The organism is Flavobacterium sp. PL02, from assembly GCF_035013205.1.
Taxonomy (GTDB): Bacteria; Bacteroidota; Bacteroidia; order Flavobacteriales; family Flavobacteriaceae; genus Flavobacterium.
In genome coordinates this window covers 1-230,686 of the sequence record NZ_JAYGJP010000006.1, presented here as the reverse complement: position 1 = coordinate 230,686, position 230,686 = coordinate 1, and the positions used below count along the sequence as shown (strand labels likewise).

The window sequence follows — 230,686 nt, the reverse complement described above, 5'->3', positions numbered from 1 at the left end:
TTGGTTTTATTATATAGACACTATTTTTTATAATTTGTTACAAATCTGGTTTTTCGGGTTGATTTTTTTTCTTTAAGAACTGCTTTTATCATTCCTAAATGGACTTTCAAAATTTATCCACTTTGTTGTATTTAATGACTTTCCATCCGTATTCATTGGAGTGAATCTGACCTTATATTTTCCAAGTTTGGTAAAAGTAAAAGCTCCGGAACACATTCCATGTCCTACATTAAGTTTCCCATCCCATTCTTTGATATAAAACACAGTTTTTTGGTTTGTATTTAGGTCAACCATTTCTGTTTTGTACCAGATTTCAGAATCAGATTTATTGGTAACATTGAATATTGCATTTGCCGCAGGACCACAACCATATTCTCTAACTTCTGTTTTTTGATATTTAATCTTCAGATTAGGATTTAATAATTCAGCTGAATTTTTGTTTGTTGTTTTCCAGTAAACTTTTTCATTTTGGTTCGTTTCAGTATTCCACTGTGTCATTTCTTCTGTTTCTCTCTCTGTTTGCTTAGAGTATTTTAAGAAGTAAATGGTATTAGGTTTTAGTTGTTTTGCAGGTTTAAAAATGGCCTGTGTCAGACTCATTTGACCTTTTAGAATTTCAACAAGATTAAGTTTTACCAATTCACCTTTCTTACTTTGTAAATAAGCAGTTCGATTTTTGAAACTATTGATTGTTTTTTCACTCATGTAATATCCCTGTATGATAAACATCGAATTTAAACTTATGTTTGTTTTCTTTGGGAAAAATTGCATTCCGTTTACACCACATTCTGCATGAGCAGAATTTAATCCGATTGCGAAGAAAAAAAGGAGTATAAGTTTTTTCATAATGTGATTTTAAATTAAATTTTTTTCTTTTATTTCGAAATAGCATTCTTCACAAACTAATTTTATTTTAGCCATTTTTATATTTTCTTCATTCCAACCATCATCTTTAATTCTAGTTTCTTCACATTTATTGCACCAAGCAGATAAATTATCATCTTCTCCTAAATACATTCCAATTTCTGATTCAAATGCTTCTTCAAAACCAGTTTTATCTATTTCGTTAAGATGTTGGCAAATAAAGGCGAGCCTGTTAGAACCGTGTTTTTTGCATTGAATCTGTTTTTCTGTTTTACTTTTATTTATAATTTTTAGTTCTTCGACGAAATTGCTTTCAATTTTATCAGTTAACAAAAAATATATTTCAAGATTATTATCATTAACAATTCGATACGAACCGATTGCTTCAATCATGTTATAGGCTATTGCAGTCAATTCCCAACCAACATATTTATCAGCATCAAAGAAACCTTCAGTTAGTTTTGAATAATTGTTTTTTTCTCCAAACTGTTTTATTAATAAAGTTTTAAGTTTATTATTATGAAGCAATTCTTTATTATTCCATGCCCATAACCAAGTTTTACCCGAATTAGAATAACTACCAATTGGAATGTATTCAAAATTTAGTTCGGTTTGCCCTTTTTTAAATGTAATTAATGATGTTTCTTCATCGTAAAACCATTCTGTAAAATCGTTTAAGTTGTATTTTTCTACGAACTTTTCTTGGATGCTTTTGAATTCATTGCAAATATTTATTGCAAAATCAGAATATTTCTTCATTTATGTCTTGTTAAAATAGATGCAATCTGTTGAAAGTTAGTATTTGTTATGCTTTATAAGATTGTAAAGCTGTTAGTCCAATTGCTAATATAAAAAAAGTCAAATAAACCCATAATAGTTTTTTTAAGATTATTGTCAATTTATATTTATGCGAATTAGGCAGGATTGGCAAAAGATTCTTTATAAGCCAGAGCCTTTTTTTCAATCATTTATTTCTTTTGGATGTTGTTTTTTTCCGATTTTAAAGAGTTACTCATAATCAATCCAATTACAAAACCACTAATAAGTCCTCCGATATGTGCTGCATTATCAATTCCTCCAGTAAGTCCCATAAGCAAATTATATCCTATAAAAATGAGCGTTGTAATTAAGAATACATTATTGATTTGTGGAGGAAAAACTTTTGTCAATAACAAACTTAGGAATAATCCATAAAGCCCAAAAATAGCACCCGAAGCACCTACGCTTACTGTTGCATCATACCACCAAATACTAGCTAAACTGGCAATAATTCCTGTAACTAGGTAAATTGTTAAGTATTTCGTTCGACCCAATAGAGGCTCCAGAAATATTCCGACAAATAAAAGTCCAAACATATTTGATAGCAAATGCATGAAACCACCATGAAGGAAGACATTTGTAATAAGTCTCCACCACTCGCCATTGGTTGTATAAGGTTGGTAGTTTGCTCCCCAATTTAGTAAATCTTGCCCATTAAACGATATAAAGCCTAAGCCTGATAGAAACATCACTAAAAAGATTGCAATATTTAGGTATATTAAAATTGGAGTAACAAAATAGCCTTCTCTCGGTTTTATAAATTCCAAGAATTCTTTTAAATCTTTATTTTCTTGGGGTTTTCCGCTTTCTAGGTTCTTTAATTCTCTTTGGTTAAATTTTGGAATTAAAATCGCAATTAGTGATATAACTATTCCTCCTAATAATGTGCAGATAAACCATAGGAAGGAATTTCCATTTTTGTTTTCAAAAGGTTCTTTGTGAGAAATAAAAATAGTTGCACCTTCAGTATTTAATTTAGTGCAATTTTTTAAGGCTTTTTTATAACCATCTCCAGTTTCGGAATTTCCAACTCTTTCTAAGTATATAAAATCACTTAAATCAGTTCGGTTAAATTCGGTTTCGCTAAAGTTTGCAAAAGTTTGGTATTCACTTTCTTTTCTAGAATCGCTTATACTATTACTAACCTGATTATGGTATTTTATTCCTAACCAATATTTACAATTCGTAGCGGTCGAAGCATTATTTTTTTTATCAAAAACTGGAGCAACAACATATATAGTCATGTTAAAATCAGTATCGTGCTTGCCACTTACTTCAAATAAAGTATAAGAACTAGCTTTTGATTTGTCTATGAATAATCTTTTTATGTCATAATATTTTGTTTGTTCTTGTTTAGAAATTGCAGAAACATTTTCGACTTGGGTTAATTTTCCTGTTGCTGTTTTAAGATAGTCTTGAGCAATTATTGTTGGAACCGAAATGGAAAGCCAAAGAATAAAAATATAAAAATCGGTATAAGTCTTTCCGTTTTTCGCTTTTAGGTTTAAAATGTTTAATCTCTTGTGTAAATAAAATATGATCGGTATTGCAGGAAATATCAATGGAATTACAAAATCGATTATCATTTCTTTGACTGAAAAGAGTTGAAATTTGATAAAAAGTAGCCAGTTTAAAAAAGTATAAATAATACAAAAGCTTAACATCGTAATTAAAAATGGAGTAAAAATTAATTTAAGCTTCTTGGTAAGATTAGAATTCATATTTGGTTATATCTAATTATAAGGTGCATGTTTTTCTATCAAAAGTCTTGATTGATTTATTGCATATATTGGCAACGTAGGACTTTTATCAAGAGACTAATATATAGTTTTTTTATTATTAATTTATACTTGAAAATAAAACTTCATTGTATTGCAGTTTCGCGTGAAGGATAGAGGCGGTATCCTTTTGTAAGCGGAGCAAACAAAAGATAAAGCCGAAAGCCTGACCCGCTTTTTCTGCGGGGCACGCCATAAAAAAAATCCAACTTGTTTGCACAAATTGGATTCTTTAAAAGTTTTTAATTTTTATTAAAAACGCTATTTTATTTTTTTGATTATTTCAGAAACAGATACTTCTAAACCTTTATAAAAATCACCTTTTTTAAATTCTGGTAAGGCATAGCTAGATATAATATCTTTAGTTTCGTCATAGTTAAGCGTATTACGTACCTGGTCACTACCTTGTATCTGAATTTGTCTCAACTCTTTACTAAAAACAATTAAAACGGCTGTGTTAAGTTTTAAGTTATTGGCTAAATAAGTATTCAGATCCAATGAGTACTCAGGAATATCAGAATAAGGTTTTATGGAAGGAGTTGTAACAAGAATAATTTTATGACCTGAGCTTGTCTCGCACGATTTTAAAGTATTTTTTAAAGCTGCTATTTGACTTGGAGATAATATTTTTTCGAAGTCATTTACATAATCATATGATTTCGAAAAAACATTTTGAGGTTCAGAGGTTGAACTTACTGCATTTTTTGTTTGAGCAAAAAAACTATTTAATGAAAATAAGGTAATTGTAATAATAAAGAAGATCTTTTTCATATTAGTACTGAGGGTTAGATTTGGTGGTGCGAAAATAAGACTTTATTATGATAAAACATTCTTCAAATTTGTATGAAATGGTTAATATTTTATTGGTTTTATGTGAAGTATGTGAATTAACAAAATAGAAACTTTTACTTGACATTATCGAGAAGTAAAATCATAAAAAAAATCCGACTTGCTTTTGCAAATCGGATTTTTAAATATTTATGAAATAGAATTAATATCAATTATAAAATGGACTTTCTATTTAGGTTCTATTTGATTTAAAATATAATTTTTAGCAAGAGGACCAGTAATTTCTTTATTGTCCATATCAAGCTGTGTTAGTGTTCTTTCTCCCACTAAGTAAGATGTTGTTCTAGTTTTATCTTTAGTTATAGTCGTGATTATGTTTCCTTCTTTATTCCATGTAGTTGTTCCTTCATCGGTAAATTTATTATCTTTTGTTTTACCCAGATATGTTTCTTTTATAGAAAAAGTTTTGTCGTCATTTATTGTTATTTCCTGCTCAATTCCTTCACAATCTGCACATGGTACAATTCCTTTATAAGTACCAACCCAATCTAATGAATTTTGTGATGTATGTTCATCATGAGTTACAATTGTGTCTTGCGTAATTGTATCTTGTTTCATGGCATCTTTATCTTTACAGCTCGCCATTAATAGCCCTGCCATTATCAGTGTTACGATTTGCTTTTTCATTTAGTTGAGTTTTATTAGATTAAGTAAATTTAAGTATTATATAATAAGAACGTGCTAGTAATTTTTTTATTACGTGTTAGGACAGGGTTTTAGAATTAATTAAAAAAAGTAAATCATAAAAAAAATCCGACTTGCTTTCGCAAATCGGATTTTAGATTGAAAATTATATTCTTAACTAAGGGAATATTACAAGTGAATTACTTCGCCGTAAGCATCAGCAACAGCTTCCATAACAGCCTCACTCATTGTAGGGTGAGGGTGAATAGATTTTAAGATTTCATGTCCGGTAGTTTCTAGTTTACGAGCTACAACTGCCTCAGCAATCATATCTGTAACACCAGCACCAATCATGTGGCATCCTAACCATTCGCCATATTTAGCATCAAAAATTACTTTTACAAAACCGTCTGGAGTTCCAGCAGCTTTAGCTTTTCCTGAAGCAGAGAATGGGAATTTACCAATTTTTAATTCGTATCCTTTTTCTTTAGCTTGTTTTTCAGTTAAACCTACAGATGCAATTTCTGGAGTTGCGTAAGTACAACCAGGAACGTTTCCGTAATCGATTGGGTCTACGTGTAAACCAGCAATTTTTTCTACACAGTTAATTCCTTCAGCAGAAGCTACGTGAGCCAAAGCTTGTCCAGGAGTAACATCACCAATAGCATAATATCCAGGGATATTAGTTTGGTTGTAAGCGTTTACCAAGATTTTATCTCTGTCTACAGCGATACCTACTTCTTCAAGACCAATGTTTTCGATGTTAGTTTTAATTCCAACAGCCGAAAGAACGATGTCAGCCTCAAGAACTTCTTCACCTTTTGCAGTTTTAACAAATGCTTTTACACCTGCACCAGTTGTATCAATACGCTCTACAGAAGAGTTAGTCATGATTTTAATTCCAGCTTTTTTCAAAGAACGCTCAAATTGTTTAGAGATATCTTCGTCTTCTACAGGAACAACGTTTGGCATAAATTCTACAATAGTAACTTCAGTTCCCATTGAGTTATAAAAATGTGCAAACTCAACTCCAATAGCTCCAGAACCTACAATAATCATAGATTTAGGCTGAGTAGGTAAAGTCATTGCCTGACGGTATCCTATTACTTTTACTCCATCCTGAGGTAAGTTAGGTAACTCACGAGAACGAGCACCTGTAGCAATAATAATATGGTCAGCGCTATATTCTGTAACTTTATTATCTTTATCAGTAACGTCAAGTTTTTTTCCTGGTTTAAGTTTCCCAAAACCATCTATAACGTCAATTTTATTTTTCTTCATCAAGAATTGAACACCTTTGCTCATTCCTTCCGCAACACCACGGCTACGTTGTACAACCGCAGGGAAATCTTTATCGAATTCAGAAACAGTCAATCCGTAATCGGAAGCGTGTTTTAGATAATCAAAAACCTGAGCCGATTTAAGTAATGCTTTGGTAGGAATACAACCCCAGTTTAAGCATACACCACCTAGGTTTTCTTTTTCAACTACGGCTACTTTAAAGCCTAATTGTGATGCTCTAATGGCAGTTACATATCCGCCTGGACCACTTCCTAAAACAATAACGTCGTATTTCATTTTTTAAGTATTTATTTTATTTTTAAAATTGAAAGCGGTTAAAAACGCATTTCATTTTCTATTTTTCAACAATGAATAGAGATTGCGAATTTAAGGATTTATTTTAAAAAAAGGTTTAATTTTTATTTCAAGGTCAATTTACATTGGCTATTTCACAGAGATTAAAATAAAAGTGATTTAATTTGCTAAATTTTAGCTAATAATCACCTTTATTTTACGAAAACAGCAGTAATTAAAACAGAGTTCTAAATTAATTTGCTATCACAAATTGCGAGTCGTATAAGTTTTTGTAAAACCCTTCGGCACGATTTATCAATTCCTGATGCGTTCCTTGCTCTACAATAAGACCTTTATCCATAACCACAATTTTATCGGCATTTACAATCGTTGCCAATCTATGCGCAATAACAATCGAAGTTCTGCCTTTAGTAATCGTTTCGGTAGCACGCTGGATTAATTCTTCAGAGTAGGTATCTATAGATGAAGTTGCTTCATCTAATATTAAAATACTCGGATTACTTACATATGAGCGTAAAAAAGCAATCAGTTGGCGCTGACCCGAAGAAAGCATTACACCACGTTCCTTTACATCAAAGTCATAATTATCTGGCAAGCTCATAATAAAATCATGTACACCAATTACTTTGGCAGCTTCTACAACCTGAGCTTTGGTTATCTCAGGATTGTTAAGCGTAATATTATTGTAAATCGTATCTGCAAACAAGAATACATCTTGCAAAACCACAGCAATTTGCTTGCGTAGTGAAGCCAGCGTATAGTTCTCAATATTATGACCGTCAATACAAATTGTTCCGCTATTAATTTCATAAAAGCGATTCAGTAAGTTTATAATAGTCGATTTTCCAGCACCAGTCGAACCTACAATAGCAATAGTTTGTCCGGCTTCAACCGATAAATCAATGCCTTTAATAACTTCCTCCTCTGGAATATATCCAAAACGAACGTCTTTAAATTCAATACTTCCGTTAAAAATAGGTGCTTCGATAGTTCCAGTATCCTGAATATGGTCTTGTGTATCGATAATATCAAAAACACGATTGGCAGCAATCATTCCTAATTGCATCTCGTTAAATTTATCCGCAATCTGACGTAACGGATTAAACAACATCCCGATAAACATCGTGTAGGAGAATAAATCTCCAAAAGTGGTAAAGTTATCGCCATTCAGGATTTTAAAACCACCAAAAACGACAATGCAACCCAATGTTAGCGACGAAATAATATCGGCAATAGGGAAGAAAATTGAGTTATATAAAATCGTTTTTATCCATGCTTTTTTATGTTTACCGTTTATTTCCTTGAAACTTTCGTACTCAGCATTCTCACGATTAAAAAGCTGAACAATCTTCATACCGGTAACGCGCTCCTGTACAAACGAGTTCATGTTGGCAATCTGAGTTCGAACTTCCTCAAAAGCAACCTGCATTTTGCGCTGAAATATACGAGTGATGTAAACCAAAATAGGCATGGCAATAACCACAATCCAAGTAAGTTTCCAGTTCATATAAAACATAAAAATTAGCACAACAAGCATTTTCATCAAGTCACTAATAATCATAAATAAACCCTGGCTGAAGATTCTGGCAATCGACTCAATATCCGAAACCGAACGAGTAACCAGTTGTCCTACAGGTACAAGGTCAAAATATTTCATTCTAAAACTCAAAATGTGTTTAAACAACTTCGTGCGGATATCCTTTACAATATCCTGACCCAACCAGTTTGCCCAATACACAAAATAAAACTGCGAGAAAACCTCCAATAAAAGCACAATTCCCATTAAGGTTACATAAAAAAGTAAACCCAATTGGTCGTGCGTTTTAATATATCCGTCCACCGTTTGCTTAAGCAAATAGGGGCGAAGAGCGGCAAATATAGAGAGCGAAACCGCAAAAATGATTACACCATTATAGCGCCATTTGTAAGGTTTAGTATAAGTAAGAATTCGTTTGAAGAGGCCAGTATCAAATGCTTTTGCTTTCATTTTATTTTTTTTGCTTTAGGCTTTAGGCTTTAGGCTTACTGCCTATAGCTTAAAACTATAAATAATCGTAAACAACCTTAGTTAAATACAATCCGTGAGCCGGAACCGAAAAACCAGCTTTGTCTCGGTTTTTACTAGCAATGATATTTTCAAAATCATCCAGCGTAATTTTGTGTAAACCAATGTTTATCAAAGTACCAACAATGGCGCGAACCATATTTCGTAAAAAACGATTGGCCGAAATGGTAAAAATCAGCTTATTATCTTCGGTTTTCCAATACGCTTCAAAAATACTACAATCAAATGTATTTACATCAGTGTTCACCTTCGAAAAGCATTGGAAATCGGTATGATTTAACAAAATTTTAGCAGCTTCGTTCATCAAAGCAACATCTAAATATTGATGAAAATACCAACTCAGTTCCTCCAGAAAAGGATCTTTCACTGTATTAATATGATATTCATAAGTACGTTTGGTTGCGTCAAAACGACAATGGGCTTCGTCCTGAACCAAGATAACATCATAAATAGCAATGTCTTTTGGTAAATAAGAATTGAGTTTGTGAACCAAATTCGGAACGACAATAGGAGAATCATAATCAAAATGAGCATACATTTCTTTGGCATGAACACCAGTATCAGTACGACCAGCCCCCATTAAATTAATAGGAGTATTTAATAAAACAGAAAGTGCTTTGTTTAAAGTTTCCTGAACTGATGACGCATTAGGTTGAAATTGCCAACCATGATAATGCGTGCCGTTGTATGCAAATTGTATAAAATATCTCATTTTAAGGTGCAGAGGTTCTAAGATGCAAAGGTACAAAAAAGGTTCAAAGGAACAGAGATGCAAAGGTGCAAAGGTACTGAGGTACTAAGGTTTTTTTAGGGACGCATTGTAGAGACGCACCGCAGTGCGTCTAACACAACGGGATAAGGTTTTTTGTCTATACGATGTGTAATCATTTTTATCGGTTATTCGTAGAGGCGCACAGCAGTGCGTCTCACGTTAGATATGAAAATAAACAAAGACACAATGTTTATGTATCCCTGTAGAAAACCTTTGCATCTCTGTTCCTTTGAACCTAATTAAAGAACCCTTGCTTCTCTGAACCTATGTACCTTCCTCAAAAAACTGTTAAAATCAAAAATACCAATCATAGTTTGTTTAGCAAAAAATCGTGTCAGAAATTGACAATTCTAACGATTTAATCAGGGGCTTTTTTAAACATTATTTAAGTAAAATTAACAAAAGTTAATTTTGAAAATATTTCATTTTAACAGGAAGTATTTCTGCTATGTTTGTAATCTAATATATCAAAACTATGAATGAAATTACTTCTTATTGGTGGATAATTTTAATCTTATTCTCCATCGTTTTTCACAAATTTATTTTACGTGTTTTCTTCGGAATGGTGATGGTTCCAGAGGATAAGATTGGTCTTGTGACTAAAAAATTCGTTTTGTTCGGAACCGATAAATCGCTTCCTGATGGTCGTATTATTGCGACAAAAGGAGAAGCAGGTTATCAGGCAAAAACGCTTGCTCCGGGTTTATACTGGGGAATGTGGATCTGGCAATATTCGATAGATATGACTGGATTTACAGTTATTCCGGAAGGAAAAATTGGACTCGTTTTAAGTAAAGACGGAAAGGAAATTCCAACTGGTCGAATCTTAGCCCGAAAAGTAGAAAGTGACAACTTTCAGGATGCTACTTTTTTCCTGGACAATGGCGGACAAAAAGGACGTCAGACCGCTTTTATTACCACAGGTTCGTATCGTATAAATACGTTCTTGTTCGAAATTGTAATTGCAGACCAAATCAAGATTTATGAGAACATGATTGGTATTGTAACAGCTCTTGACGGAGAACCAATTCCGCAAGGACAAATTGCGGGGAAATTTGTTGAAGGTCATAATAACTTTCAGGATTTTGACAAGTTTTTGGATACTGGTGGAAATCGTGGTTTACAGCCTCAGGTAATGTTGGCAGGATCATACTATATTAATACATGGGGAATCTTGATAGAACAAAATCCAATGACTGATGTGCCTATTGGATATGTTGGAGTTGTTATTTCGTATATTGGAGAAGATGGTCAAGATGTTACCGGAGATACTTTTAAACACGGAAACATTGTTTCAAAAGGACAACGTGGTGTTTGGATGGAACCTTTTGGACCTGGGAAATATGCCTTAAATAAATATACGACTAAGTTAGAAGCAGTTCCAACAACCAACTTGGTTCTCAACTGGGCAAATGCCAGAAGTGAGTCGCATGATTTAGATAAAAATCTTTCTACGATTACTGTTCGTTCAAAAGATGGTTTCCCATTTAATCTGGATGTGGCACAAATTATTCACGTTCCGGCTGCCGAAGCGCCAAAAGTAATTGCTCGTTTTGGAAGCATGAATAACTTAGTTTCTCAGGTTTTAGAGCCTACAATTGGTAACTATTTCAGAAACTCGGCTCAGGATAGCGATGTTATTTCTTTCTTGTCTACAAGGAAAGAACGTCAGGAATCGGCTAAAAATCATATTAAATTAGTTCTTGATGAATATAACGTAAATGCTGTTGATACTTTGATTGGAGATATCGTTCCGCCAGATTCATTGATGAAAACTTTGACAGATAGAAAATTAGCAGAAGAAGAGCAAAAAACATATCAAACTCAAAGAATGGCGCAGGAACAACGCCAGGGAATGGAGAAAGAAACCGCGATTGCAGATATGCAGAAAGAAATTGTGCGTGCTTCGCAAAGTGTAGAAATTGCACAACGTACCGCAGATGCAACTGTGAAGAAAGCTGAAGGAGATGCAACCAGTTTAAAACTGAATGTAAACGCCGAAGCCGAAGCTACAAAAATGCGTGCCAATGCGGAAGCCGAAGCAACAAAAGCAAGAGCAGGAGCACAAGCCGAGGCTACCAAATTGAATGCAAGTGCAGAGGCAGAAAGGATTTCTAAAACAGGTTTAGCCGAAGCAGAGAAAATTATGGCAATTGGTAAATCGACTGCAGAATCGTACCAACTTCAGGTTAGCGCGATGGGTGGAGATAATTTTACCAGATATAAAGTTACAGAAGAAATTGGAAAAGGAAACATCAAAATAATTCCTGATGTTTTAATTTCCGGAAACAGTGGTTCTGATGGTTCTATCAGTGGTTTGTTAGGATTAAAACTAATGGAAATGATAGATACCAAAGATTCTAAAGATGTTAAAAACCCTAAGAAACAGTAACTATTGTAAAATGTAAAGCGTTAGAGGTGAAATGTAAAAGACATCGTATAACGTAGAGACGGACAGAAGTGCGTCTAACACAAAGTTTTAAATCCGGTCTGCATTAGCAGATCGGATTTTTTTATGTTCAACAACAAAAGAAAACCGTACGAAAGACGCACTGCGGTGCGCCTCTACAAAGAAAACCTTTGTACCTTTGCAATTCTGAACCTTTGTACTTGTAATGAAAAAAATCCTCCTACTTTCCGATACGCACAGCCATATTGATGATACAATTTTAAAATACGTTTCCCAAGCTGATGAAGTGTGGCATGCGGGAGATATTGGTGATTTATCGGTTACCGATGCTATAAAAAAAGTAAAACCATTACGTTGCGTTTATGGAAATATCGATGATGCCAAGGCACGATTAGAATTTCCGTTAAACAATCGTTTTATGTGTGAAGATGTTTCAGTTTGGATTACTCATATTGGTGGTTATCCCGGAAAGTATAGTCCTGCTATAAAAGCAGAAATGGCTTCTGATCCTCCTAAATTATTTATCTGCGGACATTCACATATCTTAAAAGTAATGTTCGATAAAAAGAATAATTTGCTGCATATGAATCCTGGAGCTGCGGGTAAAAGTGGTTTTCATCAAGTACGCACGATGTTGCGATTTGTGATAGACGGAGATAAAATAAAAGATTTAGAAATTATAGAAATCGAGAAACGTAATTAATTTATACCAGGTTTACTATTGGAACTTCTATTCTAATCGAGGTACCAATATCAATTTTAGATATAACTGCTATTTCACCTTTTAAATTCTTTATTCTGGCTCTAATTTGGTTTAGACCAAAGCCTTCGTCGATATGAAATTTATTTGTTTTATATCCTTTGCCGTTATCATTTACATTGACAATCAGGTTGCCATTTTCTTCAACTAAAGAAATACTTGCAAGAGAAGCTTCACTATGTTTTATAATGTTGTTTAAAAGTTCCGAAATGATGAAATAGATTCTCATTTCAAATTTTTCATTGTATCGGGTTTTTGATGGAATAGCACAAGAATACTCAAAAAGTATCGTCGAATTAGAATTCTTTTCGCATAAATCTTCCAGCGCATAAAACAAACCAAATCGAACTAATAATGTAGGTAAAAGTTCATGAGATAAATCACGTACTTTATCATGAGCTTCTTGCAGAATGAATTTTGTTTTAAGAATTTCTTCAGAAACAGGTTCGTTTTGAGTCGAAAAAACATTTAAATGCATTCCTGCCGAAGATAATAAGGCACTAATATTATCGTGTAAGAATAAAGCAATTTTCTTTCGTTCACTTTCCTGACCGTCGATACTGGCATTAATTATGTTTTGTTGTATTTTGCTTTGAATATCTTTTAGTCTATTATTTTGTTTCAGTTTGGTATTCTGATAGAAAAAATAAAACAAGATGATACTAATAACAAATAGAGAAACCATAATACTAACCACTTTTTTGTTACGGGATTGCTCCAATAATAAAGATTGTTGTTTTGATTTGTATTGTGATTCTATTTTATCAATGTCTCTTTTGTATTGATCTACTTCTAGATTAAGACCAGCAACATCTACTTTTCGTAATTTATCTTCATTATTTAGTTCTTCGTTTAAAGTAGTATAAAGAGCTAGATTGTCATAGGCTTCTTTAGGTTTTCCTATTTTTGATAAAAACTTAGAATATTCTTGATAAGTGAAACATAAATCTGATTTTTCATTTCCTTCTCGACCAATTTTTATTGCTTTTTTAAAAAATAAATCTGCTTTTTTGTTATTGTTTTCATGATTGTAATACATACCGTTAAGCATATTTAATACTACCAAAGTAGAAGCGTCACCATGTTTTGAGTGGAACTTATTAATGTAACTTAAGTAGGGGTAACCGTCTTTATAACCACCAATGTCAAAATAAGCCCAAGTAATATTTAGTTTTGTAAAAACTACTTGTACCGAGTCTTTTATTTTAGTACTGTAAAAAAGAGACTTTTTATAATAAGAAATTCCTTTTTCATATTCCTTTTTATTAAAGCAGTAAATATTACCTAAATTATTATAAAGCCAATTCTTAAGTTCGCCATTGTTGGTTTTCTCGGCATATATTAATCCTTTTTTGTAATAAAATAAGGCTTTGTCGGGTTCTGTTAATTCATCAAAATTGGCAGCAATTGTATTGTATGATTTTGCAATTAGATTTGGATCATTGGCAGCAATGGCATAGTTTAAAGTAAGACGGGATAGTGTTAGGGATTTTTCGTATTGTCCTTCACGCATAAATTTTACAGCTTCATCATAAAGTTTTTCTGTCTCTTTTTTAGAAAGAGGCTTGCTTTGAGAGTAAAATTTGTTGCTTAAACAAATTAGCAATATGACGAGTAATAAGACAATTCGATTTTTGTGCATTTAATATAATGATTATTATATATGTAATTTCAAAGATTAGGGTTCAAATTTAATAATTAATTTTATTGCTATTGATGTTTAATTGATGCTCAAAACGTGACATGTTAATTTAGAATACAATAGTAAGTAATTTAATATTTGATGATTTATATAAAACAGTTTTTAGGATTAAATTACGATTCAGACATTATCGGAACATCTATCTTTATTGAGGTTCCCATGTCAATTTTGGAAATAACTTCGATATCTCCTTTCAAATTTTTTATTCTGGCTCTAATCTGGTTCAGTCCAAAGCCTTCAGCGATGTTAAATTCATTGGTATTATATCCTTTTCCGTTATCATTTACATTAATAATAAGATTCGAATTATTCTCTACTAGCGAAACACTGGCAATGGTAGCCTCACTGTGTTTTATGATATTATTTAAAAGTTCTGAAATTATAAAGTAGATTCTCATTTCGAATTTTTCATGATAACGTGTCTTCGGGGGAATTGTACAGGAGTATTCAAAAAGAAGAGTCGAGTTCGAATTTTTTTCGCATAAATCTTCAAGAGCATAAAACAAACCAAAGCGAACTAATAATGTGGGTAAAAGTTCATGAGATAAATCACGTACTTTATCATGCGCTTCTTCGAGAATAAATTTTGTTTTAAGAATTTCTTCAGATACAGGTTCGTTTTGTGTCGAAAAAACGTTCAGATGCATTCCTGCGGTAGATAATAAGGCACTAATGTTGTCATGTAAAAATAATGCTATTTTTTTGCGCTCACTTTCCTGACCGTCAATACTGGCATTAATGATGTTTTGTTGTATTTTGCTCTGTACATCTTTAAGTCTGTTTTTCTGTTTAAGTTTGGTATTTTGATAGAAAAAATAGAATAAGATGATAGTAACAATAAATAAAGAAACCATGATACTAACAATTTTTTTGTTGCGGGATTGTTCCTTTAATAAAGATTGTTGTTTGGTTTTATATTGAGATTCAATTTTATCAACTTCTCTTTTGTATTCATCTAATTCAAGATTAACACCTACCAGTTTTGTCTTTTTTAATTCTATAGATTCAGTAAGTTCTTTTTCGAGAGCATTAAGTTTAGTGATGTTTTCGTATGCTTTTTTGTAGTCATGATTTCTGAATAAAAAGTCTGCGTATTTTTCATGCGTTTTTGCTAAATCAAATTTTTCATAACTTTCATTTCCTAAAGCAATCGCTTTTGTGAAAAATGCATTGGCTTTTATCGTATCGTTTTTATGATCGTAATATATTGCATTTAGCATATTAAGAGCAACCTCAGTTGACTCATCTCCATATTGTTTAAATTCATTTATATAATTTAAATAATCTAAACCTTTATCAAAATTTTTAATCTCAAAATAGGCCCAGGTAATATTAAGTTTTCTAAGATATATTTTTGCATTATCGGGTGAATTCTTGCTGTATTCAAGTGATTTTTTATAGTGATTAATCCCTTTTTGATACTCTTTTTTATAGAAAAAATAAGTGTTTGCCAGATTGTTATGAATTTTAGCCTTTAATGTGCTATTATTGGTTTTATCAACATAGTATAGTGCTTTTTGATAAAATACTAAAGCTTTGTCGAGCATGATTAAATCATCAAAATTTAAGCCTATTGTGTTGTAACTGTATGCGATAAGATAGTTGTCGTTAATGTCAATTGCTTGTTTTAAAGCAATTCTTGCTTGTTTTAACGATTTTTCATAATCGTTAGTTTTCCAGCTGGCAATAGCTTCTTTTATTAATTTATCAATTTCATTTTTTGGAAGTGGCTTATTTTGAGAGTAAGAGTCGGTGCTAAAACATATTAGTAATATAATGAGTAATGAGAAAAATCGAGTTTTATGCATTTAATACGACTGTTATTTTATAGATAAGAATTTCTAACATTTTAGCTCCAAATTTAATAATTAAATCCCTTTATGATTGAAAAAAAAAAGTTATTATTGTGTAGGTAATGTTTCTGGTTAATTAAGGCTTTTTATGAATAGATTTACGAATTTAATTTGTAAGTAATTAAAGACTAAATAGATGTGTTAATAGTGTCTGAGATAGCTGTAATGCTTGTTTGTGTAAAAACAGGTCATTTAGGGAGTATTATAAGTACCATAGAATTCAGTAATTTACCAGAAGATCCTAAAGATTATTTTAAGTATATCAAGCTTAAATTCTGACAAAAATAGATAAAAAGGTGTAATTCACTAAATAATAAAGACAGAGCCCAAAGTGTCTTAAAATGATTTGGGATTAATTAATTTAAATAAAATAACAAATGTCAAAACAATTTTTAGAAGGAGAAGAAAATTACAATTTAGCAGGAGAAGACCCAAACACTAATATTGGAGGTGAACCAACTCCTGAAGATGAAAATCAACCAGAAGAGCCAATAGAAGAAAAGGTAGATATTGATAAAGGAGGAAAGGGAGATAGTTAATAAAATTCTCTTATAATGAATCGATTACAAATTAACTTAAATAAAAAGGTGTAAATTAATTTAGTAAAGAATAAAAAAAGTGCTTCAGTTTTTGAAGCACTTTTTATGTTTATGATTTAATCAAATTGTTCTTAATCGCATATTTCACGAGACCAATAGTGTTTTTTGTTTTTAATTTTTTCATGATATTCTTGCGATGAGTTTCGACAGTATTAGTACTGATGAAAAGCAATTCACTAATTTCTTTTCCACTATACTCAAGGGAAATTAATGTGATAATCTCAAGTTCACGTGAACTTAATATAGAATTTTCTTCTCGCGTACGTTCGTTGAGTTTAGGATTACCTCTTGTAAAAGTGGTAAATATTTTTTCTCTAACCGAATCGCAAAAATATTCTTCACCTTTATTAACAGCTTCAATAGCCTCAATGATATTTTCGCCAGCACATTTTTTGGTTAGATAACCACTGGCTCCAAGATTCATTACCTCTTTAATAATTTTTAAATCATCATAACTAGAAAGGATTATTACTTTGCAGGGAAAACCTTTTTCTGAGAATTCTTTAAGGACTTCGATACCATCTTTTTGAGGCATACTAATATCTAGAACTAAGATACTAGTGTTATTTGTAGATACATCATCAAAAATATTCATTCCGTTCAAAGAAGAGCCTACAACCTCAAAGTCAGAAACGGTATGTAATAAATTGGTAAGCCCGTCAATAAGTACCTGATGATCATCGGCTAGATGTACTCGTATTTTGTCTTTCATAAAAATGATAACTATTCGTTTCAAATTTATGAAAAAATAAGGGACTATAAGTGTTTATAGGGCTTAATTTAATCATAGTAGTGCAAAAATCTTGATATTTCCCACAAAAAAACCCGAATTATATAATTCGGGTCTTCTTCGCACAAAATAAATTAAGTTTATAGGTTTACCTCAATCTATCCACAGATTTTACAAGATCTTCATCCTTTTTGATGGCTTTATTAGCTAACACTAATAATACGATAGCAACTATAGGTAGAAACATCCCAATACCTTTCTCAGAAACAGCAGGTGTTTCTCCAGATACATTTAGTGAATGATATACAAACAATCCTAATAAAATTAAATTTAATATTATATTCAGTCTGCCCATGACAAACTGGTTTTGTCTCTTTTTATATGAAATAATACTTACTATAGATAACATAGCACTTAAACCTAGTAAAACAACGTAAAGTTGATTTTGCATGAAATAATAAGGCTTAGCATCTGCTGTTGTCCAAAGCGGAACGAAAGTCATTAATATAGTAACCGCAAATGTTAAAAGTAAATATATAGTTTGAATTCGTTGTATCATTTTCTTGATTATTGTTTTACAAAAATATATTTTCTTTTTTACAAATACTATTGTATGATAAAATTTTATTCGTATTATTGCATCACAATACCGTAAGCACTTCATACTGCGGTTGATTCAAAAAAAAACAGTACTACCTATTCTTTTACAGTATTTCCGAAAATTAATTAAATTCATAGAACATTCATGTTTGATATTTCTGCATTAAAAGAAATGAAGCTTTCTGAGCTTCAAGAAATAGCTAAGTTAGCTAAAACAATAAAATTTAACGGTGTAAAAAAGGACACATTAATAAGTCAGATTTTAGCACATCAAGAAACGACTGTGCAACCGCCAGTTGTTCAAAAAGAAAATGAAGTTGTTGAAGATGATAAGCCTAAAAGAGCTAGAATTGTTCCAGTTAAAAAAGCAGCTATACAAAAGAATACAGTTCAAAAGAATTTAGTTTTTGAAGAAGAAAAAGAAAGTAAACCAACTGAAATTCTTGATACTCCAGTAGCACTAATTGCTCCAGAAGCAGAATCTATAGAAACAGTTGAACCTGTTCAAACATCAGAAAAGATCGTTCCTGAGAAAAAAGGATCAAAAATTATAAAATTCAATAAATCGGCCTACGAAAAAAAGGTCGCTTTACAAAAGGAAAAAGAAGCAGCTAAAGAGGTTGCGCCAGAAGCAGAAATTTCAAATGAAAATTCAGCTGAAACTGAAAATGAGACTCCAACAAATGCGACATCGGAAAAAACTGAAGCACCAGTTCAGGTAAAAAAGACAAATCCGAACCAGAATAAGCAGAATCCAAATCAAAATCCAAACCAGAACCCGAATCAAAATCCAAATCAAAACGGGAATAATGGTAATCAAAATCCAAACTTTAAGAATAAAAAGAATAATTTCAGAGACTCTGATTTTGAGTTTGACGGAATTATCGAAAGTGAAGGTGTTCTGGAAATGATGCCGGATGGTTACGGATTCTTACGTTCTTCAGATTATAATTATTTAGCCTCTCCAGATGATATTTATTTATCAACTTCACAAATCAGATTGTTTGGTCTTAAAACAGGTGATACAGTAAAAGGAGTAGTGCGTCCTCCTAAAGAAGGAGAAAAGTTTTTCCCATTAGTTCGAGTTTTAAAAATAAACGGACATGATCCTCAAGTAGTTCGCGATCGTGTTTCATTCGAACATTTAACTCCAGTTTTTCCTTCTGAAAAATTTAAATTAGCCGAAAAGCAAAGTACAATTTCAACTCGTATAATCGATTTGTTCTCTCCAATAGGAAAAGGACAACGTGGTATGATTGTAGCACAGCCTAAAACGGGTAAAACAATGTTGCTTAAAGATATTGCAAATGCTATTGCTGCAAATCATCCAGAGGTATATTTAATCGTTCTTCTTATAGATGAGCGTCCTGAGGAGGTTACCGATATGCAACGTAGTGTACGTGGAGAAGTAATTGCTTCTACTTTTGATAGAGAACCACAAGAACACGTTAAAATTGCTAATATAGTATTAGAAAAAGCTAAACGTTTAGTAGAATGTGGTCATGATGTAGTAATCTTGTTAGACTCGATTACACGTTTGGCTAGAGCTTACAATACGGTACAACCAGCTTCGGGTAAAGTATTAAGTGGAGGTGTTGATGCGAATGCATTACAAAAACCAAAAAGATTCTTTGGAGCTGCTCGTAATGTAGAAAATGGAGGTTCATTAAGTATTATTGCTACAGCATTAACTGAAACCGGATCAAAAATGGACGAGGTTATCTTTGAAGAATTTAAAGGTACAGGTAATATGGAGTTACAATTGGATCGTAAGATTGCTAACAAACGTATTTTCCCTGCAATCGATTTGACTTCTTCAAGTACGCGTCGTGATGATATGTTACTAGATGAGAAAACATTACAAAGAATGTGGATCATGAGAAAATACCTTTCTGACATGAATCCTGTTGAAGCAATGGACTTTATCAACGATCGTTTTAAGAAAACCAAAAACAACGAAGAGTTTTTAATCTCTATGAATGACTAGAGGAGAGGTTCAAAGGTTCTAAGTTACAAAGGTTCAAAGGTTTTACTTTTGGAATCTATAAATATAAAAAAAGGGATGAGTTTTAAACTCATCCCTTTTTTTATGAACCTCAGAATTTTTGCAACTCTCTATCAAAGACGCACAGCGGTGCGTCTCTACGGAAAATCTCTGAACCTCTGAACCTTTGTCTCTTTGAACCTTATTTTACTTTTTATCAACTACTGGTCTGTTTTCTCTATTTGCTAAATCCCAAGCAATTACAAAAGCTAGTTGGGTTCTTTTTGTTAAAGCATCGTATTCAATTTTTTCTGGTTCATCCCCTTTTTGGTGGTAATCTTCGTGAACACCATTAAAGAAAAACACAGATGGAATACCATGTTTAGCAAAGTTATAATGATCAGAACGCTCATAAAAATGATTTGGGTCTTTTGGGTCATTGAATTTGAAATCCAAATCTATTTTTGTGTATTTTTCATTTTGAGCTACTACGATATTATGTAAATCGCTAGATAATCTGTCGGCACCAATTACATATACATAATTGTTTGTCTTTACATGCTCTACATCGCGACGTCCTATCATATCGATATTAATATCAGCGATTGTATTTGCAAGCGGAAACAATGGGTTTTCTGAGTAAAAACGAGAACCGTGTAAACCATGTTCTTCTCCAGTTACATGTAAGAAAAGTATAGAACGTTTAGGTCCATGTCCTTCTTTTTTTGCTTTTGCAAAAGCTTGTGCCATTTCTAGTAAAGCAACTGTTCCTGAGCCATCATCATCGGCACCATTATATACTTCACCATCTTTTACACCTACGTGATCGTAATGTGCAGAAATAACTAAGACTTCATCTGGCTTTTCTGAACCCTCGATATACGCCCAAATATTTTCTGAATCGGGTAGGTTTTGATTTCTTTTGGCATTAAGGTAAGAAGCCGGAACGGGTTGGTAGTAATCGGCTGCCCCTTTAGGAAAAGAAACTTTGTCTTTTTTGTACTGATTAATTAAATAAACTCCTGCCTTTTTTTGCCCTTCTGATCCTGTTTCTCTTCCTTCCATTTCATCAGAAGCTACTATGTAAAGATGCTTTTTTAAATCTTTGGCAGTAATAGTGTTCATGTATTTGGTTGGATCCGAATTATCCTTTGCAACAACACCTTGGGTGTTTTTACATGAAAATGCCGAAGCAATTACGAATAGAATTAATAATTTTTTCATTGTTTATTTAATGTAAATTGATAAATGTGTAAAAAGCGAATGCAACTAGTAAAAATAGTATAAAAATTGAATTTATGAAAAATAATACCATACTTTTCATAAATGATACTATTCTTGACTCTCCGTAAAATCTATGGTGAGCAGGGAAAAAATAATAAAACATCCACAGTACTCCGGCAGCCGTGAACCAATTAATTATAGTAGAAAGAAATGGATAGTTTATTGCATCTCCTATTTTTCCTATTGTGAATAGAATTAAAAATATTAATAATAAAAAGGAAAAATAATGTAGGGTAAATATCCCGTGGTCAAAATAATACCAACGCTTTTTATTATGAAAAATCCATAAAAAGAAAGCGAAAAATGGCATGATGATAAATAAAACTTTAGGTAAATTGTGTATAAATGACTCTACGAATTTATCGAGTACTTCTCGGCCATTATTTTTATCTTTTATGAGTTGGACTTTTCTGTTCAGCCAATAACTAAAGTCGGAAAGTTTTTTAGATTCAGGACCATATTTTTGAATGGAATCTAGTTGATTAACAGATGTATATCCAAATTGAATTAGGCTTTCTTTGCTTGCTTTGGGATTACTTAAAACTTCTTCAATCGCTTTTTTATCTTCTTTCGATATTGATTCAGAGTTTAGTAGTGCTTTTACATCTTTATTTTCTTTTAATGACTTGGTAATGGTTGTAGTTTGCTTTTGAACGTTTTCTGGATTAATAGCTTCGCTTGTGTCGTCATTTACATGAAGAGGAAACATGGCGATTAAAAGAAAAGTTACAAAACTGATAAAAATATAAAGACGAACTGGTGCTAAATAAGATAGTCGTTTTCCAGAAAGATACTCTTTGGTTAAAGCTGATGGTTTAAATAAAAGGTTTTTAATCGTGCGCCAAAAAGCATTTTCATAATGCGTTAAATCTTCAAAAAAGTGAATGAATAAATGGTGAAATGTTTTTCTGGTATCAGTGTTTTCTTGTCCACAATTAGGACAGTAATGTTGTTCGACAACGTGTCTGCAATTTAAGCAGGTTTTGTCTTTTCTTAATGGACTTTTTGACATAAATAATTTGGTTTGGTATTTTTTGGTTTGAGATTATTGTATTTATTTTTTTAATACTTCGTTTAAGAAAAGTTTTAAGTGCTCGAATGAACGTTTGGCAGCTTTTTCATTGTATGCAGCTCCTTTAGAATTATCGTTTCCTGCTTCGGGATTGGTAAATGAATGTACCGCATTGGCATAATAAATCATTTGCCAATCGGCTTTGGTGTCACGCATTTCTTGTTGAAAAGCGGTGATTTCTTCTGCAGATTCATATGGATCATCTGCACCATGGCAAACTAAAACTTTGGTTGTAATAGTTTCGTTGGTTCTGGCAGCATCTCTGGCTAAACTTCCGTGAAATGAAACAACACCTTTTAAGTTAAGATGACCTCTTGCAGCTTCCAGAACGCCTGTTCCTCCAAAACAATATCCTATTGCAACGATATTGTCGGCATTAGCTCCAGATTTTACCAATTGTTGCAAAGCAAGATTAATTCTTTTCTGGAATTCGGTATAGTTGGTTTTGTAATGGGTAGCAATTTTATTAGCTTCAGTAGTGTTTTTTGGGTAATTACCTTCTCCATATATATCGGCAATAAAGACATGATAACCTAGTTTAGCCAAATCTTCGGCAATTGCTTTTGAAGCATTATCGATTCCTAGCCAAGCCGGAATCATTAGTATACCTGGTTTATTACTGCTTTTTGTAGTTGGCTGAATGGCTAAGCCGTTAAGAGTCTGACTACCATCGGCATATTTTACGGGCTTTAATTGTGCAAACATAATTGTGGTATTTAGTGAAATTCCTAAAATAAATAGATATATGGTTTTCATAATAATATGTTTTTAAGACAAATATCAGAAATATAATAATAGAAAAAAACCTCAAAAGATTTTTCTTCTGAGGTTTATATTGATTGTCGTAGATTATGTAAATTATTGACCTGGATGATAGGTACGTTCGGCATTTTTTTCGACATCTTCTTTATAAAACAAAACATCTTTAAATTGCCCTTTTTGGTACATTTCGGCTTGGTCGTAAAAATGTTTTGATTTAACATCGCCGCTGTTTCCACCTGCAAGCAAAGATTTTGCTTTTACTTTAGTGCCAAATTCTACGGCACAAACAAAACTATTGCCATTGTATCCGTAACGCTTTTTAGTATTTTTCTGGAAACTACTTTTAAATGAGGGTAAGCTGCCCCAAGATCCGGGGCCATATCCTATAGGTAAACTTGCCTGTGAATCATTATAAGTTAGATTTAGATCTCCTGATAATCTCTGAAAACGGTTTATATCTCCCCAAGGAACCTGCCATGTTCCCCATTTATCTTTTAATTCTTTTATTGTAGCTTGTAGTTGTGGAATTAATTGACTGTCGGTTGCATTTTTTGCAAAGTTTTTGGTGTTTTCTACCTGATCGGCTTCTCCTTCATTAATGTATGCTTTTTGTATAATTGGGTCTAATTTGTATGCCCATTCGACCGCTAGTGTTGTTGCAACAGAATTTTCTCGGGCATAATAATCCCAGTTTTTTAAAATAGCAATAGGTTCGGATAAATCACTAAATTCTAAATCAGTTAGGCTTATGTCTTTTTCAAAAGTAGTAAGTAAAGCTGGAATTAGTATTTCAAAAATGGAGAGTTTACTATCATAACCATCAGTGATTACTTTGTCTAAAGTATATTTTTCGCCTTTACTAAAAATACGAACAGCATTTATGCCTCTAAAATTTTCTCCGTCGGGTGCCATATATGCTGGATAGTTTTCTCTTTTAGGGCTATTATCACCAGCTACAGTGTAAGGTGTAGAATTACAATTTTGTAACCATCCATTTGCGGGATTATATAAATGAACTGTTTCGGATACGTCGTGTAATCCTTTCCATTGTGTGGCCGATGTTGTGCCGTCTATAACTTTTGACCAATTTAGTTTTTTATCTCTAATAGGTATAAAGTTCCCATGCCAGTACCCAATGTTTCCTTTGTTATCGGCATATACGGTATTGTTGGATGTATTTGCTTTTAAATCCATTGCTTTTTTATAATCTTCAAATCCTTTTGATTTGGTTCTGACCCAGCTTTGAACCAAACTATTCATGGAGCGATTGTTAGATTTAAGACTAATCCATTTTCCATCTCGTTTAGCCATTATGGGACCATTGTTTGTAAAATAGGTTTTGAACTTTTTTGGAATTAATTTTCCATTTTCCAAATAGCTAATTGTGATTTTCTTCTCAATTACAGCAATCAATTCCTGGTCATATTCATAAAATAGGTTTCCGTTTTTTTCGACTATTTTTTCGGCATACATATCGGCAACATCTACATTTGAAGAAGTATGCATCCAACCACAGTTTTCATTAAATCCCTGATAAACGAAAAATTGCCCCCAAGTTACTGCGCCATAAACATTAAGTCCTTCTTCGCTTGTAACTTGTACTTCGGGTCTGAAATAAAAAGTAGTATGTGGATTTATATAAAGAATTGAATTTCCAGATGCAGTTTTAGAAGGTGAAAAAGCAAATCCGTTAGAGCCAGTTTGCACATTTTCCTCTCGTTCTACATACGCTACTTTGTCATTGTTTCCAGAGTAAAATGCTTTTAATTCTCCTGTAGAAAGGTTGGCTGTGCTTATGGCGCCAATGCTTCCGTCGGTCCAAAGCAAAGGAAACCAAGGTTCAAAATGGGTTAATAAAAGAGGTTTTACTTCGGGATGTTTGTATAGATAGTAGTTAATTCCGTCAGCATAACTATTTAGTAGTTTTTTTAACCAAGGAGCGGCTTTTTTATAATCGACTTTGGCTTCATTAGCATCAATTAAAAGTTTAATTTCTAAATCATTATATAAAACCGATTCTCCTTTTATTTCTGAAAGGCGTCCTAGTTTTTCTATGTAATTCATTTCAATACGTTTAAAATCGTCTTCGCATTGGGCATACATTAAGCCAAAAACAGCATCGGCATCAGTTTTTCCATAAATGTGAGGGATACCCCAATTGTCACGTATGATGGTTACTTTTTGTGCTTTTTCCTGAAGTTTTTTAACCTCTCTTTTCCTTGTTTTTTGCGAAAAAAGGGTTAAGCTCAAAAGGAAAAAAAAGAATATAAATAGTATGTTTTTTTTAGAATAAACCATATGATTTAGCCAGTTTAAGTTTCTTTCGAAATTAGTCTATTTTTTATAGACTTGCATTTCTTTTAAAAGCGCATCCTAATTCTATAATAGAATCTGTTTTGGCGATTCCCGGAATACTATCAATTTTTTCGTAGAGTATTTTTCTCATGTGTTCGTGATTCTTGGCTATAATTTTTATGTAAAGGGTAAACGAACCTGTAACATAATAACATTCGGTGATTTCGGGAATTTTTTTTAATGCCTCGATTATTCGGTCAGAATCTGAATCTTTATTAAGAGTTATTCCTGTAAATGATGCCCAATCGTATCCAATTTTCTTTTCGTTAACAACTGGTTTTATTCCAGATAATACACCTTGTTCTATTAAACGATTGATGCGCTGATGCACCATTGTATTAGAAATTTTTAAGTTGGTTGCAATAGCAGAATATGCCATTCGACCGTCTTTTTCTAATTGCTTGATGATGTTGATGTCAAATTCGTCTAATGAATCCATGAAATTTGTTTTAAATTAAATTGACTTTATTTTTGATTAAATAAATACAAATTGACTTTTTATATCCTTAATCAAGTCAAAAGTATTAAAAATTATTGTAAAATTAAAAAATAGTCTTATTTTTGTAAAAAGTTAAAAATAAAGATCATGGAACAGGTTCAACAAATTCTTTCGTCAAAATCTAATGTATTAATTGAGAAAGAAAATAAATACGGTGCTCATAATTATCATCCATTACCAGTTGTTTTAGAAAGAGGTGAGGGGGTTTATGTTTGGGATGTTGACGGAAAGAAATATTTTGATTTTTTATCGGCATATTCTGCGGTAAATCAAGGGCATTGTCATCCTAAAATTGTGAAAGCAATGGTGGATCAGGCTCAAACATTAACATTGACTTCGAGAGCTTTTTACAATGATAAACTAGGAAACTATGAAGAATTTGTAACTAAGTTTTTTGGTTTTGATAAGGTTTTACCAATGAATACTGGTGCTGAAGCTGTAGAAACGGCTATTAAATTATGTCGTAAATGGGCGTATGAAGTAAAAGGTGTTGCTGAGCATGAAGCACAAATTATTGTTTGTGAGAATAACTTTCATGGTAGAACGACTACTATTATTTCGTTTTCTAATGATGAGAGTGCACGTAAGAACTTTGGTCCTTATACTGCTGGTTTTATAAAAATAGAATATGATAATCTTGATGCTTTGGAAAAAGTGTTGGAATCGTCTAAAAATATCGCTGGTTTCCTTGTAGAACCTATTCAGGGTGAAGCTGGGGTTTATGTTCCTTCTGAAGGTTATTTGGCTAAAGCCAAAGCACTTTGCGAAAAACATAATGTTTTGTTTATTGCTGATGAAGTTCAGACGGGAATTGCTCGTACAGGAAAATTATTGGCTGTACACCATGAAAATGTTCAACCTGATATTTTAATTTTAGGTAAAGCAATTTCTGGTGGTGTATATCCTGTTTCGGCTGTATTGTGTAATGATGTTATCATGAACGTTATTAAACCAGGTCAACACGGGTCAACTTTTGGAGGAAATCCTGTTGCAGCTGCTGTTGCAATTGCAGCTCTTGAGGTTGTAAGAGATGAGAATTTATCTGAAAATGCAGAGCGTTTAGGGATTATATTACGTAATGGTTTAAATGATATTGCTAAGCGAAATGACCTTATTACTTTGGTTCGTGGTAAAGGTTTACTAAACGCAATTGTAATTAACTGCGATGAAGAATCTGATCTTGCTTGGGAAATTTGTTTGAGATTTAGAGATTACGGTTTATTAGCTAAACCTACTCATGGAAACAAAATTCGTTTGGCTCCACCTTTGGTTATTACCGAAGATCAAATTAAGGAATGTCTTGCTATTATAGAAAAAGCACTTAATGATTTTAAAAAATAAGTAGCAATTTATAGCCTAGTTTTGATATAAAAATAAACACGAATTTCACGAATTGACACTAATTAGTTTGTGAAATTAATTTCACAAACTAATTTGATCTTTAAAATTTGTGCAAATTAGTGTAATTCGTGTTTAAAATTTATTTACAATATTCATAGCCTAGCCCTGATGGGAACGGCATCCTTTTTCTGGCTTTTTTAGACAGAAAAAGATATAGTGTACAGCAGGATTTAGCTCCTGAAAATTAAAAAAGCGATAGTTTGAGGACTATCGCTTTTCGTTTATAATTGCTTAAAATATCAAAAAAAGCAACTATTTCTTTAATGGGGATCCACCGGGTATTACTTCGGTTTTTAGTTTGAATTTGCTGTATTCGACTACTCCGGTTTTATCTGCCCAATCAAAATATTTTGCCGATAACTGATTTACGATTCCAGGATTTTTCTGGGCTACATTGGTAGTTTCGCCTCTATCGGTATCGATGTTATAAAGTTCCCACTCGTAGGATGGATATATGGAAACTAATTTCCACTTGCCATCTCTCACGGCTCGGTTTCCTGCTCTTTCCCAAAATAATGGTGTGCCTCGATCTACCTGCGAAACATTATTAAATAAAACAGGTATCAAACTACTTCCAACCAAAGGATTTGTCGTCACACCATTATATTCTTTGGGATATTGTATTCCTGCCAATTCGTAAAAAGTTGGGGCAAGGTCGATGATGTGTCCTGTTCCTTTATCGATTCGTCCAGCTTTTATTTGTGATGGATACCATGCGATAAATGGGGAACTTAAACCTCCTTCGTGCATATTGTTTTTATATTGTTGCAATGGGGTATTGGATAAATACGCCCAGTTTTGTTCCTGATAATCAAATGAACCTGATGTTCCTACTGGACCTGTATTTCGTACAAGTCCTCTGTTTAACGGATTGTAACTATTGAATCCGCCTTGTGCACCATTGTCTGAAATGAAAATTATCAGGGTGTTTTTATCTTTTTTTAGTGCTTTTAATTCGTTTAAAACTTTTCCAACATTTTGATCCATATTATCGACCATTGCAGCATAAACTTCCATTTTGGCTTTCCAGAATTGTTTCTCGTCGTAGGTTAATTTATTCCATTCTGGTACTTCGGGATCTCTTGGTCCAATGGTTTGATCTGCCTGAAGGATTCCGTTTTCTTTTAGTTTTTGAATTCTTTTTTCTCGTAAAACATCCCAACCTTCATCAAATTTACCTCTGTATTTGGCAATATCTACAGGTTTTGCCTGCAATGGCCAGTGTGGCGCTGTAAAGGCTAAATACAAAAAGAATGGTTTGTTTTCTTTATTTTGTTCTTCTAGAAATGTTACAGCATTATTCCCGATTTCATCTGTAAAATAATACGAATCGTCTTTTGGGTGTAATTCGACATTGTTTTTTATCAGTTTTACAGGATAAGGTGTTTTTCCGAATGGTAATGGTTTGGTATCAAAATAGTTTGATGCTCCTTTTAGGATTCCGTAAAATTTATCAAATCCTCTTTGGTTGGGCCATTGTGCCTGATCCTCTGAACCTACGTGCCATTTTCCAGACAATAAAGTACTGTAACCGCCTAAACGGAAAACTTCGCCTAAGGTTAATGATTCTTTATTTAAATAACCTTGATAAGCTGGTAAGCCAAGATTTACATCAAAAAAACCTACGCCTGCTTTATGCTGATATTGTCCTGTTAATAAGGATGCTCTCGTTGGTGCACAAATAGAGTTGTTGTAAAATTCTCGTAATCGTAATCCTTCTGTGGCTAGTTTATCTAGGTTTGGTGTTTTTATTTCGGAGCCATAATTTCCTAAATCCGAATAGCCCATATCATCAACCATGATTAGGATAATGTTAGGTTTTGAAGTGTTGTTTTGTGCCTGAACTAAAACGACTGTTGTTAATAGAAGGTTTAGTGTGATAATTATTTTTTTCATTCTGATTGATTATTATAAATTGGTAAGCCAAGGCTGTGTTTGCATTGTGTTCCAACGGTTGAAACCGTTGGCAATGTTTGTATCATGATTATTTGTCTTTGCAATTCATTGTCGAGCGATTAGTTTGGTTTACATTGTCTGTTCTGTTATATTTTAATCATAGCCCACGGTTTCAACCGTGTGGCACGAATCGTTATAACGCATTGTTTTTCAATGGTTTAAGCTGTTAATAATGTTTGTATCATGATTATTAGTCTTTGCAATTCATTGTCGAGCCATTAGTTTGATTTATATTGTCTGTTCTGTTATATTTTAATCATAGCCCACGGTTTCAACCGTGTGGTACTCGATATTTAATTGCTAAATAGTAAAAAGGCAATTATTAAGGTTATGATTACATTGAATAACTGCGCGATTAAAAAGGCATATAATGGTTTTTTGCTGTTGTTGCTAAACAAATCTTTAAAGTTGGTTTCCAGACCTATACTTGTAAAGGCTAATGCAAACCAAATTCCTTGTAAATTCTTTAAACTATCCTTGACCTGATCTCTAACTTCGGGAGTAAGCAGGAACGAAAAGATCAATGAAGCAGCTATAAAACCGATTACAAATTTTGGGAAACGTTCCCAAATAACTCCTAATGTCGGCTTGGATGCGACTGCTTCGGCTGATTTATTATGGGTATATGTCCAGTAAACAGATATGGCAAAAGCGGCTAATCCTAATAATACATTTTGAGAGAATTTTACAATTGTACTAATTTTTAAAGCTGTTTCTCCTACTAGCGAACCTGATGCTACGACTGCTCCCGAGGTATCGATGCTCCCGCCTAACCAAGCTCCGGTTACTTCTTTGGGGAAGTTGAAATACTTGGCAATTATGGGCATAAATATCATCATGGGTATTGCCGTTACTAATACCATCGAAATGACATAGGATAGTTTCTTCGAATCTCCTTTGATAGCGCCTGATGTTGCAATAGCAGCAGAAACACCACAGATGGAAACAGCACTAGAAATCATCATTGTTAACTCATCATCGACTTTTAGTTTTTTGCACAACCAAAAAGCAAAGTACCAAACGGATAATACGACTACCAAAGCTTGAGCTAATCCTAATGTGCCTGCTTTAAGTATGTCGGAGAAGATTACGCTTGTGCCTAATAATACTAATCCGATTTTTACAAATACTTCTGTAGCAAGTGCTGTACGAAACCATTCGGGTAGTTTGAAAAAGTTGCCAATGACTAAACCTATTATCAAACTAAAGATTACGGCTTCGAGATTGAATCCTTTTATTGTTGCATTTCCTGCAATAATCAAGGCAATAACGGTTAGTATATAAACTATTGGGAAACCGAGTAAAAAGTTTTTTACTGATTTTCCGATTAGGAAAGCACCAATTGTACCTATAGTGATAAGGTATAAAAACTGCAATGCGATGATTTGCAAATTATCTGAAGCAAATACATCTTTTAATAAATCTGTTCCATTTACCCATTTGAATACAGGAACTTCCGGAAGAAAAATAAATAGGGATATCCCAATTATTAAAAATCCTAGAATAACGACTGTCCAGTCTTCGTGAATGGTATATTGTTTTGTTTTAATTGACATTTAATTTTTATTAATTTATTTTCCTGCAAGGTCTTTTTTTGACCTTGTAGGTATGATAAAGAGGGAGAGAATTACCCCAAACTTGTCTTTCTGAGGAACGAAGAATCACCACGAGTAGCTCGCCAATTTAAGAATACTTTATGTTAGTTTCTTGCGGAGGTTCTTCGTTCCTCAGAATGACAATATTGCGAGAATAATTTTTAACCCTAATGTAGACGCACTGCGGTGCGTCTCTACAGGAAAACCTTTGCGCCTTTGCACCTCAGAACCTTAGTGTCTTTTTTTGAACCTTTGAATGGTTAGAGGCACTGCGGTGCGTCTCTACGGGAAAACCTTTGCGCCTTTGCACCTCAGAACCTCAGTACCTTTTTTAAAAACCTTTGAACCTTTGCACCTCAGAACCTTTAATTCAAAGCTAGATCAACATCTTTTTTCAAATCACCTAATCCTTCTTTTTTGAAAACAATTTTTCCTTTTTGATATAGAATCAAGGTTGGGAAAACTTTTATTGATTTTAAGTCAGCTATGACTTGTGGGTTTTCTTCTAAATCAATTTCTACGATTTTTAAGTTTTCACCATATTGTGCTTTGATGGTTTCCAGAACTGGTTTTACTTTTTTGCAAGCGCCACAATATTTAGATCCAATATCTACTAATACAGAATTATTATCGGCAATGATTTTGTTGTATTCTGCTAGTGATAATTTGCTTTTATCCCGATAGCTATCGGGATTAGCATAAAATGGTTTTCCGTTTCCAATCCAATTGGCTATTCCGCCTTCTAGGCTGTAAGTTTCTTTAAAACCATTTTTTAATAATTCTTTTTCTAATGCTACACTTCGACCTGCTCCGATGGAGTAAATAAATACAGGTTTTGATTTATCTAATGCAGCTACTGATTTAGTATAATTCTCGGATTGCAAATTAAAATTGACTGCACCATTTATGTGGTTCAATGCAAATTCTTCTGCGCCTCGGGCATCAATTATCTGCGGATTCTTTTGACTTTTTATTTTCGAATAAAAGACATCTAGCGATACGATATTCGAGTTTTTATCTTGGGCAAAGCTTACAATCGTAAATAGTAAGATCAATGCTGTTATGCTGTTTTTTATGTTTGAATTTCTCATGTTTTTAGGATTGAGTTTGCTGTTCAAAATAGGCAGGACTTGGACTTTGAGTAGCTGTATTATTAGCTTTTTGTGTTAGCGGAACTGAAAAAACACCATCGGCGAGAGCACTTCCTTCTTTTTTAGATTTGAATATTGGCCAAAGAAACTGTGCATACCATTCTTCTTGTTTGTATGATTTGATTCCGTATGATTTTGGGAATTTTCGGGTAATTAAACCAGTCCCGAAGATTACGTCCCAAATGAAAAACATATTCCCAAAGTTGCCTTTAAAATGTCCGATTCCGTCGCCGCTAGTATCTGCATGATGCGCATGGTGTGTGGCAGGAGTCGAAATTAATCGTTCTAAAACCCATGCAATAGGATGTAATACTTTGTATTTATAAAGAGGTTTGTCCCAAGCAATGCTAGAATGTGCTCCTAATGTGATGAAACTTTTTATAACCAAAACAAATAAAGCAGGCAATCCTAATCCTAAATAGGTTAATGTAGCCGTTAGGTATATTTGAGAGAAAAACACGGTATAAATAAAGTTTTGTCTAGAAAGCATCGCCATTCCCATATACGGGGCTGAGTGGTGTGTTCTATGAAAACGCCATAAAAAAGGTACTTGATGATGCAAACGGTGGTACCAATATTGGGTTAAATCATCGGCTACTGCAATTAAGAAAAAACCTCCCCAAAAAGGAACCCAAGAAAGCGCATTTTCAAGATTTGGAATTACAATTGGTAAAATCGTTAAGCTGAAAAAAGCAATAACAGGAGGTAAGATTAACTTAGGAGCTAAGAAGCTTATAATATCTATTTTGCGTTCTTCACCCGTCCATTGATCATCGTATAAACCAGCGGTGAATTCTATGATACCCAGAACGAGCATAAATACTGTTAATCCCCATGTTCTTATGTTTGAAAATGCAGGTTTTGCAAATTCTAAAAACGATGGTAATGTTATATGCGATTCGGTTACGATGCCGTTACTTAATTTAAAGTAAAGGTAAATTGCCAATACTGGCAATGAGTATATAAAAAGACTAATCACTAAGTCTCTTCTTAAATTTTTATTTGAATTCTGTACTACTGCCATGATTTCTTATTTTAAAAGTTGATTTACTAAGGTTAAACCTCCAGCCAAAATGATTAGCGGAACTAAAAAGAGTATTGCACCAACAAGAATCTTTTTTCCTATAATTTCAAAGTCTACTCGTTTCATGATAATTTTATTTAAAGGATTCAGGTCTTTAATGTTCTTGTAAAAAACCTGAATCAAGATTTATAAATTCTTTGTGTATAATTATTTGTAACACATAGAGACATAGTTTTCAAAGTCTTAAAAAGACGTTTCACTTAAAATAAACCGCATAGTGCTATGCGAAAAAATTATAATTTTCTAGAAACTCTTTAAAATTTATTTTTGAACTATGTTTCTATGTGTTAAATACATTTTACAGCTATTATTAATTTGTTGCTCCAGATTGTGTTGCTTTTTTAGCCAATTCCTGAAGTGTTTTTCCTTTATCGGCACCAAGATTATGTATTCTTCTATTAAATACATCTTGCCAATCGATTAGCGGATAAACGTTATTTTCTTTCGCTTGTTCATCAAACAATTTTTGAAGTTCTGCTAATTTTTCTGGATACTTTTTTGCCAAGTTTACACGCTCGTTAAAATCTTCGTTTAGGTTATATAATTCCCAAACATCAGTATCAAAATTGCTTGGCGCTGGGGCTTCATTTTTGCCTAATGAATTTTTTATCGCAAATGAATCAGGAAGATGTGCTGCTGCAGCTTTCCATCCGTCTTTGTAAATGGCTCTGTTCCCAAAAATATAGTAGTATTGTATTTTGTGTAATGACTCTGCTTTAGCATTATTTAGCGAAGCATATAATGTAGAACCTTGTATCGCATCTTGCTTAACTTCTCTAATATATTCCGGAGCTTTAATTCCTGCAATATCCAGGGTTGTAGGAAGTAAGTCGGTTACATGGCTGTATTGATTTCTGATCCCACCTTTTTCTTTAATTTCTTTTGGATAATAAACAATCAACGGATTGCGTGTTCCTCCTTCTGATTGTGCATCTTGTTTCCAATTTTTAAAAGGCGAATTTGTTGCTTGTGCCCATCCTAAAGGGAAATTTGTATTTAAACCTTTTGCAGTTCCAATTTCTCCGATATTATTTAAATTGTTCTGAAGATTTTGTTCATCAGATACTGTTTTAGAAAAAAGAGATTGGTTAATTGTACCTTGCAAAGTACCTTCTTTACTAGCTCCATTATCACCAATTGCAACAAAAATTAATGTGTTTTCTAGTTGATTAGTTTCTTTTAAATGATTTACGATTCTTCCAATCTCATGATCGGTATAAGTAAGATATCCAGCATATACTTCCATAAATCTGGCGTACACTTTCTTTTGATCAGCTGATAATTTTTTCCAATCGGTAATAAGCGGATTACGTTCTGGTAATATAGCATTGGCAGGAATTACACCTAGTTTTTTTTGATTAGCCAATACTTTCTCACGATATACATCCCAACCTTCGTCAAATTTCCCTTTGTATTGATCGCTCCATGATTCAGCTACCTGATGAGGTGCATGAACAGCTCCGGGTGCATAATACAAGAAGAAAGGTTTATCAGGAGCAGCTTTATGTTGCTTGGTGATATAACTAATGGCTTTATCGGTAATCTGATCCGTTAAGTGTCTGCCATCTGGAGTAACATGGGCATTATCCTCTACTAAATCTGGTTTGTATTGATCTGTTTGTGATCCTAAGAAACCAAAAAAGTGTTCAAAACCTTTACCAGTTGGCCATCTGTCAAACGGTCCGGCATCGGTAGCTTCTTCATCAGGAGTCAATCCGTATTTACCCACTGCAAAAGTATTGTATCCTTTATCTCTTAAAATCTCGGCGATTGTTCCTTTATCAGATGGAATTCTTCCGTCCCAACCAGGAAAACCTGCTGACATAACTGTATGCGAAAATCCGCTAACATGTACTTTACCAGAATTTCTTCCAGTTAATAATGCGGCACGAGTTGGCGCACAAATAGCTGTTGTATGAAAGTTAGTATAGCGTAAACCATTATTTGCCAAATTATCAAATGTTGGTGTTTGTACCAATCCTCCAAAAGAACTTGATGCACCAAAGCCAACATCGTCTAGTAAAATCCAGATAATATTTGGTGCACCTTTTGGTGCCGTAACAGGCTCTGGCCAATATTCTTTAGAGTCGGCTAAGGTTTTACCTATTACGCCTTTAAAGTTTGCATTAGGATTTGTTTGTGCAAATCCTTGTACTGCTCCTAATTGTGTAACTAGTAAAGCAGTAATCAAAAGCCCCTTTTTAGGGCTTTTGATCTTACTATTTGTATTGATTTTTTTCATTTTTTAATAGTTTTATTTATGGTTTGTAGTTAATATCCAGGGTTTTGTGGTAAACCAACTGGGTTAATATTTCTTTCGCTTTGCGGAATTGGGTATAGATTGTTTCTTTCTGAAACTGAGTTTTTTGCAGTTACTTTTTTTACCTCGGTAACCAAAGTTCCCCAACGAACTAAATCATACCAGCGTTGTCCTTCTTGTACAAATTCTTTTTTGCGTTCTTCCTGAATCGCTGCTCTAAATGTTGCAGGGGTTAATCCTGATAAATCTATCGTAGGATCTGGCGTGTTAATTGGTTTTCCATAAGCTCTCCTTCTTACTTGGTTTAAAGCTTCATAGGCTTCGGTAGTAGGTCCGGATTGTTCATTTGTCGCTTCCGCTAAAGTCAATAAGATGTCGGCATAGCGAATAATTGGAAAATTAATTGCCACATTACCGGGTGTAGCCAGATTTGTAAGGTCTAAGTATTTTTTAAATATCGGTTTCGGAAAAGTATAAAGTGTTCCTGTAGCAGGATTCAATAATTGTTTTGCATAACTTACATCTCTTCTGGTATCTCCCGCGGTATAAGTATCATAAAATAAAGCTACATCCGAGATGATATCTGCTGGTTCTGTGGCGGTAAATCCAGTAAAAGACGTTCCTTGAAAAGTGCTTCCGCTAGATCCATTTCCTGCTTGATTTGGCTCAAATTGTACCGAGAAAATATGTTCTTTTCCGTTCTTTTTTGTTTTATTAAATACATCAGCAAAATTTTCAAAAAGGGCGTATCCATATCCACCATTAATAACTTCTTTGGATTTAAGGATTGCGTTTGGCCAATCTTTTCTTGTCAAATAAACTTTTGCCAAAATAGCTTTTGCAGCTCCAGATGTAGCGCGTCCAGCATCATTTGCAGGGTAAGTAGTTGGTAAACTTTCAGCATCCTTTAAGTCGGTGATAATTTGGGCATACACTTGATCTACTGTTGCTCTATTTGCTTTTAGATTTTCTAAATCAATAGATTTTGGTTCGTGTAAAACTATCGGAACTCCGCCCCAAAGACGAACTGCCTGAAAATACAATAGTGCTCTAATGAATTTAGCTTCATTTATCAATCTGGTTTTTACTACTTCTGAACCTGATACTCTGGGAACATTATCGATAGATACATTGGCTCTGTTTATCCCGGCATATATTTGGCGCCAAGCCACTTGTACACGATCAGAAGTTGCATCATGAGTTAAACTACTCAATGCTCTTACTTGAGGATTTGTTGCCGAAACTCCTGCTGCAGCATAATCAGTCGCCATGTCGGTTAGGAAATAAAGATTTCTCCCAAATAAACTTTGTTCTCCCGGATCAAGACTCAAAGAGGCATATACTGCATTTACGCTTGCTACTGCATCATCTTGGGTTTTAAAGTAATTATCTTCGGTTACAAATGAGGTTGGTGTTACCTCAAGTTCGGTGCACGATATAAACAGACCGACACTTAATAGTAATGTTATTATTATTTTTTTCATCGTTTATTTTTTTACTTAGAAAGTTACGTTCAAGCCAGAAATGAATGTTTTAGAGTTTGGATAAGCTCCAAAGTCAATTCCGGGATATAAATTATTTTGTTCATACGAACTTACCTCTGGATCATAACCAGTGTATTTAGTCCATGTTATTAAGTTTTCGGCAGATACATAAAATTTAATGCTCTTTGTTCCTAGTTTAGATGAAAGGCTTTTAGGTAATGTGTATCCAAAAGTGATCAGTTTTAATCTCAGGAAAGAAGCATCTTCTACATAGCGTTCAGAAACTATACCTAGCGGTGAACTAGATGCTCTAGGGATTTCATTACTTGGGTTTGTTGGTGTCCAGCGATCATTTAGAGTTGCTGCAGCATTAGTGCCAAGAGTAGAAATTTCTAATTGTTGGTTAAGTGCATTAAAAATTTTACCTCCATAAGATCCTTGTAAAGAGAAATTCAAATCAAAATCGTGATAGGAGATTGTATTACTAAAACTTCCAACAAATTTTGGCTGAGAACTTCCAAGATCTCCTTTATCAGCAGCCGATATTACTCCATCACCGTTAGTATCTACATATTTTCTATCTCCAACTTTGGTATTGGCAAGACTGTTTATCTTAGGTTGGGTATTAACTTCTTCCTGAGTTTGGAAAATACCATTGGTTTTATATCCCCAAAAAGTACCTAAAGGCGAACCTACTTTTACCGTTACAGGTTGTTGTTGCAACAAAGAACCATTTGGAACTACAGGAAAAAATTGGTCAACTCCATTTCCTATTGAAACTACTTTATTTTTATTGGCAGAGAAAACAATGTTAGAATTCCATGAGAAGTTTTCTGTTCTTAAATTTTCTGTTGTTAGACCAATTTCGATCCCTTTATTTTCAACTCCACCAATGTTTTGTAGTACAGTTGCATATCCTGAGGTAAGCGGAATTGGCACATTTATAAGTAAATCGTTTGTTTTTTTATAATACACATCAAAAACAAAATTTACTCTTCTGTCTAATAATGATAAATCTAAACCTATATTATATTGATTGGTTTTTTCCCATTTTAAATCTGGATTTGCCAATCGGGTAGGAGCTAATCCTGTTTGTAAAGTTCCTCCAAATGCATAATTAACAGAACCCATTGAAGCCAAAGAAAGATAATTTCCTATTTCCTGATTTCCTGTTGTTCCAGCACTTAATCTTAGTTTTGCTTCGGTAACCCCTTTTATGTTTTTAGCAAATTCCTCTTCGGTAATATTCCAGGAAAATCCTGCCGACGGAAAATAACCCCAAAGCGATTCTGAACCAAATCTTGAAGATCCATCAGCACGAGCAGATAATGTAAAATTATATTTGCCTTTATAAGAATAATTTATTCTGGTTAACCATGATTTCAACACACTCTCAAAAGCATCACTATATGGTTTTACGGGTACACCATCTTGTAAAGCATTGTAAGTATTAGCATCATTTACAAAAGTATTTGCACCAGCATTAACGATTTCTCCTTCGGTGTATTGAAGTGTATATCCTGCCAAAGCGGAGAATTTATGGTTTTCACCAAAAGTAGTATTGTAATTTAAGGTGTTTTCGTTTAATACAGAACTTACTAATCGGTCACCTACTGACGCTAATCCTTTTGTTCCTGCACCATTTGTAGTGTTTGATGGCGCATAATAATTTTGTTTAGTACTAATAACATCTCCACTAACAGCGACTTTGGCTACGAGTTTTTTAGTTATTTTATATTCCCCAAACAGACTAGTCAATATTCTATTAATTTTAGTTTCGTTGGTTGTATTTTCCAAATCATTAATAGGGTTTGGTACGTAACCATTAACAGATGTAGCATAAGGGTTTTGAGTTACATTATAAGAACCATCAGAATTTCTGATAGGAACTACGGGAGCCATTAGCAAAGCAGCAACTAACGGATTAGGTTGTCTGCTACTAGAGTTAGAACCGACACCATTAGATATAGAGTTACTATAATTAGCATTTACACCAAACTTAAAAGCTTGAGAATAGTTTCTTTCATAATTGGCGCGAAGAGAAATTCGTTTAAAATCTGATCCAAGCAAAATTCCTTCTTGGTCAAAATAACCTGTAGAAACTGCATATCTGGAACGATCATCTCCGCCAGAGAAAGTTAACTGATGATTTTGGATAGGAGCAGCAGTTCTAAAAGCTGCCTTTTGCCAGTCATAATCTCCAGAAGTTTTAAAGGCTTCTATTTGTGCTGGCGAATAAGAAGGTGCTTGTCCTATACTTGCTTGAACATCATTGCGCAAACTAGCCCATTGGCTTGCATTCATTAGGTCTAATTTTTTCGAAACATTCTGAAATCCGAAATAGCCTTGATACGAAATATTATCTTGTCCTTTTATTCCTTTTTTGGTAGTAATAAGTACCACACCATTTGCACCACGAGAACCATAAATTGCAGTTGCCGAAGCATCTTTTAGCACTTCAATAGATTCTATATCTCCGGGATTTATGGTTGATAGTACATTAACAGTTGCTCCCGAATACGATACGCCTGCAGTACTATTACTATTGTCATTATAAATTAATATTCCATCTACAACATAAAGCGGTTCGTTACCTGCAGTAATCGAGTTTCCTCCCCGAATACGTACACTCGAAGATGCTCCGGGCTGTCCTGAACTTTGGGTAACAACCACTCCGGGAATTGCGCCTCGTAGTAAGTTATCTGCCGATGAGGAAACTTGTGCCAGATTTGCTTTTGGAACAGAAGCTATAGAACCTGTAATGTCTTTTCTTTTTTGAGCTCCATATCCCACAACTACTAACTCGTCTAGTTCCTGGCGTTCTTCTTTTAAACTGATGGTAATAGGATTTTTTTCTACTATTACCTCGGCTTTCTTATATCCTATATAGCTTACTATTAATGTGTATGGGAATTTTTGACCTGTCTGAAAATAAAATTTTCCTTCGGCATCTGTTACTACTCCGTGCGTAGTACCTTTAATATTTACAGAAGCTCCAATAATGGGCTGATTTGTAATGTCATCGACTATGGTTCCGTCGAGTTTAGATTGTATAAGAGGTGTTGTATCTTGTGCATTAATTCCGGCAGATACAAGCAGAAGTAATAGCAATGAGTATATGTTTAATTTTTTTTTCATTTCTTTGTGTTGGTTTAAATAGTAAAGGCATAGCGAAAGCTGAGAAATCAACAATCGTTTCCTTTATAAAGAGATTCACATTTTTTTTAAGCCTGCCATTTCTGTTGCCGCAGAAATGGCTTTTTTTATTTACAGCAACTTCTATACATTGTTTTCATTTTCCTTTTTTTAGTTAATTATTTATTTTAGTTTTTTACATGTTTTTCCACCAACTTGTTCCTTACGCATGTGGTAAAGAATAGTTTTTGTCTTTTCAGTAAGATAATTGTGGAGGGTGTTTAATAAAATTCGTTTAAGTCAAACTATAATAAGTTTATAGTTTTATAATAGGTAAACGAAAATATTACGATGAGAATTAGCAACAGATACACATATAACAGAAGGTGTTATAAGTGTATACTTTAGGAAGACTGTAGTTAGATATTCTCTCGATTGTTTTCAAAATATAGATTGTTTTTATTTAAACTCTACTAATTCTATAGACAAAGTTAAATTATATATAATAAAAACCAAAAATTTATATAATTATTTTTGAAAATAAATGGAGAAAATAGAATTTATTATCCTTTTTGTGTGTTTTAATTTGTTGATTACTAGGTGTTTGTTTTTGTTTGTTGCTTCTTTTTTTATTTAAAAAAAAGATATAGTAATTAATAAAAAAATAGCTTTTTTAATACAATTTCAATATGGAATCTTAATTTATTGACTATCAAAATCTTCCTTTTTATTATTGTTTTGGTATGAAAGTGCTGTTTATCTCATTTGCAACTGAAATTTTAACAAAAGTGGAGCAGAAAAGGGTTTTCGTTATTTTCTTATAATAAACGATAATCTAAAATTTTTAGTTTATAGTATTGATAGTAAGTTATTTATATTCTTTCTTAATACGTGTTTATTCCTTTTTGTGTAAATTTTTTTGTTAATTTTATTCGGAATAAAACCACATTGTTTAAAATAATATCCAATTGGCCATAAAAAAGCCATTAAGGATAATATTGTCTTTAATATGACAAATGTCATTTTAAGTAGGAATTGATTTCTTTAATTTTGATTTTTAATTAAAGAGGTTCATAACTAGAGTACTGATTTAATTAAAAAACGATATTAAAAACAGTCAATTATGAGTAGTTTATCTCAATCACACAAAATTTTATTTTTAAATACTTTAGCATTTACAATCTGTTTTGCTTGCTGGACACTAAATGGTGTTTTGGTTACGTATCTTGTAGATAAAGGTATATTTAATTGGACAGTTGTAGAAACAGGTTGGTTGCTAGGAATTCCTATTCTTTCAGGATCAGTTTTCAGACTTCCTATAGGTATATTAACAGATAAATATGGAGGGAAGATTATATTTTCTGTTTTATTGTTATTATGTTCTGTTCCTCTTTTTCTTCTTCCGTTTGCAAATTCATTCTGGAGTTTTGCAGTTTTAAGCTTTTTATTTGGTTTAGTAGGAACCAGTTTTGCTGTTGGTATAGGATATACTTCGGCTTGGTATCCTCAAAACTGGCAAGGAAGAGCTTTGGGTATTTTCGGAATGGGGAATGCTGGGGCAGCGATTACAACTTTTGTTGCGCCAACTTTATTAAATCATCTATCAGAAAAGGATCCATTAAATGGTTGGAAAATGTTACCAATAATTTATGGAGGTGTTTTAGTTCTTATAGGAATACTTTTTATTGTTTTTGCTAAAAATAAAACCAATCCAGGAGTTTCAAAAACAATGAAAGAGTTAATGTCTCCGCTTAAAAATATCCGAGTTTGGCGTTTTGGAGCCTATTACTTTTTAGTCTTCGGGTGTTTCGTAGCTTATTCACAATGGTTAGTGCCTAATTTCATGAATGTTTACCATACTTCATTGGTAATGGGAGGGATGTTTGCAACAATGTTCAGTTTGCCATCTGGAATAATCAGAGCTTTTGGAGGTTATTTATCTGATAAATTCGGAGCTAGAAAAGTTATGTATTGGGTTTTAGGTTCATCGATAGTTATTAGTTTCTTACTGATGTTCCCAAAAATGGAAATATTTACAGCAGGTCCTGGAGTTCTGGCTAGTAATAATGGTATTGTTACCGAAGTTGCTGCCGATGCAGTAATTGTAAATGGTAAAGAACATAAAATCAATACAAAAGTAATTTCGGGTAATGATGACACAGCAATTTTTCCAGTTAAAAATTCTTGGCAGGAAATTGTTGTAGAACAAAATCAAGAAGTAAAAAAGAAAGAATTACTAGCTAAGGGAATCACTCAAATAAAATTTAGCGCCAATCTTTGGGTCTATGTGATTTTGGTAATCCTGATAGGTATTTCATGGGGAATTGGTAAAGCAGCTGTATATAAACACATTCCAGAATACTTTCCTAATGAGGTAGGTGTTGTTGGTGGAATGGTAGGTTTAATAGGTGGATTAGGCGGATTTGTAGGCCCGATTATCTTTGGTTATCTCCTTAATTATACGGGGCTCTGGACTAGTTCCTGGATATTTATTTTCATAGTATCAGTTCTTTGCTTGTTATGGATGCACCGAACTATTATAAATGCAATGAGAGCAAAATCTCCAAATTTCACCAGAGAAATAGAAGACAAACATTAAAAATTAAAATAAATTAATATATGAAAACTTGGTTAGACAAATGGGAGCCCGAAGATGAAGCATTTTGGAGTTCTACCGGAAGTAAAATTGCTTGGAGGACATTAACAATAACAACAATAACTTTAGTATTATCATTTGCCTCATGGTTTATGATGAGTGTTATAGCAGTTAAATTACCAGGATTAGGGTTTCGTTTTACTAAAGATCAACTTTTCTGGCTAACAGCAATTCCTGGATTAGCTGCCGGAATCTTAAGAATTATTCACACTTTTATATTACCAATATTTGGAACACGACATATAGTGTCGATTGCTACACTTATTAAATTAATTCCTGTAATCGGGATTGGTTTTGCAGTGATGGATGTAAATACTCCATTTTGGGTATTTGCAGTTCTAGCTTTTACTACAGGTTTTGGAGGTGGAGATTTCTCCTCTTATATGCCAAGTACAAGTTTATTTTTCCCTAAAAGACTTAAAGGTACGGCACTCGGAATTCAGGCAGGTATTGGGAATTTTGGTGTTTCGGTAGCACAATTTGTTACACCACTTATTATAAGTGTTAGTATTTTTGGAGCTGCATCAGTATTTACAAGTATTGATCATAAAGAAGCAATAGTTGTTTTTCAGAATGCAAGTATTGAAAAACAAAAAGAGGTTTTTGCTGCATTAGATCCTGAGGTACAAGCTAGAATATTGACCAATGTAAAGAAAACTGTTATTGACTCTGTAAGTACATCAATACAATCAGATGATAAAGTGGCTCTTTTTACGTCACTGCCTTTAAAAGCAAAAGCTAAGGCTATTGCAAATGCAAACCCAAAAATGGCTGAAAAAATATTAAATGATATCAGTCCAAAAAATACAGCGGTTAATAATAAAGAAATCTATTTACAGTCGGCTGCATTTTGGTATGCTCCCTTTCTAATATTATTGTCTATTATAAGTTGGTTTTACTTAAAAAGTATTCCAATGAAAGCATCTGTTAAAGAGCAATTAGATATTTTTTCAAACAAGCATACTTGGTATTGTACAATTACTTACGTAATGACTTTTGGAACTTTCGCTGGTTTATCTGCAGCTTTCCCGTTAATGATCAAGTTTTTATATGGAGATTTTCCTAATGCGCCAGATCCTTTAGTCTATGCTTTTTACGGACCACTTATAGGTTCTGCGAGCCGTATTGCTTTTGGTTTTGTTGCAGATAAAGTGGGAGGAGCTATACTTACTACAATTACTGGTTTAGGAATTTTAGCAGGAGCAATTATTTTAGTTACAGAAGGATTAGTAGCACCAACAAGTATGGATCAATTTCCTCTTTTTGTAACAGTAATTTTAGCGATGTTCTTTTTTACCGGAATTGGAAACGCAGGTACGTTTAGACAATACCCAATTATTTTTGCCGAAAACCAACGTCAGGCAGCTGGAGTTATTGGTTGGACAGCAGCAATCGCAGCATTTGGGCCATTTATCTTTTCTAAATTAATCGGGAATAATCTTTCTGCTAATGGTACTGTAAATCAATTCTTTATTGGCGTTGCTATTTTCACTATATTAGCTACAGGTATCAATTGGTGGTTCTATAATCGTAAAGGTTGTGAGAAACCGAGTTAATAAGTAATTCATTAAATTTTAATTAAGGATGAAAAATAAAACTTTTAATACCAAAGCTTTACTTGTTGCAACTCTTGTATCTGCATTAACTATAGTACTTGTTTTTTACGGGTCGAGACAACTACAAAATTTTGATGCTGCACTAGTTACTTATTTATTCGGAACTGTGTTTGCCTTCTTCGGGATCGTATATCGTTATTCAGTTTGGTTACAACGCCCACCCACATGGATGTATTTTAAGAGAAGTATCAAGTTTCTATTTACAGGAAAAATATTCTCCCATTTATGGTTTTTAGGAAAAGAATCGGTAGAGAATATTGTTGTTCAGAAATTCATTTACCCAAGAAGTAAATACCGTTGGATAGCACACTTTTGTATTGCATTAGGTTGTATGTCGGCATTTGCAATAACAATTCCGCTTACGTTCGGATGGATACATTTTACTTTGGCACCGGATTCCATTTCGATTTATGAAGCCCATTTTTTTGGATTTAAAATGATGGATTTCAAAATAGGATCATTTATGGCATTCATGATTTTTCATGCTTTAAACTGGTCATCTTGGTTAGTTATAATTGGATCAGTTTATTATTTGCGAAGACGATTAACAAATCCGGGTTTAATTGCTACACAATCTTTTGAGGGTGATTTATTACCACTTATTTTATTAATCGCAATATCAGTTACAGGATTATGTCTTACCTATTCTTATCAATTTATGAAAGGATTTGCGTTTGATTTCCTGGCTGTAATTCATGCCGTAACAGTAATTATGTTTTTAATATGGATTCCTTTCGGGAAATTCTTCCATATCATTCAGCGTCCAGCTCAGATTGGAGCCCATATTTACAAGAAAGAAGGAATGAAAAAAGGAATGGCAGTTTGTCCGCATACAGGAGAAGAATTTGCTACCCAATTACATATTAATGATCTAAAGATTGTTACCAAAGAATTAGGATTTGACTTTACTCATGAAGATGGAACTTCACACCTTGATTTAAGTCCAGAAGGAAAAAGATCCCGATTGGCGCAAGCACATTTAAAAGCAAGATTAGAAAGCGGCGGAAGCTTATTTGGATAATTTTTTAAAAGTATACAGTCACAGTTTACAGTCACAGTTTTAAACTTTGGACTTTAAACTTTAAACAAAAAAAGAAAAACATGGCAAAATTACCTGTATCAACCGAGAAGATAATTGAAGATTTTGGACCGCATTTAAATTATGCGCCTAAAGATGGTTACGAAGGTAGAGATGAACCAGATGAAATAGTAAAAACACATTGTTGTTTTTGCGGTATGCAATGTGGTATTCAATTATTAGTAAAAGAAAATAAAGTAGTAGGATTCGAGCCTTGGATGGAATTTCCTTTTAACGAAGGTCGTTTGTGTCCAAAAGGAGTACAGCGCTATTTACAAAATAATCATCCCGACCGACTTTTACATCCTATAAAAAGAGTAGAAGGAAAAGGTTTTGAGAAAACGACTTGGGATGAAGCAATGGATAAAACCGTATCTGAAATAAAAAGAATTCAGGAAAAATATGGCAAGCACGCTTTTTCTATGTTATCAGGAGTATCACTTTCCAACGAAAAAAGTTACTTGGTAGGAAAGTTTGCGCGTGTAGCGTTAAAAACTAGAAACCTGGATTATAACGGTAGGCTTTGTATGGTGAGTGCAGGAGCAGGAAATAAAAAAGCTTTTGGATTGGACCGTGCTTCAAATAATTATTCTGATTTAGAATATGCCGAAGTAATTATTGTTAGTGGTGCAAACATTAGCGAAACTTTCCCAACATTAACCCATTGGATCTGGAAAGCCAGAGATAGAGGGGCTAAACTTATAGTTATAGATCCTAGAATGATTCCGTTGGCAAGAACAGCAGATATTCATTTAGACATAAAACCAGGAACCGACTCGGCATTATATGGTGCGATGCTAAAATATTTGGTAGATCACGATATGTTAGACCATGATTTTATAGATAATTATACATCAGGTTTTCAGGAAACTATAGATGCTGTAAAAGATTATACCTTAGAATGGGCAGAGGAAATTACAGGAATTGATAAAAATAAAATTAAAGCTGCGGCAGAATTATGGGGTAAAGCCAAAACGAGCTTTTTGCTTCATGCTCGTGGTATTGAACAACATACTAAAGGAGTTGATAATGTAGTAGGATGCATCAATTTAGTTCTGGCAACAGGAAGACTAGGCAAACCTTACTGCGGATACGGAACAATAACCGGACAAGGAAACGGACAAGGAGGAAGAGAGCATGGACATAAATGTGATCAACTACCAGGAAATAGAGATATTGAAAATCCAGAACACCGTAAATACATATCGCAAGTTTGGGGAATTGATGAAAAAGATATGCCAGGAAAAGGGCTATCAGCTTACGAAATCATTGATGCTATTCATAGAGGAGAAATAAAAGGATTACTTTCTATTTGTTTTAATCCGTTGGTATCATTGCCAAATAACAGTTATGTAAGAGAAGCACTAGAAAAATTAGAGTTTTATGTTTGTATCGATTTCTTCTTGAATGAAACTGCCCGTCATGCAGATATTGTTCTTGCAGGATCTTTGCAAGAAGAAGAAGAAGGAACAACTACATCGGCAGAAGGGCGAGTTATCAGAATTCGTCAAGCAGTTACTCCTCCGGGAGATGCAAGAACAGATACTTCTATTTTCTTAGAATTAGCAAAAAGACTAGGAGAAGAAGATAAGTTTACTTATGAAAATAGTGAAGCTATTTTTAATGAGCTTCGAGTTGCCTCAAAAGGAGGAACAGCAGATTATTTTGGAATATCTTATAAAAAAATAGAAGATAATATGGGAGTTTTTTGGCCATGTCCAACAGATGATCACCCAGGAACACCTAGATTATGGGAAGATAAAGTATTTTGTACTCCAGATAAGAAAGCTCATTTTAATCCGGCACCATATAGATTACCAAGTGAAGTTACAGATGATAAATATCCGATAACGCTCACAACTGGGCGTGTTGTTTCTCAATATCTAAGTGGAACTCAAACACGAAGAATAGGGAAGTTAGTAGATCAAATTCCAGAACCTTTACTAGAAATTCATCCTGAGCTGGCTTTGAAATACGGAATTAAACAGCGTGAATTAGTGCGAGTTGAAACCCGAAGAGGAGAAGGGATTTTTCCAGCTAACATTGTGGAGACTATCCGAAAAGATACTGTTTTTATCCCTTACCATTGGCCGGGAATAAAATCAGCAAATCAATTAACAATCGGAACATTAGATCCAGTTTCTAAAATGCCAGAATTTAAAGTTTGTGCCTGTTTATTGGACCCGCAAGGAGTAATTGCGCCACCATCTACAGAATCAGAAGCTTATGCAAGTATTTAATCTATAAAAACGTGACTATGAACCAAACTAATTTTAATACAAATGAAGAGTTTTTTGTAGATCTGCAGCGTTGTATTGGTTGTAAGGCTTGCGAAATGGCTTGTGCAGAATGTGAAACTAACGGGCAAGAATCATTGATCAGTGTGAATTATGTCGAGCGTTCATCAACAATTCAAACTACCGTGCAGGTTTGTATGCATTGTGAAGATCCAGTATGTGCAAACGTATGTCCAGCCGATGCAATTTCACAAGACGAATTCGGAATCGTACATACTGCCAATACCGAAAGATGTATAGGTTGCTCAAACTGCGTGATGGCATGTCCGTTTGGAGTGCCTAAAAAGATGGAAGAGTACGATTTAATGATGAAATGTACGATGTGTTATGATAGAACAAGTGTGGGTAAAAAACCAATGTGTGCAACTGTTTGTCCTAGTGGAGCTTTATTTTACGGAACAAGAGCCGAAATTGAAGAAATGAGACCAAATAGTACACCAATCAACACATTTATCTTCGGAAAAGAAGTAGTAAATACCAAAGTAAACATTATGATGCCTAAAGGCAGTAATGAATTAAGAATATATTAAATCTAAAATCCATGTCAAAAGAAGATAATTTAAATCAAAACTGGAAAAAAGATTTCCCAATAAAAAAGCAAGAATCTACTCAGGTAAGCCGACGTGATTTTGCTAAATTCCTAACATTTGTGTCAGGAGGATTAATGGTAGGTAGTGGATTTGTTGCTGCAAAAGCCTATTTATTGCCAAAAGAAGGAGTACAAGGAGAGCATTTTATTTGCAATAAAGATGAAGTTCCAGTAGGAGGAACAAGAGGATTTGTAATAGAAGGAAGTACTGTACCTTATATTTTGATACATCTGGAAAATGGAGATTTCAAGGCATATGAACAAAAATGTACGCATTTGTCTTGTTCTGTATTTTATAAACCGGGAACAGGAATAATTCATTGTCCTTGCCATGATGGCTCATTTGATGCTGCGACTGGAGATGTAATTTCTGGACCTCCACCTAGAGCACTACCAAAATTAGAAGTGTTTTTTAAAGATAAAGGCGTTTTTGTAAAAGAATTTGTAGAACAGAAAGAAAGTTAGAGCAACCCTAAAAAAATAGTAGTATGAGTACTTTTAGAAGAAGTCAGAATCGTGCCAATCCAAATAAGTTGAACAATATACTTTCGACACTAATTTTTATTTTAATCTTAAATGTAAGTATCCAAATTTGGTTGTTATATGCTTCCTTGAACAACGCATTGGATAATAACACTGAAATATTATTGCCTGCATTTATAGCTTCTGCTGTATTGTTTTTAATTGGGTTTTCATGGATGTATTATTTACCACAAGGAAACTTTAAAAAGAAATAAGATATTTCTACAATTGTAATTGCTTAATATATAGGTTTAAAAACGAGTTTATACCTGTAAATGCCTTTGAATACCTTTGTCAAAGTTTTTAATTTTGACAAAGGTTGTGTTAATTTAGAACACAGTATTTAAAGAATTAAGCTTAAATTTATACTCCTTAGAAATTTTAAATTAGTAAAGATTTCTACCAAATTAAAATACTTGTATTTGTAATACGTATTTTTACTTATATAAAACATCAACATGATTCAAGTAGATAAAGCCTTATCCATTATTGCTGACAACAGTATTAAAATGCCAGTTCGTAAAATAAAAGTGAGTAAATCACTTGGTTATATACTTGCCGAAACGGTTTATGCACCTATCGCAATGCCACCATTTCGTCAATCGGCTATGGATGGTTATGCTTTTACACATTCAGATAATAAGCAATATGATGTAATTGGTATTTCGCAAGCAGGAGATAGTGATAAGCATAAAATAAAAGCCAATCAGGCAATACGAATTTTTACTGGAGCATTTGTACCAGATTCTGTAGATACAGTAGTAATGCAAGAGCATGTTACTGTCGATGGAGATTCGATTACGATAGATAAAATGCCAGAACCTAATGCAAATGTTAGAGCAAAAGGAGAACAGGTTAATGATGGGGATATCATGCTCGAAAAAGATACGCTATTAACTCCAGCTGGAATTGGTTTTTTGGCCTGTTTAGGAATTAGAGAAGTTAGTGTATACAGTAAGCCAAAAGTAGCCATTCTAGTTACAGGAAATGAATTAGTACAACCAGGAAAGAAATTAAAATTAGGTAAGATTTTCGAAAGTAATTCGATTATGTTGCAAGCTGCTCTTGAAACTGCAGGAATTAAAAAAGTAAAAGTTTTTAGAGTAAAAGATAATTTAAAAGCTACTAAAAAAGTTCTGAAAAAGCTTTTAGAAAAATACGATATGATTCTTGTTTCGGGAGGGATTTCGGTTGGAGACTATGATTTTGTTAAAGAAGCTTTATTAAAAAATGGAGTAGAAGAGTTGTTTTATAAAATAAACCAAAAGCCAGGAAAACCTTTGTTCTTTGGAAATAAAGAAGAAAAATTAGTTTTTGCATTACCAGGAAATCCAGCATCGTCACTTACCAGTTTTTATGTGTATGTTTTACCAGCACTAAAAAAAATGATGGGATTTGAGGATATTCATTTAAAAAGAATTGTTAGAAAACTAAGTACAGCAGTAATCAATACTACAGGGAAAACATTATTTTTAAAAGCGCTGTATGATGAAACCCACGTAAGTGTATTAGATAGCCAAAGCTCGGCAATGTTAAATACTTTTGCTACAGCAAATTCCCTACTTTTTGTACCTTACGACAGCACAGAAATTAAAAAAGAGGAGAACGTAATTTTGTTACCATTAGATTAAATATAACTATGAACATATTAACGACCGAAAATTTAATCATTTTTTGCATTGCACTTGTAGTAATTGCTTTTTTATACTCAAGTGTTGGTCATGGCGGAGCTTCAGGTTATTTGGCACTTATGGCAATTTTTGCTTTCCCGATTGGTATAATGAAACCTTCGGCGTTATTGCTTAATTTGTTTGTGTCCAGTATCTCTTTCTTCTTTTATTATAAGATGAATTATTTTAAGCCCAAGCTCTTTTATCCTTTTGCAATAGCATCGATTCCAGCGGCTTTTATAGGAGGATTTATAACATTAGATAGTACGGTTTACAAAGTAATATTAGGATTAGTTTTGGTATTTGCAGCGTTTAGATTATTTGGTTTTTTTAATTTTAAAGAAAAAGAAGCTGTAGTAATTAAACTTCCTTTTGCATTGGCTTTAGGATTTGGGATAGGTTTATTATCAGGAATGCTAGGAATCGGAGGCGGAATTATATTAAGTCCTATTTTATTATTTTTAGGTTGGGCATCAGTTAAAGAGTCCGCAGCGGTTTCAAGTCTATTTATTTTCGTAAATTCACTAGCGGGAATAACAGGTTATTTTCTAGGAGGAAAAACCATTCCAATAGATAGTTTTTATTTAGTACCAATTGCAGTTTTTGGAGGAATCTTAGGTGGTTATTACGGAAGTGGATACTTCTCTAACAAAACATTAAAATATGTTTTAGGAGTTGTTATTCTGCTCGCAAGTGTAAAATTGATATTTCCATAGGATAATAAATATTTATTTAACACATAGAAACATAGGTTTATGGGTTAATAAAGAGCACAAAAAGAAATACATTTCTTTCACATAGCCAGCTCTGTGTTTTATAAATAAGTGAAACGCCTTTTTAAGAGTACAAAAATCTATGTTTCTATGTGTTAAAAAAGAAAAAGATTTAATTTATATATGATGTGATATGAAAGATCTGGCAGTTTTTATTCTATGTGGAGGAAAAAGTTCCCGGATGCAATCTGAGAAAGGATTAGTATTGTTTAAAGGCAAACCCTTTATAGAACATATCATTCAGGCTATTGTGCCTATTACAAATAACATACACTTGGTTACAAATGGAAATGATTATGACTATTTGGAGTATAATAAAATAAGTGATATCGAAATTGACAAAGGTCCGTTGGGAGGAATTTATAGTGCTTTGTATCATTCAGAAAGTGAATTTAGCATGATTTTGAGTTGTGATATTCCTTTGATATCTACCGAATTATTATCTGAGTTAATCGAAAAACATGATGAAGAAGCAGCGATTACTGTTTTATCATCAGAGAGCCGAATGCATCCTTTGATTGGGATTTATGCTAAAAAAAATCTTCCAATTATTAAAGAAGCAATTGCCCAAGGAGATTTAAAATTAATGAATCTGATAGCCAAAGTGCCACATCAAATTATAACTTTCGACGAAAGTCAAAGTCTTAATTTTACGAATATAAATTCGCCAGACGAATTAAATGATCTTAATGCCAATTTAAACTCGATGTTATGAAAATATCATTAAGACCTAAGTTAACCGTTGTAGGAGCAGGGCCAGGTGATGTAGAGTTAATTACGATAAAAGCAATAAAAGCATTACAAAATGCCGATGTGGTTTTGTATGATGCTTTGGTAAACGAAGAATTATTAAAATATGCTACAAATGCAGAAATTGTTTTTGTAGGGAAACGTTTGGGATGCCATGCGTATAGTCAGGATCAGATAAATGAATTAATTGTATCGATGGCAAATCGTTATGGTCATGTAGTTCGGTTAAAAGGAGGAGATTCTTTTGTATTTGGGCGTGGGATTGAAGAAATAGAATATGCTCAAAAGTTTAATTTGGAAACAGCTGTTGTTCCCGGAATTTCATCGGCTTTAGGAGTTCCTGCTACAAACGGAATTAGTTTGACACAAAGAGAAATAGCCGAAAGTTTTTGGGTTATTACAGGAACAACTGCAGATCATAAATTATCAAAAGATATAAATTTAGCATCACAATCGGCTGCAACGGTTGTTATCCTTATGGGAATGCATAAGCTAGGTGAAATAATTGCTTTATATCAAAAAAACAGAACGGATGATTTGCCTATTACGGTTATTCAAAACGGAACAAAAGAGAATCAAAAGAAAGTAACAGGAACGATTAGTACAATTGTTCAACAGGTTAAAGATAAAGAAATAACTTCGCCAGCAATAATAGTTATTGGTGAAGTAGTAAGAAATATATTAGAACTAAACTCCTACTTTGAAGAATACTTTGAAGATGAGTTTATTTATCAGAATTTAAATTTAAAGCCATGATAGAGGTTAAATATTTTGGTGCTGTCGCAGAAAAAACAAATTGCCCAACAGAAAAAATTCCTTTGGGGAATTTGTCATTGGACCAATTATTAAACGATTTAGATAAAAAATATCAGTTAAATACACTCTCGTTTAGTATAGCAATCAATCAGAAGATAGTTCCCAAAACAACTGTTTATGAATTAAAAAGCAATGATATTATTGCTTTATTACCACCTTTTGCAGGTGGATAAATACATTTAATATGTCAGCATCACGTTATAATCGACAAATTATACTTCCTGAAGTGGGAGAAATTGGTCAGCAAAAATTATTTAAAGCCAAAGTATTGATAATTGGTGCAGGTGGTTTAGCATCGGCTATATTGCCTTATTTGGCTGCTGCGGGAGTTGGAGAAATAGGAATTGTAGATGATGATGTAATCGAGTTGAGTAATTTGCATCGTCAGGTTATTTATAAAAATGATGCAGTTGGAAATAGTAAAGTGCTAGAGGCAAAACGCATGACGACTGAATTAAATCCGACAGTTAAAATAAACGCTATATCCGAAAGGCTTTCGGGAGAAAATGCACTCGATTTATTTAAGCATTATGATATAATAGTTGATGCTACGGATAATCTATCAACAAAATATCTTATAAACGATGCCTGTTGCGTTGTAAATAAACCATTAGTTTATGGTTCTATTTATAGATTTGAAGGGCAAGTTTCAGTCTTTAATTATAAAAACGGACCTACGTATCGTTGTTTATATTCAGATGAAAATAGTCAATCTTTAAATTGTAATGATGCAGGAGTAATTGGAATTTCGGTAGGGATTATCGGAATGTTACAAGCAAATGAAGTCATAAAAATGATTTTAGGAATAGGCGAGGTGCTGAGTGGTAAAATACTGGTTTATAATTTATTGAATAATGAACAGCAAAAGTATGACTTTGAAAAAAAGGAAAACTTAGTTATTGATAAATCTACTTTTGAAGCAAAATATAAAGTAATCAAAAATCAAGCAGAAGAAATTACTGTCGAAGCAGTTTTGAATCAAATAGATTTTGAAGAGATACTTTTTTTAGATGTTAGAAATTTAGGAGAACTTCCAGAAATTAATCTCAAAAATAGAGTCCAGATTCCGTTATTGAATTTAGAAGATGAAATGGAGAAACTGAATAAAAATCAAACTATTTATGTTTTCTGTCAATCAGGAATAAGAAGTAAAATGGCAGTTGAATTACTTAGTAAGAATCAGTTCAAAAATGTAAAAAGTATAATCGGAGGAGCTTTGGCACTGAATCAATTATTGAAAGAAGGTTCAAAGGTTTTAAAAAAAGGCTCTAAGGTGCTAAGGATCTGAGATTCTAAGTTTTTAAGCTTTGCGAACTTTGCGGTTAATTTCTTAGTCACAGATTAAAAGGATTAAAGAAAATCTGTGAGAATCTGTGTAATCAGTGGTAAAAAGTTTTTTAAAAAATAATTCGTGGTAAATAAAAATAAAAAATAATGAGTAAAAATGTATTTGTAGAAGGACCAATTTCTTCTGAGTTTATCGCCGAATCTATTGCGAAACATCAATCGAAACATACTATTGGTGCGCATAATATTTTTTTAGGGCAGGTTCGTGCCGATGTAATTCATGAGAACACTGTAGTCGCCATTGATTATTCGGCTTATACAGATATGGCGAATGAAGCTTTGCATGCAATTAGAGAAAAAGCGTTTGCCAAATATGATTTAACATGTATGCATATTTATCATAGTTTGGGTGTAGTAAAAGCAGGTGAGATTTGTTTATTTGTTTTTGTTTCGGCTACAAGACGCAAACAAGTTTATGAAGCTACAGAAGCTATTGTAAATTGGATAAAAACCGATGTGCCTATTTTTGGCAAAGAATTATTTGAAAACGATACTTTCACCTGGAAGCAAAATACCTAGAAAATGGTTGATATTACCCATAAAATAAATACATTACGTTCAGCAACAGCAACAGCAATTGTAAAAGTGAGTCAACAAGCTACTATAGATGCTGTTGTTAATAATTTAGTACCAAAAGGCAATGTTATGGAAATGGCAAAAACAGCAGGATTATTTGCTGTAAAAAACACCCATTTATCCATTCCGGATTGTCATCCTATTCCAATCGAATTTACATCTGTAGATTATAAAATTGAAGGTTTAACTATCGAAATTATATTTAAAGTTAAAACAGTTTACAAAACTGGAGTAGAGGTCGAAGCAATGCACGGAGCGTCGATTGTGGCGCTTACAATGTATGATATGCTTAAACCGATTGATAAAGAGATTGAGATTTCGACAATAAAATTAATTAATAAAGAAGGAGGAAAATCGTCATTTAAGAACCGTTTTCCAGCAACTATAAAAGCGGCAGTTTTTGTATGTTCTGATTCTATTTTTGTAGGTGATAAAGAAGACCGTTCAGGTAAAATCATTGTCGAAAAACTAGAATCTTATGGCGTAGAAACAGCGCATTACGAGATTATTCCTGATGAAGTAGATATTATTCAGGAACGAACTAAAGCTTACGCAAAAGAGAATCAGTTAGTGATTTTTACAGGAGGAACAGGTTTATCACCACGAGATGTAACTCCCGAAGCACTAGCGCCTTTATTAGAAAGTCGTATTCCGGGTATTGAAGAAGCAGTTCGTAACTATGGGCAACAACGTATGCCGTATGCCATGTTATCACGCACAGTCGCAGGAACTTTAGGGAAGACTTTGGTTTTGGCTTTGCCAGGATCAACTAATGGAGCCAGAGAATCTATGGACGCTATTTTTCCGCATGTTTTACATGTATTTCATATTTTAAAAGGCAATAATCATGATGCCAAATAACACAGTTTTAACCGATGATTTTGGGCGTAAGCACAACTATTTACGTATCTCTCTCATAGAGAAATGCAATTTGCGTTGTACCTATTGCATGCCTGCTGACGGAATTACATTAACTCCAAAAAATGAGTTAATGACTGCCGATGAGGTATTTGCAATTGCTCAAACTTTTGTACAAAACGGTGTTGACAAAATCCGATTAACAGGAGGGGAGCCACTTTTAAGAAAGGATTTTCCTGAAATTATTTCAAAATTAGCCACTTTTAATATTAAACTGTCTCTTACTACCAACGGTATTTTGATAGATAGACATTTAGACGTTTTAAAGCAATTTAATGTTCGGGACATTAATTTGAGTCTGGATACTTTAATTGCTTCAAAATTTAATTCTATAACGCTTCGTAATCAGTTTGAGAAAGTAATTGACAACTTACATTTACTTTTAAACAATGATTTTAATGTAAAAGTAAATGTCGTTCTGATAAAAGGATTTAATGATGATGAGGTTATCGATTTTATCAAATTAACGAAGTTTTTACCTTTATCAATTCGGTTCATTGAGTTTATGCCTTTTGCAGGAAATGCATGGGATAAAAGCAAAATGGTTTCTCAAAAACAAATTTTGGAAACTCTTTCCAATCATTATAATCCATCTGAAATTGAAAAGTTAGAGGATGAAAAAAACTTCACAGCCAGAACTTTTAAAATAAAAGATTATCAAGGAAGTTTCGGAATTATCAGTTCGGTTACAAATCCGTTTTGTGATAGTTGTAATAGAATCCGCCTTACGGCAAATGGTAAAATAAAAAACTGTTTGTTCTCTAATGCCGAAACGGATTTATTAACTCCTTTTAGGAATGGAGAAACGATTACCGATTTGATTTCTGCGGCCATTGATAGTAAGAAAAAAGTAAGAGCAGGAATGACTACAATAAAGGAATTGAACAACCCAAGTTTAAACCAGGACAATCGTAGTATGATTGCTATTGGGGGGTAGTTTTTTTTTGAGGTTCAGAGGTTTTGAGGCTCAGAGGTTCAAAGGTTTTTGAGGGACAAAGGTTTTTGAGGGACAAAGGTTCAGAGGTTCAAAGATGCAAAGGTTTTTTGTAGAGACGCACCGCAGTGCGTCTACGCAATATTGGTTTATTTATAATGCAAGCCCAAATTTGTCTTTCTGACGTAGGAAGAATCTCCGCGAGTGGCTCGACAATTTAGGATAAGTTTGTGTTAGTTTCTTGTGGAGACCTTTCGTTCCTCAGGGTAACAAGATTGGAGAGAAAAAGGAGCAGAGGTTCAGAGGTTTTTGAGGCTCAAAAGGACAAAGGTTCTGAGTTACTAAGGTTTTGAGTTTAAGTCAGGGTTATAATTCCTTTCATTTTTTAAATTCTATCATATTGTCATAGCTCACGGTTTCAACCGTGTGATACGGATTGTGATAATGCATTATGCTCCAACGGTTGAAACCGTTGGCAATGTTTATAATATGTTATTTGTGCTTGGAATTTTTACAAAGTGATTAGACTAATTTACGCAAAACACCTTTGTCAAAGTTCAAAACTTTGACAAAGGTTAGAAGGTTAACAGATTGATCTACATACAGAATAAGCAAAGTCTTAGCATCTCCAAACAAAAATAGGGTTCAACTTTTTAAAGTCAAACCCTATTTTAATTATTTCTTCTTTTTCGATTTCGATTTCGATTTTTTTGCCTTCTTTTTAGCTATTTTTTTCGCCTTAGCTTTTTCTTTAGCTTTCTTAGTTTTTTCTTTCTTTTTGGCTTTTGCTTTAAGTTTTGCTTTTTTAGCTTTTTCTTTCTTTTTATCCTTCTTAGCTTTTTCTTTTTTCTTAGCTAATTTCTTTTTTTCTTTCTCTTTGTCCTTATCCTTGTCTTTCATCTTTTTCTTCTTTTTATCTTTTGATTTTTCTTTAATGATTTCTCCTATTGCATCAACTAAATTACCTGTACTAGGTGCTGTGCCTTTTTTCTCTTTTGGTGCTACAACAGGTTTCTCTACTATTGTTTTTTCTACAGTTTTTGCAACTGGAGTTGCTACTTTTTTAGCGGGAATAGTTTGAGATGTTTTTACTGGTGCAGGAGTTGTATCTGTAGTTTGTGCTTTAACAACAGGTTTTGCTGGTGTTGCTTTTTTTACAGGTGGTTTTGGTGCAACTTTTACTGGTGTTGTAGTTGCATTAGTTTGTGTTTTAACAACAGGTTTAGCTGTGGTTGTTTTTCTAACAGGAGCTTTTCTGGCTGGTGTTTTTGCTACTGGTGTTGCTACTGGTTTTTTGTCTTCTACAATTGGTTGAACGTCATCTGTTTTGGGTAAATCAGTATTTTGAGTAATACCTTCTGTCGCTTTTTTTTCCATATGATATTGGCTTTATAATTGAAAACTTTTGAAGTTAGTAATGATGAAAGGTTAAGAATGTGTCTAAATTGTTAACTTTCAGTTAAGTAAATATAATCAATATAAATGTACGGCAATGTTAAGTTTTTCCTCAATCATACGCTTTTGGATTATTTTGCACATTATCTGCAAAAAAAATCCCCTTTGCTTTGAGGCAAAAGGGAAGTTATAAAATTGAGTTTAAAGAGGAGTACTTTACAAAAAGATTCTATTTTTTATAAGTAAAAATCCTTGGATTTACGGAGATCATTAACCAAGCCCAGTTATTGGTATGTCCTGCATATCCAGGAGCTTTTAAAACTTCTAAAGTTTTAGTACCAAACATCTGAGAATAACCTCCTGTAAGTGTGATATCTTTTTTGAAATTGAATCCAGCTGTAAAGTCGACCTCAGTTCCTAAGTAGGAGTCCATTTTTTTGTTATCCACAACTACATCAGCAGCAGATATGAATACGTGTGGCATTAATGCAAATTGCCATTTTTTTACATTGTAATTGAATTTTAAAGAAGCATCTTGCAAACCAACGCTGTTTTGATGACCTCCTCCAACATAAAAATAATCCATATACCCGTTGAAAGCATGATTCGTACCAAAAATAGGATTGAATGATTTGATAACTGTACTTCCGTCATTTGTATCTTTTCCTGATAGATATTCGTAACCAATACCAGCTTTAAATGAATCTGTTATACTGTATGCAAAGTTTACAGCTCCATCCCAGGCGCTTACTTGTTTGTCTGCACTTTTTCCGGTTTGACCGTAGAGACTTAAATTACCATCAATTTTTTTTGTTTTGTAAGTCAGATAAGTTCCAAAAGTTTGTTTGTAATCAATTAGTAGTTTTTTGTCGACATCATTATTCATATACTCATAACCAGTATTCAAAACTAATAGACTAATTCCTAATTTGTCTACATTAGTATGATACCATGCATATTGCATTGTTTTATAGTTACCTACTGTGTATGGAGTTTGAAAGTTGTTTTCGGCGTCAGAGTTATAGGCTAATCCCATATCGAGCTGATGGTTTTTAGGATGAAACGAAACCATTAAGGCATCGTGACTTTGTCCTTGTTGTAACCAGTCGATTTCTCCCATAATACGTTGGTTATCGTATGAAAGTACTTGACGTCCCGCTCTTGCGCTCCATTTTTCACTTATATCATATTGTGCCCATGCTTCAAAAAGGGCTACACCATTTACATCTTTCGTTGTAGTTGTTCCCACATCTCCCCATGTTCTAACATTCTGTAGTGTTAATTTAACTTTTAGCTGGTCTTGCGCAAAGTTTAAATTTAATCTTGTACGTTGAGAAACAAAAGATGTTGCTTCCTGACCATATGGGATAAGAGTTTTATATCCGTTTCTATACTCATAGCGAGGTCTAAGCTGTAAATTTGCGTCAAACTCCTGTGCTTGCATATCAACGCTTATGCTTCCTAATATTAATAAAGCGATAATTTTAAATTTCTTCATAACTAAGTTATTTATATACAGTGTAAAATTAAAGGACAAAAAGGTCTTTTTATGTGATAAAAGTCATACAATCTAAATTTATGGTAAATTATTGTTATTTATTATTTTGCAAGATGCTTCTTAACTTAGTATTTTATTATAGTTAGATGCATTTTTATTAAGTAGGTTGCGAAAACAATAAATCGAAGAACTAGGGCAAAAGTTATTAATAAAGATATAATATTTATTTGTAACTGTAAGATTTTTAAACAGTTGTATTTGTTTTAAGTAGGGTAGGATATAATAGGAGCGAAGTTAATTATTGTAGAAAAAACAATAATTATGATGTAATAAAGGAATTTAATCTTGATAGATACTTATACCGTATTTAGATAAAAAGCAATTAATGCATTTTAATAGTAAGTATAAATACTTGTTTCCTGAAGTTGTAGGAATTGAGATGTTTTAATCTAGATCAAAGAATATTCTGAAGCCTTATTAGATAGCTCCATTAGGTTTTTTACTTTGAGTTTTTTCATTAAATTAAACCGATGAACTTCAGCAGTTCTTTTACTAATATTCAGCGTTTCTGCAATTTCTTTGTTTCCTTTTCCAGTTAATAATAGTTTAAGAATTTCTCTCTCTCTTCTGGTAATCATTGTTTCTTCACCCGAAGATTGTCTTAAATCAACATTGAAATTGTTATCAAGTAACTGTTTGATTAATATTGCCGATACATCACCGCTAAAGTATTTACCGCCCATAGCGACAGTATGTAACGCTTTTAAAAATTCTTCTTTACTGGAGCCTTTTAATAAATAACCATCTGCACCTGCCTTAATAGATTTTAAAACATATTCTTCAGATTCATGCATTGTTAATATGATTATTTTAACAGATTGATTCTGATCTCTAAGTTTTTCTACTACTTCGATGCCATTTAAGTGTGGCATTCTAATATCTACTATAAGTAAATCGGGTTGTTTGTCTATAACAATTTCCAGGGCTTCTAAGCCATCTGCTGCTTCCCCAACAACCTCAATATTAGATTCGTTTTTTAATAATGATTTAATGCCATCCCTTACAAATACATGGTCATCTGCCAGAACAACGCGAATGATATCTGCCATTTTACTTAATTTACAAATTAGGATTTACGTATATTCTGCTAGATTATTATGCTAATATACGTAATTCTTAATTTTTTGAGATGATATTAATTTAAAAGTAAAATTGTACGGTAGGAAAATGATAAATTATAAGCCTAAAGAAGCTTTAATTAATTCAAGATTTTCTTTGCTGTAGTTTATTTTTAAGGCTTCCTGATGTCCTTTATCAGACATTTTATCCCAAGTTTTTTTTATGATGTTTTTTAGCTTTTCTTCATCGTGTTTATGCACAAACGGATCAAGATAATATTCTAAAAATACGAGACAAATTACATCTTCTAACAATTGGGTTTCAGCATCTTTTTTAAGTAATTTTTTTTCGATTAAAAAAGAAACACGAGCTATAAATTCTGAATTATAACCTGCTTTTTCTAAAATTACAGCAGTTGTTTTGGCGTGAAACTTTTTTAAATCTTCTCTCCATTTTAAATATCCTACACGATCCATTGGGTAAGATTCGCGGGCAACTTTCCATCTGCAAATATGTTGCGCTTTAGAAGCAATTTGTACCTCTTCTGAAGCTTCTGGATGAAACTCCATCAATTTTGCATACATCCTGTTAGAGTAAAGTAACTCTTTAGGATATGTCGTGTTATTATCGGTTTCATGATTTGGATCCTGAGCATTTTCGGCATCAATCCATTCGCTTGCTTTCTGAAAAGGTGTTGTCATTTATAAGGAGATATATACAACCAAAGATACATAATTTAAGATATATAAATAATCTAAAAGTCAATAGGAATCGTACTAGCGGTAGTACAAATGAGTTAGCGCTTTATCACAGCTGATTGTTGCACTTATTTTTTTATTGTAAATTAGCTAAAAATCTATTTTATTTATTAAAGAAGTTAACATCTTTAAATTTAGGATGTTAATTTAAAATTACACACATGAAAAAACTTTTACTATTAGTCTCGGTCGCAATTTTGTCATTCAGTTGTAAAACGACAGTAAAGCCAAAACCTTTAACACAACCAAAGGAAGAAAACCCCGCATCTATGAATACAAATAATGCAGACGAATATGATGGTTCTACGTTTTTTAAGGCTACTGGAAACGAACCTTTTTGGGGCTTAAAAATAGGTAAAGAAAAAATTGCGTTTACCTCGTTGATTGAAGGATTAGAGGAAGTTAGTTCTCCTTATATAGAGCCTATTAGAGCGATGGATGCAAATGTTAAGTTGTATCGTTTTAATACTAAAACAGGTAGTATGAGTATTACGATTCAGCAAATGGATTGTACTGATACAATGTCGGGAGATAAATCGCCTTATAATGTTAAAATCGAAATCACAAATAATAGCGATGGTAGCGTAAAAAATATCGAAGGTTGTGGAAGATATATTACTGATTATCGCTTACATGATATCTGGGTTTTGGAGCAATTAAATGGAAAAAAAGTTGCTGTAGCTGATTTTCAAAGAGAACTACCTAGAATTGAAATTTATAGTGCTGAGAATAGATTTTTAGGCTTTGCAGGATGTAATCAGGTTAACGGAAGTATCTTTTATGAGAAAGATCTATTACGTTTTACAAATGTAGCTTCAACGCTAATGGCATGTAGTGGTAATAATAAAGAAGATGAGTTTTTGCAAGCGCTTCAAAGTACTACAACTTATACTGTAGCCAATAATAGATTATCATTGTCAAACCCATCTGGTTTACTTTTGGTTTTCAGAAAAATTGACTAAGGAAGGTTCAGAGCTTCAAAGTTGCAAAGGTTCTGAGGCACTAAGGTACTGAGATTAAAAAAGACGAGGCTGTCCGAAAAGTAATTTTCAGACAGCCTTTTTGTAATTTTTTTGAAATTTTTAGAAGACATGATAGATAATTGCTCCAGCGGAGCATCATATTTATAGCAAATTTAAATAGGTTGGGTACAAGCTACAGCGTAGCGATATTTTTATTTAGATTGCTATATATGTCACCCCAATGGGGTTTCTTTTGATTACAATTAAAATTGCTATAAATATAACGTCCCGCTGGGACTTTCTTTATCAATAAATTTTAAAAATAGACATCATTTCAATAAACAAAGAGGCTGTCTGAAAATTACTTTTCGGACAGCCTTGTCGTTATGAATTCATTTATATATAAAATAGAGTAAATACTCAATGGGATTTTTCATAGTCTTGTCACGTGAATAAAGAGTTTTGCAAACAGTTAACCAAAAGATATTGAGTTACTAGTGCGGTCCTTTCTACGTCAGGTCGACTTGAAGTAATTCCCCAGAGCCTTTGTTTTTTAGAACTCTGAAACTCTTTTGTCTCAATTTCTTAGAACCTTAGTACCTTAGAACCTTTGCAGCTCTGAATCTTTGAACCTCAAAACTATTCCAATTCTTCCGTTTGATCATCTACAAAGTCCAATTCTAATGCTCTTACGGTTTGGACTGCGTTTCCGGCGATACCACGTATAGAACCGTACATTCCTAGGGTATTATTGACTACTTTTTCTATTTGTTTCTCACGTTGTTTCCAGATACGTTGCATGGCTCTTTTTTCTGAATCTAAATCGCTTTGCATTTGTGTAAATCCTTCTACAATACCTTCTATTTGTAAACGGAATTCGTTGCTGGTTAAGAAATCGTATAACATCGCCATTTTATCGCCTTTGTTTTCCTGTGCTTGTACTGCTTGACTCACTTGTATTAGGGATTGACGCAAAACAGCGCTTAATCCTTTAAATTCATCATAAGTACAAATCCAGATTCCGTCGCGCATTCCCATTCGGTCCATTCCGGTTGGCATTACTTCGGTAACAAGAACTCCAATATTGGCTTTTTTATCTCGAATATCATTCTTGAATTTTTCAATCCAAGCGGGTTGAAAGGCTTTTGTACGCTTACTTTCATAATATATAGAACCACAATTTTGTAATTCGCGTGTATTTACTATTTGCAAACAATCGGCTCCATTGGCTCCTTTTTTAACTTCGTCGATACTGTCTAAAGGAAAATTAGAAGCTAGCCATTCTTCAATTGCTAATTCCATTACTTCGCCTTGCAATTGCATAGAACCTTGTTCTTGCTTGCGTTTCATTTCTTCGATAAGCTTTTTTTGGTCGTCGGATTGTTTTTGGTATTCTTTTATTTTTAACTCGTTTTTTTCTTCTTCTTGTTTACGAATTTTATCGCGTTCCAGCACTAAAGTTGCGTTGAGTTGTTTTTGAGATTCAGCTTCGATTGCTTCTTTTATTTCCAGTTTTTCACGCTGAAGTTTGGCAATCTCGCCTTCCATTTTATTTAGTTCGCGTAATTTTTCTGATTTTTCCGAAAGTTCTTTTTCCATCGAAAGCAAACGGTCTTTGTTTTCTTCGTTTAGCTTTGTTTTTAGTTTTTCGGTGATTTCTTTTTCAGCTATCTTTTTTTCTCGGTCTAAGCGTTCTGTAAAAAGTTCGTTTTCTTGCTTTTTCTTGGCTTCAAATTCTGCTTTAGCTTTTTCGAATTGCTCGTTTTTAAGCTCCAGTTCTTTTGACTGTGCTGTAGCTTTTTGCTGAAATTCTTTACGGATGCTATCTTCTAATTGATGTTTTAGGATATCATTTACATCGATTGTTGTTCCGCAATTTGGACACTGAATTGAAGATTGCTCAGCCATTTTGTTTATTTTTTATGGGGTAATATTATTTTCTGCTAAGGTATTTAAAAGTTAGCGATATGCATAATGTTTTATAGCTTCAGTAATTTTATTTGGGTAAATAATCTTGCTTGTGTTTCGTATTTTGACTTTATAATTTCTTGATTTTTATGCCAAATAAAGTGATGTTCTGGGTAATTGTAATAGGATTTATTTCTTTGGCTTGAGCCAAAAAATATTTTAGATGACGTAGTTTTATAAATTTGGTGTGCATTGATGAATTATGAAATAAGTATTTTTGAAGTATATATCAAAAGAAGACTTTTGAAAAAAAATGTTTCACGCAGATTTGGCAGATTGAGCGGATTATTTTTTTAGCCACTCCAGGTTAAAAAGATTTTAATATCTACGATTATCTGCTTAATCTGCGTGAAAACCTGAAACAAAAACTATGGAAAAATCAACTACTACAGAAATTAGGGAACGTTTTGATAATGATGTCGAGCGATTTTCAAATTTAGATACGGGTCAATTATCTACAATTGATGCTAAAATTTCGTTGGAACTTATAACAGAAGCTTCTAAGAGAATTGTTCCTAACGCAAAAAATATCTTGGATATTGGTTGTGGTGCAGGAAATTATACGTTGATGATGCTTTCAAAAGTTCCGGATTTAAATTGCACTTTGGTTGATTTGAGTAAACCGATGTTGGATAAAGCTTATGAAAGAGTGTCTGATGAAACTGACGGAAGGGTAGAGGTGAAGCAAGGTGATATTCGCGAAGTCGAATTACAGGAGAATCATTATGATATTATTTTGGCTGGTGCGGTTTTGCATCATTTACGTGATGATCAGGATTGGGAAACTACATTTACTAAGATATTTAAACTATTAAAACCTGGTGGATGTTTTATGATTTCGGATTTAATTACTCAGGATACAGAGTTACTTAATGAATATACTTGGGAAAGATATGGTGATTACCTAGAAGGTTTAGGCGGAAAGGAATATCGTAAAAATGTATTAGATTATGTTGCCAAAGAAGATTCTCCCAGATCGATGAATTATCAGTTGGATTTAATGAAAAAGGTAGGTTTTAGGAGTGTCGAAATCTTACACAAGAATATGTGTTTTGGTGCTTTTGGCGGGATTAAATAATCTAAAAAAGGCTTTAGCAGAATCACTATAGATTCGGCTAAAGCCTTTTTTATTATTGTTATTAAACAGTTGGTTAAAACCAACGATAAGTCATGGAAATTGAAGACCTATAAATTTAAACGATATCTACAACAATTCGTCCAGTAGAAGAACCATCGCTCATAGCTTTATGTGCTTCGATGGCATTGTCTAAAGTGAATTTTCGAGGATCGATAAGAGGTTTTAATTTTCCTTCTTCGAATAATTTTGCAGCTTGTGTCAGGATATCACTATGATGTTTTCGTCCTTCGCCACTGATTGCTGGATGCAGTACAAAAACACCATGAAGACTTGCTGAACGTAGCGAACTTGTTGCAAGGCTATGTGTTCCGAAAGCGTAACAGCTGCTAATTTGACCATAATGACGAATGGCTTTAAATGAATCATCAAGAGATTGACCTCCAACGGTATCATATATAATATCAAAACCTTTTCCGTCTGTGTATTGGTTTACATAATCTTCGACTTGAGTGGTTTTGTAATCAATAGGAGTTGCTCCGTATGATTTTACAATATCTTCTTTTTGTTTAGAAACGGTTGCATAAACTTCTGCACCTAGAGTTTTTGCAAGTTGTACCACAATGTGTCCAACTCCGCCAGCTCCTGCATGTACAAGGACTTTGTCTCCTTTTTTTACTTTTGCTCTGTCGATTAAACCTTCCCAAGCTGTAAGTACCACTAGCGGAATTCCGGCAGCTTCTTTCATGGTTAGGTTTTTTGGTTTTATGGCTAATAAATCTGCATCGACAGCGGTGTATTCTGCTAGAGTTCCTTGAAGTCCTAAAACACCTCCTGCTAGTCCGTAAACTTCATCGCCAATTTTGAACTGGGTTACATCTTCACCAATTGCTTCGATTACTCCAGCAAGGTCTGTACCTAAAATAGCTGGTAATACTGGTGAAGCATAAGGAGAAACTCCGATTCTGATTTTGTTATCGATTGGGTTTACGCCGCTTGCGTGTATTTTAACCAATACTTCTCCTTTTTTAGGAGTTGGTTTTTTAATATCTGTACTTACAAATTCAGATTCGTAAGTATTTATAAAAAGTGCTCTCATCTTCTTGATTATAGTATTTGCACAGTTTTGTAAACTTGAATTGGTGCTGAAAGTAAATTTTCGCTTTTTGTAATGAATTCTTGTAAGAAAGGTTGATTGTCGTGTATGTCAAGATCTGATTGGTCTTTCCATTCTTCCCAAATGATAAAAACATTTTCGGCGTTGTGTAAATCGTAACGTATACAAGCGTCTTCTTTTCGGGTTTGATTTACCAGATTTTCAACCAAGGTTTTTACTTGTTCTATACTTTCTTTTTTACTTTTAATAATGGCTGTAATTGAAATCATATTTATATAGTTTTAAAAAGTTGTTCTAAATGTGTAGTATATTCCTGCTTAAAGATACCAATATTTTCTGCAGTAGCGCCTTTTTCGACATCATGAAAATGGAATCCGTCTAATTTTTCCATTCCTACAAATTTATTCATTTTATGAAAACCGAACATTACTCCATCATCTACAGATGTTTGTTCGAAGAATTCTCCGGGAAGTGTAAAAGCTGTTGCTGGAGCATTCCAGCTTGTAGTTAGCATATATTTACGCCCATGCAAAAGTCCGCCAGTTCCGTAATTAATGTCTGGATTTGTTCTGGTTCTACCGTCACTTTTGTAAATTCCTTTATTGTGTCCTGCTGTAAATACATCGTCGATGTATTTTTTGAAACCATTTGGTACCTGAAACCACCAAACGGGTGTGTGATAAATTACGACATCTGCCCAAACAAATTTTTCAACTTCTTGATCCAGATCGAATTCTTGTTTTATATCGGTTGTTTTTACTTCGTAGTTTTTACTTTTTAGGTATTCGATTGTCCAATCGGTAACGGTTTGATTAAATCTTCCTCCTGAATGAGCAAAATTTTGTCCGCCGTTAATAATAAATATTTTTTTCATCTTTTAATCTTCTAATTGCATTATTGGTTTTGTGTGAGGGGGAGCAGCGGTATCCTTTTATTTTTTTCCTTTAAAAAAATAAAAGATTTAGCGGATGACCCGACCCCGCTTTCGAGGTTTCGAGAGTGCGGGGTCACACCCAATTTTTTTTTATTTTGTTTTTGAAATTGCCTGATTAATAAAATCAAGTTCTGATGCTGATAAATCGAAATCCATTGCTTTTGCGTTAGAAATTGCTTGTTCGGCATTTCGCGCGCCTGCTAAAACTATTGTAATTCCTTTTTGTAATGTTGTCCAACGTAAAACTAATTGTGCTAATGTTGTATTTTTTGCATTGGCTAATGAGCTTAGTTCTTCGACTAGTGTTTTTACTTTTACGAGGTCGAATTGGTTAAAATATCCATTACGATGGTCGTTGTCTTTTAGTTTACTATCGGTAAAATATTTTCCAGTAAGTAATCCTCTTTCCATTGGGCTGTAAGCAATAATACCAATGTTTTCAGCAACTGTAAGCGGAATTAAATCGGTTTCGATACTGCGATTAAGCATGCTGTATGATACTTGATTTGATGCTAATTGTATTGTTTTCTGTGCTTCTTTAATTTGAGCTGTACTATAATTACTAACTCCGGTAGCTCTTATTTTTCCTTGTTGGATTAATAGTTCCATGGCTTCCATGGTTTCGCTAATGGGTGTTGTTGTGTCTGGCCAGTGTATTTGTAATAAATCGATATAATCGGTCTGAAGGCGTTTTAAGCTTTCTTCGACTTCTTTTATAATGTTATTTTTGGAAGCGTATTTATATACGGGAATTTGTTTTCCGTTGTCTTCAGCATCAAAAAAGAATTCTCCTTTTCCGTTGTTGCTTCCGTCCCAAACTAGTCCAAATTTAGTTAGTAGTTGTACTTTGGTTCTGTCTTGTGTTTTTAGGGCTTCGCCAATCATTTCTTCGCTTAATCCAAATCCGTAGAATGGAGCGGTGTCTAATGTTGTTACTCCATTATCGATTGAGGCATGTATTGATGCTTTTGAATCTTTCTTTTCGTTTCCGCCCCACATTGTACCGCCAATGGCAAATGCGCCGTATGTAATTGCTGATAATTCGAGTTCTGTATTGCCTAATTTTCTATATTCCATGATGTTGTATTTTGATGCTTAAAATTTGTTTGACAAAATTATACTGTTTTTAAGACTGTTAACTTGTATATATTTGTGTTTTTTAGGTATATTTGCAAACTCAATTAATTAAGCGGTATTATGAAGAAAGAAAATTTATATGAACCTTTTACGGTTTCTTTTGAAACTCTGGATGAATATCCTGATGTTGGAGACCGTCATAATTTCTTTGAATTGGTTTATATTTTAGAAGGAACGGGTTCACAATGTATCAACAAAAATATTTTTGAATACGATGCTGGACATATGTTTTTACTAACTCCTGAGGATTGTCATAATTTTACGATTGAGACTAAAACAAAGTTTTTCTTTTTGAGATTCAATGATATTTATTTGAAAAATTCTAGTTTGCAGAATGAGAATATTCAGCGTTTGGAATATATTTTACAAAATGCCAATCATCAGCCTGGTTGTATTTTGAAAAATGATGCCGATAAATGTTTGGTAAAGGTGATGATTGAAGCTATTTGTCGTGAACATCAGGATAAAGATGTTTATAACAAGGAGTTGATTCAGCAATTGGTGAACACTTTAATTATTATTGTTGCCAGAAATATTGCGAAGTATTTGCCGGAGCAGGTAAATATTGGGTGTGAGGCTAAAGCAATGGATATTTTACAATATATTCAGAATAATATTTACTATCCTGAAAGAATAAAAGCAGAATCGCTAAGTGAATATTTTGGGATTTCGAATACCTATTTAGGGCGTTATTTTAAGAAACACGCTAATGAAACCATGCAGCAATATATTAGTAATTATAAAACGAAACTCATAGAGCATCGCTTGCAGTTTAGTGATAAACGCATTAACGAAATTGCGTATGAATTTGGTTTTACGGATGAAAGCCACTTTAATAAATTCTTTAAAAAACAAAGAGGGAATAGTCCTTCGGAATTTAGAAAAGTGATACGTCTTAATTAAATTGTCTATAAAGGAACGCAGATGATACGGATTTACAAAAAGTAAAGACGCTGATTAAAACGGATTTTTTAAAACAATGATAATTCTGAAGTTTCGGATGGGTGAAAATCCGTTTTAATCCGTGTTTTCGCCTTAGCGAATCTGTTTAATCTGCGTCCCTTTCGCAAAGAGGTAGATAGAATTATAAGGATTAAAAAAGATTTCTTAGTTTTTCTTTAAATCTTCTTCTGCTGACCAAGTTGAGAATGCTGTGTCAGCACCGCCTATTTCTATTATTTTGTCTTTATGTGTCATTACGCCCAATCCGTGTTCCTGATCCCAAGAGCAAGAAAACATATAACCAATGTATGGAATATCATCTTTAAATACGGATGTTATATAAAAAGTAGATGGGGATAATAAATCTGCGAAATCTTTTATTTGAGATATATCTGGCATGAAATCTTGTTTTTCATCCTCAGGATAATCATAGATTTCTTGTAATTCGGGGTATTTATTTAAAAGCTCAGAAAGGATGCTTTCTAGAATTCTAGTCTGATTGTTTTGTAAATATTCTATTCCGTTATTGTGCTCTGTAGAATGTTCTTCAATTTCATCTGAATCCTCGTCTAATATAACGTAATCTAGTGTTTCTTCGTTTTCACTAAAAAATAACTGCCAATCTTTTAGGTTGATTGTGTTGTAATAGATTTCATCATCTTGTTCTTTTTCTGGAAGTTCTTTTGGGTTTTCAAGATGTTTATTGAAAAACTCAAAACAAAATGGCGCTCTGGTAAATAGATATTCTGGGTTTTCTTTATAGGATAAATGAAGGTATTCTAATGCTTTTTCTTCGTTTCCGCATTCTAAACAACATTCGCCACTGTAATAATTGTTTATATAATCTGGATGTTTTTGAGATAGGGAATGAAGATTCATCATATCCAGCCACCTTTGCATATTGTTGTAGTCTTGTAGTTTTATATATTCATTAATCATCCTGCCAATAAAAATACTTCCCTGATGGATGTTGTATTTTTCATCGTCAGCCTGATGCCATTTCTCTTCGATATAATTAATTAAATCCTGAGATGTTAATGTGTTTTTCTTCAGTGAATACTTATCTAAAAAATTATCAATTTCTGCAATTATTTGGGATGCGTTTGACATTCTAATTGTTTTAAGTTTAGTCTGATTTTTGTACGTAAGTTACTTAGGCTATGTATAAACTAGCTATAAAGTTTCTGTAATTTGTAAAGGAAGAAATATTAGATAATCTTTTTGATAACACGCAGTTTATGAGTGTGTCTGTTTGTTTCGGGATTGTAAATTCCTAAATGGTCTAAACGGTCAATTCGTACTTTTCCACTGGCGTGAATGATGTAGTTGTTGTCCATGATTATACCTACGTGCGTGATGTTTCCTTCTTCATTGTCAAAAAAGGCTAAATCACCTGCTTCGCTTTCTTCAATAAAACTTAAAGGAGCTCCTTCTAAAGCTTGTTGCGATGCATCGCGTTTAATTTTATATCCGTTTAACTTGTAAACCATTTGTGTAAAACCAGAGCAATCTATCCCAAAAGGAGTTTTTCCTCCCCAAAGATATGGTGCATTCTGGTACATAAAAGCGGTGTTTATTAAACTTTTCTTAGGTTTTATACCGCTGGTTTTTGTGCCTTCAAATTCAAAATTTGAAGTGTTTATCTCGCTATTATTCAGAAAGGTTAGTGATGCACCAAGTGGAATTGGTAATAATAAATTATTTGGTGATGTGATATAGTCGATTAAATCGGCATTTAGTATTTGTACATCCGAAGATAGTAAGTTATAGTTTGCCTCGGATATTATTTGGTATTGTTTGGAATCGACCCAACCTTCGTAATCGTCGAATTGGATTTTAATTTTAGACCATTGATTTTGCTGTTCCAGAATCTCAAAGTGTTCTCCAAATAAAACTTGGGTAACGATTTCGCTTCTATCACTTGGTTCAAATCGAACAGGCACTATGGCTAGATTACAAATTCCGAACATTTAAGGTGTTTTATGAGTTAAGAATCAGGAGTTATTATTATGTAATAACTCCTGATTGATATTTATTTATGCTCTTTCGATAACAATTGCCGAAGCTCCACCACCACCATTACAAATAGCTGCAGCACCAATTTTGGCATTGTTTTGTTCTAAAACATTGATTAAAGTTACGATAATTCTAACTCCTGAACAACCTAGTGGATGTCCTAATGAAACGGCACCACCATTTACGTTTATTTTATCGTTATTTAGATCTAATATTTTTGAATTTGCTAATCCAACAACTGCAAAGGCTTCGTTGAATTCGAAATAATCTACATCGCTTATTGAAATCCCAGCTTTATCTAATGCTTTTGGTAATGCTTTTGCCGGACTTGTTGTAAACCATTTTGGTTCTTGTGCAGCATCGGCATAGCCTTTTATGTAAGCAAGCGGTTTTAAACCTAATGCAATTGCTTTTTCTTCTGACATTAATACTACAGCAGCTGCACCATCATTTATTGTTGAAGCGTTTGCAGCAGTTACAGTTCCGTCTTTGGTAAAAACAGCATTTAATGAAGGGATTTTGTCTAACTTAACATTAGTGTATTCTTCGTCTTTTGATACGATTATCGGATCTCCTTTTCGTTGTGGTACGGCAACTGGAACAATTTCTGAATCAAATTTTCCTGCGTCCCAAGCTTTTGCGCTTCTTTCGTATGATTGAATGGCAAAATTATCTTGTTCCTCACGGCTGATGTTATATTCAGACGCACATAAATCAGCGCAAACTCCCATTGCGTTGTTATCGTAAGCATCTGTCAAACCATCTTTTTGCATTCCGTCAACCATTGTAGTTGGACCAAACTTAGTTCCGTTACGCATTTGTACATAATGTGGAATCAAACTCATGTTTTCCATTCCACCAGCAACTACGATTTCGGCATCGCCACAAGCAATTGCCTGAGCACCTAACATTACTGCTTTCATTCCTGATGCGCAAACTTTGTTTACAGTTGTACAAGCTACTTCATTAGATAATCCAGCAAATATAGCTGCCTGACGTGCTGGAGCCTGACCAACTCCTGCCTGTACTACGTTACCCATGAATACTTCATCAACTAAATTTGGGTCTAATTGTATTCTCTCTAAAGCTCCTTTAATAGCGACAGCACCTAATTTTGGGGCTGAGACTGTAGATAATCCTCCCATGAAACTTCCGATAGGGGTTCTAACGGCAGAAACAATAACAACTCTTTTGTTCATTTTCTGTGTGATTTAGTTAATGAAGCAAATTTAATGTTTATTTAAACAAATTCAAATTTTGAGTGTTTTGATTGTGTTTTTAAATTATTAGTAAAATTTATATAATTCTATTTGTTTGATAGTGAAGTGCTTTTGAAAAAAGATGAAAAAATATTAAAAAAAGTCTCCGAAATACTTGTGAGATACGGAATGATGTCTTAGATTTGCAACCGCAAAACAGAACACGTTTCTTGAGCGTTGGAGAGGTGCCAGAGTGGTAATGGAGCAGTTTGCTAAACTGTCATCGAGTGATCGGTGCCAGGGTTCGAGTCCCTGTCTCTCCGCGATTAAAATTTTGCCTTCGGGGTGTAGCGTAGCTCGGTTATCGCGCCTGCTTTGGGAGCAGGAGGCCGCAGGTTCGAATCCTGCCACCCCGACTAAAACTTTCCATTAGTTTTAAAATAAATGGAGGCATAGCTCAGCTGGATAGAGCACCTGCCTTCTAAGCAGGCGGTCGAAGGTTCGAATCCTTCTGCCTTCACACTAAAACCCGCTAAATTAGCGGGTTTTCTGTTAAAATACAAGGACGTAGCTCGACGATAGAGCATAAAATAAATGGAGGCATAGCTCAGCTGGATAGAGCACCTGCCTTCTAAGCAGGCGGTCGAAGGTTCGAATCCTTCTGCCTTCACACTAAAACCCGCTAATTTAGCGGGTTTTTTGTTTGAAATAAATGAGTGTATAGCTCAGTTGGATAGAGCATCCCGATTTCCAATCGGAACGTTCGAAGGTTCGAATCCTTCTGTCTTCGTACCAAAACTACTTGACGAATGGACTTTTATTTATGATTTGTAGTTCGAAACTTTAAAGCTTATCTTGCTTTAATTCAAAAATGAATATTGTTATGAACTATTTCTATATTTTATATTCAAAAGCATTAAATCAATATTATATCGGTCACACTTCTGAAGGTTTGGAAGAACGCTTACGTAAACATTTATCAAATCATTCTGGATTTACTGGAAAGGCAAAAGATTGGATTGTAGTTTATTTTGAAGAATTTGAAACTAAATCAATCGCTTATAAGAGAGAATTAGAAGTAAAAAAATGGAAAAGTAGATTAAGAGTTGAAAAACTTATAAAAAGTAGCTTAGCTAGAAAAAACATTCCGATTTCCAATCCCGATTAATTAGTTTTTCATTGATTCACTTTTTCTATTTTCTAAAAAAAAAGAAGCTATAGATATTTATCCATTATTGAAAGCCTCAGAATTCTGTGTTTGCAAGAAAGTCCTATGGTTATATTTTTATGTCTTGCCGTGAATGATTTTAAATTGGAATCAGAATAATTTTGATTTAGCTAAAATTTTAAAGCTAAATTATTAATTAGATAAACATATAGACAAAATGATTTCAAATAAAGTAAATTCATTGCTAGCAAGGAATACTGAAAATGCTCCAAAAAGTATTGGTTCATATTCACAAACTGTAGCTTTTTCTCATTACAATAATCTTTCGGCTCAATTACCAATTGATCCAAAATCGGGCAAATTGGTAGCTGGTGGTGTAAAAGAACAAGCGGAACAGTGTTTTAAAAATATCAAGGTAATTCTAGAGAGCATCCACCATGTTATGAGTGATGTGGTTAGAATCTCTGTATTTGTTACCAATATTAAAGACATTGCTGTTGTAGATGAAGTTTATAAAACATTCTTCCCAATTTATGTTCCTACGCGTACGATGGTTGCAGTTGCAGCTTTGCCCATGGATGCATTGGTACAAATAGAAGCACTTGTTTCAAACGGTGAGGGGACAATTCCAAATGCGCCACAAGCAGGCAATCTTATTAAGCTTGCAAATAACACTGCAAATGCACCAATATGTACTTTATCTACACAAACGGTGTCATTTTCTCATTACAACAATCTTTCGGCTCAATTACCGATTGATCCAAAAACGGGTAGAGTGGTAGTAGGCGGTGTAAAAGAGCAAGCGGGACAATGTTTAAAAAATATTAAATCAATTTTAGAAAGTATCGATGTTCCTTTTGATGATATTGTCAAAATTAATATCTTCCTTAAAAACCTTTCGGATATTGAAGCTGTAAATGAAGTTTACACAACATTTTTCCCGGATTCTGCTATTGCCAGAGCTGTAGCTTATGTTCCTGCACGTACAATAGTCGCAGTTTCAGCTTTACCTATGGATGCTTTGGTACAAATTGAAGCAGTAGTGTCACACGGTGATGGTACACCTCCACAAGCTATTGAAGATAGACATGGAATTGTCATTAAGGCAAACAATACCGAAAATGCACCAAAGAGTCCTTTGTCTACGCAAACGGTAGCGTTTTCTCATTACAATCATATTTCAGCTCAATTACCTTTGGATCCAAAATCGGGTAAATTGGTAGCTGGCGGTGTAAAAGAGCAAGCGGGACAGTGCTTAAAAAATATTAAGGCAATTCTAGAAAGCATAGTCCATGTTATGGACGATGTGGTTAAAGTAAATCTCTTCCTTAAAAACATTGAAGACATTGAAGCTGTAGATGAAGTTTATGCAACTTTCTTCCCAAAAGGTATTCCTGCACGAAGAACTGTTGGTGTATCAGCTTTGCTTAAAGATGCGTTAGTCCAAATTGATGTAGTTGTAGCAAATGCAGAAGGAACTCCTCCAAAAGCATAACAGAGATTTGTTTTATAAAAACGCGTAGTTAACCCGAAAAGACCTTCTTGATTTAAATTGGGTGGGTTTAAGGTTCGAATCCTACCGTGGGCACAAAAAAATCCTCAAAATTTTTGATTTTGAGGATTTCTGTTTTTATATGAATTTTAAATGACTATTAGCCTTTTATGCCTTTTAACCAATCTTTGAATTTGCTTACTTGTTCTGTTATAAAAGACTCATGTTCTTCCTCTTCTTCTTCAGTAACAGGTAAGATGTGTTCAAAATAAGTTCCTTTTAGTACTTTACGCAATATGCTTTCTCCTAAAAATGGTTTATTGTCATTTAGTGTTTTTGTCGCTTTTAGCAAATGACGAATATCGTATTGTAAAGGATTGATATCGGGTACTTGTTTGTTTAAATTCAATAATTCGTAAACGGCTATCCTTGCTGTTCTTACAGAACTTTCCATTGTGAAGACTACATCATTGTTGGTTTCTACAAACTGTCCAATTAATCCCAGGTTTTTGCATCCTTCAGGTACCACTCTTGGACGGTCACCTTTGGCTCTAGGCATAAACATCGAAGTAATATAGGGCATAAAAGCTGTACGTACGATGGTGTTTTTAATAACATTATCTAACTCATCGATAATACCTGTATGGTAACATAATTCGGCAAGAATTTCATCTCCTGTACATTGTGGCATTTTCTTTTTAATGTAGTTTCCTTCCTTGTCCATAAACAATGCATAAACCCAAAGTACTAAAATATCATCTGGTTGCTCAGGGAAATGAGGTTGTCTGTTACATGTAAAACTCATTAACCAATTAGAATCTGTAATAGTAATAATTCCTCCGGTAACTGTTTTTCCTGAATATGGATCATTTACAGAATACTCTTTTAGTTTTTCTACTAATGCAGAAGGCTTACAAGTTAAAGTAACTGATTCCCAAGATGATTTTTCGATATTACTGCAGAATTTTTCCGGATTACCAAAAACGTTAGATTTTGCAGCAAGATTCTTCCATAGTTTCCATCCTCCACTTTTTCCACTAGTATTGTTGTCTATAGTTATGATAGGAGCTTTTTTGTTATCACCATAAAAGGTGTCTTCTGTCATAGATCCTGTAGTTACAATTACATAATCATCTTTCTCAACTGGGATAATCACTTCTTTATCGTCTTTTTCTGTGATAATTCCTTTTACTACTTTTCCATCGGTATTGATATGAATATCGAGGTCGTTTATGAGAGTATTAAATTGAATACTAACTCCTTTTTCTTGTAGAAACTTGCGCAAAGGTGTTACAAAGGTGTCGTATTGATTGTATTTTGGAAATACTAAAGATGATAAGTCATTCAGTCCATCAATAGCATGGAGGAAACGATGCATATAAAGTTTCAATTCAAGTAAGCTGTGCCAGTTCTCAAAGGCAAACATGGTACGCCAGAATGTCCAGAAGTTACTACTTAAGAAAGATTCACTAAAGTAGCCTTCAATGGTTATATCGTCTAGTTCTTCTTTTTTCTTTAGCAAAAGTTTGATAATGGCTAACTGGTCTTTTTTGTTTAGACCGAATTTGCTAAAATCTTTTATTTCTCCTTTGTTATGTATAAGTCTAGCTTTGGAATAATTAGAGTCATTGTCGTTTATTAAACGGTATTCATCCAGAACAGTATATGGAGCAGGCATTTCTAGAGCAGGAATGTCTTGGAGTATATCCCAAAGGTTTTCATAAGTCATATCCATTTCCCGACCACCTCTAATGATGTAACCATCTTTAGGATTTCCGGCACCATCTAGTGAGCCTCCATCAATAGGTAATTGCTCTAAAAATATGATGTTTTTGGCAGGAACTTGTCCGTCACGAATAAAGTAATAGGCAGTTGCCATACCAGCTATTCCGCTACCTATAATGTAGACTTTACTGTCTTTATAGGATTTTGTAGGTATTCCTATGTTGCGTTGATAGTTTCCAATTTGATCTGAAAACGGCATGGACTTTTCTGGAGTATTACGTTGCTGCTCTTTGCTAGAATCGGGTTCATGATTTACTTTCCCTTTTTCTGTAGAGGCATTCAAAACTTTATCGAATTTAGATGTGATTCCTTTCATTTGATTGTTATTTTAAGAATCAAATAAAGTTAAGTATTTTCTCCTAAAAGACAATGTGAAATAAGGTTTCTCTTTCGTTAAATTTAAGCTTCTCTTCTTTTCGAACAGAACATAATCGGGCATTTTACAAAGTCAGCTAAGGATTTGATTAATCTGATTGATGTAGAAAGGATTAGTGGCATATCTACCTATTTTGGATAGTCGTCTTTTATTTTATCCATCTATCGACGATAACTTTAAACATTTCTTTGTATGCTTATGAAATGGCGGTTGAAAAAGAAGATTCGAGAAAGAAACAAATTGAAGCATTAATAAAATCAGTTGACTTTACACAACAACTTTTAGAATACAGTTCGGCTACCAATTATACAGATGTACTGACTTCAGAACAAAATCTTTTGGTAGCACAATTGAGCGGAGTAAATGATAATTTACAAAAGTTACAGGCTGTTGTAGACTTGTATCGCGCTTTAGGAGGTGGTTGGAAATAAACAATTAATGCAATAATATAATAAAGGTCAAAATACAAACCCGCTAATTTAGCGGGTTTTGTTTTTTGTAAATGGTCTTAACAGTATCGTTTTTCTGACAAGAATTGTTTAAAGATTATCCTTTTTTATAAATAATAAAAATAAATTTTTATTTAAAAAATAATAAAAGATATTTGCACCCATTAGATTTTTAAATCTAATATCCCAAAGACTAAAAACAATTTTAATTAACCTACAAGCAATGATTACAAACATCAAGAGGTGGCTCTATGCCAGCTTACTACTTACTGGTTTTCTTATATCTACAAGTTGTGATAAGGATGACCAATCTACGGCTTATGAAGCCAACTATTTGCCAAGCATTGATGCAACAAATTTACAACCAGGTAATCGAGCTATGACTATGTTTGAAGACGACGAAAGTCCTTCAAAAATGTATGACAAAAAAGATCGTTGGTTTCGAGTAAATCAACCAATGCAAGTAATACAAAAAGGAAAAGATTCCGTACAAATTTCTCTTTACTCTCCTGTTGGACTTACAGATGTAAGAATCTATGCAAAATTGCCTAATTATGACAAGCGATTCTTAATTTATAATTTTAGTAAAGTTCCAGCTTTTCATCGTTCGTTTCACCAACTTCCTTTGGTTGCTGGCAAAAATGATTATTTATTAGAAAGTGGTAATGCGGTAACAATTGATAAAATTGATGGTTTCTCTTCTGGAGCAATCGAATTTTCAGTAGAATCTAGCGATCCATTATTTGCAAAATTCAAAAAGATTAAGTCTTCACATTTAGTTCAATTTAACGATTGGTATCATCTTAGCGGTGATGCGTCTTATGTGTACTTACCTATGAATCCTGTTTTGGCTAAAGAAGCAATAGCAATGATTATCAACTATTCGTATGCTTTAAGTCATCCAATATATTATGACACTTTTATTAATTTTGACAGATACAAGCAAGAACAAGCTGCTCAAGCTGGTACAGCAATAAATGGAGCTACTTATTGGCATGGAAATGTTGATGATGTTGGTGGTGCTTATGATTATCTTTCTAAAGCTGAAATAGAGAAAATATATTGGAATTATCTTGATAGCAGAACTGTTGATATGGCAATGGTAGGCGGAGGATCTGCTTGGGGTGGCGGAGCTTTGGCTTCGCAATGGGAGTCAAGCTATGTAACTGGACACTGGAAAGGGGATATGTCGGTTTGGTCACACGAATATTCACATCATATCGGTTTTAGCCATAGTAGTAATTTAGCCAATAGTGGCGAAGGTGGGGGACAACAAGAGATGTTGACTCATTTTTACAAATACTTGATTTACCTAAACGATCTTCCTTTTACAGATCCAGATGTTTTAAAAGGATATACTAAAACAAACTACTTAACAGGAACTTACAAAAAACCTGTTTTTAAAATTGATCCCAAAAATCCATTCTTAATAAAATATAAAGGAGACGGAAAATGGAATTAACACCTAAAACTACAATGAATAAAATAGCTTTTTTTATACTACTGCTTTGCGTTTTTACAAACTGCAGTAAGGATTCTTTTGAGGGGACTTCTCCTAATCATAGTTATTATTATCCTACTGACGAAGCATCAATTACTGTAAGTCAAATTGGAGACGGAAAAGGGACATTTAACCCTAAAGGTATCGCTGTAGCAAATGACAAATTATATGTTTGTAATGGTGATGTACTTGAGATTTTTAACGCTCAAACATTAGCTCATATAAAAACAATTGCAAATTATACTAAAGGAAGTACTACTATTCCGCTAACGCAACTTTCTTCGGTATGTGTAGATAATGGCAGAATTTATATTGGTAGTGTCGAGTCTAGACTTTTTGTTATAGATGAAGTCACAAATGTAGGGATTAGTACAGTAGGAAACGGTCAATGGTGGAAAACTTTTGTACACGTTTTTGGAGTTGTAGTAAAAGACGGATTAGTATTCGTTAAAGAAAAAGAGACGAGTATCAAAGTTTTTGAGACATCGCAAATTACGGATAAAAGCGATTGGAATTTAACTCCTATGGCCAAGTTAAATACTTTAAAAGGTTATGATGAGGTGTATTCAATGGATGTTGCAGATGGGAATCTAGTTGTAGCAGGAAGAAATGCAAAAGGGTATTTATATTACAACATTGCTGGTATTCGTGCCAATGGAGCGGCTTCGCTTACAGTTCCTATACAAGCTACAGTAATTCCGTTTGGAGAGGCAAAACCTCTTGCACTTGCTATTAGTGCAGATTGGGCTATTACCTCAGAAAATGTTAAGGATTTAAATTATTTGCGTATTTATCCTAGAAGAGAATTTATGGACAAGATTTACAATCCAAGAGTAAATGCTTCGGATGTTATGGGACAAAATAATTTTGGAACTATTGTAAGTACAGCACAACTTAACGACCGTCTTTTTTTATCGGATAATACAAACCAGAAAATTAGGGTTATTAAACTTAACCAATCTGCAATTACTGAACAAAGATAATAACGATTGCAATATTTTTTTTATTGAAAATATTCATATTTAAGCCCACTCAATCGAGTGGGCTTTTTTGTTTTATCTAATATTTTAATCTTTAATTGGAATGCTTAGAAGATTCAAATTTTTTTTGATTTTAGAAGAAATGATGTGTAAAGATTAGTTAAAACAGAGAATGCCTAAAACCTGAAATATTACCTCTGTTCCTATTGTTATGGAGTTACTTCCTTAAATTTAAATTAGGTATTATTTACAAGACTTTATCATTTTAATTAATTTTGTATACATTCACTTTACAAATTAATCTCTTTATACAAATGCTGGAACAATTTAAAAAATATATACTAAGTAATACTGATATATCAGAGGAACAGTATAAAGAGTTAGAGCATTTGGTACATTCTCTTAAAATAAAAAAAGGAACAATTTTATTAAAAGAAAATCAAATTTGCGATAGGGCATTCTTTGTATGTAAAGGTTTGTTACGTTCCTATACTGTAGATGAAATGGGAAAGGATCATATTATCCAGTTTGCTTCAGAAAATTGGTGGATTGCAGACAGGAGCAGTTTTTACTTTGATGAGCCATCAGATTTATTTATTGATGTAATTGAAGATGCAGAGATAATTTATATTCAAAAGGAGTTTCTTAAAAATGCTGAGAAAATCTCTGTAAATTTTGTTTCTTTTAATACCCTTGCTTTGCAAAAAAATATTCGCCAGATGCAGAAAAGAATAAATTATTTATTGGCAGCCACCGCTGAGAAAAAATATTTAGATTTTATAGAAACGCATCGCGAAATTACCTTTAGATTACCACTTCAAATGATTGCTTCTTATCTTGGCATTACCCCCGAAAGTTTGAGTAGAGTTCGAAAAGAACTTGCCCGAAAAAACTTCAAGTACTAAGTTATTCATTACAGACTCCATAATAGTTGTTATTAATAGCATTGTTAATACAATAACATCTTCATAATATTTTTTAGGCTCAGAGCCGATTCTCTACAATAGAGCGTATTTGTTTCAAATTAAACTTTGAAGCATAATACTATCATGTTTCTGTATTTTTATAAGTTGATAATCATTGATTTATATTTTTACCCTCCCTTTTTATATTTCTTATCATAGATCAAGTACTTAGTTTTTTATCCTCACTAATTTTACAATACTAAAAAACTAGATCATGGAATACACAGTTATAAATAACGAAAAAGACAAACGTTTTGAGATTCATTTAGATGGAAAAATAGCGTTTGAACAATACAAATTGTTTGATGGTGGTATTGCTTATATCCATACAGAAGTCCCGCCCGAATTAGGAGGAAAGGGCATAGCTGCGTATATCGCTAAATATGTTTTGGATTATGCAGAAGAGAATCATCTTAAAGTAAAACCTTATTGTCCATACATAAAAGCCTATATCGATAAGCATCCTGAATATCAGGCAAACTCATTGTTTCACAATAAAGAATAACATTAAAATGAAAACAAAAAAAATAGAACAAGTATTAACACCGCCTGCACCACATATGGTAGGAGACGGGTTTAGAGTACATAATTTTATTCCTTACGGAAAAGGAATGAGCATGGAGAGAATGAGTCCATTTATAATGATGGATTATAACTCTAAATTTTATTTTTCGCCAACAGATGAATTAAGAGGTGTTGGAGTACATCCTCATAGAGGTTTTGAAACAGTTACGATTGCCTATAAAGGGAAAGTAGCACATCATGACAGTTCTGGAAACAGTGGTGTAATTGGTGAAGGAGATGTACAATGGATGACTGCTGCTTCTGGAATTTTACATAAAGAATATCACGAAGAGCAGTTTAGCAAAGAAGGAGGTGATTTTCAGATGGTACAGCTTTGGGTAAATCTTCCAGCCAAGGATAAAATGACAAAACCCAAATATCAGGGGATTATTAATAGCGAAATCAATAAGCATAAACTGCCTAACAACGATGGTATTATAGAAGTTATTGCAGGTGAATATAATGGTACTCCAGGAACAGCCACAACATTTACTCCTGTGAATTTGTTTAATGCAAAATTAAACAAAGGCGCTACTGCAACTTTTAATTTCCCTGCTAATCACAACTCAGCACTTTTAGTGATAGAGGGAAGTATTAGGGTTAATGATAGTGAAAATGTACCTGCAGATAATTTTTTGCTTTTTGCAAATGAAGGTGAAGAATTTACAATTAAAGCATCTGAAGATTCGATAGTGTTGATATTGAGTGGCGAACCTATAAATGAGCCAATAGTTGCTCATGGGCCTTTTGTTATGAATACCCAGGAAGAAATCATTCAGGCATTCGATGATGTAAATATGGGAAGGTTCGGGTATTTAGAGTAATTAATAGATTAAGAATTAAATAATAAGAATATGGAAAATCAAACAATATGGCGAAATGATCATGAGCATTCAAGACTTGGCTTTACAGTAACACATATGCTGATTAATGATATTGTTGGTCAGTTTAACAATTTTGATTTGACAGTAGTAACGACCAAATCAGATTTTAGTGATGCCTCTTTTGAATTATCAGCAGAAATAAATTCAGTGTTTACAAATTCAGAAGGAAGAGACGAAGATTTACGCGGTCCCAATTTTTTTGATGCGGAAAAATATCCTACTCTAAATTTTAAAAGTAATGCGATAAAAGAAAGCAGTAAAGATAATTATAAAGTTACTGGCAATCTTAGTATGCATGGTTTTACAAAAGAAGTTACGGTAGATTTTATTTATCGAGGAACAATGCTTAATCCGAATTCGAACAAAATCACATCTGGATTTCAGGTTTTGGCAACGCTAAAACGTTCTGATTTTAAAGTAGGGTTGATTTTACCTTTTGATGGACTTAAGGACGATGTACTAATAAAAATGGATGGAGAATTTCCAAAGGAATAAATTAAGATAAACATAATAATAACAAATAAACTTAAAAAAACATGTCAGTAGTAACTAGAATAAATTCAGACGAAGTAGTAATCTTACTTATCGATCATCAAAGTGGTTTGTTTCAAACCGTAAAAGACATTGACGTTACCTCATTGCGTAACAATGTAACCACATTAGCTAAAATTGCAGCAATAGAAAATATTCCTGTAATAACAACAGCTTCTGAGCCTAATGGACCTAATGGACCGCTAATGCCAGAAATTCATAAATATGCTCCACATGCTGTTTATGTACCTCGTAATGGTGAAATTAATGCTTGGGATACGCCAGCATTTGTTGAAGCAGTAAAAAAAACAGGTAAGAAAAAAATAATTATTGGAGGTGTATTAACTAGTGTATGTGTGGCTTTTCCTTCTATCTCGGCAGTAACAGAAGGTTATGAAGTATTTGCTGTCATTGATGCTTCTGGCGATATGAGTCCTTTATCATCACAAACAACACTTGCCAGATTAACACTTGCAGGAGTCGTTCCAATCACTACAACAGCTGTTTGTAGCGAAATTCAAAAAACATGGAATCGTCCAGATGCTTTACAATTTGCAGAAGCGTATTCAGCGGTTATGCCTAATTACCAGGCAGTAATCGAAAGTTTCTTAAAAGCAGAAAGTATAGGAACATCTAAAAAGTAAAGAGATTATAATAGGCAGTAATAATAAATCAAGATTAACATTAAAAATAGAAATTATGAGCAGTTTACCAATTCGTGATCAGAAAAGCGATCATCTGTTAACACCAGAAAATGCAGCATTAATCATTATCGATTATCAACCAGTACAAGTTAACTCCATTGCTTCAATGGATAGACAGTTACTTATTAATAATATTTGCGGTGTAGCCAAAATGGCCAAAGTTTATGATTTACCGATTGTACTTTCGACGGTGAATGTAAAAACAGGATTTAATAAAGAAACAATTCCTCAATTAAAAAGAGAATTAGAAGGAATACCATCTTATGACAGGACTACTATAAATTCTTGGGAAGACAAAGAATTTTTAGAAGCTGTTAAAGCAACTGGGAAGAAAAAACTAATAATGACCGCTTTATGGACAGAGGCTTGCCTTTCTTTTCCTGCACTAGATGCTTTAAGAGAAGGATATGATGTGTATTTAGTAGTTGATGCTGTTGGGGGAACTTCTTTAGAGGCACATAATGCAGCATTAAGAAGAATGGAGCAAGCCGGAGCAATCCTGGTTAGTGCACCTCAATTATTTTGTGAATTGCAACGTGATTGGGGACGTTCTGAAACGGCTCAGGAATTTATGCAATTATTTATTAAAACAGGAGGTACAGCAGGAATTCAGTTTTCTTATGATAGAGAATAATTCTTTTTATTTTTAATAAGCCTAAAACAGTATTACATTTTGTAATGCTGTTTTGGTGTTATAAATAAAGACATAAAAAGGATTATAATAAAAATTAATTATAAAGAAATGGAAACGTACGATACACTTATAGAAGGAATAGATGCTTTGAGAGCTCAAGGTTATGTAGAAGATTTTAATTTAAAACAAAATTGTATTGAATGCCGAAATGGAAAATATAAAATCTTTCATGAGGAGTTTGTAATTAACAAATCATTTCATTTTGATGTAAATGAAGATCCTTCAGATCAGTCCATTTTGTATGCTATAGAATCGGAAAAGTATAATTTGAAAGGAATACTAATAAATGGCTATGGAATTTATTCAGATGACATTACAAATGAAATGCTGAATAAATTAAAGACAATCTAAAGTATCAATAAGAGAGAATTTGTTTTTAGATTATAATTTTGAAATATAAAGCGGATAACTGTTAGACTGTTTGGATAATTTTAGTTTAAAAATAAAATTTTAACTCAAGAAGATTAAGTTAAACATTAATATGTCTTAATTAACCCTGTAAAAGTCTATTTTACGCCCTATTAATTGTAAATGAGATCGTTAACTTTGTTTGGTTCAAATGAGGTTTTAATTTTTTAAACAATTAATATCATGGATAATCAAGATTTTAATGCAACTTTTTTGGTAGACCAAACTCCCAAAGAAGTATTTGATGCTATTATGAAAGTTCGGAGTTGGTGGTCAGAAGATTTTAAAGGAGATTCACAAAAGCTTAATGATGAATTTGAAGTTCGTTTTGGAGATGTTCATTATTCCAAACAAAAAATAGTTGAGCTAGTACCCGAAAAAAAGATTGTTTGGCTTGTTACAGCCAGTCAATTGAGTTTCCTCAAAAATAAATCAGAATGGAATGATACTAAAATTGTTTTTGAAATCTCTAGAGAAAATGATAAAACAAAAATTCAGTTTACTCATTTAGGATTAGTACCTAAAATAGAATGTTTTGGCGATTGCTCAAATGGATGGAATCAATTCTTAAAGAATAGTTTATGGAGTTTGATAACTACTGGTAAAGGGAATCTGAATGTGTTGAATCAGGAAATAGAAGATAAATCAATTAAAAAATAATATCATGGATAATCAAGATTTTACCACAAGTATTTTGGTAGACCAAAGTCCCAAAGAAGCATTTGATGCTATAACGAATGTTAGAGGATGGTGGTCGGAAGAAATAGAAGGAGGTACGGCAAAACTAGGTGATGTATTTAAGTATCATTATAAAGATGTTCATATCTGTAAAATGAAATTAATAGAAGTTATTCCTAACAAAAAAATAGTTTGGGATGTCTTAGAAAATGATTTTAATTTTACTACAGATAAAAGCGAATGGGTAGGTACAAAAGTTATTTTCGAAATTAATCAGAAAGACAATAAAACGGAAGTTCGTTTAACACATCAAGGCTTAGTTCCAGATTATGAATGTTACGATATCTGCTTTAACGCCTGGACCAATTACATACAAAATAGTTTATACAATTTAATTACTACAGGTAAAGGACAACCAAATTTAAAAGAAGAAGTAGAAAGTAAGTAATTTAAAAGAATTAGTTTTTCAGTAAAAAGTAAAATAAAAACGGAACCGTTACTGGCTCCGTTTTTTTGTTGAATGCTATTAGTTGAGAGTTCTCGTCTGCATATATTTAAGTGTTTTTAAGATGCTAGGAATATCTTTTGTGCGTGATTCTGTCCAAAAGTATTTATCCTTATGATTTGTGTTTTTTACTGCAATCGTAAAAGTTTGAGTGGCATTATAAACGTCAAACTTAAATTGAATTTCTTTAGTGCTATGGATATATTTTACTGTCTTTTTTGTTCCGGCAGGATTTGATAAATTAGGAATTACATAACTTTCAAACCAATCAATTAATACAGGAAGTTCATCAACTCCTATCCATGCGGTTTCTTTGGTATATTGGTCTTGTTTGTTCTGATATTCTTTTGTAATAAAAGTACTTTCAACTTCTATTCCGCTTACTTTTTTTTGATTTTGATTCAAATCAATAATCTCCGCTGGATAAAATGATACCGTTTCTCCAAGTCCAGATTTAAAAATAGTCTTTTCACTTTCGACCAAATTAATTTGAACAGAACCTACTTTTTCAATAAATTGAGAAGGTTCAGAATAGCTTATTTCTTGAGAGATTCCTAAAAACGGGAGGATAAATAATAACAAAGTAATTTTTTTCATAATGCACTGTTTTTGTTGATTTATTAATTGTCTATATTTACTTTTGAGAAAAATTGTACAATTTAAAATACCAATTTCATGCCAAAATTCAATAGAATTTTATTTTTCCTATTCTCTATTCTGGGAATAATTTCTTCAAATGCTCAAAATGAGTCATATGCAAGCGAAACCAATCAGGTAATTGCAGATACTACTTTTGTTAATTTAAAAGATTATAGTAACGATTTTGTGTATGATATGAAATATGCTACAGAAGATAATTTTCTTAAAGCAAAAGTGTATGATTGTGCCGAATGTTTCTTGCGTTTAAAAACAGTAAAAGCACTAGTAGAAGCTAATAAAAGTTTTATGAAGAAAGGGTATAAAATCAAGTTGTTTGATTGTTACAGACCTCTATTTATCCAAAAAAGAATGTGGGAAATAGTTTCTAACCCTAAATATGTGGCTGACCCAAAAAAAGGCTCCATCCATAATAGAGGAGGAGCCGTAGATATTACTCTTGTAGACCGTAATGGCAAAGAGTTAGATATGGGAACTTCTTTTGATTTTTTCGGAAAAGAAGCCAGTCATAGCTATTTAAATTTATCAGATACTATTAAAGCCAATCGCCTGTTGTTGAAAAAAATAATGATAAAACATAATTTTAATTCATTCGATTCAGAGTGGTGGCATTATAATTTAAAAGCAGGTTTAAACGATAAAGTTTCTAATACAAAATGGGATTGTAATTAGATCATTCGACACATCTTATATTATCAATAAAGAATGTTTCAGGTCGGTATGTTTTATCATTTAGTTCAGATGTGAATTCTTTTTTCATAACATAATCTTCAGTATCTGATAAGTATTTAATACGAATCATCGAGATAGGTGAAGTTTTTAAATCCTCAAAATTATCTTTTAAGAACATAAAAATACCTGGAGTAACGCGATTATCAAATCCTTTGTCATCACGAATTAATGTTCCGCAGTTTTCTTGGTCTATATGGATTAGTGTAACGATTTTTCCATTGCTTAATTGTAAAAATAATTTCGAATTCTTATCAAAGCAATTTGCGGCTGTAAACTCTTTACTTTTTTTAATCAATTGCACATTAAGTGTTGGCAGACCATCTGTTTGTGCTAAGGAGAAAAAGATATAACTCGCAGTTCCTGCAAAGTTTTTTTCGGAAATCATGGTTTCTTTAGTCGATTTGTATGTTCCTATAGAATCGGTAACGTTTACAGTGTATTCACAATCTTTTTGTGCAAATAAATTAAAAGTTAATAAGAATAAAGTTAAAGTAATTAGTTGTTTCATTTTATTATATTTTTCTGCAAATTAAAACTATTTTATTATCATTTTTATCAGTTGTAAAAAAACAATACAAATTTCCGCCATCTTTTATTTTCCATTTTTTTCGGATGGTTTCTACACTATCAGGAAAATTTCTAGTAGTAATGTTTGCTTGTTTATTAGAAAGATGGAGTTTTATTTCGTTTTTAGAGTAAGGAATGGTTTCCAGAATCTCAAATGTTCTTCCAGGAAATATAATTAAATCCGCCGAGGTATATAAGTGAGAGTGTTTGTGTAGCTTATCTATTTTATAAAAAGTACTTACTTCGTCAAATCCTCCCGATTTCATAATTGCACTATTAGGCTCATACAAATATTTATGAGGTAAACTGTAGCTTACAAACTCAGGTTCTTCATTTAATGCAAATTCAAAAGTTTCCGTTTTATCCTTTAATATATTAGCCGTTTTTAGCGTAATTTTTCCAGAATAGCCTTTATGAATTTCCCACAGTAATTCCTTAACCTCGTTATCGAGAGCAATTATATGAATGTTTTTTACATTCTTTAATTCTGAAAGTCCTGCGGAAATATCTAATAAAGGAGCCGTTTTTATTAAAATAGAATCAGCGTTTTCAAAGTAAAAATCTAATAAATCAGGGACATTAGGCAAGCAATCCTTTAGCATAAAAACTTTGCCTTTGGCATCATTCCGTCTGGAAGGATCTATATAAATCCAATCCCATTTTTGGTTTAGTTTTTTAAGAACATCAAAACTATCTTCGGGATAACAAGTACAATTGTCAATTTTTAATTGCTTAAAATTATGTTGCACAATTGCCGATAAATCGGTGTTTATCTCGCAATGTGCTACATTTTTTATTTTTTTGGAGAAATAATAGTCATCTACACCAAAACCTCCGGTTAAGTCTATTAAACTTTCTCCCGATACTAAGTTGGCTTTATATAGAGCTGTTCTTTCTGATGAGGTTTGTTCAACCGAAATTTTACTTGGATAAATTATATTCTCGGTCGCAAACCAAGTTGGTAATTTATCTTTAGCTTTTGTTTTAGCCTCAATCTGATTCAAAATTGCAATCCATTCTATTTCTGGAAAAGGATTTTTTTGAAGTGCTAATTTTGAAATAGATTCATTTACTTTTTTATTTATAAAATCCTGAACAGAATTATGTAAAAGGGCTAAATTCAAGGTTATATTTTTTCGGTTAATACAATAACAACTTTATTGTTAGGAAAAAATTCTTTGGCAATAACTTTAAGGCAAGTATAAAACGGGATTGCAATAATCATTCCGACGATTCCAAAAGTTATTCCGCTAATTAAAGTAATTAAGAATATTTCCAGCGGGTGCGAATTTACGCTTTTTGAGGAAATAATAGGTTGGCTAACATTATTATCAATTGCCTGAACCAATAAAAATCCAATTACTATATATATGGTTTTAGGTAAAATTTCTGTTTGAAAATCTCCGCCAATTAAACTCAACATCGTTAATATAGCCGCAAGAATAGTTCCTATAATAGGTCCAATGTAAGGAATGATATTTAAGACAGCACATAAAAAAGCAATAACAAATGCATTCTCGCTACCAAAAATTATTAGCACAATAAAATAAAGAATAAACACAACTGTTAATTGTAGCAACAAACCTACAAAATAGCGTGTTAGCAAATGATTTATTTTAGTAATCGAGTTTATAATTTTGTCTTCATTGTTATCAGGAAGTATTCTTTTTGCATTCTCTTTAAAGATATTTTGATCCTTGATAAAGAAAAAAGTAATGAAAAAAACAGATACTAATCCCATTCCAAAACCTGCAAGCAAGTTTAGAATTGAGTTTATAAAAGCCGTAAAATAACTAAAATCCAGTTTAGACGTTATTTCAGGTTTTTTTAAAAGTGTTTGTAAATCGAGATGTTGCAAGTTGAAATAATTTTCGAAATCACGTTCTATCAGCATAAATTGTTTTTGAAGACTATCAGTATCAAGAAGTGATAAATTATTAGCCTGAGATATTATTAACGGTACAAATAAAAGTATGAACCCAATCATTAATAATATAAAAAATACGATAGTAGTTATAGCTGCAAATGAGCTATTGAATTTTAATTTTTCTTTCAGGAATTTCACAAATGGGTTTGCTATTAAACACAGTATGAGAGAAACACACAAGTAAACAATCACAGTTTGTATTTGATATAAAAAATACAATATTAGCGATACTCCCAAAATAGTTGCGATAGCTCTTAAAATCCCGTTTGAAATTACTTTAGATGTAATCATAGTCTGTTTTTCTTTAGAGCATAAATATAGAAAAAAGCAGGGAAAGATTACATTTATAAAACAAAAAAAGCGAGATTTAATATCTCGCTTTTAATAATTATTAACCTGTTTAGTTATATGGTTATTGTATTAGATACCAAAAGCAGCTCTAGGTCCACCTGATAAAAATATAGCAGCCATTCTGTTTTTTTGACCTAAAGAGAACATATACATTCCTGCATCGTCTGTATAATCCATGTAGTTCATAGTCATTTCTACAGGAGTTCCTGTACATGTGCTATAATGAGGATATGCAGGTACACCATAATTTGCTGTATTGTGTACAGGAGTGTCATTTACTAAATCACTTCCACAATTAGCATCTCCCCAAATGTGACGTAAGTTCATCCAGTGACCCACTTCGTGAGTTCCAGTTCTTCCTAAATTGTAAGGAGCAGCACCAGATCCAGATAATCCAAAATATTTAGAGTCAATTACAACTCCATCAGTAGTAGTAGGTCCGCCAGGAAATTGAGCATAACCTAATATTCCACCACCAATTTTACAAGCCCATAAGTTAAGCTTAGTAGTTGGAGATGTTGGAGCTATACCACCGTTAGCCGTTTTTTTCATAGCATCATTAGTTCCCCATGAAGTTTTTGTTGTAGATTTTCTATTGATTTTTTCTAAAACAAAGCTAATTTCAACATTTGCTTTAACTCCTGCGAATAAAGCAGGAACGCTGTTGTAATCTGAGTTTTGAGCATTGAAATCTTTATTCAAGACATCAATTTGTGTTTGGATTTGAGCATCAGAAATATTTTCTGCTGCCGTTTTGTATAATACATTTACAATAACTGGAATTTGAACTTTTCCATTTACCAACTTGCCCGTCAGTAACTTGTTTTCTGTAAATGCTTCGATTTGATTCATTCTAATAGCCAAAGTAGGGTCGGCTTTTAATTGAGCTTCAAGAACATCTTGAGTAGCGCAACCACGTTGAGTAGTAGCAGTTGCTGAAGCTTCTGGAGTTGTAGATTCTGTTTGGTCGTTTTGACATGAGAATAGCAGCAGCGCTGCAAATGCGGATAAAACAATCTTTTTCATAATAGTTTGGGGTTTTGTTATAAAATTTTAGTTTAGTTAATAATTAAAGCAATTTTATAACAAAAAACTTAACAGACAAAATTTTATTATTATTTTGTTTGTCAGAATTTTAAAAACCCTTGTATGGCTTAGTTCTTACAAAAAAAGAGGTTTATTTTTTAAGATGTAAATTCGTACAACGCTATACTGGCGGCTTGTACAACATTCATACTACTATTTTTTCCAAACATATTAATATGAACTATTTGACTCGAAATTTTTAATAATTCTTCTGAAATTCCATTGATTTCACTTCCAATTATTAATGCGATTTTTTTATCAGCAGGTAGTATAACTTCTTTTAAAGGTTTGCTACTATTTGTTATTTCTAATGCAATGATTTCGCATTTTAAATCAACCAGATGAGTAACTAAATCTTGAGTTTCTTCGATAACAGTATATGGAACCTGAAGATGGGTGCTACGAGAAGTTTTATTAATTTTTCTAGGGTTAAGCGGAATATCTTTGCCTAAAAAAATAATATTTTCAACTCCAAAAGCTTCACTTATTCTAAAAAGAGAACCAATGTTTTGTTGAAAATAAATATGATCGCAAACTAATGTTATTGGGAAAGTCTTTCTTTCGAATTGTATTTCTTCGTGTGTTAATTGCACTTGACTTAAATTAATTGGTAAAGATATAATTGATAATGTTAGCACCCATTTTTAACGCTTTTTGACGTACTTCGAGAGGGTCGTTATGCACTTCGGCATCTTCCCAGCCATCACCAAGATCACACTGAAATGTATAAAGTAACACTAATTTATTTTCGATAAAAATCCCAAATGCCTGAGGTCTTTTTCCGTCGTGTTCATGAATTTTAGGCAAACCACCTGCAAAAAGAAACGGCTTCTGAAAAATAGCATGATTGGCAGGAAGTTCTACTAAATCATTGTTTGGGAATATTTTTTTTATCTCTTTTCGAATGTATTGATCCATTCCGTAATTATCATCAATATGAAGAAATCCTCCACCGTATAAATAATTACGAAGATTAGTAACATCAGCATCACTAAAAACTACATTTCCATGCCCAGTCATGTGTACAAAAGGATAGGATAACAAGTCAGGATTGCTTGGCTCTACAGTTCCGGGTTTTGCTTTTATACGAGTATCAATATTAGCATTACAAAACTTTATCAAATTGGGTAATGAAGTAGGATTTGCATACCAATCGCCACCACCACTATATTTTAGTAATGCAATTTCTTGCGAAAAAGAAGAAAATGAAATCAATAAAAACAAAAGAAATATTTTTTTCATGTAATTTTAAATTATCGGTTTGTCATTGAGAGGAACGAAACAACCTCACTAGTAATTCGGACTCTAAAACTTTGTCAAAGTTCAAAACTTTGACAAAGCTTTGTAAATTTAATATGTAAATGTGATTTATTTCATCTGTTCGCTATCGCGTGAGTCTCCTTCATCGAAATGACAAGATTATGTTTAATTAGGAACCTCATTAAAAAAAGCAACACTATGACAAGCTACCATTGCAGCAGTTTCAGTACGTAATCTTGTGTTTCCTAAAGATACTGGCTGAAAATTATTTTCGATAGCCAAAGCAATTTCTTTTTCCGAAAAGTCACCTTCAGGACCAATAAGTAATGTTACGTTCTCATTTGGTTTTAAAACTGATTTTAATGATTTTTTATCTGTTTCTTCACAATGCGCAATTAATTGTAAACCTTCGTTTTTGCGTTTTACAAATTCTTTAAATGAAATAGCTTCATTAAGTTTAGGAAGATACAATTCATTTGATTGTTTCATTGCCGATAAAATGATCTTTTCGAAACGCTCCATATTAATCACTTTACGTTCTGATCTATCGCAAATAATTGGAGTAATCTCATGAATACCTATTTCGGTAGCTTTTTCCAGAAACCATTCATAACGATCATTCATTTTGGTAGGAGCAACTGCAAGATGCAAACGGTATTTTGGATCTTGAGCTTTCTCAACCGAAATTATTTTGACAGTACATTTATTATCAGAAGCCAGTGTGATTTCGGTTTCAAATAAATAACCCAATCCATTTGTTACATGTAATATATCAGAATCTTTTTTTCGTAATACTTTTATAATGTGTTTACTTTCTTCTTTATCAAAAGAAAATTCCTGAGTTGTTTCGTCAATATTTGGGTTGTAAAATAATTGCATAGTTTAAAATTGTATTCGTGCTTTAGAAACAACAGCAGCTGTTTCAAATTGTTTTGATAAATATTTTTGATAACCTACAATTCCAATCATTGCAGCATTATCGGTAGTGTATTCAAATTTCGGAATGTAAGTTTTCCAACCGTATTTTTGTTCGCTTTCTTTCAGTCTGTTTCTAATACCCGAGTTAGCCGAAACACCACCGCCAATCGCAATTTGATTGATTCCAGTTTCTTTTACCGCCAATTTTAATTTATCCATTAAAATTTCGATAATTGTATATTGTATAGAAGCACAAATATCATTAAGATTCTCCTCGATAAAATTTGGGTTCTCCAGCTTTTTCTTCTGAATAAAATATAAAATAGCCGTTTTTAAACCAGAAAAACTAAAGTCTAATCCAGGTACTTTTGGTTTTGTAAATGCAAAAGCTTTTGGATTTCCTAATTGTGCGTATTTATCTATTAGTGGGCCACCAGGATAGGGAAGTCCAAGAATTTTGGCACTTTTATCAAATGCTTCTCCAACAGCGTCATCGGTAGTTTCTCCGATAATTTGTAAATCAAAAAAGCCATTTACTTTAATAATCTGAGTATGACCACCACTTATTGTTAATGCTAAAAATGGGAATGTAGGTTTGTCATAACCATCTTCATCAATAAAATGAGCTAATATATGCGCATGCATATGATTAACAGCAATTAAGGGAATTTGTAAAGCCAAAGACATCGATTTGCTAAAAGAACTTCCTACTAGCAATGACCCCATAAGTCCGGGACCTTGTGTAAATGCTATTGCAGATAATTGTTCTTTTTTTATATTTGCTTTGCGAAGAGCAGCATCAATCACAGGAACAATATTTTGTTGGTGAGCTCTAGACGCAAGTTCGGGTACTACACCGCCATATTGCGTATGTATCAGTTGGTTGGCAACAACATTTGACAGGACTTTATCGTTATGTAAAACAGCCGCTGCAGTATCATCACAAGAACTTTCGATAGCTAGAATAAAAACCTCAGGATTTTGCATGTAAAGGCACGAATTTTGAATTATATTTGACGAATCAAATTTTAAATTTTTTTATTTAAAAGCAGAAGCCAAAATTAAAGAATTTTTATCAAAGGAACCTTCCTTTGTTTGCTCTAAAATTAAATTTAAAGAAAAACTAAAAAACAACCAGTATCAGAAAAATAAAAAAAATAGTATCTCGTTCCTTAATCGGACTAATTCTACTTTTGTTAGTACTGGCTATCGCATTGTCTCTACCGGTCGTTCAGACAAAAATTGCAAATTATATTACCGATACTTTAAACTCAGATTTTGGTACACATATATCTGTAGAGAAAGTTTCTGTAAGTGTTTTTGGTGGTGTAAAACTCAGGAAAGTTTTAATAATGGATCACCATAAAGATACTTTAATCTATTCTGATTTAATTAAAACTAATATTTTGGCCGTTAAGAGAGTTCTTGATGGCGATTTGATTTTTGGTGAAATTCGTATGACAGGTTTACTTTTTAATTTAAAAACCTATAAAAACGAAAAGAAAACCAATCTTGATGTATTCATTCAGGCTTTCGAAACTGGACCACCAAAAAAGCCTTCAGCAAAACGTTTCTTGCTTACCGCAAAAGATGCTTACATTACCAACGGACATTTTATTCTAACAGACGAAAATAGAGTAGTTCCTAAAGATGTCGATTTTACAAAACTTAATGCTCACATAAGTGATTTTAAACTTTATGGACCCGATGTAAGTACAAGGATTCATAAATTATCGTTTTTGGATCATAGAGGTTTGTATGTAGCTAATTTAACATCAAGATTTAGCTATACCAAAAAGCAAATGAAGCTTGAAAAATTGTCTATTCTTACCAAGTACTCTAAAATATACGGAGCGGCTACATTAAATTATCGAATAGAAGATTTTGCTAAGTTTACCGATAAAGTTCAGTTTGATGTAGTTTTAGATTCTGCTAATATTGGATCTAACGATATTCGTTATTTTTATAAAGAACTAGGAAAAGACCAGTACTTCCGTGTTAAATCTAAAATTGACGGAACTTTAAACGATTTAAATTTAAAGCATCTTAGATTGTCTGATTTGCATAAATCGACTATAAATGGAGATATAAATTTCAAAAATCTTTTTGGTAAAAACGGACAAGAGTTTCTTATGAATGGTAAATTCGATAAGCTTTCGTCTAGTTATGATAACTTGGTTGTTTTGTTGCCAAATGTATTAGGGAAAAAATTGCCTAAAGAATTACAACGTATCGGTAAGTTCTCGATTGTAGGTAGAGCAAAAGTGTCTAAGACAGCTTTGGATACCGATTTTACAATGATAACTGATTTAGGGAATGGGCTTATTGATTTGAATATGAATAATATCGATGTTATCGATAAAGCTTCGTATTCGGGAAATATTGTCTTAGAGAATTTTGATGTAGGTACTTTGCTTGGTCGAAAAGATATTGGTAAAACAACCCTTAATCTGGATGTAGATGGAAAAGGATTTACCGAGAAATACCTGAACACAGTTATAAAAGGAGATGTTCAGAAATTTTATTATAATAACTATACCTATAATAATATAGTCTTAAATGGTAATTTTAAATTGCCACATTATAAAGGACAGCTTTCTGTGAATGATCCTAACCTGAGTATGACATTTGATGGTTTGATAGATTTAAGTAGAAAAGATAGTGACTATGATTTTCACATTAAGGTAGAAAATGCCGATTTACACAAACTTAAATTCATAAAAGATTCTATATCTGTTTTTAAAGGAGATGTAGCAGTTCACGTATCAGGAAATACAATCGAAAACCTTCAGGGGGATATTGAGATTAATGATGCGGTTTATCAAAATCCAAAATCGACTTATGTTTTTGATCAGGTAAAAGTAAGCTCAAATTTTGATGCCGATAAAATACGTACAATAACAATAAGTTCTACCGATGTTGTTGATGGTGAAATTGTAGGGAAGTTTAAATTTAATCAATTAGAAAATTTAGTTACAAATTCTGTAGGTAGTTTATATGCCAATTATAAACCACTTAAAGTAAGTAAAGGACAGTTTTTACATTTTAATTTTACTATTTACAATAAGATTATCGAAATCTTTTATCCTGAGATAGAGGTAGCAACCAATACAGTTGTGAGAGGGAAAATTGATGCCGATAAGGATGAATTCAAGTTTAAGTTTAATTCCCCTCAAATTAAAGCAGCACAAAATACATTTGATAATATAAGAGTTGCTGTAGATAATAAAAACCCATTGTATAATACCTATATCGAGTTAGATAGTATTAAAACGAAGTATTATAAGGTACGTGATTTTAGTTTGATAAACGTAACCATGAAAGATACTTTATTTGTAAGGTCTGAGTTTAAAGGAGGTTCAAAAGGAGAAGATTATTTTAACTTCAACTTATATCATACTATTGATAAAGATAAGAACAACGTTGTCGGAATCAATAAATCCGAGTTGAAATTTAAAGACTATTTGTGGTATTTAAATGAAAATGATGAACCTGATAATAAAATCGTTTTTGATAAAAAATTTAAGAATTTTGACATAGATAATATTATTCTATCTCATGAAAATCAAAAGATAGAATTAGTCGGGCAAATAAAAGATGCCGATTTTAAAGATTTGAAACTAAGTTTTAAAGATGTAGATCTTAATAAAATTACACCAGCCAATGATAAACTTGTTTTAAATGGTAATATTAACGGAGAGATTAATTTTAAACAGAAAAAGAATGTCTTCCAGCCAACAGCTTCCATCTTTATCGATAAGCTAAATGTAAATAAGACCGATTTAGGAGGGCTAAAATTTGATATTGTAGGTGATGAAAACCTTAGAAAGTTTACGATAAATTCTTCTATCGAAAATGATAAATTGGAGATGTTTAAGTTATTCGGAAGCTTCGAAATTATTAATAAAGAAACAATACTTGATTTACAGCTTAAATTTGACACATTTAACTTAGCCTCGCTTAGTTCTTTGGGAGGAGAAGTATTGTCGAATATTCGAGGCTATGTTTCGGGTAACGCGGCTATTATCGGGAATTTAAAAAGGCCTGATGTTAATGGACGTTTATATCTGGATAAAGCCGGAATGACTATTCCTTATTTAAACATAGATTATGAGCTGAGTGATAAAACTATTGTCGATGTAACCGATGAGAAATTCTTGTTACGAAATAATACTATCACCGATTCTAAATACGGAACTAAAGGGATTTTAAATGGTACAGTCGAGCATAATAATTTTGGCGATTGGAAATTAGATTTAGATATCAGTTCAAAAAGATTGTTAGCATTAGATACTAAAGACAGTGAAGATGCGGCTTATTTTGGTACAGCATTTATTAATGGTAGAGCAACTATTAAAGGACCAACTACGGCATTATTTATAAAAGTAGATGCAAAATCAGAGAAAGGAACATCTGTGAAGATCCCGATTAATGATGCGCAAACAATGAGTGATAATAACTTTATTCATTTTATCACAGCCAAAGAAAAGTATAATCTTGCTAATGGTATTGTCGAAAAGACAAGAAACTATAATGGTCTGGAATTAGAGTTTGATTTTGATATTACTCCAGACGCCGAGGTCGAAGTAATTTTAGATAGAAATTCTGGACACGGAATGAAAGGAAAAGGATTTGGGTCTTTATTATTTAAAATTAATACACTTGGTAAATTTAATATGTGGGGGGATTTCCAGGCATACGAAGGAACCTATAACTTTAAGTATGGTGGATTAATCGATAAGAAATTTGTTGTAAAAAAAGGAGGTTCGATTTCTTGGGAAGGTAACCCGATGAAAGCGCAGTTAAATCTTGAAGCAGTTTATAAAACATCTGCAAATCCTGCAGTATTATTAGAGAATTCTTCATTTAGCAAAAAAGTACCTGTAGAGGTAGTTATTGGTATTCGTGGAGATTTAACGAGCCCAGAACCAGATTTTAATATCGAGTTCCCAACAGTAAGTAATGTATTAAAATCGGAGATTCAGTATAAGTTAGTCGATAAAGATGTTCGACAAACACAAGCACTTTATTTGCTGTCTTCAGGAGGATTCTTAAGCCCTGAGGGAGTGAGTCAATCTGATTTTTCTAGTAGTTTATTCGAAACTGCAACTAATTTATTGGGAGGAATAATTCATTCTGATAGTGATAAGATAGATATTGGTTTTACATATACCTCTGCCGACAGACGACTTGGTCAGGAAGCCGATGGTCAATTTGCAGCGACAATTTCATCTCAGATCAATGAGAGAATTACCATAAACGGTAAAGTAGGAGTACCAGTAGGAGGAATCAACGAATCGGCAATTGTGGGCGACGTAGAGGTGCAATACAGAGTTAATGAAGACGGAAGTATGAACTTGCGTTTATTTAACCGAGAAAACGATATTAATTATATAGGTCAGGGAGTTGGTTATACACAAGGTATAGGGGTTTCTTATGAAGTAGATTTTGATACTTTTAGAGAATTGGTAAATAAAATCTTTAAAGACCATAAACTAGAACGTGCTATTAAAACTTCAAACCAGAATAATGATGTTCCTGATTCTGCTATAAATCCAGATTATATTGATTTCTCAAAGTCAAAAAAGAATAATAAAAAGGAAAAAGAAAAGGTAAAAACTAATGATCAGGGATACATTCCTGAAGAAGATTAACACACTTTAAGTTACTAATGTGTTTTAGTTTTGTTAATGATTTTTTTTTAGCCTTACAATTTCCTTATCTTTCAGTTTAGTTACATCTCATTTTTTGTAACACTTCAACCGTATATTGTTATTTTTAAATTATCAATTAAAATAAATGTCTTTTTTTATTTTATTGATTTTTTTTACTATCCGAAAACTTATTAACGAAAACGTTTGAATTTAACATATTTTATTAACTTATTATAAATATAGCCCGAATAGTGGTGAATGTTTGCTAATTTTACACTTTAATACTTAAATAATGCCAAAAACAATAAAAAAAGTTGGTGTTCTTACATCAGGAGGAGATTCACCAGGAATGAATGCAGCCATTCGATCAGTAGTTCGAACTTGTGCTTATCATAACATCGAATGTATCGGAATTTATAGAGGATATCAAGGAATGATTGAAGGTGACTTCAAAGAAATGGGACCTCGAAGTGTAAATAATATTGTGAATAAAGGAGGGACGATTTTAAAATCGGCTCGTTCATTAGAATTTAAAACTCCAGAAGGAAGAAAAAAAGCTCATGAGAATCTTGTAAAAGCAGGAATCGATGCTTTGGTTGTAATAGGAGGAGATGGTAGCTTTACCGGAGGCCTATTATTTAACTCTGAATATAATTTCCCAGTAATGGGAATCCCAGGAACTATTGATAATGATATTTTTGGTACGAGTCATACTTTAGGGTACGATACGGCACTAAATACTGTTGTAGATTGTATTGACAAAATACGTGATACTGCGAGTTCTCATAACCGTCTGTTTTTTGTAGAGGTAATGGGTAGAGATGCAGGTCATATTGCTCTAAATGCAGGAATCGGAGCTGGAGCAGAAGAAATTCTTATTCCAGAAGAAGATTTAGGTTTAGATAGATTATTAGAATCACTTCAAAAAAGTAAAGCATCTGGAAAATCATCAAGTATTGTTGTTATTGCCGAAGGAGATAAAATCGGTAAAAACGTATTTGAACTAAAAGATTATGTAGAGGCTAACTTACCTGAATATGATGTTAGAGTTTCTGTTTTAGGACACATGCAACGTGGAGGTTCCCCTTCTTGTTTTGATCGTGTTCTTGCAAGTAGATTAGGTGTAAAAGCGGTAGAATCTTTACTTGAAGGGAAATCAAATTATATGGTTGGTTTACAAAATGACAAAGTTACTTTAACGCCTTTGGAACAAGCAATTAAAGGTAAATCTGAAATAGATAGAGAATTGCTACGCGTTTCTGAGATCATGTCAACATAAAAATATAGAATAAAAAAATTGAAGTTTATTGTGAGGAAATTAGACTTTGAAAATAAGTAGAATAACAAAAAATAAATAAAAATTTAGTAAAATGTCAAAAGTAAAATTAGGAATAAACGGATTTGGAAGAATTGGAAGAATTGTTTTCAGAGAATCTTTCAATAGAGATAATGTAGAGGTTGTAGCAATCAATGATTTATTAGATGTTGATCACTTAGCTTATTTATTAAAATATGATTCAGTACACGGTCGTTTTGATGGAACTGTAGAAGTAAAAGAAGGAAAACTTTTTGTAAACGGAAGAAACATCCGTATCACTGCAGAAAGAAACCCTGCTGACTTAAAATGGAATGAAGTTGATGTTGATGTAGTTGCTGAATGTACTGGTATTTTCACAACTATCGAAACTGCAAATGAGCACATTAAAGGTGGTGCTAAAAAAGTAATTATTTCTGCTCCATCTGCAGATGCTCCAATGTTTGTAATGGGAGTAAATCATGAAACTGCAAAAGCTTCTGATTTAGTAGTTTCTAATGCATCTTGTACTACAAACTGTTTAGCTCCTTTAGCTAAAGTAATTCACGATAATTTCGAAATTGTTGAAGCTTTAATGACAACTGTTCACGCAACAACTTCAACCCAAATGACTGCTGATGGTCCTTCTAGAAAAGACTGGAGAGGTGGACGTGCTGCTAGCATAAACATCATCCCTTCTTCTACTGGAGCTGCTAAAGCTGTTGGAAAAGTAATTCCATCTTTAAATGGAAAATTAACTGGAATGTCTTTCCGTGTTCCTACTGCTGACGTTTCTGTAGTAGATTTAACTGTAAAAGTAGCTAAAGAAACTTCTTATGAAGAAATTATGGCTGTTTTAAAGAAAGCTTCTGAAACTACAATGAAAGGTATTTTAGGATATACTGAAGACTTAGTTGTATCTCAAGATTTTATTTCTGATAAAAGAACTTCGATCATTGATGCTAATGCAGGAATTGGTTTAAATTCAACTTTCTTCAAGATTGTATCTTGGTATGATAATGAGTACGGATACTCTAGCAAATTAATTGATTTATCTGTGCATATCGCAGGTCTTAAATAATTTTATATACATTTCAAAATCCCGTTATTGAATAGATAGCGGGATTTTTATTATTTTGTTTGACTCTCCAATAATGTAAATAATTACACTTAATATTGTAAGATGAAAAACTAAACCGAAAACTAAATAAAATAAAATGAAATTAATAGTTGATAGTGGATCTACTAAAGCAGATTGGATAGCAATTGATGATAATGGCAAGATATTATTCACAACACAAACCTTAGGATTAAATCCTGAAATTCTTAATGGAGATGAAATCGTAACCCGATTAAATGATCGTTTTGATATTTTACAGAATAAAAATACAGCTACACATTTGTTCTTTTATGGAGCAGGTTGTGGTACTGATAGAATGAAAATCGCTCTATCGCAAATTTTTCAGGAATATTTCGTTAATGCAATCGTAGATGTTCATGAAGATACGTATGCAGCAGTATATGCTACTACCCCAAGAGGAGAGAAAGCAATTGTTAGTATTTTAGGAACAGGATCTAATTGTAGTTATTTTGATGGAAAAGAATTATTCCAAAAAGTACAATCATTAGGATACATTGCAATGGACGATTGTAGTGGTAATGTTTTTGGAAAAGAATTAATTAGAAAATATTACTTTAATAAAATGCCTCAGGATTTAGCAGTTGAATTTGCAAAAGAATACAACATGGATCCAGATTTTATTAAAAATAAATTATATAAAGAGCCAAATCCAAATGCTTATTTGGCAACTTTTGCAAAGTTCTTAATCAAACATAAAGATTCAGAATTTTGTAGAAAAATCATCTTTAAAGGGATGAAATCATTTGTTAAGAATTACATCAAACAATTTGATAATTGTAAAGAAGTTCCAGTTCATTTTGTGGGTTCTATTGCTTATTATTTGAAAGATGAGTTACAAGAAACTTTTGATAAATATGAATTGCAATTAGGTAATGTTTTGAGACGTCCAATCGATGGACTTATCGCATATCATATTTCTAATAAATAAGATACATGAAAAGTATGGAGATTGCTATTATTGCTCACGATGGAAAGAAAGCAGATATGGTTCAGTTTTTGAATAAAAATAAAACGCTCTTACTTCAGGAAAATATTAAACTTATCGCTACCGGAACTACAGGAAGCAAGGCTATAAACGCTGGCTTTAAAGCTCGAAGAATGCTTTCTGGTCCTATGGGAGGTGATGCTCAAATTGCTGCAAGAGTAGCAGAGGGTAAAACGCAAATGGTTTTCTTTTTTAAAGATCCACTTGCAAGCCATGCCCATGAGGTCGATATTAATATGTTAATCCGTGTTTGTGATGTACATAATGTACCATTGGCAACTAATGAAGCATCTGCACAGTTATTATTAAATGCCATCGCTTTGCAATTATAAAAATCAAGATATTAAAAATATATAAGAACCGTTTCAATTATTTGAAACGGTTTTTTTGTTTCTTGTTTTGTGTAATTGATTGGTATTTATTGATTTAGACTTTTGGTTGTCTTTTTTTACGTAAATTTGATATTAAATTTATTGTTAATTCATGAAAAAATACATAGTAATTGCGATTATTGCTCATGATAACAAGAAAGCAGACATGGTTCAGTTTTTAGATAAAAATAGAATCATTTTGCAAGATGAAAGAATGAAGCTTATAGCAACAGGAATATTAGGAAGGAGTGTTGAGAATTCAGGCTTTAAAGTAGCTAAAATGCTTCCTGGGCCTATGGGAGGTAATGCTCAAATTGCAGCAAGAGTAGCAGAGGGTAAAATCCAGATAGTTTTCTTTTTCAAAGATCCACTAGCGAGTCATGCACATGGTGTAGATATTAATATGCTTGTGCGGGTGTGCGATGTACATAATGTGCCGTTGGCTACAAATGAAGCCTCGGCACAATTACTACTTAATGCTATCGTATTGCAATTATAGAAATTTCTACATTTACATTTTTAGGTAAGCAAGCTACTTGAACAGTTTCGCGCGCAGGTGCTGTTTTTTCGTCAAAATAAGCTCCGTATACGCCGTTTATTGCAGCGAAATTATTCATGTCCATAATAAAAATGGTTGCTTTTACTATATGTTCAAATGTCATATCAGCAGCTTTTAAAATTGCAGCTATGTTCTCCATTACTTGTTTTGTCTCATCAAGAATGTTATCTGTTACTAATTCTCCAGTTTGAGGATTAATAGCAATTTGACCAGAAGCATAAAGAGTATCGTTTTTTAAAACAGCTTGGTTATATGGTCCAATTGGAGCTGGTGCATTTTCGGTAAAAATGATTTTTTTCATGATTATCTCAATTTAAATTAAATGTATTTTTGTTTGTAACAAGATAATATTATCTGTTATTAGTACTTCTTTTGTTCCATTTGATATCACTAAGAACACCTGATTTTATTCCGATAAAGAAATTCCAGTTAGAATTTGTACCTAGTGGAGTCCAGTTAAAATCCATTCTCCAGCTTAATAAATCTCTTTCAAAACGAAGTTGGGTAAAAGTAACTCCTTTTTGTACAAAATCATATCCTGTAGATATACCACCTTTCCATTTAGGAGTAATATCCATATTAGCAGAAATCATTATAGAGTTTCCGATAATTTTATTTTCTCTGGCAGTATTTCCATAAGTTAAGGAATAAGCAAGTGTCATATCCCAAGGAAGTTTTGCATTAAAGAATTCAGTTATTGCGTTGTCATCTTCTTCAGACCCATCAAACTGACTTTTACGTTGATCATTTAAGTCGGTATTTGTTCCAAACAAGTCATCTTCACGACCACCATTTCTTTCACTTTGTTTGTTCTCATCCTTCTTCTTTTTATCCTTGTCCTTATTTGAGATAGAATAGTTTAAAGTCATATTGGCACTCGTCATTCGAAATAAACTTCCTCCGTTGTCAATATTGAATTTATTTATTTGTCTCCCGGAATTGTCAATTGCATATGGGTTTAAAGTAGCTCCAAAATTGACATTCATTTTGTCTTGAAAAAGTTGTGTTCCTCCACTAACTCTAACAGGTTGCCATGCAAATGAGTTTATACCATCAGCATTAAAATTATAACTCGTAGAGAAGTTTAAATTGTTAAGCAGCATTATTTTTTTAGGTTCTGTTTTTGTGCTGTCTCTGTCTGTAACTTTAGCTTCAAAAGTATTGCTTAAATCAAATCCTATAATATTTGAATTAGCATTACCCGGAGCACCAAAAATACCTCCTTCAAAACGGCTATATTCTTTAGTTATAGTACCAGTAGCATCAGTAGCATAAGTATCGTAATATTTCTCGAAACTTGGTGTGTATCCGTAAGAAACAGACGGACGCATTACGTGGCGTATCGATTTTATCTTTTTGTCCTCGCCAAAATTAAAAGTACCGTATATTGTTGTACCAAGACTAGAACTAAAAGAGTAGGTTCTATAGGCATCAAAACCATTTACAACATTTTCCACTACTTTACTTTGGTCAGTATCGTAATGTTTTTCGACAGTTTTTGTTTGCCATACTTCCTGATAATTGGCAGTTGTACTGGCACTAAAATATTTAAATATTTTAAAGTTGGTACTAATAGGAATGCTGTGCTTAGCTCCAATTTTTGCATTATCAAACATTTGAGGTTTAAAAAATAGAGAATCGGTTGTTACGATACTATTTTTTCCGCTCAGGTTATATTGAAAGTTAATGTTTTTGATAAAACCTTTTTTAACTCCATTTTTACCAACAAATGGGTATATCCTGTCTACACTTGCTTCTAGCGTTGGTAACGTCATATTAATAACTTCCGTTTGCGTGTTTTGCGAGTGCGTGGCAGTTATCGATGTACGTATTTGTGGTAACGTATTAAAGTTTTTGCTGTAAGAAACAGATGAACTTAAAGTATTGTTTAAGCTAGACCCGATGTTTGCCTGATTGATAGATTGTTTAAAGTATTTACTACTACCCATATTCACCGAAGCAGAGAAACTTGAATTAGGACTTGCTTTTGTGTCCTTAGAGTGTGACCATTGTATGTTGTAGATGTTTTGTTTAGAGTAATCTGGATATCCTCTTTCACTAGATATCAGGTTTTCAAAACGAACATTAATATTACCTCTATATTTATATCTTTTTGCATATGCCGACTCAAATCGCATGGCATAACTTCCGTTGGTGTAATAATCTCCAAGGACTGTTAAGTCGTAATTATCGCTTAAAGCAAAATAATAACCTCCATTTTGTAATGAGAATCCTCGAGTATTAGAGTCATTATAACTTGGTAGGATTAAACCCGAAACACTTTTTTCGTTTGTCATCGGGAAATAGGCAAACGGTAAGGCGATAGGAGTAGGTACATCGGCAATTACCATATTGGTTAAACCAGTAATTACTTTTTTTCCAGGAATAAATTTAACTTTATTGGTCTGGAAATAGTATTCAGGATTATCTACATCTTTTGCAGTAGTAAATCGAGCTCCTTTTAAGAAATAAACAGAGTCGTTTTCTTTTTTCGTGATACCAGCTTTTATTCTAAATTCACCTTGTTCAGATCTCGAATTCCAAATTAAAGCTTTTTGGGTTTTAAAGTTAAACCGTATAGAATCGGGTTCTACAGCACTTGCGCCTTGTTTAAAATTTGGATATTGAGTATAAACTCCAGCAGAATCTTTTAATCGACCTGCATAAACTTCATTCTTTTCATAATCCAAAACAATGATACCCGATTTTAGTTCGACATCTTGATAATATAATTCAGCTTCATTATATAAGGTGATAAGTTTACGCTTTTGATCAATCTTTGCGTAATCTTTGGCTTTGTATTTTACTTTGCCATCCAAAAAAGCTTTTTTGGGTTTTATACTATCTACCTTTATGGTATCAATAGTTGCAGTTTTGATGCTATCTGGCTGTTTATTAGCGCTTGCAGCTTTCTTTTTTTTGTTTGTTTCTTGAGAATATAGATTACCGCATCCTAGCGTTAGGAAAAATGATAATAAAACGATATTAAATAAGTTTGTATGCAAAGGTTTAAATACTATTTTTGTAAAAATATGGCTTGTTTTTTGACATGTCAAACTTACATATAATTTTTTGTCAAAAATAATCAATTGAAAAAATTATAACAGTTGTGTTTTATTAAAATTAACTTTTAAATTTATGAATATATTTAGCAAAATTAGGGTAATATTTAGTTTATTTCTAACTATAATATCGATTTCTGCTTATAGTCAGTCCAATGTGTTTAAAGTAACACTGGATGCGGGTCACGGAGATCATGACTTTGGAGCGGTTTATAGCGGAAGAATTGAAAAAAATATTGCTTTGGCTATAGTTTTAAAAGTAGGTAAATTACTAGAGTCTTATCCGAATGTTGATGTTATTTATACTCGTAAGACGGATGTTTTTATAGATTTGGTCGAAAGAGCCAATATTGCCAATAGAGCAAATTCTAATATTTTTGTATCTATACATTGTAATGCAAATAAAAATACTGCTGCATTTGGTACAGAAACCTATGTTATGGGTATGAATAAAATTGCTTCGAATCTTGAAGCGGCAAAAAAAGAGAACTCCGTTATTACCTTAGAGAAAGATTACAAACGTAAATACGAAGGTTTTGATCCTAATTCGCCAGAATCTATGATCGGAATGACTTTAATGCAAGAAGAATATTTAGATTATAGTATTGCATTAGCAAGTAAGATAGAAGAAGGTTTTGATATTCTCGGGAAAAAATTGCGTCATGGAGGAGTAAAACAAGCTCCTTTTATGGTACTTCATAAAGCATATATGCCAAGAGTTTTGGTAGAAACAGGTTTTATTTCTAATCCTACAGAAGGGGACATTTTAAATTCTGATGCTGGACAAAACGAATATGCAAAAGCAATTGCTGATGCTATTATCAGTTATAAAAAGGAATATTTCGGTACTGGTTCTGCCGATGCTGTTGATGAAAAACCATCTACTAAGATGATAGAAAATGCAGTTAAAGATTCTACACCTGTAAGAAATGTAAATACTGCGCCTGCTCAAAAAAATACAGTAAAACCTAATTTAACAGGTTCTATATATAAGGTACAACTTTTGGCTAGTATAAAAAAGACTCCATTGGCGCCATCTAACTTTAAGGGATTATCTGGAGTTTCTGTAGTATATGAGAATAATGTTTATAAATACACCTACCAGCAAACAGCGGATTATAATCAAGCAAAAAAATATTTGCAAGAAGCAAAAGATAAGGGGTTTGACTCTGCTTTTTTGATTGCATTTAAAAATGGAGAAAAAATTAGTATCCAAGACTCGCTTAAATAATAATTACAAGTTCAATATTTTTATATTAAATTTGTACAAACACTTACAATTTTGAAACTAACAAGAGAAATTAAAACGGCTATTTTAGTCATCGCATCAATTTTATTATTTATTTGGGGGTACAGCTTTCTAAAAGGCAAAGACCTCTTTACAAACTACAAAACATTTTATGTTGAATATGACAATGTAGAAGGTTTAGCTACATCTGCACCTGTTACTCTTAACGGTTTAGCAATTGGAAAAATCAACGGTATAAAAATTAACGAAGCTACAGGGAAATTATTAGTGGAATTACAGTTGAAAACTGATTTTCCAATCTCTAAATCTAGTACTGCATCTATATATGAGCCTGGATTTATTGGAGGAAAACAAATTTCAATCATTCCAAACTTTAATGATAAAGAGCCAGCAGAAGATGGGCAAATGTTAAAAGGAACTACTAAACTTGGTTTAACAGCTGGTTTGGCAGATAAATTAGCTCCGGTTCAGGATAAAGTAGAGAAGATGTTAGTTAATATAGATAAACTAGTTTCTGGATTAAACAATATTCTTGATCAAAAAGGGCAAGAGGATTTAAAAAAGACTTTGGCAGAATTAAGCGAAACTATGGCTCAATTTCATAAAGCTTCAGCTAGTGTAAATTCAATCTTAGATAATAACAAAAACCAAATTCACGGTATTGTAACTGACTTTAATAAAGTTTCTGGGAATTTTTCTAAAATATCAGATTCATTAAATAAAGCAGATCTAGGAAAAACGGTTAGAAATTTAAACCAAACATTGGCTAAAGTTGATGGTATAATGAATGGATTAAATTCAGGTAAAGGTACAATGGGTAAATTATTAAAAGACGAAGCGCTTTATAATAACCTACAAGCAACATCTAAAGAATTAGAGTTGTTGTTACAAGATGTACGTTTGTCGCCAACACGTTATGTAAATGTTTCTCTTTTTGGTAAGAAAAACAAACCATACGTAGCACCAGTAAACGATTCGATTTCTAAAAAATAAGCTTAAGATATGAGTTATTTAGATAATATTTTATTTGCCATTCTTCTTATAATTGGTTTTGGTTTTTTTGCGTCTAGCGTAAAAAAAATCATCCGAAACATAAAGCTTGGAGTAGATGTAGACCGTAAAGACAATCCAAAAGCACGTTGGACAAACATGGCTATGATTGCCCTTGGTCAGTCTAAAATGGTAAAAAGACCAATAGCGGGAGTATTGCATATTGTTGTTTATGTTGGTTTTATAATTATAAATATTGAATTACTCGAAATCATTATTGATGGTTTATTTGGTACGCATAGAGTATTTGCACCATATTTAGGACCAGTATATGATGTATTGATTGCTTCTTTTGAAATATTAGCATTGTTAGTTTTGGTTGCAGTATCAGTTTTCTGGATAAGAAGAAATATTGTACGACTAAAGCGATTTATTAATCCAGATTTAAACGGATTTCCTAAAAATGATGCAAATTACATCTTGTATTTTGAGGTTGTATTGATGGTATTGTTTTTATTGATGAATGCTTCTGATTTTCATTTGCAAAATGTTCCTGGAGGAGTTTTTCATAAAGCAGGAAGTTTTCCTGTGAGTCAGTTTATAGCGCCAATGTTTAACGGATTGTCAAACGAATTGGTTGTATTGTTGTTTGAAGTATTTTGGTGGTTGCATATTATAGGTATCTTAATTTTTATGAACTACTTGTACTTCTCTAAACATTTACATATTTTATTGGCTTTCCCAAATACGTATTTTGCTAATTTGAAACCAGAAGGACAATTTGATAATTTAGAATCGGTTACAAAAGAGGTTAAATTAATGATGGATCCTAATGCTGATCCATTTGCAGCGGCGCCTCCGGCTGATGAAAATGCTGCGCCAGCTAAATTTGGAGCAAGTGATGTTCAGGATTTAAACTGGGTTCAGTTATTAAATGCTTATACGTGTACAGAATGTGGTCGTTGTACTTCATCTTGTCCTGCAAATCAAACAGGAAAAAAATTGTCTCCTCGTAAAATTATGATGGATACAAGAGATAGATTAGAAGAAGTAGGAAAAAATATAGATGCTAATAAAGGAGTTTTTGTTCCAGATAATAAGTCTTTATTAAATGATTATATTACTCCGGAAGAATTATGGGCTTGTACATCATGTAATGCATGTGTAGAAGAGTGTCCTGTAAATATTAGTCCGTTATCTATTATTATGGATATGCGTCGTTACCTGGTTATGGAGCAAAGTGCTGCACCAATGCCTTTAAATGCAATGATGACGAATATTGAAAATAATGGAGCACCATGGCAGTACAATCAGCAAGATAGATTGAACTGGAAAAACGAAAATTAAAAAAGTTTAATTGGTTAATCGGTAATTCGTTTAATTAATAGAATAAAATAATTTTTCGGTTTTTAGTGAAAGTTTGAAGGTAGATTTGTTTTATAACGATTACCCACTTAACGATTAACCGATTAAACAAAAAAAGAACATGTCAGAAAGTTTAGTTGTGCCAACAATGGCAGAAATGCTAGCCCAAGGAAAACAACCAGAAGTTTTATTCTGGGTAGGTTGTGCAGGAAGTTTTGATGATAGAGCAAAAAAAATCACAAAAGCGTTTGTACGAATATTAAATCGTGCAGATGTTTCTTTTGCGGTTCTTGGTACAGAAGAAAGTTGTACTGGAGATCCTGCAAAACGTGCTGGAAATGAGTTTTTATTTCAGATGCAAGCTATGATGAATATCGAAGTTCTGAATGCTTATGAAGCAAAAAAAATAGTTACTGCTTGCCCGCATTGTTTCAATACAATAAAAAATGAGTATCCTGAACTTGGTGGAAAATATGAAGTTGTACACCATACAGAATTCTTAAAATCATTGCTGGATGATGGTAGATTAACCATTGAAGGCGGACAGTTTAAAGGAAAACGTATTACGTTTCATGATCCATGTTATTTAGGACGAGCTAATAAAATATACGAAGCACCAAGAGAATTAATTGAGAAACTTGATATCGAGTTGGTCGAGATGAAACGCTCTAAAGCAAACGGATTATGTTGCGGAGCTGGTGGAGCGCAAATGTTTAAAGATGCTGAGCCAGGAAACAAAGAAGTAAACGTATTACGTACTGAAGATGCTCTGGAAGTAAAACCAGATATTATTGCTGCTGCTTGCCCGTTTTGTAATACAATGCTAACGGATGGTATTAAAAATAAAGAAAAAGAAGCTGAAACTAAAGTAATGGACATTGCCGAGTTAATCGCTAATGCACAGGATTTGTAGTTTAGGAAAGGTTCAAAGTTTAAAAAAAAGGTTCAAAGTTGCTAAGGTTCTGAGGTTCCAAGGTTTTGAACTTTAAACATGAAACTTTAAACTGTTTAAAATCTAAAATAAAAAAAAATGTATATTCCTTTTGAAAATTTACCCGGAGAATCAAAGATTTGGATTTATCAATCCAATAGAAAGTTCTCGGACGAAGAATTTTCTGAAATAGAAACTGCTTTACAAGGTTTTCTTGAATCTTGGGCAGCACACGGAACTAGTTTAGAATCATCATACTTGCTTAAATACAACCGATTTATAATTATTGCTGTAGATCAGGATGTACAAGCTGCAACAGGATGTTCTATCGATTCATCGGTAGAGTTTATCCAAAGTCTTGAGAAAAAATACAATGTAGATTTGCTAGATAAGATGAATGTTACTTTTAAATTAGGAGAACATATTGCTCACAAGCCATTGATTGATTTTAAGAAAATGGTGAAGGACAAAGCAGTTACAGAAAACACTATCGTTTTTAATAATTTGGTAAACAATATTGAAGAATTTAATGAATCGTGGGAAGTTCCAGCAGCAGATAGCTGGCATAGTAGATTCTTTTAAATCTTTATTATAGATAAATTACAAAAGGCATAAAATTTAGATTTTATGCCTTTTTTTTGAGATAAAATGAAACTAGACTTTCTTTGTCTGTAATAATTAGACTTTATAAATAAATTTAGTGTATTCATAAAATTGACTTAATTATAAATGAAAAATCAAGGCTTAGATTATCGTTGGATGAAATATAAAAATGGTAGACCATATTTTGCAATAGTTAATTTAAGTATTGAAAAAGATGAGATTAAAAATCAAATTATAGAAAATTATTCTGGAATTGGATATAGTAATCATTCAATAGATGTGGGGCGTGAAGGAATGGAAACTTGGAAGAAAGGATTAATAGCAGGTTTGGAGTTTGCTCTTTCTTGTAGTTCTGAGTTCTGGAAAATTACTATAAATGCAGTAGTTGGTAAACCAGTTACAGATACAAACCCTACGATTATTGGGTATACGGGTATTTTGGCTTTTTTAGAAATAACAGAAATTATAATTGATGAACAAGTAATGCAACAATTAGATGACTTCGTTTACGGTAGTTGGGAGTTTAATAATGCTGAAAAAATACCGAATTTTAATAATCGAACTTTTGAATAATCTTTGTCAAAGTTCAAAATTTTGACAAAGGTCGTTGTCTAGCAGAGATCCTTCCTGTGTCAGGAGGATAAGTTTGCGGTTACGATGTGGTTAGTTTATGTAGCAACGTTGTCTTTGTTCTTTTGCAACTCTGTGAGATAGACGTACTGCTGAGAGCCTCTATGGAAAACCTTTGTCCCTTTGAACCTTAGTATCTCAGAACCTCAGAACCTTTTTTTGAAAAATCTAACATTCTAAAATTTCAATTCAACACTAATTTTAAGTACTTTCGTAAGACTAAAATTAATACATGAAAATAGCAATAGTTTGTTATCCTACTTTTGGTGGGAGCGGGGTTGTAGCAACAGAGCTCGGTCTTGAATTAGCAAGACGTGGTCACGAAATTCACTTTATAACTTATAGTCAGCCTGTTCGGTTGGCACTTTTGAATCCTAATGTACACTATCACGAAGTAAATGTTCCTGAATATCCTTTGTTTCATTACCAGCCGTATGAGTTGGCTTTGTCAAGCAAATTGGTAGATATGGTAAAGTTGTATAAGATTGAGTTGCTTCATGTACATTATGCAATTCCTCATGCATATGCAGGCTATATGGCGAAGCAAATGCTTAAGAATGAAGGAATTCATATCCCGATGATTACAACGCTTCACGGAACGGATATTACCTTGGTAGGGAATCATCCGTTTTATAAACCTGCAGTAACTTTTAGTATTAACAAATCAGATTATGTGACTTCGGTTTCTCAGAGTTTGAAAGATGATACATTAAAATTATTCAATATTAAGAATAAGATAAAGGTGATTCCTAATTTTATAGAACTGGATAAGGTTAAAAAAGATCCTGACGCTCCTTGTCATCGTTATGTTATGGCAAAGGAAAACGAACGTATTATTACACATATCAGTAATTTTAGAAAAGTAAAAAGAATCCCGGATATTATCAAGATTTTTTATAATATCCAAAAAGAGATTCCTGCAAAATTAATGATGGTAGGTGATGGACCTGAAAAGGAGAAAGCCGAGATTTTATGCCAGGAATTAGGGATTTATGATAAAGTAATCTTTTTTGGGAATAGTAACGAAATAGATAAAATCTTGTGTTTTACGGATTTATTTTTATTACCGTCTGAAACAGAGAGTTTTGGTTTGGCGGCGCTTGAGGCAATGTCTTGTAGTGTTCCTGTAATTTCTAGTAACTCGGGTGGTTTGCCTGAGGTAAACTTTGATGGTTATTCGGGATATTTAAGCGACGTAGGTAATGTTGAAGAAATGGCTGTGAATGCTCTTAAGATTCTTAAGGATGATGCGACTTTAAATGTGTTTAAAGCGAATGCTCTGGAGGTTGCAAAGAAATTTGATATTAAGAATATTTTGCCAAAGTATGAAGCATTATATCAAAAAGCGATTAATGATTATAAAGATCACAAAGGAGTACAGTAAAATATTAATTTAAAAAGTTAACAATGAAAAAAATACTAGTCTTATTTGTTTCGGTTCTTGTAATTTCTTGTGGGGCAACAAAATCTGGAGATAAAAATACTGCTTTGTATGAAGTTTTGACTCAGCAAAGTGATGGTGGTGGAAATATTCATTTTTTTGAAATATTGAGCGAACCTAATGAAATCAAGATGTTGACCAGCGATGAGAGCTTAAAAGGAAAAATAAAAGAAGACGATATAAAAAAGGCAAATTATATTGTCCTGAATATGGGAGAGAAAAATACTGGAGGTTATTCTATAGGAGTTGAAAAAGTTGAAGAAACAGATAAAAATATTATTATAACTGTTAAAGAAACTGCTCCTGCGCCTGATAGTATGGTAATGCAAGTGATTACTTATCCTTATGCTGTGGTAAAAATAAATTCGAAAAAAGAAATTATCATTAAATAAAAAAAATCCTGTCATTAAGTATGACAGGATTTTTTATAAATACATTTATTAAAATTGAAATTTGATTCCTAATCCGATATCAAATCCAAAATTATCATCATCGTAATATCCAGAACCAATTTCTGGTCTTGCGTCTAGTGAAAGTAAAATTGGCACTTCTTTAAATCCGTACTCAATACCTATGTCTCCAGCTGCAAATACGAAAGTTCCACTGTCACTATAGCCATGGTAATCATGATCCCAGCTGCCAATACCACCACCGACACCTGCGTACCAGTTAAAACCTTGGTCTATGTTCCATACCCATTGGTATAGTCCTACTAATTTAAAAGCATCTACATCGTTGCTATTTCTCCAACCTAAATCGGCTTCAATTCTATTATTTTTAGATAATGCCCTCTGGTAAGAAATCTCTCCTCCAAATCCGTGGTTATCTCCTAAACGCAATCCAAGCGCATTTTTAGAAATGTCTTGAGCTTGTGCTGTAAATGCTAATCCTAGCAACATGATAGCTGACAAAATTATTTTTTTCATAAGTAAGTATTTATTCAGACAAAGTTATTGTATAAACAAAATGTTAAAATTATAGAAATTATATTAAATGTTTCATAATTCACATTTTTGCTTTGCTGAATCATACTTGATGCAAATCTGGATAAAATTATTTAGGGATAAAGCGTGAGGTCATTAATTGGCTACTTAAACTATCTTCCATTTCAAAAAGGTTTTCTTCTTCAGAGAAATTCATTTGAGAATAATGAAATAATTTCCATCGCTTTTTATGGTATTCTAATGCGGTTAAATTTTCTATCCAATCTCCAGAATTTAGATAAAGTGTTGATCCGTTTTTATTTTCTTTTCTTTCAATTTTTGGTTCATGAATGTGTCCACAAATTACGTAATCGTATTTCTTTTCGATGGCTAAATCTGTTGCAGTTGTTTCAAAATCGGATATATGTTTAACAGCTTTTTTTACGCTGGCTTTAATTTTTTTAGAAAAAGAATAAGGTTCTCTGTCAATCTTAGATAAGCACCAGTTTATGAATCGATTGGTTAAAATTAGGTAATCATAACCTATTCCGCCTAGTTTTGCAATCCATTTAGAGTGTTGTACAGAGGCATCAAATACATCTCCGTGAAAAATCCAAGCTTTTTTATCATCTAATTCTAAGATTAATTTATCGACTAAGGCAAAACTTCCCATAGTCATTTCGCTGAATTTTCTTAGGATTTCATCGTGATTACCTGTTACATAATATACTTTAGTTCCTTTGGAAGCAAAGCCGATAATTTTCTGAATTACCTTTAAATGGGATTTTGGAAAGTAAGATCTCCTAAATTGCCATGCATCAATTATGTCGCCATTTAATACTAAAATTTTTGGTTTAATGCTTGATAGGTAGTTGCTTAGTTCTTTGGCATGGCTTCCGTAAGTTCCTAAATGAACATCTGATATTACTACAACTTCAACATTTCTTTTTTTCAATTGGTTTTGATTTGGTGTTTAACAAATTTAAAGAATCTGCTGCCGATTTGTTTTTAATAAATAGTTATCAATTGTTCTTCAATTTTAAGAAATCGTGATGATAATGCAAATTAACCTTTAGATAATAATACCAATTTAAAATTTTTTAATTTAATTCATAAAACTTACATTTGCTCAAAACTAATTACAATGGCGGGAAATAGCTACGGAACACTATTTAAAATTACAACATTTGGAGAATCGCATGGGGAAGCTTTAGGCGGAATTATTGATGGTTGTCCATCAGGAATAACATTAGATCTAGAAGCAATACAGTTTGAGATGTCAAGAAGAAAACCTGGACAATCTGCAATAGTAACCCAACGGAAGGAACCAGATGATGTACAATTTTTATCTGGAGTTTTTGAAGGAAAAACCACTGGTACTCCAATTGGTTTTATTATTCCGAATACAAATCAAAAATCAGACGATTATTCTCATATAAAAGATAATTACAGACCTAGTCATGCTGACTATGTTTATGATAAAAAATACGGTTTTCGTGATTATCGTGGAGGAGGTCGTAGCTCTGCCCGCGAAACTGCCAGTAGAGTTGTTGCTGGAGCGATTGCGAAACAAATGTTACCTACTATTAAAATCAATGCCTACGTTTCGTCTGTAGGACCAATTCATTTAAATACTCCTTATCAGGAATTAGATTTTTCTAAAACAGAAAGTAATCCGGTGCGTTGTCCAGATGAAGCTGCTGCAGCGACTATGGAAGAATATATTAGAGATATAAGAAAACAAGGTGATACTGTAGGTGGGGTTGTGTCTTGCGTGATTCAAAACGTGCCTGTAGGTTTAGGTGAGCCTGTTTTTGATAAATTGCATGCCGAATTAGGAAAAGCAATGCTTTCTATCAATGCTGTAAAAGGTTTTGAATATGGAAGTGGTTTTTCGGGTTCTGAAATGAAAGGAAGCGAGCATAACGATTTATATAATCCTGACGGAACTACTAAGACAAATCTTTCGGGAGGAATCCAGGGTGGAATTAGTAACGGAATGGATATCTATTTTAGAGTTGCCTTTAAACCTGTTGCAACAATTATGCAAACACAGGATTCATTAGATAACAAAGGAAATATTACTCCTATGACTGGTAAAGGACGCCATGATCCATGTGTTGTTCCTCGTGCTGTACCGATTGTAGAGGCTATGGCTGCAATAGTTCTTGCAGATTTCCATTTGATAAATAAAACATATTAGAGAGATACGTAAGACAGGCGAGCGTCTTATATTTAATTAATAATACAAAAAACACTTGATGAACAATAATACAGAAATCAAAAAAACATCTTTTTTCAGAGGCTTAACTGGGCAAATTCTTATTGCAATGTTTCTTGGTGCAACACTGGGTATTATATTGCATAATTATATTTCGCATGATGCGGCAGTAGAGTTTAGTAATAAGATAAAGATGTTAGCTACTATCTTTATTCGTTTGGTTCAAATGATTATTTCACCTTTAGTATTTACCACTTTGGTAGTTGGTATTGCTAAATTGGGAGATATAAAAACAGTAGGTAGAATTGGAGGAAAAGCATTGGCTTGGTTTTTTACAGCCTCTTTTATATCATTATTGATTGGTTTGTTCTATATAAATATTTTGCAACCAGGAGTAGGTTTAAAATTAGACCACGTAGATATGTCGGCTGCAACTGAGGTTACAGGGAAAACGCAATCGTTGTCGTTTGAGAATTTTATTGCACATATTGTACCTAAGAGTATTTTTGAAGCAATGGCTACAAATGAGATTTTACAAATTGTAATATTCTCAATTTTCTTCGGATTAGCAGCAGCTTCATTAGGAACTAGTGTAAAACCAGTTATTAATGCGCTGGATAAAATGTCTCACATTGTTCTTAAAATGGTAAACTATGTAATGAACTTCGCTCCAATTGGGGTTTTCGGAGCCATTGCAGGAGTATTTGCTGTAAGAGATGCTGAAGAATTATTAATCACATATTTTAAATTTTTCGGTTCGTTTTTAATAGGGATTAGTACTTTATGGGTTGTTTTAATTGTAGTAGGTTATATTTTCCTTAAAGGAAGAATGACTGAATTGTTAAGACGTATTATAGGACCTGTTGCTATTGCTTTTGGAACAACAAGTAGCGAGGCTGTGTTTCCTAAATTAACAGAAGAGCTGGAAGAATTTGGTGTAAAAGATAAAATTGTATCATTTATGTTGCCATTGGGTTATTCTTTTAATCTGGATGGTAGTATGATGTACATGACTTTTGCAAGTATTTTTATAGCACAGTTCTATGGTGTACATTTAGATATAGGAACTCAAATGGTAATGCTTTTGGTTTTAATGTTAACTAGTAAAGGTATTGCAGGTGTACCAAGAGCCAGTTTGGTTGTTGTTGCTGCAACCTGTGGTATGTTTGACATTCCTATTGAGGGTATTGCTATAATTTTGCCAATTGACCATTTTTGTGATATGTTCCGTAGTGCTACAAACGTATTAGGTAATGCACTTGCTACATCGGTAGTAGGAAAATGGGAAGCTGACAAAGAGATTAATTTTGATGCAGTAGATTCTAATAGTTAAGAGAGAAATTCTTAATAGTGAGATAGTTTAAAAAGAGTACTATTTGTAAGAGTAACTTGTATTCTTTTTTATTCAAAATATATTATAAGGAGTTGTATTTTATTTATAAAATACAACTCCTTTTTTGTTTTTAAATGTATATTTGATGAAACTATAGTTAATTTATGTTTAATATTCGGATTATTTTATCTCTATTTTTGATGATTTGTGTTGCGAAGCCTGTAATTGCTAAGACAGAGTTGCCAACAGAACAAGATATCACAAGAACAGCTGATAAGGCACTAAAATATCTAAAAGAATCTGATTTTGAAAAATCATTAATTGTTTCCAGAATAGTTTTACAACAAGCATTAATAGCTAAAAATAATAACCTAATAGCTGTTTCATACAATATCATTGCTGCAAATTATAACGAGTTTTCAGAATTTGACAAAGCAATATTCTACTATAAAAAGGCATTATCCTTTGCCAATAAAACTACCAATAACATCTTAAAAAACAGAATAAACAATAACTTAGGTAATATGTATTGTTTTGAAAAAAAGCAATATGAAAAAGGAATAGAGTATTATAAAAAATCCCTTGATTACAGTAAGAAAGAGAAAGATAGCTCGCTTGTTTATTTGATTAACTTAAATATTACCTGGGCGTATTTTGATATTGGTGAGTTTTCATTGGCCTTGCCTTATTTTAAATATATAAATGAACATCATAGCAATCATCTTAACGAATCTACAATTGTAGCGTTTAATTTGCTTAACGGAATGTATTATTCTCATATCGAAGATAAAGCTAAAGCTGCCGCATATTTTATTCGGGCAATTAAAGAGGGGCAAGCAGGAATGGAAAAATCTGATTTATTGTATTCTTATCTAGAATATTCTAAGTTTTTGAATAAAATAGGGGATCATAAACAAGCTTACCAAAATATTATTAAGCACAATGCGGTTAAGGAGAATCTTTATAATGAGCGTAAATTAAAAAGTGCTGAAAAAGCCGGTTTTAATCTAGAATTGGATGAGTATAAAAGACAAATTGGTAAAATTGAAATTGAAAAAGGTGTTCAGTATCAGGATTTAAGAAAGTCCAGGATTATCGTTTTGTTATTTGTTTTAACCTCTTGTATTTTTCTTATTCTGATAGTTACATTATATAAAAACGTTGTTTTTAAAAAGAGAACTAATGCACAGTTATTGTTTACAAATGAGGAATTAATAAAAGCTAAAGAACAGGCAGAAGAGGCTTCGGTTCTTAAAACTCAATTTATATCTACAATAAGTCACGAATTACGAACGCCCCTTTATGGTGTTGTAGGGATAACTAATATGCTGCTGGAGGAACATAAGGAATTAGCCAGAAGCCCACATTTAAGTTCTTTAAAATTCTCGGCTAGATATTTATTGTCTCTGGTAAATGATATTCTTCAAATTAATAAGATTGAAGAAAATAAAGTTGTTCTGGAAAGTTTGACTTTTAATATATCTGATGAGATTAATATGATTAAGAACTCATTGTCTTTTTTGTCACAAAAAAACAATAATCATATTACTGTGATTATCGATTCGGATATTCCTGAGTATTTAATTGGTGATAAATTAAGGCTTGCTCAGATATTAATGAATTTGGTAAGTAATGCTTTAAAATTTACTAAAAAAGGAGAAGTATTTATTATTGCAAATCTAGTTAAAGTTGCAGGAAAGGCACATTTTATAGAGTTTCAGGTAAAAGATACTGGAATGGGAATTGCCGTTGTTGATCAGGATAAGATTTTTGAGAAATTTGTTCAGGTTGGTCGTAATGAACAAGATTATCAAGGAACTGGTTTAGGGTTGACTATTGTAAAACGATTATTAGGATTGTTTGGTAGTTCAATCTCGCTAGAAAGTAATGTTGGGGAAGGAACTACATTTACATTTACTATAGCTTTTGAATATGATCCAGAGAAAACAAAAAGTATAATTAATGAAATTCAGGTTGATCTAACCTCTAATCAAGTGTTCAGAGTTTTGGTTGTTGAGGATAATCGAATAAACCAGCTTGTGACTAAAAAGATTATAGAAAAAAATAATTATAGCTGTACTGTTGTTGATGATGGGTTTGCAGCTTTGGAGATATTAGATACGGAATCTTTTGACGTTGTTTTAATGGATATTAATATGCCAATGATGAATGGATTCGAAACAACTAGAAAAATACGCTTAAAAGGCATAAAAACGCCTATTGTGGCATTAACTGCTTTTGATAAAGATGAGATTACCGATGAAGCTATTTCTGCAGGGATAAATGATATTATAATTAAGCCTTTTGAATCTGTAAAATTATTCAAAATTATAAATTGCCTTATTGTAGAAACAGAAAACGTTGGCTATAGTGCCAACGTTTGAATCTGATTGATTTTAAACACGAATTTCGCTAATTACTGATAATTATGAGTTCGGGTTTAACTCTGTATGGTTACGCGATAAGATTAATACCAACGTTTTTTGTTTTGTTTAGATGCATCTGATTTTCTTGATTTGTGCGCTCCGCCACTTCGGTTTGAATTTTTAGGCTTTGCTGCCGCCGCCGCTTCAGGACTTCCTGCATGCCATTGGTACGGATGATCACTTATCGTTTTTACATCAACTTTTATTAGTTTTTGTATATCTTTCCAATATCCATGTTCGTCTTTACTACAAAAAGAAATTGCAATTCCTCCGTTTCCTGCACGTCCCGTTCTACCGATTCGGTGTACATACGTTTCTGGAATGTTTGGTAAATCAAAATTAATAACAAATGGCAATTGATCAATATCAATACCACGTGCAGCAATATCTGTAGCTACAAGAACTCCAACTTCTTTGTTCTTAAAGGCATCAAGAACACGTTGTCTTGCGTTTTGAGATTTATCACCGTGAATTGCTTCGGCAGCGATATTGTTTTTTCTAAGTGCTTTTACAACATTATCGGCTCCGTGTTTTGTTCTCGAGAAAACCAAAACATTAGATAAATCTTCATTTTTTATCAAATGATATAAAAGATTTCTTTTTTCTGTTTTTTCAACAAAATAAACACGTTGTTCAACATTTTCAGCTGTAGATGATACTGGCGAAACTTCAACTTTTGCTGGGTCTTGTAAGAACATTTCAGCTAGTTCACGAATTGCAATTGGCATTGTAGCCGAGAACAATAAGGTTTGTCTGTTTTTTGGAGTAAGTTTTACAATCTTTTTTACATCGTTTATAAACCCCATATCCAGCATTTGATCTGCTTCATCTAATACTAAAACATGTAAATGATCTAAATCTATAAATCCTTGTTTTTGTAAGTCAAGTAATCTTCCTGGTGTTGCCACAAGAATATCTACTCCTTTTTTAAGAGTATCTACTTGCGGATTTTGTGATACTCCACCAAATATTGTAAGTTGAGTTAAGTTGGTATATTTTGCATAAGTTTCAAAACTTTGCCCAATTTGTACCGCTAATTCTCTTGTAGGTGTAACTATAAGTGCACGGATTACTTTGGCTTTTTTAGATGAACCTACAATTCTGTGTAATTGATGTATGATAGGAATAGCAAATGCTCCAGTTTTTCCAGTACCTGTTTGGGCACACCCAATTAAATCTCTTCCAGCTAGTACAATCGGAATAGATTGTTCTTGGATAGGAGTAGGGTTTGTATAGCCTTCTTCAAATACGGCTTTTTGTATACTTTTAGAAAGTGATAAGTCTTCGAATAACATATTTTCGGTATTAAGAATTTAGTTTTAAGTACTAAAATTCTGTGCAAAGATAGGTTTATTCGCTTAATCGTTTATTTGAATATGCGTTTATTTAGTTATTGAGCTTTTTATTTCGATTTTTTCAAAGTTCGATTTTATAAAATCTGTAACTAAATAGCCTATCAATTTTCCAATTAAATGATTGTTTTTTTCTTCGCCTAAATCTGGTGCGCCTTCGCAAATATGCAAATAAGCTGCATTTTTATGTTGTCCAAAATAAGATACAAACTGGCGTAGTTCTTCAATCGAAAATCCACTTAAGGTCATAGCGCTACTTGCAATATTTGGAATTGCGTCCAAATCGATTTCGATTCCGAAGATGTCTGTTTTAACAAAATCTAAAGCAAATTGCATTTCGGCATTAAAATCTTTTTCTTTTCTGATTTTTACGCTGTCATAGGTATTGTAACGAACTCGGTCTTCAATTTTTTTAATAATATCGAGTACACTTTTGGAGGTGTAATTTTCGTGTAATCCAAATATGAAGTATTTTTTTAAGAAACCTTCTTCGTAAGCGTATGAAAAACCATTTCCGCTATGTCTTCCTTCCAGAATTCTGAAATCTGAATGCGCATCAAAGTTTACTGCATTTATAGGTTTTCCATGAGCAAGTGCCGTTCCTTTTATGTTTCCGTAGGCATTATTATGACCTCCGCCTATGATAATTGGGATTTTTCCTGCTTTGATAACGTTAAATATAATATGCGAAACTTCTTTGTCTACACGCTCTACCAACTGGCTAAGTTTTGATCGGTCGTCGATGTCGTTAAAGTCAAGATGTTCTACTTCTTTCATCTCTTGTTTTACATCAATTTGACCTAAAACTACAATGTGATTTCCTTTGCAAAAACGGTTGTGTTGGATGTTTGCAATACTCTTTATGGCACTATCCCAAGCAGACGCAGCCCCAGGTCTTCCGTAGTTGGCGCGTATTCCAATGTCTTCTGGAATTCCTAAAAGGACATACTTAGCTTCACAATTTTTAAGAAAATCAATTGTGTCAGCACCTTTGGGAACTATTATCATTTTTTCGCCAAATTTTATTTCGCCACTTCTGTGATTTGTAACTTTAGCTAAGTCGTTAATAGTAAAAGGGATTAGTTTTTCCATAAAAAAAATATATTTTCCAAAAATAATATATTTGTAGCAACTTACGTTATTAGCTTATATTAATTATTAAATTTGTTTACAAAAATTATTTAAATATGGAAAATCAAAAGAACAACAACTCAAGTCTAAAAGCAGTAATAGCAGTTTTAGCAATTTTATTAGTAGGTAGTTTAGTGTATATATTTAAAATGACATCAGACACTGATGCTGTTAAAACTGAACTTACTTCTACATTAACAGAAAAAGAGTCTGTAATGAAAGATTTACAGGAATTAAAAGCAACTTATGATGCTGCAATTGCTGAGAATACATCTATGTCTGATGAGTTAATTCAGGAAAGAGACAAAGTAGTTACTTTAATGGATGATTTGAATAAAACAAAAGGGGACGTATCTAAATTTAAAACTCAAGTTCAGGCTATGCAAGGTAAAATGAAAGTTTTAGTTGCGGAAAACGATGAGTTGAAAAAACAAAATGGAGTGTTAACAGTTCAACGTGATAGCACAATTGTTGTTTTAGGAGAATCTAAAAAATTCAACGAAGTATTAGTTGGTCAAAATGAAGAATTGGCTAAAACTGTTGAAAAAGGATCGAAATTATCTATCCTTAATACAAAAACTGCAGCTTACAAATTAAGAAGCTCAGGAAAACAAATTGAAACTGATAAAGCTAGTAGAGCTGATGTATTAAAAATTAGTTTTACAATTGCTGAAAATCAAATTGCTAAATCTGGAGATAAAACGTATTATGTACAAGTTATCGATAGTAAAAACAATGTCTTAGGAGATAAAAAAACAGAATCTTTTGGAGATAAATCGTTAGTTTATAGCTTTGTTACAAAAGTTCAGTATGAAAACAAATCAGTAAATGTTTCTGAAGATTTACCTGGTAAAGATTTTGAAAAAGGAACTTACTTTATCAACGTTTTTGATAATGACGAGTTGGTTTCTAAAACAAGCTTTACTTTAAGATAAAAAAGTACTTAATAATATTAAAAGGGCAGTAAAACATAGTTTTGCTGCCCTTTTTTTTGGTTTATTTATCTGGATTTTCGTTTTTTATTCTGACTATCTTCTAGTTTTTTTAATGCTTTTTCTTGTTTCTTCGCCTTTAAATCTTTTGAAGGTGCTTTCATATTGTTAACCTTAGCCATGATCTTATTTTTTTTAAAATTATTTAAATAGTATAAAATAGCCTTGATCCTAAAATTTATGGATATAAATAAAACTTTATATAGCGAGTAACATTATCCAAAAATGTATTGGAAATGGGATTGTAAAAAATAAAGTTTATAGGATGTACTAAGCACACTCGCGGGTGCTTAATAATTCGGGAAGATTTTTTGTTTAAATGAATTTGTAAACGTTATAGGAACGTTTGTGTTAGGAACCCAGTTTATGCTAGTATTGAAACCTTTTTGTTTCAAACTAAATTTGCATAAATCTAAAATGAGGCCTAATGTATTCATGAATAAAAAACTCTTATTTTAAAAAGATGAAGATAGTAACTTATTTAGGGATTACCTAATTTAAGTAGCTATTTTAGAGTCTTTTAAAATAAGAGTTTGTGTTTTTTTTCTGTTTTCGATTTTATTATTCGAAAATTTTACCTTCGATAAAAACGCTTTCTATTAAATTAGTACCAAAAGCATAAGGCAATTGGTAATAGGAGGTAATAGGTTTAGTTAGTATAAAGTTAGCTTTTTTACCTACTGTAATAGTACCATGGGTATCTGAAACTCCCATTGCATAAGCTCCATTTATTGTAGCTGCATTAATTGCTTCTTCGGGAGTCATTTTCATCTTGATACATGCTGTTGCAACGACAAAATTCATGTTTCCGGATGGAGTAGAGCCTGGGTTGTAATCTGTAGCTAATGCAATTGGTAATCCTGCTTTTATCATTTCTCTTGCTGGTGTATATGGAATACTCAGAAAATAAGAACACGATGGCAGAGCTACAGGCATCGTTTCGGTGTTTTTTAATGCCTGAATGTCTTCTGGGTTCATTATTTCGAGATGATCCACAGAAAGGGCTTTGTATTTAACGCTTGCTTGTATACCGCCTATAGAATTAAACTGATTAACATGGATTTTTGGTATTAATCCGTTTTGGATACCTGCTTCCATAATTTGCTCTGTTTCTTCGACAGAGAAGTAACCTGTTTCGCAAAACACATCTACGTAATCTGCTAGCTTGTTTTTGGCAATTTCTGGCAGCATTTTGTAGATAATCTCATCGATGTATCCTTTTTTGTTTTCCTTAAATTCTAAAGGGAATGCATGTGCGCCAAGAAAAGTTGCTTTTATAGTTACTGGGTAATTTTCGGCAAGTTTTTTTATGACTCTTAGCATTTTTAATTCGCCGTCTACAGTAAGTCCATAACCTGATTTTATTTCGACAGCTCCAGTTCCTAAACGCATAACTTCTTCAAGTCTGGCTTTGGATTGGTTGTATATTTCTTCTTCGGAGGTTTCGTTAAGCTTTTTGGCAGAATTTAGAATTCCACCACCGCGATTAGCGATTTCCTCGTAGGAAAGTCCATTTATTCTATCTACAAATTCTTGTTCTCTGTTGCCGGCGTATACAATATGTGTATGACTGTCACACCAAGAGGGAAGAATCATTTTTCCAGTTGCATCAATAGTCGAATCGGCCTTTATTTCCGGAATGTTTTCCATTGAACCAAATCCTGCAATTAGATTGTCTTTTATAACTAAATAAGCATTCTTGATGGTTGGAAGTATTGCCATTTCGGCTCCGGAAACTTTAGGAATTGGAGTTTCCCGAACCTGTATAAGCTCTTTTATGTTTGTAATTAAAGTAATCATTGTATAAATTTAGTTTTAAAAAGGATACTGATTGTTTTTATAGTATTGAAATAAAACACAAATTTATTTCGTCAGTTCGCCCTACGGTCTCGTGTCACAAATTAACACCAATCGATTCGTGAAAATTTGTGAAATTCGTGTTGAAATATTAGAATTTGGTCCCGAAGCTTCGGGATAAGAATTCGAATATTGTCTTTATATGTTATTCAGAAACGGTTATTTCAAACATTTTGTCCCAGTTTTTACCTGTTACAAATATTGTTTTTGTCTTTGGGTTGTAAGCAATTCCGTTTAAAACATCATCGATTGTTATGCTAGAAGCTAGTTGCTTGCGTAATCCTGACATGTTTAGGATTCCTTCGACTGCACCAGTTGTTTGGTTTACTACTGCAATTGCATCTTTTTGGAATACATTTACATAGAATTTACCATTGATTAATTCTAATTCGTTTATGGCTTTAATTTTTGAACTTCCTGAGTATACATTGATGTAATCAATCATTTTTTGAGTTTCAGGATCCATTTTCCAAATCTTTTCGGTTCCATCACCTTGATAAATGTATTTTCCGTCATTTGTCATTCCCCAACCTTCGATTTCTTTATCGTAGGTAAAAGTTTTTTCAAGTTTTAATGTATTGATGTCATATATAAAACCTGTTTTTTCTTGCCAGGATAATTGGTATAGTTTGTTGTTGATAATAGTAATTCCTTCTCCGAAGTATTTGTTATCAAGTGTAATTTCTTTATATACTTTACCAGTTTTGTAATCGTATTTTCTAAAGTACGAATCTCCTTTTTGTCCTGTGCTTTCATAAAGAGTATCTCTGAAAAACTCTAAGCCTTCTGTAAAAGCTTTGGTGTCGTGAGGATATGTGTTTACGATTTTATATTTCAATAATTTAGGTTGAATATCCGAAACTAATTCGATTCTTGAGGTTGCTTCAGCATTTTCTCCGTCGTAATAAACCAATGCTTTTAGTTTTTGGTATCCTAGTTTTTGATCTTTTAATTCAAAATTTAATTTGTTTAAACCTTTTACTGCACCAACTTTTGTGTCGTTAACAAAGTACACAATGCTGTCGATTTGTTTCGAATTTGGGTTTGAAATACCTAAAGAAACAGACTGATTTGTTAAAAAATGGGCAGGAAAATTAGAATCATCAAAAGAAAATATAGAATTTTCATCTTTTTTTGTCTCTTTACAACCAACCAGTGTGATTCCTAATAAAATGAAAGTTAAGAAGTTATGTTTTTTCATAGTCTAAAATTTGAAGTAGCCAATATACAATGTTATTTTTATAGGCACAAAGCTCTTGCAAAAATATAAAAAGATTGTATATTTGCACCGGCAAGTCCTACACGATCTGCTCCTGCAGACTCCCCCAGGATGGGAACATAGCAAGGGTAAGTGGTTGAGCGATGCGATGTAGGTCGCTTGCCTTTTTTTAATCTCCCGATGTTTCGGGATTTTTTTTTAGAATTAATTTAAAAGTAGTCTTCCTTCGGGAGGATTTTTTTATTTTTGGACCTGTCTGAAGTTAGAAGTCATATGTGGGATGTTAGAAGTTTTCTTTAACATCGTATTTTAGGCATAGGCACTTACTTTTAACTATAACATTTAACATCTAACCTAAATCATGAGTAAAGTTATTTTAATTACCGGAGGATCCTCAGGGATTGGAAAATCTATTGGAGAATTTTTGCATAATAAAGGATTTGTAGTGTATGGAACTAGTAGAACTCCTGAGAAGGTTTTAAATTCTGTTTTTCCTTTAGTTGCTTTAGATGTTCGTGATGTGGAGTCGATTAAGGCTGCTGTTGCTAAAATTATAAAAACTACAGGGCGTCTTGATGTTGTTATTAATAATGCTGGTGTAGGGATTACTGGTCCTCTGGAAGAAATTCCGACAGAGGAAATCAAGAATAATTTTGAAACTAACTTTTTTGGTCCAATCGAGGTAATGAAAGCTGTTTTGCCACAAATGCGTGTGCAGAAATCAGGTTTGATCATTAATATTACTTCTATTGCTGGTTATATGGGGTTGCCTTATCGAAGTGTATATTCGGCTTCGAAAGGAGCTTTGGAGTTAATTACGGAAGGGTTGCGTATGGAGGTTAAGTCTTTTGGGGTTAATATTACGAATGTTGCACCAGGTGATTTTGCTACTAATATTGCTGCAGGGCGTTATCATGCACCTGTAATAAAGGGTTCGGCTTATGAAGCGGTGTATGGACGTACGCTTGAAACGATGAATGAGCATGTAGATGCGGGTGGAAATCCTAATGAAATGGCGGAGGCGATTTATAAAATCATGCAAACTAAAGAACCTAAAGGACATTATAAAGTTGGGGCTTTTATGCAGAAATTCTCAATTGTTTTGAAACGTATTCTTCCTGATAAAGTTTATGAAAAGATGTTAATGAATCATTATAAGTTGTAATTTTGCAGCGATTTTTCATTTTGCGTGAGGGGGTGAAATGGAAATCCTTTTATTTTTTTTCTTTAAAAAAATAAAAGATTGTAATGTAAAACCCGTTCGCCGCGGCGAACACGCCCTATTTAGGAACACAATTAAATATAATACATATGAAATTTTTTATTGACACAGCTAATTTAGCTCAAATTAAAGAAGCACAAGCTTTAGGTGTTTTAGACGGGGTTACTACTAATCCATCATTGATGGCAAAAGAAGGAATTACTGGAAAAAATAACATTTTGAAACATTACGTTGACATTTGTAATCTTGTTGAAGGTGATGTTAGTGCCGAAGTTAATGCTTTGGATTACGACGGAATGATTAAAGAAGGTGAAGAATTGGCTGATTTACACGAGCAAATCGTAGTTAAATTGCCAATGACGAAAGAAGGTGTTATGGCTGCGAAATATTTCTCGGATAAAGGAATTAAAACAAACGTAACTTTAGTATTCTCTGCTGGACAAGCTTTATTGGCTGCTAAAGCTGGAGCAACTTATGTTTCTCCTTTTATTGGTCGTTTGGATGACGTTTCTACAGATGGTTTAGCGCTTATAGAAGAGATTAGATTGATTTATGATAACTATGGTTATGAAACTGAAATCTTAGCTGCTTCTGTACGTCATACTATGCATATTGTAAATTGTGCAAAAATTGGTGCTGATGTTATGACTGGACCTCTTTCTGCAATTTATGGTTTATTAAAACACCCATTAACAGATATCGGATTGGCACAGTTTGTTGCTGATTTTGAAAAAGGAAATAAGTAATTTTTCTTAAAAATTATTTTAAAACGCCATGTTTGTCAAAAACATGGCGTTTTTTTTATATTTTTATGTATCTCAAAATTAACTATCTACATATGAAAAAGCTACTAATTGCATTTGCGTTTACAATAGTTGGATTGTCGGTTACTGCGCAAGCTAAAGTAATAAAAGGAATTAATGATGCTGGTGACGTGGCTACATTTGAACTGGATTGTTCAAAAAGCTTTCAGGTTCTTGATAAAGGATTGCGTTATACAATTGTACGACATGAGTTTAAAGGTGCGGAAATGAAAAACAGCTACCGTGTTATGTTGGTTATGGATGGTTTTTATACTACAACATTAAATAATTCGATGACAATTTCGGCAGTATTTGGTGATGGAAGTATTGTTAAAACTCAAAAAATTATTGAAGATGATGGTTATTTTGATGGTGCTTGTACCTTGAAGCTAAAAGAACCGAGAAAGCTTTTGGATTTGGATATAAAGCAAATTATAGTGCATGCTAATAAAGATGTGGTGTATACTATTCCTGAAAAGAATAAGGTGATTTTTAAAAAGAATTTGGAGAATATCCTTAATGCTAAATGATTATATTATTATGAGGTATGCTGTTTAATCGCAATGGACGCAAAGATTTAAATCGATGGCAGGTAAATTAACCGTAAAGGGTGCAAAGTCGAAAACCACAAAGTCCGCAAAGCTTGATTGTTAAGTTTTGCGGACTTTGTGGTTAAATCTAACTCCTAATGAAAGTTATAAAGCATAAAAAAGTCCCATTTTGCAATGGGACTTTTTCTATTTTAATACGGTGGGTTTTTAATGACCTCCTCCTCCGCTTTGAGTATGATTAATTCCTTGTCTCTTTAGTATTTTAGGACAATAATAACCGTAGAATCCTAAATACGCAAAACCAAGTAACGGAACGATATAAGAAAAGTGTGTCCATGTAATACCAAATATACCATTTGGACTAGTAAGGTCGATATCGCAAATACTTCCTTGAATCAAAGGAATTACTCCTCCTCCTAGAATCATCATGATTAAGAATGAAGATGCTTTTCCGGTGTTTTTACCTAAACCTGCAATAGCTAAATCAAATATAGATGGCCACATGATAGATAAGAATAAACCTCCAGAGATAAAGAAGAATTTAGCAATTGATGGATCTGGACAAACTAATCCGGCAACCATCATTAATAAACCTGAAATTCCGAAAAGCATTAAAGTTTTCCCAGCATTTTTACCACCTACAAAACTTACTGCTATGAATAATAAAATCCAGATTGGGTAAATGTAGAATGAAGAAACGTCATGTGCTGCAAAAATATTAGCTCCAATAATTACTCCAAAGGCGATAGCTGGAACAATGAATTTTAAGGCTGTATTTACTAACGTAGAAGTGTTGAAAACGTTTACTCCACCATTCCAACGTCCGATCATTAAACTTCCCCAATAAAGAGCGATAAATGGGGCGATAGCATCTTCTAGAATATTACCAAATTCGGCAGTATGTAGTAAAGCTGGTAAATTACTAATAATTGTTACCTCTGTTCCTACGTATATAAAGATTCCTAACATTCCCAAATATAGTTGTGGGTAGTCTGAAATATTGAATTTTTCGTGTGCTACTTTAACTACTTCTTCCTCTTCTTTTGCAGGATCTTCAATTTTAGAGAAGTTCATGAAAATGGCTACTACAATAAAAGCAAGACCAAGAATGATGAAAGGTAGTTTGATGTCTTCTAATGAAAGAGAAGTATTTTTATTATCTCCCATTCCGAATAAAGCGATCCCTAATAAAATAGCTCCAATTGTTGTTCCGAAAGAGTTGATACCTCCTGCTAAAGTTAAACGGTGAGCTCCTGTTTGTGGGCTTCCCATTTTAATAGCTAAAGGATTGGCTACAATTTGTTGAATCGAAAATCCTAAACCTACAGTAAATAAAGCGGTTAAGAAGAAAGGGAAGCTTTCCATAGTTGCAGCGGGAACAAATAGAAACGAACCTACAGCAGAAAGAATTAAACCAGCAGAAAGTGTTTTTTTGTATCCAAATTTTTGCAGTACATCCATTTTTAAAGATACTAAGAAGAAAATCATAGATCCTACGAAGTAAGCTGCATAAAATGCCCAAGCAACTAATTGTGATTGTACTTGAGATAAAGTGAAAACTTTTTTGAATACTGGAATTAGGATGTCATTGGCAGATCCAACAAAGCCCCAAAAAAAGAAAACTATTATCAAGGAGATAAATTGTCCCCATTTTGTTTGTACATTTTCTGAACTCATAATGTTATAAGGTTAATTTTATTTGTTTTTATTTGTTTTTTGATGAGCGTAAATATATTTGTAAACTCGTTTAAAAAAAAATAAAACAGAACAAATAATGTTAAATTTATACCAACGGCATGATTTATTCAACAAAGTGTTATTTTTTAGAGAGGCAAAATCGATGATTTTGAGGAGGTTATTCTAGTATTTTACTTTTTACATCTTTGCTATAATTCCTACCTATTGGTAAAGTGAAAGATTGGATTTGTATGCGATTTCCTTCAATAGATTTAACTTTATTCACTGCTATTAAGTAAGATTTGTGAATACGCATAAATCTATCGGCCGGCAACTCGTCTGATAATGCGGTTAATGACTTATGTGTAATGTACGTTTTATCAAGTGTTACTACCTTGATATATTCTTTCATTCCTTCTACAAATAAAATTTCATCGATATTTATCTTGATCATTTTCTTATCTACTTTGATAAAAAGATGAGGCTCGACACGATGATTTTCGACTTTGATATTGTTCTTTAAATTGAACTCTGTCGTAATTTTATTGATACATTTTATAAATCGAGGAAGGGGGATAGGTTTTACTAAATAATCTAAAACTTCAAGATCATAACTTTCGGCTGCAAATTCTCTAAAAGCGGTAGTAATGATAACCTTGGTTTTGTTTTCTATTAAACTAATGAGTTCAAAGCCAGTCATCATGGGCATGTTAATGTCCAGGAAAACGGCATCTACACTGTTGTTGTTTATAAAGTCCAGTGCTTCTAGCGCATTAACAAATGTACCGGTAATTTCAAAATCGGTAAAATTTGTAAAGTAGTTTTGTAGAACTTTGATTGCTAATGGTTCATCATCAATCAATACGCATTTAATTTTCATTATTAATAGGTATTTGCAAGCGAATTATGTAGTAATTAAATTTAGTTTTATATTCTAAATTGTAATTATTCTTATAAATTAGTTTTAATCTCTTTTGGGTATTGACTAAGCCAATTCCTCTTTTTGTCTTAAAATTCTGTGAATGTACAAAATTATTTAATACTTCAAAATCGAGTGTTTTGTTATCAATGATTTTGCAGTTTACTTTTATTTTTAAATTTGGGTTATTAAGTCCGCCATGTTTAAAGGCGTTTTCTATTAAGGAGATGAAGATTAAAGGCGGTACCTCGACATCGTCTATATCTGACTCTAAATTAATACTAACTTCTACATTTTGAAATCGTAGTTTTTCTATCTCAATATAGTTATGAATATAGTCTATTTCCTGAATTAATTTAACAGATTTTGTTCCTTTTATGTCATATAAAACATATTCCATTAATTTGGAAAGCTTGATAATCACATCTGGAACTTTGTCTGAAGATTCCAGTGATAATGCATATAGATTATTTAGGGTGTTAAAGAAAAAATGAGGTTGAATCTGATTTTCAAGATATTTTAATTTAATCTTAAACTGATTTTCTCTCAAGGATCGGTTTCTTTCCCTTTCTCGTAACCAAGTTAGTGTTAGATAAACAGATGATGCCATTGCTAATACGTATAATTCACCAATACATACAGCAACGATATGATTTATCTCGAATGGTTTGTATTCGCGATTTGCCTCTGGCCAAATGTTTTGGGATATTAAGTAATAGGTAAGTGCGGTTTTTACTAAATAAATTACAAATAAGCTCGCTATAAGGCTAAAAGTATAGGTGATGTATTTAGATTTTAAAACGTACCGTGGTACTAAAACAAATAGGTTAAAATATACTAATGGTATATGTAATGAGAATTCAATAAGATTCGATTTAAATGAATATTGATAGTTATTGAAGTAAGCTCCCCATCTTAAGAAATTCAATATAAAATAGACTCCCCAAAACCAAAGATGATTTTGAAGTTTAATATCGAATTTCATTTTACTGATTCTATTCAATTAGTAGGAGGTTTTGGTTGGGTTAGGTAATTAGTAAAATATTATTTTGCAACTTTAATCAATTAGTTAATGAAAACACAATTTTTTTGAATAAAAATTTGAAAAATATCTTAAAACATGAAATATTTAGTCTAGACAACGTTTTCGTAAAATGCATAATTGATTGTTTCCTAGATTTACTGGCTTATTTGCTCATTTTTATTTTTAAACGTGTAATAATTTGTTAAAAAACCCATATTACTTACTTAAGTTTAGTTTAAAACTTAAAATATTGAATAATTTGCATGTATAAAACGTTTTCGTTTAGCATATTATAGATTGTTTAATGTCGTTTGTTTATGGTTTTTTGTTGTTGGTATAAAATATTTTTTTTAACAATTCTTTAAGAATAATTTTATCCCATAACTAACAAAAATTTTATAAACATGAAAAAAATTTTCTTAATCTTTATGATTGCTTTTACGGTGCAGGTTTCGCTTGCTCAGGTAAAAAATGTCAAAGGTGTGATTACAGATTCTGATGGATTGCCGTTGCCAGGAGCTTCAGTTGCAGTTCAAGGAGGACAAAAAGGTACAGTTACCGATTTTGATGGTGTATTTTCTATTGAGGCTCAAAAAGGGCAAACTTTAGTTTTTAGCTATGTAGGATTGGAAACGCAAAATGTTGTTGTTGGAGATGCTGCCACTGTTAACGTAAAGTTAAAGAACGCTGCTTCGAATGCATTGAATGAAGTTGTTGTAACCTCATTGGGTATCAAGAAATCTAGAAAGTCTTTAACTTATGCTGCACAAGAGGTAAAGGGTGAAGAAATGACTCGTGTGAAAGATGCGAATCTTATTAATAGTTTATCAGGAAAAGTATCAGGTTTAGTTGTGGGTAGAAGTGCTTCTGGTTCTGGAGGTTCTGTAAAAGTAACTATTCGTGGTAATTCATCAATCTCAAACAACCAACCATTGTATGTTGTTGATGGAATTCCATTGTTAAACTCTTCAACCGCACAAGGGAATCAAGTTTTTGGAGATAAAGCAGGAGGTAATAGAGATGGTGGTGATGCTGTATCTATGATGAATCCTGAGGATATCGAATCTATGACAGTATTAAAAGGAGCATCTGCTGCCGCTTTATATGGCAGTCAGGGAGCTAATGGAGTTATTCTTGTAACTACTAAAAGAGGTAAAGTGGGAACTGTTACTGCAAATTATACTTCAAGCCTTTTTGTTGATAATGTAATTTCATTACCAGAATTTCAAACAACTTATGGAGCAAATGCAGGTGCAACAAAAACTTGGGGAGCTGCGAAAGATTCTCCAGAGCATGTAGATAATTTTTTCAATACGGGGATGACTTTTATAAACTCAGTTGGAATTAATAGTGGAAATGAAAAAGCGACTACAAGTCTTACTTATGCAAACACTAATATTGCTGGGGTTATGCCAACAAATGAATTGAAGAAAAATAATATTGGTATTCGTCAAAGTGTAAAAATATTTGAAGATAAATTAACTGTAGATGCTGCTTTCTCTTTTGCAGATCAAAAAATCACAAACAAACCAACGAATGCGTTATATTATAATCCTTTAACAGGGGTATATTTATTTCCAAGAGGAAATGATTTTAATGATTACAAGAATAATTATGAAGTATTTGATCCTGTTAGAAACTTAAATACTCAAAGATGGGTAAGTGGAACAAGTGATATAATTCAAAATCCATATTGGATTCAGAATAGAAACGTATCTACAGATATCAACCAATCTTTTATAGGTTCTATCGCATTAACTTTTAAAGCGAATGAGTGGTTGAGTTTTAAAACCAGAGGTGGTTATAATAAAATGTATAGTAAGTATGATAAAAAAGTTTTTGCTGGTACAAATGCAGTTTTAGCAGCAAGCACAGGTAGATATATTTTATCAAACAGTGAAAGTTCTCAATTATACGGAGATTTTATCGGTACAGTAAATACAAAATTTAATAGTGATTTCAGTTTTAATGCTATTTTAGGAGCGAGTATCACTAAATCAACAGTTAATAATACTGTAACTAATGACTCGGGTGTAAAAGGTTTGATAAATGCAAACTGGTTTAATATCAATAACTTTGTAGCAACTTCAGGAAATAGCCAATCTATTGGAGCAGAAAAAGATGTACAATCTTTATTTGGTAGTGCTACTTTTGGTTATAAGGATATGCTTTTCTTGGATGTTACAGGAAGAAATGACTGGTCATCTACATTAGTTAACACAGAAAATTTAGGATTCTTTTATCCATCTGTTGGTCTTACTGCTATTGTAAGCCAAATGGTTAAACTTCCAGAAGCTATAAGTTACGGAAAAGTGAGAGCTTCTTTTGCTCAGGTAGGTAATGATGTTACTCCTTTTTTAACTTCTCCATCAAATACAATTTCTTTTGGAAATGTAGTGAGCCCTATAACTGGTCCTAGACCTGGAACTTCTTTGAAACCAGAAAAACAAAATTCATTTGAAATTGGTACAGAGTGGAGATTTGTAAATAACAGATTTGGAATTGATTTTACGTATTATCAAAACGAAACAAAAAATCAATTGGTAACGATTCCTGCTCCATTAACTAACCCTTTTGGGTATACTAATTATGCTTTTAATGCAGGTAGTATCGAAAATAAAGGTTTTGAAATTACTGTATCTGCAAAAGCAATCGTTACCGATAAGTTTTCTTGGGATATAGGTCTTAATTATGCATCAAATAAAAATTTAGTTAAATCTTTGGGTGAAGAAATTAAAGCTAATGGAGTTCTTTTAACAGATGGGGATCCAAATAGTTATAGATATCGTTTGGTAGAAGGGAAACCATTTGGAATTATCGAAGGAAAAAATATTTTAAGAAATGATCAAGGGCAAATTATGCTTGATGATAGTGGGAATATTCAAAAAACAGATTGGCAAGAAATGGGAACTTCTAATCCTGATTTTATGTTAGGGTTTTCTAATACATTTAAATATGAGAAGTTTTTCTTAAATGTACTTATCGATGGAAGATTTGGAGGAAATGTAATGAGTTTGACTGAAGCAATGCTAGATAATTATGGTGTTTCTCAAAAGACAGGTGAACAAAGACAAGCTGGTGGAGTTGCTATAAATGCAGTAAATGCAGATGGTACTAAATTTCAAGGATTATATAGTACTGAAAAATATTATAATGTAGTGGGAGATAGAAGTGGAGCTACAGGAGAATATATGTACAAAGCTACAAATGTTAGGTTAGGAGAGCTTTCATTAGGATATACTTTTGATTTTAGTAAAGAAACTATCTTTAAAACGGTGAATCTTTCTCTTGTTGGGAAAAACTTGTTTTTCTTTTACAAAGATGCTCCTTTTGATCCAAACGTAACTTTAAGTACTGGTGAAGGATTACAAGGTATAGATATATTTGGTGCTCCATCTACAAGAAGCATAGGTGTGAACTTGAATTTAACATTTTAAGAATGTTTTCTTATAAAGGATAAAACCTTTTAATTTATGATGTTTTAATTGTTGTTATTGAACAAAAAACAATTAATTAACCTTAATAGGCTTAATCATAGGTTAATAAAAATAATTTAATTAACAATAAAATTTTACAAATGAAAAATAAATTATTAATTTTTAGTGCAGTCTTAGCCTTTGCTTTTGGAGGTTGTACAAGTAATTTTGAAGATGTCAATTCTAATGACACTGCTTTTACTGATAAGCAATTGGAGCAAGACTTTAATAATATAAAGGCGCCTATTAAGGCAATGCAAAGAGGTATGTACATATTGGTTGAAGATGATTGGAAAGGAGATATTCAGTTTAACCTAAATGCAGATATTTTTGCGGGTTATATGGGGACACCACACAATTTTGAAGGGAATAATAATAATTCAACTTATGTTCTTTTGGATGGATGGAACAATGCCGCATGGGAACAAGCTTACAGAAGAGAAATGGTGAATGCTCTTACAGTTAAGAGATTAGTAGAGCAAAAAGGTCCTAGATATTATGCGTGGTCTTTAATTTTAAAGGTATATGCAATGCATAAAATTACAGATTATCACGGACCAATAGTGTATTCTGCTTTTGGATCTGAGGCTGCAACAGTTCCTTATGATTCTCAGAAAGTAGTTTATGATCAATTTTTTACAGAGTTAAAAACGGCAGTTGATATATTAACACCGTTGGCTACTGCAGATTTAAAAAGTACTTTTTTCGTAGATGCAAAAGATGCAACTGATGGTACAACTGCAAAAGGAGTAGTTGTAAAATGGATTAAATTTGCTAATTCACTACGTCTTCGTTTAGCAATGAGAATTTCAAATGTTGACCCAATAAAAGCAAAGGCAGAAGCAGAAGCAGCTATTGCGGGATTTGGTGTTATTGATTTAAATGCTGACAATATATTTTATTTGGCAGACCATCCAGTTAATACTTATACTAATGAGTGGGCAGATATTAATGTGGGAGCTGCAATTGCGTCAATTATGAATGGTTATAATGATCCAAGAAGAGAGCAATATTTTAGCCCAGCTGTTAGTAGCGGTAATTATCAAGCTATTAGATTGGGAAGTCTTGTTGATGATGATTACAGATTTGCAAAAGCGGATCAATTCTCAAAAGTAGGAAGTATTGTGACTAACGGACAAATACCATGGTTTACAGCAACGGAATCTCATTTCTTAAAAGCTGAAGGGGCTTTAAAAGGATGGAATATGGGGGGGACTCCTCAGTCTTTTTATGAGTCAGGTATTACTACTTCTTTTGCACAAAATGGTTCAGGTAGTGCAGATACTTATATTAATGATGATGTATTAGTAGCAGCTAATTTTACAGACCCTTTAAATGCCGCTAATAATATTACTGGACAAAACCTTGTTACTGTTAAATGGTCAGACGCTGCGTCTAATGAAGTTAAACTTCAAAAAATTCAAACTCAAAAATGGCTAGCTATTTTTCCTGATGGTCAAGAGGCATGGGCTGAAACTAGAAGAACAGGTTATCCAAAACTATTCTTACCAACAAATAATTTCTCTTCAGGTAAAATTCCAGCTGGAACTTTTATAAGAAGATTAAACTTTCCAGTTCAGGAAAAAGCCTCTAATCCAGTAGGATATGCTCAAGGAGTTCAAGAACTTGGTGGTGTAGATACAGGAGGAACTAGACTTTGGTGGGATACAGGAGTTAATAAATTCTAATCAAAACAAAAACAAATTTTTAAAAAAGAGTGTAAAGGGCATAAGTAGTGAAAATTACTTATGCCTTTTTTAAACACGCATGTCTTTATAATAAATAGTATAAAAAAATATAAAATGAAAAGTGCTATAGAAATTAAACCTGACATTAGCTATAAGAGTGCTGGTAAGTTTGAAGAGACACGATTTGAGAAAATCCACAATGAAATCTTCAGGAACTCTACCGAGGCATCGATAATTGTTGCGCAGGAAATTGCTCAATTAATTAGATCTAAACAAGAAAAAAACAAATCTTGTGTACTAGGTTTAGCCACAGGTTCTTCACCTATAAAAGTATATGAAGAATTAGTTAGAATGCACAAAGAAGAAGGATTAAGTTTTAGCAATGTTGTAACTTTTAATTTGGATGAATACTATCCGATGACAAGGGAAAACAATCAGAGTTATCACCATTTCATGCATCAACACCTTTTTAACCACATCGATATCAATCCGGATAATGTTAATATTCCAGATGGTACCGTTGCAATCGAAGAGTTAAATCAATATTGTATTGATTATGAAATGAATATTAAAAATGCTGGCGGACTCGATTTCCAATTATTAGGAATTGGTCGTACCGGACACGTAGGATTTAACGAACCAGGTTCACACATAAATTCAGGAACACGTATCATTACTTTAGATCATATAACGAGAGTAGATGCTTCTTCCGATTTTAACGGAATTGATAATGTGCCAAAAAGGGCCATTACAATGGGAGTATCTACAATTCTCAGATCTAAAAGAATTGTACTAATGGCTTGGGGACAAAACAAAGCCGATATCATCAAGAGAACTATTCAGGGAGATATCAGTTCAGAAGTTCCTGCAACCTTTTTGCAAAATCATGGCAATGCAACATTTGTTCTGGACCAATCGGCAGCATCCGAACTAACCCGTTTTAAAACACCATGGTTGGTAGGAGAATGTATTTGGAATCAGGAATTAAAAAGCAAAGCGATTGTTTGGCTATGCCAAAAAACAAAACAATCTATTTTAAAATTAACCGACAGAGATTATAACAATAACGGAATGTCCGATTTATTGGCTCAGGAAGGTTCAGCTTACGATCTGAACATTAATATGTTCAATGTATTGCAACACACCATTACAGGATGGCCAGGAGGAAAACCAAACACCGACGATTCACACCGTCCGGAAAGAGCCAATCCAGCCAAGAAAAGAATTATCCTTTTTAGTCCACACCCAGATGATGATGTGATTTCTATGGGAGGAACATTCTCAAAACTAATAAAACAAGGGCATGATGTACATGTAGTATATCAGACCTCAGGAAATATTGCCGTTACCGATGATGAGGCATTAAAATTTGCAGAAGTAAGTAATGATTTTATAACAGATGCCGATACCAAAATAAACTTTAAATCAGTAATAGAGTTTTTGAACAATAAATCAGAGAATCAGATTGATTCGTTAGAAGTTCGCAAACTAAAAGGATTAATAAGAAGAAGAGAATCTTATGCCGCTACACGATATATTGGATTAAAAGATAGCAATACCCATTTCCTGGATCTGCCATTTTATGAAACAGGACAAATCAAGAAAAATCCGTTAGGTCCAGAAGATATTGCAATTGTAAAGGACATTATCGAACAAATAAAACCACATCAAGTGTTTGCAGCAGGAGATCTAGCAGATCCACATGGCACGCACGAAGTATGTCTGAATGCCATATTTGCGGCAATGAAAGAATTAAAACCAAAACCATTCATGGATGATTGTTGGTTATGGTTGTACCGAGGCGCTTGGCACGAATGGGATATTCATGAAATAGACATGGCAGTACCATTAAGCCCATCGGAAGTATTGTTAAAACGTCACGCTATTTTATACCACCAATCACAAAAAGATAGAGTAATGTTTCAAGGAAACGACTCTAGAGAGTTTTGGGTAAGAGCTGAAGATCGTAATAAAAATACAGCGATTTTATATGATGATTTAGGACTTGCCGAATACGAAGCAATCGAAGCCTTTAAACGTTTTGATTATTAAATGATTACACGAGTTAGAATAATTTAAGTTACAAAATTCAGAGTAATACCTTGGTGAAAAAGAGGTTCAATTAGGTTTTATTCTGAGTTTTGATGTTAAAAGAAAATATTGAATGTCAGTTAAATATGTTTTAATAGAGTATTAGATTAATAATTGTCTAAGACTTGATTGCAATTGAATGAGAGTTAATCTCGTAAGAACTCCTTATTTTATTGATTCTGTTATAATTAGAAAGGAATTTTAAAATGTAAAAAGATGTTTTTGAGACTTTAAATGATTAGTTAATAAAACTAACTTTTTTTTACATTAAGCTTTAAAAAAAGTACAAAACACATCATAATATACACAAGGAAAACGTTTTCGTATAACGTATTATTGATTATTTTATGTCGTTTGTTTAAAGTTTGTTGTTGTTGGTATAATTTATTTTTATTAACAATCCCTTAAGAATAAATTTACACCATAACTAACAAAAATAAATAAACATGAAAAAAATTTTCTTAATCTTTATGATTGTTTTTACGGCGCAGGTTTCACTTGCTCAAGTTAAAAATGTCAAAGGTGTGATTACAGATTCTGATGGGATGCCGTTGCCAGGGGCTACCGTTGCAGTACAAGGGGGGCAAAAAGGAACGGTTACCGATTTTGATGGTGTTTTCTCTATTGATGCTCAAAAAGGGCAAACGTTACTTTTTACTTATGTAGGTTTAGAAACACAAAAGATTGTTGTAGGAGATGCTACAACAGTTAATGTTCAGTTAAAACAAGGTTTATCAAATTCTCTTAATGAGGTTGTGGTAACTTCTCTTGGTATCAAAAAAGCAAAAAAATCTTTAACGTATGCAACTCAAGAATTAAAGGGTGAGGAGTTAACAAGAGTAAGAGATGTTAACGTTATCAATACTATCGCTGGTAAAATTGCTGGTGTAGCAGTTACTAAAAGTTCTTCTGGTACAGGAGGTTCTACTAAAGTAACGATTAGAGGTAATTCTTCATTTACTAATACACAACCTCTTTATGTAATAGATGGTATTCCATTATATAATGCAGGTTCAGGACAACCTAATGGAACTTTTGGAGATTTAGCAGGTGGTAACAGAGATGGAGGAGATGTTGTATCTCTTATTAATCCTGATGATTACGAAGGTATGACAGTTCTTAAAGGTGCTGCAGCTTCTGTATTATACGGAAGTCAAGGAGCAAATGGGGTAATTTTGCTTACTTCTAAAAAAGGAAAAGTAGGTGTTGAATCATTTAACGTAAATTCAGTTTCTACATTTGATACTGCTGCTTATTTACCTAAATTTCAGTCAGATTATACATCTGCAGCTGGAAGTGATGTGACTTGGGGAGCTAAAGAAAAAGTAAAAGACGAAGTAAAAGATTTTTTTGAAACTGGTGTAACTCAAATTACTTCAATGGCTTTTTCTAAAGCTAGTGAAGGAATGTCTACTAGTTTAACATATTCTAATACAAGTGCTTCTGGAATTATTCCTAATAATGGTTTAAAGAAAAATAACTTTGGTGTACGCCAAACAGGTAAATTCTTTGATGATAGATTAAGTGTTGCCGTTACAGGTAATTATACTTCACAAACAATTAATAACAGACCTACAAACGGATTATATTTTAATCCAGTAAATGCTATTTATTCTCATCCTAGAGCTTATTCTTTAAATGATTTAAAAACTTACGAAGTATTTGATCCAGTAAAAAACATGATGGTACAAAACTATCCTGGTATGACAATTTCTGATACTAATGAGAATCCGTATTGGGTTATGAATAGAGAAACATCAGTTGATACGAATAACTTTTTTAATGGAGCAATTGCATTAGATTACAAAGTAAATAACTGGTTTCATTTAACTTCTAGATATAGCTATAACAGAAGTGAAAGCAATTTCCAAAAAGAAATGTATGCATCGACTGCTTCAGCATTGGCTCATCCAACAGGAAGATATATTAATGCTAACTTAATTGGAACTCAAAATTATGCTGATTTAATTGGTTTAATCAATACTAACTTTTCAGAAGATTTCTCTTTTAATGCTACAATCGGAGCAAGTATCAATAACTCTAAATCTACAGGTCTTACTTTGGATTCAGGAATTGGTGGAGGTTTAGCTTATGAAAACATTTTTACATTAGGAAATTTTAAATCTAATAACGGAAACGTACAAACAGGTTCTGAAAGAGAAGTACAATCTATATTTGCAGCTACTACTTTTGGATACAAAAACTACTTATATTTAGATGTTGCAGCTAGAAATGACTGGTCTTCAACATTAGTAAATACAAAAGATCCAAGTTTCTTTTATCCTTCTGTAGGGGTATCGGCTATCTTGAGCGAAATGACTTCAATGCCAGATTGGATAAGCTACGGAAAAGTGCGTGCTACTTATGCTCAAGTAGGTAATGATATTGCAATATCTATGACAAGTCCAACAACTACAATTGTTGCAGGAGTTTCTGTAAATCCACTAGTAGGACCAATGCCAGGTACTTCATTAAAACCAGAGCTTAAATCTGAGGTTGAGATAGGTACTGAATGGAGAATGTTTAATAACAGATTAGGTTTTGAATTATCATATTATGATTCTGAAACTAAAAACCAATTTATTCAAATTGCTGCACCAGCTACAAATCCATTTGGTTATACTAATTATGCTATTAATGCGGGTAGTATTACTAACAAAGGTTTTGAGGCTGTTGTAAATGCAGGTATAATTAAAGGAGATAAATTTTCTTGGGATTCAAGTATTAACTTTTCTACAAATAAAAGTAGAGTTAATAGTATACCAAAAGAAAGTTTAGATGGAGGAAGAATTATTCTTACTACTGCAGGGTCTAGTAACTACAGATATTCATTGATAGAAGGAAGACCATTTGGAGTAATCGAAGGGAAAAATATATTAAAAGATGCACAAGGAAGGATTGTACTTGATGATGCTGGTAACGTTCAAAAAACAGATTGGGAAGAGATAGGAAGCTCAAATCCTGATTTTATGATTGGTTTCTCAAACACTTTCAAATTTGGAGCTTTTACAGCTAGTATTTTGTTAGATGGTCGTTTTGGAGGAGAAGTTTTAAGCTTAACTGAAGCTATGAATGATGCAAATGGAGTTTCTAAAAGAACTGGAGATGCAAGAAATGCAGGCGGAGTTGCTGTTAATGCTGTAAAACCAGACGGAACTGCTGTGAGTACTATGGATGCATATAAATATTATTACAGTGTAGGAGGTAGAAATGGTGCGACTGGAGAATATTCTTACAGCGCTACAAACGTAAGTGTTAGAGAGGTATCTGTAGGATATACTTTTAATAGAAAAACGTTACCATTTGTACAATCAGCTAGTATATCGTTAATCGCAAGGAACTTATTCTTTATTTATAAAGATGCTCCTTTTGATCCAAATATTGCATTAAGTACTGGTCAAGGTTTGCAAGGTGTTGATGTGTATGGTTTGCCATCAACAAGAAGTATTGGTCTTAATATAAACTTAACTTTCTAATTTAAAAAGTCATGATATCAAATAAAATAAAAAGAACTGCAATATGCCTTTCTTTACTTGCAGCATTTAGCTGTACAGATAATTTTGAGGAAATAAATACTAATCCCGTTGGAGCAAGTCCTTCAGATTTAGAGCAAAATTTTAATAATATAAAAAGTTTATTCGTACCAAGTTTTAACAGAATGTATATTTCTGATATAACTTGGCAATACCAAGAGCAACAAAGTTTACAAGGTGATGCTTGGTCTGGATATATGATTACTCCAAATCCATTTAAATATATTGAGATTAATAATAACTATGTCTTAAACGATTATTTTAATACACGTGCTTGGGACGATGCTTATCTTAATATCATATCATATCTTTATAAAGTTGAGCAAAGAGCAAAAGGAAAGTATGATAATTTCTATTCATGGTCATTAATCATAAAAACTGTTGCAATGGCTAGAATTACAGATATGTATGGGCCAGCAGTATATTCAAGTTATGGAACAGAGGGGGCAGCTCTTTATGATTCTCAACAAGAAATCTACACGCATATGTTTAAGGATCTTGATTTTGCAGTTAATGATTTAACAGCAAGAGAAAAGGCTGGAGAAAAATCAGTATTTACAGGAACTGATTTATCATCTTATGACGGTAAATATATACAATGGATAAAATATGCAAACTCAATGCGTTTAAGATTAGCAATGAGAATTTCTAAAATTGATCCGGCATTAGCTAAAGTTGAAGCTGAAAAAGCAGTAAATCATCCGTTTGGTGTTTTGGAAACAAATGGTGATGTAATGAAAATTAAGTCTCCAGTAGATCTTAATGTAATAGACCAAATGAGTCATGCTTGGGGAGGTTTATTTATGGGTGCAGATATGGAGTCTATTTTAGGTGGTTATGATGATCCTAGAATGGCTAAATACTGGGAAACATCTGCAATTGCTCCAGGTGAGTACAAAGGTGTTAGAACTGGTATTGTATATCCAAGTAACACTACCTATGCTAAGTTTTCACAAACTGGTCCAAGAACAAGAACAGGAGAAGTAACATGGATGTCTACTGCTGAAGTTTACTTCTTAAGAGCTGAAGGTGCTTTAAGAGGTTGGGATATGAAAGGAGATGCTAAAACTCTTTATGAAAGAGGGATTAAAGCTTCTTTTGAACAAAATGGAGTAGCTGGTGCAGATGCATATATTGCAGATAATACTAAAACTGCAAAAGATTATGTAGATTTAATTGAACCAAAAAACAATACACCAGCAATTAATAATGTTACAGTTGCTTGGGGTGCTGATAAAGAAATAAATCTTCAAAAAATCATTACTCAAAAATGGATTGCTACTTATCCTGATGGGCAAGAAGCTTGGTCTGAATATAGAAGAACAGGTTACCCTAAATTATTTAGAATTAATAATAACCAAAGTGGAGGTATAATTACTACTGAATTTGGTGTAAGAAGAATGCAATTTTCTCAGTCTGAAAAAGCAAACAACCCTCAAGGTGTAGCTTCAGGATTAGCCAAACTAGGAGGTCCAGATAATGGAGGAACCAGACTTTGGTGGGATACTACAGGTCCTAACTTCTAATTAAAACAGATTTTTTAAAAAAGAATGTAAGTTGGCATAAGTAATGAAAATTACTTATGCCTCTTTTAAACACGCATGTCTTTATAATAAATAGTATAAAAAAATATAAAATGAAAAGTGCTATAGAAATTAAACCTGACATTAGCTATAAGAGTGCTGGTAAGTTTGAAGAGACACGATTTGAGAAAATCCACAATGAAATCTTCAGGAACTCTACCGAGGCATCGATAATTGTTGCGCAGGAAATTGCTCAATTAATTAGATCTAAACAAGAAAAAAACAAATCTTGTGTATTAGGTTTAGCCACAGGTTCTTCACCTATAAAAGTATATGAAGAATTAGTTAGAATGCACAAAGAAGAAGGATTAAGTTTTAGCAATGTTGTAACTTTTAATTTGGATGAATACTATCCGATGACAAGGGAAAACAATCAGAGTTATCACCATTTCATGCATCAACACCTTTTTAATCACATCGATATCAATCCAGATAATGTTAATATTCCAGATGGTACCGTTGCAATCGAAGAGTTAAATCAATATTGTATTGATTATGAAATGAATATTAAAAATGCTGGCGGACTTGATTTTCAATTATTAGGAATCGGTCGTACCGGACACGTAGGATTTAACGAACCAGGTTCACACATAAATTCAGGAACACGTATCATTACTTTAGATCATATAACGAGAGTAGATGCTTCTTCCGATTTTAACGGAATTGATAATGTGCCAAAAAGGGCCATTACAATGGGAGTATCTACAATTCTCCGATCTAAAAGAATTGTACTAATGGCTTGGGGACAAAACAAAGCCGATATCATCAAGAGAACCATTCAGGGAGATATCAGTTCAGAAGTTCCGGCAACCTTTTTGCAAAATCATGGCAATGCAACATTTGTTCTGGACCAATCGGCAGCATCCGAACTAACCCGTTTTAAAACACCATGGTTGGTAGGAGAATGCATTTGGAATCAGGAATTAAAAAGCAAAGCGATTGTTTGGCTATGCCAAAAAACAAAACAATCTATTTTAAAATTAACCGACAGAGATTACAACAATAACGGAATGTCCGATTTATTGGCTCAGGAAGGTTCAGCTTACGATTTGAACATTAATATGTTCAATGTATTGCAACACACCATTACAGGATGGCCAGGAGGAAAACCAAACACCGACGATTCACACCGTCCGGAAAGAGCCAATCCAGCCAAGAAAAGAATTATCCTTTTTAGTCCACACCCAGATGATGATGTTATCTCGATGGGAGGAACATTCTCAAAACTAATAAAACAAGGGCATGATGTACATGTAGTATATCAGACCTCAGGAAATATTGCCGTTACCGATGATGAGGCATTAAAATTTGCAGAAGTAAGTAATGATTTTATAACAGATGCAGATACCAAAATAAACTTTAAATCAGTAATAGAGTTTTTGAACAATAAATCAGAGAATCAGATTGATTCGCTAGAAGTTCGTAAACTAAAAGGATTAATAAGAAGAAGAGAATCTTATGCCGCTACACGATATATTGGATTAAAAGATAGCAATACCCATTTCCTGGATCTGCCATTTTATGAAACAGGACAAATCAAGAAAAATCCGTTAGGTCCAGAAGATATTGCAATTGTAAAGGACATTATCGAACAAATAAAACCACACCAAGTGTTTGCAGCAGGAGATCTTGCAGATCCACACGGCACGCACGAAGTATGTCTGAATGCCATATTTGCGGCAATGAAAGAATTGAAACCAAAACCATTCATGGATGATTGTTGGTTATGGTTGTACCGAGGTGCTTGGCACGAATGGGATATTCATGAGATAGACATGGCAGTACCATTAAGCCCATCGGAAGTATTGTTAAAACGTCACGCTATTTTATACCACCAATCACAAAAAGACAGAGTAATGTTTCAAGGAAACGACTCTAGAGAGTTTTGGGTAAGAGCTGAAGATCGTAATAAAAACACAGCGATTTTATACGATGATTTAGGACTTGCCGAATACGAAGCAATCGAAGCCTTTAAACGTTTTGATTATTAAAAGATTACACGAGTTAGAATAATTTAAGTTACAAAATTCAGAGTAATGCCTTGGTGATAAAGAGGTTCAATTAGGTTTTATTCTGAGTTTTGTTTTTATCCGAGTTTTTAAGTCAATATGTATTGATTGCAAAAGACTCTTTTACAACAAAAAATATGAAATATATATTGATTTTATTATTTTCAGGTATAGTAGCTAATGCTCAAATAAAAAAAGAGCAATTAAACCTTATGCCATGGCCACAAACAATAAATTTATCCGAGGGTACATTTGCTTTAACTAAAGGTTTTAGAATAAATATTACAGGAAATCCTAATCCAAGAATTTTTAGCGGAGCAACTCGTTTTTTAAGAAGATTAGACGGTAGAACAGGATTGTTTTTTGAACAAGATTTTTTGACCAAACTTAATTCAGCACCTACAGCACAATTACAAATAAATTGCACCAAAAGTGGTAAAATTGGTTTATATGAAGACGAGAGTTATCATCTTGATATAAAGCAAGATAAAATTACAATTAATGCAACAAGTGATTTAGGAGCTTTACATGGCCTTGAAACGTTGTTACAAATGTTACAAAACAATAGTACGTCTTACTACTTTCCGGTTTCTCAAATTTCAGATTTTCCAAGATTCACATGGAGAGGTTTAATGATGGATGTTGCAAGACATTTTCAACCAGTAGATGTTGTTAAAAGAAACCTTGATGCATTGGCAGCTATGAAAATGAATGTTTTTCACTGGCATTTAGTAGATGATCAAGGATGGAGAATACAATTAAAGAAACATCCTAAACTTACAGATTTAGCTTCAGATGGATTTTATTATACACAAGAAGAAATTAAAAACATTGTTAAATATGCTGATGAGCGAGGAATTTTGGTCGTGCCAGAAATCGATGTTCCGGGTCATGCATCAGCTATTTTAACAGCTTACCCAGAGATAGGAAGTAAAGTAGTAAATATATCTAATGGAACTTCAGAGAGTAGTGCAAAAGCAGCAGTAGTCTCTACATATAGTATAGAGCGTAATGCAGGAATTTTCAGTCCAACATTAGATCCATCTAATCCTAAAACTTACCAATTATTAAGCGAGATTTTTGATGAAGCATGTCCGTTATTTCCAGGTGCATACTTTCATATCGGAGGAGATGAAAACGAAGGTAAAGACTGGGATTCAAACCCTAAAATACAAGAGTTTAAAAAGAAACATAAGTTAGTAACCAATCATGATTTGCAAACTTATTTTACGATGCAATTAGTTCCGATGCTTAAAAAACATGGTAAACAATTGATGGGTTGGGAAGAGATTATGACAAAAGACATGTCTAAAGATGCAATTATTCATGCATGGAGAGGACCAAATGAAGGAGTTGCAGTTGGAAAATCATTAACAGAATCTGTAAAAAATGGTTATAAAACAGTTTTATCCAATGGTTATTATATTGATTTAGTTCAAGGAGTAGAAGCACATTATTTAAACGATCCATTACCTAAAAGCGCAAACTTTACCCCAGAAGAAAAAGCAAGAGTATTAGGAGGAGAAGCTACAATGTGGACAGAACTTGTAACACCTTTAACCATGGATTCAAGACTTTGGCCAAGAACAGCAGCAATAGCCGAAAGATTATGGTCTGCAGAAGATATTACAGATTTAAACAGCATGCGCAGAAGATTAGCAGTTGTTTCATTTAGACTAGAAGAACTAGGAATTACACATATTAGAAACAAAGATGTAATCTTAAGAAATATATCAAACAATCAAAACATTGCAGCTTTAACCGATTTCTCTAATGTATGTGAGCCTCTTAAAGGGTATAAGAGAAATAAAGGAGGAGTGGAATATCAAACATATTCACCATTTACACTTTTTGCAGATGCATGCACACCAGATGCTTCAGATGCAATTGCTTTTGATACAGTTGTAAAAGAATATTTAGCAGACAAATCAGCCGCTAATAAAGCTAAAGTAACTTCATTCTTAAATAAATGGATTGGTTTAAAAGCAAGCCTGACAAGTTTGAGTGAAAATGCTCCTTTGATCCAGCCAATTTTACCGCTTGCTAGTAATCTTAGTGATTTATCACAGCAATTAGTAAATGTTTTAGATAATAAAGCAACAGTTGCACCAGCAGTTTTAAATGAATTATTAGAGAAATGTAACTCTAAAGATTATGGAGATGTAGAGTTAGCAGTATATGAAAGTTTAAAAAAATTAATATAGAGTAAGATTAAAAGTTGTGTTAGATTAATAATTGAATTAGTTGAAGTTTAGTTGCCATAATTAATTAGTAATTTAATTATCTCTTCTGGAATTTCCAGGAGAGATAAATTATGGTAAAGATTCGGTTTGGATATTTTTAGAATACCGAATCCATGATAAAATAGATATTAAAATTTAAAATATAATAAAGATTTACAATTAAGATTGCTAAGCCCCAAGTTTATCTGTTTTAATTTAAAAATGATTCAGTTACCCCAAATGTAACTGAGTTAGCGATTACCATTTGTTTAAAGTGATTTTTGGTTTTTGTATTACCAATCTATCATTTAATCCAAATTGGATATTTATTTTTTATTAACCAACCTATTTATTAATTATGAAACATTATTACAGATTGCTGTTATTATTTTTGTTTCCGATTTTATTACTTGCCCAACCAGCACATAATAAAAAAGTTGTCGGATACTATGCTCAATGGGCCATTTATGCAAGGGATTTTAATGTCCCCAAAATTGACGGAAGTAAATTAACCCATTTAAATTATTCTTTTTACGGAACCACTTTCGATCCGGCACACCCAGAAAACACCAAATTAAAATGTTTGGATACCTATGCTGATTTTGAGCATATGGAAGGCGGAATACCGTGGGATGCTCCTGTAAAAGGAAATTTTTATGATTTAATGAAACTTAAACAAAAGTACCCACATTTAAAAATCTTAATCTCCGTAGGAGGTTGGACAAAAGGACAAGATCTTTCACCAATTTCTGCAAGCCCAGTTGCCAGAGCAGCTTTAGCGGCAGATATGGCTAATTTCTTGGTAACTTATCCTTTTATTGATGGATTTGATATCGATTGGGAATATCCCCTTTCTGGAGGAACTGACGGGACAGAAGTTATTAATGGAGCACCAATACCTCCTCAAAAATACAGTCCGGATGATAACAAGAATTTAGTTTATTTATTAAAAGCAATGCGCCAAGCAATGCCTAATAAATTAGTTACAATTGCTGCAGGTAATAATGTTCGAAAAGTAGGAGCACAATATTTAGGCCCAAACAATAGAGCACAATACGGAATGACAGAAGATATTTCGACTTATTGCGATTATATCACATATTTTGGATATGATTTTGGAGGAAACTGGTATGACAAAACATGCTACAATGCCCCTTTATATCCAAGCGGAAATACAAATGATCCGTTATACAACGCAACTCAATCAGAATCACTAGATGAGTTAACAAACCAATATTTAAATGTTATCGGTATTCCTGCTAATAAGCTAGTAATGGGATTACCTTTTTACGGAAAAATATTTAAAAATGTTGGAACAACTAATACAGTGCCTAATATGCCAGGATTATTTGTTACAGCACCAAGAGATGCAGTTTCAGGATGTACAAACCCGCAAAATCCAACAGGAACATGGGATGGTCCCGCAGCTTGCGAAAAATCAGGAAGTATCGAGATTTGCGATTTAGTAGGTAATCCGGTAACAAACTCACATCCTTATTTAGACCCAAACACTATGTTGGTTACTCCAGCAGCAGCATCTGCAGGATGGGTAAGATATTGGGATAATGCAACCAAAGTTCCTTACCTATACAATGCTTCCTTACATCAGTTTATTAGTTATGAAGATAAACAATCGATGGAGTTAAAAGCAGAGTATATTAAATCCAAAAACTTAGGAGGAGGTATGATTTGGGAATTATCTCAAGATACCAGAGGAGCAATCCCTAATGCATTATTAGGTCAAGTAAATACTACTTTTAGTGCTGCCGTTATCGGAACATTAACAGTAAGTGGTTCAGTAAAAAATGGTACAAATTTAGTGCCAGCAGTTACAGTCCAGCTAAAAGATGCTACTAATGCAATTGTTCAAACGGTTAATTCTACAGATGGAAATTATACTTTTAACAATGTAGTTTCAGGAGCAAATTATACTGTTACAGCTTTAAAAGCGTCATACACTTTTACGCCAGTAACATTAACAAATCTTGTAGCAAACCAAGCCAACGTTGTTATTCAGGGAACACAGCCGCTTTATACAATTAGCGGAACTGTACTAGACGGAACTACAGCAGTTTCGGGAGTAACAGTTACAGCAACAGCAGGAACAACTACATTTACTGCAGTTACTAATGCAAGCGGAGCATACACTGTTACAGCTTTAACAGCAGGACTTAATTATACAGTTACAGCTGCAAAAACAGGAGTAACATTTACGCCAGCATCTACAGTATATTCAGTTTTAAGTGAAAACAAAGTTTTGAATTTTACTCAAACGGTATATTATACTATTAGCGGAAGCGTAATGAATGGAGCAACAGCAGTTTCTGGAGCAACAGTTACAGCAACTTCTACAGCAGGAACATTTACATCAGTATCTAGTGCTACAGGAGCGTATAGTATTGCTAATTTACCTTCGGGAGCAAACTATACAGTAACAATTGCTAAAGCAGGAGTAACATTTTCACCAGCTTCTACGGTATATAACAATCTTACGGCAAGTAAAGTTTTAAACTTTACACAAAATGCAGCTCCAGCTAGTAAAATTAGCGGAACAGTTAAGAATGGTTCAAATCCAGTAGCAGGTGCCAAAGTAGAATTAATTTTTAATTGGACAGATAATGCACATCCATATGCTAGTTTTCTAGCAACAACAGATGCGCAAGGAAAATATAGTTTTGATAATGCAATATTCTCAGGATATACAATCATCGCTAGTTTAAAAATGAATTCATGGCAGAATAATGACGTTACTTATTCACCTTCTAATCTTACAAACTTGCCTATTCCGGCTACATCACAAGTCTATGACTTTAGTACAGGAACAGTAGCGCCATTAAAAGTTGCAGGCGAAAGCGTACCGAGCGAAGTAGTTGCAGTATCAGAAACTAAAATTCCATCAGCGACTACAGTTGATAAAAGTTTGGTAGAGAGTAAAGTTTTAAGTGTTACTCAAGAGCTTGTTGCACCAGGTACTATAATTAGCGGAACAGTTAAGAATGGAACAACTCCGGTATCAGGAGCCAAAGTAGAATTAGTTGTGCCTTGGACAGATAGTACACACAACTGGAAAAGCGTTATTGCAACAACAGATGCACAAGGAGTTTTTAGCTACGATAATACAGTTACAGCAGGTTATACACAAGTTTTAAGTTTAAAATTAAATGCTTGGGAGAATAATAATACCGCCTATTTTCCAAATAATCTGGTAAACTTTGCTATGCCAACAACGCCTCAGGTTTATAACTTTAATACAAATACAGTTTCACCACCTCAGGTTACCATTACAGCTCCTTCAGCTGCAACTGTAGCGATTGCTCCGGGAACAGCGATTCAGCTGAAAGCAACTGCAAGTGTAGATGCCAGCTTAACTATTTCGTCAGTTGTATTCAACATTAACGGACAAAATATTACAGCAGCACTTTCAGGAACGGAATATGTAGCAAACTGGACACCAGTTGCGGCAGATTTCAACAAAAATTATACCTTGAAAGCAACTGTTACGGCGTCAAGTGGTACAACGGCAGAAAATACAAAAGCATTCTCTTTACAATGTTCAGGAACAACTTGTCCTAATTCATTGCCGGTAATTGCTTGGGTTTCACCAGCAACGACAACAATTAATCAGCCTTCAGGTTTCCAACCAGTGGCACTAAGTGTTAATGTTACAGATGCCGATGGTACAATTGCAAGCGTTTCGGTAAGTATAAACGGAACTTATTTTCCTATGACAAAAGGTACAGGGAATGCATACAACTATACATTTACTCCAAATGCTCATATAACATATGCATTAATAGTAAAAGCGATAGATAATGCAGGAGGTGAAAAATTATTTAATCAATCGATTACGATTACTAATTCGACACGAATATTCATTCCGCTTCCGTCTAAAGTTCTTTTAGGATATGCACATTCTTGGGAAAATGCTGGTGCTCCATTTTTATATTTTTCTCAAATGGTAGGAAGTAAGTTTAACGTAGTTGATTATTCTTTTGTAGAAACAGTTAATCGTGATGGTTATACACCAGTATTAACTACAAATGACACTAGATATTTGACCAATGGAGTTTTCGATAAGCAATTGTTGAAAAACGATATAAAATCTTTAAGAGATAGCGGAGTTCCTGTTATTGTCTCTATTGGAGGTCAAAATGGTCATGTTGTTTTAGACAATGTAACTCAAAAAAATATTTTTGTTAATGGTCTAAAAGCAATTATTGATGAGTATCAATTTGATGGAGTTGATATTGATTTTGAAGGTGGATCGATGAATTTTAATGCAGGAGCTTTAAGAGATATTTCTTATGCAGGTATTTCTGCTTATCCAAGATTAAAAAACGTAGTAGATGCTTTCAAAGAATTAAAAGCTTACTATGGTCCTGGATTTTTATTAACTGCAGCTCCAGAAACACAATATGTACAAGGAGGATATTCTACCTATAATGATACTTTTGGTTCTTTCCTTCCAATCATTCAAAACTTGCGTAATGAATTAGATTTGTTAGCGGTACAATTGTATAATACAGGCGGAGAAAACGGATTAGATGGTCAATATTATGGTTCAGCTAAGAAATCAAACATGGTAACAGCCCTAACAGATATGATTATAAAAGGGTATAATATTGGCACAACAGGAATGCGTTTTGATGGTTTACCAGCCTCAAAAGTTCTTATTGCATTACCAGCTTGTCCAAGTGCAGCTGGTAGCGGTTATTTAACGCCGACAGAAGGAATTAATGCTATGCATTACTTAAGAACTGGAACTACTTTTTCAGGAAGAACCTACACTATGCAGCCAGGCGGACCATACCCTTCTTTAAGAGGTTTAATGACTTGGTCAGTAAACTGGGATGCATCTTCTTGTGGTAATTCATCTGAATTGTCTAAAGCATATGCAGCTTATTTTGCATCACAAACTGCTAAAATAAAAGCAGAAGATAAGATAGAAGTAACAAGCAATAAAACAATTGCATACTTTAAAGATAATGCACTAGCAATATCTAACGAAGCAAATAATATCGGTAAAGTTGAGGTGTATAACACAATCGGACAATCGGTATTAAGTTACGAAAACATACAAAATAGTAACAATTTGTTGCTAGAAAACAGAAGCTTCTTAACCAAACAATTATTTATAGTAGTTGTGACTGATAAATCTGGAAACAGAAAATCATTTAAGGTAATGAACTTTTTAAATTAAGATTTTAAGAATTCAAAAAAATGAAAAATTGGGGCAGTTAAAATTGAGTTTGGTTATTTATTTTTTAATTTGATTTTTCATATTTTGGATAAATGTATTGAATTTAGGTAATTTGTTATTTGGTTTTTACCTAGAGGAAATCATTATGAGCCTGGCACTTAGTGCCAGGTTTTTTTTATGCCTTATCGCGATTGAAGAGATACAGTTGTTTTTGCCCGAAGTTTGTCATCCTGAGCGGAGTCGAAGGATTAGGAGCTATTTCCTGCTATCCATTTCAATCTTTTATGTTTTTAAAGAAAAAACATAAAAGGATTTCCATTTCTATCAGGGCTAGGAATCACCATTGCGAAGTACAAAGTAATTACATTTCAAATAGACTTTTGTCAAAGTTCAAAACGAAGAGTGTAAGGAACTTTAATTTTACACAAAATAATCCCAAACTTGTTATTTCGACGAAGGAGAAATCTCCGCAAGAAACTAACTCACAGTTTCTTCTTAGAATTGTCGAGCTACTCGTGGAGATTTCTCCTTCGTCGGATGACAAAAATGAACAGACCAACTTTAAACTTGAACTTTGACAAAGGTTACAATTATTAGAAACTATTTTTTAGCTATTTTTGAAACCCAATTATTGCATTAAAACTTCATGAAAAAAACATTTAGCCTTATACTAACATTCTTAATTTTTACTTCTTGTTTAGCACAAACAAAATACGGAAATCCAGAAGTTGATCCAATACAAATCCAAAAAGACTACAGCAGTTGGTGGACGTATCAGAGTAAAAACATAATGCTTTCCAGAGATTTTGTTGCACTAGATACACTCTCGAAAGAAATACCAAAAGAGACTTTTTTAGATCAATTAGCAAATAGTAATTATATCCCCATTCGATTACAATCGGATGATGCTATTTACTACTATAAATTATTCAAAATTCAGCCTAATTCCGATACAAGTATAAAAGCAACTATTAACCAAGAAGCTTTTGATGCGTATAAGAACTTCAAAATGGAAAACACTCCATTCCCTAAATTCTCTTTTAAGGATTTAAACGGAAATCTGGTTTCTAATGAAACTATGAAAGGAAAGATTGTAGTGATAAAATGTTGGTATATTCATTGTGCTGCATGCATCAAAGAATTTCCAGATGTAAATAAATTGGTAGAGAAATATAAAGATCGAAAAGACATATTTTTTGTGAGTTTAGCAGAAGATACACCAGAACAATTAAAAGTATTTTTGGCTAGAAAACCATTATCATATTCCGTTATTCCAAATATGAAAAACTATATGAATGAAACGTTGCAGTTAAATGCATTTCCCACACATTTCATTATCAATAAAGAAGGATATATCGCCAAAGTTTTAAATAGTTATAAAAGTTTAGAAGTGGCTTTGGAGAAAGAAAGTAAATTGAAGAATTAGCCGCAAAGCAAGCAAAGATTACCTATAAAAAGGAACGCGGATGATACGGATTCGCTAGGGCGAAAACACAGATAAAAACGGATTTTCTTTACTATTGTTTTTTTAATCAGTTTTATCCGCGTCTTTACTTTTGTAAATCCGTATCATCCGCGTTCCTTTACAGATATGATTTGTTGTAAAAGATAATTTTAGCTATTTTCATATTAAAAAAACTTAGCCACTCAGTTTCTTTGTACCTCTGAACCTTTTTCACTACTTTTGCACAAAATTAATTAATATAGACATTCATGTTAACAGTCAATAATTTATCGGTACAATTTGGCAAACGAATTTTGTTTGACGAAGTAAATACAACTTTCACACACGGAAATATTTATGGAGTTATCGGAGCCAATGGTGCTGGAAAATCAACTTTTCTTAAAATAATTTCAGGCGAAATGGATCCTACTTCAGGACATATCCATTTAGAGCCAGGAAAACGTATGTCGGTTTTAAACCAAAACCACAACATGTTCGATGAGCATACAGTACTTGAAACCGTAATTATGGGTAACAAAGTATTGTACGCGGTTAAGAAAGAAATGGATGAACTTTATTTAGACTATAACGATAAAAACGCAGATAGAATAGGAGAGTTACAAGTTCAGTTTGAAGAAATGAACGGATGGAACGCTGATTCTGACGCAGCTTCGATGTTGTCTAACTTAGGTATTGCCGAAGAGCACCATTATACATTAATGGGAGATCTAGAGGGAAAAATAAAAGTACGTGTCCTTTTGGCACAAGCTTTATTCGGAAATCCAGATTTACTTATCATGGATGAGCCTACCAACGATTTGGATTTTGAAACAATCGCTTGGTTAGAGAACTTCCTTGCAAATTATGAAAATACAGTAATTGTAGTATCGCATGACCGTCACTTTTTAGATTCGGTTTGTACACATATATCAGATATCGATTTTAGTAAAATCAACCATTACTCAGGAAACTATACGTTTTGGTATGAGTCTAGCCAATTAGCGGCAAAACAACGTGCACAACAAAACAAAAAAGCCGAAGAAAAGAAACAAGAATTAGAAGAATTTATTCGTCGTTTTAGTGCCAACGTTGCTAAGTCTAAACAAGCAACTTCTCGTAAAAAAATGATTAGTAAGCTTAATATTTCTGAAATTAAACCTTCAAGCCGTCGTTATCCTGCAATTATTTTTGATCAGGATCGTGAAGCAGGAGATCAAATTTTAAATGTTGAAAACTTAAGCGCTTCAATCGAAGGAGATGTTTTGTTTAAAGGTGTTGATTTGAATATGGCAAAAGGAGATAAAATTGTTTTATTCTCTAAAGATTCACGTGCAACAACAGCATTCTACGAAATTTTAAATAACAATCAAAAAGCCGACGAAGGTACTTTTGATTGGGGAATTACAACAAATCAAGCTTATTTACCAGCAGAGAATCATTCATTTTTCGAAAACGACTTAACATTGGTAGACTGGTTACGTCAATGGGCAAAAACTGAAGAAGAGCGTGACGAAGTTTTTATTAGAGGATTCTTAGGGAAAATGATTTTCTCAGGAGAAGAAGCTTTAAAAACAAGTAGAGTTTTATCAGGGGGAGAAAAAGTACGTTGTATGTTATCTCGTATGATGATGGAAAGAGCCAATGTATTAATGCTAGACGAGCCTACAAATCACTTAGATCTTGAGTCGATTACAGCATTTAACAACTCACTAAAAAACTTTAAAGGATCAGTGATTTTTACAACACATGATCATGAGTTTGCACAAACTGTAGGTAATAGAGTAGTAGAGCTTACACCAAATGGAGTTATCGATCGTTACATGACATTTGATGAATATCTTGACGATGAAAAAGTACAAGAATTAAGAGTTAAAATGTATTCTTAATACTTAAAACATATTTTTAAAAATCCCAATCGGCGCACCGATTGGGATTTTTTTTATTCTATTATTTTTTACCAAAGATTTTAATAATCAGGTAAATTATTAAAACAATTACAATAATTACGGCAAAAGCACCGACACCCATTCCTGCTTTAAAAATGCCTTCGATAGCCTCACAACTAGTAAGAGATAACGATATAATTAAAGCGACTAGTATTGTAGATAATTTAGTTTTCATGATTTTGTGTTTTTAAATTAATTAAAAATGACAATCATTATTGTCTTATTGTGAAATTAACAAATACCAGAAAAACAACGTTATATAATTCCTGTAAAATGTTTTATTATTTGATTTTTAATTATATGAAAAATACTTGAGAATAATTAAAAATTAGACTGTTAGGTCGTGCTATAATTGAGGAATTCGATTGTAGATTTTCGAGAAATAAAATTATATTTGAGATAATATACTATAAATTAATCCTTAAAATATTATGTCAGAAAATGCTTTTAGTTTAAAAACTCCCCGTATAGAAGTCATAGATGCATTACGTGGTTTAGCCATTATGGCGATTATGTTGCTTCATAATTTAGAACACTTTGATTTTTATTATTTGCCCGAATATTTACCTGAACCAATCAAGGTATTAGACAAGATAATTTGGGATACATTATTCTTTCTTTTTGCAGGAAAATCATATGCTATCTTTTCACTTCTTTTCGGTTTTAGTTTTTTTATACAATACGATAATCAGCGTAAAAAAGGAAACGATTTTAGATGGAGATACGTTTGGCGACTGGCAATATTATTTGTTTTCGGATTAGTAAATACACTCTTTTTCTCAGGAGATATATTAATGATGTATGCCGTTTTAGGATTAATATTAATTCCGGTTTGTAATTTAAATACCAAATATGTATTAATCATAGCGACTTTCTTGTTGATGCTTCCTATGGAGTGGTTCAACTTTTTTAATATTCTATTTAACCCTGAATATATACTTCCTGCAAATCAATCAAATGCTTATTATGGAAGTATGCAAACTTACTTAAGCGGGAACTCATTTGTAGATCATGCAGTAGGTAATTTATCAATAGGAAGATGGGCATCGGTATTCTGGTCGTGGGAAAACGGAAGATTTTTTCAGGCACCAGCATTATTTATGTTTGGGATGATAGCAGGAAGAAAACAACTTTTTGTTATTTCGGAAGCTAGTATTGCATTTTGGAAAAAAGCATTAGTATATGCGATTATATTATTTATCCCGCTATTTGCATTCAAAACGTATTTGCCAGAACTTATAGCAAACAAAGACATGGTAAATAGTTTATTAATCATTTTTACATCTTGGTCTAATGTTACCTTTATGGTCGTTTTAGTAAGCACATTTGTGTTGTTATATCAAAAAGAAGCTATAAATAAAGTTCTGATAAAATTAATCCCATTCGGAAAAATGAGCTTAACAAGTTATTTTTCTCAATCTATTTTAGGGTCGTTTATATACTACCGTTTTGGTTTAGGATTATACCAATATACAGGCGCAACATTTGGATTACTAATAGGAATTGTTTTGTTTTTGCTACAATTAGGATTTTGTACATGGTGGTTAAAAACACACAAGCAAGGACCATTAGAATACATTTGGCATAAAGCAACATGGATTTCTTTTGGAAAAGAGAAAAAGACTGTTGCTGCTTAGTTGTAAATATATAATGCTGTAAAAATAGAACGCGGATGACGCTGATTCGCCAAGGCGAAAACGCAGATAAAAACGGATTTTTTTCTTTTTATAATTTTAAAAATCTGTTTTTATCCGCGTCTTTACTTTAGTAAATCCGTTTCATCCGCGTTCTGTTTTTTAGACAATCTGAGCATTTTTAACTTTACAATAAAGAGAAGTAAAGATAAAATAAGGGTAATGTTGTCTTAAAAGTATTTGGATTTTGGTAGAATACTTTTGCTTCGTCTAACAACGAAACAACAACTCATGAAAAAACTCTACTTACTATTATCCCTTTTAGGAATAGGTTTTGCTGCACAAGCACAAAAACTATTTCCTTATTTACAAAATGCAACTCCTACATCTATTTATGTAAACTGGAAAACAGAAAGCAATCCAGAAACTATTGTAGAATACGGAACAACTGAAGCTAATCTTAATGTTACAGTTACAGGTAACACTAATGTTTTTACAGATTCAGGTTACCCAGGGAATTATTTTTACCACAGCGCGAAACTGATGAACCTTTCGCCAAACACCAAATATTACTACCGAATAAAAACTGGTACAGATGTGTCTACCGTTTATTCCTTTAAAACATTGCCTAATCCTGGGCAAGCAGCTACTGCCGATGGACATATTCGCTTTTTGATTATGGGAGATAATCAGTTAAAAGCAGTACCTCGTTACGATTCATTAGTATCGGCTGCAAAAAGAAAAATAAAGCAAAAATGGGGTGCTAAATTGTCTCCAGAAGATAATATTTCGATGACATTTATGGTTGGAGATCAAGTTGACGTAGGAACTTTAGATCATTACGAAAACGTACATTTCAAGAAGAACAGAGGATTATCTGGTAATATTCCGATTCAGACTACGGTAGGAAACCATGAAACGTATGGAACACTTGGAATGAATTCGTATTATGATCATTTTTATATCAGTGAGCTTTCTTATAAAGGAATTTCGTCTGGAACAGAAAATTATTATGCACAACAAGCAGGTAATGTTTTATTTATCAGTTTAAGTTCAGAACATACAGGAGCAGCACAATTAACTTGGTTGCAACAGGTTCTTGCTGCTGCAAATGCAGATAATACTATAGAGTGGATTTTTTCTTTAAGCCACAGACCGTATCAAGCCGAGCAATATGTTGGTGATATCTCTACATGGGTTCGTAATACAGCCGTTCCCCTATTGGTAACTTCTCCTAAATATTCTATGCATATTGGTGCGCACCATCATTTGTATCATAGAGGACAATTAAAAAACACACCTACATATAATATTATTTCGGGAGGAACAGCTTGGGATCAATATTGGGGATCATCTACCGAACAAGATTTTGAAGATGTGCAAAAAACAATCTGCAACTGGATTTACCAAATTGTAGACATCGATGTTACTAACGGAAAAATGGATATCGAAAGTTATTCTATCGGAAGCGTTGATAAATGGAAAAACAACCAGTTAATGGACGAGTTCCATAGATATAAAAACAAAGTAGCACCAGTAAAACCTGCAATCACAAATACTTTTACAGCAAATGTTACTTTACCCTTAACAATATCAGGTTCGGCATATAGCACTACAACAAATGAGTTATTAAATACAAGTCAGTTTTTAATTTCGCAAACGCCAACATTCGATATAATAAAAAAAGAAGTATATCGCGATTTCGAAAATTTATACGGAAAATATAAGACCCAAAAAGATTCAACAGTTGATATTAATCTGGGTGTAGATATTACCAAGATGGATTTGGCTTCGAACTCGCTTCCTAATGGTAAGTATTATGTGAAATTAAGATATAGAGACCGCAATCTGGAATGGTCTCCTTGGAGCGATACTCAGGCATTTACTGTAACAGGAAGTAATAACGTGAATACAGAGATTGTTACCGATGCTTTAACTTATTCGCAAAGTGCACCTATTAAAGTTGATTTTACTGATGCACCAGCGAGTACAAAGACTTGGATAGGATTGTATAAAGAAGGGCAAACACCGGGATCATCGACACCATCGCTAACTTGGCAATATACTAATGGTAGCCCAAGCGGATTTATTAATTTTCCTACCGGATTGGCTAATAAAGGACGTTATTATGCCGTAATATTCTCTAATGGAGGTTATACAGAAATTGCGCCACGAAAATATTTTTATGTAGGACCAGTTCCTGTATTAACTACAGATAATACCGAATATTCTGTCGGCACACCAGTAATTGTTAATTATAGCAATGGACCACAATTGGCAAAGGATTGGATTGGTATATATAGAATGGGAGTAAATCCAGGATCTGGAGTTGCCTCAACAAGTTGGCAATATGTAACAACTGTAGCAGATACTAAATCATTTAATAATTTACCAAAAGGATATTATTATGCCGAATACTATTTGCAGGATAGTTTTAATGCTATCGGAAATAAAGTATTCTTTAAAATCGGAGCTGTGGTTACCGAATTATGGATTAATAAACCCGTATATGATCTTGGCGAACAAATCACGGCTTCATGGACAGATGCTCCTGGAATTGTAAAAGATTGGTTGGGTATTTACCATGAAGGTGATAATCCTAACGAAAAACCATTGGTGAGTTATACTTATTTTGAAGGACTTTCGGAAGGAACTAAAGCCATTGCTACTACAGAGTTACCTACCGAAAAAGGAAATTACTTTTTGGTAATGTTTACCAATGATTCTTATAACGAAGTATCAAACAGGGTTTCTTTTGAAGTAATAGATAGTTCTCTAGGTAACGACGAGTTTAAAATTGATAATGGTTTAAAAGTATATCCAAATCCTACTAATAGTAATGCAGAAACTTTTATTCAGTCAGAATATCCTATTGATGAAATAGAAATTTATAATATGGAAGGAAAATTATTGTACGCTACAAAAAATGTAAACAATAATAAGTTCTCTTTAATAAACCAAGATTTACCAAAAGGAGTTTATATCCTAAAAATACATTCTCGTAAATTGTTTACAGCGAAGTTAATTGTGAAATAATTAGAGAATTAAAACAACAGTTATTTAATAAAAAAAGCTTCCGCAAATGTGGAAGCTTTTTGAATTTATAAAGAGTAAGTATCATTGCAACATATATCTTCGTTTTCGAATATTATGATAAATAGAGATTAAAAAAGTTTCGTTGTTATTTTATATCCAAAAGTCATTACCAGATTCTTTTAAGATATGTGAGTAAATTATTCTGTCAATATGGTTAATTATTTCATTGATATTTTTAAAGTGTCTTTCAATATCAATGAATGTTATTGCTGGCGCACCTTGATGAGCGATTGACTCTCTTAAGCTTAAAAAAGATTCCAGTGATGTTTTTAAATCTTTTTTTGATTTTTTATTTAATTCTTTAATTATATCTGTTATTCCAATTCTTAAATATAATATTTTCAAGTTTTTTACTGAAGGATATTTATTAGTACCTATAATATTTGTTGAGTGAATTTGAGAATTAAAAGACATATCATCATTTAGTAATTCATAATAATTGCTTTCAATGGATATGTTTTTTAATAGGCTTCTTTCATCAGAACTGTTGTAATAGTTTCTGAAATAGTGTACCTGTTTATCAAGTAGTGCTTTTGTCCTTATATTATTAGGGATGTTTGAGAGTATTGCTCCATTAGTTTTATATTTGTAAATTAAATCTTCAATTAATGTCTTAGTGTAATCTTCAATTCTTGCACTTAATAAAAAAATACAAGATTGGTTAATTAATTGCTTATGATCGTAATTTAATGGTGAAGATTTATAAGAAACTTTTTTGGCAAGTTTTAATAATTTATTTGATTCAACTTCAAAATCTTCTCTTGCCTTACTTTTCGAATATGGCATGTTATTGAAATATTGTTTCTAAAAAAGCAGTATAATCAGCTACTCTTTTTTTTACGACACGATTATCTGTTGTTCCTTTTGTTATTGTATTATAAAAATCTTCCGTATTCAATAATGCTAAAACGTTATCAATTATGGTGTTTTTATTTATAGCATTGATTTGATCTATTGTTGGATTAATATTGTTCATGGAAAGCATTTGAGCTTCAAATAATGCGGTGTTTGCTTTTAGTCTTTTCTTTGTTACATCAAAAGTTTTAAATGTAAAATCACCATATAAAAGATGACATTTATTTAGATTTAGTTTAAAATTTTCTGCTAATACTTCAATATCTGCTTTAGGTAAAAATCTATTATCTTCCGCATATTTATTTAAAAATACTGTCATAGGTTTTTCATAATTTTCTAAGCGTTCTAATAATGTAAAATACCTTAAAATCAATTCGTCACCTTTCATTCTATTATCATTTGTTGTAGAAGTTAATTTTTTGAAAACAGAATCTTTGCCTAATTCTTCTATTTTTGTTAAAAAATTGCCACTATAAATACCATGTCTTAATTCTTGAGGATTTAATCTAACAGAACCTGTATTTAGTCTTTCAAAAACATCAAATTTAATTTGTGGATGTGTATCTTTTAAAATGGCAATACATCTAATTGTACGATTAATTATATGTCTTTGAAATCTTGGGTCTAATTCATCAAAAGTTAAACCTTCTAATTCGGGATATGTCACTAATCCTGTTAAAGGGAATTCATTGTTTAAAAACAAACTGATACTTGTGAGTCTTTGATTGCCATCAATTACTGAAAGAGTTTCATCATTGTTTTGACTTAAATAAATAACAGGAATTGGACACTGTATTATTAAGGATTCAATGAGTCTTGATGCTTGAGCTCTATTCCAAACATATCCGCGTTGAAAATTTGGAATAACAATATGTTTATTATTTATATATTCTACTATTGTAGAAACTGTAAAGTCATAAGTTTCCGTTATCAATTTTCTTTTTTCTGCCGGAATGTTTATAACTTCGACCTCAAAATCATTATTATCTGGAAAAATTCTATTTGCAAGTACTGTTGATTTATTATCCATAATTTTCCTTGATTAATTGTTTTTTGGTTGTACCTTGATAATATCAACAAAATTTTCACAAGGCTATCCCTATAAAGTTAAGTAAGATTGTTATATATCAGAATGCTACTCAGCTAAAGTAAATTTTTAAAATAAAATTACCTACAAAAAGCAAAATTATATTTTTCAAAACAAAAAGAGTAGTTGTAAAAAAACATTATTTACTTACCCCAGAATCCCCATCAAGTCAAAAAAAAATATTTCCCACCCCAACACCCCAACAAATAAAATCTGATTTTGTATATTTGCCCAACCAAACACTACACTTTACTATGAGTCAAAAAGTATTACTTAATTCAAAAGAAGTTACTATCATATTACATCGTTTGGCCTGTCAATTGATAGAAAAGCATCTTGATTTTTCAGACACGATTTTGGTAGGAATTCAACCTAGAGGTGTTTACTTGGCAGAGCGACTGAAAGAATTATTAGAAAAAGAATATAAAACGCCTGAGATTACATTAGGATATTTAGACATTACTTTTTTTAGAGATGATTTCCGAAGAACAGATAAACCTCTTGAAGCTAATAAAACCCAAATCAATTTTATTGTAGAGAATAAAAAAGTCATTTTTATAGATGATGTATTATTCACAGGACGAAGTATTCGATCAGCATTAACTGCTATTCAATCCTTTGGTCGACCAGCTGAAATTGAATTATTGGTATTAATCGACAGGCGTTTTAGCCGACATTTACCAATTCAACCCGATTATCGCGGCAGGCAAGTTGATGCTATTAATAATGAGAAAGTGATTGTGAGTTGGAAAGAAAATGATGGCGAAGATGTCGTTTACTTAGTGACAAATTAGTTTAATCGGTTAACCGGTTAATTGTTTAATCGGTAGAAAATGATTAACCGGTTTAGCAAAAAACGATTAAACAAATAAAACAATTAAACATAAAAGATGAAAGAATTAAGCGTAAATCATTTGTTAGGAATAAAATATATCAATGAGAATGATATTAACCTAATTTTTGAAACAGCCGACCATTTTAAAGAAGTCATTAACCGACCAATTAAAAAAGTTCCTTCGTTGCGAGATATTACTATTGCCAATATATTTTTTGAAAATAGTACCAGAACAAAACTTTCATTCGAATTAGCACAAAAAAGATTATCGGCCGACGTTATTAGTTTTTCGGCAGCACAATCATCGGTTAAAAAAGGAGAAACACTTATCGATACGGTAAATAATATTCTTTCGATGAAAGTGGATATGGTCGTAATGCGTCATGCCAATCCTGGAGCAGCTTACTTTTTATCCAAGAATGTAAAAGCAAGTATTGTAAATGCAGGAGATGGAGCACACGAACACCCAACACAAGCATTACTAGATAGTTATTCTATTAGAGAAAGACTAGGAGATGTAGCAGGAAAGAAAGTTGTAATTGTAGGTGATATTCTGCACTCTAGAGTAGCGTTATCTAATATTTATGCTTTGAAAATGCAAGGTGCTGAGGTAAAAGTATGTGGTCCAAAAACATTAATTCCCAGATATATTGAATCATTGGGAGTTACAGTAGAACCTAATTTACGTAAAGCATTAGAATGGTGTGATGTAGCAAATATGTTACGTGTGCAGAACGAAAGAATGGATGTGAACTTTTTCCCTTCTACAAGAGAATATTCACAACAATATGGTGTAGATAAAGCGTTATTAGATTCTTTGAACAAAGAAATTGTAATCATGCATCCCGGACCAATAAACAGGGGAGTAGAGATAACATCTGAAGTAGCCGACTCTGAACATTCGGTTATTTTAAATCAAGTCGAAAATGGAGTAGCTGTTCGTATGGCGGTTATTTATCTTTTGGCTTCAAAAATCCAATAAATTCCAAAAAGAAACTACCTTCGTTGTTCCAAAGAGGTATTTAGGGATTAATGAATGTAAAGCAAGAGAAAAAATGAAAGTAGATCAAAAAGGACATACAACAATAATTAAAGATACTCAGGGAGATTTTACTTCTTTTCTGGAGAAAATAACACAGCAGTTTAAAACCTTCGGAAATCACAATATTATTATCGATTTATTAGCGCATAAAGATTTAACCATAAACGATATCAAATTATTATTACCTCTTTCTAAACAACAAAAAAAAGCCAAAAAATCTTTTGCTATTGTTGTTTCTGATATAGATTATAATGCCGTTCCAGATGCATTAATTGTTGTTCCTTCAGTTTTAGAGGCGCATGATATTATTGAAATGGACGAAATAGAAAGAGATTTAGGATTTTAAATACTGAACGAATCTTAAAATTTTAGATATATATATTAATATAAAATATGGGTTAGTTGTTTATTTGTTTAACTGTTTAGTCGATTTATTTTGATGTTTTATTCTTGAACGATTAAACGATTTTACCCAATAAACAAATAAACAAAATTGAAGTTAACAATATTAGGCTGTTATGCCGCAACTCCAAGAACTTTTACTAATCCTACTTCGCAGGTATTAGAAATAAAAAACAGATTGTTTCTTATCGATTGTGGTGAAGGAACTCAGGTACAATTACGTAAAAACAAGATAAAATTCTCTAAGATAAATCACGTTTTTATTTCGCATTTGCATGGAGATCATTTCTTCGGGCTTATCGGGTTGATATCTACTTTTAGTCTTTTAGGACGTACTACCGATTTGCATATTCATGGTCCAAAAGGAATTAAAGAAATCATCTTACTACAATTAAAGTTATCGAGTTCATGGACAAACTATGGTTTGTACTTTCATGAATTAGTGTCTGATAAAAGCGAAGTTGTTTTTGAAGATCAAAAAGTTATTGTAACCACAATACCTCTAAATCATCGGGTTTATACAAATGGTTTTTTGTTTCAGGAGAAAAAAGACCCGCGTAAACTAGATGTAGATGCTGTTCAGCATTATAATATAGATACTTGTTATTATCAGAAAATTAAAAACGGAGGAGATATAAAGTTGGATGATGGTACAATTATCGCCAACGAAAAATTATCATTTGATCCTTTGCCTCCTAAGAGTTATGCATTTTGCTCTGATACTGTATATCATGAAGCTGTACTACCTATTATAAATAATGTAGATGTATTGTATCATGAAAGCACCTTCTTGCAATCGGAAGAAGCTTTGGCTTCAAAAACATTACATTCAACAGCCAAAGAAGCGGCTACAATTGCTTTAAAAGCCAATGCTAAACATTTGGTTCTGGGGCATTATTCTACCAGATACGAAAGTATCGAATTGTTTAGAGAAGAAGCCGAAACTATCTTTCCTAATGTATTATTAGGAGATGATGGAAAGAGTTTTGAATTTTAAATAATTGCAGAAAGCATTAAGCTCTAAGTTTTAGGCAATCTAATTAATGAGATTAATAATTCTAAAATTCTAAGAAGTCTAAAAGGTCTAGTAATCTAAGAAAGTCTAAGTAGTCTAACAATCTAAGAAAGTCTAAGATGTCTAATAATCTAAGTAATCTAAGAAAGTCTAACAATCTAAGTAGTCTAAAAGATCTAACAATCTAACTAATCTAAAAAAAAAATGAATGATCTAAGTAATTATAGAAAATCCTACGAGAAAAGTGAATTGCTGGAAAGTAATATTCCAGAAGATCCTATTAATCTTTTTAATAGATGGTTTCATGAAGTAGAAGACTTTGGTGGAGTTGATGAGGTAAATGCCATGACGGTTTCGACAATAGGATTGGATGGCTTTCCTAAATCGAGAGTTGTTTTATTGAAGAAATTCTCTGAAGAAGGTTTTATTTTTTATACCAATTATAATTCTGAAAAAGGAAAAGCAATACAGAATAATCCACATGTTTGTTTGTCTTTCTTTTGGCCAAGCTCAGAACGCCAGGTTATTATAAAAGGAATAGCAGCTAAAACATCTGAGTCAGTTTCGGATGGTTATTTCGATTCAAGACCTGACGGAAGTAAGTTAGGAGCAATTGTATCTCATCAAAGTGAAGTTATTCCATCAAGAACATTTCTAGAAGAGAACCTAAAAGAACTAGAGAAAGAATTTGAAGGAAAACCTATTCCCAGACCTAAACATTGGGGAGGTTTTCTTGTTACTCCTGTTGAGGTTGAATTTTGGCAAGGAAGACCAAATCGTTTGCATGACAGAATAAGATATGTTGCTCAAGATGATTACACTTGGAAGATTGAACGACTTTCGTCTTAAAAGTAAGAAAAATACATTATAAATAATTTTTATGATGTAGTTCGTCGATTTTTTTTGGTAGTTTAACGATAAAATATGTAGATTTAACTAATAATTAAAAAGAAGCATAATTTATTTAATACAATTTAAAGAGTTTGCCCCACAATCTACTTTAAGCTTAAACTACTAATATTTATGAAATTAAGAATTCATTTTTTATCGCTTTTGGTAATAGCGGCGCTTACCATGAATTCTTGTGCATCTGATTCGGTTGACTCAGTTTCAAATCCAGAATCAGGTGTTTCTTCTGAACTAGTTACCGATTATACTTATAATCAAACGGAGCTTGAAACAATGCAACTTATTAATGATTATAGAGTTAGTGTTGGATTAAATGCTTTAAAAACAATAAATCACGTTTCTTTTAAATCTGAACAGCATGATGATTACATGATTGCTCATGATGTAGTAAATCATGATGGTTTTGTAGATCGCTCAGAAAACATTATTAAAGTACTAGGAGCTAAAAAAGTAGGTGAGAATGTTGCCTACAATTATAATACACCACAAGCAGTATTAAAAGCGTGGTTAGAAAGCGAAGGTCATAAACAAAATATTGTAGGTGACTATACGCATTTTGGTATAGCAATAAAACAAGATCCAGAAAACGGAAGAAAATATTACACGAATATTTTCGCAAAAATATAATTGAATCTATTTTTTTTTACAGAAGAAAATGGAAGTAAAAAGACCCTTTTTATGTTACTGGTTTATTTAAGTTGAGGTTAATAGCCGTTATTTTAATTAATAACGGCTATTTAATTTGTAGTGGTAAAAAGCTGTCTTTATAGACAGCTTTTTTTTATGTCCTTAAGTTTGGATAAAAATAATTTACCGCAGAGAGCGCAAAGGCTTACACAAAGATTCGCAGAGTGTAATGAATAGCTTTGTGCTCTTTGCGTTAAAGTGAGAATGAAATAATTTACCGCAAAGAGCGCAAAGGCTTACACAAAGGTTCGCAGAGTTTAATGAATAGCTTTGCGATCCTTTGCGTTTTTTTACTTTGTGTACTTTGCGTTAAAATCGCATCGGGTTCAAAAGTTTGTAGAAAGACCAATATTATCTACAAATAAAAAACCAGTGAGGTTAATCTCACTGGTTTAGGAATTAATTATAAAACTAGGAATTGATTTTTATGATTGTAATCTGGTTTTGTTTATTGTTATAAAGCTAAAATTATAAACTCGCTTCGTCTGTTCATTTGATGCTCTGCTTCGGTACATTTTACTCCATCAGAACAACCATTTACAAGTTGGGTTTCTCCATAACCTTTTCCAGTTAATCTGTTTGGAGCAACACCGTTTTGAATCAACCATTTTATAGTCGATTTTGCTCTTCTGTCAGATAATGCTTCATTGTATTTATGGGAAGCTCTACTATCGGTATGAGAACGAATATCTAATTTCATTTTTGGATATTGGTTCATTACATCTAGAATTTTTTCTAAATCTAAGGCTGCTTCTCTGCGAATATTAGATTTATCCAAATCGAAATAAATCATTTTGATACCAAAACATTTTCCTAAATCATCACCAATTGTTACAACACAATCAGATTTTTCCAGCGCTATAGGTAAGTTTGTTCTTCCGTTTTCTTTAAGGATAATAACACTTTGTTCCTTGGTTGTATATTTTTCTTTTTCGGCTCTTACATTATAAACTAATCCACATTCTACAGGGAAAGTATAATTTCCGTTTTGATCAGAATAGCCTGTTGCAATTACCTTAAAGGCGCTAGAATATAAAGTCAGTTTTGTATTTGGTAACACAGCTCCAGTTGCTAAATCGGTAATAGTACCGTATAATTCCTGAACACATGCAAGTTTTCTTGTTTCAAGAAATTTATAGATATCATCAGATCCTTGTCCGCCATCTTTGTTAGATGTAAAAAAGCCTCTTCGTGATTTAGTATCGATTAAATAAGCAAAATCATCTTTAGGAGAATTAATATCAGAACCCAGGTTTTGGATATTGCTCACGCCACTATCATCTAGTTTTCCAACAAAAACATCTAGTCCTCCAAGTCCGGGATGACCATCCGAAGCAAAATAAATTTCATTCTCGTCTGTTATAAATGGGAATGTTTCTTTTCCTTCTGTATTTATTCCAGGGCCTAAATTTACAGGAGAGCTAAATCCTCCGTTATTATTAATGCTTACTTTATAGATATCCGATTGTCCAAATGTTCCCGGCATATCCGATGCAAAGTATAATGTTTTTTCGTCAGGGCTAAGTGCTGGATGTGCCGTACTATAATTATTGCTGTTAAAAGGGACTTCCATTATGTTAGTCCATTTGTCATTTTCTAGTGTGGCTTTGTATATTTTTATTAAGGTTATTTTGTTTTCATCTTTTCCCTTTTTTCCATCAATGTAATTGTTTCTTGTAAAATAAACAGTTTTTCCATCTTTTGTAAAAACAGGGGTAGACTCATGAAATTTAGAATTTATTTTAGACTTGAATTTTTTCGGTGCATTTGGATTAAAATCTTGATCTATATCTGACTGATATAGATTAGTGAAATGCTCACCAGTCCATTTGTGTTTACGTTGTCCTAAACCACCAGTATCTCTTGCCGAAGTAAATACTATTTTGTTTTGATAAAAAGTAGTTCCGTAATCAGAGTACTTACTATTTATTCCTGCATCCTCAATATTATAGCGTCCAGAGTTGGCTTTAATTTGGTCAAGATAATTTTTGTCGCTTTCATAGAGTTTACCACGAGTATCCTTTTTTGATTTCTGATTAAATAAATCAAGCATTTGGTTGGCTTTGGTATTATCTCCAGTAGATTTTAATGATTGCGCATATCGATAATAATACTCAGGTTCTACCTCGGTATTCATGGCAAATAACTCACCATACCATTTTGCAGCCTTATCAAATTCAGAGTTAAAGTAATAGGAGTTACCTAGTTTCTTAAACATATCTTCTGATTTGTATCCTTTTTCGGCTACACGTTCATAAGTCTTAATGGCATCTATATAGGCATAGTTGTCGTATTTTTTATCTCCAGAAGCAATCTTGCTCTGTTGTGAATAACTGTTTAAGGAAAAAACACTTACTATTGTTATGTAAAGGATTGTAAAATTTTTCATGTTGATCTATTTATTTGTTTTTTAAAGGAACATGGTATCGTTATTCTTCTTTGTTATTGGCTGTTTTTGAATCATTACCGATTTCATAATAAATAATTTTAGAAGAAACGTGGGGTTGTCATTTTACCATTGTTTTTGATAAATTCATAGCGCAAGAATATTTCGTGTGAACCAGAATTGTAATTGTTTAAGTTTGTGGTTTCACGGTCGTAGCCATATCCTATATATAATCCATCGCTAACCTGAAAACCAACCATTGCACTTAATGAAGCGCTCCATCTGTAAGCTACTCCAACTACAAATTTGTTGATGAACATAAAATTAGCCGAAACATCTACTTGTAGTGGTGCACCTTCTACCATTTTGGCAAGGACAGCAGGTTTAAACCTAATGTCTTGGTAGTAATCCAAATCAAATACATATCCTGCCATTAAATAATAATTTATTTTATCCTTATAAATTGCAATATCATTATCATTATAACGATTGGTTTCGATGAAGTTTGGCACTGATAAACCTATGTATGCTTTATCTGAATGAAGATAAACTCCGGCTCCGATATTTGGTTTAAAGACATTATCTAAATTCTGAAATTGTGGATCGCCTTGATCAGCTGGGTTTAATTTATTGACATCTAAATTGAATAAATTACCTGTGGCTTTAATACCAAAAGATAGTTTATAGTTGGGTGAAGTAGGTATAGTATAGGAGAGATCTACTGAGAAATTATTTTCGTTAGTAGGTCCAATCTTGTCATTAACCAATGATACTCCTAATCCTAGATTACTGTTATTAATTGGGGTATTTACCGAGAAACTACTAGTTTCGGGCGCACCATCAAGTCCGACCCATTGAGTACGGTATAAACCAAAAATACTTAGAGCTCCTCGTGACCCTGCGTAAGCTGGGTTGATATTTATGGTGTTGTACATGTATTGTGTAAATTGAGCATCTTGTTGAGCGTAACTTACTATAGCTGTAAACATCAAAACGAAAGAAAATAATTTTGTTCTCATAGTAGATATTTATTATTTTATTATTGCATTGGGTTCTTCTTGTTAATGATAAAAAAGTAGTAATACATTCGTATCTCAAAAAAAAGTTCTTTTTTAGTAAAACACTTCACTGATAACATAGCTGTTATATTATCAGTGAGTTGTGTTTCTTGTTTGTTATTTAGTTAGATATAAGAATCCATCTTTTTTATTCGTCTGAATTGCACCGTTTCCATCTATAGAAGTGTAATTTAGAATGTAAAAGTAAGTTCCTGTTGGAAGTCCATCTGATTGTTTTATGGTTGTTCTTCCTCTAGAAAATCCATCAAAAGCATTTGTTGTGTTATTATAATTTCTAGTTTCAAATACTAGTACTCCCCAACGGTTATATATTTCGACAGTATTGTCAGGATAACAGATTGTATCATCTATATTGTCGATAACAAATCGGGCATTCATGTTGTCCCCATTAGGAGAGAATGCATTATGTACCAGTATTGTTCCACAGGCTAATACTTTACAATCATCATTGATAGAAAGGTTTACAAATAAACTTCTAGGACAAGCCTCATCTTGTATTTGATACTCAAAAGAGTAGTTACCAACAGGAAGTCCAAAAGAAGTAACAATGTTACCATTTATAGCATTAGTATTATTAGTATCTATCCAAGTACCAACTGCTGTTGTACTTCTTGGTAATAAATTAAATAGGTTAACTGTAGATGAATCTGCATTACAAGCTTCACTATTAATAACTGCTGTTGGCGAAACTTCATTTTTAACTGTAATGGTTTGTACCAATAGAGTTTTATTACCTGCACAATCAGTTAAAGTATATGTTCTGGTCAAGATGTATGGACTACCTCCACAACCAGTTCCACCGTTATTAGAGTCGCTTACCGTTACATTTACAGTTTGACTACAGTTATCAGTAGCATCTGTTATTGCATTAGGATTCGCTACAGGAATGTCGGCTATACTTTGCAAGTTTGTAATATCAGCAGGAACAGTTCCTGTTGGTGGCGTAGTATCCTTAACTGTAATTACTTGTGTAAATGTGGTTGTATTACCAGAACAATCACTTGTTGTCCATTTACGAGTTAGTATATAATTTGTACTACATTCGTTTTCTATACCACTTTTTGTTTCAGTATAAACTACTGGTACATCAGCATTACAGTTGTCAGATGCAGTCATGTTTGCTGCTTGAGGAACTTTATCACATGATACCGTGATATCAGTAGGAAGCTCACCATTAAATGTTGGTTTCGTAGTATCTTCGATAGTTATCACTTGCGTGAAAGTATCGGTGATATTACTACAATTATCTTTTGCTACCCAACTGTTTGTATAAGTTCCTGCATTTGCACAAGACTCAGAAGCTACAAATTGTCCGCTAGTTTTTTCGATAGTCACATCGCTATCACAATTATCAGTTGCCACAGGAGCATTTGCTTGCGCAGAAGTTAATGCTGCGGTATCACTACATTGAATAGTTATATTAAGACTTCCAACTAAAGTAGTCCAAGTTGGTTTAGTAGTATCTTCGATAGTTATCACTTGCGTGAAAGTGTCCGAAGTATTACCACATTCATCTTTAACTGTCCAAGTATTAGTATATGTTCCGGCACTAGCACATGAGGTAGAAGCTATAAACTGTCCGCTAGTTTTAACGATATTAGTCACATCACTATCACAATTATCGGTAGCAACAGGAGCATTCGCTTGAGCGGAAGTTAATCCAGCAGCATCACTACATTGAATAGTTATATCTAAGCTTCCAGCCTGAGTTGTCCAAGTAGGTTTCGTAGTATCTTCGATAGTTATCACTTGCGTGAAAGTGTCCGAAGTATTACCACATTCATCTTTAACCGTCCAGGTATTAGTATATGTTCCAGAGTTACCACAAGACTCAGAAGCTACAAATTGACCGCTAGTTTTAACGATATTAGTTACATCGCTATCACAATTATCAGTTGCAGTAGGAGCATTCGCTTGAGCGGAAGTTAATCCAGCAGCATCACTACATTGGATAGTTATATCTAAGCTTCCAGCTTGAGTAGTCCAAGTTGGTTTCGTAGTATCTTCAATAGTTATCACTTGCGTGAAAGTATCGGAAGTATTACCACATTCATCTTTAACCGTCCAAGTGTTAGTATACGTTCCAGAGTTACCACAAGACTCAGAAGCAATAAACTGTCCGCTAGTTTTAACGATATTAGTTATATCGCTATCACAATTATCGGTTGCAGTAGGAGCATTCGCTTGAGCGGAAGTTAATCCAGCAGCATCACTACATTGGATAGTTATATCTAAGCTTCCAGCTTGAGTAGTCCAAGTTGGTTTACTAGTATCTTCGATAGTTATCACTTGCGTGAAAGAGTCTGAAGTATTACCACATTCATCTTTAACCGTCCAAGTGTTAGTATATGTTCCGGCATTTGCACATGAAGTAGAAGCAACGAATTGTCCGCTAACTTTAACGATATTAGTTACATCGCTATCACAATTATCAGTTGCAGTAGGAGCATTCGCTTGAGCGGAAGTTAATCCAGCAGCATCACTACATTGGATAGTTATATCTAAGCTTCCAGCCTGAGTAGTCCAAGTTGGTTTACTAGTATCTTCGATAGTTATCACTTGCGTGAAAGTGTCCGAAGTATTACCACATTCATCTTTAACTGTCCAAGTATTAGTATATGTTCCGGCACTAGCACATGAAGTAGAAGCAACGAATTGTCCACTAACTTTAACGATATTAGTCACATCGCTATCACAATTATCAGTTGCAACAGGAGCATTCGCTTGCGCAGTAGTTAATCCAGCAGCATCACTACATTGGATAGTTATATCTAAGCTTCCAGTTTGAGTAGTCCAAGTTGGTTTAGTAGTATCTTCGATAGTTATCACTTGCGTGAAAGCATCAGTAATATTACCACAATCATCTTTGGCAACCCAAGTGTTAGTATACGTTCCGGCATTAGCACATGAAGTAGAAGCTACAAACAGACCGCTAGTTTTTGTATAAGTAACTATCGAACAATTTGCAGTAGCAGTTGGTGCTTGATTTTGCGCAGTTGTTAATCCTGCAGCATCACTACATTGCAATGTAACATCTAATGTTCCTGCTTGAGTAATCCAAGTTGGGATAGCAGTATCCTGAACAGTAATTACTTGAGTAAATACAGTTGAGGTATTATTACAAACATCTTTTGCTGTCCAAGTATTGGTGTAAGTTCCTGTGCTTCCGCAATTACCTCCTTGAAATTGACCACTTACTTTAGTATAAGTTACCGTTCCGCCGCAATTATCAGTTGCTACAGGAGCATTCGCTTGAGCTGCATTTAACCCTGCAGTATCACTACATTGTAGTGTTACATCAAGAGATGCAGGAGCAGTTGTCCATGTAGGAGCCGTTGTATCTTGAATTGTAATTGTTTGAGTAAATACAGTTGATACATTATTACAGACATCGGTAGCTTTCCAAGTATTAGTATAAGTTCCAGAATTTGCACAAGTTCCAGCTACAAAAGCACCAGAAATTTTAGTATACGTTACCGTTCCACCACAATTATCTGTCGCCACAGGAGCATTCGCTTGCGCAGCAGTTAATCCTGAAGTGTCACTACATTGTAAAGTTACATTAAGTGCAGTAGGAGCTGTTGTCCAAGTAGGAACCGTTGTATCTTGTATTGTAATTGTTTGAGTAAATACAGTAGAAACATTGTTACAAACATCAGTTGCTTTCCAAGTATTGGTATATGTTCCAGAGTTTGCACAAGTTCCAGCTACAAAAGCACCTGAGATTTTAGTATACGTTACCGTTCCACCACAATTATCGGTTGCAACAGGAGCATTCGCTTGAGCTGCAGTTAATCCTGCGGTATCGCTACACTGTAAAGTTACATTAAGTGCAGTAGGAGCCGTTGTCCAAGTAGGAACCGTTGTATCTTGTATTGTAATTGTTTGAGTAAATACAGTTGACACATTATTACAAACATCAGTTGCTTTCCAAGCATTAGTATAAGTTCCAGAGTTTGCACAAGTTCCAGCAACAAAAGCACCTGAGATTTTAGTATACGTTACCGTTCCACCACAATTATCGGTTGCAACAGGAGCATTCGCTTGAGCTGCAGTTAATCCTGCGGTATCGCTACACTGTAAAGTTACATTAAGTGCAGTAGGAGCCGTTGTCCAGGTCGGAACTGTAGTATCTTGTATTGTAATTGTTTGAGTAAATACAGTTGATACATTGTTACAAACATCGGTAGCTTTCCAAGTATTGGTATATGTTCCAGAGTTTGCACAAGTTCCAGCAACAAAAGCACCACTTACTTTGGTATACGTTACTGTTCCGCCACAATTATCAGTTGCCACAGGAGCATTAGCTTGTGCGGCAGTTAATCCTGCGGTATCGCTACATTGTAAAGTTACATTAAGAGCCGTTGGAGCCGTTGTCCAAGTAGGAACAGTTGTATCTTGTATTGTAATTGTTTGAGTAAATACAGTTGACACATTATTACAAACATCAGTTGCTTTCCAAGTATTAGTATAAGTTCCAGAGTTTGCACAAGTTCCAGCAACAAAAGCACCACTTACTTTAGTATACGTTACCGTTCCGCCACAATTATCAGTTGCCACAGGGCTTTGATTTTGTGCAGTAGTTAATCCTGCAGTATCGCTACATTGTAAAGTTACATTAAGTGCAGTTGGAGCCGTTGTCCAAGTCGGAACCGTTGTATCTAGAATTGTAATTGTTTGAGTAAATACAGTTGATACATTAGTACAAACATCGGTAGCTTTCCAAGTATTAGTATATGTTCCAGAGTTTGCACAAGTTCCGGCAACAAAAGCACCACTTACTTTAGTATACGTTACCGTTCCGCCACAATTATCAGTTGCCACAGGAGCATTCGCTTGCGCAGCAGTTAATCCTGCAGTATCGCTACATTGTAAAGTTACATTAAGCGCAGTTGGAGCCGTTGTCCAAGTAGGAACAGTTGTATCTTGTATTGTAATTGTTTGAGTAAATACAGTTGACACATTATTACAAACATCAGTTGCTTTCCAAGTATTAGTATAAGTTCCAGAGTTTGCACAAGTTCCAGCAACAAAAGCACCACTTACTTTAGTATACGTTACCGTTCCGCCACAATTATCAGTTGCCACAGGGCTTTGATTTTGTGCAGTAGTTAATCCTGCAGTATCGCTACATTGTAAAGTTACATTAAGTGCAGTTGGAGCCGTTGTCCAAGTCGGAACCGTTGTATCTTGAATTGTAATTGTTTGAGTAAATACAGTTGATACATTAGTACAAACATCGGTAGCTTTCCAAGTATTAGTATATGTTCCAGAGTTTGCACAAGTTCCGGCAACAAAAGCACCACTTACTTTAGTATACGTTACCGTTCCGCCACAATTATCAGTTGCCACAGGAGCATTCGCTTGCGCAGCAGTTAATCCTGCAGTATCGCTACATTGTAAAGTTACATTAAGCGCAGTTGGAGCCGTTGTCCAAGTAGGAACTGTTGTGTCTTGTATTGTAATTGTTTGAGTAAATACAGTAGATACATTATTACAAACATCAGTTGCTTTCCAAGTATTGGTATAAGTTCCAGAGTTTGCACAAGTTCCAGCTACAAAAGCACCACTTACTTTGGTATACGTTACTGTTCCGCCACAATTATCAGTTGCCACAGGAGCATTAGCTTGTGCAGCAGTTAATCCTGCGGTATCGCTACATTGTAAAGTTACATTAAGTGCAGTAGGAGCCGTTGTCCAAGTAGGAACTGTTGTATCTTGAATTGTAATTGTTTGAGTAAATACAGCTGATACATTATTACAAACATCGGTAGCTTTCCAAGTATTGGTATATGTTCCAGAGTTTGCACAAGTTCCAGCTACAAAAGCACCAGAGATTTTAGTATACGTTACCGTTCCACCACAATTATCGGTTGCTACAGGAGCATTCGCTTGCGCTGCAGTTAATCCTGCAGTATCGCTACATTGTAAAGTTACATTAAGCGCAGTTGGAGCCGTTGTCCAAGTCGGAACCGTTGTATCTTGAATTGTAATTGTTTGAGTAAATACAGTTGATACATTAGTACAAACATCGGTAGCTTTCCAAGTATTAGTATATGTTCCAGAGTTTGCACAAGTTCCAGCAACAAAAGCACCACTTACTTTAGTATACGTTACCGTTCCGCCACAATTATCAGTTGCCACAGGAGCATTCGCTTGAGCAGCAGTTAATCCTGCAGTATCGCTACATTGTAAAGTTACATTAAGCGCAGTTGGAGCCGTTGTCCAAGTTGGTGGAGTTGTATCTTGAATTGTAATTGTTTGAGTAAATACAGTAGACTCATTAGTACAAGCATCAGTCGCTTTCCAAGTATTAGTATATGTTCCAGAGTTTACACAAGTTCCAGCAACAAAAGCACCACTTACTTTAGTATACGTTACAGCAGAACAAGCATCAGTTGCCACAGGAGCATTCGCTTGCACAGCTGTTAATCCTGCAGTATCACTACATTGTAAAGTTACATTAAGCGCAGTTGGAGCTGTTGTCCAAGTTGGTGGAGTTGTATCTACAACATTAATAGTTTGGCTTACAGGAAGAGATGTGTTATTACAAGCATCTTTTGCAGTCCATGTTCTAGTTATAGAATAAGTTCCAGGACATGATCCAGGAGTATTTACGTCTGCAAAAGTAAGAGAACTTACCGTACCACTATCATCAGTGGCAGTTGCAGTTGCAAATACAGGAGTTTGAGGACAGTTAATAGTCGAAGGAAGAGGTAGCGGATTAACTATTGGTTTAGTAGAATCCCCACTATTGATGGTTACAGAAAGTTGTTGTTGACATCCATTAGCATCAGTCACAGTTACAATGTAAGCACCAGAAAGAATGTTCGTTAAATCTTGTGTTGTCGAAGCAAACGGATTTCCATCTTTTGTCCAACTATAAGTATAAGCACCAGTACCGCCAGTTACAGCTATATCTATTGCACCAGTTGCATCATTATTACATAATACATTGGTTTTAGATGTTAAAGTAACAGCTAAGGCAGCTGCAGGTTGCGTAATTGCAATAGTTAGAACTGCTTTACAACCATTTGCATCTGTTGCAGTAACTTCATAAGAACCAACAGTTAAGCCAGTTAAATTTTGAGTAGTTGCATAAGCGCTTCCATTTTTCTTCCATGAATATGTATAAGGCGCAACACCACCAGTAGCATTATTAAGAGTGATTGCTCCGGTAGAAGCTCCAAAACATTTTACATTTACATGCGATGCAACAGCTTCAGTTACTACAACGTTACTTACTGTTACAACAACAGGTTTTGTATCAGAACAACCTGAGGTAAGGTTTTTTCCTTTAATGTAATAAGTCCCAGCAGTTGCCGCAGTAGGAGTATTGTAAGGAATGGTAGCCGCAGCATCTAGCCAATATGTGTATGTTAACCCAGCAGTACTACCCGCCGTAACAGCAGGTGCAGTAAGGTTTACCGTATTAGGGAAGCATACTGGAGCAGGATTTGTAATTACTAAAGTATTTGTTGCAAAACTTTTTGCTTTTAAAAATACACCTGCATCATAAAGTTGATCAGATGCATCGGCAATAGCCATTTTTATTTTATAGGTTTGTCCAGGAGTAACTGCATAAGTAGCAGTAAGAACAGTAGTTGATCCATCGTATTCCATAATCGTAGCACCCGGTGCATTATTTACATAATACGATGCATTTTTAGCAGGAAAAGAAACATTGTTTACATTAGTTCCTGCAGAGTGAATGTTGTTTATGGTTACCGCATCATTATTTGGTAATTGCGCAAGATTTACTGCATTATTAGTATATGGACCTGTGATTCCAGGGCCACTTAAGAAAAAACCGAAAGCATCATTAAAGTCAGTATTAACATATTCAAGATACTCTTCTGAAGCAAATACAAACTGAAATTCAACAAGATTTCCATCAGGAACAAAATTAAATTCAAGGATAGCTGCATCATGCATTGTTTCACCAGAAATGTTTGTTAAGTCTGGATCACTTGCATTATTAACCATCGCATCTGATTTGTTTGTGTAGGTATTAGGCCCCATTGCAGAATTTATCTTTCCAGTTGCAATTAAAAGACCTTCATCAATTGGGAAAGTCGAAGTTCCTTTACTGTAATATCCTAATTGTCTATCACCAGCAGTCCCAGACCAAACATGATCATTCCAGTTCCAGTTATTTCCACTTCTTTGGTAATAACCAAATCTAACGTTGCTCACAATCAAACAGCCGGAAGTTAATATGTTTCTTACTAACTGATCAGGATTATATCCATTGTTTCCAGCAGCTGGATTAGCAACATCAATAGATCCTGCTACCGCTAATGCTTGTACGGCATCTGCATTTACTTTTACAGCATCTGCACTTAAAAGAGCACTTTTTTTGGCAGTGAATTTATTTTGGTAAGGCGTATTCCCAATTCTAATCGGAATATTTTTTTCTTGAGCGAATAAACCGGAAGAAAAAAAGAATAATCCTAAAATAGTTAATAAAGTAATTTTTTTCATAATCTTTAATTTCAAAAATTAATAGTTTCTCTAAAGTGATATCCTACGTGTAATTTTATTTAAATATAATTTTGGTGCGTTTAGGAATTAAGATCCTTTAAATAGATTTTTTGTGTTTGGGTTTTCCTTTTTCTTGCCTTCATATATTTAACTTTATGTTTTGTGAAATTTTTAATTTTTTAACATAATCAAAGTTATATAGTCTATTTTTAATTGATTTTTTTTTCCTGTAAATGACTCAAATACTCGTTGAAAAGACATTTTTGACCTAAAAAGAGGCAAAAAAGACGTTTAAATTTTGCGATTTTTATTTTTTTTAGAAGCAATTTTTGTCAAAATCTTGATGCGAAATAAAATTTTATTATTTTATAAATAATTGATTATCAGTTATTTATGTGTTTTAAATTTTTATTTGAAACATCGATGAAATACATTTATCATAGATTAAGTACATGTTTTTCTTGTAAAAAAGGGAGAGATGTTTTTTAAAAGTTAATTCTTTATGAATTTTGTAATTGACCAAATGGGATGCTAAAATTTCTATGATCTTTTTTTAAGAATTTTTTAAGATTATTTTTTGTCATAAATAATTCACCACAATAAATTAGAAATATAAAAATTGAACAAAAGAGATGACCTTATAGAATTCTTTTGTAAATTGTAGCTAAATTTTCAAAGCTGTTTTTGCGATTTAATCATAAAAGATTCTTCTTTTTTTGAATTTGTAGCGATTAAAAGAGGGGGCAAATACAGTAAAAAACCAAAAGCTTAAATTCCATATAAACAAATAGTATCCGTAATATGAAAAATTTAATATTGATCAGACATGCAAAATCAAGTTGGGAAGCTCCTCTAAAAGATTTTGACAGACCTTTAGTAAAAAAAGGAATTCATGATGCTCATGACGTTTCAGCTAGTATTTCAAAGTTTCTACCTAAGACCTATTTGATATGGAGCAGTACAGCTGCTAGAGCTGTAGAAACAGCACTTATTTTTGCACAAAATATTTCATACCCTATAGAAAGTATCATTTATAAGGATGAACTTTATACATTTGATGAGAAACATTTGGAAAAGGTTATCAAATCATGTAATAATGCTTTCGAAAGTGTTATTCTTTTCGGACATAACGAGGCTATTACAAATTTTGTTAATAAATTTGGGGATGTTTTTATCGACAATGTTCCCACATCAGGTTTTGTATCATTACAGTTTGATACAGAAAGTTGGGACAAATTAGATAAAGGCAGAACTCTCAAAACTATTTTCCCCAAAGATTTAAAATGAATACAGTGTACGAACAAAAATATATAGACCGCGAAAAAAGTTGGTTGGCATTTAATGCAAGAGTATTACAGGAAGCAGCCGATATTACAGTACCACTTTTAGACAGATTACGTTTTTTAGGAATTTTTTCGAATAATTTAGATGAATTTTTTAGAGTTCGTTATGCAGCCATCCGAAGATTAAGTCTTTCAGGGATTTCTGGCGAAAAATATTTAGGAGGAATATCAGCTCAACAATTGGTAAAAGATATTACCGAGATTGTGATCCAGCAACAATCCGAGAGTTTGAGGATATTAAGTAATATAGAGACCGAACTAGAAACGGAGAATATCTTTATAATTACCGAAAATGAAATTACAAAAGATCAGGAAGAGTTCTTAAAGAATTTTTTTATTGAAAAATTAAGTCCAGAACTTGTTACAATTATATTAAATGATTTAGCCGAATTTCCCGTTTTAAAAGATACATTGGGATATTTAGCAGTGCGCTTAGAGATGAATCATACTGCAGAAGTGCGATATGCAGTAATCGAAATACCTAAAACCATCAATCGATTTGTAGTTTTACCTTCGCATGACGATAAACATTATATTATCTTGATAGATGATGTTATCCGACACAATCTAAGTAGCATTTTTACCATTTTTGATTATAAAAGTGTTTCGGCGCACATGATAAAAATTACTCGTGATGCCCAATTAGATATCGATAGTGATTTGAGTAAAAGTATGCTCGAAAAAATTGCAACATCGGTTAAAGATAGACGAATAGGAGAACCAGTTCGTTTTATTTATGACCAATTGATAGAACCAGATACGCTGCAGTTTTTTCTGGAAAAAATGAAAATCATCTCTACAGATAGTATTATTCCTGGAGGAAGATATCATAACCGACGTGATTACATGAATTTTCCTAATCTAGGAAGATACGATTTGCTATACAAAACAAATGTACCATTGCCAATTCCGGGATTGAGCATGGAAGGAAGTATTTTGCAGAAAATTGGTAAAAAAGATTATTTGCTAAATGCGCCGTATCAATCATTTTCGTACGTAACAAAGTTTTTACGTGAGGCAGCTTTAGATCCAAAAGTTACATCAATTAAGATAACATTATATCGTCTGGCAAAGAATTCCCAAATCATTAGTTCATTAATTAATGCAGCCAAAAACGGGAAAAAAGTTATCGTACAAATAGAGTTGCAAGCTCGATTTGATGAAGCTTCGAATATTTCTTATGCAGAGCAAATGCAAACAGAAGGAATAGAGCTTATTTTTGGAATAAAAGGATTAAAGGTACACAGTAAAATATGTGTAATCGAAAGAGTTGATGAAGGTAAAACCAAAAGATATGGATTTATTTCGACTGGAAATTTCAATGAATCAACGGCTAAAATTTATACCGATGTAACATTATTTACAAGTCATCAGCAAATTCTAAAAGACATATCTAAGATATTTGAATTCTTTGATATCAATTACAGAGTACACCGTTACAAGCATTTAATAGTATCGCCACATTATACAAGGTCTAAATTTGTAAAATTAATCGATAGAGAGATTCTACATGCTTTGGCTGGACGTAAAACCTATATAAAGCTTAAAATGAATAGTTTATCAGATTTTAAAATGATAGATAAGCTATACGAAGCGAGTAATGCAGGAGTAAAAATACAATTACAAGTAAGAGGGATTTGTTCTTTGATTCCGGGAATTCCGGGAATGAGTGAGAATATCGAAGCGATAAGCATAGTCGATAATTACTTAGAACATTCTCGAGTTTATATTTTTGGAAATGCAGGATTGACAGAAGTGTATATTTCTTCAGCCGATTTTATGACCAGAAATCTAGATGGAAGAGTTGAGGTAACTTGTCCAATTTATGATCAGGCAATAAAAAATGAGTTAATAGATAACTTTAATATTGCTTGGAAAGGGAATGTAAAAGTGCGTTTTCATTCTTATAAACTGGATAATAAATACAAAGCGAGAAATCACCACGCCATATTTAGAGCACAATTAGAAACATACAAATATTACCAAAACAAAGTAAATGCTATAGAAGAAGTTGTGTAAAACTTAATAAACACAACCTTAATATATCAAGATACTTAATTTCAAATCATAAGCGAGAATGATTAAAATAAAAAAATATGGAGCAATCGATATTGGATCAAATGCCATGCGATTGTTGATTGTCAATGTGGTAGAACAAGAGGGAAAGGAACCTCAATTTAATAAAAGTTCCCTTGTGCGTGTGCCAATTCGTTTAGGACAAGATGCCTTTACAGTTGGAGAAATATCTGAAGAAAATATTGAAAGAATGTGCGATGCAATGAAAGCATTCAATCTTTTAATGAAAGTACATAAAGTAGAACGTTATATGGCATTTGCTACATCGGCAATGAGAGAAGCCTATAATGGAAAAGAAGTGGTGGCAATTATCAAGAAAAAAGCTGATATAAAAATTGAAATAATAGATGGAAAAAAAGAAGCTGCCATTATTGCTTCTACAGATTTACATCATTTATTAAAAACAGATCAGACGTATCTTTTTGTAGATGTTGGAGGAGGAAGTACAGAGTTTACATTATTCTCTAACGGGAAAATGGTAACTTCAAGATCATTTAAAGCAGGAACAGTACGTTTATTAAACGGAATGGTATGCGATGTAGTTTGGGATGAAATAGAAAAATGGATCAAAACAAATACAGAAGAATACGAAGAAGTAACTCTTATAGGTTCTGGAGGAAATATCAATAAGTTGTTTAAAATGTCGGGGAAACAACAAGAAAAGCCATTGTCATATATTTATGTGAATTCACAATATGCTTTCTTAAATTCTCTAAGTTACGACCAAAGAATAGCCGAATTAGGACTCAACCCCGATCGTGCCGATGTTATCATTCCTGCAACAAGAATTTATCTTAATGCAATGAAATGGAGTGGAGCAAGACAAATTTATGTTCCAAAAATAGGTCTTTCTGATGGTATTGTAAAAGCAATGTATTACGGTAAGATATAACTAGTAAAAATTAACCCGTTGAACGAAATTAATTTTAACACATAGAAACATAGAATTTGCATTCTTTAAAAAGGCATTCCATTTATTTAAAATAAACATAGCTATCTATGTGAAAGAAATGTATTTCTGTTTGAGTTCTTTTTTAGGTATAAGTCCTATGTTTCTATGTGGTGATTTTTTTTTATTAACTACAACTACGAGTTGTACTATTTAATACTATATGAATAAAACGAGATTAGAGGCTTTTAGTGATGGTGTTTTGGCAATTATAATTACCATAATGGTTCTTGAAATTAAAGTTCCCCACGGAGAAAGTTTTAAGGATTTAATGCCTCTTTTTTCTAAATTTATCAGTTATATTTTAAGTTTTATCTATATCGGTATTTACTGGAATAATCATCATTATTTGCTACACGGACTCACCAAGGTCAATGCTAAAATTCTTTGGGCAAATTTGCATTTACTTTTTTGGCTTTCATTAGTTCCTGTTTCTACAGGCTGGATGGGAGAGCATAATTTTGCCAAACCTGCAATGACTTTGTATGGTTTTACATTGCTATTGTCTGCAATTGCTTATGTTATTTTGCAAAAGATTATTGTTTCGAGCGAAGGTAAAAATTCGGCTTTAGCCAAAACATTAGGTAAAGATTTAAAAGGAAAAGCTTCTATGGTTTTGTATGCTATAGGAATCATTAGTTCTTTTTATAACGAATGGATTTCTGGAGCTTGTTATTTTATAGTAGCATTATTATGGTTGATTCCAGATAAAAGAATCGAAAATATTTTTATCTCAGCCGAAAAAGCAATCGATTCATAAAACCTCACAATTCTTTCCGCTTTACTTTACCCATAATAAAACATAATGAAATCAATATTTCAATCTCTTCAGATTTTACCTTCGGATGAATTAGACAAATTAGATGGTTTAATTACCAAGAGGAAATTAAAAAAAGGAGATTTTTTAATTCAGGAAAGTCAAATATCCAAAGAGATAGTTCTGATAAAATCAGGTGCTTTGCGCTCTTTTTATATCAATAACGAAGGAGAAGAAATCACAAACTGCATTACATTCGAGAATGAATTTATGTCTGCTTTTGCTAGTTTTATTACCCAAAAACCAACCGAAGAGAATATTCAGGCATTATTTGATACTGAACTAGAAGTGATAAGTCATGCCAGTATTGAACACCTTTATGAGAATAGTATATATTGGCAAAAAGTAGGGCGAATAATAGCTGAAATGCAATATATAAACTTAGAACAACGCATTTTATCTTTTCAAAAACTAACAGGAAAAGAGCGATACGAAACACTTTTTAAAAATCATCCTAACTATATTCAGCTAATTCCGTTACAATATTTAGCTTCGTTTTTAGGGGTTACACCAAGGCATTTAAGCCGAATTAGAAAAGCTATTTTATAGGACATTTGTCTAGTTACTGAGAGGTATTACGTCATTAATTTTGCTAAAAACAATAGTAATGATGAGAAAAAATATTTTAGTAATTGGAGGAACAGGATTAGTAGGCAAAGTTATTTTACGTATTCTTAAAGCAAGAAATCCTGATTACAATCTATTTATAGGGAGCCGTCAATTAGGAAATACGGCTAATGATTTGGTTATTGATGTGAATAACTCAAAAACATTTGATTCGATTACACACAATAAAATCGATTTGATAGTAATGTGTACTAAAGATAGTAACAATGCAGTTCTACAATTTGCAATACAAAACAAACTCGATTATATTGATATTACAAAACCAACTCCAGATTTAACTGTAGCTTATAATTTGGCTATAGCAAATAAGCAAGACGTAAATAGTCGTATTGTTTTTAGCTCAGGTTGGATGGGAGGAATTGTAGGTAGTTTGATTGATTTTGTAGAACCTGATAAGCGTAAAATTCAAGAAACCAATCTTTATATCTATTATTCGGTAAAAGATTTAGCGGGGAAAAGCTCCGCCAATTTTTTAGCCGAAAATGTTTGCAAACCATTTATCGTTTATAAAAATAATAAACCACTGGAAGCAAAACACTTTTTAGATTCTGAGAAGTTTAATTTTGAGTTTGGGATAGGAAAACGCCAAGCTTATAATCTGGATGTTCCGGATTTGTTTATTTTAAATCAGGTAGAAAAGATACCAACGGTTTCGGTTAAGATGACTTATAATTCTAAATTTGTTACTAGTTTAATGGGGTATTTTCAATCGCTTAAGATTTTTAATATTATATCTTTAAAAGAAAGACAATTGATGTTTGGTTCAAGTGGAAACGGAGATCAAACTGTTTTTGAAGTTATTATTAAAACTCAGGCTAAAACAAAAAAGATTAGCTTACAAAGTAGTAAAGGTCAAGCCGAATTAACTGCATTTTCTACTGTTTTGCATATCGAAAAGATGTTAAGTGAGACTTTATCTGGCGGAATCTATTTTAGTCATCAAATGCATTCATCTAAAGAAGTTTACGAAGCATTAAATAGTTATAACACAATCAATCTTAAAATAAGCTAGCAGAACATGAAAAATATTCTAATTATAAACGGACATCCTAATCCAGCGAGTTTTAATTTTGCTTTAGTCGAAGCTTATAAAAAAGGAGCATTAAAAACTGATGCTAAAATAGAAATAATTACAATTGCCGATTTAAAGTTTAGCCCCAATTTACAATTTGGTTACCAAAAAAGAACCGAATTAGAACCTGATTTAATAGAGTCTTGGGACAAAATAAAAAAAGCAGACCATTTGGTTTGGATTCATCCAGTTTGGTGGGGAGGTTTGCCAGCAATAACCAAAGGGTTTATTGATCGTCTTTTTTTACCAGGAATGGCTTTTCAGTACCGTGAAAATTCCGTTTGGTGGGACAAACTTCTAAAAGGTAAAACGGCTCATATTATTACAACTCTCGATCAGCCCGGCTGGTATTACAGATTGGTTTTTGGAAGACCAAGTGTGAACCAGTTAAAGAAATCGACTTTAGAATTTTGTGGTATAACACCAGTTAAGGTGAGTTATATTGGAGTTATAAAAACATCTGATAATAACCAAAGAGAAAAATGGTTGACTAAAGTTTACAATCTTGGATTAAAAAATAAGTGATTTTTTTTGCCACTGATTTAAATGATTTATCCCGTCCCGATATTTCGGGATTGGGATTGAGAACCTAGCATAAAACCTTTGAACCTTTGCGTCTCAGAACCTTAGAGTCTTAAAAAAAAGCCTTTGAACCTCTTTTAAAATTACCCTTGTAAATCTAATCCAAATGTTGTTTTTAAAAGTTCAATGTTTGGATTTATTTCTAATAAACGGTTGTAACGATCCTGGTCATTATAGCTTCTTTTGCTTTCGTAAGCTTCATTTACAATTACATTAATTGTGATATCATGATTATGCAAATGACCTCTTAAGTGACCTAAGATACCGTGCATTTCTTTCTCAAAATCAAGTTTAGAACCTTCGTTGGGTAATTCGATGCTTATAGAAGTTCCGTTTAAAACAGGATCGTTTATAAGTAATAACGATTCCATTATCTTAAATCCTTTTTCACCTAAACGTTGTGCATACTTATTCCATTGCAATAACATTTCAGTTTCAGTAAAATCTTCCGTAGGTAAATCAGCTGTAGTAGGTTTTACGTAAGATTTACTGCTTTCTTCTAATTCTTTCTTCTTACGAATACTCGATAATGAAAATGCCGAAATACCAGATATTGTTGTACTTGGTACAACAGGTGCTTTCTGTGGGGCTACAGTTTCTGCTTTAGCAGGTACAGGAGCTACATTGGGTGTTACGGGTACAGAAGTTTGTTCTTTCTTTTCGGCAGAAGGTTTAACTTCTGTGATGGAGAAAGTAGGATTTCTATAATAAGTAGGCGGAATTATATATTGGTCAACTTTTTTTTTTCTCCATCAAAATTGATAGAGGCCAATTGCATTAAACTAAGTTCAACCAAAAGACGCTGGTTTTGACTCAATTTGTATTTTAAATCACAATCATTAGCAATTTCAATTCCTTTAAGTAAAAATTCCTGAGAAGCTTTTTGAGATTGTACCCCATACATTTGTTGCGCTTGTTCACCAACTTCTAGAAGTGATAAAGTAGCAGGAGTTTTGCTTACCAATAAATCTCTAAAATGCGATGCTAAACCAGCAATAAAATGATGTCCATCAAAACCTTTGGCTAGGATATCATTGTATGCCATTAATAATTCAGGAATTTTATTTTCTAAGATAAAATCGGTGATAGCAATATAGGTTTCATAATCTAAAACATTCAGGTTTTCGGTAACTGCCTGGCGTGTTAAATTAGTACCACAATAAGAAACAACTCTATCAAAAATTGATAAAGCATCACGCATAGCGCCATCTGCTTTTTGTGCAATAATATGTAGTGCATCGTCTTCAAAAACAACACCCTGACTTGTTGCAACTTCAGCTAAATGTTCTTTAGCATCTTTTACGGTAATTCTTTTGAAATCAAAAATCTGACAACGAGATAAAATCGTCGGAATGATTTTATGTTTCTCTGTTGTTGCTAATATAAAGATGGCATGTTTAGGCGGTTCTTCTAATGTCTTTAAAAAAGCATTAAAAGCTGCCGATGATAACATGTGGACCTCATCTATAATATATACTTTGTATTGTCCTGTTTGTGGCGGGATTCTAACCTGATCGATCAAGTTACGAATATCGTCTACAGAGTTGTTTGAAGCAGCATCGAGTTCGAAAACATTAAATGCAAAATCTTCATTAGGATCATCATAACCTGGTTGGTTTATTTTTCGTGCAAGAATACGAGCACAAGTTGTTTTACCAACTCCACGTGGTCCTGTAAATAATAAAGCTGAAGCAAGATGATTACTATCTATGGCATTAAGTAAAGTGTTGGTAATGGCTTTTTGTCCCACAACATCCTTAAATGTCTGCGGGCGATACTTACGGGCCGATACTACAAATTGTTCCATAGTTTGTTTATTGGGTAGCAAAGATAAGATTTTTGTTTATTTTTTTAGGGGTATTTTGTTTATTTGATGAATATCTTTTTCTTCAGAATTATAAAGATTAAAAATGAAAATAATAGTATATTGACAATCAAAGAAATGATAATATACTTGCTGTAGCTTTCTATTTTTAGATCTGTTTTTTCTTTTTCAGAAATTATATTTAGAGAGGATTTGTATGTTCTTAATCTCTCTAATTGTTGAATCCAGTCTACAATGTTTTGATTTTTATTTTCTAAAAGATATACCTTTTGATATAAATCTCTAAGGTCAACATCTTTTATTTCATAGTATCTAGGTGGTGGTGGAGTTGGATAAGCACCTAATAATGATTCTAGTCCCATACTTGGTGAACACATGCTGATGGTAATATTTTTATTGTTTGTATAGTTTGTGTTGTTAGTATAGTTTGCATAAACAATCCAAAGTTCTTTTTTTATTGGGAAGACTGAGCAATTACTTGCAGTTGAGCTTCCACTAATAGAAGATGAATTAATTTCTCCTTTAAAAAGTTCTAGAATTTTAAAAGTAAAATTCCCTGATATGGTATCAGACTCTACTAATTCTCCATAGAAAACAATATCATAATTTTTTAGTCCTTCAGTAACCATTGTTTCTTTATTATGTGGTTCACATTTACAAGAATAGGTATAACTATGATAGCTAAAGAATGTCAAGAATAAGAAGTACTTTAATTTCATGGAGTTGATTTTAATACAATAATACTATTTTTAATTATAGTATTAAGAGGTTAATGTAACTCAAATAAAAAACGGAAATAACTATTTAAAGTTATTTCCGTTTTAGGTTAATACTAATAAAAACGATTGTATTTATCTAGTATATACAGTTATGATCCCTGCAGCATCTTTTAGTTTTAACTCGCTAAGAGTTAGGTTTACTATATCCTGAGTTTTAGATTCGCCATCAATAACTGTTGTTAAGTTATTATGCGATCTGGAATAAATTCCAGCGCTAGTTGTTAATGCACAAGCACTAATTGTAGAATCATAATCTCCTTCGGTTGCAGTATTATCAAGTTTAAGTTCGAGATAATCCTTATTACAGCCTGTTTGATTTTGTGGAGCATCTACCAAAGTTTCTGTTCCGCTAACAACAGTACCTACTTTACTAAGATCCCATTTTCCTGATAGAGGTATCAGTGTTTCTCCTTCGTTGTCATCACTACTACATGAAGTTGAAAATAAACTGATACTAAATAATATTGCGAGTAATATGCTTCTGTTTTTCATTTCAAAATCTTTAAAAGGTTAGATGCTAATATAGTTGCAATACAAGGAAGTAATGTTGTACAATTTTTGATTTTATTTATATAATTAGTTGATTTGTAGTAAAATATAATTGGTAAATGTTGTTTTTATCTATTATATTTATAGATAATTTCTATTTTTTGCTAAATCTGAATTTTATAACAACTAAGTTGGATTCAATTTTTTAAGAAATAATATTAATGGTTCTTAGGTTGGAAATACTCGTAGTTACTGAAAATAGGTGTTGCATAACTAAAAGTTTTAGAGTTATTCAATACTTTGACTTTTAGTAATTGATTAAAATTTAATTTGTAAGATAATTTGTAATATTTTGTTGTTTTGTTCGTTAACTTTAAATCGTTTAATTAATTTTAAAAAAAACATGATTATGAAAATTAAGTCTATTTTGTTAGGAATGAGTTTAGCTTTTTTATTAGTGGCTTGTGGTCCCAAAGATGCAGATATTCAAAAAGAGATTGCTGCAAAAATGGGTGACATGCCAGGAATGGAAGTTACTGTAAAAGATGGTATAGCTACTATTTCGGGAGTTTGTAAAGATGCTGCTTGCAAAGAAAGCTGTGAGGCTATTGCAAAAGGAATTAAAGGAGTGAAATCGGTAGTGAATAACTGCGAAATTGCTGCTCCTGAGCCTGTAGCTACTGCTGCACCTGTTGTAATTAATGCCGATAGTGTTTTAAATACTTCGATAAACGAGGTAGTAAAAACGTACAGTGGTGTAACTGCTACAGTTTTGGATGGTGTAGTAACACTTAAAGGTGATATTAAAAGAGACCAATTACCAGCTTTGATAAAAAGTGTACAAGAATTGAAACCTAAAAAAGTTGAAAACAAGTTAACTATTAAATAAAGATTTTATGAGTTTACAAGATAAATACAGAGAATTAACAAGTTTAGCTACTGATTTAGGTATCGCTAATTTGCAAGTAAGAGAGCAGGATAATGTTTTGTATGTTGATGGAACTGCAAAATCTGCTGAGGACAAAGAAAAACTTTGGGCTGTTTACGGAAAAATTGATCCTGATTTTAGAGCAGCTGATGTTGTTATGAATATTGCTGTTGCAGAGGGAACAACAACAGATTATACTGTTGTAGGTGGTGATTCCTTATCAAAAATAGGTAAAGCGCATGGAGTTTCATGGCAAGCCATTTACGAAGCCAATAAAGATGTGATTAAAAATCCTGACCTGATTCAAGTAGGTTGGAAATTAAAAATACCAACGGCATAATTTATTATGTTGTTGTTCTTAAAAGTCTGTCATTTTATGACAGACTTTTTTCATGGGTTTAGGTTACTTAGTTGGTTGTGTTATGATTATGTAAATAATATGAATCAATAAATGCTTTTTTATATTAAAATCTATTATTTTTATATGTGAAATTTATGCACTAATAGAACTAAATGAATTAATTATGAGAAAAATAAAACTCTTGCTTTTTTTACTTCTGGTAAGTAATCTAACTTTTGGACAAAGCAAGGCAGACGAGGATTCGATTAAAGCAATTGTTGAAAGCGCTTATATAGGCGGAATACACAATGGAGGGCCAATTGAAGATATACGAAAAGGTTTTCATCCTACTTTTAAAATGCTACGATTAGATAACAATGATGTTGTGTCGGTTACATTGGAGGAATGGATAATAGGAATCGAAAAGGGACGCAAGCAAAATGCTGATAAACCGATGATAAAAGCTGAAAGTGAATATTTGAATATAATTGTGTCAGGAAATGCAGCTACAGTTGTTATGAATGTATCTAAAAACAAAAAGAAGATTTTTACAGATCATCTGACCCTGTATAAATTTTCGGAAGGTTGGCGAATTGTTTCAAAAGCATTTTATAGAATCCCATAATTTTAGATATGAAACTACTTTTATTGACTTTGTTATTAATTACAACATCGGTTGTAAAATGTCAAAACGCAACTACTGTATCTGACGACGGTAAGGCGACTCCAGTTTATGAATTACGTATTTATGAAATATTCGAGAATAATAAAAAGAATTTTCATGATAGATTTAGAGATCAAGCCATGCAGATTATGAAGAAATATCATTTTAAAATTTCTTCGATTTGGGAATCAAAATCGGATAAGAAAACAGAATTTGTTTATCTTTTAGAATGGAGTGATGAAGCTACAATGAAGAAAGCTTGGGAACAATTTCGAGCCGATAAAGAATGGATAGAAATTAAAAAACAAACTAGTACTAAATTTGGTGATTTAATAGGTAATATTGAAGATCGAGTTTTGACAAAAATGGATTATTCGCCATATTGATTATTTTAGTTGTTAGCTAGCGCGAGCGTCCCGCTCGTGACTACAGTGTTAAGAAAGTCATCAAAATCTTGCCTTAAAAATGTTCACGAGCGGGACGCTCGCGCTAGCGTGGGAAATACTGTACCGAATAATTCTCACGCAAAGTCGCCAAGCCGCCAAGTTTACGCCTAAAATCTTTGCGCTTTCGCGTCTTTGCGAGAAAACAATTAACCATAATTAGCTCAAAAAAGGCTTGTCTTAACGTTATTGCGAGCTAGTGTTGGGGATTAAAAGAAAAGAAAAATGACTAAACAATTTAGTTGAAATTTGAGATTATATATTCTGATGAAAACCCAAATCCCTAGCCCTGATAGAAGCGGCATCCTTTTTCTGGCTTTTTTTTAGCCAGAAAAAGATACAGCGGAGAGCAGGAATAGCTCCTAAATAAAATTATCTTCCTCTGATGCTTAAATCACTTAATATTTTTGCAGTTTCAGAATCGGAATTGGCTGAAAACCCAGCAACATAAACACCTTTTTTGCCCGATGTAGATTTTATTCCATAAACCACGGCTTCATCGCCTGGATCTGATTCGCCTTCGTATCGATACACATGTACGATTTCAAATTTTTCGGGATTTTTCTTTATTACATCTTCATTTAGATTAAAATCGTAAGTAAATCCTTTTTCGTTTAATTGATCCAAAGCTTTGGATACAGTTGCGTAGTGATACATTCTAATCATGATAAATGAAATTTTGGTGGTTAACGTTTAAAGATAACTATTTTAAAATTAAGTGTTTGTAAAAGGAGTGTTAAAGTAAATTTTGTAATGGATAAAAGAGAGCAATAAAAACGCTAAATTTGCCCCGCAGACCGCCTTATCGTCGCTCATTTAGGTGAGGGGAGGAAAGTCCGGACACCACAGAGAAGCATAGCGGGTAACACCCGTCGGCGTTAGAAATAACGTTAGGACAAGTGCAACAGAAAGTATGTACAGGTAATGCTGTAGTGAAAACAGGTAAACTCTATGCGGTGAAATATCAAGTATATCAGCATTTAAGGGCTTCTCGTTCGTTGCTGAAGGGTAGATAGCTTGAACTTATGAGTAATTGTAAGTCTAGATAAATGATAAGGTATTGTTAGCAATAACAAGAACAGAATCCGGCTTATAGGTCTGCATTTTTTATATTTGTGAGAGTATCAAATTTATTTTCATAAAATAATCTTCTCAAGTTATTTCTGAAAAAACCAAAATAGGAATTAATTTCTTATTACTTATGGGATATAAAATGGATGCGTAGATTGTAGCTATTTACTTTTTTTAATCTGTGTGAATCTTTTAATCCCTATAATTATAGGGAGTGGCAAAAAAAATACTAGAAATGAAAACAAGAATTGGAATTTTAGGTTTGGGTGGAGTAGGTGGTTATTTTGGAGGACTTTTGGCGAAAGCCTACGCCGAAAACGATGCTATAGATGTGGTTTTTATTGCGCGTGGTAAAGCAATGGAAGTTATTGCCGAATCGGGTTTGAAAATTATAACGGATGAAGGAGAAACGACTGTTTTTCCGACTGTGGTATCTAATGATCCTGATGCAATAGGGAAACTAGATTACCTTATTTGCGCTACTAAAACCTATGATATCGAAGAGAGTCTTGATGCTATAAAAAAATGTATTACCAAGAATACGGTTATTCTTCCTTTATATAATGGCGTTGACGCTACGGAACGCATTAGTACTATTTTTCCAGATAACGAAGTTTTGCAAGGTTGTGTGTATATCGTTTCGATGATTGCTGAGTCTGGTGTTATTAAAAAAACAGGTATTTACGAAAAGTTGTTTTTTGGTTCTGATAGTGCTTCGGTTTATAGAATGAAGGCGTTGCAAACTATTTTCCAGAATGCTAAAATCGAAAGTTACTTGGTAGATAATATTGAAGAAACGGTTTGGGAGAAGTTTGTTTTTATTTCGTCTTTGGCTTCGGCTACTTCTTACTTGAATCAGAATATTGGTGAAATCATGGAGAATGCTTCTAGCCGAAATTTATATGTTTCGTTGCTGAATGAAATCACTATGATTGCGGCTGTAAAAGGACTAAATCTACCTAATGATATTGTGATGCAAACTATTTTGAAACTCGAGAAATCGCCTCTGGATGCAACTTCGTCTATGCACCGTGATTTGTTGGCAGGAAGAAAAATTGAACTTTCGTCGCTTACTGAATTTGTGGTAAATGAAGGTCTGAAATATGAAATTGAAACCCCAACGTATCAGTTGATTTTGGACAAATTAGCCAAACACGAGAGTAATTAATCTATTATTTTAAATTCCAGTCCGATATTACGGATGCTATCAATGCTAATTCGGGAATCGTCTTTAAAGTATTTCCGAATTTTACTGATATAAACATCCATGCTTCTGCCCGAAAAAAAGTCGTCATTTTTCCAAATCGATTTTAGGATTTGTTCTCTTTTTAGCATTTGGTTTTTATGCGTGTAAAAGAAATGGATAAGTGCAGCTTCTTTCTCTGTAAGTTGTTGGTTTTTGTTGTCTTTTCTTAAAGATAATCGTTTGGTATCGAATAAATAAGATCCGATTTGTAACTCATTGGTTTCTGAGAAAAGCGGTGTTTTTTGTTGACTTCTTTTCAGGATATTATTTAGGCGTAAGATAAGTTCTTCGGCTTCAAAGGGTTTTACAATGTAGTCGTCTGCACCAAGTTTTAACCCAATTATTTTATCTTCTTTTAGTTTTCTTGCAGTGAGAAAAATGAATGGAACTTCGGGATTGATTTTAATGATTTTTTCGGCAAGTGTAAATCCATCAATAATAGGCATCATAACATCGAACACGCAAATATCGAATGTTGTAGTTTGAAAAATGGCTAACGCTTCCTGACCATTTTCGGCCCAAGTAACATCATAATCATACAATTCCAGGTATTGTTTGAGCACGTTTGCAAAATCGGAATCATCCTCTGCCAAAAGTATTTTTTTCATTTTTGCTGTATTTTTTTTTGCCACAACTTACACGAATCGGCACTAATTTTATATGAAATAATCTAAAAAAACCTGTGTTAACCTGTTTAATCTTTATAAAATCGATCTAACTCTTTGCGAAAGGGACGCGGATTATACGGATTCGCTAAGGCGAAAACACGGATTAAAACGGATTTTATTTTTGATTGTTTTTAAATCAGTTTTAATCCGCGGCTTTACTTTTGTAAATTCGTATCATCCGCGTTCCTTTATAGACAATTTAAGCTAGCAACTTTTTATCAAAGTCCCAAAACACTTTCTTGGTCTGAAGCTGAAAATTTAACTTAACGGAATACTAATATAAAACTTAGCTCCTTTTCCTAAATCGCTTATTACTGCAATCGTACCTTGATGTGCTTTGATGATTTGGTTTACATAATAAAGCCCTAATCCTAAGCCTTTAGAGTTGTGTAGATTGCCTTGTTCTACACGATAGAATTTATCAAAAAGTAAAGAATGTTTGCTTTTAGAAATCCCGATTCCGTCATCCTGAATACTAAGATTAAATTGGTTTTGGTTTAATGTGGTTTTTATGATAATGGTTTTCGAGCCATATTTTACTGCATTTTCGAGCACATTTAAGATTGCTGTTGTTAAGTGAAATTTATCTAATACCAGAGTAGTTTCGCTTGTGCCAAAATGGGTTTCTATCTTAACCTTAGGATATGCAATTTTAAAATCTTCGATAATTGCATTTAAGAAAGACTCGGTAATAATCTTTTCTTTCTGCATTTCCATTTCATTTTCATCTAGAGAATTTGCCAGAACTTGGTCTATCAAACTCTGTAAACGGTTGTTTTGACGCGAAATGGTATTAAGAATCGAGTTGAAATGAATTTCGTTGTCACGAATATCTTTTCGCTCCAGTATTTTAGTAGAAATTGCCAGAGTTGTTAGCGGAGTTTTGAGTTCGTGAGTGATGTTATTGATGAAATCGGTTTTAATATCGCTTACTTTTTTCTGTTTTATCAGTGCTTTTATAGCAATTACAAAAAGTGTTATTAAGGTTAAAATCGATAGTAGAGACAGGAACAAAATCATGCTCATTCTTTTTAGGATTATCATTTCCCAATCGATAACCGATACGTACATAGAATCTTCGGTAAGCAAATTATAATCTTGCATTTGTGCTGTTCCGTTTGTTGTACCCACATAATTACGAACTAAAAAAGCATTGTCTAGCGAAGCCAGATTACCATATAATTTGTTTTTTATAAATGGTTTTTCGGAGAAAATTGTATCGGCTTTTTTAGAACTATTGTAGATGATGAATTTGTTGAGTACTATGGCAAAATCTATAGAGAAATTGGGAATTTCTCGATTAAACTTCTGTTGCAATTTTCGGGTTAGTTCACCACGAAATTCATTTTGAAGCAAAGCGGTTTTAATGTCCGATTTTGTTTTCTTATCATGTATATAATTCTCGGCTAATTGCTTGTATAGATGTTCTTTTTTGTTGACAATTGTCGAATCGATATCGCTATAATCATTTGTGATGAAAGCAATTTCATTCTTAATCTCTGAGTGAAACTGTGCTACTTTATAATCATAAGTTGTTTTTACCAAATAGCATTGCACAACAGATAAAACCACCAGAGCGATGGCTGATAAAAAGATTAATAAGTTGATTCTCTGTTTCATTTCATCCAATAAATACATTCCAAAAATAAAGCTTTTATCTTTTAATTTATGTATTAACCCTGCATTAACCTACGATTAACTTTCGGCAGTGTTTTTTAGAACCATTTTTGCAATCGAATATATAGAAAAATACAAATTATGAGAAAACAATTATCAATGTTGATTCTATTTGGGATTACATTTTGTTATGGGCAAAAAATGGAAAAAGTAACGGTTGATTATTTAGATACCAATGATATATATGTCAATGACGAAGACTCTCAATCATTGCATTATTATAAAATGGTTCCAAAAAAGGATATTATTGGGGCATTGGTGATTTTGTCTTCTGGAGGAGAATCTACAGAAGATTTATTAAAACAAATAACACTACATGAGTTGGCTGTTAAGAAAGGAATCTTGGTGATTATTCCTTCTATAAATTGGAGTACGGATAGTAAAGAGGCTGAGTTTTCTTTTTTGGACAAGATTTTTAATGAAATTGTAATAAAGCATAAGGTTTCGAAGGATAATTTTATTTTAGGAGGTTTATCTAATGGCGGTATAATTTCTTTGACTTACGCTGAAAATGCGATTAAAAATCCAAACAAATTATTTTTAGTTCCTAAAGGAATTTTTGCTTTGGATGCTCCACTAGATCAAACTCGTTTTTATAAATATTGCGAAAGAGAAATAAAAAGAAATTTTTCTGAGGCGGGAGCAAATGAGGCAAAATGGATAAAGGGTAATTGGGATAGTTTGTATGGCGGTTCGCCTGATCAGTTTCCTGAAAAATATATTGATGCTTCTATTTTTTCTTTTGGTGCAAAAGATGGAGGCAATGCAAAATATTTAAAAAATATGCCTATTCGTATGTATACAGATCTAGATGTTAACTGGTTAATTAATGAACGCCATCGTGATTTGTATGATTGGAACGGAATAGACATAGTTGCTATGATAAGTCAATTGAAAGCTTTGGGTAATAACAATGCAAGTGTAATTATAAGTCAAGGAAAGGGCGTGAAGTTAAACGGTACTAAAAATCCGCATTCTTGGTCGATATTGAATACAGAAGATTGTTTGAATTGGATTCTTAATTTACTTAAAAAATGATCAAAATAATAATAATTGCCATTTGTCTTCTTGCTTCTGTATTTGGATATGCACAAAACGAAACACCAAAAGATAGTATTTCGAATAAATTAGAAGAAGTCGTTATTAGTGCAAAAGCAAAAACTTTTTCGAACCAAAACGGAAATATTAAAATAGATGTTGCTAATTCTGTTTATAATTCGGTTCCTAATACGCTGGATTTATTAGCTAAACTGCCAACTATTATTGTAAGTTCAGACAAAGAGAACATCTTGATTGTGGGTAAAGGAACTCCTCTTATTTATATTGATAACCAAAGGGTAGGAATGAATGACTTAAATACGTTATCGGTAGATGATATAAAGAATATTGAGATTATCCAGAATCCATCGGCTAAATATGAAGCGGAAGGACGTGCAGTAATCTTAATTACGAGAAAGTTTAGCAAAAAAGATGGTTTTAAAGTGGATGTCTCTGAAGTGGCTTCTTTTAAGAAAAAATACAATAATTATCTCGGGTTTAATTCTAGTTTCAAAAAGAATAAACTCGAATGGAAAGCTAATTTTAACTATAATCTATTACAGCCTTGGGAGAATCATAGTATCGATTATCAGATTGCGAATGCTAATATTGTTTCGGATTATGATGTAGAAGCTTATACAAAACGCAAACAGTATATTTTTGGCGGAGGATTGTTTTATAAGATAAATGAGGATGATTATTTATCGTTTAATATAAACAGTAAGTTGCAAAAAGACACTTTTGATATTAATACGAGTACTTATAATAAAAAAGATAATGTCGAAAATAACGTTTTGACCTTTAGTGATAATGATAGTAATAAGGATTTCGTTAATGCATTTTTAAATTATTCTAAGAAAATAAAAGCCATCGATACACAGATTTTTACAGGTTTGCAATATTCAAATCTTGATCAGGGGTTATGGAGCGCAGTCGAAAACAATTTTAATGATACGGAGTTTGGTTTGACTCAAATCCGAGATCAAAAGTTTAAAGTTGGTATTTTTTTAGGAAGAATAGATGTAGAGAAAAAGTTTAAAAATGAAATGAAACTCGAAGTAGGAGGATTGTATTCTTCTGCCGATTCAAAATCTGATTTTGATATATTTTATTATGAAACCAATAAAAACATATTGAGTCATTATGATTTTAAGGAACAAAATTTAGCGGGATATAGTCAGTTATCGGGTAAGATTAAGAAAGTTGATTTTTCAGTTGGAATGAGAGTTGAAAATACGAATGCAAACGGAAAATTTAAAACAGATTTATTGCCTTTGATTGATAAGAGCTACACTAATTTTTTCCCGAAAGCACAACTTACATTCCCAATAGATAGTACAAAAAGCATTAGTGTAAATTATGCCAAAAGTATTTCGAGACCTAATTATTCTTCTTTAAGTCAGGGATCAACATATATTAATCCTTATTTTTTATACGGCAGAAATATAAATTTAGATCCGACTATTATCGATGAAATATCTTCTACTTTTCAGTATCATGACAAATCGGTTAAGCTAAGTTATTATCAAAATACAAATCCTGTTTATAATAGTTTTATATATGATGATGAGCAAAACATCATGACTTTTAAAGATGTGAATTTTGATAAGGAAACTGGATTTAATCTGGACTTTACCTTGCCTTTTAATTACAAATTTTGGACAATGACAAATTCATTAGTTTTTGTTTTAGAAAAAATAGAAGATAAGTCAGCTTTGTTTTTAGCTTCAAAACCTTACTTGTATTATTATTCAAATAATGAATTTAAACTTCCTAAAGGATTTACTCTAACTGTTTCTGGTTGGGGATTAACTAAACAAAATAAAGGTGTTTTTGAACGAAACGAAAGATTTGTTGTAGATATGGCGCTTTCTAAGACTTTTTTCAAAAATTGGGATTGTACTTTAACTTGTAATAATGTTTTTAATAACAATATCCAAGAAGAGCAGTTTACGATTAACAATGTTAGTTCGAAAGCAAGATATCAGGTAGATTGGCATGAAATTTCGATTTCGGTAAAGTATTCTTTTGGAAAAATAAAAGATTCCCAGTTCAAAGAAAAAAATGTAGATGATTCAAACAGAATTTGATAAGTTTTTTATTTATAATAGAATTTAAAAAAGCAAAGCCCCTTGAATTTCAAGGGGCTTTTATATTATGATAACTTGGTTGTTAATTAACCTTCGTCTTCTTCGGTACTTTTTGTTGCAGCTTTAAGGCTTATTTCTTCATCTTCTTCTGTCGAATCAAATTCGAAGAAACTAAAAAATGAACCACCATAACTTTTCTGGAAAGAGAAATTACTTAAATGCTCTAGTTTAGTGTATTTAGAATGTTCGATAATCATCATTCCGTCTTCTTGCAGAAGTTCTCTTTCAAAAACTAACATTATGATTTTTTCAAATGTAGCCTGATCTAAAGCATATGGAGGATCGGCAAAAATAATATCGTATGATGTTTTACTACTTTCTAAAAATTTAAAGACATCGCTTTTTGTTGCTGCAATATTAAAGTCATATTCCGCCGCAACTTGCTTGATGAATTTTACACAACCAAAATCACCATCTACAGATGTAATCGGAGTGCAACCACGAGAGGCAAATTCATAACTGATGTTGCCTGTTCCTGCAAATAAATCTAAAACTTTTAAGCCTTCAAAACTAAAATGGTTATTCAAAACATTAAATAATGCTTCTTTAGACATGTCAGTTGTAGGTCTTACTGGAAGGTTTTTTGGTGGAAAAATGCGTCTTCCTTTGTATTTTCCTGAAATGATTCTCATGATTGAAAAAGTATAAAATGTTGTTGATTTTGCGCTGTAGAAAAAGAATTCCTGCTTTTTAAATTAGATACGTCAAACAAGGATACATTTCGGATATACTTATAAGCGATTGCAAAAAAATCGTCTTTTTCAGAAATCGTTCCTAACAATTCAAGTTTAAAACTCTCAGGATTCATATTAACTTGTTCTGCTGTAAACAGTAAATAATAGATAAAATCCTCAGGAGTTTGATATTCAAAAGAATTAAATAGCAATAGTTTTTGGTTTTGAACGACAATGATTTCGAAATGTCCTAAGTTAAAATTGACAACCATTGTTTTATCGTCATTGTTTTTGGATCCATCCAAAAGTTTTTCGACAAGAATACTATTGGCGTGTTTGTATTCAAAAGTGCCAAACTGGTCAATAAAAAAGTTATTGATATTTACATACGGAATGTAAACAGCATTCATTTGATAATTAGAGATTTCGTCGAAAGCAAAAAAATCAGTTTCAAAAACTTTGGTATTGTATTGTAAATAACTGCCTAGAAAGTTTTCGTCAAAAAGGGCAGTAGGAACAAACGTCGATAAATTGTTGTTATGAATTATCGTTATTTGATCATAAGAATCTTTAAGCTCTGGATGTTTGCTAAAAGCATCGGCAAACAAATCTTCAATTTTGCTAGTTTTATGAGACGTATCAAAAGTGACTTCGTTTAAAGATAAAACAGTATTGTTTAATGTATCAAAACAACAAAACGAAAGCCCAGCCAGTGAAACCTGAATGGAAAGCTTTTTGTACTTTTTTGATGTTATATTTGTATTTTGTGATTGCATAAATGGATTTAGAATTCAATTCTTGTTAAGAATCAAGATAGAATTAAACGTGATGACAAACTTACAATTTTTTTTTATTCATTTGGGATTTTATGTGGTTCCCTCGCGTTTGATACCTATATTTGATGATAATTTTACATTAATATAACCGTTATGAGTTCTTCCCTGTTTTATAGTCTTTTACAAAAAAAATTCCCTTTTTCTCCGACCTATAAACAGGATATTTTTTTTCAGAAGATTGCTATATTTTTAACCGATACAGCAAATGATACGATTTTTGTACTAAAAGGATATGCAGGAACAGGAAAAACTACGGTAATTTCGACCATTGTAAATAATTTAGCCGAGATTGATAAGAAATATGTTTTGCTTGCGCCAACAGGTCGTGCTGCAAAAGTAATTGCTAATTATTCGGAGAAACCCGCTTTTACAATCCATAAAAAAATATATTTCCCTAAGAAATCTTCTGGCGGTGGAGTTTCGTTCACCATTCAGCAAAACAAGCATAAAAACACCATTTTTATAGTTGATGAGGCTTCGATGATTTCAGATAGTAATTCGGATTCTAAACTATATGAAAACGGTTCTTTATTAGATGATTTGATTTCATACGTGTATTCGGGAACCAATTGTAAAATGATTTTATTGGGAGATACGGCTCAGTTGCCACCAGTAAATTTAGATATTAGTCCAGCACTTGATATTCATACGTTAAGCGTAAATTATAATAAAGAAATTGAGCATATAGAACTTGACGAAGTAATGCGTCAGGAAGAAAACTCAGGTATTTTATTTAATGCTACGGAATTACGTGAATTACTAAAAGAAAGTTTTATTACCGAGTTTAGATTTGATGTTAAGAAGTTTAAAGATATTGTGCGATTAACAGATGGTTACGATATTCAGGATGCAATAAACTCTGCATATAGTAATTATAGTATTGAAGATACGGCGTTTATTGTGCGTTCTAATAAAAGAGCCAATCAGTATAACGAACAAATTCGTGCCAAAATTCTATTTAAAGAAAGTGATCTTTCTACCGGCGATTTCCTGATGGTAGTTAAGAATAATTATTTCTGGCTAAAAGATTCTGATGAAGCTGGTTTTATTGCCAATGGTGATATTATCGAGATTCTGGAAATATTTAGTATTCAGGAATTATACGGTTTCAAATTTGCGAAAGTAAAAATACGAATGGTCGATTATCCAAATCAGAAACCTTTTGAAACGGTTTTATTATTGGATACTATAAAAAGCGAATCACCATCGTTAACCTTCGAAGAATCGAATAGATTGTATGAAGAGGTGATGAAAGATTATGATAATGAAACTACAAAATATAAGAAATTCCAAAAGGTAAAAGCCAACGAATATTTTAATGGTTTACAAGTAAAATTCTCTTATGCAATAACGTGTCATAAATCGCAAGGTGGGCAATGGGATACAGTCTTTATAGAACAACCTTATTTGCCAAACGGTATCGACCGTGACTACATAAGATGGTTATACACTGCTATGACAAGAGCAAAAAATAAATTATATTTGATAGGCTTTAAAGATGAGAGCTTTGAGGAATAAAACACAAATAAGCACGAATTGTTTTTTAGATTGAGATTAGTGAAAATTAGTGCAATTCGTGTTAGAAAATCAGTTTTACAATGACAACACTAAACGATTTACATTCGATTTCGTCTACGTTTTCGAATACAGATAAAATGCCAGTTTTGTTTCTTGGGCATGGGAATCCAATGAATGCTATCGAAGAAAATGAGTTTGTTGCAGGATTTAGAAACTTAGCAAAAACATTGCCTCAGCCGAATGCTATTTTGTGTATTTCGGCACATTGGTACACCAAAGGAACAAAAGTCACGGCGATGGAAATGCCTAAAACTATTCATGATTTTGGAGGTTTTCCTCAGGCTTTGTTTGATGTGCAATATCCTGCCAAAGGAAGTCCGGAATTAGCCGTTGAAACTAAAAGAATACTTACTCCTGTCGAAATAGAATTAGATGAAACCTGGGGCTTGGATCACGGGGCATGGAGTGTGATAAAACATTTATATCCTGAAGCAAATGTTCCGGTGATTCAGTTAAGTATTGATTATACAAAATCGGGACAATATCATTTTGAGTTGGCTCAAAAATTACAATCCCTACGTCATAAAGGAGTTTTGATTATTGGGAGTGGTAATATTGTCCATAATTTAAGATTAGTCGATTTTCATAATTACGATAGAGACAATTATGGTTATGATTGGGCGATTGAAGCGCGACAAACTATTAATGATTATTTGCTGGATGGAAATTTTCAACCGCTTATTAATTACGAGAAAATGGATAAAGCGATTCAATTAGCGATTCCAACACCAGATCATTATTTGCCGTTGCTTTATACGTTAGGCTTAAAAGATAAATCAGAAGAGTTAAGTTTATTTAATGATAAACTCTTGGCTGGTTCATTGAGTATGACTTCGGTTAAGATTATGTAACAGAAATAGTGTACAGTTTCAGTCACAGTCACAGTTTTCTACAAAGTAGTTTTGGGCTTTGGTTTGGGAAGCTAACTTAAAAAAGTTTAGATAAAATTAAAGGATTAAAATGTTTTTTCACGCAGATTCGGCAGATTAAAGCAGATTTAATTTAAAATTAGTCCTAAATAAATCTGCGCTTATCGGCTTAAATCTTTTAAAATCTGCGTGAGAAAAATTTAATTACAGATTTACTTCGTCTTTTCTATTTATTGCTTTAAAAAAATCCGTTTTAATCTGCGTCTTCGCCTTGGCGAATCAGTATCATCCGAGTTCCTTTTTGAAGTGAGCTAAATAAAATTTTACAATCCAATAGCATAGAAATATCCATCGGCACTCCCGAAATAAACCGTATTGTTACTAATAAATGGAGAAGAAACAATTGGACCAAGTTTATAAAACTCATCCATAACTTTTTTAGTTTCTTTATATTGGGATAAATCCGAATTTTTGGCTGCGTATGTAAAGTCTAGTTGGTCATTTTTTAGAATTTCGGCAGCATGTTTTTTTCTACTATCGGTGCTTATAAAATTAGATATTTTGCCAAGCGAAAGAATATCCAATGAAAAGAAATTACCTGTAAAATCTCCAAAATAAATGGTATTTCCAGAAATTGCAGGACTTGAATATACATATCCGCTTGTTCTAAAGCGATATAGTTCTTTTCCGGTTTTAGAATCTAATGCGAGTAGGGCATAAGTGTCTGAAGTTCCCACATATATAATATTGTTCAGTATTACAGCAGAGCTGAGAATCCATGAACTTTCGGCATCGTATTTCCAGATTAGTTTTCCCGTTTCAGAATCTAAAGCAAAAAAATGAGGATCTCTGGCACCAAAATATACCATTCCATCCGCAACAGCTACAGAAGATTGAATTCCTTTGAATCCTATTTTGTCTTCGGTTACAAATTTCCATTTTTCTTTTCCTGTTTGGCAGTTTATAGCATATAAATTAGCATCCCAACTACCAATGTATAAAGTATTTTTATCTAGAACTGGCGTGCTATGAATTGGTCCTTCGGTTTTAAATTTCCAGTTTAAGCTTCCTTTTTTTGCGTCAAGCGAATATACATTTCTATCACTGCTCCCAAATAATACCGAAGCCGATTTATTGTCTTTATAAACTACAGGTGATGATAAATAAAAGTCCCATAAATCATCCATGGGTTTGTCATTTGGCTCCGTGCTCAATATTCTAAGATCACTATACCAGTTTTCTCCACCTGTTTTAAATTTCCAGACTTCTTTACCAGTTGTTGTGTTTACGGCATAATAATAGCCATCGAAACTGCCGAAAAAGATAGTGTTTTCGTAAATACTTGGTGAGTTATGAATTGCTCCATTAGTTTTGAATTTCCATTTTAAATTTCCAGATTTCTCTTCGATAGCATAAAGAAATCCGTCTTCGCTACCAATAAATACAATTCCGTTTTTGGCTATTGGCGACGAGAATATTTTACCATTGGTTTTAAATTTCCATTTAATATCTCCTAATGGTAAATATCCTTTACCAGGAAATACTCGGTCTGAAAATGAGTTTATAATTGAGGATTCATTCTTTTGTGCAAATGAATTATTTATTACTAAAAAGAAATAGAGAGGGAGAAGTGCTAATAATCTTTTCATACTTTTTTTTCTCATAAAAATAAATATTTTATAACATATTAAAGTTTAATTATTTAAGAAATATGTTAGAAATAATTTTTTAATACCTGATTGTGAATAGGTATATTTGTTTTTACGATTTATCACTAATACATTCAATAAATGAAAATAATAGCAGTTATTCCCGCACGTTACGCTTCTACACGATTTCCCGCCAAACTAATGCAAGATTTGGGCGGCAAAACAGTAATTTTAAGAACGTATCAGGCCGCAATACAAACCAATTTATTTGATGATGTATTTGTTGTAACAGATTCGGATATTATATTCGATGAGATTGTCTCAAATGGAGGTAAAGCCATTATGAGTATTAAAGAACATGAATCGGGGAGTGATAGGATTGCTGAAGCTATCCAGAATCTGGAAGTTGATATTGTTGTAAATGTGCAAGGCGATGAACCTTTTATCGATGCTGAACCTTTGGCAAAAGTAATTGAAGTTTTCAGAAATGACTCAGACAAAAAAGTCGATTTGGCTTCTTTAATGCGTGAAATTAAAGATGAAACTGAAATAAATAACCCTAATAACGTAAAAGTTGTAGTAGATCAAAGTGGCTTTGCTTTGTATTTTTCTCGTTCGGTTATTCCGTATCCTAGAGATGCAGCTGTTGGTGTGCGCTATTTTCAGCATATTGGGATTTACGCTTTTAGAAAACAAGCTTTATTAGACTTTTATAGCTTGCCAATGAAATCGCTTGAAGCTTCGGAGAAGTTAGAGCAATTACGTTATCTAGAGTTTGGAAAGTGCATTAAAATGGTCGAAACTACTCATGTAGGTATTGGAATTGATACACCGGAAGATTTGGAGAAAGCAAGAGTGCTTTTGTTGTCTAAATAGAATTTATTGTATAATTGTTGATTCTATAAACGGGGCTTCGACTCCGCCTGGCAATATTGTGAGTAAACAAAAGTAGTGAGTAAATACTCTCAATCCTGTTTTACTCAAACAGAAGCCTTTGTACCTTAGTGTCTCAGAACCTTTGAACCTTCAAACAAAAAGCTCCAAATCATTACAATTTGGAGCTTTTTTTATATTTGATAATCAAACTAAATTCTTAATATAAATTAGGGAATTTAGAAGGATTAACCTCATGCATCATGCTGTATACTTTTTCGTAAATATCTTCGGCAGAAGGTTTAGAGAAGTAATCGCCATCGGTTCCGTATGCTGGTCGGTGCGCTTTTGCAGTTAATGTTTGTGGTTTGCTATCTAAATGCATGTATGCATCTTGTTGCTCGATAATTTGTTGCAAGATATAAGCAGAAGCTCCACCTGGTAAATCTTCGTCTATTACAAGAAGACGATTTGTTTTGGCAATACTTTTTACAATATCTTGGTTGATATCAAACGGAAGTAATGATTGTAAATCGATAATTTCACAGTCAATACCAACTTGTTGCAACTCTGTAGCTGCTTGTTCTACCAATCGCAAAGTCGATCCGTAAGAAACTAGCGTAATATCTTTACCTTCTTTTAGGGTTTCAACAACACCAATTGGTGTTTTAAATTCTCCGTAGTTTGTAGGTGCTTTTTCTTTTAATCTATATCCGTTTAAACATTCGATTACTAGCGCAGGTTCATCACATTCTAATAATGCGTTGTAAAATCCTGCTGCTTGCGTCATGTTTCTAGGTACAAGTACATGTATTCCACGTATTGCATTTATAATCATTCCCATTGGAGAACCCGAATGCCAGATACCTTCTAAACGGTGTCCACGTGTTCTGATTATTAATGGTGCTTTTTGTTTACCTACGGTTCTATATTGTAAAGTGGCCAAATCATCACTCATGATTTGGATTGCATATAGTAAATAATCTAAATACTGGATTTCGGCAATAGGGCGTAATCCTCTTAATGCCATTCCTATTCCTTGACCTATTATGGTTGCTTCACGAATGCCTACATCGGCAACACGAAGTTCTCCATACTTTTCTTGCATTCCTTCTAAACCTTGGTTTACGTCGCCAATGTTTCCTACATCTTCTCCAAAGATTAAGGTTTCCGGATATTTAGTAAAGATGGCATCAAAGTTATCTCTTACAATCATTCTTCCGTCAACATCTAGGCTGTTTGCTTCATATTGAGGTAAAACTTTCTCTACAGAGAAAACATTAAGATTAGAATCTGAAAATAAATTGCTGCTGAATCTTTCTTGCGTTGTTGCAATGTATGCAGTAATCCAGTTGGCTAATTCGGTTTTGCTATCTTCATTTACAACTAAACGCAATATTTTTCTGGCTGTTGCAAGCATTTCCTTTTTTAGAGGAGATTTTATAGCCGCTAATTCGCTTGTTAGTTTTAAGATTTGTTCCTTATTAGTAGTACTATTATTTGCAGTAGTTTCTAATAAAGTAAGCAATACTTTTTGATCTTGGATAATTGGATCTATAAAAGAGTTCCATGCTTCTTTTTTGGCATCGAGTACTTCTTTTTTTAGTTCCATATCAATTTCGTCCAACTCTTCTGGCGATGCTATATTAATAGCAATCATCCATAAACGCATTTGGCGAATACAGTCAAAATCTTTTTCCCAAGCCAGTCTTGCTGCGTTTTTATAACGTTCGTGAGAACCCGAAGTCGAGTGGCCTTGAGGTTGTGTTAACTCATTTACATGAATTAATACAGGGACATGTTTTTCGCGTGCAATAGCTGCAGCTTCTTCGTATGTTGCAATTAATTCGGCATAATCCCAACCTTTAACTCTAAAGATTTCATATCCGTTTGAGTTTTCGTCGCGTTGGTATCCTTTTAATATCTCCGAGATATTTTCTTTGGTAGTTTGATGTCTTGCATGAACCGAAATTCCGTATTCATCATCCCAAACGCTCATTACCATTGGTACTTGCAGTACTCCGGCAGCATTTATGGTTTCAAAGAATAATCCTTCAGATGTACTAGCGTTTCCGATAGTTCCCCATGCAATCTCGTTACCATTTACAGAAAAATTATCTTTGATTTTTATTCCGTCTACGTTTCTGTATATTTTAGATGCTTGTGCAAGTCCTAATAATCTAGGCATTTGTCCTGCGGTAGGAGAAATATCTGCACTAGAGTTTTTTTGTTTGGTAAGGTCTTTCCAAGAACCATCTTCATTTAAACTATGAGTAACAAAATGTCCACCCATTTGTCTTCCTGCCGACATTGGATCAAAGTTTAGATCGGTATGACCGTATAAACCAGCAAAAAATTGTTTAGGAGTTAACTCGCCAATTGCCATCATGAAAGTTTGATCGCGGTAATATCCCGAACGGAAGTCACCATTCTTGAAGGCTTTTGCCATCGCCAATTGAGGAACTTCTTTACCATCGCCAAAAATTCCAAATTTGGCCTTTCCTGTCAATACTTCTTTACGACCTATTAAGCTACATTCCCGGCTAATAATAGCGATTCTGTAGTCGTTCAAAACTTCGGTTTTGAAATCTTCGAAAGTAAGTGTAGTATTGTTTTTTTCTTTTATCATAATCTGGAATGGGTCATGTTAGATCACAAAATTAATTAAAAACTAGCAATTATCATAATTCGTTAAAAAAAATATAATTTAATTATCTGTATTTAAAAGGGTATAATAGGATGCTTTTTTTGTTGTTTTTTTATCGTTTTGTGTAATTTAGTAATAATAATTTATGTTTTGTTTGGTTTTTATTTGATTAAAACCATTTTCTTGTAAAAAGATTGGTTAATGTTTTAGGTGATAAAGTAACTACGAAACGTATCTTTTCTCCATATTTATCTTGAGAAATTTCCCACCCATTGTTAGAGTATACCGGAAAATACAATTCAAAATAATCTGGAACAAAATTTAATCGGATACCACTATCATATATAAATTTTTCTGCAAAACCTTTACTTTTAATAAAACCTACGTCTCCGTAGGCTTCAATCCAATTCCAAAGAGAATAACTTGCATTTAAAGTAGTTATCCATTGATTTGCATATTGCGGAGTTAGTTTTGATTTAAAACCACCTTCGGCCATTATAAATTGCTGACTAAAAAGACCTGTACTCTCAGACCTTCCGTAATAATTATAATCATACAAATAATCTGTAGGGCGGTCTATACCAAAGCTAAAATAATCAGAATTGGTATTGTTGTATATAAACGTTCCAGCATACATTCTTAAATTTACCTGTCGATTGTTCTCAAAAAGTTTTCTGAACTCTATTTCACTAGCTAATTTCCCGAATTCACTTGCAAATTGTACCTCTGACATAAAGTTAAAATGATTTGTAACTTCAGTTTTAGTATTAAAATAGCGCGCATTAAATACAGAATAATTAGGACTGGAATTGTCTGTAACATAATTGCTTTTTTCTCTATTAACAATTACCTGGCGCAACGTAATAAGTTGTTTCCTGTTGTCACGAAAGTTTTCTTCTCTTATTCGCAACTGTACAGATGGATTTAACTTTAAATAAGTTGCATCTGGAGCGTAGTGAAAATAAGATTCAGAAAAAGAATATTTTACGTTATATAAAGTACTGTTTCTAAAATTTTGAACATACGAGAAACCCGATGAACCCGATATTGTTTTTGCTTTTATAGAGTAAGCAGGATTAATATCAAAAGTAAACGGTTTGTCTAATATCGTTTTGTTATGAAAACGTATTCCGGGAGTAATCCCATCATAATAATTATAGTTAAGCGTAGGGATATAAATTATCTGATTGTAATACGGATCTTCGAGATCTTTGGCAAAATTAAATTTTATAGGACGATTGGTTGGCGAAAAACCTTTTAGTGATTTCCAGTTGTTTCTTAAGTTATACTCAGGAACTTCATTATCATAGTTTAAAACAATTTTGTCGGCATTTTTTCTTTCTACGGTAAATGTAGTGTCAGTAGTTTTAGGATCAATCCATTGTTTAAACATTACCTCCTTTTTCTTTACTCCATAAACAGGAATTGGAACATAGGTTTCTGTTTTATTTTTTAACGAAAATGTAATGCTGTCTTTAGTTTTAGAAACATTATTAAACTTATAATCTATTATATCTCTAGAGTTTATTATAATATCAAAGAACCAATTAATGTCTTTTTTTGCATTATAATTCAAAAGACTTTCAAAATTACTACGACTTACTTGCTCTATTTTATTAAGTTCATAAAAATCCTGAATACTAGTTTGTACGCTATTATTACCCAAATAATCGTCTAGATAACTAAGGCTAAGTCCAGCACGATATTTACTAGCAATTTGTTCATTAAATTTTATAAGCGTGTTCTTAGGGTCGCCCAGAGGTTGGTCTAGATTTTTGCGAGCCATAAGCATATAAAAATAACTGTATTGCTCGTTAAAACTCAGGTTAGTTATTTTGTAGCTTTTTAAGATCTTCAGTTTTGAGAGACTTCCCATCATTTTCTGGTCAGGATAGTTTTCTTCAATGTATTTCATCATGACATATATTTGTATGCCATCATAAATCCAGTTGTCTTTTCTTGGGTCTAAACGTAAACTATTTTTTAAATAAGTATTTAAATAGGTTTTTAAAAACTTAATTTCAAACATAAACTCATCCGGAAAAGGATTTATAAACGAAGGCAATTGGTTCAGACCATAAAATGGGTTCCTTTCGTAATCTATTTGCGAAACCGTAATTTTTTCATGCGGATATTCGCCAATATACTTATTAGCATAATCTACAATTCTGTTTATAGCAAGTGCTTTCTGGATTTCATTTAAATTGTTGTTCTTTAAATTAGTAACAACCTCTGTAGAACCTATTTTATATCTAGTAAAACTGTTTTTAGGTTCAATAAATAAGCTTAAATCCGTCCTTTTATTACCAGAATAAAAAGTATTGGTGTATTTCTCAAATTGTTCTTGCGAAGTCTTATTTAAGTCAGTAGTAATGGTGTAATTATTAGGAACTTTTATTTCTACCTCATAATCAGTTGCAGCATTGGCAATATCATCCAGATTATAATTATTGTATTTTATAAAGCGATGGTTTTCAAATCGGGCAGGGCTTAAGAACCAGTTTTTTAGGTTTAAGCTTCCGTTTTGAGAATAGCCATATCGTGTAAATTTATCACTAGGAATCTTAACGATGTAGGTAAGATGTAAGACAATTGTTTCGTTTGGAGCTAATTTTCGATTTAGTTTGACTACAATATAATCGGGATTTTTTTCTGATCTTTCCCATACCAAAGCTCCGTCTTCTGTATCTGTCAGGCTTATAATTGTAGTATTCCCTCTTTCTTCAGGTTTAGCAAGGTGAAATCCTCTGTAAAACTCATCCGAAAAACGTTTAGCAAGAGGGGTGTTTTTATCCGAAAAAGAATTGTTCCAATCATTAAGAACTACCGAAATTAAAGTATCATTAGATACATTATTAAAGGTGATGTCTTGTCTGATATTCAGAGTTTTTAGCTCGAGATTAACCGCAACCGTCATTTTAGAATGATGCTGTGCGTACTGTTTTATCGAGCTCAATAAAACAAAAGTGCAAATCGTAATTTTATAAAATAACTTCAATGATTGTCCTTAAAGATTTATTAACGAAATAAATATACTATTAATTGTGGATTTATAAAGCCACTTATTGATAAAAAAGCATAAAAAAAAGCTGTTTTTACACAGCTTTTTTAAAATTTAAAAATTCGGGCTTAAATCATATTTCTTATAGAATTTATCCAGAGCTTCAACTACTTCATCCTCAGAATCAACGATTTTAAATAAGTTCAAGTCATCAGGACTTACCGTATGTTCCTTCTCAACCAATACAGTTTTTACCCAATCAATTAATCCAGACCAGAATTCAGTTCCAACCAAAATAATAGGGAACTTACCGATTTTCTTCGTTTGGATTAAAGTAATTGCTTCAAACATTTCGTCAAGAGTTCCAAAACCACCAGGCATAACCACAAAACCTTGCGAATACTTAACAAACATTACTTTACGTACAAAAAAGTAGTCAAAGTTTAAGTTCTTATCACGGTCGATATAAGGGTTAAAATGCTGTTCAAATGGTAACTCAATGTTCAAACCTACCGAAGTTCCTCCGCCTAAGTGAGCACCTTTATTACCAGCTTCCATAATTCCAGGACCACCACCAGTAATTACACCATAACCAGCTTTACTGATTTTATAGGCAATTTTTTCTGCCAATAAATAATATTTATCTTCTGGTTTAGTTCTCGCTGAACCAAAAATAGATACACACGGACCAATACGTCCCATGTTTTCATATCCATTTACAAACTCAGCCATGATCTTAAAAATCGCCCAACTATCGTTGGTTCTAATTTCGTTCCATGTTTTTTGTTTTAATCTATCTTGGATTACTTTGTCTTCGTCATTATCAAAATCTTCTAATCTCATTTTCTTTGTATTAATTTATTTTTTTGGAGCTATTTCCAGCTGTCCACTTGTATCTTTTTATTTTTAAAGAAAAAATAAAAAGGATACCGTTCCCATCTGGGCTAGGCTATACTTTATCAATTTTATTTTACCCTAAAGCGGGGCGCAATATACTAAGATAATTCTTTTTTCAAAAACTGCGCTGTATAACTTTTCTTATTTTTAATTATTTCTTCAGGAGTTCCTTTCGCAATAAGCTGTCCGCCACCTTTTCCGCCTTCAGGACCAATATCAATAATATAATCGGCAAGTTTTATTACATCCATATTATGCTCGATAATCAGGATCGTATTTCCTTTGTCAACCAGTTTATTAATTACATCCATAAGAACCCGAATATCTTCAAAATGTAATCCTGTTGTAGGTTCATCAAGAATATAAAACGTATTTCCGGTATCTTTTTTAGATAATTCCCCAGCAAGTTTAATACGTTGTGCCTCACCACCCGAAAGTGTTGTACTTTGCTGTCCAAGCGTAATATAACCTAAACCAACATCCTGAATTGTTTTTACTTTTCTGTAAATCTTCGGAATGTTTTCAAAAAAAGGAACAGCTTCATCAACAGTCATATTCAATACATCCGAAATAGATTTTCCTTTATAACGTATCTCAAGAGTTTCTCTGTTAAAACGTTTTCCTTGGCAAGTTTCACATTCTACATAAACATCTGGCAAGAAATTCATTTCGATAGTTCTCACACCCGAACCTTCACAAGTTTCGCAACGACCACCTTTTACATTAAAACTAAAACGACCTGCTTTATACCCACGAATCATACTTTCGGAAGTCATCGTAAACAGATTTCTTATTTCAGTAAAAACCTCTGTATATGTTGCAGGATTCGAACGAGGAGTTCTTCCAATCGGACTTTGGTCAATATCGATAACTTTATCAATATGTTCCAAACCTTCTATTTTTTTATACGGTTGTGGTTTTTTTACACCATTAAAATAATAAGCGTTAAGGATAGGATAAAGTGTTTCGTTTATCAAAGTCGATTTTCCGCTTCCTGAAACTCCCGTAACACAAATCATTTTTCCTAAAGGCAATTCAATCGAAACATTCTTTAGGTTATTTCCTGTAGCTCCGGTAAGTTTTAAGAATTTTCCGTTTCCTTCACGACGTTTTGCAGGAATTTCGATTTTCATTTCGCCATTCATATACATAGCCGTGATGGTATGGTGCTGCAGAATCTCCCCTGGAGTTCCTTTACTGATAATTTCCCCACCATATTTTCCTGCTTTCGGACCAATATCAATTACATAATCGGCACGCTCAATCATATCTTTATCATGCTCTACAACAATAACCGAGTTCCCGATATCGCGCAATTGTTCCAAAGAATGAATTAATTTTTCATTATCTCTTTGGTGTAGACCAATACTTGGCTCATCTAGAATGTATAATACACCAACTAATTGCGAACCAATTTGAGTTGCCAATCGAATACGTTGCGCTTCACCACCAGAAAGAGATTTAGAACTTCGGCTTAAAGCCAAATAATTTAAACCAACATTCATAAGGAAGTTCAAACGGTCTTTTATTTCCTTAACAACCTCAGAAGCAATTAAAAGTTGTTTGTCTGATAAGTGACTGTTCAAGTCTAAGAACCACGCAGTCAAATCAGATATATCCATATCACATAACTCAGTGATATTCTTTTCGTTTATTTTAAAAAACAAAGCTTCTTTCTTTAATCGAGAACCATGACATTCCGGACATTTTATTTCGTCCATAAAGTCTTTTGCCCAACGTTTTATTGTAGTCGAAGCACTTTCGTCATGCTGATTTTTGATGAAATTAGATATTCCTTCAAAATCTATTTTGTAATCACGAGCAACACCCAAATCTTTTGAGTTTACGGTGAATTTATCTTTTCCACCATGCAAAATCATATTCATGGCTTCATCAGAAATTTTTTCAATAGGATCGGTAATTTTAAAACCAAACTTCTCTCCGATAACTTCTAGTTGTTTAAAAATCCATGACGATTTGTATTCGCCAAGCGGAACAAATCCACCAGCTTTTATAGATAACTTAGGATTAGGTATTATTTTTTTAACATTGATTTCATTTACAGTTCCTAATCCGTTACAATGCGCACAAGCTCCTTTTGGGGAGTTGAAAGAAAATAAATTTGGCTCTGGATTTTGGTATGATATTCCTGTAGAAGGACACATTAAGTTACGACTAAAATAACGTACCTCATTAGTATCTTGATCTAGAATCATCAATACATTTTCACCATGATGCATTGCGGTATTTATGCTTTCCGATAATCGTTTTTGATTGTCAGGAGTATCTTCAATTACCATTCTGTCAACAACAATCTCGATATCGTGGGTTTTATAACGATCCAGTTTCATTCCGGTAACTAAATCCTGAACTTCACCATTAACACGGACTTTTAAAAAACCTTGTTTGGTAATTTGCTGGAAAAGTTCGGCATAATGACCTTTACGTGCCTTAATTACAGGAGCAAGGATATTGATGCGTTTGCCATTAAAATCTTGAATAATTAAATCCTTAATTTGTTCATCGCTATAACTCACCATTTTTTCGCCCGTATTATAACTATAGGCATCAGCACCTCTGGCATATAATAAACGTAGGAAATCGTATATTTCGGTAATAGTCCCAACGGTAGAACGCGGACTCTTACTGGTTGTTTTTTGCTCAATAGCAATTACAGGCGAAAGTCCGTCGATTTTATCAACATCAGGACGTTCCAGACCACCTAAAAACTGTCTCGCGTAAGCCGAAAAAGTTTCGACATAACGACGCTGACCTTCGGCATAGATAGTATCAAATGCCAAAGAAGATTTCCCCGAACCAGATAAACCAGTAATTACGACCAGTTTTTCACGAGGAATAGAAATATCGATGTTTTTTAGGTTGTGAACTCTTGCGCCAAGAACTTCAATAGTATTATTTGTATCCGACATAGTTTTTGCAAAAAAGCAAAGTTACCATTTTGATTTGTTCTTTTGATATAACAGTATAGAAGTTTGTGTTAAAATAGATTGCGGATAAAATTAATTTACTGTTATATAATGTTCATCTAAAAATACTGATTTAATATACGTTGCGTTAAAATAGTACACAGATAAAACTGATTTACTTCGTAAAGACGCGGATAAAAACTGATTTTTAAAAGAATAATAAAACAGATTCAAAGTTTGTGAAAATCCGCGTTTATCCGCGTTTTCGCGATAGCGAATCCGTTTCATCCGCGTTCCATTACTCGCACAGATAAAAAAAACGCCAACTTAAGTAGTTAGCGTTTTCTTTTGCGGGTTAAAATATAATCATCAATAGCTTCTTTGGTTGTATACCAATTTCGACCTTCTTTATAAGCATCAATTTTTCCTGTTCTAGCCAATAAACTTACATATTCCTGACCATAAGGTGCGCTTGGCTCGCTTACAATATCAGATATTGTTTGATACTCGGTTTCGTTACCAGGCATTGCGTTTAGGTAAATATTAAGTGTTCTTTCCAGAGCTTGACTCATCAAGAGAATCAATTTTTGATAATTACCATTATTAGCCTGATTGAGCGCCTCGTAATATTTTTTTCTATCATTTTTGAGGATAATGGCAGGAGGAAAACTACAACGCATCAATAATAAATTCATGCTCAAGCGAACGGTACGTCCATTTCCATCAAAAAATGGATGAATCCAAACAAACTTATGATGAAAAATTGCTGCCAACTCAATATCATTTAAGTCTAACGGATTTGTATTTATAAAATCAATTAATTCATCAAGATAATCAGAGACTTTATTGGCATTTGGAGGCATAAAATTAGCTCCCGAAATACGAACACCACCATTACGAATACGTCCTGCAAAATCATCTTCGATAGAGCGTAAGACCAATCCATGAAGAGAAAGAATATCTATGCTTCGTAGTTTGTAATCATCGCTTACAATGGAATATAAATAATCAATGGCTTTATCATGGTTATGAGTTTCAAAATGTTCTCGAAGTGATTTTCCTTTTATAGTTATCCCTTCTTGAATCACCATTTGAGTTTCTCGCAAACTCATAGTATTACCTTCGATACCATTGGAGTTGTATGTCCATTCTATCGATAAGCTTTCGCGAATTTTATGCAAAGCAATGTTAGGCAATGGTCTGCTGGCTTGCAAATCTTGTCTTTTCTGGTAGAGTCTTTCAAATGTTGATTGAAATTCGGTTCTATATGTTAAGTCTATATTCAACATAATACCCAAAAGATACGTCTTAATATCGGATAAATCTAATTCCAATTCTATCCGATGTTAAGCTTATTCTATCGTCATAGATCTTAACTTAGTTCTATAAGCTTCTAAAGCTATAGATTTGGAGATGAAGCCGTAATATTTCCCATTTCTTATTACAGGTAAAAATGCCACTTTAGATGCTTCAAATTTATTCATCACCGTTTCCATGCTATCTATTGATGAGATAGTAGCTGGAGGAGTTTTCATAACATCTTTTATCAAGGTGTATTTTACTCGGTACACATTAAATATAATCTCACGAATATCATTAAAATGTACAATCCCTACTAATTCACCATCGTTATTTACGACCGCGAAAACAACTTGATTAGAATGTGATATATAATCGACTAGCTTACTAAGATGCTCATCTGGAGAAACAGTTAAATAGTCAGTTTGAATGATAGAATCAATCTCTAAGGTTGATAAAATATTAGAATCTTTATTGCTTGTAAAAGCATGACCTTTTTTTGCTAAACCTTTTACGTCAAGCGAATATTTCTCAAAACGTTTAGAAATAGCAAAACTTATAGATGAAACTATCATAAGAGGAATCATTAAGCTATAACCACCAGTAATTTCTGCGATCAGGAAAATTGCTGTAAGAGGTGCATGAAATAATCCGCTTAATATTCCAGCCATTCCTACCATGGTAAAATTACTAATAGGCAATTTTGAAAGTCCGATTAGGGTAACAAATTTTGAAAAGAAATACCCTAAATAAGAACCTAAAAATAAAGAAGGAGCAAAGTTTCCTCCATTACCACCACTACCAATAGTTAAGCCAGAAGCAAAAACTTTCATCATCATAGTACATCCCACAAAAAGTAGTAAAACCCATTGATTGTTTCTGAAGCTTGCAAATAAGGTATTATCTAATAATTTTCCGGGATCACTTTCGGATAAGGTTTTTATACTTTCATATCCCTCACCAAATAATGTTGGAAAGATAAAAATTAAAACTGCTAACATCGAAGAACCAAATAAAGCTTTTTTATAAGGGCTTAATTTTAATTTGGAAAAATAATGTTCGACTCTCTGAAAATTTCTAGCGTAATAAACGGCTACAAATCCAGTTAATACACCTAGAAGTACGTAGAAAGGTATATTATGATAATCGAATGTTTGTTGTTGCTTAAAATTTAATAAGATGCTCTCGTCTAAAACAATTGCCGAAACCAAAGCACCAGTAGCAGCCGAAATCATAATTGGGGTAAATGCCGAAATACTTACATCGACCAATAAAACTTCGATAGCAAAAAGAACTCCAGCAATTGGCGCATTAAATGCCGCTGCAATTCCAGCTGCAACACCGCAACCTATAAGTAAAGTTCTGTCTTTATAAGGTAGTTTATAGTTTTGTGCATAATTAGAACCAAATGCTGCTCCAGTAACCACAATTGGACTTTCTAAACCTGCAGATCCACCAAGACCAACAGTAAGAGAGCTTGTAATGATTTGGGCATACATTTGTTTTTTGGGTATAATACTCGCTTTCTTGGCAACAGTATATAATATCTGCGAAGTACCTTTTTCAATAGTTCCGCCTAAAACTCTTTTTACAACAAAAACAGTAAGTAAAATACCAATAATAGGTAATATACTATTGATGAAGCTTAATTTTAAAATACCATTAATGTAAGTGGCAAACGAAAATACGCTGTGGGCAAATGTCTTTAAAACAATTACAGCAAAAGCGCATGAAATACCAACCAAAACACTGGACAAGAATATAAATTGCTTTTGCGTCAATACAGATTGCAGCATTGCAATAATCGATTCAAATCTCCGGATGTATTTTTTTAACATTATGTTTTAAAAAAGTTATGTAATAGTGCAAATTTAGCTTTTAGAACCCAAACTATATAATTTTAAAGCTGTTAATCTCTCGAAAGAAATTAACAGCTTCAAAAAAAGAACATTTTATATGTTATTTAATTAAAAACCAACAGCTGTATCATCTCCACGGAAATCAGCACCACCTTCTAGAGTTTTGTTTGGTAAAACCAAAATAGCATCTACTTTTCCAATTACAGGAGGATTTTTTTCGTTGATGATATAATTTTTGGTTTTTAAATATTCAAGTGTTTTCGAATCAAAAGCTTTTGGTTCAAAGCTAATATTGTCAGGTAACCATTGGTGATGAAAACGAGGTGCATTTACAGCTTCCTGCATACTAAAATTGTATTCATGCACATTTAAAATAGTTTGCAAAACCGATGTAATAATTGTAGAACCACCTGGAGTTCCAACAACCATATATAAACTACCATTTTTTTCCACAATTGTAGGAGTCATAGAGCTTAGCATTCTTTTTTGAGGAGCAATACTATTAGCTTCATTTCCTACTAATCCAAACATATTAGGTTCTCCAGGTTTTACGCTAAAATCATCCATTTCGTTATTTAGGAAAAAACCTAGTTCATCACAGTAATACTTAGAGCCGTATGCATCGTTAATTGTCGTTGTTGCTGCAACAGCATTACCAAATTGATCTACGATTGAATAATGTGTTGTTTCAGTACTTTCGCTATATTTTATTTCTCCATGTTTTACATCCGAAGACAAAGTAGCTTTGTCAAAACTAAAAGTAGACATTCTTTGTTTTAAATAATCATCAGAAAGTAATCCTTTTAATGGGATTTTTACAAAATCAGGATCGCCTAAAAAGTAACTTCTATCAGCATAAGCTCTTCTTTCTGCTTCTACAATTACCTGAATTGCTTCTGCCGAATTATGTCCCATTTTTTCTAAATCGTAGGGTTCAATCATTTTTAGTATTTGTGCCAAACAAATTCCACCACTACTAGGTGGAGACATCGAAGTAATTTTTAAATCTTTGTAATTAAAAGTTAATGGTTTTCTCCATTTTACTTCATATGATGCTAAATCTTTCATAGAGATAATCCCACCTCTTTTGTTAAGATAATCAACTAATATTTTAGCAGTTTTTCCTTTGTAAAATTCATCACGACCATTTTTCTGAATCCTTTTTAAAGTTTCTGCAAGAGCAGAATATTTTATAGTATCATTTTCTTTATATACGGTTGCTAACAAAGTATTTTTGCCGTTTCTTTCTATAATTACATCTCGGTAATTGTTTAAACGCTCTTCTTGTTTTTTAGTCACAATTACACCTCTTTCTGCCAGTGCAATAACAGGTTCTAAAATTGTTGACATAGGTAAGGAACCAAATTTTTTGTGTACTGCAAAAACTCCTGCAACAGTTCCTGGTATTCCAATAGCTAGAGCAGTTTCGGTACTTTTTCCTTTAATAACGTTTCCGTCTTTATCAAGAAACATATCTTTGGTAGCTTTCAGAGGAGCTCTTTCTCTATAATCAATAGATCCAACTTCACCATTTGCTTTTCGGTAGACCATAAATCCTCCTCCGCCAATGTTTCCTGCGTATGGAAAGGCTACGGCCAATGCTAATTCGGTAGCAACCATAGCATCAAATGCATTTCCTCCTTTTTTCATAATGTCGGAACCAATTTTGGATGCTTCAGCTCGTGCCGAAACAACCATTGCTTTGCTGGTAACTAATCCTGTTGGTTGATTAGTTGTGTTTTGGGCAAAAGAGGTAAGCGAGATAAAATAGCATAAAAAGGCAATCTTCTTCATAATGAAAGTAATTTGTGATTAACGTGTTGTTTTAAATCTTCAAAAAAATTAGTGAATTCAGCTTCAAATTCGGTGTAGAATTCTTTTAATTCCGCTGTAGCGAATTGCATTTTTGAAGTGTTTTTTGTTCTGCGATCCATCTGAGTCAGGATATGATTAATCCCTTCGATGGTTTGGTAACTAACGAGCCAGTTTTCGTGAAACATAATAGGCATTATACGTTGTGTTTTTTCGCTTAAAATGCTATGATTTTCAGTCAAAGAATTGTAAAATCTATCAACAAAATCATTAAGATTTTCATCTGAATAAGTTTTCCAGTTTTTGGCTAAAAAATGATCGTAAAATATATCAATAATAACACCAGCATAATGATGGTATTTTTCATGAAGTTTTTTGGTGCTTTGTCTAAACACAGGATGGGCATCAGTATAAGTATCTATAGCACGATGCAAAATAATACCTTTTTGAACTTCAGCAGGAAAACTTTCAAATTGTTTCCCCCGAATTCCATCGGCCATAAAATTGCCGATTTTAATCAAATCATTGTCGCCAGAAAGATATATATGAGCTAGGAAATTCATTTTTATAGGAGTTACTAAGGTTCTAAAAACAGAAGGCACTAAGTTTACTCATGTAAAAGTATAAAAACTTTTCAACTCATTTGTCTAAAAACAGAATGCTTTGACTACTTTTTTAAAATCTTGGCTTTTTATTCTCTTACTTACTCGGCAACTTTTTTATATTTGTAGCTATAACCATAACTCAATATAATGACTTTAATAAAATCGATATCAGGGATAAGAGGAACAATTGGAGGTAAAGTAGGGGACAATCTTACTCCGGTTGATGCAGTAAAATTTGCTTCGGCCTATGGAACCTTCCTTAAAAATAATATTAAAAAAGAAAAACTAACTGTTGTAATTGGTCGTGACGCAAGAATTTCAGGTCCAATGATTCATAATTTAGTTGTAAATACATTAGTTGGGCTAGGGATTGATGTGATAGATTTAGGTCTTTCAACAACACCAACTGTAGAAGTTGCTGTGCCTTTAGAAAAAGCTGATGGAGGAATAATACTTACGGCATCGCATAATCCAAAACAATGGAATGCATTAAAGTTATTGAATGAAAAAGGAGAATTTCTTAATGGAGCAGAAGGTGCAAAAATTTTAGAAATTGCCGAAGCAGAAGCTTTCGACTTTTCAGATGTAGACAGTTTGGGCGAAGTTATATCGAATGATGCGTATATGGATATTCATATCGATGAAGTTTTAAATTTACCTTTAGTAGATGTTGAAGCAGTAAAAGCAGCAAAATTTAAAGTTGTTGTAGATGGTGTGAATTCTTCAGGAGGAATTATAATCCCAAAATTATTAGAATTAATGGGAGTTGAAGTAGTAAAATTATACTGCGAACCAAACGGACATTTCCCTCATAACCCAGAACCATTAAAAGAGCATCTTACAGATATCTCTGAATTAGTTGTAAAAGAAAAAGCGCATTTAGGAGTAGTGGTAGATCCAGATGTAGATCGTTTGGCATTTATCTGTGAAGACGGAGAAATGTTTGGTGAAGAATATACATTAGTTGCTTGTGCAGATTATGTTTTAAGTAAAACGCCAGGAAACACAGTTTCGAATATGTCATCATCTCGCGCTTTAAGAGATGTTACAGTTTCTCATGGAGGAAAATACGAAGCCAGTGCAGTAGGAGAAGTGAATGTAGTAGAGTTGATGAAAAAAAACAATGCTATTATTGGAGGAGAAGGAAATGGAGGAATTATTTATCCAGAATCTCACTACGGAAGAGATAGTTTGGTAGGAGTTGCATTGTTCTTGACGCATTTAGCAAACAAAAAAATGACAGTTTCAGCTTTGCGTGCTTCATATCCGGAGTATTATATGAGTAAAAACAAAATCGAATTAACACCACAAATAGATGTAGATGCGATTCTTGTTGCAATGACAGAGAAATATAAAAATGAAGATATTACTACAATTGATGGAGTAAAAATTGATTTTGCTACAGAATGGGTACATTTAAGAAAGTCAAATACAGAACCAATTATTCGTATTTATACCGAAGCACCTTCTCAAGAAAAAGCAGATGTTCTTGCTTTGAGAATTATAGATGAAATAAAAGCAATCGCAGGAATTTAATTTTTGCGATAAAATAGAATAAAAAATGCCCGAAATTTAATTTCGGGCATTTTTATTATGAAATTAACATGATGTTTATTAGTTAATAAATTTGTTGAGATTTATGTATTTGAACTCTGTCATCGTTAATATTTAAAATGCATTTTATTCATAAAATTTAACGAAAATAGCATTCTAAATTAAAAAAAAAATAATATCAAAAATAATGAAAAAAATATTTTATATATTTTTAGTTTCTGTATTAATACTTTCTTCTTGCTCTAAAGATGATGATTATGAAAATGATTCTGCGAATATTTTATTAAGAAAAGAGATTGGTAAAGAAAATAATAAAGTGATATACTCTTCTGAATATGTATATAATGGAAACAGAATAGTTAGTATTGGTGATGTTAGTTTTACGTATACAGGAAATTATATTACTAAACAGGCTTCAGCTTACATTACATATGAGTTTGGGTATGATAATGGAAAGTTAGTTAGTTATACAGAAAAATTTACTGGAGATAATGGTTTCACTAAAACTATTTATATGCATAACGTGGACGGAACTGTTTCGTTTAAAAAGTACTATGTTTTTAATTCGATGGAAACAGAAAGATCGAGGGGTAATCTTCTGTTTGTAGATGGTAATCTTGTAAAAAAAGAGTATGTAATGAAAGACAATAGTGACGTTGTGACTCAAACGATAATAAAAGAGTATGATACTAAGAACAATCCGTATAAAAATATTTTGGGTTGTGATCTATTGTTTGATGATGACCGATTTCTTAGTATATTAAATGGTAATAAAAATAACCTAGTTAAAACTACATCAACAGCTTCAAGCATAAATGAGTTTTTCTCAGATTCTCTTCAAAAAACGATAAGTGTATTTGAATATTCATACAATTCAAAAGGATTTCCAACTTTAAGAACTAGTATTGATAATAATAAAATCTCCACAAAAGAATACTTCTATTAATGTTTAAAAATACAGTCTATTTCTTTTCTTTGATGATAAAATAGATTGTTTTTTTTTTTTTTATGAATTATCTTCTGTGCTTCCATCTTTTATGAGTCCACAAATAATACTCAGGAGCTTCTAAGATTTGTTTTTCAACTTCCTTTAAATAAGTATGAGTGATTTCAAAGCCATCCGCTTTTTTAGGAGTATCACAAATAGGGATAAAAGTAGCTTCATAATATCCGCGTTTTACTTTTTTTACTTTCACAAATAAAACACTCAAATTGTATTTTCTAGCCAGCATTTCTGCACCAGTATGTACAGGAACTTCAATTCCCATAAAATTATCCCAATGAAAAGCCCTGTCTAGTTTAGGAGATTGGTCACTCGCTAAACCATACATGCTCAAAATGCCGTCTCTTTGGTTTTGTGCCATAAGAGGGATTATTTTTTTAGTTTCGACTAAATCAGCGTCATATTTAGAGCGAATTTTTCTAACTAGTTTATCAAAATAAGGATTTACAATTTTTTTGTAAACACCAATTCCTCTAAATTTTATTTGAGCATTTAGAGTTAACAGCCATTCCCAGCTTGCATAATGTGAAGCTACAAGAACGACACTTTTACCTTTTTCTTCGTATTCTTTTATAAGTTCAACATTAGTAAGAACAAAACGTTTGCGCATTTCTTCAGGAGAAATAGTCATCGTTTTTATCATTTCCAAGAACATGTCACACATGTGTTGGTAGAATTTCTTTTCGATTGTTTTTCTTTCTTTATCAGTAAGATGAGGTAAAGCAAGTGCTAAATTTTCTTTCACTGTTTTTCTTCGGTATCTAACCAAGTAGTAAACTATGAAATAAACAACATCAGAAAATAAATAAAAAATTGGAAATGGAAGAATAGATATAATCCAAAGTAATGGATATGCCAGTATATAAACGAGGAATTGCATGCAGTTTTATTTTTTACAAATATAACTCAAAAATGGATAACGTATATATTTTAATCAGTAACTGTGATTTCTGGGAGAATGACTATATTTACAATTCATAATAAATATAGTATATGAATACCATTTTGATAGGAATAATTGTTGCCAATGTTTTAGTTAGTTATAAAGGATTTAACGATCTTTCTTTTTTTAGAAAATATGAATTTCACGTAGGGAGTATACGTTCAGGAGAACAAATAAGAATGTTAACATCAGGTTTCTTGCATGTAGATATGATGCATTTACTTTTTAATATGTTAACGCTTTGGTTTTTCGCGCCAGTAGTTATTAATCATTTAGGAAATTTTTCGTTTGTATTGATTTATGTTGGTAGTTTGGTTTTTGGTAGTTTACTAACCATGTTATTCCATAAAAATGATTATAGTTATCGCGCAGTAGGAGCTTCCGGAGCGGTAACAGGAATATTGTATTCGGCGATATTATTACAACCTGACATGATGTTAGGGATATTTTTTATAATTCCGATGCCAGCTTACCTTTTCGGAATCTTATATTTATTGTATTCAATATACGGGATGAGAGCTAAAAATGATAATATTGGGCATACAGCGCATTTTGGCGGAGCCATTGGAGGTTATATGATTACATTGATAAAAGACCCATCTTTAGTTTACGATCACAGTCTTATGGTTGTTTTGTTAGCTATACCAATTGCTATACTTTTTGTAATGGCTAAGCTAGGAAAACTATAATGGCACAACTTTTGAAAAGGAATAACAAAAAACAATTAAATAATACAAATATGAAAAAAGTAGCTCTATTTTTAACCCTTATGTTTATGACTATGTCTTACGCTCAAGAAACAAAACAAATTCCGCAAATTAGTGTGTCTGGAGAAGGAAAAGTAAAAGTTGCTCCAGATCAGGTAACAATTTTAGCAACAATTGAAACCAAAGGAAGTAATGCTAAAGATGTAAAAAAGCAAAACGACCAGAAAATGGATGCTGTTTTAAAATTCATTAAAAAAATGAATATTCCAACTGCAGATTTCAAAACAAAACAAGTCGCACTAAATCCGCAATATGATTATGAAAAAAAGAAACATAATTATAACGCTACACAAACAGTAGAAATCTCGTTGAAAGATTTAACTAAGTACGATGAGTTAATGGAAGGTTTGGTTGATCAGGGAATCAATCGTATCGATGGTGTTACTTTCGAATCTTCAAAACTAGCACAACATGAGTCAGAAGCTAGAAAATTGGCAATAAAAGATGCGAAGTCTAAAGCAGAAGATTATGTTTCAGTTTTAGGGCAAAAAGTAGGTAAAGCAATTGTTATTTCAGATAACTCACAAGGATATCGTCCGCAACCTATGTATGCAGCTATGAAATCTATGGCTATGGATAGTGCAGGTGCAGCTTCTAATGAAACGCTTGCGATTGGAGAAATAGAAATTGTATCAAATGTAAGTGTGAGTTTTATTTTAGAATAAATAAAAACCTCTAAATAGTTAATCCCGTCATTTTATAAATGACGGGATTTTTTTTACGTGACTATTTTCTCTTGTATATAAGGTGTGATGTTGTTCTTGTATATAAGAGTAGGTAAGATTGATGAAGGGACCTTGTTGTGAGTTTCAGTAATAATCAAATCAAGTTATGATAAGCGGCTACTATATATAGTAGCCGCTTTTTTTTGGGCCTTATATATAGGAGTAAGATTGTACTATATTATATATGAGTAGTTTTTTCAGGAGCTATTTCCTGCTATGCGCTACAATCTTGTCCTTTTTAAAGAAAAAAGGCCAAGGATTTCCACTACTATCAGGGCTAGGGGCGACAAAACATAACAAAACTCCCATAAGGAAGACAATAAAAAAGACTTTGCGTCTTAGCGACTTTGCGCGAAACCCAGCAAAAACAGGTAAAAAGCCTAAAAAAGCCAGATAGAAAGAAAAAATCACAGCTGTAAACGCAATGTTATCAGACTGTTAAAAAATAAACCAAAAATACTCTCTAAAAAGTATTGATTAACTGAATAAAGGTGGTAGTTTTGCACCCGCAACAACGACAAACGTTCCTTTAAATACTGGCAAGCAAGACGAATCAAATTAGAAATAAAATTCTAAAAAAAAAGATTTAGAAAAGCTTGTGAGAATGGAAAACGGATGTTACATTTGCACCCCGCAAAACAACGGAAAGTTCCTTGAAAGATTGATAAGAAAGAAGAAAACGGAAACGAAAATTTTCCAAAAAAAAACTTCACAAATTTCTTGCCAGTTAGAAAAGACTTTTCTACTTTTGCACCCGCTTTGAGAAACAAGCGATATTAAAAAAAGAAGAACACGTTCCTAGACATATTGAATTGACAGCCGTTTTAAGAGAGATCTTAAAACAACAAAATAAGAGTAATAGAATCGAT

Annotated in this window: 181 protein-coding genes, 5 tRNA genes and 2 other RNA genes; 106 read left to right on the top strand and 82 right to left on the bottom strand. The window is 32.9% G+C overall.

Translation table 11 applies throughout. The features are described from left to right. Window positions 1-72 precede the first annotated feature (72 nt). From SHI72_RS17300 to truA, 8 genes are all read right to left on the bottom strand, one after another. On the bottom strand, window positions 73-846 hold the full coding sequence (locus SHI72_RS17300; protein WP_323490809.1) for a hypothetical protein: 774 nt from the start codon (window positions 844-846) through the stop codon (window positions 73-75). Window positions 847-855: 9 nt separating this feature from the next. Next, entirely contained in the window at window positions 856-1,623 is a 768-nt protein-coding gene (locus tag SHI72_RS17295; RefSeq protein ID WP_323490808.1) for a DUF6882 domain-containing protein, read from the bottom strand. 209 nt (window positions 1,624-1,832) lie between these two features. Next, window positions 1,833-3,269, bottom strand: coding sequence for a rhomboid family intramembrane serine protease (locus SHI72_RS17290; protein WP_323490807.1), 1,437 nt, complete (start codon window positions 3,267-3,269; stop codon window positions 1,833-1,835). A 453-nt stretch (window positions 3,270-3,722) separates the two neighbouring features. After that, window positions 3,723-4,232, bottom strand: coding sequence for a TPM domain-containing protein (locus SHI72_RS17285; RefSeq protein WP_323490806.1), 510 nt, complete (start codon window positions 4,230-4,232; stop codon window positions 3,723-3,725). A gap of 246 nt (window positions 4,233-4,478) precedes the next feature. Beyond that, the gene (locus tag SHI72_RS17280) at window positions 4,479-4,937 is read right to left on the bottom strand and encodes a copper resistance protein NlpE (protein ID WP_323490805.1); all 459 of its coding nucleotides are present in this window, start codon (window positions 4,935-4,937) and stop codon (window positions 4,479-4,481) included. Between the two features lie 186 nt (window positions 4,938-5,123). Further along, the gene (gene lpdA / locus SHI72_RS17275; protein WP_039112873.1) at window positions 5,124-6,512 is read right to left on the bottom strand and encodes a dihydrolipoyl dehydrogenase; all 1,389 of its coding nucleotides are present in this window, start codon (window positions 6,510-6,512) and stop codon (window positions 5,124-5,126) included. 250 nt (window positions 6,513-6,762) lie between these two features. Beyond that, window positions 6,763-8,517 carry an ABC transporter ATP-binding protein gene (locus tag SHI72_RS17270; protein ID WP_039112871.1) on the bottom strand — a complete coding sequence of 585 codons (1,755 nt, stop codon included), beginning with the start codon at window positions 8,515-8,517 and terminating at the stop codon, window positions 6,763-6,765. 55 nt (window positions 8,518-8,572) lie between these two features. Then, window positions 8,573-9,307: a tRNA pseudouridine(38-40) synthase TruA gene (truA, locus tag SHI72_RS17265; protein WP_039118181.1), complete on the bottom strand. Its 735-nt coding sequence runs from the start codon at window positions 9,305-9,307 to the stop codon at window positions 8,573-8,575. A 535-nt stretch (window positions 9,308-9,842) separates the two neighbouring features. Between truA and SHI72_RS17260 the strand changes: the two genes are divergently transcribed. Next, on the top strand, window positions 9,843-11,759 hold the full coding sequence (locus tag SHI72_RS17260; protein WP_323490804.1) for an SPFH domain-containing protein: 1,917 nt from the start codon (window positions 9,843-9,845) through the stop codon (window positions 11,757-11,759). A 223-nt stretch (window positions 11,760-11,982) separates the two neighbouring features. Next, on the top strand, window positions 11,983-12,480 hold the full coding sequence (locus tag SHI72_RS17255) for a metallophosphoesterase family protein (RefSeq protein WP_039112868.1): 498 nt from the start codon (window positions 11,983-11,985) through the stop codon (window positions 12,478-12,480). A 1-nt stretch (window position 12,481) separates the two neighbouring features. Here the strand turns inward: SHI72_RS17255 and SHI72_RS17250 are convergent, their stop codons facing one another. After that, entirely contained in the window at window positions 12,482-14,050 is a 1,569-nt protein-coding gene (locus SHI72_RS17250) for an ATP-binding protein (RefSeq protein WP_323490803.1), read from the bottom strand. A 302-nt stretch (window positions 14,051-14,352) separates the two neighbouring features. Next, the gene (locus tag SHI72_RS17245) at window positions 14,353-16,047 is read right to left on the bottom strand and encodes a tetratricopeptide repeat-containing sensor histidine kinase (protein ID WP_323490802.1); all 1,695 of its coding nucleotides are present in this window, start codon (window positions 16,045-16,047) and stop codon (window positions 14,353-14,355) included. Window positions 16,048-16,469: 422 nt separating this feature from the next. Between SHI72_RS17245 and SHI72_RS17240 the strand changes: the two genes are divergently transcribed. Continuing rightward, a complete protein-coding gene (locus SHI72_RS17240) occupies window positions 16,470-16,631 on the top strand; it encodes a hypothetical protein (RefSeq protein ID WP_323490801.1) in 162 nt (53 codons plus the stop codon). A gap of 109 nt (window positions 16,632-16,740) precedes the next feature. Here SHI72_RS17240 and SHI72_RS17235 read toward each other — a convergent pair whose 3' ends face one another. Together SHI72_RS17235 and SHI72_RS17230 are read right to left on the bottom strand one after the other, a co-directional pair. Beyond that, window positions 16,741-17,403: a response regulator gene (locus SHI72_RS17235; protein ID WP_035619889.1), complete on the bottom strand. Its 663-nt coding sequence runs from the start codon at window positions 17,401-17,403 to the stop codon at window positions 16,741-16,743. A 166-nt stretch (window positions 17,404-17,569) separates the two neighbouring features. Then, window positions 17,570-17,980, bottom strand: coding sequence for a DUF4293 domain-containing protein (locus SHI72_RS17230; protein WP_039112865.1), 411 nt, complete (start codon window positions 17,978-17,980; stop codon window positions 17,570-17,572). Between the two features lie 186 nt (window positions 17,981-18,166). Here SHI72_RS17230 and rho point away from each other — a divergent pair, with 186 nt between their 5' ends. Further along, complete coding sequence (gene rho / locus SHI72_RS17225) at window positions 18,167-20,008, top strand: transcription termination factor Rho (RefSeq protein ID WP_323490800.1); 1,842 nt, start codon at window positions 18,167-18,169, stop codon at window positions 20,006-20,008. A gap of 204 nt (window positions 20,009-20,212) precedes the next feature. Here rho and SHI72_RS17220 read toward each other — a convergent pair whose 3' ends face one another. From SHI72_RS17220 to SHI72_RS17200, 5 genes are all read right to left on the bottom strand, one after another. Further along, window positions 20,213-21,229: a M28 family metallopeptidase gene (locus SHI72_RS17220; RefSeq protein ID WP_323490799.1), complete on the bottom strand. Its 1,017-nt coding sequence runs from the start codon at window positions 21,227-21,229 to the stop codon at window positions 20,213-20,215. 7 nt (window positions 21,230-21,236) lie between these two features. Beyond that, window positions 21,237-22,301: a DUF3667 domain-containing protein gene (locus SHI72_RS17215; RefSeq protein ID WP_039118174.1), complete on the bottom strand. Its 1,065-nt coding sequence runs from the start codon at window positions 22,299-22,301 to the stop codon at window positions 21,237-21,239. Between the two features lie 42 nt (window positions 22,302-22,343). Next, on the bottom strand, window positions 22,344-23,117 hold the full coding sequence (locus SHI72_RS17210; protein WP_323490798.1) for a dienelactone hydrolase family protein: 774 nt from the start codon (window positions 23,115-23,117) through the stop codon (window positions 22,344-22,346). A 102-nt stretch (window positions 23,118-23,219) separates the two neighbouring features. Next, window positions 23,220-25,373, bottom strand: a complete 2,154-nt coding sequence (locus SHI72_RS17205) for a penicillin acylase family protein (protein ID WP_323490797.1) — start codon at window positions 25,371-25,373, stop codon at window positions 23,220-23,222. Between the two features lie 91 nt (window positions 25,374-25,464). Then, entirely contained in the window at window positions 25,465-25,917 is a 453-nt protein-coding gene (locus tag SHI72_RS17200) for an Lrp/AsnC family transcriptional regulator (protein WP_039112858.1), read from the bottom strand. Window positions 25,918-26,064: 147 nt separating this feature from the next. On the opposite strand from SHI72_RS17200, the gene rocD reads away from it, so the two are divergent. Further along, window positions 26,065-27,318, top strand: a complete 1,254-nt coding sequence (gene rocD, locus SHI72_RS17195) for an ornithine--oxo-acid transaminase (protein ID WP_039118170.1) — start codon at window positions 26,065-26,067, stop codon at window positions 27,316-27,318. A 312-nt stretch (window positions 27,319-27,630) separates the two neighbouring features. Here rocD and SHI72_RS17190 read toward each other — a convergent pair whose 3' ends face one another. The 7 genes from SHI72_RS17190 to SHI72_RS17160 form a co-directional block, all read right to left on the bottom strand. Continuing rightward, entirely contained in the window at window positions 27,631-29,274 is a 1,644-nt protein-coding gene (locus SHI72_RS17190; protein ID WP_323490796.1) for an arylsulfatase, read from the bottom strand. A 353-nt stretch (window positions 29,275-29,627) separates the two neighbouring features. Further along, complete coding sequence (locus SHI72_RS17185) at window positions 29,628-30,890, bottom strand: YeiH family protein (RefSeq protein ID WP_323490795.1); 1,263 nt, start codon at window positions 30,888-30,890, stop codon at window positions 29,628-29,630. A gap of 404 nt (window positions 30,891-31,294) precedes the next feature. Beyond that, on the bottom strand, window positions 31,295-32,020 hold the full coding sequence (locus SHI72_RS17180) for a thioredoxin domain-containing protein (protein ID WP_323490794.1): 726 nt from the start codon (window positions 32,018-32,020) through the stop codon (window positions 31,295-31,297). Window positions 32,021-32,024: 4 nt separating this feature from the next. Beyond that, the gene (locus SHI72_RS17175) at window positions 32,025-33,104 is read right to left on the bottom strand and encodes a sterol desaturase family protein (RefSeq protein ID WP_323490793.1); all 1,080 of its coding nucleotides are present in this window, start codon (window positions 33,102-33,104) and stop codon (window positions 32,025-32,027) included. A 370-nt stretch (window positions 33,105-33,474) separates the two neighbouring features. Then, window positions 33,475-35,406, bottom strand: a complete 1,932-nt coding sequence (locus tag SHI72_RS17170; RefSeq protein ID WP_323490792.1) for an arylsulfatase — start codon at window positions 35,404-35,406, stop codon at window positions 33,475-33,477. A 29-nt stretch (window positions 35,407-35,435) separates the two neighbouring features. Continuing rightward, complete coding sequence (locus tag SHI72_RS17165; protein ID WP_323490791.1) at window positions 35,436-36,908, bottom strand: RagB/SusD family nutrient uptake outer membrane protein; 1,473 nt, start codon at window positions 36,906-36,908, stop codon at window positions 35,436-35,438. A gap of 15 nt (window positions 36,909-36,923) precedes the next feature. Further along, a complete protein-coding gene (locus tag SHI72_RS17160) occupies window positions 36,924-40,046 on the bottom strand; it encodes a TonB-dependent receptor (RefSeq protein ID WP_323490790.1) in 3,123 nt (1,040 codons plus the stop codon). Between the two features lie 1,120 nt (window positions 40,047-41,166). Here SHI72_RS17160 and SHI72_RS17155 point away from each other — a divergent pair. The 16 genes from SHI72_RS17155 to moaA all read left to right on the top strand — a co-directional run bounded on the left by SHI72_RS17155 (window position 41,167) and on the right by moaA (window position 56,588). After that, window positions 41,167-42,642 carry an MFS transporter gene (locus SHI72_RS17155; RefSeq protein ID WP_323490789.1) on the top strand — a complete coding sequence of 492 codons (1,476 nt, stop codon included), beginning with the start codon at window positions 41,167-41,169 and terminating at the stop codon, window positions 42,640-42,642. 20 nt (window positions 42,643-42,662) lie between these two features. Continuing rightward, a complete protein-coding gene (locus tag SHI72_RS17150) occupies window positions 42,663-44,255 on the top strand; it encodes a magnesium transporter MgtE N-terminal domain-containing protein (RefSeq protein WP_039112848.1) in 1,593 nt (530 codons plus the stop codon). A 28-nt stretch (window positions 44,256-44,283) separates the two neighbouring features. Continuing rightward, window positions 44,284-45,336 (top strand): hypothetical protein, encoded by a 1,053-nt coding sequence (locus SHI72_RS17145; protein ID WP_039112847.1) that lies wholly within the window; start codon window positions 44,284-44,286, stop codon window positions 45,334-45,336. An 80-nt stretch (window positions 45,337-45,416) separates the two neighbouring features. Beyond that, a complete protein-coding gene (locus SHI72_RS17140; RefSeq protein ID WP_323490788.1) occupies window positions 45,417-47,633 on the top strand; it encodes a molybdopterin oxidoreductase family protein in 2,217 nt (738 codons plus the stop codon). A 17-nt stretch (window positions 47,634-47,650) separates the two neighbouring features. Next, on the top strand, window positions 47,651-48,220 hold the full coding sequence (locus SHI72_RS17135) for a 4Fe-4S dicluster domain-containing protein (RefSeq protein ID WP_039112845.1): 570 nt from the start codon (window positions 47,651-47,653) through the stop codon (window positions 48,218-48,220). Between the two features lie 11 nt (window positions 48,221-48,231). Next, window positions 48,232-48,744, top strand: coding sequence for a Rieske (2Fe-2S) protein (locus SHI72_RS17130; protein WP_039112844.1), 513 nt, complete (start codon window positions 48,232-48,234; stop codon window positions 48,742-48,744). 23 nt (window positions 48,745-48,767) lie between these two features. Further along, window positions 48,768-49,016, top strand: a complete 249-nt coding sequence (locus SHI72_RS17125; RefSeq protein WP_039112843.1) for a DUF6755 family protein — start codon at window positions 48,768-48,770, stop codon at window positions 49,014-49,016. A 243-nt stretch (window positions 49,017-49,259) separates the two neighbouring features. Further along, complete coding sequence (glp, locus tag SHI72_RS17120; protein ID WP_323490787.1) at window positions 49,260-50,432, top strand: gephyrin-like molybdotransferase Glp; 1,173 nt, start codon at window positions 49,260-49,262, stop codon at window positions 50,430-50,432. Between the two features lie 8 nt (window positions 50,433-50,440). After that, window positions 50,441-51,187 carry a sulfite exporter TauE/SafE family protein gene (locus SHI72_RS17115; RefSeq protein WP_323490786.1) on the top strand — a complete coding sequence of 249 codons (747 nt, stop codon included), beginning with the start codon at window positions 50,441-50,443 and terminating at the stop codon, window positions 51,185-51,187. Window positions 51,188-51,377: 190 nt separating this feature from the next. Further along, window positions 51,378-51,959, top strand: coding sequence for a molybdenum cofactor guanylyltransferase (locus SHI72_RS17110; RefSeq protein ID WP_323490785.1), 582 nt, complete (start codon window positions 51,378-51,380; stop codon window positions 51,957-51,959). Next, window positions 51,956-52,750, top strand: coding sequence for a uroporphyrinogen-III C-methyltransferase (cobA, locus tag SHI72_RS17105; protein WP_323490784.1), 795 nt, complete (start codon window positions 51,956-51,958; stop codon window positions 52,748-52,750). Before SHI72_RS17110 ends, cobA begins: the two co-directional genes overlap by 4 nt. Continuing rightward, window positions 52,747-52,983, top strand: a complete 237-nt coding sequence (locus tag SHI72_RS17100; protein ID WP_039120564.1) for a MoaD/ThiS family protein — start codon at window positions 52,747-52,749, stop codon at window positions 52,981-52,983. The genes cobA and SHI72_RS17100 overlap by 4 nt, the downstream gene beginning before the upstream one ends. Before the next feature lie 11 nt (window positions 52,984-52,994). Beyond that, complete coding sequence (locus tag SHI72_RS17095; RefSeq protein WP_323490783.1) at window positions 52,995-54,098, top strand: HesA/MoeB/ThiF family protein; 1,104 nt, start codon at window positions 52,995-52,997, stop codon at window positions 54,096-54,098. 146 nt (window positions 54,099-54,244) lie between these two features. Beyond that, on the top strand, window positions 54,245-54,676 hold the full coding sequence (locus SHI72_RS17090; RefSeq protein ID WP_086895088.1) for a molybdenum cofactor biosynthesis protein MoaE: 432 nt from the start codon (window positions 54,245-54,247) through the stop codon (window positions 54,674-54,676). A gap of 3 nt (window positions 54,677-54,679) precedes the next feature. After that, entirely contained in the window at window positions 54,680-55,594 is a 915-nt protein-coding gene (moaCB, locus tag SHI72_RS17085) for a bifunctional molybdenum cofactor biosynthesis protein MoaC/MoaB (RefSeq protein WP_323490782.1), read from the top strand. Further along, the gene (gene moaA, locus SHI72_RS17080; protein ID WP_323490781.1) at window positions 55,581-56,588 is read left to right on the top strand and encodes a GTP 3',8-cyclase MoaA; all 1,008 of its coding nucleotides are present in this window, start codon (window positions 55,581-55,583) and stop codon (window positions 56,586-56,588) included. Before moaCB ends, moaA begins: the two co-directional genes overlap by 14 nt. Window positions 56,589-57,260: 672 nt before the next feature. Here moaA and SHI72_RS17075 read toward each other — a convergent pair. The 4 genes from SHI72_RS17075 to SHI72_RS17060 form a co-directional block, all read right to left on the bottom strand. After that, window positions 57,261-57,962, bottom strand: coding sequence for a hypothetical protein (locus SHI72_RS17075; RefSeq protein WP_323490780.1), 702 nt, complete (start codon window positions 57,960-57,962; stop codon window positions 57,261-57,263). 247 nt (window positions 57,963-58,209) lie between these two features. After that, window positions 58,210-59,478, bottom strand: a complete 1,269-nt coding sequence (locus tag SHI72_RS17070) for an alginate export family protein (RefSeq protein WP_323490779.1) — start codon at window positions 59,476-59,478, stop codon at window positions 58,210-58,212. Between the two features lie 449 nt (window positions 59,479-59,927). Next, window positions 59,928-60,587 (bottom strand): response regulator, encoded by a 660-nt coding sequence (locus SHI72_RS17065; protein ID WP_086895084.1) that lies wholly within the window; start codon window positions 60,585-60,587, stop codon window positions 59,928-59,930. 126 nt (window positions 60,588-60,713) lie between these two features. After that, window positions 60,714-61,298, bottom strand: coding sequence for a DUF4202 domain-containing protein (locus SHI72_RS17060; protein WP_323490778.1), 585 nt, complete (start codon window positions 61,296-61,298; stop codon window positions 60,714-60,716). Between the two features lie 218 nt (window positions 61,299-61,516). On the opposite strand from SHI72_RS17060, the gene SHI72_RS17055 reads away from it, so the two are divergent. Continuing rightward, on the top strand, window positions 61,517-62,317 hold the full coding sequence (locus SHI72_RS17055) for an META domain-containing protein (RefSeq protein WP_323490777.1): 801 nt from the start codon (window positions 61,517-61,519) through the stop codon (window positions 62,315-62,317). A 639-nt stretch (window positions 62,318-62,956) separates the two neighbouring features. Here SHI72_RS17055 and SHI72_RS17050 read toward each other — a convergent pair. Next, a complete protein-coding gene (locus tag SHI72_RS17050; RefSeq protein WP_039112828.1) occupies window positions 62,957-64,225 on the bottom strand; it encodes a DUF2130 domain-containing protein in 1,269 nt (422 codons plus the stop codon). Window positions 64,226-64,655: 430 nt separating this feature from the next. On the opposite strand from SHI72_RS17050, the gene SHI72_RS17045 reads away from it, so the two are divergent. Beyond that, window positions 64,656-65,363: a class I SAM-dependent methyltransferase gene (locus tag SHI72_RS17045; protein ID WP_323490776.1), complete on the top strand. Its 708-nt coding sequence runs from the start codon at window positions 64,656-64,658 to the stop codon at window positions 65,361-65,363. A gap of 115 nt (window positions 65,364-65,478) precedes the next feature. On the opposite strand, the gene SHI72_RS17040 is transcribed toward SHI72_RS17045, so the two are convergent. The 4 genes from SHI72_RS17040 to SHI72_RS17025 all read right to left on the bottom strand — a co-directional run bounded on the left by SHI72_RS17040 (window position 65,479) and on the right by SHI72_RS17025 (window position 68,488). Beyond that, window positions 65,479-66,471: a zinc-dependent alcohol dehydrogenase family protein gene (locus SHI72_RS17040; RefSeq protein ID WP_416348481.1), complete on the bottom strand. Its 993-nt coding sequence runs from the start codon at window positions 66,469-66,471 to the stop codon at window positions 65,479-65,481. Then, window positions 66,468-66,746 (bottom strand): putative quinol monooxygenase, encoded by a 279-nt coding sequence (locus SHI72_RS17035; protein WP_323490774.1) that lies wholly within the window; start codon window positions 66,744-66,746, stop codon window positions 66,468-66,470. Before SHI72_RS17035 ends, SHI72_RS17040 begins: the two co-directional genes overlap by 4 nt. Window positions 66,747-66,748: 2 nt before the next feature. Then, a complete protein-coding gene (locus SHI72_RS17030) occupies window positions 66,749-67,351 on the bottom strand; it encodes an NAD(P)H-dependent oxidoreductase (protein ID WP_323490773.1) in 603 nt (200 codons plus the stop codon). Window positions 67,352-67,501: 150 nt separating this feature from the next. Continuing rightward, window positions 67,502-68,488 (bottom strand): aldo/keto reductase, encoded by a 987-nt coding sequence (locus SHI72_RS17025; RefSeq protein ID WP_323490772.1) that lies wholly within the window; start codon window positions 68,486-68,488, stop codon window positions 67,502-67,504. 120 nt (window positions 68,489-68,608) lie between these two features. Between SHI72_RS17025 and SHI72_RS17020 the strand changes: the two genes are divergently transcribed. Then, entirely contained in the window at window positions 68,609-69,451 is an 843-nt protein-coding gene (locus SHI72_RS17020) for an AraC family transcriptional regulator (protein ID WP_039112821.1), read from the top strand. Window positions 69,452-69,655: 204 nt separating this feature from the next. Here SHI72_RS17020 and SHI72_RS17015 read toward each other — a convergent pair whose 3' ends face one another. The 3 genes from SHI72_RS17015 to SHI72_RS17005 form a co-directional block, all read right to left on the bottom strand. Next, complete coding sequence (locus tag SHI72_RS17015) at window positions 69,656-70,600, bottom strand: DUF6985 domain-containing protein (protein ID WP_323490771.1); 945 nt, start codon at window positions 70,598-70,600, stop codon at window positions 69,656-69,658. A 98-nt stretch (window positions 70,601-70,698) separates the two neighbouring features. Next, window positions 70,699-71,460, bottom strand: a complete 762-nt coding sequence (locus SHI72_RS17010; protein ID WP_323490770.1) for a C40 family peptidase — start codon at window positions 71,458-71,460, stop codon at window positions 70,699-70,701. 66 nt (window positions 71,461-71,526) lie between these two features. Beyond that, a complete protein-coding gene (locus SHI72_RS17005; protein ID WP_323490769.1) occupies window positions 71,527-72,705 on the bottom strand; it encodes an acetyl-CoA C-acyltransferase in 1,179 nt (392 codons plus the stop codon). A 239-nt stretch (window positions 72,706-72,944) separates the two neighbouring features. On the opposite strand from SHI72_RS17005, the gene SHI72_RS17000 reads away from it, so the two are divergent. The 7 genes from SHI72_RS17000 to SHI72_RS16970 all read left to right on the top strand — a co-directional run bounded on the left by SHI72_RS17000 (window position 72,945) and on the right by SHI72_RS16970 (window position 75,368). Beyond that, window positions 72,945-73,028, top strand: a tRNA-Ser gene (locus SHI72_RS17000). An 18-nt stretch (window positions 73,029-73,046) separates the two neighbouring features. Further along, window positions 73,047-73,121 (top strand) — tRNA-Pro (locus tag SHI72_RS16995). Window positions 73,122-73,151: 30 nt separating this feature from the next. Next, window positions 73,152-73,225 (top strand) — tRNA-Arg (locus SHI72_RS16990). Between the two features lie 76 nt (window positions 73,226-73,301). Beyond that, window positions 73,302-73,375 (top strand) — tRNA-Arg (locus SHI72_RS16985). 44 nt (window positions 73,376-73,419) lie between these two features. After that, window positions 73,420-73,495: transfer RNA gene (locus SHI72_RS16980), tRNA-Gly, on the top strand. A gap of 93 nt (window positions 73,496-73,588) precedes the next feature. Beyond that, entirely contained in the window at window positions 73,589-73,873 is a 285-nt protein-coding gene (locus SHI72_RS16975; protein ID WP_086896139.1) for a GIY-YIG nuclease family protein, read from the top strand. Window positions 73,874-74,090: 217 nt separating this feature from the next. Continuing rightward, window positions 74,091-75,368, top strand: a complete 1,278-nt coding sequence (locus SHI72_RS16970; protein WP_086896131.1) for a RidA family protein — start codon at window positions 74,091-74,093, stop codon at window positions 75,366-75,368. A 157-nt stretch (window positions 75,369-75,525) separates the two neighbouring features. Here SHI72_RS16970 and SHI72_RS16965 read toward each other — a convergent pair whose 3' ends face one another. Next, window positions 75,526-77,466: an oleate hydratase gene (locus SHI72_RS16965; RefSeq protein WP_323490768.1), complete on the bottom strand. Its 1,941-nt coding sequence runs from the start codon at window positions 77,464-77,466 to the stop codon at window positions 75,526-75,528. Between the two features lie 263 nt (window positions 77,467-77,729). Here SHI72_RS16965 and SHI72_RS16960 point away from each other — a divergent pair, with 263 nt between their 5' ends. The 12 genes from SHI72_RS16960 to SHI72_RS16905 all read left to right on the top strand — a co-directional run bounded on the left by SHI72_RS16960 (window position 77,730) and on the right by SHI72_RS16905 (window position 86,332). Beyond that, the gene (locus SHI72_RS16960; RefSeq protein WP_323490767.1) at window positions 77,730-77,957 is read left to right on the top strand and encodes a hypothetical protein; all 228 of its coding nucleotides are present in this window, start codon (window positions 77,730-77,732) and stop codon (window positions 77,955-77,957) included. Between the two features lie 241 nt (window positions 77,958-78,198). Continuing rightward, a complete protein-coding gene (locus SHI72_RS16955) occupies window positions 78,199-79,437 on the top strand; it encodes a hypothetical protein (protein ID WP_039112807.1) in 1,239 nt (412 codons plus the stop codon). Continuing rightward, window positions 79,428-80,459, top strand: coding sequence for a hypothetical protein (locus SHI72_RS16950; RefSeq protein ID WP_323490766.1), 1,032 nt, complete (start codon window positions 79,428-79,430; stop codon window positions 80,457-80,459). Before SHI72_RS16955 ends, SHI72_RS16950 begins: the two co-directional genes overlap by 10 nt. Window positions 80,460-80,770: 311 nt before the next feature. Next, the gene (locus SHI72_RS16945; RefSeq protein ID WP_323490765.1) at window positions 80,771-81,361 is read left to right on the top strand and encodes a Crp/Fnr family transcriptional regulator; all 591 of its coding nucleotides are present in this window, start codon (window positions 80,771-80,773) and stop codon (window positions 81,359-81,361) included. A gap of 274 nt (window positions 81,362-81,635) precedes the next feature. Continuing rightward, window positions 81,636-81,926: a GNAT family N-acetyltransferase gene (locus SHI72_RS16940; protein WP_323490764.1), complete on the top strand. Its 291-nt coding sequence runs from the start codon at window positions 81,636-81,638 to the stop codon at window positions 81,924-81,926. 7 nt (window positions 81,927-81,933) lie between these two features. Further along, window positions 81,934-82,809, top strand: coding sequence for a pirin family protein (locus SHI72_RS16935; RefSeq protein WP_323490763.1), 876 nt, complete (start codon window positions 81,934-81,936; stop codon window positions 82,807-82,809). Between the two features lie 30 nt (window positions 82,810-82,839). Next, window positions 82,840-83,364, top strand: coding sequence for a YceI family protein (locus tag SHI72_RS16930; RefSeq protein WP_323490762.1), 525 nt, complete (start codon window positions 82,840-82,842; stop codon window positions 83,362-83,364). Between the two features lie 41 nt (window positions 83,365-83,405). Beyond that, window positions 83,406-84,044: an isochorismatase family protein gene (locus tag SHI72_RS16925; RefSeq protein ID WP_039112802.1), complete on the top strand. Its 639-nt coding sequence runs from the start codon at window positions 83,406-83,408 to the stop codon at window positions 84,042-84,044. 55 nt (window positions 84,045-84,099) lie between these two features. Then, window positions 84,100-84,738, top strand: coding sequence for a hydrolase (locus SHI72_RS16920; RefSeq protein WP_323490761.1), 639 nt, complete (start codon window positions 84,100-84,102; stop codon window positions 84,736-84,738). Window positions 84,739-84,846: 108 nt separating this feature from the next. After that, entirely contained in the window at window positions 84,847-85,149 is a 303-nt protein-coding gene (locus SHI72_RS16915; RefSeq protein ID WP_039112800.1) for a hypothetical protein, read from the top strand. A 240-nt stretch (window positions 85,150-85,389) separates the two neighbouring features. Continuing rightward, window positions 85,390-85,866, top strand: coding sequence for an SRPBCC domain-containing protein (locus SHI72_RS16910; protein WP_323490760.1), 477 nt, complete (start codon window positions 85,390-85,392; stop codon window positions 85,864-85,866). A gap of 4 nt (window positions 85,867-85,870) precedes the next feature. Next, entirely contained in the window at window positions 85,871-86,332 is a 462-nt protein-coding gene (locus SHI72_RS16905; RefSeq protein WP_039112798.1) for an SRPBCC family protein, read from the top strand. 78 nt (window positions 86,333-86,410) lie between these two features. Here SHI72_RS16905 and SHI72_RS16900 read toward each other — a convergent pair whose 3' ends face one another. After that, window positions 86,411-86,986, bottom strand: a complete 576-nt coding sequence (locus SHI72_RS16900) for a hypothetical protein (RefSeq protein ID WP_323490759.1) — start codon at window positions 86,984-86,986, stop codon at window positions 86,411-86,413. Between the two features lie 78 nt (window positions 86,987-87,064). On the opposite strand from SHI72_RS16900, the gene SHI72_RS16895 reads away from it, so the two are divergent. Then, a complete protein-coding gene (locus SHI72_RS16895) occupies window positions 87,065-87,718 on the top strand; it encodes a M15 family metallopeptidase (RefSeq protein ID WP_086893920.1) in 654 nt (217 codons plus the stop codon). Between the two features lies 1 nt (window position 87,719). Here the strand turns inward: SHI72_RS16895 and SHI72_RS16890 are convergent, their stop codons facing one another. The 8 genes from SHI72_RS16890 to tsaD all read right to left on the bottom strand — a co-directional run bounded on the left by SHI72_RS16890 (window position 87,720) and on the right by tsaD (window position 94,874). Next, the gene (locus SHI72_RS16890) at window positions 87,720-88,286 is read right to left on the bottom strand and encodes a hypothetical protein (RefSeq protein WP_039112794.1); all 567 of its coding nucleotides are present in this window, start codon (window positions 88,284-88,286) and stop codon (window positions 87,720-87,722) included. 4 nt (window positions 88,287-88,290) lie between these two features. Then, window positions 88,291-89,469, bottom strand: a complete 1,179-nt coding sequence (locus tag SHI72_RS16885) for a THUMP-like domain-containing protein (protein WP_323490758.1) — start codon at window positions 89,467-89,469, stop codon at window positions 88,291-88,293. Between the two features lie 2 nt (window positions 89,470-89,471). After that, complete coding sequence (locus SHI72_RS16880) at window positions 89,472-90,563, bottom strand: AI-2E family transporter (RefSeq protein WP_323490757.1); 1,092 nt, start codon at window positions 90,561-90,563, stop codon at window positions 89,472-89,474. Between the two features lie 129 nt (window positions 90,564-90,692). Then, window positions 90,693-91,649 (bottom strand): zinc metalloprotease, encoded by a 957-nt coding sequence (locus SHI72_RS16875; RefSeq protein WP_086893918.1) that lies wholly within the window; start codon window positions 91,647-91,649, stop codon window positions 90,693-90,695. 158 nt (window positions 91,650-91,807) lie between these two features. Then, window positions 91,808-92,302 carry a TrmH family RNA methyltransferase gene (locus SHI72_RS16870; RefSeq protein ID WP_086893917.1) on the bottom strand — a complete coding sequence of 165 codons (495 nt, stop codon included), beginning with the start codon at window positions 92,300-92,302 and terminating at the stop codon, window positions 91,808-91,810. Between the two features lie 10 nt (window positions 92,303-92,312). Further along, the gene (locus SHI72_RS16865; RefSeq protein WP_323490756.1) at window positions 92,313-92,951 is read right to left on the bottom strand and encodes a DUF4159 domain-containing protein; all 639 of its coding nucleotides are present in this window, start codon (window positions 92,949-92,951) and stop codon (window positions 92,313-92,315) included. 183 nt (window positions 92,952-93,134) lie between these two features. After that, window positions 93,135-93,848 carry a 16S rRNA (uracil(1498)-N(3))-methyltransferase gene (locus tag SHI72_RS16860; RefSeq protein ID WP_039117405.1) on the bottom strand — a complete coding sequence of 238 codons (714 nt, stop codon included), beginning with the start codon at window positions 93,846-93,848 and terminating at the stop codon, window positions 93,135-93,137. A gap of 3 nt (window positions 93,849-93,851) precedes the next feature. Beyond that, window positions 93,852-94,874 carry a tRNA (adenosine(37)-N6)-threonylcarbamoyltransferase complex transferase subunit TsaD gene (tsaD, locus tag SHI72_RS16855; RefSeq protein WP_039117404.1) on the bottom strand — a complete coding sequence of 341 codons (1,023 nt, stop codon included), beginning with the start codon at window positions 94,872-94,874 and terminating at the stop codon, window positions 93,852-93,854. Window positions 94,875-95,101: 227 nt separating this feature from the next. Here tsaD and SHI72_RS16850 point away from each other — a divergent pair, with 227 nt between their 5' ends. The 6 genes from SHI72_RS16850 (at window position 95,102) to SHI72_RS16825 (ending at window position 103,831) form a co-directional block, all read left to right on the top strand. Then, a complete protein-coding gene (locus SHI72_RS16850; protein WP_323490755.1) occupies window positions 95,102-99,541 on the top strand; it encodes a translocation/assembly module TamB domain-containing protein in 4,440 nt (1,479 codons plus the stop codon). Between the two features lie 292 nt (window positions 99,542-99,833). After that, entirely contained in the window at window positions 99,834-100,820 is a 987-nt protein-coding gene (pfkA, locus tag SHI72_RS16845) for a 6-phosphofructokinase (protein ID WP_039112783.1), read from the top strand. Between the two features lie 91 nt (window positions 100,821-100,911). After that, window positions 100,912-101,916, top strand: a complete 1,005-nt coding sequence (gene gap / locus SHI72_RS16840; RefSeq protein ID WP_039112782.1) for a type I glyceraldehyde-3-phosphate dehydrogenase — start codon at window positions 100,912-100,914, stop codon at window positions 101,914-101,916. 136 nt (window positions 101,917-102,052) lie between these two features. Beyond that, the gene (locus SHI72_RS16835; RefSeq protein ID WP_039117402.1) at window positions 102,053-102,904 is read left to right on the top strand and encodes an N-acetylglucosamine kinase; all 852 of its coding nucleotides are present in this window, start codon (window positions 102,053-102,055) and stop codon (window positions 102,902-102,904) included. A gap of 14 nt (window positions 102,905-102,918) precedes the next feature. After that, window positions 102,919-103,293 carry a methylglyoxal synthase gene (locus SHI72_RS16830; protein WP_039112940.1) on the top strand — a complete coding sequence of 125 codons (375 nt, stop codon included), beginning with the start codon at window positions 102,919-102,921 and terminating at the stop codon, window positions 103,291-103,293. Between the two features lie 163 nt (window positions 103,294-103,456). Next, window positions 103,457-103,831: a methylglyoxal synthase gene (locus SHI72_RS16825; RefSeq protein ID WP_323490857.1), complete on the top strand. Its 375-nt coding sequence runs from the start codon at window positions 103,457-103,459 to the stop codon at window positions 103,829-103,831. On the opposite strand, the gene SHI72_RS16820 is transcribed toward SHI72_RS16825, so the two are convergent. Continuing rightward, window positions 103,812-104,192, bottom strand: a complete 381-nt coding sequence (locus SHI72_RS16820; RefSeq protein WP_035620489.1) for a RidA family protein — start codon at window positions 104,190-104,192, stop codon at window positions 103,812-103,814. The two genes, SHI72_RS16825 and SHI72_RS16820, sit on opposite strands and share 20 nt — an antisense overlap. 49 nt (window positions 104,193-104,241) lie before the next feature. After that, window positions 104,242-106,947, bottom strand: coding sequence for a putative LPS assembly protein LptD (locus SHI72_RS16815; RefSeq protein ID WP_039112938.1), 2,706 nt, complete (start codon window positions 106,945-106,947; stop codon window positions 104,242-104,244). Between the two features lie 82 nt (window positions 106,948-107,029). Here SHI72_RS16815 and SHI72_RS16810 point away from each other — a divergent pair, with 82 nt between their 5' ends. From SHI72_RS16810 to SHI72_RS16775, 8 genes are all read left to right on the top strand, one after another. Then, window positions 107,030-108,184 carry an N-acetylmuramoyl-L-alanine amidase family protein gene (locus tag SHI72_RS16810; RefSeq protein ID WP_039112779.1) on the top strand — a complete coding sequence of 385 codons (1,155 nt, stop codon included), beginning with the start codon at window positions 107,030-107,032 and terminating at the stop codon, window positions 108,182-108,184. Window positions 108,185-108,235: 51 nt separating this feature from the next. Further along, complete coding sequence (locus SHI72_RS16805; protein WP_039112778.1) at window positions 108,236-109,195, top strand: MlaD family protein; 960 nt, start codon at window positions 108,236-108,238, stop codon at window positions 109,193-109,195. A gap of 9 nt (window positions 109,196-109,204) precedes the next feature. Further along, window positions 109,205-110,539 (top strand): (Fe-S)-binding protein, encoded by a 1,335-nt coding sequence (locus SHI72_RS16800; RefSeq protein WP_039112777.1) that lies wholly within the window; start codon window positions 109,205-109,207, stop codon window positions 110,537-110,539. 139 nt (window positions 110,540-110,678) lie between these two features. After that, window positions 110,679-111,470 (top strand): (Fe-S)-binding protein, encoded by a 792-nt coding sequence (locus tag SHI72_RS16795; protein WP_035620482.1) that lies wholly within the window; start codon window positions 110,679-110,681, stop codon window positions 111,468-111,470. A 117-nt stretch (window positions 111,471-111,587) separates the two neighbouring features. Next, a complete protein-coding gene (locus SHI72_RS16790; protein ID WP_039112776.1) occupies window positions 111,588-112,070 on the top strand; it encodes a hypothetical protein in 483 nt (160 codons plus the stop codon). Window positions 112,071-112,217: 147 nt separating this feature from the next. After that, window positions 112,218-112,664, top strand: a complete 447-nt coding sequence (locus SHI72_RS16785) for a hypothetical protein (protein ID WP_323490754.1) — start codon at window positions 112,218-112,220, stop codon at window positions 112,662-112,664. Between the two features lie 289 nt (window positions 112,665-112,953). Next, on the top strand, window positions 112,954-114,105 hold the full coding sequence (gene bshA, locus SHI72_RS16780; protein ID WP_039112774.1) for an N-acetyl-alpha-D-glucosaminyl L-malate synthase BshA: 1,152 nt from the start codon (window positions 112,954-112,956) through the stop codon (window positions 114,103-114,105). 23 nt (window positions 114,106-114,128) lie between these two features. Further along, window positions 114,129-114,554 carry a protease complex subunit PrcB family protein gene (locus SHI72_RS16775; RefSeq protein ID WP_039112773.1) on the top strand — a complete coding sequence of 142 codons (426 nt, stop codon included), beginning with the start codon at window positions 114,129-114,131 and terminating at the stop codon, window positions 114,552-114,554. Window positions 114,555-114,602: 48 nt separating this feature from the next. On the opposite strand, the gene SHI72_RS16770 is transcribed toward SHI72_RS16775, so the two are convergent. Both SHI72_RS16770 and SHI72_RS16765 read right to left on the bottom strand, forming a co-directional pair. Continuing rightward, the gene (locus tag SHI72_RS16770) at window positions 114,603-115,088 is read right to left on the bottom strand and encodes a hypothetical protein (RefSeq protein ID WP_039112772.1); all 486 of its coding nucleotides are present in this window, start codon (window positions 115,086-115,088) and stop codon (window positions 114,603-114,605) included. 127 nt (window positions 115,089-115,215) lie between these two features. Next, window positions 115,216-116,040, bottom strand: coding sequence for a UDP-2,3-diacylglucosamine diphosphatase (locus tag SHI72_RS16765; RefSeq protein ID WP_039112771.1), 825 nt, complete (start codon window positions 116,038-116,040; stop codon window positions 115,216-115,218). 189 nt (window positions 116,041-116,229) lie between these two features. On the opposite strand from SHI72_RS16765, the gene aroC reads away from it, so the two are divergent. The 3 genes from aroC to SHI72_RS16750 all read left to right on the top strand — a co-directional run bounded on the left by aroC (window position 116,230) and on the right by SHI72_RS16750 (window position 121,023). After that, entirely contained in the window at window positions 116,230-117,288 is a 1,059-nt protein-coding gene (gene aroC, locus SHI72_RS16760; protein ID WP_039112770.1) for a chorismate synthase, read from the top strand. A gap of 58 nt (window positions 117,289-117,346) precedes the next feature. Beyond that, a complete protein-coding gene (locus SHI72_RS16755; RefSeq protein ID WP_323490753.1) occupies window positions 117,347-118,639 on the top strand; it encodes a dicarboxylate/amino acid:cation symporter in 1,293 nt (430 codons plus the stop codon). A 164-nt stretch (window positions 118,640-118,803) separates the two neighbouring features. Beyond that, the gene (locus SHI72_RS16750; protein WP_323490752.1) at window positions 118,804-121,023 is read left to right on the top strand and encodes a response regulator; all 2,220 of its coding nucleotides are present in this window, start codon (window positions 118,804-118,806) and stop codon (window positions 121,021-121,023) included. Between the two features lie 83 nt (window positions 121,024-121,106). Here SHI72_RS16750 and SHI72_RS16745 read toward each other — a convergent pair whose 3' ends face one another. Then, entirely contained in the window at window positions 121,107-122,360 is a 1,254-nt protein-coding gene (locus SHI72_RS16745; protein WP_039112767.1) for a DEAD/DEAH box helicase, read from the bottom strand. Window positions 122,361-122,447: 87 nt separating this feature from the next. Then, complete coding sequence (locus SHI72_RS16740; RefSeq protein ID WP_086893911.1) at window positions 122,448-123,509, bottom strand: formimidoylglutamase; 1,062 nt, start codon at window positions 123,507-123,509, stop codon at window positions 122,448-122,450. 95 nt (window positions 123,510-123,604) lie between these two features. Between SHI72_RS16740 and SHI72_RS16735 the strand changes: the two genes are divergently transcribed. Then, entirely contained in the window at window positions 123,605-124,483 is an 879-nt protein-coding gene (locus tag SHI72_RS16735) for a hypothetical protein (RefSeq protein WP_323490751.1), read from the top strand. A 618-nt stretch (window positions 124,484-125,101) separates the two neighbouring features. Here the strand turns inward: SHI72_RS16735 and hutI are convergent. Both hutI and SHI72_RS16725 read right to left on the bottom strand, forming a co-directional pair. Then, a complete protein-coding gene (gene hutI, locus SHI72_RS16730; protein ID WP_323490750.1) occupies window positions 125,102-126,340 on the bottom strand; it encodes an imidazolonepropionase in 1,239 nt (412 codons plus the stop codon). A 202-nt stretch (window positions 126,341-126,542) separates the two neighbouring features. After that, on the bottom strand, window positions 126,543-127,598 hold the full coding sequence (locus SHI72_RS16725) for a glutaminyl-peptide cyclotransferase (protein WP_323490749.1): 1,056 nt from the start codon (window positions 127,596-127,598) through the stop codon (window positions 126,543-126,545). An 88-nt stretch (window positions 127,599-127,686) separates the two neighbouring features. Here SHI72_RS16725 and ffs point away from each other — a divergent pair. The 4 genes from ffs to SHI72_RS16705 all read left to right on the top strand — a co-directional run bounded on the left by ffs (window position 127,687) and on the right by SHI72_RS16705 (window position 130,171). Next, window positions 127,687-127,784: signal recognition particle sRNA small type (gene ffs, locus SHI72_RS16720), an RNA gene on the top strand. A 193-nt stretch (window positions 127,785-127,977) separates the two neighbouring features. Further along, on the top strand, window positions 127,978-128,781 hold the full coding sequence (locus SHI72_RS16715; protein ID WP_323490748.1) for an SDR family oxidoreductase: 804 nt from the start codon (window positions 127,978-127,980) through the stop codon (window positions 128,779-128,781). Between the two features lie 146 nt (window positions 128,782-128,927). Next, the gene (gene fsa, locus SHI72_RS16710) at window positions 128,928-129,584 is read left to right on the top strand and encodes a fructose-6-phosphate aldolase (protein ID WP_039112761.1); all 657 of its coding nucleotides are present in this window, start codon (window positions 128,928-128,930) and stop codon (window positions 129,582-129,584) included. A 92-nt stretch (window positions 129,585-129,676) separates the two neighbouring features. Continuing rightward, window positions 129,677-130,171, top strand: coding sequence for a hypothetical protein (locus SHI72_RS16705; protein ID WP_039112760.1), 495 nt, complete (start codon window positions 129,677-129,679; stop codon window positions 130,169-130,171). A gap of 228 nt (window positions 130,172-130,399) precedes the next feature. Here the strand turns inward: SHI72_RS16705 and SHI72_RS16700 are convergent, their stop codons facing one another. The 3 genes from SHI72_RS16700 to SHI72_RS16690 all read right to left on the bottom strand — a co-directional run bounded on the left by SHI72_RS16700 (window position 130,400) and on the right by SHI72_RS16690 (window position 133,773). Beyond that, window positions 130,400-131,869 carry an MFS transporter gene (locus SHI72_RS16700; RefSeq protein WP_323490747.1) on the bottom strand — a complete coding sequence of 490 codons (1,470 nt, stop codon included), beginning with the start codon at window positions 131,867-131,869 and terminating at the stop codon, window positions 130,400-130,402. A 178-nt stretch (window positions 131,870-132,047) separates the two neighbouring features. Then, window positions 132,048-132,749 carry a LytR/AlgR family response regulator transcription factor gene (locus SHI72_RS16695; RefSeq protein WP_039112758.1) on the bottom strand — a complete coding sequence of 234 codons (702 nt, stop codon included), beginning with the start codon at window positions 132,747-132,749 and terminating at the stop codon, window positions 132,048-132,050. Further along, window positions 132,739-133,773, bottom strand: coding sequence for a sensor histidine kinase (locus tag SHI72_RS16690; protein WP_240474703.1), 1,035 nt, complete (start codon window positions 133,771-133,773; stop codon window positions 132,739-132,741). Before SHI72_RS16690 ends, SHI72_RS16695 begins: the two co-directional genes overlap by 11 nt. Before the next feature lie 443 nt (window positions 133,774-134,216). On the opposite strand from SHI72_RS16690, the gene SHI72_RS16685 reads away from it, so the two are divergent. The 10 genes from SHI72_RS16685 (at window position 134,217) to SHI72_RS16640 (ending at window position 158,944) form a co-directional block, all read left to right on the top strand. Then, a complete protein-coding gene (locus SHI72_RS16685) occupies window positions 134,217-137,249 on the top strand; it encodes a SusC/RagA family TonB-linked outer membrane protein (protein ID WP_323490746.1) in 3,033 nt (1,010 codons plus the stop codon). A gap of 140 nt (window positions 137,250-137,389) precedes the next feature. Next, window positions 137,390-138,976 (top strand): RagB/SusD family nutrient uptake outer membrane protein, encoded by a 1,587-nt coding sequence (locus SHI72_RS16680; protein WP_052259410.1) that lies wholly within the window; start codon window positions 137,390-137,392, stop codon window positions 138,974-138,976. Window positions 138,977-139,090: 114 nt separating this feature from the next. Continuing rightward, window positions 139,091-141,028 carry a glucosamine-6-phosphate deaminase gene (nagB, locus tag SHI72_RS16675; protein ID WP_323490745.1) on the top strand — a complete coding sequence of 646 codons (1,938 nt, stop codon included), beginning with the start codon at window positions 139,091-139,093 and terminating at the stop codon, window positions 141,026-141,028. 485 nt (window positions 141,029-141,513) lie between these two features. Next, the gene (locus SHI72_RS16670; RefSeq protein ID WP_039120578.1) at window positions 141,514-144,543 is read left to right on the top strand and encodes a SusC/RagA family TonB-linked outer membrane protein; all 3,030 of its coding nucleotides are present in this window, start codon (window positions 141,514-141,516) and stop codon (window positions 144,541-144,543) included. Window positions 144,544-144,554: 11 nt separating this feature from the next. Beyond that, the gene (locus tag SHI72_RS16665; RefSeq protein ID WP_039120579.1) at window positions 144,555-146,126 is read left to right on the top strand and encodes a SusD/RagB family nutrient-binding outer membrane lipoprotein; all 1,572 of its coding nucleotides are present in this window, start codon (window positions 144,555-144,557) and stop codon (window positions 146,124-146,126) included. 110 nt (window positions 146,127-146,236) lie between these two features. Further along, window positions 146,237-148,174 (top strand): glucosamine-6-phosphate deaminase, encoded by a 1,938-nt coding sequence (gene nagB / locus SHI72_RS16660; RefSeq protein ID WP_323490745.1) that lies wholly within the window; start codon window positions 146,237-146,239, stop codon window positions 148,172-148,174. Window positions 148,175-148,329: 155 nt separating this feature from the next. Further along, on the top strand, window positions 148,330-150,396 hold the full coding sequence (locus tag SHI72_RS16655; protein ID WP_323490744.1) for a beta-N-acetylhexosaminidase: 2,067 nt from the start codon (window positions 148,330-148,332) through the stop codon (window positions 150,394-150,396). 376 nt (window positions 150,397-150,772) lie between these two features. Next, a complete protein-coding gene (gene chiA, locus SHI72_RS16650; RefSeq protein WP_323490743.1) occupies window positions 150,773-155,614 on the top strand; it encodes a T9SS-translocated chitinase ChiA in 4,842 nt (1,613 codons plus the stop codon). A gap of 646 nt (window positions 155,615-156,260) precedes the next feature. Continuing rightward, on the top strand, window positions 156,261-157,040 hold the full coding sequence (locus SHI72_RS16645; RefSeq protein WP_323490742.1) for a TlpA disulfide reductase family protein: 780 nt from the start codon (window positions 156,261-156,263) through the stop codon (window positions 157,038-157,040). A gap of 287 nt (window positions 157,041-157,327) precedes the next feature. Next, window positions 157,328-158,944 (top strand): ABC-F family ATP-binding cassette domain-containing protein, encoded by a 1,617-nt coding sequence (locus tag SHI72_RS16640; protein WP_039120362.1) that lies wholly within the window; start codon window positions 157,328-157,330, stop codon window positions 158,942-158,944. Between the two features lie 61 nt (window positions 158,945-159,005). Here SHI72_RS16640 and SHI72_RS16635 read toward each other — a convergent pair whose 3' ends face one another. Continuing rightward, a complete protein-coding gene (locus SHI72_RS16635; RefSeq protein ID WP_165572094.1) occupies window positions 159,006-159,179 on the bottom strand; it encodes a hypothetical protein in 174 nt (57 codons plus the stop codon). A gap of 256 nt (window positions 159,180-159,435) precedes the next feature. On the opposite strand from SHI72_RS16635, the gene SHI72_RS16630 reads away from it, so the two are divergent. Both SHI72_RS16630 and SHI72_RS16625 read left to right on the top strand, forming a co-directional pair. Next, window positions 159,436-160,641 carry a DUF418 domain-containing protein gene (locus SHI72_RS16630; protein WP_323490741.1) on the top strand — a complete coding sequence of 402 codons (1,206 nt, stop codon included), beginning with the start codon at window positions 159,436-159,438 and terminating at the stop codon, window positions 160,639-160,641. A gap of 288 nt (window positions 160,642-160,929) precedes the next feature. Beyond that, window positions 160,930-163,674, top strand: coding sequence for a fibronectin type III domain-containing protein (locus tag SHI72_RS16625; protein ID WP_323490740.1), 2,745 nt, complete (start codon window positions 160,930-160,932; stop codon window positions 163,672-163,674). 150 nt (window positions 163,675-163,824) lie between these two features. Here SHI72_RS16625 and SHI72_RS16620 read toward each other — a convergent pair whose 3' ends face one another. Both SHI72_RS16620 and SHI72_RS16615 read right to left on the bottom strand, forming a co-directional pair. Continuing rightward, a complete protein-coding gene (locus SHI72_RS16620) occupies window positions 163,825-164,520 on the bottom strand; it encodes a HEPN domain-containing protein (protein ID WP_323490739.1) in 696 nt (231 codons plus the stop codon). Window position 164,521: 1 nt separating this feature from the next. Then, complete coding sequence (locus tag SHI72_RS16615; RefSeq protein WP_323490738.1) at window positions 164,522-165,619, bottom strand: DUF262 domain-containing protein; 1,098 nt, start codon at window positions 165,617-165,619, stop codon at window positions 164,522-164,524. A gap of 311 nt (window positions 165,620-165,930) precedes the next feature. On the opposite strand from SHI72_RS16615, the gene pyrR reads away from it, so the two are divergent. The 6 genes from pyrR to SHI72_RS16585 all read left to right on the top strand — a co-directional run bounded on the left by pyrR (window position 165,931) and on the right by SHI72_RS16585 (window position 170,506). Beyond that, a complete protein-coding gene (gene pyrR / locus SHI72_RS16610) occupies window positions 165,931-166,470 on the top strand; it encodes a bifunctional pyr operon transcriptional regulator/uracil phosphoribosyltransferase PyrR (protein ID WP_035620405.1) in 540 nt (179 codons plus the stop codon). Between the two features lie 96 nt (window positions 166,471-166,566). Beyond that, window positions 166,567-167,493, top strand: coding sequence for an aspartate carbamoyltransferase catalytic subunit (locus SHI72_RS16605; RefSeq protein WP_039112741.1), 927 nt, complete (start codon window positions 166,567-166,569; stop codon window positions 167,491-167,493). A 73-nt stretch (window positions 167,494-167,566) separates the two neighbouring features. Beyond that, window positions 167,567-167,899: a hypothetical protein gene (locus SHI72_RS16600; protein ID WP_039120358.1), complete on the top strand. Its 333-nt coding sequence runs from the start codon at window positions 167,567-167,569 to the stop codon at window positions 167,897-167,899. A 147-nt stretch (window positions 167,900-168,046) separates the two neighbouring features. After that, on the top strand, window positions 168,047-168,952 hold the full coding sequence (locus tag SHI72_RS16595) for a ribonuclease Z (protein ID WP_323490737.1): 906 nt from the start codon (window positions 168,047-168,049) through the stop codon (window positions 168,950-168,952). A 222-nt stretch (window positions 168,953-169,174) separates the two neighbouring features. After that, a complete protein-coding gene (pdxH, locus tag SHI72_RS16590) occupies window positions 169,175-169,819 on the top strand; it encodes a pyridoxamine 5'-phosphate oxidase (protein WP_323490736.1) in 645 nt (214 codons plus the stop codon). Between the two features lie 174 nt (window positions 169,820-169,993). Beyond that, window positions 169,994-170,506 (top strand): CAP domain-containing protein, encoded by a 513-nt coding sequence (locus tag SHI72_RS16585; RefSeq protein ID WP_039120355.1) that lies wholly within the window; start codon window positions 169,994-169,996, stop codon window positions 170,504-170,506. A 514-nt stretch (window positions 170,507-171,020) separates the two neighbouring features. On the opposite strand, the gene SHI72_RS16580 is transcribed toward SHI72_RS16585, so the two are convergent. The 3 genes from SHI72_RS16580 to SHI72_RS16570 form a co-directional block, all read right to left on the bottom strand. Further along, window positions 171,021-172,955 (bottom strand): OmpA family protein, encoded by a 1,935-nt coding sequence (locus SHI72_RS16580; protein WP_323490735.1) that lies wholly within the window; start codon window positions 172,953-172,955, stop codon window positions 171,021-171,023. A gap of 98 nt (window positions 172,956-173,053) precedes the next feature. Beyond that, window positions 173,054-173,971, bottom strand: a complete 918-nt coding sequence (locus SHI72_RS16575) for a type IX secretion system membrane protein PorP/SprF (RefSeq protein WP_039120353.1) — start codon at window positions 173,969-173,971, stop codon at window positions 173,054-173,056. A 156-nt stretch (window positions 173,972-174,127) separates the two neighbouring features. Next, on the bottom strand, window positions 174,128-182,515 hold the full coding sequence (locus SHI72_RS16570; protein WP_323490734.1) for a choice-of-anchor L domain-containing protein: 8,388 nt from the start codon (window positions 182,513-182,515) through the stop codon (window positions 174,128-174,130). Window positions 182,516-183,316: 801 nt separating this feature from the next. On the opposite strand from SHI72_RS16570, the gene SHI72_RS16565 reads away from it, so the two are divergent. From SHI72_RS16565 to SHI72_RS16535, 7 genes are all read left to right on the top strand, one after another. After that, window positions 183,317-183,802, top strand: coding sequence for a SixA phosphatase family protein (locus tag SHI72_RS16565; RefSeq protein ID WP_039116346.1), 486 nt, complete (start codon window positions 183,317-183,319; stop codon window positions 183,800-183,802). Further along, window positions 183,799-185,877 carry a polyphosphate kinase 1 gene (gene ppk1, locus SHI72_RS16560; RefSeq protein WP_117615868.1) on the top strand — a complete coding sequence of 693 codons (2,079 nt, stop codon included), beginning with the start codon at window positions 183,799-183,801 and terminating at the stop codon, window positions 185,875-185,877. Before SHI72_RS16565 ends, ppk1 begins: the two co-directional genes overlap by 4 nt. 58 nt (window positions 185,878-185,935) lie before the next feature. Then, window positions 185,936-186,826: a Ppx/GppA phosphatase family protein gene (locus SHI72_RS16555; protein ID WP_039116347.1), complete on the top strand. Its 891-nt coding sequence runs from the start codon at window positions 185,936-185,938 to the stop codon at window positions 186,824-186,826. Between the two features lie 220 nt (window positions 186,827-187,046). After that, the gene (locus SHI72_RS16550) at window positions 187,047-187,643 is read left to right on the top strand and encodes a TMEM175 family protein (protein ID WP_086896184.1); all 597 of its coding nucleotides are present in this window, start codon (window positions 187,047-187,049) and stop codon (window positions 187,641-187,643) included. 45 nt (window positions 187,644-187,688) lie between these two features. Continuing rightward, window positions 187,689-188,249 carry a Crp/Fnr family transcriptional regulator gene (locus SHI72_RS16545; RefSeq protein WP_039119304.1) on the top strand — a complete coding sequence of 187 codons (561 nt, stop codon included), beginning with the start codon at window positions 187,689-187,691 and terminating at the stop codon, window positions 188,247-188,249. 58 nt (window positions 188,250-188,307) lie between these two features. Continuing rightward, window positions 188,308-189,339: a saccharopine dehydrogenase gene (locus tag SHI72_RS16540; RefSeq protein ID WP_323490733.1), complete on the top strand. Its 1,032-nt coding sequence runs from the start codon at window positions 188,308-188,310 to the stop codon at window positions 189,337-189,339. Window positions 189,340-189,345: 6 nt separating this feature from the next. Continuing rightward, window positions 189,346-189,924 carry an NAD(P)H-dependent oxidoreductase gene (locus SHI72_RS16535; protein ID WP_323490732.1) on the top strand — a complete coding sequence of 193 codons (579 nt, stop codon included), beginning with the start codon at window positions 189,346-189,348 and terminating at the stop codon, window positions 189,922-189,924. Window positions 189,925-190,064: 140 nt separating this feature from the next. Here the strand turns inward: SHI72_RS16535 and SHI72_RS16530 are convergent, their stop codons facing one another. The 4 genes from SHI72_RS16530 to SHI72_RS16515 form a co-directional block, all read right to left on the bottom strand. Continuing rightward, the gene (locus SHI72_RS16530) at window positions 190,065-190,409 is read right to left on the bottom strand and encodes a DNA polymerase III (protein ID WP_082001868.1); all 345 of its coding nucleotides are present in this window, start codon (window positions 190,407-190,409) and stop codon (window positions 190,065-190,067) included. A 293-nt stretch (window positions 190,410-190,702) separates the two neighbouring features. After that, window positions 190,703-191,788: a DNA polymerase III subunit gamma/tau gene (gene dnaX, locus SHI72_RS16525; protein ID WP_039116355.1), complete on the bottom strand. Its 1,086-nt coding sequence runs from the start codon at window positions 191,786-191,788 to the stop codon at window positions 190,703-190,705. Between the two features lie 59 nt (window positions 191,789-191,847). Further along, window positions 191,848-192,525 carry a hypothetical protein gene (locus SHI72_RS16520; RefSeq protein WP_323490731.1) on the bottom strand — a complete coding sequence of 226 codons (678 nt, stop codon included), beginning with the start codon at window positions 192,523-192,525 and terminating at the stop codon, window positions 191,848-191,850. A 132-nt stretch (window positions 192,526-192,657) separates the two neighbouring features. Then, the gene (locus SHI72_RS16515) at window positions 192,658-193,077 is read right to left on the bottom strand and encodes a lipocalin family protein (RefSeq protein ID WP_039116357.1); all 420 of its coding nucleotides are present in this window, start codon (window positions 193,075-193,077) and stop codon (window positions 192,658-192,660) included. A 406-nt stretch (window positions 193,078-193,483) separates the two neighbouring features. Between SHI72_RS16515 and SHI72_RS16510 the strand changes: the two genes are divergently transcribed. The 4 genes from SHI72_RS16510 (at window position 193,484) to SHI72_RS16495 (ending at window position 195,392) form a co-directional block, all read left to right on the top strand. Then, window positions 193,484-193,963, top strand: a complete 480-nt coding sequence (locus SHI72_RS16510) for a BON domain-containing protein (RefSeq protein WP_086896426.1) — start codon at window positions 193,484-193,486, stop codon at window positions 193,961-193,963. 7 nt (window positions 193,964-193,970) lie between these two features. Continuing rightward, entirely contained in the window at window positions 193,971-194,342 is a 372-nt protein-coding gene (locus tag SHI72_RS16505; RefSeq protein ID WP_039119312.1) for a LysM peptidoglycan-binding domain-containing protein, read from the top strand. A gap of 184 nt (window positions 194,343-194,526) precedes the next feature. Then, window positions 194,527-194,967, top strand: a complete 441-nt coding sequence (locus SHI72_RS16500; RefSeq protein ID WP_323490730.1) for a nuclear transport factor 2 family protein — start codon at window positions 194,527-194,529, stop codon at window positions 194,965-194,967. Between the two features lie 8 nt (window positions 194,968-194,975). Then, window positions 194,976-195,392: an NIPSNAP family protein gene (locus SHI72_RS16495; protein WP_323490729.1), complete on the top strand. Its 417-nt coding sequence runs from the start codon at window positions 194,976-194,978 to the stop codon at window positions 195,390-195,392. A gap of 429 nt (window positions 195,393-195,821) precedes the next feature. On the opposite strand, the gene SHI72_RS16490 is transcribed toward SHI72_RS16495, so the two are convergent. Beyond that, a complete protein-coding gene (locus SHI72_RS16490; RefSeq protein ID WP_039116360.1) occupies window positions 195,822-196,115 on the bottom strand; it encodes a hypothetical protein in 294 nt (97 codons plus the stop codon). A gap of 123 nt (window positions 196,116-196,238) precedes the next feature. On the opposite strand from SHI72_RS16490, the gene rnpB reads away from it, so the two are divergent. Next, window positions 196,239-196,558, top strand: an RNA gene (gene rnpB / locus SHI72_RS16485) — RNase P RNA component class A. Window positions 196,559-196,755: 197 nt separating this feature from the next. Continuing rightward, a complete protein-coding gene (locus tag SHI72_RS16480; protein WP_323490728.1) occupies window positions 196,756-197,688 on the top strand; it encodes a 2-dehydropantoate 2-reductase in 933 nt (310 codons plus the stop codon). Here SHI72_RS16480 and SHI72_RS16475 read toward each other — a convergent pair. Continuing rightward, entirely contained in the window at window positions 197,685-198,374 is a 690-nt protein-coding gene (locus SHI72_RS16475) for a response regulator transcription factor (RefSeq protein ID WP_323490727.1), read from the bottom strand. The genes SHI72_RS16480 and SHI72_RS16475 overlap by 4 nt on opposite strands. Window positions 198,375-198,692: 318 nt before the next feature. Next, window positions 198,693-200,054: a HAMP domain-containing sensor histidine kinase gene (locus SHI72_RS16470; RefSeq protein ID WP_323490726.1), complete on the bottom strand. Its 1,362-nt coding sequence runs from the start codon at window positions 200,052-200,054 to the stop codon at window positions 198,693-198,695. 138 nt (window positions 200,055-200,192) lie between these two features. Here SHI72_RS16470 and SHI72_RS16465 point away from each other — a divergent pair, with 138 nt between their 5' ends. Further along, window positions 200,193-201,149: a hypothetical protein gene (locus SHI72_RS16465; RefSeq protein WP_323490725.1), complete on the top strand. Its 957-nt coding sequence runs from the start codon at window positions 200,193-200,195 to the stop codon at window positions 201,147-201,149. After that, a complete protein-coding gene (locus tag SHI72_RS16460) occupies window positions 201,146-203,239 on the top strand; it encodes a TonB-dependent receptor domain-containing protein (protein WP_323490724.1) in 2,094 nt (697 codons plus the stop codon). The genes SHI72_RS16465 and SHI72_RS16460 overlap by 4 nt, the downstream gene beginning before the upstream one ends. An 86-nt stretch (window positions 203,240-203,325) precedes the next feature. Here SHI72_RS16460 and SHI72_RS16455 read toward each other — a convergent pair whose 3' ends face one another. Beyond that, entirely contained in the window at window positions 203,326-203,931 is a 606-nt protein-coding gene (locus SHI72_RS16455; protein ID WP_323490723.1) for an RsmD family RNA methyltransferase, read from the bottom strand. Next, the gene (locus SHI72_RS16450) at window positions 203,928-204,749 is read right to left on the bottom strand and encodes a DUF3822 family protein (RefSeq protein WP_323490722.1); all 822 of its coding nucleotides are present in this window, start codon (window positions 204,747-204,749) and stop codon (window positions 203,928-203,930) included. Before SHI72_RS16450 ends, SHI72_RS16455 begins: the two co-directional genes overlap by 4 nt. 153 nt (window positions 204,750-204,902) lie before the next feature. Between SHI72_RS16450 and SHI72_RS16445 the strand changes: the two genes are divergently transcribed. Both SHI72_RS16445 and ygiD read left to right on the top strand, forming a co-directional pair. Continuing rightward, window positions 204,903-206,327, top strand: a complete 1,425-nt coding sequence (locus tag SHI72_RS16445; protein WP_323490721.1) for an ATP-dependent DNA helicase — start codon at window positions 204,903-204,905, stop codon at window positions 206,325-206,327. Window positions 206,328-206,407: 80 nt separating this feature from the next. After that, window positions 206,408-207,238 carry a 4,5-DOPA dioxygenase extradiol gene (gene ygiD / locus SHI72_RS16440; protein ID WP_323490720.1) on the top strand — a complete coding sequence of 277 codons (831 nt, stop codon included), beginning with the start codon at window positions 206,408-206,410 and terminating at the stop codon, window positions 207,236-207,238. A 341-nt stretch (window positions 207,239-207,579) separates the two neighbouring features. Here ygiD and SHI72_RS16435 read toward each other — a convergent pair whose 3' ends face one another. Then, window positions 207,580-208,905, bottom strand: a complete 1,326-nt coding sequence (locus tag SHI72_RS16435; RefSeq protein ID WP_323490719.1) for a PQQ-binding-like beta-propeller repeat protein — start codon at window positions 208,903-208,905, stop codon at window positions 207,580-207,582. A 141-nt stretch (window positions 208,906-209,046) separates the two neighbouring features. On the opposite strand from SHI72_RS16435, the gene kdsB reads away from it, so the two are divergent. Further along, window positions 209,047-209,781: a 3-deoxy-manno-octulosonate cytidylyltransferase gene (kdsB, locus tag SHI72_RS16430; protein ID WP_323490718.1), complete on the top strand. Its 735-nt coding sequence runs from the start codon at window positions 209,047-209,049 to the stop codon at window positions 209,779-209,781. Window positions 209,782-209,998: 217 nt separating this feature from the next. Here kdsB and SHI72_RS16425 read toward each other — a convergent pair whose 3' ends face one another. The 8 genes from SHI72_RS16425 to SHI72_RS16390 form a co-directional block, all read right to left on the bottom strand. After that, window positions 209,999-212,407: an alpha-ketoacid dehydrogenase subunit alpha/beta gene (locus SHI72_RS16425; protein ID WP_323490717.1), complete on the bottom strand. Its 2,409-nt coding sequence runs from the start codon at window positions 212,405-212,407 to the stop codon at window positions 209,999-210,001. Window positions 212,408-212,594: 187 nt separating this feature from the next. After that, window positions 212,595-215,342, bottom strand: coding sequence for an aminopeptidase (locus SHI72_RS16420; RefSeq protein WP_323490856.1), 2,748 nt, complete (start codon window positions 215,340-215,342; stop codon window positions 212,595-212,597). 198 nt (window positions 215,343-215,540) lie between these two features. Next, window positions 215,541-216,269, bottom strand: a complete 729-nt coding sequence (locus SHI72_RS16415) for a TIGR00730 family Rossman fold protein (RefSeq protein WP_035628114.1) — start codon at window positions 216,267-216,269, stop codon at window positions 215,541-215,543. Window positions 216,270-216,421: 152 nt separating this feature from the next. Next, window positions 216,422-219,253 (bottom strand): excinuclease ABC subunit UvrA, encoded by a 2,832-nt coding sequence (gene uvrA / locus SHI72_RS16410; protein ID WP_323490716.1) that lies wholly within the window; start codon window positions 219,251-219,253, stop codon window positions 216,422-216,424. Between the two features lie 332 nt (window positions 219,254-219,585). Then, window positions 219,586-220,539: a Fic family protein gene (locus SHI72_RS16405; protein ID WP_323490855.1), complete on the bottom strand. Its 954-nt coding sequence runs from the start codon at window positions 220,537-220,539 to the stop codon at window positions 219,586-219,588. Between the two features lie 63 nt (window positions 220,540-220,602). Next, window positions 220,603-222,387: a chloride channel protein gene (locus tag SHI72_RS16400; RefSeq protein WP_039119911.1), complete on the bottom strand. Its 1,785-nt coding sequence runs from the start codon at window positions 222,385-222,387 to the stop codon at window positions 220,603-220,605. A 129-nt stretch (window positions 222,388-222,516) separates the two neighbouring features. Continuing rightward, complete coding sequence (gene ggt / locus SHI72_RS16395; protein WP_039116374.1) at window positions 222,517-224,202, bottom strand: gamma-glutamyltransferase; 1,686 nt, start codon at window positions 224,200-224,202, stop codon at window positions 222,517-222,519. Then, window positions 224,199-224,783 carry an ACP phosphodiesterase gene (locus SHI72_RS16390; protein WP_039119914.1) on the bottom strand — a complete coding sequence of 195 codons (585 nt, stop codon included), beginning with the start codon at window positions 224,781-224,783 and terminating at the stop codon, window positions 224,199-224,201. The genes ggt and SHI72_RS16390 overlap by 4 nt, the downstream gene beginning before the upstream one ends. 189 nt (window positions 224,784-224,972) lie before the next feature. Here SHI72_RS16390 and glmM point away from each other — a divergent pair, with 189 nt between their 5' ends. Continuing rightward, window positions 224,973-226,361, top strand: coding sequence for a phosphoglucosamine mutase (glmM, locus tag SHI72_RS16385; protein WP_323490715.1), 1,389 nt, complete (start codon window positions 224,973-224,975; stop codon window positions 226,359-226,361). A gap of 205 nt (window positions 226,362-226,566) precedes the next feature. Next, on the top strand, window positions 226,567-227,325 hold the full coding sequence (locus SHI72_RS16380; RefSeq protein ID WP_323490714.1) for a hypothetical protein: 759 nt from the start codon (window positions 226,567-226,569) through the stop codon (window positions 227,323-227,325). Window positions 227,326-227,392: 67 nt separating this feature from the next. Here SHI72_RS16380 and SHI72_RS16375 read toward each other — a convergent pair whose 3' ends face one another. Then, complete coding sequence (locus SHI72_RS16375) at window positions 227,393-228,262, bottom strand: lysophospholipid acyltransferase family protein (protein WP_323490713.1); 870 nt, start codon at window positions 228,260-228,262, stop codon at window positions 227,393-227,395. Between the two features lie 113 nt (window positions 228,263-228,375). Here SHI72_RS16375 and SHI72_RS16370 point away from each other — a divergent pair, with 113 nt between their 5' ends. Then, window positions 228,376-229,014 (top strand): rhomboid family intramembrane serine protease, encoded by a 639-nt coding sequence (locus tag SHI72_RS16370; protein ID WP_323490712.1) that lies wholly within the window; start codon window positions 228,376-228,378, stop codon window positions 229,012-229,014. 50 nt (window positions 229,015-229,064) lie between these two features. After that, window positions 229,065-229,757, top strand: a complete 693-nt coding sequence (locus SHI72_RS16365) for an SIMPL domain-containing protein (protein WP_323490711.1) — start codon at window positions 229,065-229,067, stop codon at window positions 229,755-229,757. Window positions 229,758-230,686 lie beyond the last annotated feature (929 nt).

Coding starts and splice junctions, on each gene's coding strand:
- SHI72_RS17300 (WP_323490809.1), bottom strand. CDS start 846: ATGAAAAAACTTATACTCCTTTTTTTCTTCGCAATCGGATTAAATTCT.
- SHI72_RS17295 (WP_323490808.1), bottom strand. CDS start 1,623: ATGAAGAAATATTCTGATTTTGCAATAAATATTTGCAATGAATTCAAA.
- SHI72_RS17290 (WP_323490807.1), bottom strand. CDS start 3,269: ATGATAATCGATTTTGTAATTCCATTGATATTTCCTGCAATACCGATC.
- SHI72_RS17285 (WP_323490806.1), bottom strand. CDS start 4,232: ATGAAAAAGATCTTCTTTATTATTACAATTACCTTATTTTCATTAAAT.
- SHI72_RS17280 (WP_323490805.1), bottom strand. CDS start 4,937: ATGAAAAAGCAAATCGTAACACTGATAATGGCAGGGCTATTAATGGCG.
- lpdA (WP_039112873.1), bottom strand. CDS start 6,512: ATGAAATACGACGTTATTGTTTTAGGAAGTGGTCCAGGCGGATATGTA.
- SHI72_RS17270 (WP_039112871.1), bottom strand. CDS start 8,517: ATGAAAGCAAAAGCATTTGATACTGGCCTCTTCAAACGAATTCTTACT.
- truA (WP_039118181.1), bottom strand. CDS start 9,307: ATGAGATATTTTATACAATTTGCATACAACGGCACGCATTATCATGGT.
- SHI72_RS17260 (WP_323490804.1), top strand. CDS start 9,843: ATGAATGAAATTACTTCTTATTGGTGGATAATTTTAATCTTATTCTCC.
- SHI72_RS17255 (WP_039112868.1), top strand. CDS start 11,983: ATGAAAAAAATCCTCCTACTTTCCGATACGCACAGCCATATTGATGAT.
- SHI72_RS17250 (WP_323490803.1), bottom strand. CDS start 14,050: ATGCGTGAAGGACAATACGAAAAATCCCTAACACTATCCCGTCTTACT.
- SHI72_RS17245 (WP_323490802.1), bottom strand. CDS start 16,047: ATGCATAAAACTCGATTTTTCTCATTACTCATTATATTACTAATATGT.
- SHI72_RS17240 (WP_323490801.1), top strand. CDS start 16,470: ATGTCAAAACAATTTTTAGAAGGAGAAGAAAATTACAATTTAGCAGGA.
- SHI72_RS17235 (WP_035619889.1), bottom strand. CDS start 17,403: ATGAAAGACAAAATACGAGTACATCTAGCCGATGATCATCAGGTACTT.
- SHI72_RS17230 (WP_039112865.1), bottom strand. CDS start 17,980: ATGATACAACGAATTCAAACTATATATTTACTTTTAACATTTGCGGTT.
- rho (WP_323490800.1), top strand. CDS start 18,167: ATGTTTGATATTTCTGCATTAAAAGAAATGAAGCTTTCTGAGCTTCAA.
- SHI72_RS17220 (WP_323490799.1), bottom strand. CDS start 21,229: ATGAAAAAATTATTAATTCTATTCGTAATTGCTTCGGCATTTTCATGT.
- SHI72_RS17215 (WP_039118174.1), bottom strand. CDS start 22,301: ATGTCAAAAAGTCCATTAAGAAAAGACAAAACCTGCTTAAATTGCAGA.
- SHI72_RS17210 (WP_323490798.1), bottom strand. CDS start 23,117: ATGAAAACCATATATCTATTTATTTTAGGAATTTCACTAAATACCACA.
- SHI72_RS17200 (WP_039112858.1), bottom strand. CDS start 25,917: ATGGATTCATTAGACGAATTTGACATCAACATCATCAAGCAATTAGAA.
- rocD (WP_039118170.1), top strand. CDS start 26,065: ATGGAACAGGTTCAACAAATTCTTTCGTCAAAATCTAATGTATTAATT.
- SHI72_RS17190 (WP_323490796.1), bottom strand. CDS start 29,274: ATGAAAAAAATAATTATCACACTAAACCTTCTATTAACAACAGTCGTT.
- SHI72_RS17185 (WP_323490795.1), bottom strand. CDS start 30,890: ATGTCAATTAAAACAAAACAATATACCATTCACGAAGACTGGACAGTC.
- SHI72_RS17180 (WP_323490794.1), bottom strand. CDS start 32,020: ATGAGAAATTCAAACATAAAAAACAGCATAACAGCATTGATCTTACTA.
- SHI72_RS17175 (WP_323490793.1), bottom strand. CDS start 33,104: ATGGCAGTAGTACAGAATTCAAATAAAAATTTAAGAAGAGACTTAGTG.
- SHI72_RS17170 (WP_323490792.1), bottom strand. CDS start 35,406: ATGAAAAAAATCAATACAAATAGTAAGATCAAAAGCCCTAAAAAGGGG.
- SHI72_RS17165 (WP_323490791.1), bottom strand. CDS start 36,908: ATGAAAAAAATAATAATAACATTACTATTAAGTGTCGGTCTGTTTATA.
- SHI72_RS17160 (WP_323490790.1), bottom strand. CDS start 40,046: ATGAAAAAAAAATTAAACATATACTCATTGCTATTACTTCTGCTTGTA.
- SHI72_RS17155 (WP_323490789.1), top strand. CDS start 41,167: ATGAGTAGTTTATCTCAATCACACAAAATTTTATTTTTAAATACTTTA.
- SHI72_RS17150 (WP_039112848.1), top strand. CDS start 42,663: ATGAAAACTTGGTTAGACAAATGGGAGCCCGAAGATGAAGCATTTTGG.
- SHI72_RS17145 (WP_039112847.1), top strand. CDS start 44,284: ATGAAAAATAAAACTTTTAATACCAAAGCTTTACTTGTTGCAACTCTT.
- SHI72_RS17140 (WP_323490788.1), top strand. CDS start 45,417: ATGGCAAAATTACCTGTATCAACCGAGAAGATAATTGAAGATTTTGGA.
- SHI72_RS17135 (WP_039112845.1), top strand. CDS start 47,651: ATGAACCAAACTAATTTTAATACAAATGAAGAGTTTTTTGTAGATCTG.
- SHI72_RS17130 (WP_039112844.1), top strand. CDS start 48,232: ATGTCAAAAGAAGATAATTTAAATCAAAACTGGAAAAAAGATTTCCCA.
- SHI72_RS17125 (WP_039112843.1), top strand. CDS start 48,768: ATGAGTACTTTTAGAAGAAGTCAGAATCGTGCCAATCCAAATAAGTTG.
- glp (WP_323490787.1), top strand. CDS start 49,260: ATGATTCAAGTAGATAAAGCCTTATCCATTATTGCTGACAACAGTATT.
- SHI72_RS17115 (WP_323490786.1), top strand. CDS start 50,441: ATGAACATATTAACGACCGAAAATTTAATCATTTTTTGCATTGCACTT.
- SHI72_RS17110 (WP_323490785.1), top strand. CDS start 51,378: ATGAAAGATCTGGCAGTTTTTATTCTATGTGGAGGAAAAAGTTCCCGG.
- cobA (WP_323490784.1), top strand. CDS start 51,956: ATGAAAATATCATTAAGACCTAAGTTAACCGTTGTAGGAGCAGGGCCA.
- SHI72_RS17100 (WP_039120564.1), top strand. CDS start 52,747: ATGATAGAGGTTAAATATTTTGGTGCTGTCGCAGAAAAAACAAATTGC.
- SHI72_RS17095 (WP_323490783.1), top strand. CDS start 52,995: ATGTCAGCATCACGTTATAATCGACAAATTATACTTCCTGAAGTGGGA.
- SHI72_RS17090 (WP_086895088.1), top strand. CDS start 54,245: ATGAGTAAAAATGTATTTGTAGAAGGACCAATTTCTTCTGAGTTTATC.
- moaCB (WP_323490782.1), top strand. CDS start 54,680: ATGGTTGATATTACCCATAAAATAAATACATTACGTTCAGCAACAGCA.
- moaA (WP_323490781.1), top strand. CDS start 55,581: ATGATGCCAAATAACACAGTTTTAACCGATGATTTTGGGCGTAAGCAC.
- SHI72_RS17075 (WP_323490780.1), bottom strand. CDS start 57,962: ATGGAAAAAAAAGCGACAGAAGGTATTACTCAAAATACTGATTTACCC.
- SHI72_RS17070 (WP_323490779.1), bottom strand. CDS start 59,478: ATGAAGAAATTTAAAATTATCGCTTTATTAATATTAGGAAGCATAAGC.
- SHI72_RS17065 (WP_086895084.1), bottom strand. CDS start 60,587: ATGGCAGATATCATTCGCGTTGTTCTGGCAGATGACCATGTATTTGTA.
- SHI72_RS17060 (WP_323490778.1), bottom strand. CDS start 61,298: ATGACAACACCTTTTCAGAAAGCAAGCGAATGGATTGATGCCGAAAAT.
- SHI72_RS17055 (WP_323490777.1), top strand. CDS start 61,517: ATGAAAAAACTTTTACTATTAGTCTCGGTCGCAATTTTGTCATTCAGT.
- SHI72_RS17050 (WP_039112828.1), bottom strand. CDS start 64,225: ATGGCTGAGCAATCTTCAATTCAGTGTCCAAATTGCGGAACAACAATC.
- SHI72_RS17045 (WP_323490776.1), top strand. CDS start 64,656: ATGGAAAAATCAACTACTACAGAAATTAGGGAACGTTTTGATAATGAT.
- SHI72_RS17035 (WP_323490774.1), bottom strand. CDS start 66,746: ATGATTTCAATTACAGCCATTATTAAAAGTAAAAAAGAAAGTATAGAA.
- SHI72_RS17030 (WP_323490773.1), bottom strand. CDS start 67,351: ATGAAAAAAATATTTATTATTAACGGCGGACAAAATTTTGCTCATTCA.
- SHI72_RS17025 (WP_323490772.1), bottom strand. CDS start 68,488: ATGGAATATAGAAAATTAGGCAATACAGAACTCGAATTATCAGCAATT.
- SHI72_RS17020 (WP_039112821.1), top strand. CDS start 68,609: ATGAAGAAAGAAAATTTATATGAACCTTTTACGGTTTCTTTTGAAACT.
- SHI72_RS17015 (WP_323490771.1), bottom strand. CDS start 70,600: ATGTCAAACGCATCCCAAATAATTGCAGAAATTGATAATTTTTTAGAT.
- SHI72_RS17010 (WP_323490770.1), bottom strand. CDS start 71,460: ATGTTCGGAATTTGTAATCTAGCCATAGTGCCTGTTCGATTTGAACCA.
- SHI72_RS17005 (WP_323490769.1), bottom strand. CDS start 72,705: ATGAACAAAAGAGTTGTTATTGTTTCTGCCGTTAGAACCCCTATCGGA.
- SHI72_RS16975 (WP_086896139.1), top strand. CDS start 73,589: ATGAACTATTTCTATATTTTATATTCAAAAGCATTAAATCAATATTAT.
- SHI72_RS16970 (WP_086896131.1), top strand. CDS start 74,091: ATGATTTCAAATAAAGTAAATTCATTGCTAGCAAGGAATACTGAAAAT.
- SHI72_RS16965 (WP_323490768.1), bottom strand. CDS start 77,466: ATGAAAGGAATCACATCTAAATTCGATAAAGTTTTGAATGCCTCTACA.
- SHI72_RS16960 (WP_323490767.1), top strand. CDS start 77,730: ATGGCGGTTGAAAAAGAAGATTCGAGAAAGAAACAAATTGAAGCATTA.
- SHI72_RS16955 (WP_039112807.1), top strand. CDS start 78,199: ATGATTACAAACATCAAGAGGTGGCTCTATGCCAGCTTACTACTTACT.
- SHI72_RS16950 (WP_323490766.1), top strand. CDS start 79,428: ATGGAATTAACACCTAAAACTACAATGAATAAAATAGCTTTTTTTATA.
- SHI72_RS16945 (WP_323490765.1), top strand. CDS start 80,771: ATGCTGGAACAATTTAAAAAATATATACTAAGTAATACTGATATATCA.
- SHI72_RS16940 (WP_323490764.1), top strand. CDS start 81,636: ATGGAATACACAGTTATAAATAACGAAAAAGACAAACGTTTTGAGATT.
- SHI72_RS16935 (WP_323490763.1), top strand. CDS start 81,934: ATGAAAACAAAAAAAATAGAACAAGTATTAACACCGCCTGCACCACAT.
- SHI72_RS16930 (WP_323490762.1), top strand. CDS start 82,840: ATGGAAAATCAAACAATATGGCGAAATGATCATGAGCATTCAAGACTT.
- SHI72_RS16925 (WP_039112802.1), top strand. CDS start 83,406: ATGTCAGTAGTAACTAGAATAAATTCAGACGAAGTAGTAATCTTACTT.
- SHI72_RS16920 (WP_323490761.1), top strand. CDS start 84,100: ATGAGCAGTTTACCAATTCGTGATCAGAAAAGCGATCATCTGTTAACA.
- SHI72_RS16915 (WP_039112800.1), top strand. CDS start 84,847: ATGGAAACGTACGATACACTTATAGAAGGAATAGATGCTTTGAGAGCT.
- SHI72_RS16910 (WP_323490760.1), top strand. CDS start 85,390: ATGGATAATCAAGATTTTAATGCAACTTTTTTGGTAGACCAAACTCCC.
- SHI72_RS16905 (WP_039112798.1), top strand. CDS start 85,871: ATGGATAATCAAGATTTTACCACAAGTATTTTGGTAGACCAAAGTCCC.
- SHI72_RS16900 (WP_323490759.1), bottom strand. CDS start 86,986: ATGAAAAAAATTACTTTGTTATTATTTATCCTCCCGTTTTTAGGAATC.
- SHI72_RS16895 (WP_086893920.1), top strand. CDS start 87,065: ATGCCAAAATTCAATAGAATTTTATTTTTCCTATTCTCTATTCTGGGA.
- SHI72_RS16890 (WP_039112794.1), bottom strand. CDS start 88,286: ATGAAACAACTAATTACTTTAACTTTATTCTTATTAACTTTTAATTTA.
- SHI72_RS16880 (WP_323490757.1), bottom strand. CDS start 90,563: ATGATTACATCTAAAGTAATTTCAAACGGGATTTTAAGAGCTATCGCA.
- SHI72_RS16875 (WP_086893918.1), bottom strand. CDS start 91,649: ATGAAAAAGATTGTTTTATCCGCATTTGCAGCGCTGCTGCTATTCTCA.
- SHI72_RS16865 (WP_323490756.1), bottom strand. CDS start 92,951: ATGAAAAAAATATTTCTTTTGTTTTTATTGATTTCATTTTCTTCTTTT.
- SHI72_RS16860 (WP_039117405.1), bottom strand. CDS start 93,848: ATGCAATTATTTTACAACCCAAATATTGACGAAACAACTCAGGAATTT.
- tsaD (WP_039117404.1), bottom strand. CDS start 94,874: ATGCAAAATCCTGAGGTTTTTATTCTAGCTATCGAAAGTTCTTGTGAT.
- pfkA (WP_039112783.1), top strand. CDS start 99,834: ATGCCAAAAACAATAAAAAAAGTTGGTGTTCTTACATCAGGAGGAGAT.
- gap (WP_039112782.1), top strand. CDS start 100,912: ATGTCAAAAGTAAAATTAGGAATAAACGGATTTGGAAGAATTGGAAGA.
- SHI72_RS16835 (WP_039117402.1), top strand. CDS start 102,053: ATGAAATTAATAGTTGATAGTGGATCTACTAAAGCAGATTGGATAGCA.
- SHI72_RS16830 (WP_039112940.1), top strand. CDS start 102,919: ATGGAGATTGCTATTATTGCTCACGATGGAAAGAAAGCAGATATGGTT.
- SHI72_RS16820 (WP_035620489.1), bottom strand. CDS start 104,192: ATGAAAAAAATCATTTTTACCGAAAATGCACCAGCTCCAATTGGACCA.
- SHI72_RS16810 (WP_039112779.1), top strand. CDS start 107,030: ATGAATATATTTAGCAAAATTAGGGTAATATTTAGTTTATTTCTAACT.
- SHI72_RS16800 (WP_039112777.1), top strand. CDS start 109,205: ATGAGTTATTTAGATAATATTTTATTTGCCATTCTTCTTATAATTGGT.
- SHI72_RS16795 (WP_035620482.1), top strand. CDS start 110,679: ATGTCAGAAAGTTTAGTTGTGCCAACAATGGCAGAAATGCTAGCCCAA.
- SHI72_RS16790 (WP_039112776.1), top strand. CDS start 111,588: ATGTATATTCCTTTTGAAAATTTACCCGGAGAATCAAAGATTTGGATT.
- SHI72_RS16785 (WP_323490754.1), top strand. CDS start 112,218: ATGAAAAATCAAGGCTTAGATTATCGTTGGATGAAATATAAAAATGGT.
- bshA (WP_039112774.1), top strand. CDS start 112,954: ATGAAAATAGCAATAGTTTGTTATCCTACTTTTGGTGGGAGCGGGGTT.
- SHI72_RS16775 (WP_039112773.1), top strand. CDS start 114,129: ATGAAAAAAATACTAGTCTTATTTGTTTCGGTTCTTGTAATTTCTTGT.
- SHI72_RS16770 (WP_039112772.1), bottom strand. CDS start 115,088: ATGAAAAAAATAATTTTGTCAGCTATCATGTTGCTAGGATTAGCATTT.
- aroC (WP_039112770.1), top strand. CDS start 116,230: ATGGCGGGAAATAGCTACGGAACACTATTTAAAATTACAACATTTGGA.
- SHI72_RS16755 (WP_323490753.1), top strand. CDS start 117,347: ATGAACAATAATACAGAAATCAAAAAAACATCTTTTTTCAGAGGCTTA.
- SHI72_RS16750 (WP_323490752.1), top strand. CDS start 118,804: ATGTTTAATATTCGGATTATTTTATCTCTATTTTTGATGATTTGTGTT.
- SHI72_RS16745 (WP_039112767.1), bottom strand. CDS start 122,360: ATGTTATTCGAAGACTTATCACTTTCTAAAAGTATACAAAAAGCCGTA.
- SHI72_RS16740 (WP_086893911.1), bottom strand. CDS start 123,509: ATGGAAAAACTAATCCCTTTTACTATTAACGACTTAGCTAAAGTTACA.
- SHI72_RS16735 (WP_323490751.1), top strand. CDS start 123,605: ATGGAAAATCAAAAGAACAACAACTCAAGTCTAAAAGCAGTAATAGCA.
- hutI (WP_323490750.1), bottom strand. CDS start 126,340: ATGATTACTTTAATTACAAACATAAAAGAGCTTATACAGGTTCGGGAA.
- SHI72_RS16725 (WP_323490749.1), bottom strand. CDS start 127,598: ATGAAAAAACATAACTTCTTAACTTTCATTTTATTAGGAATCACACTG.
- SHI72_RS16715 (WP_323490748.1), top strand. CDS start 127,978: ATGAGTAAAGTTATTTTAATTACCGGAGGATCCTCAGGGATTGGAAAA.
- fsa (WP_039112761.1), top strand. CDS start 128,928: ATGAAATTTTTTATTGACACAGCTAATTTAGCTCAAATTAAAGAAGCA.
- SHI72_RS16705 (WP_039112760.1), top strand. CDS start 129,677: ATGAAAAAGCTACTAATTGCATTTGCGTTTACAATAGTTGGATTGTCG.
- SHI72_RS16700 (WP_323490747.1), bottom strand. CDS start 131,869: ATGAGTTCAGAAAATGTACAAACAAAATGGGGACAATTTATCTCCTTG.
- SHI72_RS16695 (WP_039112758.1), bottom strand. CDS start 132,749: ATGAAAATTAAATGCGTATTGATTGATGATGAACCATTAGCAATCAAA.
- SHI72_RS16690 (WP_240474703.1), bottom strand. CDS start 133,773: ATGAAATTCGATATTAAACTTCAAAATCATCTTTGGTTTTGGGGAGTC.
- SHI72_RS16685 (WP_323490746.1), top strand. CDS start 134,217: ATGAAAAAAATTTTCTTAATCTTTATGATTGCTTTTACGGTGCAGGTT.
- SHI72_RS16680 (WP_052259410.1), top strand. CDS start 137,390: ATGAAAAATAAATTATTAATTTTTAGTGCAGTCTTAGCCTTTGCTTTT.
- nagB (WP_323490745.1), top strand. CDS start 139,091: ATGAAAAGTGCTATAGAAATTAAACCTGACATTAGCTATAAGAGTGCT.
- SHI72_RS16670 (WP_039120578.1), top strand. CDS start 141,514: ATGAAAAAAATTTTCTTAATCTTTATGATTGTTTTTACGGCGCAGGTT.
- SHI72_RS16665 (WP_039120579.1), top strand. CDS start 144,555: ATGATATCAAATAAAATAAAAAGAACTGCAATATGCCTTTCTTTACTT.
- nagB (WP_323490745.1), top strand. CDS start 146,237: ATGAAAAGTGCTATAGAAATTAAACCTGACATTAGCTATAAGAGTGCT.
- SHI72_RS16655 (WP_323490744.1), top strand. CDS start 148,330: ATGAAATATATATTGATTTTATTATTTTCAGGTATAGTAGCTAATGCT.
- chiA (WP_323490743.1), top strand. CDS start 150,773: ATGAAACATTATTACAGATTGCTGTTATTATTTTTGTTTCCGATTTTA.
- SHI72_RS16645 (WP_323490742.1), top strand. CDS start 156,261: ATGAAAAAAACATTTAGCCTTATACTAACATTCTTAATTTTTACTTCT.
- SHI72_RS16640 (WP_039120362.1), top strand. CDS start 157,328: ATGTTAACAGTCAATAATTTATCGGTACAATTTGGCAAACGAATTTTG.
- SHI72_RS16635 (WP_165572094.1), bottom strand. CDS start 159,179: ATGAAAACTAAATTATCTACAATACTAGTCGCTTTAATTATATCGTTA.
- SHI72_RS16630 (WP_323490741.1), top strand. CDS start 159,436: ATGTCAGAAAATGCTTTTAGTTTAAAAACTCCCCGTATAGAAGTCATA.
- SHI72_RS16625 (WP_323490740.1), top strand. CDS start 160,930: ATGAAAAAACTCTACTTACTATTATCCCTTTTAGGAATAGGTTTTGCT.
- SHI72_RS16620 (WP_323490739.1), bottom strand. CDS start 164,520: ATGCCATATTCGAAAAGTAAGGCAAGAGAAGATTTTGAAGTTGAATCA.
- SHI72_RS16615 (WP_323490738.1), bottom strand. CDS start 165,619: ATGGATAATAAATCAACAGTACTTGCAAATAGAATTTTTCCAGATAAT.
- pyrR (WP_035620405.1), top strand. CDS start 165,931: ATGAGTCAAAAAGTATTACTTAATTCAAAAGAAGTTACTATCATATTA.
- SHI72_RS16605 (WP_039112741.1), top strand. CDS start 166,567: ATGAAAGAATTAAGCGTAAATCATTTGTTAGGAATAAAATATATCAAT.
- SHI72_RS16600 (WP_039120358.1), top strand. CDS start 167,567: ATGAAAGTAGATCAAAAAGGACATACAACAATAATTAAAGATACTCAG.
- pdxH (WP_323490736.1), top strand. CDS start 169,175: ATGAATGATCTAAGTAATTATAGAAAATCCTACGAGAAAAGTGAATTG.
- SHI72_RS16585 (WP_039120355.1), top strand. CDS start 169,994: ATGAAATTAAGAATTCATTTTTTATCGCTTTTGGTAATAGCGGCGCTT.
- SHI72_RS16580 (WP_323490735.1), bottom strand. CDS start 172,955: ATGAAAAATTTTACAATCCTTTACATAACAATAGTAAGTGTTTTTTCC.
- SHI72_RS16575 (WP_039120353.1), bottom strand. CDS start 173,971: ATGAGAACAAAATTATTTTCTTTCGTTTTGATGTTTACAGCTATAGTA.
- SHI72_RS16570 (WP_323490734.1), bottom strand. CDS start 182,515: ATGAAAAAAATTACTTTATTAACTATTTTAGGATTATTCTTTTTTTCT.
- SHI72_RS16565 (WP_039116346.1), top strand. CDS start 183,317: ATGAAAAATTTAATATTGATCAGACATGCAAAATCAAGTTGGGAAGCT.
- ppk1 (WP_117615868.1), top strand. CDS start 183,799: ATGAATACAGTGTACGAACAAAAATATATAGACCGCGAAAAAAGTTGG.
- SHI72_RS16555 (WP_039116347.1), top strand. CDS start 185,936: ATGATTAAAATAAAAAAATATGGAGCAATCGATATTGGATCAAATGCC.
- SHI72_RS16550 (WP_086896184.1), top strand. CDS start 187,047: ATGAATAAAACGAGATTAGAGGCTTTTAGTGATGGTGTTTTGGCAATT.
- SHI72_RS16545 (WP_039119304.1), top strand. CDS start 187,689: ATGAAATCAATATTTCAATCTCTTCAGATTTTACCTTCGGATGAATTA.
- SHI72_RS16540 (WP_323490733.1), top strand. CDS start 188,308: ATGATGAGAAAAAATATTTTAGTAATTGGAGGAACAGGATTAGTAGGC.
- SHI72_RS16535 (WP_323490732.1), top strand. CDS start 189,346: ATGAAAAATATTCTAATTATAAACGGACATCCTAATCCAGCGAGTTTT.
- SHI72_RS16530 (WP_082001868.1), bottom strand. CDS start 190,409: ATGTTATTGCAATGGAATAAGTATGCACAACGTTTAGGTGAAAAAGGA.
- dnaX (WP_039116355.1), bottom strand. CDS start 191,788: ATGGAACAATTTGTAGTATCGGCCCGTAAGTATCGCCCGCAGACATTT.
- SHI72_RS16520 (WP_323490731.1), bottom strand. CDS start 192,525: ATGAAATTAAAGTACTTCTTATTCTTGACATTCTTTAGCTATCATAGT.
- SHI72_RS16515 (WP_039116357.1), bottom strand. CDS start 193,077: ATGAAAAACAGAAGCATATTACTCGCAATATTATTTAGTATCAGTTTA.
- SHI72_RS16510 (WP_086896426.1), top strand. CDS start 193,484: ATGAAAATTAAGTCTATTTTGTTAGGAATGAGTTTAGCTTTTTTATTA.
- SHI72_RS16505 (WP_039119312.1), top strand. CDS start 193,971: ATGAGTTTACAAGATAAATACAGAGAATTAACAAGTTTAGCTACTGAT.
- SHI72_RS16500 (WP_323490730.1), top strand. CDS start 194,527: ATGAGAAAAATAAAACTCTTGCTTTTTTTACTTCTGGTAAGTAATCTA.
- SHI72_RS16495 (WP_323490729.1), top strand. CDS start 194,976: ATGAAACTACTTTTATTGACTTTGTTATTAATTACAACATCGGTTGTA.
- SHI72_RS16490 (WP_039116360.1), bottom strand. CDS start 196,115: ATGATTAGAATGTATCACTACGCAACTGTATCCAAAGCTTTGGATCAA.
- SHI72_RS16480 (WP_323490728.1), top strand. CDS start 196,756: ATGAAAACAAGAATTGGAATTTTAGGTTTGGGTGGAGTAGGTGGTTAT.
- SHI72_RS16475 (WP_323490727.1), bottom strand. CDS start 198,374: ATGAAAAAAATACTTTTGGCAGAGGATGATTCCGATTTTGCAAACGTG.
- SHI72_RS16470 (WP_323490726.1), bottom strand. CDS start 200,054: ATGAAACAGAGAATCAACTTATTAATCTTTTTATCAGCCATCGCTCTG.
- SHI72_RS16465 (WP_323490725.1), top strand. CDS start 200,193: ATGAGAAAACAATTATCAATGTTGATTCTATTTGGGATTACATTTTGT.
- SHI72_RS16460 (WP_323490724.1), top strand. CDS start 201,146: ATGATCAAAATAATAATAATTGCCATTTGTCTTCTTGCTTCTGTATTT.
- SHI72_RS16455 (WP_323490723.1), bottom strand. CDS start 203,931: ATGAGAATCATTTCAGGAAAATACAAAGGAAGACGCATTTTTCCACCA.
- SHI72_RS16450 (WP_323490722.1), bottom strand. CDS start 204,749: ATGCAATCACAAAATACAAATATAACATCAAAAAAGTACAAAAAGCTT.
- SHI72_RS16445 (WP_323490721.1), top strand. CDS start 204,903: ATGAGTTCTTCCCTGTTTTATAGTCTTTTACAAAAAAAATTCCCTTTT.
- ygiD (WP_323490720.1), top strand. CDS start 206,408: ATGACAACACTAAACGATTTACATTCGATTTCGTCTACGTTTTCGAAT.
- SHI72_RS16435 (WP_323490719.1), bottom strand. CDS start 208,905: ATGAAAAGATTATTAGCACTTCTCCCTCTCTATTTCTTTTTAGTAATA.
- kdsB (WP_323490718.1), top strand. CDS start 209,047: ATGAAAATAATAGCAGTTATTCCCGCACGTTACGCTTCTACACGATTT.
- SHI72_RS16425 (WP_323490717.1), bottom strand. CDS start 212,407: ATGATAAAAGAAAAAAACAATACTACACTTACTTTCGAAGATTTCAAA.
- SHI72_RS16420 (WP_323490856.1), bottom strand. CDS start 215,342: ATGACGGTTGCGGTTAATCTCGAGCTAAAAACTCTGAATATCAGACAA.
- SHI72_RS16415 (WP_035628114.1), bottom strand. CDS start 216,269: ATGAGATTAGAAGATTTTGATAATGACGAAGACAAAGTAATCCAAGAT.
- uvrA (WP_323490716.1), bottom strand. CDS start 219,253: ATGTCGGATACAAATAATACTATTGAAGTTCTTGGCGCAAGAGTTCAC.
- SHI72_RS16405 (WP_323490855.1), bottom strand. CDS start 220,539: ATGTTGAATATAGACTTAACATATAGAACCGAATTTCAATCAACATTT.
- SHI72_RS16400 (WP_039119911.1), bottom strand. CDS start 222,387: ATGTTAAAAAAATACATCCGGAGATTTGAATCGATTATTGCAATGCTG.
- ggt (WP_039116374.1), bottom strand. CDS start 224,202: ATGAAGAAGATTGCCTTTTTATGCTATTTTATCTCGCTTACCTCTTTT.
- SHI72_RS16390 (WP_039119914.1), bottom strand. CDS start 224,783: ATGAATTTCCTAGCTCATATATATCTTTCTGGCGACAATGATTTGATT.
- glmM (WP_323490715.1), top strand. CDS start 224,973: ATGACTTTAATAAAATCGATATCAGGGATAAGAGGAACAATTGGAGGT.
- SHI72_RS16380 (WP_323490714.1), top strand. CDS start 226,567: ATGAAAAAAATATTTTATATATTTTTAGTTTCTGTATTAATACTTTCT.
- SHI72_RS16375 (WP_323490713.1), bottom strand. CDS start 228,262: ATGCAATTCCTCGTTTATATACTGGCATATCCATTACTTTGGATTATA.
- SHI72_RS16370 (WP_323490712.1), top strand. CDS start 228,376: ATGAATACCATTTTGATAGGAATAATTGTTGCCAATGTTTTAGTTAGT.
- SHI72_RS16365 (WP_323490711.1), top strand. CDS start 229,065: ATGAAAAAAGTAGCTCTATTTTTAACCCTTATGTTTATGACTATGTCT.